The sequence below is a fragment of the Nocardia sp. CA-151230 genome (assembly GCF_050942175.1).
Lineage (GTDB): Bacteria > Actinomycetota > Actinomycetes > Mycobacteriales > Mycobacteriaceae > Nocardia.
Map to the genome: position 1 here is coordinate 2394009 of NZ_CP192061.1, position 226377 is coordinate 2620385.

General features: G+C 68.6%; 218 protein-coding genes, 2 tRNA genes, 6 pseudogenes and 1 riboswitch (2 of these 227 running past the window's edge). Of the genes and pseudogenes, 131 read left to right on the plus strand and 95 right to left on the minus strand.

Annotated elements, in window-relative coordinates:
- Window positions 1–373, minus strand: partial view of an ankyrin repeat domain-containing protein gene (locus ACQP1O_RS10775; RefSeq protein ID WP_433565670.1) — the 5' portion only. Its footprint begins 20 nt before the window's first position; the window shows 373 of its 393 coding nt (coding positions 1–373); it begins with the start codon at window positions 371–373; its stop codon lies off the left edge, out of view.
- Between the two features lie 64 nt (window positions 374–437).
- Complete coding sequence (yaaA, locus tag ACQP1O_RS10780; RefSeq protein WP_379404757.1) at window positions 438–1184, minus strand: peroxide stress protein YaaA; 747 nt, start codon at window positions 1182–1184, stop codon at window positions 438–440.
- A 58-nt stretch (window positions 1185–1242) separates the two neighbouring features.
- Between yaaA and ACQP1O_RS10785 the strand changes: the two genes are divergently transcribed.
- The gene (locus ACQP1O_RS10785; protein ID WP_433565671.1) at window positions 1243–2991 is read left to right on the plus strand and encodes a proline--tRNA ligase; all 1749 of its coding nucleotides are present in this window, start codon (window positions 1243–1245) and stop codon (window positions 2989–2991) included.
- A 251-nt stretch (window positions 2992–3242) separates the two neighbouring features.
- Here ACQP1O_RS10785 and ACQP1O_RS10790 read toward each other — a convergent pair whose 3' ends face one another.
- Window positions 3243–3473 (minus strand): hypothetical protein, encoded by a 231-nt coding sequence (locus ACQP1O_RS10790; protein WP_433565672.1) that lies wholly within the window; start codon window positions 3471–3473, stop codon window positions 3243–3245.
- 387 nt (window positions 3474–3860) lie between these two features.
- On the opposite strand from ACQP1O_RS10790, the gene ACQP1O_RS10795 reads away from it, so the two are divergent.
- Window positions 3861–4739 carry a DUF5753 domain-containing protein gene (locus tag ACQP1O_RS10795; protein WP_433565673.1) on the plus strand — a complete coding sequence of 293 codons (879 nt, stop codon included), beginning with the start codon at window positions 3861–3863 and terminating at the stop codon, window positions 4737–4739.
- Complete coding sequence (locus tag ACQP1O_RS10800) at window positions 4736–4927, plus strand: DUF397 domain-containing protein (RefSeq protein ID WP_433565674.1); 192 nt, start codon at window positions 4736–4738, stop codon at window positions 4925–4927. Before ACQP1O_RS10795 ends, ACQP1O_RS10800 begins: the two co-directional genes overlap by 4 nt.
- 144 nt (window positions 4928–5071) lie before the next feature.
- On the opposite strand, the gene ACQP1O_RS10805 is transcribed toward ACQP1O_RS10800, so the two are convergent.
- Window positions 5072–5467 (minus strand): PPOX class F420-dependent oxidoreductase, encoded by a 396-nt coding sequence (locus tag ACQP1O_RS10805; RefSeq protein ID WP_433565675.1) that lies wholly within the window; start codon window positions 5465–5467, stop codon window positions 5072–5074.
- Window positions 5468–5827: 360 nt separating this feature from the next.
- On the opposite strand from ACQP1O_RS10805, the gene ACQP1O_RS10810 reads away from it, so the two are divergent.
- Entirely contained in the window at window positions 5828–6220 is a 393-nt protein-coding gene (locus ACQP1O_RS10810; RefSeq protein ID WP_433565676.1) for a hypothetical protein, read from the plus strand.
- 20 nt (window positions 6221–6240) lie between these two features.
- Here the strand turns inward: ACQP1O_RS10810 and ACQP1O_RS10815 are convergent, their stop codons facing one another.
- Window positions 6241–6699, minus strand: coding sequence for a nuclear transport factor 2 family protein (locus tag ACQP1O_RS10815; RefSeq protein ID WP_433565677.1), 459 nt, complete (start codon window positions 6697–6699; stop codon window positions 6241–6243).
- Window positions 6696–7028 carry a putative quinol monooxygenase gene (locus tag ACQP1O_RS10820; RefSeq protein ID WP_433565678.1) on the minus strand — a complete coding sequence of 111 codons (333 nt, stop codon included), beginning with the start codon at window positions 7026–7028 and terminating at the stop codon, window positions 6696–6698. The genes ACQP1O_RS10815 and ACQP1O_RS10820 overlap by 4 nt, the downstream gene beginning before the upstream one ends.
- Before the next feature lie 90 nt (window positions 7029–7118).
- Between ACQP1O_RS10820 and ACQP1O_RS10825 the strand changes: the two genes are divergently transcribed.
- From ACQP1O_RS10825 to ACQP1O_RS10840, 4 genes are all read left to right on the plus strand, one after another.
- Entirely contained in the window at window positions 7119–7250 is a 132-nt protein-coding gene (locus tag ACQP1O_RS10825; RefSeq protein ID WP_433565679.1) for a LysR family transcriptional regulator, read from the plus strand.
- 16 nt (window positions 7251–7266) lie between these two features.
- Window positions 7267–7698: a LysR substrate-binding domain-containing protein gene (locus ACQP1O_RS10830; protein ID WP_433565680.1), complete on the plus strand. Its 432-nt coding sequence runs from the start codon at window positions 7267–7269 to the stop codon at window positions 7696–7698.
- 301 nt (window positions 7699–7999) lie between these two features.
- Complete coding sequence (locus ACQP1O_RS10835; protein ID WP_433565681.1) at window positions 8000–8419, plus strand: hypothetical protein; 420 nt, start codon at window positions 8000–8002, stop codon at window positions 8417–8419.
- A gap of 55 nt (window positions 8420–8474) precedes the next feature.
- The gene (locus ACQP1O_RS10840; RefSeq protein ID WP_433565682.1) at window positions 8475–8669 is read left to right on the plus strand and encodes a hypothetical protein; all 195 of its coding nucleotides are present in this window, start codon (window positions 8475–8477) and stop codon (window positions 8667–8669) included.
- Window positions 8670–8698: 29 nt separating this feature from the next.
- On the opposite strand, the gene ACQP1O_RS10845 is transcribed toward ACQP1O_RS10840, so the two are convergent.
- Window positions 8699–9826, minus strand: a complete 1128-nt coding sequence (locus ACQP1O_RS10845; RefSeq protein WP_433565683.1) for an NADH:flavin oxidoreductase — start codon at window positions 9824–9826, stop codon at window positions 8699–8701.
- Window positions 9827–9941: 115 nt separating this feature from the next.
- Here ACQP1O_RS10845 and ACQP1O_RS10850 point away from each other — a divergent pair, with 115 nt between their 5' ends.
- Window positions 9942–10373, plus strand: coding sequence for a MarR family winged helix-turn-helix transcriptional regulator (locus tag ACQP1O_RS10850; protein ID WP_433565684.1), 432 nt, complete (start codon window positions 9942–9944; stop codon window positions 10371–10373).
- 42 nt (window positions 10374–10415) lie between these two features.
- On the opposite strand, the gene ACQP1O_RS10855 is transcribed toward ACQP1O_RS10850, so the two are convergent.
- Complete coding sequence (locus ACQP1O_RS10855) at window positions 10416–11063, minus strand: TetR/AcrR family transcriptional regulator C-terminal domain-containing protein (RefSeq protein ID WP_433565685.1); 648 nt, start codon at window positions 11061–11063, stop codon at window positions 10416–10418.
- Between the two features lie 94 nt (window positions 11064–11157).
- Between ACQP1O_RS10855 and ACQP1O_RS10860 the strand changes: the two genes are divergently transcribed.
- The gene (locus ACQP1O_RS10860; protein WP_433565686.1) at window positions 11158–12636 is read left to right on the plus strand and encodes an FAD-dependent monooxygenase; all 1479 of its coding nucleotides are present in this window, start codon (window positions 11158–11160) and stop codon (window positions 12634–12636) included.
- A gap of 256 nt (window positions 12637–12892) precedes the next feature.
- Here the strand turns inward: ACQP1O_RS10860 and ACQP1O_RS10865 are convergent, their stop codons facing one another.
- A complete protein-coding gene (locus ACQP1O_RS10865) occupies window positions 12893–13324 on the minus strand; it encodes a CBS domain-containing protein (RefSeq protein ID WP_433565687.1) in 432 nt (143 codons plus the stop codon).
- A gap of 794 nt (window positions 13325–14118) precedes the next feature.
- Here ACQP1O_RS10865 and ACQP1O_RS10870 point away from each other — a divergent pair.
- The 7 genes from ACQP1O_RS10870 (at window position 14119) to ACQP1O_RS10900 (ending at window position 19444) form a co-directional block, all read left to right on the plus strand.
- Window positions 14119–14958, plus strand: a complete 840-nt coding sequence (locus ACQP1O_RS10870; protein ID WP_433567647.1) for an alpha/beta fold hydrolase — start codon at window positions 14119–14121, stop codon at window positions 14956–14958.
- A gap of 284 nt (window positions 14959–15242) precedes the next feature.
- Window positions 15243–15572 carry a helix-turn-helix domain-containing protein gene (locus tag ACQP1O_RS10875; protein WP_433565688.1) on the plus strand — a complete coding sequence of 110 codons (330 nt, stop codon included), beginning with the start codon at window positions 15243–15245 and terminating at the stop codon, window positions 15570–15572.
- Entirely contained in the window at window positions 15569–16243 is a 675-nt protein-coding gene (locus tag ACQP1O_RS10880; RefSeq protein ID WP_433565689.1) for an ATP-dependent Clp protease proteolytic subunit, read from the plus strand. The genes ACQP1O_RS10875 and ACQP1O_RS10880 overlap by 4 nt, the downstream gene beginning before the upstream one ends.
- Window positions 16244–16616: 373 nt before the next feature.
- A complete protein-coding gene (locus tag ACQP1O_RS10885) occupies window positions 16617–16898 on the plus strand; it encodes a DUF4342 domain-containing protein (RefSeq protein ID WP_433565690.1) in 282 nt (93 codons plus the stop codon).
- A 38-nt stretch (window positions 16899–16936) separates the two neighbouring features.
- Complete coding sequence (locus ACQP1O_RS10890; RefSeq protein WP_433565691.1) at window positions 16937–17398, plus strand: CoA-binding protein; 462 nt, start codon at window positions 16937–16939, stop codon at window positions 17396–17398.
- A gap of 183 nt (window positions 17399–17581) precedes the next feature.
- Window positions 17582–17956: a hypothetical protein gene (locus ACQP1O_RS10895; protein WP_433565692.1), complete on the plus strand. Its 375-nt coding sequence runs from the start codon at window positions 17582–17584 to the stop codon at window positions 17954–17956.
- A gap of 24 nt (window positions 17957–17980) precedes the next feature.
- Entirely contained in the window at window positions 17981–19444 is a 1464-nt protein-coding gene (locus ACQP1O_RS10900; protein WP_433565693.1) for a wax ester/triacylglycerol synthase family O-acyltransferase, read from the plus strand.
- On the opposite strand, the gene ACQP1O_RS10905 is transcribed toward ACQP1O_RS10900, so the two are convergent.
- Both ACQP1O_RS10905 and ACQP1O_RS10910 read right to left on the minus strand, forming a co-directional pair.
- Window positions 19419–19691, minus strand: coding sequence for a hypothetical protein (locus tag ACQP1O_RS10905; protein ID WP_433565694.1), 273 nt, complete (start codon window positions 19689–19691; stop codon window positions 19419–19421). The genes ACQP1O_RS10900 and ACQP1O_RS10905 overlap by 26 nt on opposite strands.
- Window positions 19688–20506, minus strand: coding sequence for an SDR family oxidoreductase (locus tag ACQP1O_RS10910; protein ID WP_433565695.1), 819 nt, complete (start codon window positions 20504–20506; stop codon window positions 19688–19690). Before ACQP1O_RS10910 ends, ACQP1O_RS10905 begins: the two co-directional genes overlap by 4 nt.
- Here ACQP1O_RS10910 and ACQP1O_RS10915 point away from each other — a divergent pair.
- The 4 genes from ACQP1O_RS10915 (at window position 20424) to ACQP1O_RS10930 (ending at window position 22755) form a co-directional block, all read left to right on the plus strand.
- On the plus strand, window positions 20424–21326 hold the full coding sequence (locus ACQP1O_RS10915) for a LysR family transcriptional regulator (protein WP_433565696.1): 903 nt from the start codon (window positions 20424–20426) through the stop codon (window positions 21324–21326). The two genes, ACQP1O_RS10910 and ACQP1O_RS10915, sit on opposite strands and share 83 nt — an antisense overlap.
- A gap of 124 nt (window positions 21327–21450) precedes the next feature.
- The gene (locus tag ACQP1O_RS10920) at window positions 21451–21786 is read left to right on the plus strand and encodes a hypothetical protein (protein WP_433565697.1); all 336 of its coding nucleotides are present in this window, start codon (window positions 21451–21453) and stop codon (window positions 21784–21786) included.
- Window positions 21783–22232, plus strand: coding sequence for a MerR family transcriptional regulator (locus ACQP1O_RS10925; RefSeq protein WP_433565698.1), 450 nt, complete (start codon window positions 21783–21785; stop codon window positions 22230–22232). Before ACQP1O_RS10920 ends, ACQP1O_RS10925 begins: the two co-directional genes overlap by 4 nt.
- Window positions 22233–22548: 316 nt before the next feature.
- Window positions 22549–22755 (plus strand): hypothetical protein, encoded by a 207-nt coding sequence (locus ACQP1O_RS10930; protein ID WP_433565699.1) that lies wholly within the window; start codon window positions 22549–22551, stop codon window positions 22753–22755.
- Window positions 22756–22771: 16 nt separating this feature from the next.
- Here the strand turns inward: ACQP1O_RS10930 and ACQP1O_RS10935 are convergent.
- From ACQP1O_RS10935 to ACQP1O_RS10945, 3 genes and pseudogenes are all read right to left on the minus strand, one after another.
- Window positions 22772–23005: pseudogene (locus ACQP1O_RS10935) on the minus strand (hypothetical protein); the annotation flags it as partial.
- Window positions 22953–23519: pseudogene (locus ACQP1O_RS10940) on the minus strand (class I SAM-dependent DNA methyltransferase); the annotation flags it as partial. The pseudogenes ACQP1O_RS10940 and ACQP1O_RS10935, both read right to left, overlap by 53 nt.
- 469 nt (window positions 23520–23988) lie before the next feature.
- Entirely contained in the window at window positions 23989–25491 is a 1503-nt protein-coding gene (locus ACQP1O_RS10945; RefSeq protein ID WP_433565700.1) for an MFS transporter, read from the minus strand.
- 90 nt (window positions 25492–25581) lie between these two features.
- Here ACQP1O_RS10945 and ACQP1O_RS10950 point away from each other — a divergent pair, with 90 nt between their 5' ends.
- Complete coding sequence (locus ACQP1O_RS10950) at window positions 25582–26238, plus strand: TetR/AcrR family transcriptional regulator (protein ID WP_433565701.1); 657 nt, start codon at window positions 25582–25584, stop codon at window positions 26236–26238.
- A 128-nt stretch (window positions 26239–26366) separates the two neighbouring features.
- Here ACQP1O_RS10950 and ACQP1O_RS10955 read toward each other — a convergent pair whose 3' ends face one another.
- The 3 genes from ACQP1O_RS10955 to ACQP1O_RS10965 all read right to left on the minus strand — a co-directional run bounded on the left by ACQP1O_RS10955 (window position 26367) and on the right by ACQP1O_RS10965 (window position 28917).
- Entirely contained in the window at window positions 26367–27797 is a 1431-nt protein-coding gene (locus ACQP1O_RS10955; RefSeq protein ID WP_433565702.1) for a three-helix bundle dimerization domain-containing protein, read from the minus strand.
- 206 nt (window positions 27798–28003) lie between these two features.
- On the minus strand, window positions 28004–28438 hold the full coding sequence (locus tag ACQP1O_RS10960) for a ferritin-like domain-containing protein (RefSeq protein WP_433565703.1): 435 nt from the start codon (window positions 28436–28438) through the stop codon (window positions 28004–28006).
- The gene (locus ACQP1O_RS10965) at window positions 28435–28917 is read right to left on the minus strand and encodes a hypothetical protein (RefSeq protein ID WP_433565704.1); all 483 of its coding nucleotides are present in this window, start codon (window positions 28915–28917) and stop codon (window positions 28435–28437) included. Before ACQP1O_RS10965 ends, ACQP1O_RS10960 begins: the two co-directional genes overlap by 4 nt.
- Window positions 28918–29331: 414 nt before the next feature.
- Here ACQP1O_RS10965 and rimP point away from each other — a divergent pair, with 414 nt between their 5' ends.
- From rimP to ACQP1O_RS11005, 8 genes are all read left to right on the plus strand, one after another.
- Complete coding sequence (rimP, locus tag ACQP1O_RS10970) at window positions 29332–29952, plus strand: ribosome maturation factor RimP (RefSeq protein ID WP_433565705.1); 621 nt, start codon at window positions 29332–29334, stop codon at window positions 29950–29952.
- Window positions 29949–30998, plus strand: a complete 1050-nt coding sequence (gene nusA / locus ACQP1O_RS10975) for a transcription termination factor NusA (protein WP_379398336.1) — start codon at window positions 29949–29951, stop codon at window positions 30996–30998. Before rimP ends, nusA begins: the two co-directional genes overlap by 4 nt.
- A gap of 152 nt (window positions 30999–31150) precedes the next feature.
- Window positions 31151–31456, plus strand: coding sequence for a YlxR family protein (locus ACQP1O_RS10980; protein WP_354839708.1), 306 nt, complete (start codon window positions 31151–31153; stop codon window positions 31454–31456).
- 108 nt (window positions 31457–31564) lie between these two features.
- Window positions 31565–34693, plus strand: a complete 3129-nt coding sequence (gene infB, locus ACQP1O_RS10985) for a translation initiation factor IF-2 (protein ID WP_433565706.1) — start codon at window positions 31565–31567, stop codon at window positions 34691–34693.
- Between the two features lie 109 nt (window positions 34694–34802).
- On the plus strand, window positions 34803–35093 hold the full coding sequence (locus ACQP1O_RS10990; protein ID WP_040859602.1) for a DUF503 domain-containing protein: 291 nt from the start codon (window positions 34803–34805) through the stop codon (window positions 35091–35093).
- Window positions 35094–35113: 20 nt separating this feature from the next.
- A complete protein-coding gene (rbfA, locus tag ACQP1O_RS10995; RefSeq protein ID WP_433565707.1) occupies window positions 35114–35566 on the plus strand; it encodes a 30S ribosome-binding factor RbfA in 453 nt (150 codons plus the stop codon).
- A 7-nt stretch (window positions 35567–35573) separates the two neighbouring features.
- Window positions 35574–36560: a DHH family phosphoesterase gene (locus ACQP1O_RS11000; protein ID WP_433565708.1), complete on the plus strand. Its 987-nt coding sequence runs from the start codon at window positions 35574–35576 to the stop codon at window positions 36558–36560.
- Window positions 36561–36697: 137 nt separating this feature from the next.
- A complete protein-coding gene (locus tag ACQP1O_RS11005; protein WP_433565709.1) occupies window positions 36698–36865 on the plus strand; it encodes a hypothetical protein in 168 nt (55 codons plus the stop codon).
- 9 nt (window positions 36866–36874) lie between these two features.
- Here ACQP1O_RS11005 and ACQP1O_RS11010 read toward each other — a convergent pair whose 3' ends face one another.
- Window positions 36875–38443, minus strand: coding sequence for a DUF4139 domain-containing protein (locus tag ACQP1O_RS11010; RefSeq protein ID WP_433565710.1), 1569 nt, complete (start codon window positions 38441–38443; stop codon window positions 36875–36877).
- A 400-nt stretch (window positions 38444–38843) separates the two neighbouring features.
- Between ACQP1O_RS11010 and ACQP1O_RS11015 the strand changes: the two genes are divergently transcribed.
- Window positions 38844–40247, plus strand: coding sequence for an MATE family efflux transporter (locus tag ACQP1O_RS11015; protein WP_433567648.1), 1404 nt, complete (start codon window positions 38844–38846; stop codon window positions 40245–40247).
- Between the two features lie 67 nt (window positions 40248–40314).
- Here ACQP1O_RS11015 and ACQP1O_RS11020 read toward each other — a convergent pair whose 3' ends face one another.
- From ACQP1O_RS11020 to grpE, 3 genes are all read right to left on the minus strand, one after another.
- Window positions 40315–41460: a Rieske 2Fe-2S domain-containing protein gene (locus tag ACQP1O_RS11020; protein WP_433565711.1), complete on the minus strand. Its 1146-nt coding sequence runs from the start codon at window positions 41458–41460 to the stop codon at window positions 40315–40317.
- A gap of 19 nt (window positions 41461–41479) precedes the next feature.
- Complete coding sequence (locus ACQP1O_RS11025) at window positions 41480–42268, minus strand: SDR family NAD(P)-dependent oxidoreductase (RefSeq protein WP_433565712.1); 789 nt, start codon at window positions 42266–42268, stop codon at window positions 41480–41482.
- 63 nt (window positions 42269–42331) lie between these two features.
- On the minus strand, window positions 42332–42847 hold the full coding sequence (gene grpE / locus ACQP1O_RS11030) for a nucleotide exchange factor GrpE (RefSeq protein WP_433565713.1): 516 nt from the start codon (window positions 42845–42847) through the stop codon (window positions 42332–42334).
- 49 nt (window positions 42848–42896) lie between these two features.
- Here grpE and ACQP1O_RS11035 point away from each other — a divergent pair, with 49 nt between their 5' ends.
- The 3 genes from ACQP1O_RS11035 to ACQP1O_RS11045 all read left to right on the plus strand — a co-directional run bounded on the left by ACQP1O_RS11035 (window position 42897) and on the right by ACQP1O_RS11045 (window position 48198).
- On the plus strand, window positions 42897–44579 hold the full coding sequence (locus ACQP1O_RS11035; RefSeq protein ID WP_433565714.1) for an Hsp70 family protein: 1683 nt from the start codon (window positions 42897–42899) through the stop codon (window positions 44577–44579).
- Between the two features lie 27 nt (window positions 44580–44606).
- The gene (locus ACQP1O_RS11040; protein ID WP_433565715.1) at window positions 44607–47156 is read left to right on the plus strand and encodes a hypothetical protein; all 2550 of its coding nucleotides are present in this window, start codon (window positions 44607–44609) and stop codon (window positions 47154–47156) included.
- 100 nt (window positions 47157–47256) lie between these two features.
- Window positions 47257–48198 carry a metallophosphoesterase family protein gene (locus ACQP1O_RS11045; protein WP_433567649.1) on the plus strand — a complete coding sequence of 314 codons (942 nt, stop codon included), beginning with the start codon at window positions 47257–47259 and terminating at the stop codon, window positions 48196–48198.
- 105 nt (window positions 48199–48303) lie between these two features.
- Here the strand turns inward: ACQP1O_RS11045 and ACQP1O_RS11050 are convergent, their stop codons facing one another.
- From ACQP1O_RS11050 to ACQP1O_RS11060, 3 genes are read right to left on the minus strand one after another with little or no spacing between them, the layout of a single operon-like run.
- Complete coding sequence (locus ACQP1O_RS11050; protein ID WP_433565716.1) at window positions 48304–50550, minus strand: xanthine dehydrogenase family protein molybdopterin-binding subunit; 2247 nt, start codon at window positions 50548–50550, stop codon at window positions 48304–48306.
- Window positions 50547–51554 (minus strand): FAD binding domain-containing protein, encoded by a 1008-nt coding sequence (locus ACQP1O_RS11055; RefSeq protein WP_433565717.1) that lies wholly within the window; start codon window positions 51552–51554, stop codon window positions 50547–50549. Before ACQP1O_RS11055 ends, ACQP1O_RS11050 begins: the two co-directional genes overlap by 4 nt.
- On the minus strand, window positions 51551–52096 hold the full coding sequence (locus ACQP1O_RS11060) for a (2Fe-2S)-binding protein (RefSeq protein ID WP_433565718.1): 546 nt from the start codon (window positions 52094–52096) through the stop codon (window positions 51551–51553). The genes ACQP1O_RS11055 and ACQP1O_RS11060 overlap by 4 nt, the downstream gene beginning before the upstream one ends.
- Before the next feature lie 237 nt (window positions 52097–52333).
- Here ACQP1O_RS11060 and npt point away from each other — a divergent pair, with 237 nt between their 5' ends.
- From npt to ACQP1O_RS11105, 9 genes are all read left to right on the plus strand, one after another.
- On the plus strand, window positions 52334–53008 hold the full coding sequence (gene npt / locus ACQP1O_RS11065; protein ID WP_433567650.1) for a 4'-phosphopantetheinyl transferase Npt: 675 nt from the start codon (window positions 52334–52336) through the stop codon (window positions 53006–53008).
- Window positions 53008–53961: a tRNA pseudouridine(55) synthase TruB gene (truB, locus tag ACQP1O_RS11070; protein WP_433565719.1), complete on the plus strand. Its 954-nt coding sequence runs from the start codon at window positions 53008–53010 to the stop codon at window positions 53959–53961. Before npt ends, truB begins: the two co-directional genes overlap by 1 nt.
- Before the next feature lie 149 nt (window positions 53962–54110).
- Entirely contained in the window at window positions 54111–54506 is a 396-nt protein-coding gene (locus ACQP1O_RS11075) for an ester cyclase (RefSeq protein ID WP_433565720.1), read from the plus strand.
- 75 nt (window positions 54507–54581) lie between these two features.
- Window positions 54582–55475 (plus strand): LysR substrate-binding domain-containing protein, encoded by an 894-nt coding sequence (locus tag ACQP1O_RS11080; RefSeq protein WP_433565721.1) that lies wholly within the window; start codon window positions 54582–54584, stop codon window positions 55473–55475.
- Between the two features lie 91 nt (window positions 55476–55566).
- Window positions 55567–55731 (plus strand): hypothetical protein, encoded by a 165-nt coding sequence (locus ACQP1O_RS11085; RefSeq protein WP_433565722.1) that lies wholly within the window; start codon window positions 55567–55569, stop codon window positions 55729–55731.
- A 95-nt stretch (window positions 55732–55826) separates the two neighbouring features.
- A complete protein-coding gene (locus ACQP1O_RS11090) occupies window positions 55827–56561 on the plus strand; it encodes an SDR family oxidoreductase (protein WP_433565723.1) in 735 nt (244 codons plus the stop codon).
- Between the two features lie 249 nt (window positions 56562–56810).
- The gene (locus ACQP1O_RS11095) at window positions 56811–57758 is read left to right on the plus strand and encodes a trypsin-like serine peptidase (protein ID WP_433565724.1); all 948 of its coding nucleotides are present in this window, start codon (window positions 56811–56813) and stop codon (window positions 57756–57758) included.
- A gap of 19 nt (window positions 57759–57777) precedes the next feature.
- Entirely contained in the window at window positions 57778–58824 is a 1047-nt protein-coding gene (locus tag ACQP1O_RS11100) for a M4 family metallopeptidase (RefSeq protein WP_433565725.1), read from the plus strand.
- A gap of 25 nt (window positions 58825–58849) precedes the next feature.
- Complete coding sequence (locus tag ACQP1O_RS11105) at window positions 58850–59149, plus strand: protealysin inhibitor emfourin (RefSeq protein ID WP_433565726.1); 300 nt, start codon at window positions 58850–58852, stop codon at window positions 59147–59149.
- Between the two features lie 80 nt (window positions 59150–59229).
- Here ACQP1O_RS11105 and ACQP1O_RS11110 read toward each other — a convergent pair whose 3' ends face one another.
- From ACQP1O_RS11110 to ACQP1O_RS11125, 4 genes are all read right to left on the minus strand, one after another.
- Window positions 59230–59982, minus strand: a complete 753-nt coding sequence (locus ACQP1O_RS11110) for a metal-dependent transcriptional regulator (RefSeq protein ID WP_433565727.1) — start codon at window positions 59980–59982, stop codon at window positions 59230–59232.
- 83 nt (window positions 59983–60065) lie between these two features.
- Window positions 60066–61172, minus strand: a complete 1107-nt coding sequence (locus ACQP1O_RS11115; RefSeq protein WP_433565728.1) for a sulfite oxidase — start codon at window positions 61170–61172, stop codon at window positions 60066–60068.
- Between the two features lie 120 nt (window positions 61173–61292).
- A complete protein-coding gene (locus ACQP1O_RS11120) occupies window positions 61293–62030 on the minus strand; it encodes a hypothetical protein (protein WP_433565729.1) in 738 nt (245 codons plus the stop codon).
- Between the two features lie 59 nt (window positions 62031–62089).
- Window positions 62090–63634: an HD domain-containing phosphohydrolase gene (locus tag ACQP1O_RS11125; RefSeq protein WP_433565730.1), complete on the minus strand. Its 1545-nt coding sequence runs from the start codon at window positions 63632–63634 to the stop codon at window positions 62090–62092.
- Window positions 63635–63844: 210 nt separating this feature from the next.
- On the opposite strand from ACQP1O_RS11125, the gene ACQP1O_RS11130 reads away from it, so the two are divergent.
- The 7 genes from ACQP1O_RS11130 (at window position 63845) to ACQP1O_RS11160 (ending at window position 72721) form a co-directional block, all read left to right on the plus strand.
- Window positions 63845–64438, plus strand: coding sequence for a hypothetical protein (locus tag ACQP1O_RS11130; protein ID WP_433565731.1), 594 nt, complete (start codon window positions 63845–63847; stop codon window positions 64436–64438).
- An 84-nt stretch (window positions 64439–64522) separates the two neighbouring features.
- Window positions 64523–65485, plus strand: a complete 963-nt coding sequence (locus ACQP1O_RS11135) for a bifunctional riboflavin kinase/FAD synthetase (RefSeq protein WP_433565732.1) — start codon at window positions 64523–64525, stop codon at window positions 65483–65485.
- A 131-nt stretch (window positions 65486–65616) separates the two neighbouring features.
- Window positions 65617–65886 (plus strand): 30S ribosomal protein S15, encoded by a 270-nt coding sequence (gene rpsO, locus ACQP1O_RS11140; RefSeq protein ID WP_433565733.1) that lies wholly within the window; start codon window positions 65617–65619, stop codon window positions 65884–65886.
- A 419-nt stretch (window positions 65887–66305) separates the two neighbouring features.
- Window positions 66306–68567 (plus strand): polyribonucleotide nucleotidyltransferase, encoded by a 2262-nt coding sequence (locus ACQP1O_RS11145; protein ID WP_354839254.1) that lies wholly within the window; start codon window positions 66306–66308, stop codon window positions 68565–68567.
- An 85-nt stretch (window positions 68568–68652) separates the two neighbouring features.
- Window positions 68653–69993: a M16 family metallopeptidase gene (locus ACQP1O_RS11150; RefSeq protein ID WP_433567651.1), complete on the plus strand. Its 1341-nt coding sequence runs from the start codon at window positions 68653–68655 to the stop codon at window positions 69991–69993.
- Between the two features lie 84 nt (window positions 69994–70077).
- Window positions 70078–71949: a protein kinase domain-containing protein gene (locus ACQP1O_RS11155; protein WP_433565734.1), complete on the plus strand. Its 1872-nt coding sequence runs from the start codon at window positions 70078–70080 to the stop codon at window positions 71947–71949.
- A gap of 88 nt (window positions 71950–72037) precedes the next feature.
- Entirely contained in the window at window positions 72038–72721 is a 684-nt protein-coding gene (locus ACQP1O_RS11160; protein ID WP_433565735.1) for a pyridoxamine 5'-phosphate oxidase family protein, read from the plus strand.
- A gap of 176 nt (window positions 72722–72897) precedes the next feature.
- Here ACQP1O_RS11160 and ACQP1O_RS11165 read toward each other — a convergent pair.
- Window positions 72898–73209: pseudogene (locus ACQP1O_RS11165) on the minus strand (ArsR/SmtB family transcription factor); the annotation flags it as partial.
- A 93-nt stretch (window positions 73210–73302) separates the two neighbouring features.
- Here ACQP1O_RS11165 and ACQP1O_RS11170 point away from each other — a divergent pair.
- The 3 genes from ACQP1O_RS11170 (at window position 73303) to ACQP1O_RS11180 (ending at window position 77033) form a co-directional block, all read left to right on the plus strand.
- Window positions 73303–74547, plus strand: coding sequence for an MFS transporter (locus ACQP1O_RS11170; RefSeq protein ID WP_433565736.1), 1245 nt, complete (start codon window positions 73303–73305; stop codon window positions 74545–74547).
- Between the two features lie 208 nt (window positions 74548–74755).
- On the plus strand, window positions 74756–76192 hold the full coding sequence (locus ACQP1O_RS11175) for a pentapeptide repeat-containing protein (protein WP_433565737.1): 1437 nt from the start codon (window positions 74756–74758) through the stop codon (window positions 76190–76192).
- Between the two features lie 88 nt (window positions 76193–76280).
- Window positions 76281–77033, plus strand: coding sequence for a hypothetical protein (locus tag ACQP1O_RS11180; RefSeq protein WP_433565738.1), 753 nt, complete (start codon window positions 76281–76283; stop codon window positions 77031–77033).
- Window positions 77034–77039: 6 nt separating this feature from the next.
- Here ACQP1O_RS11180 and ACQP1O_RS11185 read toward each other — a convergent pair whose 3' ends face one another.
- The gene (locus ACQP1O_RS11185; protein WP_433565739.1) at window positions 77040–77696 is read right to left on the minus strand and encodes a class I SAM-dependent methyltransferase; all 657 of its coding nucleotides are present in this window, start codon (window positions 77694–77696) and stop codon (window positions 77040–77042) included.
- A 74-nt stretch (window positions 77697–77770) separates the two neighbouring features.
- Between ACQP1O_RS11185 and ACQP1O_RS11190 the strand changes: the two genes are divergently transcribed.
- Window positions 77771–78886, plus strand: coding sequence for an alcohol dehydrogenase catalytic domain-containing protein (locus ACQP1O_RS11190; RefSeq protein WP_433565740.1), 1116 nt, complete (start codon window positions 77771–77773; stop codon window positions 78884–78886).
- 69 nt (window positions 78887–78955) lie between these two features.
- Here ACQP1O_RS11190 and ACQP1O_RS11195 read toward each other — a convergent pair whose 3' ends face one another.
- Complete coding sequence (locus ACQP1O_RS11195; protein ID WP_433565741.1) at window positions 78956–82201, minus strand: protein kinase domain-containing protein; 3246 nt, start codon at window positions 82199–82201, stop codon at window positions 78956–78958.
- Window positions 82202–82379: 178 nt separating this feature from the next.
- On the opposite strand from ACQP1O_RS11195, the gene ACQP1O_RS11200 reads away from it, so the two are divergent.
- The 4 genes from ACQP1O_RS11200 to ACQP1O_RS11215 all read left to right on the plus strand — a co-directional run bounded on the left by ACQP1O_RS11200 (window position 82380) and on the right by ACQP1O_RS11215 (window position 86790).
- Window positions 82380–84515, plus strand: a complete 2136-nt coding sequence (locus ACQP1O_RS11200) for an ArnT family glycosyltransferase (protein WP_433565742.1) — start codon at window positions 82380–82382, stop codon at window positions 84513–84515.
- A gap of 313 nt (window positions 84516–84828) precedes the next feature.
- Window positions 84829–85584 carry a 4-hydroxy-tetrahydrodipicolinate reductase gene (gene dapB, locus ACQP1O_RS11205; protein ID WP_433565743.1) on the plus strand — a complete coding sequence of 252 codons (756 nt, stop codon included), beginning with the start codon at window positions 84829–84831 and terminating at the stop codon, window positions 85582–85584.
- Window positions 85581–86087 (plus strand): hypothetical protein, encoded by a 507-nt coding sequence (locus ACQP1O_RS11210; RefSeq protein ID WP_433565744.1) that lies wholly within the window; start codon window positions 85581–85583, stop codon window positions 86085–86087. Before dapB ends, ACQP1O_RS11210 begins: the two co-directional genes overlap by 4 nt.
- 55 nt (window positions 86088–86142) lie before the next feature.
- Entirely contained in the window at window positions 86143–86790 is a 648-nt protein-coding gene (locus ACQP1O_RS11215; RefSeq protein ID WP_433565745.1) for a hypothetical protein, read from the plus strand.
- A 235-nt stretch (window positions 86791–87025) separates the two neighbouring features.
- Here ACQP1O_RS11215 and puuE read toward each other — a convergent pair whose 3' ends face one another.
- The 6 genes from puuE to ACQP1O_RS11245 all read right to left on the minus strand — a co-directional run bounded on the left by puuE (window position 87026) and on the right by ACQP1O_RS11245 (window position 92365).
- Window positions 87026–87943 carry an allantoinase PuuE gene (puuE, locus tag ACQP1O_RS11220; RefSeq protein ID WP_433565746.1) on the minus strand — a complete coding sequence of 306 codons (918 nt, stop codon included), beginning with the start codon at window positions 87941–87943 and terminating at the stop codon, window positions 87026–87028.
- 91 nt (window positions 87944–88034) lie between these two features.
- Window positions 88035–89066: an allantoicase gene (gene alc / locus ACQP1O_RS11225; RefSeq protein WP_433565747.1), complete on the minus strand. Its 1032-nt coding sequence runs from the start codon at window positions 89064–89066 to the stop codon at window positions 88035–88037.
- Window positions 89063–90277 carry a DUF6986 family protein gene (locus tag ACQP1O_RS11230; protein WP_433565748.1) on the minus strand — a complete coding sequence of 405 codons (1215 nt, stop codon included), beginning with the start codon at window positions 90275–90277 and terminating at the stop codon, window positions 89063–89065. The genes alc and ACQP1O_RS11230 overlap by 4 nt, the downstream gene beginning before the upstream one ends.
- Window positions 90274–91020, minus strand: a complete 747-nt coding sequence (locus tag ACQP1O_RS11235) for an aspartate/glutamate racemase family protein (RefSeq protein ID WP_433565749.1) — start codon at window positions 91018–91020, stop codon at window positions 90274–90276. Before ACQP1O_RS11235 ends, ACQP1O_RS11230 begins: the two co-directional genes overlap by 4 nt.
- Window positions 91021–91095: 75 nt before the next feature.
- Window positions 91096–91830, minus strand: a complete 735-nt coding sequence (locus ACQP1O_RS11240) for a GntR family transcriptional regulator (protein ID WP_433565750.1) — start codon at window positions 91828–91830, stop codon at window positions 91096–91098.
- Between the two features lie 88 nt (window positions 91831–91918).
- A complete protein-coding gene (locus ACQP1O_RS11245) occupies window positions 91919–92365 on the minus strand; it encodes a MarR family winged helix-turn-helix transcriptional regulator (RefSeq protein ID WP_433565751.1) in 447 nt (148 codons plus the stop codon).
- Window positions 92366–92451: 86 nt separating this feature from the next.
- Here ACQP1O_RS11245 and ACQP1O_RS11250 point away from each other — a divergent pair, with 86 nt between their 5' ends.
- From ACQP1O_RS11250 to ACQP1O_RS11260, 3 genes are read left to right on the plus strand one after another with little or no spacing between them, the layout of a single operon-like run.
- Complete coding sequence (locus ACQP1O_RS11250) at window positions 92452–93936, plus strand: DHA2 family efflux MFS transporter permease subunit (RefSeq protein WP_433565752.1); 1485 nt, start codon at window positions 92452–92454, stop codon at window positions 93934–93936.
- A gap of 4 nt (window positions 93937–93940) precedes the next feature.
- Window positions 93941–94537: a DUF6817 domain-containing protein gene (locus tag ACQP1O_RS11255; protein ID WP_433565753.1), complete on the plus strand. Its 597-nt coding sequence runs from the start codon at window positions 93941–93943 to the stop codon at window positions 94535–94537.
- Window positions 94538–94577: 40 nt separating this feature from the next.
- On the plus strand, window positions 94578–95735 hold the full coding sequence (locus tag ACQP1O_RS11260) for a lipase family protein (protein WP_433565754.1): 1158 nt from the start codon (window positions 94578–94580) through the stop codon (window positions 95733–95735).
- Window positions 95736–95755: 20 nt separating this feature from the next.
- On the opposite strand, the gene ACQP1O_RS11265 is transcribed toward ACQP1O_RS11260, so the two are convergent.
- The 3 genes from ACQP1O_RS11265 to ACQP1O_RS11275 are packed head-to-tail and all read right to left on the minus strand — an operon-like array spanning window position 95756 to window position 97788.
- A complete protein-coding gene (locus ACQP1O_RS11265) occupies window positions 95756–96760 on the minus strand; it encodes a PHP domain-containing protein (protein WP_433565755.1) in 1005 nt (334 codons plus the stop codon).
- Window positions 96761–96801: 41 nt separating this feature from the next.
- Window positions 96802–97089, minus strand: coding sequence for a hypothetical protein (locus ACQP1O_RS11270; RefSeq protein WP_433565756.1), 288 nt, complete (start codon window positions 97087–97089; stop codon window positions 96802–96804).
- Between the two features lie 42 nt (window positions 97090–97131).
- Complete coding sequence (locus ACQP1O_RS11275) at window positions 97132–97788, minus strand: TetR/AcrR family transcriptional regulator (protein ID WP_433565757.1); 657 nt, start codon at window positions 97786–97788, stop codon at window positions 97132–97134.
- Window positions 97789–97858: 70 nt separating this feature from the next.
- Here ACQP1O_RS11275 and ACQP1O_RS11280 point away from each other — a divergent pair, with 70 nt between their 5' ends.
- Entirely contained in the window at window positions 97859–98329 is a 471-nt protein-coding gene (locus ACQP1O_RS11280) for a VOC family protein (RefSeq protein ID WP_433565758.1), read from the plus strand.
- A gap of 33 nt (window positions 98330–98362) precedes the next feature.
- On the opposite strand, the gene ACQP1O_RS11285 is transcribed toward ACQP1O_RS11280, so the two are convergent.
- The 3 genes from ACQP1O_RS11285 to ACQP1O_RS11295 are packed head-to-tail and all read right to left on the minus strand — an operon-like array spanning window position 98363 to window position 101786.
- Window positions 98363–99457 carry a saccharopine dehydrogenase family protein gene (locus ACQP1O_RS11285; RefSeq protein WP_433565759.1) on the minus strand — a complete coding sequence of 365 codons (1095 nt, stop codon included), beginning with the start codon at window positions 99455–99457 and terminating at the stop codon, window positions 98363–98365.
- Complete coding sequence (locus tag ACQP1O_RS11290) at window positions 99454–100395, minus strand: alpha/beta hydrolase (RefSeq protein ID WP_433565760.1); 942 nt, start codon at window positions 100393–100395, stop codon at window positions 99454–99456. The genes ACQP1O_RS11285 and ACQP1O_RS11290 overlap by 4 nt, the downstream gene beginning before the upstream one ends.
- Window positions 100395–101786, minus strand: coding sequence for a flavin-containing monooxygenase (locus ACQP1O_RS11295; protein ID WP_433565761.1), 1392 nt, complete (start codon window positions 101784–101786; stop codon window positions 100395–100397). The genes ACQP1O_RS11290 and ACQP1O_RS11295 overlap by 1 nt, the downstream gene beginning before the upstream one ends.
- A gap of 99 nt (window positions 101787–101885) precedes the next feature.
- On the opposite strand from ACQP1O_RS11295, the gene ACQP1O_RS11300 reads away from it, so the two are divergent.
- The gene (locus ACQP1O_RS11300; RefSeq protein WP_433565762.1) at window positions 101886–102533 is read left to right on the plus strand and encodes a TetR/AcrR family transcriptional regulator; all 648 of its coding nucleotides are present in this window, start codon (window positions 101886–101888) and stop codon (window positions 102531–102533) included.
- Window positions 102534–102604: 71 nt separating this feature from the next.
- Window positions 102605–103084 carry a DUF1992 domain-containing protein gene (locus ACQP1O_RS11305; protein ID WP_433565763.1) on the plus strand — a complete coding sequence of 160 codons (480 nt, stop codon included), beginning with the start codon at window positions 102605–102607 and terminating at the stop codon, window positions 103082–103084.
- A gap of 144 nt (window positions 103085–103228) precedes the next feature.
- Here ACQP1O_RS11305 and ACQP1O_RS11310 read toward each other — a convergent pair whose 3' ends face one another.
- Entirely contained in the window at window positions 103229–103708 is a 480-nt protein-coding gene (locus tag ACQP1O_RS11310; RefSeq protein WP_433565764.1) for a MarR family transcriptional regulator, read from the minus strand.
- Between the two features lie 177 nt (window positions 103709–103885).
- Between ACQP1O_RS11310 and ACQP1O_RS11315 the strand changes: the two genes are divergently transcribed.
- Both ACQP1O_RS11315 and ACQP1O_RS11320 read left to right on the plus strand, forming a co-directional pair.
- Window positions 103886–104728 carry an NAD(P)H-binding protein gene (locus ACQP1O_RS11315; RefSeq protein ID WP_433565765.1) on the plus strand — a complete coding sequence of 281 codons (843 nt, stop codon included), beginning with the start codon at window positions 103886–103888 and terminating at the stop codon, window positions 104726–104728.
- A gap of 12 nt (window positions 104729–104740) precedes the next feature.
- On the plus strand, window positions 104741–105373 hold the full coding sequence (locus tag ACQP1O_RS11320; RefSeq protein ID WP_433565766.1) for a hemerythrin domain-containing protein: 633 nt from the start codon (window positions 104741–104743) through the stop codon (window positions 105371–105373).
- A gap of 7 nt (window positions 105374–105380) precedes the next feature.
- Here the strand turns inward: ACQP1O_RS11320 and ACQP1O_RS11325 are convergent, their stop codons facing one another.
- Complete coding sequence (locus ACQP1O_RS11325) at window positions 105381–106568, minus strand: cytochrome P450 (protein WP_433565767.1); 1188 nt, start codon at window positions 106566–106568, stop codon at window positions 105381–105383.
- A 512-nt stretch (window positions 106569–107080) separates the two neighbouring features.
- Here ACQP1O_RS11325 and ACQP1O_RS11330 point away from each other — a divergent pair.
- From ACQP1O_RS11330 to ACQP1O_RS11350, 5 genes are all read left to right on the plus strand, one after another.
- Window positions 107081–107773 (plus strand): TetR/AcrR family transcriptional regulator, encoded by a 693-nt coding sequence (locus ACQP1O_RS11330; protein WP_433565768.1) that lies wholly within the window; start codon window positions 107081–107083, stop codon window positions 107771–107773.
- A 33-nt stretch (window positions 107774–107806) separates the two neighbouring features.
- Window positions 107807–108259 (plus strand): flavodoxin family protein, encoded by a 453-nt coding sequence (locus ACQP1O_RS11335; protein ID WP_433565769.1) that lies wholly within the window; start codon window positions 107807–107809, stop codon window positions 108257–108259.
- Window positions 108260–108335: 76 nt separating this feature from the next.
- Window positions 108336–109034 (plus strand): response regulator transcription factor, encoded by a 699-nt coding sequence (locus tag ACQP1O_RS11340; RefSeq protein ID WP_354839345.1) that lies wholly within the window; start codon window positions 108336–108338, stop codon window positions 109032–109034.
- On the plus strand, window positions 109031–110320 hold the full coding sequence (locus tag ACQP1O_RS11345; RefSeq protein ID WP_433565770.1) for a sensor histidine kinase: 1290 nt from the start codon (window positions 109031–109033) through the stop codon (window positions 110318–110320). Before ACQP1O_RS11340 ends, ACQP1O_RS11345 begins: the two co-directional genes overlap by 4 nt.
- The gene (locus tag ACQP1O_RS11350) at window positions 110307–111353 is read left to right on the plus strand and encodes a hypothetical protein (RefSeq protein ID WP_433565771.1); all 1047 of its coding nucleotides are present in this window, start codon (window positions 110307–110309) and stop codon (window positions 111351–111353) included. Before ACQP1O_RS11345 ends, ACQP1O_RS11350 begins: the two co-directional genes overlap by 14 nt.
- A 54-nt stretch (window positions 111354–111407) precedes the next feature.
- Here ACQP1O_RS11350 and ACQP1O_RS11355 read toward each other — a convergent pair whose 3' ends face one another.
- Window positions 111408–111857, minus strand: a complete 450-nt coding sequence (locus tag ACQP1O_RS11355; RefSeq protein WP_433565772.1) for a hypothetical protein — start codon at window positions 111855–111857, stop codon at window positions 111408–111410.
- Between the two features lie 146 nt (window positions 111858–112003).
- On the opposite strand from ACQP1O_RS11355, the gene dapA reads away from it, so the two are divergent.
- Both dapA and ACQP1O_RS11365 read left to right on the plus strand, forming a co-directional pair.
- Window positions 112004–112912 carry a 4-hydroxy-tetrahydrodipicolinate synthase gene (gene dapA / locus ACQP1O_RS11360; RefSeq protein WP_433565773.1) on the plus strand — a complete coding sequence of 303 codons (909 nt, stop codon included), beginning with the start codon at window positions 112004–112006 and terminating at the stop codon, window positions 112910–112912.
- On the plus strand, window positions 112909–114894 hold the full coding sequence (locus tag ACQP1O_RS11365) for a ribonuclease J (protein WP_433565774.1): 1986 nt from the start codon (window positions 112909–112911) through the stop codon (window positions 114892–114894). The genes dapA and ACQP1O_RS11365 overlap by 4 nt, the downstream gene beginning before the upstream one ends.
- A gap of 188 nt (window positions 114895–115082) precedes the next feature.
- On the opposite strand, the gene ACQP1O_RS11370 is transcribed toward ACQP1O_RS11365, so the two are convergent.
- A complete protein-coding gene (locus tag ACQP1O_RS11370; protein ID WP_433565775.1) occupies window positions 115083–115643 on the minus strand; it encodes a hypothetical protein in 561 nt (186 codons plus the stop codon).
- Window positions 115644–115681: 38 nt separating this feature from the next.
- Entirely contained in the window at window positions 115682–116071 is a 390-nt protein-coding gene (locus tag ACQP1O_RS11375; RefSeq protein WP_379398493.1) for a DUF4189 domain-containing protein, read from the minus strand.
- A gap of 247 nt (window positions 116072–116318) precedes the next feature.
- On the opposite strand from ACQP1O_RS11375, the gene ACQP1O_RS11380 reads away from it, so the two are divergent.
- The 3 genes from ACQP1O_RS11380 (at window position 116319) to ACQP1O_RS11390 (ending at window position 122733) form a co-directional block, all read left to right on the plus strand.
- A complete protein-coding gene (locus tag ACQP1O_RS11380) occupies window positions 116319–116936 on the plus strand; it encodes a TIGR03085 family metal-binding protein (protein WP_433565776.1) in 618 nt (205 codons plus the stop codon).
- Between the two features lie 126 nt (window positions 116937–117062).
- Window positions 117063–119915: a BTAD domain-containing putative transcriptional regulator gene (locus tag ACQP1O_RS11385; RefSeq protein ID WP_433565777.1), complete on the plus strand. Its 2853-nt coding sequence runs from the start codon at window positions 117063–117065 to the stop codon at window positions 119913–119915.
- A gap of 217 nt (window positions 119916–120132) precedes the next feature.
- Entirely contained in the window at window positions 120133–122733 is a 2601-nt protein-coding gene (locus tag ACQP1O_RS11390; RefSeq protein WP_433565778.1) for a DNA translocase FtsK, read from the plus strand.
- A gap of 4 nt (window positions 122734–122737) precedes the next feature.
- Here the strand turns inward: ACQP1O_RS11390 and ACQP1O_RS11395 are convergent, their stop codons facing one another.
- Window positions 122738–122869, minus strand: a complete 132-nt coding sequence (locus ACQP1O_RS11395) for a hypothetical protein (protein ID WP_433565779.1) — start codon at window positions 122867–122869, stop codon at window positions 122738–122740.
- Window positions 122870–123096: 227 nt separating this feature from the next.
- Between ACQP1O_RS11395 and ACQP1O_RS11400 the strand changes: the two genes are divergently transcribed.
- Window positions 123097–124593, plus strand: coding sequence for an alpha/beta fold hydrolase (locus tag ACQP1O_RS11400; protein ID WP_433565780.1), 1497 nt, complete (start codon window positions 123097–123099; stop codon window positions 124591–124593).
- Window positions 124594–124669: 76 nt separating this feature from the next.
- Window positions 124670–125899 carry an acyl-CoA dehydrogenase family protein gene (locus ACQP1O_RS11405; RefSeq protein WP_433565781.1) on the plus strand — a complete coding sequence of 410 codons (1230 nt, stop codon included), beginning with the start codon at window positions 124670–124672 and terminating at the stop codon, window positions 125897–125899.
- Between the two features lie 8 nt (window positions 125900–125907).
- Here ACQP1O_RS11405 and hutH read toward each other — a convergent pair whose 3' ends face one another.
- The 5 genes from hutH to hutU all read right to left on the minus strand — a co-directional run bounded on the left by hutH (window position 125908) and on the right by hutU (window position 132896).
- Complete coding sequence (gene hutH / locus ACQP1O_RS11410; protein ID WP_433565782.1) at window positions 125908–127491, minus strand: histidine ammonia-lyase; 1584 nt, start codon at window positions 127489–127491, stop codon at window positions 125908–125910.
- Window positions 127492–127530: 39 nt separating this feature from the next.
- Entirely contained in the window at window positions 127531–128958 is a 1428-nt protein-coding gene (locus tag ACQP1O_RS11415; RefSeq protein WP_433565783.1) for an amino acid permease, read from the minus strand.
- 117 nt (window positions 128959–129075) lie between these two features.
- Entirely contained in the window at window positions 129076–130035 is a 960-nt protein-coding gene (hutG, locus tag ACQP1O_RS11420) for a formimidoylglutamase (RefSeq protein WP_433565784.1), read from the minus strand.
- Window positions 130032–131219: an imidazolonepropionase gene (gene hutI, locus ACQP1O_RS11425; protein ID WP_433565785.1), complete on the minus strand. Its 1188-nt coding sequence runs from the start codon at window positions 131217–131219 to the stop codon at window positions 130032–130034. The genes hutG and hutI overlap by 4 nt, the downstream gene beginning before the upstream one ends.
- Window positions 131220–131225: 6 nt before the next feature.
- Window positions 131226–132896: a urocanate hydratase gene (hutU, locus tag ACQP1O_RS11430; RefSeq protein ID WP_433565786.1), complete on the minus strand. Its 1671-nt coding sequence runs from the start codon at window positions 132894–132896 to the stop codon at window positions 131226–131228.
- Window positions 132897–133093: 197 nt separating this feature from the next.
- On the opposite strand from hutU, the gene hutC reads away from it, so the two are divergent.
- A complete protein-coding gene (gene hutC / locus ACQP1O_RS11435) occupies window positions 133094–133849 on the plus strand; it encodes a histidine utilization repressor (protein ID WP_433567652.1) in 756 nt (251 codons plus the stop codon).
- Between the two features lie 4 nt (window positions 133850–133853).
- Here hutC and ACQP1O_RS11440 read toward each other — a convergent pair.
- Together ACQP1O_RS11440 and ACQP1O_RS11445 are read right to left on the minus strand one after the other, a co-directional pair.
- Window positions 133854–137198 (minus strand): annotated as a pseudogene (locus ACQP1O_RS11440) (NAD-glutamate dehydrogenase); the annotation flags it as partial.
- Window positions 137199–137280: 82 nt separating this feature from the next.
- Window positions 137281–138078 (minus strand): IclR family transcriptional regulator, encoded by a 798-nt coding sequence (locus ACQP1O_RS11445; protein ID WP_433565787.1) that lies wholly within the window; start codon window positions 138076–138078, stop codon window positions 137281–137283.
- A gap of 141 nt (window positions 138079–138219) precedes the next feature.
- Here ACQP1O_RS11445 and ACQP1O_RS11450 point away from each other — a divergent pair, with 141 nt between their 5' ends.
- On the plus strand, window positions 138220–138642 hold the full coding sequence (locus tag ACQP1O_RS11450; protein ID WP_433565788.1) for a hypothetical protein: 423 nt from the start codon (window positions 138220–138222) through the stop codon (window positions 138640–138642).
- Between the two features lie 63 nt (window positions 138643–138705).
- Here the strand turns inward: ACQP1O_RS11450 and ACQP1O_RS11455 are convergent, their stop codons facing one another.
- Window positions 138706–139596 carry a DUF5995 family protein gene (locus ACQP1O_RS11455; RefSeq protein WP_433565789.1) on the minus strand — a complete coding sequence of 297 codons (891 nt, stop codon included), beginning with the start codon at window positions 139594–139596 and terminating at the stop codon, window positions 138706–138708.
- A gap of 117 nt (window positions 139597–139713) precedes the next feature.
- Between ACQP1O_RS11455 and ACQP1O_RS11460 the strand changes: the two genes are divergently transcribed.
- Window positions 139714–140199: an FKBP-type peptidyl-prolyl cis-trans isomerase gene (locus ACQP1O_RS11460; RefSeq protein ID WP_433565790.1), complete on the plus strand. Its 486-nt coding sequence runs from the start codon at window positions 139714–139716 to the stop codon at window positions 140197–140199.
- 50 nt (window positions 140200–140249) lie between these two features.
- On the opposite strand, the gene ACQP1O_RS11465 is transcribed toward ACQP1O_RS11460, so the two are convergent.
- From ACQP1O_RS11465 to ACQP1O_RS11485, 5 genes are all read right to left on the minus strand, one after another.
- Window positions 140250–140516, minus strand: coding sequence for a hypothetical protein (locus ACQP1O_RS11465; protein ID WP_433565791.1), 267 nt, complete (start codon window positions 140514–140516; stop codon window positions 140250–140252).
- A gap of 198 nt (window positions 140517–140714) precedes the next feature.
- On the minus strand, window positions 140715–141836 hold the full coding sequence (locus ACQP1O_RS11470) for a fatty acid desaturase family protein (RefSeq protein WP_433565792.1): 1122 nt from the start codon (window positions 141834–141836) through the stop codon (window positions 140715–140717).
- Between the two features lie 174 nt (window positions 141837–142010).
- Complete coding sequence (locus tag ACQP1O_RS11475; protein WP_433565793.1) at window positions 142011–142169, minus strand: hypothetical protein; 159 nt, start codon at window positions 142167–142169, stop codon at window positions 142011–142013.
- Window positions 142170–142238: 69 nt separating this feature from the next.
- Window positions 142239–142838, minus strand: coding sequence for a DUF4291 domain-containing protein (locus tag ACQP1O_RS11480; RefSeq protein ID WP_433565794.1), 600 nt, complete (start codon window positions 142836–142838; stop codon window positions 142239–142241).
- Between the two features lie 124 nt (window positions 142839–142962).
- Window positions 142963–143262 carry a hypothetical protein gene (locus ACQP1O_RS11485; protein WP_379438453.1) on the minus strand — a complete coding sequence of 100 codons (300 nt, stop codon included), beginning with the start codon at window positions 143260–143262 and terminating at the stop codon, window positions 142963–142965.
- A gap of 638 nt (window positions 143263–143900) precedes the next feature.
- Here ACQP1O_RS11485 and ACQP1O_RS11490 point away from each other — a divergent pair.
- Window positions 143901–145499 carry a GMC family oxidoreductase gene (locus tag ACQP1O_RS11490; RefSeq protein WP_433565795.1) on the plus strand — a complete coding sequence of 533 codons (1599 nt, stop codon included), beginning with the start codon at window positions 143901–143903 and terminating at the stop codon, window positions 145497–145499.
- 149 nt (window positions 145500–145648) lie between these two features.
- Here ACQP1O_RS11490 and ACQP1O_RS11495 read toward each other — a convergent pair whose 3' ends face one another.
- Window positions 145649–146350 carry an SDR family NAD(P)-dependent oxidoreductase gene (locus ACQP1O_RS11495; protein WP_433565796.1) on the minus strand — a complete coding sequence of 234 codons (702 nt, stop codon included), beginning with the start codon at window positions 146348–146350 and terminating at the stop codon, window positions 145649–145651.
- 137 nt (window positions 146351–146487) lie between these two features.
- On the opposite strand from ACQP1O_RS11495, the gene ACQP1O_RS11500 reads away from it, so the two are divergent.
- The 5 genes from ACQP1O_RS11500 to ACQP1O_RS11520 all read left to right on the plus strand — a co-directional run bounded on the left by ACQP1O_RS11500 (window position 146488) and on the right by ACQP1O_RS11520 (window position 151848).
- Complete coding sequence (locus ACQP1O_RS11500; protein WP_433565797.1) at window positions 146488–147327, plus strand: helix-turn-helix transcriptional regulator; 840 nt, start codon at window positions 146488–146490, stop codon at window positions 147325–147327.
- Window positions 147328–147578: 251 nt separating this feature from the next.
- Window positions 147579–148430, plus strand: coding sequence for an alpha/beta fold hydrolase (locus ACQP1O_RS11505; RefSeq protein WP_433565798.1), 852 nt, complete (start codon window positions 147579–147581; stop codon window positions 148428–148430).
- 34 nt (window positions 148431–148464) lie between these two features.
- Window positions 148465–148911 (plus strand): VOC family protein, encoded by a 447-nt coding sequence (locus ACQP1O_RS11510; RefSeq protein ID WP_433565799.1) that lies wholly within the window; start codon window positions 148465–148467, stop codon window positions 148909–148911.
- Between the two features lie 22 nt (window positions 148912–148933).
- Window positions 148934–150409, plus strand: coding sequence for a dihydrolipoyl dehydrogenase family protein (locus ACQP1O_RS11515; RefSeq protein ID WP_433565800.1), 1476 nt, complete (start codon window positions 148934–148936; stop codon window positions 150407–150409).
- Window positions 150406–151848: an aldehyde dehydrogenase gene (locus ACQP1O_RS11520; protein ID WP_433565801.1), complete on the plus strand. Its 1443-nt coding sequence runs from the start codon at window positions 150406–150408 to the stop codon at window positions 151846–151848. Before ACQP1O_RS11515 ends, ACQP1O_RS11520 begins: the two co-directional genes overlap by 4 nt.
- A 26-nt stretch (window positions 151849–151874) precedes the next feature.
- On the opposite strand, the gene ACQP1O_RS11525 is transcribed toward ACQP1O_RS11520, so the two are convergent.
- Window positions 151875–154586, minus strand: a complete 2712-nt coding sequence (locus ACQP1O_RS11525; RefSeq protein WP_433565802.1) for an ATP-binding protein — start codon at window positions 154584–154586, stop codon at window positions 151875–151877.
- Between the two features lie 129 nt (window positions 154587–154715).
- Here ACQP1O_RS11525 and ACQP1O_RS11530 point away from each other — a divergent pair, with 129 nt between their 5' ends.
- The 7 genes from ACQP1O_RS11530 to ACQP1O_RS11560 all read left to right on the plus strand — a co-directional run bounded on the left by ACQP1O_RS11530 (window position 154716) and on the right by ACQP1O_RS11560 (window position 160812).
- Complete coding sequence (locus tag ACQP1O_RS11530) at window positions 154716–155144, plus strand: hypothetical protein (protein WP_433565803.1); 429 nt, start codon at window positions 154716–154718, stop codon at window positions 155142–155144.
- A gap of 205 nt (window positions 155145–155349) precedes the next feature.
- Window positions 155350–155490 (plus strand): hypothetical protein, encoded by a 141-nt coding sequence (locus ACQP1O_RS11535; RefSeq protein ID WP_433565804.1) that lies wholly within the window; start codon window positions 155350–155352, stop codon window positions 155488–155490.
- A 47-nt stretch (window positions 155491–155537) separates the two neighbouring features.
- Window positions 155538–156125, plus strand: a complete 588-nt coding sequence (locus ACQP1O_RS11540; RefSeq protein WP_433565805.1) for a DUF308 domain-containing protein — start codon at window positions 155538–155540, stop codon at window positions 156123–156125.
- 39 nt (window positions 156126–156164) lie between these two features.
- A complete protein-coding gene (locus tag ACQP1O_RS11545) occupies window positions 156165–156329 on the plus strand; it encodes a hypothetical protein (protein ID WP_433565806.1) in 165 nt (54 codons plus the stop codon).
- A 64-nt stretch (window positions 156330–156393) separates the two neighbouring features.
- A riboswitch (M-box (ykoK) riboswitch) is annotated at window positions 156394–156563 on the plus strand.
- Between the two features lie 353 nt (window positions 156564–156916).
- Window positions 156917–157705, plus strand: a complete 789-nt coding sequence (locus tag ACQP1O_RS11550; RefSeq protein WP_433565807.1) for a hypothetical protein — start codon at window positions 156917–156919, stop codon at window positions 157703–157705.
- A 36-nt stretch (window positions 157706–157741) separates the two neighbouring features.
- Window positions 157742–159499 (plus strand): ABC transporter permease, encoded by a 1758-nt coding sequence (locus ACQP1O_RS11555; RefSeq protein ID WP_433565808.1) that lies wholly within the window; start codon window positions 157742–157744, stop codon window positions 159497–159499.
- A gap of 26 nt (window positions 159500–159525) precedes the next feature.
- On the plus strand, window positions 159526–160812 hold the full coding sequence (locus tag ACQP1O_RS11560; protein ID WP_433565809.1) for an ABC transporter ATP-binding protein: 1287 nt from the start codon (window positions 159526–159528) through the stop codon (window positions 160810–160812).
- 108 nt (window positions 160813–160920) lie between these two features.
- On the opposite strand, the gene ACQP1O_RS11565 is transcribed toward ACQP1O_RS11560, so the two are convergent.
- Window positions 160921–162237: a DUF2786 domain-containing protein gene (locus ACQP1O_RS11565; RefSeq protein WP_433565810.1), complete on the minus strand. Its 1317-nt coding sequence runs from the start codon at window positions 162235–162237 to the stop codon at window positions 160921–160923.
- Between the two features lie 36 nt (window positions 162238–162273).
- Window positions 162274–162558, minus strand: coding sequence for a hypothetical protein (locus ACQP1O_RS11570; protein WP_433565811.1), 285 nt, complete (start codon window positions 162556–162558; stop codon window positions 162274–162276).
- On the opposite strand from ACQP1O_RS11570, the gene ACQP1O_RS11575 reads away from it, so the two are divergent.
- Window positions 162557–162919: a hypothetical protein gene (locus tag ACQP1O_RS11575; RefSeq protein ID WP_433565812.1), complete on the plus strand. Its 363-nt coding sequence runs from the start codon at window positions 162557–162559 to the stop codon at window positions 162917–162919. The two genes, ACQP1O_RS11570 and ACQP1O_RS11575, sit on opposite strands and share 2 nt — an antisense overlap.
- A gap of 262 nt (window positions 162920–163181) precedes the next feature.
- Here ACQP1O_RS11575 and ACQP1O_RS11580 read toward each other — a convergent pair whose 3' ends face one another.
- The gene (locus ACQP1O_RS11580) at window positions 163182–163811 is read right to left on the minus strand and encodes a hypothetical protein (RefSeq protein WP_433567653.1); all 630 of its coding nucleotides are present in this window, start codon (window positions 163809–163811) and stop codon (window positions 163182–163184) included.
- 42 nt (window positions 163812–163853) lie between these two features.
- Between ACQP1O_RS11580 and ACQP1O_RS11585 the strand changes: the two genes are divergently transcribed.
- Window positions 163854–164036 carry a hypothetical protein gene (locus ACQP1O_RS11585; RefSeq protein ID WP_433565813.1) on the plus strand — a complete coding sequence of 61 codons (183 nt, stop codon included), beginning with the start codon at window positions 163854–163856 and terminating at the stop codon, window positions 164034–164036.
- Between the two features lie 229 nt (window positions 164037–164265).
- Here the strand turns inward: ACQP1O_RS11585 and ACQP1O_RS11590 are convergent, their stop codons facing one another.
- On the minus strand, window positions 164266–164949 hold the full coding sequence (locus ACQP1O_RS11590) for a GntR family transcriptional regulator (RefSeq protein WP_433565814.1): 684 nt from the start codon (window positions 164947–164949) through the stop codon (window positions 164266–164268).
- Window positions 164950–165038: 89 nt separating this feature from the next.
- On the opposite strand from ACQP1O_RS11590, the gene ACQP1O_RS11595 reads away from it, so the two are divergent.
- From ACQP1O_RS11595 to ACQP1O_RS11605, 3 genes are all read left to right on the plus strand, one after another.
- Complete coding sequence (locus ACQP1O_RS11595) at window positions 165039–165584, plus strand: YbhB/YbcL family Raf kinase inhibitor-like protein (RefSeq protein WP_433565815.1); 546 nt, start codon at window positions 165039–165041, stop codon at window positions 165582–165584.
- 52 nt (window positions 165585–165636) lie between these two features.
- Window positions 165637–166479 (plus strand): SDR family NAD(P)-dependent oxidoreductase, encoded by an 843-nt coding sequence (locus tag ACQP1O_RS11600; protein WP_433565816.1) that lies wholly within the window; start codon window positions 165637–165639, stop codon window positions 166477–166479.
- A gap of 285 nt (window positions 166480–166764) precedes the next feature.
- Complete coding sequence (locus tag ACQP1O_RS11605; protein WP_433565817.1) at window positions 166765–167685, plus strand: SGNH/GDSL hydrolase family protein; 921 nt, start codon at window positions 166765–166767, stop codon at window positions 167683–167685.
- Between the two features lie 113 nt (window positions 167686–167798).
- On the opposite strand, the gene ACQP1O_RS11610 is transcribed toward ACQP1O_RS11605, so the two are convergent.
- The 5 genes from ACQP1O_RS11610 to ACQP1O_RS11630 all read right to left on the minus strand — a co-directional run bounded on the left by ACQP1O_RS11610 (window position 167799) and on the right by ACQP1O_RS11630 (window position 174056).
- The gene (locus tag ACQP1O_RS11610; RefSeq protein WP_433565818.1) at window positions 167799–168605 is read right to left on the minus strand and encodes an LLM class flavin-dependent oxidoreductase; all 807 of its coding nucleotides are present in this window, start codon (window positions 168603–168605) and stop codon (window positions 167799–167801) included.
- Between the two features lie 189 nt (window positions 168606–168794).
- A tRNA-Arg gene (locus ACQP1O_RS11615) sits at window positions 168795–168870 on the minus strand.
- A 68-nt stretch (window positions 168871–168938) separates the two neighbouring features.
- Window positions 168939–169011, minus strand: a tRNA-Leu gene (locus ACQP1O_RS11620).
- A gap of 279 nt (window positions 169012–169290) precedes the next feature.
- A complete protein-coding gene (locus ACQP1O_RS11625) occupies window positions 169291–169704 on the minus strand; it encodes a pyridoxamine 5'-phosphate oxidase family protein (protein WP_433565819.1) in 414 nt (137 codons plus the stop codon).
- A gap of 131 nt (window positions 169705–169835) precedes the next feature.
- Complete coding sequence (locus ACQP1O_RS11630; RefSeq protein WP_433565820.1) at window positions 169836–174056, minus strand: molybdopterin-dependent oxidoreductase; 4221 nt, start codon at window positions 174054–174056, stop codon at window positions 169836–169838.
- A 265-nt stretch (window positions 174057–174321) separates the two neighbouring features.
- Here ACQP1O_RS11630 and ACQP1O_RS11635 point away from each other — a divergent pair, with 265 nt between their 5' ends.
- Both ACQP1O_RS11635 and ACQP1O_RS11640 read left to right on the plus strand, forming a co-directional pair.
- Complete coding sequence (locus ACQP1O_RS11635; RefSeq protein WP_433565821.1) at window positions 174322–175539, plus strand: molybdopterin-binding protein; 1218 nt, start codon at window positions 174322–174324, stop codon at window positions 175537–175539.
- Between the two features lie 537 nt (window positions 175540–176076).
- Window positions 176077–176529, plus strand: a complete 453-nt coding sequence (locus ACQP1O_RS11640) for a hypothetical protein (protein ID WP_433565822.1) — start codon at window positions 176077–176079, stop codon at window positions 176527–176529.
- 70 nt (window positions 176530–176599) lie between these two features.
- Here ACQP1O_RS11640 and ACQP1O_RS11645 read toward each other — a convergent pair whose 3' ends face one another.
- From ACQP1O_RS11645 to ACQP1O_RS11670, 6 genes and pseudogenes are all read right to left on the minus strand, one after another.
- Window positions 176600–177517: an SMP-30/gluconolactonase/LRE family protein gene (locus ACQP1O_RS11645; protein WP_433565823.1), complete on the minus strand. Its 918-nt coding sequence runs from the start codon at window positions 177515–177517 to the stop codon at window positions 176600–176602.
- 45 nt (window positions 177518–177562) lie between these two features.
- Entirely contained in the window at window positions 177563–178381 is an 819-nt protein-coding gene (locus tag ACQP1O_RS11650; protein ID WP_433565824.1) for a helix-turn-helix transcriptional regulator, read from the minus strand.
- A gap of 56 nt (window positions 178382–178437) precedes the next feature.
- Window positions 178438–179283, minus strand: a complete 846-nt coding sequence (locus ACQP1O_RS11655; protein WP_433565825.1) for a 3-hydroxybutyryl-CoA dehydrogenase — start codon at window positions 179281–179283, stop codon at window positions 178438–178440.
- 242 nt (window positions 179284–179525) lie between these two features.
- Window positions 179526–179807 carry a hypothetical protein gene (locus tag ACQP1O_RS11660; protein ID WP_433565826.1) on the minus strand — a complete coding sequence of 94 codons (282 nt, stop codon included), beginning with the start codon at window positions 179805–179807 and terminating at the stop codon, window positions 179526–179528.
- Window positions 179808–179999: 192 nt separating this feature from the next.
- Complete coding sequence (locus ACQP1O_RS11665; protein ID WP_433565827.1) at window positions 180000–180581, minus strand: acyl transferase; 582 nt, start codon at window positions 180579–180581, stop codon at window positions 180000–180002.
- A gap of 205 nt (window positions 180582–180786) precedes the next feature.
- A pseudogene (locus ACQP1O_RS11670) lies at window positions 180787–181550 on the minus strand (sigma factor-like helix-turn-helix DNA-binding protein); the annotation flags it as partial.
- A 32-nt stretch (window positions 181551–181582) separates the two neighbouring features.
- Here ACQP1O_RS11670 and ACQP1O_RS11675 point away from each other — a divergent pair.
- Window positions 181583–182164 carry an NUDIX domain-containing protein gene (locus ACQP1O_RS11675; protein ID WP_433565828.1) on the plus strand — a complete coding sequence of 194 codons (582 nt, stop codon included), beginning with the start codon at window positions 181583–181585 and terminating at the stop codon, window positions 182162–182164.
- 198 nt (window positions 182165–182362) lie between these two features.
- Window positions 182363–183958, plus strand: coding sequence for an ABC-F family ATP-binding cassette domain-containing protein (locus ACQP1O_RS11680; RefSeq protein ID WP_433565829.1), 1596 nt, complete (start codon window positions 182363–182365; stop codon window positions 183956–183958).
- A gap of 75 nt (window positions 183959–184033) precedes the next feature.
- On the opposite strand, the gene ACQP1O_RS11685 is transcribed toward ACQP1O_RS11680, so the two are convergent.
- The 3 genes from ACQP1O_RS11685 to ACQP1O_RS11695 form a co-directional block, all read right to left on the minus strand.
- Window positions 184034–185518, minus strand: coding sequence for a dihydrolipoyl dehydrogenase family protein (locus ACQP1O_RS11685; protein ID WP_433565830.1), 1485 nt, complete (start codon window positions 185516–185518; stop codon window positions 184034–184036).
- 342 nt (window positions 185519–185860) lie between these two features.
- Window positions 185861–186289 (minus strand): TIGR03668 family PPOX class F420-dependent oxidoreductase, encoded by a 429-nt coding sequence (locus ACQP1O_RS11690; RefSeq protein WP_433565831.1) that lies wholly within the window; start codon window positions 186287–186289, stop codon window positions 185861–185863.
- A 50-nt stretch (window positions 186290–186339) separates the two neighbouring features.
- On the minus strand, window positions 186340–186933 hold the full coding sequence (locus ACQP1O_RS11695; RefSeq protein WP_433565832.1) for a TetR/AcrR family transcriptional regulator: 594 nt from the start codon (window positions 186931–186933) through the stop codon (window positions 186340–186342).
- Between the two features lie 90 nt (window positions 186934–187023).
- Between ACQP1O_RS11695 and ACQP1O_RS11700 the strand changes: the two genes are divergently transcribed.
- Window positions 187024–188139: a Gfo/Idh/MocA family protein gene (locus ACQP1O_RS11700; RefSeq protein ID WP_433565833.1), complete on the plus strand. Its 1116-nt coding sequence runs from the start codon at window positions 187024–187026 to the stop codon at window positions 188137–188139.
- Here ACQP1O_RS11700 and ACQP1O_RS11705 read toward each other — a convergent pair whose 3' ends face one another.
- Window positions 188140–188424 (minus strand): YciI family protein, encoded by a 285-nt coding sequence (locus tag ACQP1O_RS11705; protein WP_433565834.1) that lies wholly within the window; start codon window positions 188422–188424, stop codon window positions 188140–188142. It lies immediately after the preceding gene.
- A gap of 43 nt (window positions 188425–188467) precedes the next feature.
- On the minus strand, window positions 188468–189010 hold the full coding sequence (locus tag ACQP1O_RS11710; RefSeq protein ID WP_433565835.1) for an amino-acid N-acetyltransferase: 543 nt from the start codon (window positions 189008–189010) through the stop codon (window positions 188468–188470).
- Between the two features lie 120 nt (window positions 189011–189130).
- Here ACQP1O_RS11710 and pgsA point away from each other — a divergent pair, with 120 nt between their 5' ends.
- From pgsA to ACQP1O_RS11785, 15 genes are all read left to right on the plus strand, one after another.
- On the plus strand, window positions 189131–189805 hold the full coding sequence (gene pgsA / locus ACQP1O_RS11715) for a CDP-diacylglycerol--glycerol-3-phosphate 3-phosphatidyltransferase (RefSeq protein WP_433565836.1): 675 nt from the start codon (window positions 189131–189133) through the stop codon (window positions 189803–189805).
- A gap of 25 nt (window positions 189806–189830) precedes the next feature.
- Window positions 189831–190352: a CinA family protein gene (locus tag ACQP1O_RS11720; protein WP_433567654.1), complete on the plus strand. Its 522-nt coding sequence runs from the start codon at window positions 189831–189833 to the stop codon at window positions 190350–190352.
- A gap of 81 nt (window positions 190353–190433) precedes the next feature.
- The gene (locus ACQP1O_RS11725) at window positions 190434–190877 is read left to right on the plus strand and encodes a helix-turn-helix domain-containing protein (protein WP_433565837.1); all 444 of its coding nucleotides are present in this window, start codon (window positions 190434–190436) and stop codon (window positions 190875–190877) included.
- Window positions 190878–191064: 187 nt separating this feature from the next.
- Window positions 191065–191892: a phage shock protein PspA gene (gene pspA / locus ACQP1O_RS11730; RefSeq protein WP_433565838.1), complete on the plus strand. Its 828-nt coding sequence runs from the start codon at window positions 191065–191067 to the stop codon at window positions 191890–191892.
- 387 nt (window positions 191893–192279) lie between these two features.
- Window positions 192280–193188 (plus strand): phage shock envelope stress response protein PspM, encoded by a 909-nt coding sequence (gene pspM, locus ACQP1O_RS11735; RefSeq protein ID WP_433565839.1) that lies wholly within the window; start codon window positions 192280–192282, stop codon window positions 193186–193188.
- 231 nt (window positions 193189–193419) lie between these two features.
- The gene (locus tag ACQP1O_RS11740; RefSeq protein WP_040859444.1) at window positions 193420–193596 is read left to right on the plus strand and encodes a hypothetical protein; all 177 of its coding nucleotides are present in this window, start codon (window positions 193420–193422) and stop codon (window positions 193594–193596) included.
- A 71-nt stretch (window positions 193597–193667) separates the two neighbouring features.
- Window positions 193668–194612: a quinone oxidoreductase family protein gene (locus ACQP1O_RS11745; RefSeq protein ID WP_433565840.1), complete on the plus strand. Its 945-nt coding sequence runs from the start codon at window positions 193668–193670 to the stop codon at window positions 194610–194612.
- A 124-nt stretch (window positions 194613–194736) separates the two neighbouring features.
- A complete protein-coding gene (locus ACQP1O_RS11750) occupies window positions 194737–195891 on the plus strand; it encodes a sugar ABC transporter substrate-binding protein (RefSeq protein ID WP_433565841.1) in 1155 nt (384 codons plus the stop codon).
- A 12-nt stretch (window positions 195892–195903) separates the two neighbouring features.
- Window positions 195904–196677, plus strand: a complete 774-nt coding sequence (locus tag ACQP1O_RS11755) for an ATP-binding cassette domain-containing protein (RefSeq protein WP_040859440.1) — start codon at window positions 195904–195906, stop codon at window positions 196675–196677.
- Between the two features lie 13 nt (window positions 196678–196690).
- A complete protein-coding gene (locus ACQP1O_RS11760) occupies window positions 196691–198118 on the plus strand; it encodes a sugar ABC transporter permease (protein ID WP_433565842.1) in 1428 nt (475 codons plus the stop codon).
- 48 nt (window positions 198119–198166) lie between these two features.
- Entirely contained in the window at window positions 198167–199318 is a 1152-nt protein-coding gene (locus ACQP1O_RS11765; protein WP_433565843.1) for an ROK family protein, read from the plus strand.
- Between the two features lie 77 nt (window positions 199319–199395).
- Complete coding sequence (locus ACQP1O_RS11770) at window positions 199396–200109, plus strand: PIG-L deacetylase family protein (RefSeq protein WP_433565844.1); 714 nt, start codon at window positions 199396–199398, stop codon at window positions 200107–200109.
- 116 nt (window positions 200110–200225) lie between these two features.
- Complete coding sequence (locus tag ACQP1O_RS11775; RefSeq protein WP_433565845.1) at window positions 200226–201389, plus strand: glycosyltransferase; 1164 nt, start codon at window positions 200226–200228, stop codon at window positions 201387–201389.
- A gap of 219 nt (window positions 201390–201608) precedes the next feature.
- Entirely contained in the window at window positions 201609–201800 is a 192-nt protein-coding gene (locus ACQP1O_RS11780; protein WP_040859434.1) for a DUF3046 domain-containing protein, read from the plus strand.
- 187 nt (window positions 201801–201987) lie between these two features.
- Entirely contained in the window at window positions 201988–202530 is a 543-nt protein-coding gene (locus ACQP1O_RS11785) for a phosphotransferase (RefSeq protein ID WP_433565846.1), read from the plus strand.
- Between the two features lie 16 nt (window positions 202531–202546).
- Here ACQP1O_RS11785 and ACQP1O_RS11790 read toward each other — a convergent pair whose 3' ends face one another.
- Window positions 202547–203068, minus strand: a complete 522-nt coding sequence (locus ACQP1O_RS11790; protein ID WP_433565847.1) for a CGNR zinc finger domain-containing protein — start codon at window positions 203066–203068, stop codon at window positions 202547–202549.
- 154 nt (window positions 203069–203222) lie between these two features.
- Here ACQP1O_RS11790 and ACQP1O_RS11795 point away from each other — a divergent pair, with 154 nt between their 5' ends.
- The 3 genes from ACQP1O_RS11795 (at window position 203223) to ACQP1O_RS11805 (ending at window position 205222) form a co-directional block, all read left to right on the plus strand.
- A complete protein-coding gene (locus ACQP1O_RS11795; RefSeq protein ID WP_433565848.1) occupies window positions 203223–203675 on the plus strand; it encodes a VOC family protein in 453 nt (150 codons plus the stop codon).
- A gap of 77 nt (window positions 203676–203752) precedes the next feature.
- Window positions 203753–204685: a pyridoxamine 5'-phosphate oxidase family protein gene (locus ACQP1O_RS11800; protein ID WP_433565849.1), complete on the plus strand. Its 933-nt coding sequence runs from the start codon at window positions 203753–203755 to the stop codon at window positions 204683–204685.
- Between the two features lie 84 nt (window positions 204686–204769).
- A complete protein-coding gene (locus ACQP1O_RS11805) occupies window positions 204770–205222 on the plus strand; it encodes a nuclear transport factor 2 family protein (RefSeq protein ID WP_433565850.1) in 453 nt (150 codons plus the stop codon).
- 79 nt (window positions 205223–205301) lie between these two features.
- On the opposite strand, the gene ACQP1O_RS11810 is transcribed toward ACQP1O_RS11805, so the two are convergent.
- Window positions 205302–206714, minus strand: a complete 1413-nt coding sequence (locus ACQP1O_RS11810) for a DHA2 family efflux MFS transporter permease subunit (RefSeq protein WP_433565851.1) — start codon at window positions 206712–206714, stop codon at window positions 205302–205304.
- Between the two features lie 94 nt (window positions 206715–206808).
- Between ACQP1O_RS11810 and ACQP1O_RS11815 the strand changes: the two genes are divergently transcribed.
- From ACQP1O_RS11815 to recX, 3 genes and pseudogenes are all read left to right on the plus strand, one after another.
- On the plus strand, window positions 206809–207831 hold the full coding sequence (locus tag ACQP1O_RS11815) for an Lrp/AsnC family transcriptional regulator (RefSeq protein ID WP_433565852.1): 1023 nt from the start codon (window positions 206809–206811) through the stop codon (window positions 207829–207831).
- Between the two features lie 161 nt (window positions 207832–207992).
- Window positions 207993–209027 carry a recombinase RecA gene (gene recA / locus ACQP1O_RS11820; RefSeq protein ID WP_354839607.1) on the plus strand — a complete coding sequence of 345 codons (1035 nt, stop codon included), beginning with the start codon at window positions 207993–207995 and terminating at the stop codon, window positions 209025–209027.
- A gap of 1131 nt (window positions 209028–210158) precedes the next feature.
- Window positions 210159–210767 (plus strand): annotated as a pseudogene (gene recX, locus ACQP1O_RS11825) (recombination regulator RecX); the annotation flags it as partial.
- A gap of 694 nt (window positions 210768–211461) precedes the next feature.
- Here recX and ACQP1O_RS11830 read toward each other — a convergent pair.
- From ACQP1O_RS11830 to ACQP1O_RS11860, 7 genes are all read right to left on the minus strand, one after another.
- On the minus strand, window positions 211462–212118 hold the full coding sequence (locus ACQP1O_RS11830; RefSeq protein ID WP_433565853.1) for a DoxX family protein: 657 nt from the start codon (window positions 212116–212118) through the stop codon (window positions 211462–211464).
- A gap of 56 nt (window positions 212119–212174) precedes the next feature.
- Entirely contained in the window at window positions 212175–212771 is a 597-nt protein-coding gene (locus ACQP1O_RS11835; protein ID WP_433565854.1) for an HAD domain-containing protein, read from the minus strand.
- A gap of 235 nt (window positions 212772–213006) precedes the next feature.
- Window positions 213007–213282: a hypothetical protein gene (locus ACQP1O_RS11840; RefSeq protein WP_433565855.1), complete on the minus strand. Its 276-nt coding sequence runs from the start codon at window positions 213280–213282 to the stop codon at window positions 213007–213009.
- A 109-nt stretch (window positions 213283–213391) separates the two neighbouring features.
- Entirely contained in the window at window positions 213392–214318 is a 927-nt protein-coding gene (locus ACQP1O_RS11845) for an amino acid ABC transporter permease (RefSeq protein WP_433565856.1), read from the minus strand.
- Window positions 214315–214995 carry an amino acid ABC transporter permease gene (locus ACQP1O_RS11850; RefSeq protein WP_433565857.1) on the minus strand — a complete coding sequence of 227 codons (681 nt, stop codon included), beginning with the start codon at window positions 214993–214995 and terminating at the stop codon, window positions 214315–214317. Before ACQP1O_RS11850 ends, ACQP1O_RS11845 begins: the two co-directional genes overlap by 4 nt.
- Window positions 214996–215076: 81 nt before the next feature.
- A complete protein-coding gene (locus ACQP1O_RS11855) occupies window positions 215077–215910 on the minus strand; it encodes a glutamate ABC transporter substrate-binding protein (RefSeq protein ID WP_354839620.1) in 834 nt (277 codons plus the stop codon).
- 52 nt (window positions 215911–215962) lie between these two features.
- Window positions 215963–216691, minus strand: coding sequence for an amino acid ABC transporter ATP-binding protein (locus ACQP1O_RS11860; protein ID WP_433567655.1), 729 nt, complete (start codon window positions 216689–216691; stop codon window positions 215963–215965).
- A 170-nt stretch (window positions 216692–216861) separates the two neighbouring features.
- Here ACQP1O_RS11860 and miaB point away from each other — a divergent pair, with 170 nt between their 5' ends.
- Window positions 216862–218508: a tRNA (N6-isopentenyl adenosine(37)-C2)-methylthiotransferase MiaB gene (gene miaB, locus ACQP1O_RS11865; protein WP_433565858.1), complete on the plus strand. Its 1647-nt coding sequence runs from the start codon at window positions 216862–216864 to the stop codon at window positions 218506–218508.
- A gap of 316 nt (window positions 218509–218824) precedes the next feature.
- Window positions 218825–219406: an Rv2732c family membrane protein gene (locus ACQP1O_RS11870; RefSeq protein WP_433567656.1), complete on the plus strand. Its 582-nt coding sequence runs from the start codon at window positions 218825–218827 to the stop codon at window positions 219404–219406.
- A gap of 69 nt (window positions 219407–219475) precedes the next feature.
- On the opposite strand, the gene ACQP1O_RS11875 is transcribed toward ACQP1O_RS11870, so the two are convergent.
- Complete coding sequence (locus ACQP1O_RS11875; RefSeq protein WP_433565859.1) at window positions 219476–220882, minus strand: MFS transporter; 1407 nt, start codon at window positions 220880–220882, stop codon at window positions 219476–219478.
- 95 nt (window positions 220883–220977) lie between these two features.
- Here ACQP1O_RS11875 and ACQP1O_RS11880 point away from each other — a divergent pair, with 95 nt between their 5' ends.
- Window positions 220978–221991, plus strand: a complete 1014-nt coding sequence (locus ACQP1O_RS11880) for a GlxA family transcriptional regulator (protein ID WP_433565860.1) — start codon at window positions 220978–220980, stop codon at window positions 221989–221991.
- Window positions 221992–222230: 239 nt separating this feature from the next.
- On the opposite strand, the gene ACQP1O_RS11885 is transcribed toward ACQP1O_RS11880, so the two are convergent.
- Window positions 222231–223679, minus strand: a complete 1449-nt coding sequence (locus ACQP1O_RS11885) for a DUF349 domain-containing protein (RefSeq protein WP_433565861.1) — start codon at window positions 223677–223679, stop codon at window positions 222231–222233.
- A gap of 174 nt (window positions 223680–223853) precedes the next feature.
- On the opposite strand from ACQP1O_RS11885, the gene ACQP1O_RS11890 reads away from it, so the two are divergent.
- The 3 genes in view from ACQP1O_RS11890 to ACQP1O_RS11900 are tightly spaced (each overlapping or abutting the next) and all read left to right on the plus strand, a layout consistent with a single transcriptional unit that may run on beyond the window.
- On the plus strand, window positions 223854–224642 hold the full coding sequence (locus tag ACQP1O_RS11890; RefSeq protein ID WP_433565862.1) for a hypothetical protein: 789 nt from the start codon (window positions 223854–223856) through the stop codon (window positions 224640–224642).
- Entirely contained in the window at window positions 224639–225571 is a 933-nt protein-coding gene (miaA, locus tag ACQP1O_RS11895; protein WP_433565863.1) for a tRNA (adenosine(37)-N6)-dimethylallyltransferase MiaA, read from the plus strand. The genes ACQP1O_RS11890 and miaA overlap by 4 nt, the downstream gene beginning before the upstream one ends.
- Window positions 225568–226377, plus strand: the 5' portion of a protein-coding gene (locus tag ACQP1O_RS11900) for a TrmH family RNA methyltransferase (RefSeq protein ID WP_433565864.1). The gene runs 6 nt beyond the window's last position; 810 of the gene's 816 nt are visible here — the first part of the coding sequence; it begins with the start codon at window positions 225568–225570; its stop codon lies beyond the right edge, outside the window. The genes miaA and ACQP1O_RS11900 overlap by 4 nt, the downstream gene beginning before the upstream one ends.

The window sequence follows — 226377 nt, forward strand, 5'->3', positions numbered from 1 at the left end:
GATACTTGGTCTGCCCGAACATCTCGGCCGCGTCGCGCGCGGACGGGCTGCCCGCGTTCGGATCGGCCCCGGCGGCGAGCAGGGCCTGGACGATCTCGTCCGAGCCCTTGAACACCGCGCCGGACAAGGGGGTCTGGCCCTTGTCGTTGCCGAAGTTCGGGTCCGCCTTGCGTTCCAGCAGGGCGTTCACCGCCTCCGGGTGCGAGTAGTAGGCGGCCAGCATGAGCAGCGTGTCGCCATTGTCGTTGGTCAGGTTCACCGGCACCCCGGCGTCGAGGTAGGCGCCCAGGGTGGCGGCATCGCCGCTGCGGGCCAGATCGAAGATCTTGCTCGCCAGCTCGAGCACTTCCGGATCCAGGTCTTTGGGTTCCACCAGGCCACTCTAGCCAGCGGGACCGCCGCGGCCGAGCGAAGTCCCGGATAGGAAAGCGGGGTACTCAGGAGGTGATGATGAGCAGCTCGGTCGGCGAGGCGATCTCGGTGCGCAGCCCGGACTTCTCGGCCACCCGGGCCAGCCCGTCGATATCCGACGGCTCCGACCTCGACAGCACCAGCGCCCGCGCCAGCAGGCCCTTGTGGTGTTTGTTGAAGTGGCTCACCACGGTTCGCTTCCCGTCCGGACGCTCGGTCAGCACCGTCGCGGTGACCGCGCCCGGGACCCGGCCCAGATTCTGATAGGTGCCCGACCGCAGATCCACCACCAGATGCCCGGCCGCCTCCGCGCGCAGCGCCGCCGGCAGCACCGCCTTCCACAGCGACTGCAGCGTCGGCAGACCCGGCAGCTTCGACCCGCCCGAAAGCCGGTAGGCCGGAATCGGATCGCCCGCGCGGATCACTCCGAACAGCGCCGAGCCGATGCCCAGGCGCGCCTCGGCCTTGGCGCGCTGGGCCTTGGTGAACCGGGCCGCGTCGAGCGCGTCGTAGAGCACGCCGGTGTAGCGGTCCAGGGCCGGGCGGGTGGCGGAGGTGCGCAGGGCGGCATTGCGTGCGATCTCCGCGTCAGCCCCCTTGCCCAGTGCTAACGCGGCACGCGAGGCGTCGGGATCGGCGGCCAGCGCGATCACCTCGGTGACGAGTTTGTCGCGCACGGCCGTGAGCTGCGGCATCGCGAGGGAATCCAGGTCCAGGGGACCGCCCGAACCACCGTCGGACTTGGTTTCTGAGGGAGGCAGCAGCACCAGCACGAGCCAACACGGTAATGCCTTGTGAACTGTCCGCGAGCAGGGGCTACTGTGTTGAGCCGTGATCACCCGTCTCTCCCAGCTGTTCCTGCGCACCCTGCGCGACGACCCCGCCGACGCCGAGGTACCCAGCCACAAGCTGCTGGTGCGTGCCGGTTACGTGCGTCGCATCGCGCCAGGCGTCTACTCGTGGCTGCCGCTCGGCCTGCGCACGCTGCGCAAGGTCGAGGATGTCGTCCGGTCGGAGATGAACGCGATCGGGGCCCAGGAGATCTCGCTGCCGGCGCTGCTGCCGCGCGAACCGTACGAAACCACCAACCGCTGGACCGAGTACGGCGACGGCCTGTTCCGCCTCAAGGACCGCAAGGGTCAGGACTACCTGCTCGGCCCCACCCACGAGGAGCTGTTCGCCCTCACCGTGAAGGGCGAGTACAGCTCCTACAAGGATCTGCCGGTCACGCTGTACCAGATCCAGACCAAGTACCGCGACGAAGGCCGTCCGCGCGCGGGCATCCTGCGCGGGCGCGAGTTCATCATGAAGGACTCGTACTCCTTCGACCTCGACGAGGACGGGCTGAAGAACAGCTACAACGCTCACCGCGAGGCCTACCAGAAGATCTTCGACCGCCTGGGCGTCAAATACGTCATCGTGGCCGCCACCTCCGGCGCCATGGGCGGCTCGGCGTCGGAGGAGTTCCTGGCCGACAGCCCCGTCGGCGAGGACACCTACGTCATCTGCCGCGAATCCGGTTACGCCGCAAATGTGGAGGCCGTGGTCACCGCCGCGCCCGCGGCGATCCCGCTGGAGGGCCAGGCCGACGCCGTCGTCCACGAAACCCCCGGCACGCCGACCATCGCGACGCTGGTCGACTGGGCCAACGCCGCCGACGTGCTGGGTCGCGAGGTGACCGCCGCCGACACCCTCAAGAACGTCATGGTCAAGCTGCGCTACCCCGACGGCAAGACCGAGATCCTCGGCGTCGGCATCCCCGGCGACCGTGAGGTCGACGACAAGCGCCTCGGGGCGTCCGTCGAGCCGGCCGAGGTGGAAATGCTCGACGAGACCGACTTCAAGGCCAACCCGTTCCTGGTGAAGGGCTACATCGGCCCGAAGGCCCTGCAGGCCAACGGCATCCGCTACCTCGTCGACCCGCGCGTGGTCTCCGGCACCGGCTGGATCACCGGCGCCGACGAGCAGGGCAAGCACTACGTCGGCCTGGTCGCCGGACGCGACTTCACCCCCGACGGCACCATCGAGGCCGCCGAGGTCCGCGACGGCGATCCCTCGCCCGACGGCCGCGGCGTCCTGGAGGCCGCTCGCGGCATCGAGATCGGCCACATCTTCCAGCTGGGCCAGAAGTACACCGACGCGTTCGAGGTCGACGTGCTGGGCGAGAACGGCAAGCCGGTCCGTCTCACCATGGGTTCCTACGGCGTCGGCGTGTCCCGCATGGTCGCCGTGCTCGCCGAGCAGATGCACGACGACAAGGGCCTGCGCTGGCCCCGCGAGGTCGCACCCTTCGACGTCCATGTCGTCATCGCGAACAAGGACGAGGGCGCCCGCGCCGGCGCCGAACAGGTTGCCGCCGAACTCGATTCCCTCGGCTTCGAGGTCCTCCTCGACGACCGCACCGCCTCGCCGGGCGTGAAGTTCAAGGACGCCGAACTCCTCGGCATGCCCTACATCGTGGTCGTCGGCCGCGGCTGGGCCGAGGGCAAGATCGAACTCCGCGACCGCTTCGCCGGCACCGCCGAGGAACTCCCGGCCGAGACCGCCGTGACCTCGGTCGCGGCCAAGATCCGCGGCTGACACCGCAGTCGCGAAACTGTAAGTGGCGCATCACCGTCCGGTGATGCGCCACTTTTTTCACCGAGCCCGGCCGGTGTCCGCTCGCCAGATGTTCCAGCCGAGACCAGGCCCGCGAACCATCGCCTGGACGGCGCGCTCATAAGACTTCTTCGCCGCACAGTCGTCCACGCACGCCCGATGCCGATCGAGTCCGCTCTTCGCCTCGGCGAGCGTGGCGGGCCGCCGATAGGGTGCCCGATGCCGATTACGGATCACACGTGCCACAACCGGGCTCCATTCGACTCGCCGGAAACCGAATGACCGTCGCGGACTCGATCTTCTCCGCGTCGGTCTTGATGATCTGCCGCGCCGCCATTCTTCCGCTCGCACATCGCGGTCAGGCAATCCTGATGCAACACAAGCGATTCCATCGCCTCCGCTGACGTCATCGCCGGTTCCCGCTCCCCGACATCGCAATTTTCCAGCCGTTCGTAGATGTCCACGACCCATTCACCTCCCGGTGCTCGCCAATTTGCTTGCGTCCGCGTCGGTGACGGCCACGGCCTCTATTTCCGTACCGACCGGAATTTCTTATATCCTCGCCCAGGCGGGCGATGAAGACACCTGCCTCAACGATCGTCAAGAGCATCAAAGCCCAAGCATCCCAAGCCATTTCGACTCCTGTTGCTTTCGGATTCATTCCACTACGGCGGGTCCGACCCGGTCGCCGTCAGGTGCCATGCACTAAGCATGCGCCGAAAAGTGCTGCGGTAATACGTGCATGGCATACAGTCGCGTGAAATAAGATTGAGGTGCGGAACGCACATGTGCGTAGAGAACGTTTCCCAGATAGCGAGGCTAACGAAATGGCCGGTTTGACGGTCTCTCGCATGGATTTCGGAAACTTCATGAAATCTGTGCGATCAAAAGCACCTCGTACGGCCCTGTCGACCGCGGCGGCCCACCTCGAGGTCACACGATTTGTCCTGATGCGAATGGAGGATGGCTCGCCGACCAAGCTCACCAGGCCGCAGATCAAGGACCTGCTCGAGTACTACCACGCTTCCCCGGAGGACCAGGCCAAGGCGCTCAGGCTTCTGGAAGAGGTTCGAGCACAGGACAATGCGGCCAAGGCGCAGGGGAACTCGAAAGGGTTCTGGCAGCCGTACAGCGACCAAGTCGCGCCGAACTTCGAGAAGCTCCTCCGGCTCGAAGGAGTGGCAGATCGGATCATTACCTACCAACCGGTAATCGTGCCCGGCTTGCTGCAGACCGCTGACTACCGGCGGGAAATCGTCCGCGTCACCCTGCCGCGCCTGTCCGCAGTGGACGTAGAACGACGGGTCGAGCTCACTCAAAAGCGGCAAACACGGTTGGACGATGCCGGTTTTCGGTTGGAGGCGTTCATATCCGAAGCGGTTTTGTGGAACAGGCCCGGACTGCCGGAGGTCATGTCAGCGCAACTGCGGTGGCTCGCCGAAGTTGGCGATCGGGACAATGTCGAGATCCGGGCGCTACCGTTCGCTCTCGGCCCACACCCAGGGCTTGTCATACAGCAGTTCATCCTGCTCCATCTGCCCAAAGGCACGAGTGGGATGACTTTGCCGCCAGTGGTATACGCAGAAGGCGCCATCGGCAGCGTTCTCCACGAGCACGACGAAGAGGTCGACGAATATCGTGAAGCAATCGCCGGTCTTCGGGCTGTAGCGTTGACAGCGCAGGACACCAGGGACTTGCTGGTGCGAATCGCAAAGGAGCACACGGCATGAAGAAGCCGGTAATGAGCGAGTGGTACAAGTCGAGCTTCTCCGATGCTGGCAAAGAGTGTGTCGAGGTTCGGCACGACCCAGCTGTCACGCTGGTGCGCGACACGAAGGACAACGGCCGGGGTCCGATCTTGGCGTTCCCCGCCGACGTGTGGGCTAATTTCATCGACAGCGGCATCTGGCAGCGCTGACGACGTAGCAGAGCAACGAAAGCCCCGGTGGACAACGTGATCCAGCCGGGGGCTTCTCTTCGGTCCTGCCGGGTGAAGCCGGCCTCTCGACCAGCGGCTCCGATCGGATTTTTAAACCTGTTGTGGCCCAACGGCCCTGACGCATCAGGCTCCGAACGCGGTCATCCGCTGCGGAACGACGCGCACGATCCATCGTTCTACTTCCGCGGGCTCGGGCGGCGGCAGCTCTCCTGCGTACTTCCGGGACAACCGCACGGGAAGTTGTTTGTCCGGATCCGCCACCAGCTCGGCAGTCCCCGCGATGTCGATCGTCCGGTAGGGATCTCGGGAGTCCAGCACGGTCACGCTGACCCGCGGATCACGTGCAAGGTTGCGCCCTTTCCGACGCTGCGCGGTCGTCGATAAGACCAGAGCGTCATCATCTCGATCCACCCAGACCACCGATGTATGCGGTGACCCATCCTCGTCGACGGTGGTAACCACGGCAAAGTTCTTGCCATCCAACATGTTCCGCATGTGCTCATGAAGTTCGGTCACCATGCGGAAGCTACCCACCCGGGGTATCCGGGTGAATGGCTCAAAAGCTCATCCCTATATCCCAATTACTCATCGGGCCGGTCCGCCGATCGACAGAGATGGCTATTTTCCGCTGTTGATCACCTGAGTAAAATCCGGTTGAGGGCGATCGGACATGGGGGTATCTCATGGACGGCGTCGCCGGACAAGTGCAGACCGGGCTTACTCGGATTTGCCCGCCGAAGCGGCTTTCACAGTGACACCATCGACCGCGCCGCAACCCCGGATGGTCACGACGACGTAGTCGTTTATCGAACAAGACGTGCGAGGTGACGAAATCGATCAGGCGTAGCAGTCGGTTCACCGAGTCCGGGAAAGGCAACGATGATGACCAACGAGACCTACCGAAGTGCCACACGTCAGCTGTTCACCACGTTCGTGCTGGCTGGGGTGGTGATGGCGGTACCCGCGACGGCGGCGGTTCCGGCCCTGGCCGCGCCGAGTGCAGCACCCGGCGTGGTGCAGGTCGATCGGCCCTGGGGGTGGGCTGGTAATGCCGCCGAGCCGGTTCCGCCTCCGCCTGTCCCGCCCCATGGTTGCGACAACGAAAGCTGCGGGGAGAGCGGTGGGGGCGACAACACCTGCACCGACCCCAGCGAGACCGGGGACGGCTGCAGCGACCACGGCGAGACCGGCGGGACCGGAGGTGGGCCAGGCGTGGCCGAAGCCCGCGGAATCCACGACACCACGGCCACGTCCCAAGTGATCGAGCGGTAGCGTCGGCGTCCAGCAGCCGCTCAACTGTGAACCCGAGCAGACTGGCTTGCAACCGCGAGCCGTTCGGGTAGTGGTGCGAGCGTGTAGTTCTGCCAGACGTAGTCGTCCATTTGATGCTGGTCACCGGAGAGGTTCACCACCCGGTCGACCCTGCCGTCGATGTTGAAGTGCCATACCAGCGCCCAGATGGTGTCCACCTTGCCTGTGCCGGCGGTGGAGTAGCCGCGGTGGATGTCCACGACGTATTCGTCGTTGGCCTCGAGGAAGAAGGTCTCCGCCTTCATACCCGCCTTGGCCAGCTGATCGAAGAACGCGACGACCTCGTCGATGCCGTGTTTGGTGCCGGACAGTGCGTGACGGCCCGGAATGGTCCAGGCGATGTCCTCGGTGAGTACGGCGCGCATGCCGTCCACGTCGTAGCGGGCGTAAGCGTCGAAGAAGGCGGCGATGGCGGCGACTTTCGAATCGCGGTCGTTCACAGTGCACCTTCCTGGTTGCGGGAAAACGGGATTCGGGTCAGGTCGGTCGTGGATTCGAGGAGCGCGTGCGAGTCCTCGGCCAGCCACTCCGGGAGCAGGACGGTGAATGCCACGACGTCCGCAAGCGCCATATGGATGTCGACCGCAGCCTGGTCGGCGTAGCGCTCCCGGATGAGATAACGGCCAGGCTGGGCCGGATCACGCCAGAAGCCGTATTCGAGCACGCCGGGTTCGGTGGTCGCGGCCTTGGCGAGGGCGGTGATCGTGGACTCGAAAGCGACGGTGTGCGCGGGGGCGATGTCCAGCACCGCGGTCAGCTGGATTGTCATATGTGCAGGTTAGGGCCGCGCGCACGGTCGAGGGAAAGATCGATTCGGGATAGACTCGGAACGGATCGTTATCGATCGGCAGGGGGACGCATGGCTCCGGACACGGTGAGCCTGCGGTACTTTCCGGTACTCGCGCAGGAATTGAATTTCACGCGAGCGGCCGAGCGGATCGGTATCGCGCAGCCGGCGCTCAGCGGCCGCCGCTGGGATCACTCGCGGTGAACAGCCAAGGCATGGCGTGCGCCGGTTTCCCTTGCGGCGTGAGCGGATCGGGGTCCAACTGGCCACAGACCATCCGCTCGCCGCCGAGGCGGAGATCGAGATCGACGCGGCCGCAACATATCCCGTCCGAATGCACGATCGCGACGCCAACCCGGCCGTCCATGACCAACTGACGGCGCTGCTACGCGCCGCCGGCCGAGAACCTCGATTCCACACGCCGGCACTCTCTTTCGACATCGTCCAACGAGACCTGCGTGACCGAGCCACGGTGTCTCTCGCCGGTGCGGCGGCCCTGTCGACCCCGGTGGCCGGCCTCACCCGGCGACCTCTGCGCGGCACACCCGCCCTGACGATCTATCTGGTGCTGCCACGCGAGCAGTCACCGCTACACCGCCGCATCCGGTCCGCCGCCAAAGACCTCGCCCACGAACTCGGATGGCTCCGATAGGGCTGCGCGAACGCTGCCCCCAGTTTTGGGGGCCGCCACTGCTGCTAACGGTATCCGAGGATCATCCGACGAATGGATGTGAGTCCGAAAAGGCGCAAGGTTCAACAGTTCTCGGCGCGAGCCGGTGTCCTGGCGGCAGTTGCGATCGCGACGCCGGCCGGGGCCGGCGGACCCACCGCCATTACGTCATCAATGCCACGAACGGCGTGATCGCCGGCAAGGGCACTGCGGCTACCACCCGCGGCTGACGGCACCCCGCCCGGCCGAACCGATTTCGACCCTGACAGGAGATCGATACGCTATGACGCGAATTCTGAACTCGCCCAAGGCAAAACGTATCGTCGCGGGTGCTGCCGCACTCGGCGTCGCCGCGAGCGTGACCGCACTGACCGCGCCGTCGGCCTCGGCGACCGTCACCAGCATCGCGATCGCACCCGCCTTCACCCTCGGCACCCACACGTACGGAACGACCTGTTCGTACACCGTCACCGTCGCGGTGGATGACAACAGCCAGACCGTCTACTTCTTCGAGGAGGGCCAGGGCCCCAGCGGATTCGCCGAGGCGAAGCCTTCCAACGGCGTAGCGAAGGCGACCTGGACCCCGTCGTCGACGAAGATCACCTACATCTACGCCGTCCAGCCGAACGCGACAGCTCAAATCCGGCAGCCGGTCGATGTCGGCACCGGCATCAACCTCGGATCCGCCTGCGTAGCAGCCTGATCCGCCACCACCCCGACCTCGTCTCGTCCCCACCCCATGCTTTGAGGAGTTTCACATGCTCGCACGCCGCGGAATCTCCGCCGCCCTCCTGATCGGCGCCGCAACCCTGTCCGCCGCCGGCACCGCCACAGCCAACCCCCTCCCGCTCGAATCGCCCACGCCGACATCGACCGAACCCGTCGCCGGCGGCCTGTGCAACGCCGATCCCCTTCTCGCCCTGTGGTGCTTGATCGCCAGCCCCTCTGCCTAACCGTCGTGACGCGTCGCGACCGGTGACGGCTAGCTCAGTGTCCTCAGTGCCGCCGCGTCGTACGGCTTCAGCTCGTCGATCCGCCCCGCCAGGACCTTGGACGCCCACTCCGGGTCCTGGAGCAAGGCTCGGCCGACGGCGACCAGATCGAATTCGTCACGCTCCAGCCGATCGAGGAGGTTGTCGAGGCTGCCGAGTTCGGCGCCCTCGCCGGTGAACGCACGCAGGAAGTCGCCGTCGAGGCCGACCGAGCCGACGGTGATGGTGGGCTTGCCGGTGAGCTTCTTGGTCCAGCCGGCCAGGTTCAGGTCCGAGCCCTCGAATTCCGGGAGCCAATAGCGGCGGGTGGAGGCATGGAAGGCATCGACGCCGGCCGCGGCGAGCGGGGCCAGGATCGCTTCCAGCTCCTGCGGGGTCTCGACGAGCCGCGCGTCGTAGGCCTCCTGCTTCCACTGGGAGTAGCGGAAGATCACCGGGAACCCGGGTGAGACGACCGCCCGGATCGCCGCCACGATCTCGGCCGCGAACTTCGTCCGGGCCACGGAATCGCCACCATAGGCATCGGTTCGGCGGTTCGTCCGTTCCCACAGGAACTGGTCGAGGAGATAGCCGTGGGCGCCGTGCACCTCGACGCCGTCGAAGCCGATGCGCTCGGCGGCCGCGGCGGCATCCGCGAAGGCACCGATGACGTCATCCAGGTCACGCTGGGTCATCGCCTTGCCGGTGCCCTCGGTGCCGTCGACGCGAATACCGGACGGGCCGACGGCAGGCGCATCGGCGTAGGGTTCGTCGCCATGGTTGCGGACCATGCCGATGTGCCACAGCTGCGGCACGATCGTGCCGCCTGCGGCGTGCACGTCCTCAGCCACCTTCGCCCATCCCGCCAACTGCTCCTCACCGTGGAATCGCGGCACCCGATCACTCTGCCCGGCCGAATCGTGGCCGACGTAGGTCCCCTCGGTGACGATGAGCCCTACGCCGGCGGCAGCGCGGCGGGCGTAGTAGGCGCGCACGTCCTCACCGGGAACGCCGCCGGGGGAGAACATGCGCGTCATCGGCGCCATCACGATGCGGTTCGGAACGGTCAGTCCGTTCAGCGTGACGGGCCTTGACAGAACCTGAGCCGTGCGGGCGGTATCGGACGCGGTGACGGTCACTGGACACTCCTCATAGTTACTTGCCAACCTAGATGGTTGAGAACTTCAAGCAATGTGGCAAACGCTAGTGGTGAATATTTGAGGTAGTCAAGTTTCTGTGGATAGGCTGGTTCATATGGCAGAAGCTCCCCACGTCGACACCGCTCAGCTCATGGAGCTGCTCTCGTTCTCGCTCGGCGCCTACTACGGGGACTTCACACTCGCGGCGGCGAGTGAGAACCTCACGGCGAGTCAGGGCAAGGCACTGACCGTGCTGCGCCGAGGCCCCAGTGCGATGCGCGGCCTGGCCGAGACCATGGCCTGCGACGCCTCCAACGTGACCGGGATTATCGACCGGCTGGAGAAGCGCGGCCTCGTACGCCGCGAGGCCAGCGCATCCGACCGGCGCGTCACTAACCTGGTCATCACGGCCGAGGGTGAGCGGGTCACCGACGCCATCCGGGCGAAGATGCACACCACTCGAGATGGCCTGAACAGACTCGGCGCCGAGGACCGGGACCACCTGTACGCCCTGCTGGAACGAGTCTTCGTTTCCCGGCCGGAGTGACCCACGACGGTCACCGGCCGATATCCCTCGAGGCTGATCGAATCAGCCGACTCGTGCGGTGGCGAGGATTCCGGCGAGAATGACGCGCACCCCGTGGTCGAACTCCGCGTCCGGATCCGCGGTGAAGGTATCGGCCACCATGCGAGCGGTGCGCGGATAGCGGTCGGAGTCGATCTCCAGGCCGATATGTTCGAGCTCGTAGGGATTACCGTCGACGTACTCCGCGCCGGTGCGCGACTGTTCCTCGATGACGAAACCGACGGTGTAGTGCAGCAGGATCGGGAAGACCCGGCCGGCTTCGGGTAGCGCGAAGCCGGCATCTTCCAAGGTGCGCAGCGTCAATTCGACCGTGCGCCACATGGATTCGTCGCTCACATAGGTGCCCGCGAGGACCTTCGCCCCGTCGCGGTAGCGCAGCATCGACCGCCGCAGCCGCCCGGCCACCGCGGCCACCCAGTCCTGCCAGCTCTCGCCCTGCCGTGGCGCTTCGACATCGGTGACGGCGGAGGCGAATACGGAACGCGCCATGACATCGAGCAATTCGCGCTTGTTCTTGACATGCCAGTACAGCGCGGGCGCTTGCACATCCAGCGCCGCGGCCACCTTGCGCATGGTCAGGCCGTCGAGACCCAGCTCGTCGAGCAATCCGAGTGCAGCCTCGGCGATCACGTCGGCGTCGAGCTTCTTCATTGACCACCTCTTTCGTCCGATTCCCTTGACAGCTTAACAACGTTCTGTTCTCCTTAACATCGTTAAACGATTTAACGTTGTTAAGGAGAGCCTCATGGAAACCACCGAGGTAGTCATCGCCGGATCCGGGCCGACCGGGCTCATGCTGGCCGCCGAACTGAGGCTCGCGGGTGTCGATGTCGTTCTGGTCGACGGACTTCCGGCGCGTACCGGCGAATCACGGGCCGGTGGTATCCACGCCCGCAGCATGGAGATCCTCGATCAGCGCGGACTGCTCGATCGGCTGCTGCCGCAGGGCCGCATCATGCAGGCCGGGCACTTCGGGGGACTGTCGCTGAGCTTCAGCGACTTCCACACCCGCCGCCCCTACATGCTCGCCATCCTCCAGTCCATTATCGAACGCGAACTCGACACGCACGCTACGGAATTGGGTGCGGCCACACAGTGGGGTTCGCCGATCACCGGATTCCGCCAGGACGGCGCGGGCGTCGAGGTCGAGACCGGCGGAGCCAACCCCCGCCGGATTCACGCGGCCTACCTCGTCGGTTGCGACGGTGGCCGCAGCGCGGTACGCAAGCTGGCGGGCATCGCCTTCACCGGGACGGATGCGACCGTGACCGGAATGATCGCGGATGTCGAGCTGGCGGACCCGCCGGCGCAGCCCTTCTTCGCCCACCGCAGCGCCTCGGGCGATTTCTCGGCGGTGCAGTTGCAGCCCGGCTGGTATCGGTTGGTCGTCCAGCGGCACGACATGGTCCTGGAACGCGGCGACGAGTTGACCTTCGAAGCCTTCCGCGAGCACTTCATGGAGCTCGCGGGCACAGATTTCGGCATGCACAGCCCGCGCTGGGTGACGCACTACGGCGATGCCGCCCGCCAGGCCGAGCAGTACCGCGCCGGGCGGGTATTCCTCGCCGGGGACGCCGCCCACATCCACTACCCGGCCGGAGGTCAGGGCCAGAACCTCGGCATCCAGGACGCGGTCAACCTCGGGTGGAAGCTGGCAGCGGTGTTGCGCGGCAACGCATCCGACGAACTGCTCGACACCTACGAGACCGAGCGCCACCCCATCGCGGCCCGCGTCCTGCACAACACCCGCGCCCAGACCGCCCTCATGCGCCCGGGTGCGCACACCGACGCACTGCGCGACATCTTGAGCGATCTGATCGACATGGACGTGGTCCGCACGCGCCTCGGCCTCATGATCACCGGATTGGACATCCGCTACGACACCAAGGGCGACCACCCGCTGGCCGGACGCCGCGTACCCGACGCCGACCTCACCACCGCGGACGGCGACACCAGGCTCCACCGGTTGCTACAGCAGGCTCGCCCGGTCCTGTTGGTGCTCAACGGGAATGCCGTCCCCGACGTGGAGCGGTGGCAGAACCGACTCGAGATAGTCACTGCCGAAACCCACGCCGAGCAGTGGGCCGTCCCCGCAGTCGGAACCGTCCCGGCCCCGGCCGCCGTCCTCATTCGCCCCGACGGCTATGTCGCGTGGGCGACCGATGAGTCGAGCACGGCCCACCTGACCGAGGCCCTGACGACCTGGGTCGGCGAACCGGCCTGAATGCCACTGAGGCAATGCCGAGCCGACCGGGCGGAAGATCAACGGGCAGAGCGTCGTACGACCACCGGCAGTGCGCGCTCATGCCGAAAGCGGTATGGCGCGGCCATTCCGCGGCGCACGAAATGTTTGTGGCCTCAACGGGTCTGCGTGGTGCGCTGACCCGTTGAGGCCACGCCGAATTGAGCGTTTCTGACCGGCCCTCCGGTGATGGGTCAGTCAGACGCAAAGATCTCTTCTACCGAATTGTTGGCATTCTTCAGCGCTGCGCCGGGGACGGTGAGTAAATGTGTCCGGCAAATTCGGCGAGTTGATTGTCAGGCAGATGCCTGGCCAGATCCGCCTCGCTGATCATGCCGACCATCCTCTTGTTCTCGATCACGGGGAGCCGCCGGATCCGATGGCTCACCATCTCGTGCAGTACGTCCGCCACGTCAGCATCGGCATCGATCCACCGTGGCGTGCCCTCACACAGGTCAGCGCAGCGAGTCTTCGCTGGATCACGATTGTCGGCAGTACATTTCACGACGATGTCGCGATCTGTAATGATGCCGATCATCCGCTCGTCCTTGTCGCCGATCGGCAAAGCTCCGACGCCGAGTTGGCGCATCAGCTGCGCAGCGCGCTGGACAGTATCCGTGCTGGTCAGCCAATGTGCGCCCGGGTGCATGATGTCGCGGGCAGTAGTCATGTGGCACCTCCAGATAGGGGAGCTAGGGACCTCTCCCACGGTAATGATCCTGTGGTCGGAGGCGCAGCAGAACCGATCATTCCCGTGTCCACTCACGCCGATTGCAGGACATTTATCCGTAGTAATTCGTTGCTATTCATCAACATTTATCCGACGGTGACAGTGCGACACTTCAGGGTCGCGCCATGAAAGGGGCCGGAGGAAAGGGCTTCGTTACCGCCGAAGACGGAACATCGCATGAGAACGAGGTCGGTGTACCCCAGCGCGATCGACCAAACGGTCGGCCATCGGTCATGATCGCGACCCGACAGCGCGGCGCGGTCAACATCCGGAACTACCGCTTCCCGCGCTGACCGAATCGGTCGGCGCGGGGCGGCGAAAGATCAACTGGCCGTGCCCACCCGTAGCCGGCCGCTCGCCCATCATGCCGAGTTCGGAACAACCGGTGTAATCGCGCACTATTGGCTGTATATCGCCCGAATTTCGCGAATTCGTCAGTGGTGGTGCGTGTTCAGACCGGATCGACGTCGGTATCCGTACCGGCCGGTGCATAGCCGCCACTGACCTGCCGCAGCGCGCGCCGATCAAGGCAGCCACGCGACCAGGATTGAAGACAGACGGCCAGTGGTGAACTCGGGCAGATTCAGTGCACGCTCATGCCGGGTTCGAGGCGATTGCGGGAGTGTGGGCATGATCTCGGCTGCGCCGATGACTTTCGGGTGAATCTGTCGTCGATACCTCTGGGTATACCGACAGACAGGAGTCCAGGCATGACGAGACGGTTTCGATGGGGCATGACCTCGGTGCGGGCGAACGGTGTGGATCTCGGCATCGAGAGCTTCGGCCGCGAGGACGATCCGCTGGTGCTGCTGGTCGGCGGCACAACGATGTTGTCCTGGCCCGACGCGCTGTGCGAGCGGCTGGCGTCGGGCGGGCGGCGCGTGGTCCGCTACGACCTGCGCGACTCCGGCGCGTCGACGACCCTCGACCCGGAGAATCCGGCCTACGACCTGCGGGATCTCGTCGCGGACGCGGCCGCGCTGGTCGAGGTGCTCGGTGCCGGGACCGCCCATCTCGGTGGAGTCGGCGTCGGTGGGATGGTCGCTCAGGTCGCCGCGCTGGACCACCCGGACGTGTTCTCCGCACTGACCCTCGTCGGCACTCGGCCGGTGGCGCCGGGCCCGGTCGACGAGGACCTGCCGGACCACGACCTCGCGGTCATGGGCGCGCTGTTCTCCCGCCCGCTGCCGGACTGGACCGACCGGGACGCTGTCGCGGCGTTCGCCGCCTCGGGGGCCGAGCCGATGGGCAACGATCCGAAGGAGGCCTGGGCGACGGCGGCCCGAATCTGGGACCGGACGCCGTCGGCCGATCCCGCGGTGCACCAGGCGAACCAGCTCGGGATGGTGTTCTCCCGGATCGACTGCGCCCCGCGCTGGAGGGGCCGGCTCGATGAGCTCGACGTGCCCACGCTCGTGGTACACGGTCGCGCCAACCCGTTCTTCCCGGTGGGCAACGGCGAGGTCCTCGCCGCCGAAATCCCTGGGGCGCGACTGCTCGTCCTCGACGACACGGGTACCGCCCTGGGCCACGCCGCGGCCGACCAGGTCGCTGCCGCCATGCTCGCCCTGTAACCGCCCGGCTGACAGGCATCCTGAGCGGGTGGAACGCGGCAGACCGATCCGATCGATAACCGAAACGTCCGCTCTTGCCCCATCCCGCGCTGACCGAACCGGCCGGCGCGGGTGAGCGAAGGTCAACTGGCCGTGCCGATCCGGGGTTGGCCAACACCCGCACACATGCCGATGAGCGTCTTTGGAAGACGCGGTCACAGGTGATCGGCGGCTTTCAGATCCTCCCGGTGAGTGTCGCTTCTTCAGACCTGCCGTTATACCTGAAATGAGATATCGTTTTAAGTATGAGCGAAGAGGAGGTGACCCAGTCGCCGGGCGAGGAATCTCTCCCGGTGCTGCCCGGATTCCGGGAGATGGCGTTACGGAAGATGTCGGAGGATCGCGCGCGGCTGATTGCCGAACTGGCGGAGCGCCGGCGGGCAGCGGGGTTGTCGCAGACCGAAGTTGCAGCCCGTATGGGCACGTCGCAGTCAGCGGTGGCGCGGTTGGAGACCGAGAACGTCGATGTGCGGACCTCGACGCTGCAGCGATACGCCGCTGCGGTCGGCAGCCGCATCACCATGCAAGTGACGTATACGACGACCGAGTCGAATCGGATCGGAGAACAGCCTTGAGAATCGAGACGAGCACATCCACTTCCCAGTGGCAGCCATGGCCGCGGGAGTTTCCGAACTACTATCCGGCGAAACCTGAAGCACCGCAGTCTGTTCCGGCCCCACCGCCGCCGACGCAGATATGGATCGATCACCACCCGAGCGGGCCGCCGGAAGCGTCGCTCATGCAGCGGACGGTTATCGTGCACGGGAAGATGCACGCTGCGGCTGCTACCGAGCTGTGCGCACGTTTGCTGACGCTGGACGCCGAAAGCGCCCGACCGATCCGGCTCGAAATGTACGGGCTGGAAGCGGATCTGCCCGATGCCGGCACTGTCACCGATGTGCTGGACATCCTTCGAGCACCGGTGAGCGCCTACGTGAGCGGCACGCTCGGTGGTGCAGCGCTGGGAATTCTCGCAGCGTGCGACCACCGCTACGGCTACAAAAGTGCCCAATTCGTGTTGCGGGAGCCGTCGGTGCGTCTGGATGGCGAGCTCAGTCGTGTCGAACCGCGACTCGAACACGCGCGAGCCATGTATGACACATTGCTTGCTCGACTTGCGGAACTCACCGGTCGCGCCACAGCCCAGATCCGTCACGACCTCCAACAGCAACGGATACTCACCACCTCGGCTGCGGCCGAGTACGGGTTGATCGAGGGCCCCGCAACCCGCGAATCACCGCGCTGAACGAACAAGCCGGTCAGCTTCCCGACCCGCGAACGGGCATTCACCAAGATCAGCCGGTGCTCGTTCGCCGTCGGTGGCACAACAGACCGATCGAGCGTCCGCTCATAGCCGCATCCCGCGCTGACCGAACCGGCCGGCGCGAGGCGCCAGAGGTTGATGCTCGGCGCAGTACCGATCAACGGGTCTCGAATCGGACCCCGGCAGTCAGGCGGTTCGGCCCGGTGAGGGGTGGACCTTCGGCCCTGCCACGAGGTGGTCCCGAAGACGACGATGTGAAGAAGGGGGGTCCGGCCATGAGCCGGACATCGAGGCTGAGCCGCGGGAACGGAGAGGACGCGGTCTGCCGGACAGCGCAGTGGAGGCGGTGAACGAAATGACGCAGCAACCGACGACATCGACAGAGCAGATCGACGTCAAGGGCGGCCACCTCGTGGAGAGGGTCAAGGAATTGGTCCACGAGGGCAACGTTCGTCGGATCATCATCAAGGACTCCGACGGCAAGACTGTGATGGAGGTACCCGTGACGGTTGGTGTGGTCGGCTTCCTCCTCGCGCCCTCGGTGGCCGCGATCGGAGCGCTCGCCGCGCTCGCCGCGGACTACTCGATCGAAGTCGAACGAGAGACTCCCGAGACCGGCATCACTGCGCCGGCGTAGGTAATGCGGGCGGTGACTGGAGGTGGATGATGCCGACGATGAAGGAAGCGGCTTCTGCGTTCCTTGCGAACAAGCGAATCGCGGTGACGGGTGTATCGCGGAAACCCAAGGAGCACGGATCCAACGTCGTGTACAAGCGTCTGCGCGACCGCGGGTATGAGGTGTTCGCCGTCAATCCCAATGCCGACGAGGTCGAGGGTGCGCGCAGCTATCACGACTTGAAGAGCATCCCCGGAGGGGTCGACGCCGTCGTCATCGCTACCGCGCCCGGCAAGGCCGACAGCGCGATGCGCGAGTGCGCCGAACTCGGGATCAAACACGTATGGATGCACCGGTCCTACGGCGCGGGCAGCGTCAGCGACACGGCCACGGCCTATGGGCGTGGACACGGCATCACTGTGATCGACGGAGGATGCCCGCTGATGTTCGAACCGACAGCCGACCTCGGCCACAAGGTCATGCGTGTGATCTACCGGAGTCACATCCCGAAAACCGTGTGACCACTGCGTGTGACCACCAGGCGCCCTCTCGACGGCGGGGTCTTGGAGAATCTCCTCGAGCTCGAAGAGCGGATGGGCGAGACGTCGGCCGTCTCTTCGTTCCTGTAGGGATTCGAACGAACGGCAACGGTCCCACACCCTCGGTCGGAACGATCGCACCCGATGTCGATGACGGGAGGAGTTATGGGACATCTGGAACTGCATGCACATCTGAAGATCCGTCCAGGTCAACTGGAAGGGTTCAAGGCTCAAGCGGCCGAGATCATGCGGCTGACCAGTGAGAAGGACACGCAGACCCTTCGCTACGACTGGTTCATCAGCGAGGACGGAACGGAGTGCGAGGTCCACGAGGCGTACCCGAGCGGACAAGGGCTGATCGAGCACAACACTCACGTCATGCACGCGCGGGCGATCCTCTTCGAGAAGTACGCATACGACCACCGCATGACCGCCTTCGGCGAGGTCTCCCAGGAGCTCAGGGAACTCGCACACAAGCACGCCGGAGGAATCGCTGTTTACTCGTTCCTCCAAGGCCTCGGAACCGCGGCGGCTGTCTAGGCCACGAGGAATGGACGTGAGGTCATGGCCGAGACTCGTCTGCTGGAACGGGTGACCGCATCGGACCTGTTCCTGCTGCTCTGGGACGACTACGGCTGGTCCACCGACATCGGCGGGCTTGCCATCCTCGACGGCACGAGCCTGCTCGACGAGGACGGCGGCGTCCGACTCGACGCGGTCCGGCGACACCTCGAGCCGAGAATGCACCTGGTGCCTCGCTTCAGGCAGCTGCTGTGCCGGCCTCGGCTCGGGCTGGGCTGGCCGCTGTGGATCGACGCGCCCTCCTTCGACCTCGCTGAGCACATCCACGTCCTGGCGCTTGCCGCGCCCGGCGACCAGGACCAGTTGCTGCAGACATGCCGGCAACTGGCCCGGCGACCGTTCGATCCCGCCCGGCCGCTGTGGGAGCTGTGGCTGCTGCCCGGCCTGCCGGACCAACGGGTCGGCGCGTTCTTGAGGCTGCATCACGTCCTCGCCGATGGCCCGGCCGCGATGGCCGCCTTCGGGGCGCTGCTCGACCGGACCGCCGACGCGCCCGTCGAGGGTGCACCGCCGTGGACGCCGACACCCACCCCGTCCACCGGTGAACTGCTCCGCGACAACCTGCGACGCCGCCGACACGAAGTAGGGCTCGGGTGGTCGGGCCTTGTCCATCCGAGCAGAACACTGCGCCTTGCGCGCCGTGCGTTACCGGCCTGGCGGGAGGTGCTCACCGAAAAGCCTGCCCCACGAACCAGCCTCAACCACCCCGTAGGCTCCGAGCGCCGACTGGCCATTGTCCGTGGCCGCCTCGACGCCATCAAACTCGTCGCCCATGTCCATCACGCCACGGTCAACGACGTGGTGCTGACCGCGGTTGCCGGTGGCCTGCGCCGGCTGCTGGCAAGCCGCGGCGAGGATGTCCAGGGGCTCGTCCAGCGCGCGATGGTGACCATCTCCCACCACGAAGCGCGGCCCGGGGAAGCGCAAGGCAACACGCCCGGATGGATGATGGTGCCGCTGCCGGTCGGTGAGCCGGACTCGTTGTGCCGGCTCACCTTGATCGCCGCAGAGACAAGCGCACGGAAGGACAAGCCTCGCCCCGAGGCGGGCAGCGGGATCTTCAGATTCGTTGCCGGCCAGCGCATCTGGTACCGGCTGTTTCCGCGGCAGCGGTCGGTGAACCTGGTCGTGAGCAACGTCCCGGGTCCGCCGATGCAGCTGTATCTCGCCGGCGCGCCGCTGCTGGAGGTGTTCCCCGTGCTGCCGCCCATGGGCAACCTGACACTTGTCGTCGCCGCCCTGTCGTATGCCGGCCAGCTCAACTTCACTGCCGCCGCTGACCAGGACAGCTGCCCGGACGTGGAGGTGTTCGCCCGCGGGGTGCGCGATGCACTCGATGACCTCACGCAACCGATCCTGGGGTCTGAGACGGGCGGTCGGGCCGGTGCCACGGAGTCGGTACCGACGCCTGACGCACCGGTTACACCGCGTCGGTCACCGCGGTGACCGATCCCGGCGCCACCGGCCGGAACCTGGTGCGGTGCAGAACGTTCCCGGTATTCCAGAACGTGTACAGCAGCTGCGCCACATGGACTTCCTGTGCGGCCTGATCGGCGCCGAGCCCGTCATCGATGTGCACCGCCCGCGGTACGACCAGGTCGCCGGAACGGTCGACGGGGCCGACCGGGCGCGGTGCCTGCGTCGAGCAGGCAGCGAGAATCAGTGTGGCACAAACGAAAAGAGCGATCTTCACGCCAGTCTCCCGCCGCCGTCGACATGCAGGGTGGCGCCGGTGAGGAACGGGTTGGTCAGTGCCAGCAGTGCCGCGGAGGAGATGTCGGCCGCCGTCCCGACCCGGCGTGCCGGATTGCGATCGGCGACGGTCTGGAAGAACGCCTCCTTGCCGGGACCATCCCATACACCCGAGTCGACGATGCCGGGTGAGATCGCGTTGACGCGCACCGGGGCCAGCTCGACCGCCAGGGCCTCGGCCAGAGCGGCGGCAGCGGCGTTGGTGGTGGCCATCACCGCCCGACCCGGTGTCGGCCGCCAGGCCGCGACGCCGGAGAACAGCAGGATCGCACCACCTGTGCGGAATCGAGGAGCGAAGTGTTTGCCGAGCAGGATCGGTCCGATCACCTTGGCGTCGAAGGCCCGGTGCACGGCGTCGTGCTCCAGTTCGGTGACCGCGCCGTTGGCGTGGTCGGCGGCCAGCGACACCAGGTAGTCCAACTCGCCGACGCGCTCGGCCAAGGCGTGCACAGTTCCCTCATCGGCCAGGTCGACCTCGGGCCTTCCTACTGAAATCACTTGCGCGCCCAGGGCTGTGGCGTCGTCTGCGATACGGCGGCCGATGCCCGATCCGGCGCCGATGATGACCATCGTTTTGTCCTGCAGTGTTGTCATGCCCGATTCAGCATCCCGTCGGAAACGAATAATCCCTTCGCGAACTGAATGTTTTCGATCAATGCCATAAGATCTTCGAATGCCAACCCTGCGGGCCCTGGAATGCCTGATCGCCGTCCTGGACGCCGGGTCGATCACCGACGCCGCCGCGGTGCTGCACATGTCTCAACCGGCACTGTCGCATCAACTCGCGGCGCTCGAACGCGAGATCGGCGCACCGGTCCTCGAACGACTGCCGCGCGGGGTGCGTGCCACCGCCATCGGCCGCGCCGTCGAGGCCGACGCCCGTGCGGCGTTGACGGCGGCTGCGCGTGTCGTCGATGGCGGCAGAGCCGCGGCCAGAGGCGAAGGCGGCCAGTTGCGGCTGGCATGCGCGGAAAGCCTGACCGCGAGTCTGCTGGCTCCGGTGCTTCGTACCTGGTTCCGCCGCAACCCCTCGGTACGAATGGTGCTCACCGAAGCCACGAGCGCCGACGACCTCGTCCACCACATCGAATCCGGAACGGCCGACCTGGCCCTCGGTCCCCGACCGACTCGCTGGACCGGCGCGTCCGAACTCATCGGCACCGAGGAGATCGTGGCCGTCCTCCCCGCCGATCACCCCTTGTCCCAACGTGATCGGCTGAGCTTCGAGGACCTACACGATCAACCACTGGTGCACTACCACCCCGATAACGGCCTTGCCGGCTGGCTCGACGCCCAAGCCGCCGTTCACGGCGTCACGCTCAGCCCCGTCATGCGCACCCGGCAGGCAACCACCGCAGCGCAACTCGCTGCGGCCGGACTCGGGATCGCACTGGTCCCCGCCACCGCCCTCGGCCCCGGCCGAGCGGCCACCCTGAAACACCTGCACCCCATCGTGTCCCGCGAACTCATCTGCCTCATCGGCACCCCCGCCGACCCCCTTCTCCGCCGCTTCGTCTCCGACATCGTCGAACGCGGAGTACCCATGAACCCTTCAGCCAGAACAAAACTCACCTGACCCCAGACACCATTCCGCACATCCCCCGCGAACGTGCCGGGCATCAGGACATGCCGCGCGAGCGTTCGGATCGCTGCATTTCAGGCTTGCATTCGGTACTCAGGTACAGGCTTACCGTGGGTTCATGACGATCAACACTGGTTCCACGGACTGGGTGCCTGACTCGTGCACCCTGCCGACTGCCGCTCGGCCGATGCGGGTGACGGAGTTCGATCAGTTCTTCGCCGACGCGGTGCAGCACACTGAACGACCCGACCGCACACGCCTGGATTTGTTTATCGACGCCGACGCGGAACCCCTCGGGCGGGACCTGGCGGACCGGGAAACGGGATGCTGCTCGTTCTTCACCTTTACCTTCGAACCGGCCGATGCCGGCGTGGTGATGCACATCGATGTTCCCGCCGCCCACGTGGGGGTTCTCGATGCCCTCGAAACCCGGGCCGGAGCCGTGTCGCGATGAGCGCGGGTTTGCGTACCGGCGAGGTCGCCGCGGCGGCGGGGGTGAACATCCAGACCCTGCGCTACTACGAACGCCGCGGATTGCTCGCCGAACCGAACCGGTCCCTGGGCGGGCATCGGCTCTATCCCGAGCAGGCGGTGACGACCTTGCGGATCATCAAGGCCGCCCAACGTCTCGGATTCACCCTCGACGAAGTCGCCGGCCTTCTGGAAGCCACCCAGGCCCACGGCCGCCCCGATGCCGGTTTGCATGCGCGGGCGGTCACCAAACTCGCCGAGGTCGACACCAAACTCGCGGAGCTGACCGCCGTGCGTGACACCCTGCGAGCAGCCCTGGCCGCCGGCTGCGACGACTTGCTCGCGTGCAGTGAAAGCCCCTGCTGCCCACTGCCATTCGCTGGAGACATTACCTCCACGCCCGCGGTGGGAGGCGACTGTGGCTGCTGAACCGAACACGACTCGACGGTGGTGGGCGCCGATCGGGCTCGGGGCGGTGCTGTGCGTGGCCTGCTGCCTGGCCCCGCTCCTGGCCGCGGCGGGCCTGGCGGCCGGTGGCGGGACCCTCCTGAGCCTGTCATGGCTGGAGCCGCTGGGATACGGCCTGATCGTCGTGGGAGTCCTCGGGCTGATCTGGTCCCGGACCCGTGGTCGGGGTAAGCGCTGCGGCGGGGGCAGCGCGTGTGGGTCGAGCACCAGCGATGTCGGCGCTGGATGCGGATGCGCATCCTCCGCTGCCCGATGATCAGGATCTTCCAGCTCCATCGTGCTGTTCGCCCTGGCGGCAGTCGCCGAAATCGGTGGGGCATGGCCGATCTGGCAGGGCGGACGCGAAAACCGGGGCTTCGCACTGGATCGGGGCCGGCATCATCGCCCCGGGCCTGTACGGGTTCATCGCCACCCTGCAACCGATGCCAACTTCGGCGCCCTCGCCGCCTACGGTGGCGTAGTTCGCCGCCGGGAGTCGAGATGACTCGGTATCGGCGCGGACCTGTGAGTGTCCATGCCTCGTACTGCGGATCTGCTGGAACGCAGATGCTCGCTCGGCGGCCCCGTGTGCAGCGAACCGTCATGCGCTGAGGCCGATCCGCGTACCTGGCGGCGCGCGAGAATGATCCCCCCGAGCTTGCTCTCGGCTGAGGTGAGAGTTCTGGATGCCTCGACGACGAAACCGGCATCCTCGAGCCATGTATGCATTTGGCTGTGCTGGCGACGATGGACATGGAGGTTCATTTGGTGCCCGCCATAGCCGTTGGTTACCAACTGCGACTCGTCTCCGACATGGAAGCCGAGTAGCAGCGGGCCGTCGGGCCGAAGCACTCGCTGGAAGTGTGCGAAGACCGAACTGATCTCATCGTCGGGGATGTGGATCAGCGAGTACCACGCGACCAGGCCGGCCATCGAGACGTCCGCGAGAGCGAGGCTCGTCATGGAGCCAAGATCGAACCGTAGGCCGGGGTGATCGCGCCGAGCCACCCCGATCATTCCGGGCGACAGGTCGATTCCGAACACGTCCGTGCCCAGTTGACGCAGGTGAGCCGTGATTCTCCCCGTCCCGCATCCCACATCCGCAACTGGCCCCCCACCCTGGGCCCGCACCAGATCGGCGAACAATGCCAGGGCAGCGCGCTCTTCGGGTGTTTCATCCAGAAGGTGACGCGTCAGGTCTGCATAACTAGCAGCGACGGTGTCGTACGACGCCCGGGTGTCTTCCAGCCAGTCAGTGTTCGGCCCCATTCCCACGACCGCAGGTTACCCTCCAGCCCGAACGGGACGACGCTTTGTTAAGCGAAGCCGAGATCGACTGCACCACAGTCGATCCTGTCTGCAGATGCCGCCGGATGTGCAATCGGTACTGCAGGATCCGCGGCCGCACACGACATCCACTTGTCAGCGTAAGTCGTTATGTATCAAGCGGTTTGGTCAGCTGCTCCCAGGTCATGTATTCCGGCAGATCGGGTCGCTCGACGGGCGGGGTCGGCATATCGGTCATGTTACCGGGCCGTCCGCCTCACTCCGCCCATTGCTCGCAGCGCATCAGCATCCCCCTGACGCTTCGTTCGACTCGTCCCAGAGGAGTTCGGACAGGGTTCGTCGCCGGATGGAACCGGGCCAGGTTGGCGGTTCTCCGGAGGGCCGCGCAACTCCTTTCGGGTGCTGCGCGGCCGAGCATCCACTACGCCGAATCGGACCTCGGGCCAGATCGTCAGAGGCTGGTCGACGCCGTGGCGAACTCGCCGGCGCTCGCCAGGGCGATGTCCTCGTCGACCTCGTGCCGGGTCAAGCGCCGGCCGCTGGGGCCGAGGCCGAATCCGGCCAGTAGTGCTGCCACCGCGAAGAAGGCCGCGCCGGTGACGAAGGCGATGCGGTAGGCGCCTTCGGCGGGAAGGGCCACGACCGCACCGTTGGGCAGGGCGTGGCGCAGGGTGTCGCTGGTGAGGATCGTGACGACCAGTGCGCTGCCGATGGCGCCGCCCACGGTGCGCATGATCGAGTTGATCGAGTTGGCGATTCCGGTCTCGTGCGGTGCGACATTGGCGACCAGCAGGGCGGGCATGGCGGCGTAGGCGATCGCGATCGCGGCATTCGCGACGACCAGTGCGACAACGACTTCCGCGCTCGTCGTATGGAGCAACGCGAGGGCGGTGAGAGCGCACAGGCCGATGACGCTGGCGAGCAGCAGAACATAGCGCGGGCCGATCCGCCCGACCAGGCGCCCGGCGAGCGGACCCATCACCACCGACACCACGGCGCCCGGCAGCATGAAGGCCACACTCGTGCGCAGCACCGAGGCGTCGAAACCGAACCCCGCCAGCGCCCGCGGCGTCGCCACGAAATAGGTCGCCCCCAGGAACACGCTGAACATCGCGAAACCGACGCAGAAACTCGCCAGGTTGGTCACCGCGACCGGCCGATGCGCCAGCAGCGAGGTCGCGACCAGCGGGTCACGCAGCTTGGACTGCAACAGTAGGAACCCGGCCAGCACGATCGCCGCGGCCACGAACAACCCGATCACTCGCGCACTGCCCCAACCCCATTCGTGTCCTTGCGAGATCGGCAGCAACAGGCAGACCAGACCGGTGCCGAGGACCGCGGCACCCACGTAATCGACACGGCCACCCTGCCCCGCGCGGCGCGGCAGCGTCACGAACGCCAGCACCAGCACCACCGCCGTCAGCACGACGCACAGCCAGAAGATGCGGCGGTAGTCCGCACCGCCCTGCGTCAGCAGACCCGTCGCCACCAGCGCGACACCGCTACCCACGCCCAGGGTCGATGCGGTGACGGCCAGCGCCCCGGTCAGTCGCTCGGCGGGAAGTTCGTGACGCAGCACGCTGATCGCCAGCGGGAACAGGCCGAAACTGGCTCCCTGCAAGGCCCGTCCGACGATGAGCAGATCGATGCTGTGCGCCGACGCGGCGAGCAGGCTGCCGGCCAGCGTGACCACGAGCGTCGCCAGCACGACCGGTTTGTGCCCGTAGACATCACCCAGTCGCCCGAGCAGCGGCGTCAGCGCCGAGGCGGCCAGCATCGTCGCCGTCGTCACCCATCCGACGGTCGTCGCCGAGACGCCGAGCTGCAGACCGATCTGCGGCAGCGCGGGCACGGGCAGTGTCTGAGCCATGGCCAGCAGAAACACGGTGCTGGCCATGGTCAGCACGATCGCGGTCGGCGATGAGGCACGCCGGAGCTCGAGCGTTGAGGTCATTGCTGGCACGCTACGCTGGAATCGACATAGTGTCGATTATGATAGACGCCACGTCGATTACCGGCATGTAAACCGCTCTAGGGTGGGGTCATGGCGCAGAAGGGCGGACACGGAGTGAACCAGACCCAGGACACGACCGAAGGTCTCCGCCGCCGCGGCACCATGTCCAAAGGTGACCAGCGCGAGGCCCAGATCCTCGCCGCGACCCGTCACCTGCTGGCGAAGAAGCCGATGGCCAACCTGACCGTCGACGACATCACCAACGCGACCGGCATCTCACGCACCAGCTTCTACTTCTATTTCCCCTCCAAGCAGGCGGTCTTCGCCCGCCTCATGGAGGACGTGAGCGACCGCTACGCGCAAACCCACGTCTGGCTGCCGTCCACCGGCCCGCAGCGAGATCTCCTGCGCACCCAGCTCCGCGGAGCAGCCGAGATCTGGCACGACAACAGCGCGATCCTCGTCTGCTCGCTCGAGGGCTACGACAGCAGCTACCCCCCGCTGACCGAATTCATCGCCGGCATCCAGGCACGATTCACCACCGGGCTCGCGGCCAAGATCGACCGCGACCGCGCGGCCGGGCTCGCTCCCGAGGGGATCGACTCGGCAACGCTCGCGGGCCTGGTCGCGCTCATGCGCGACGGGCGGCTCTCCCAGTTGTCCGCGGCACCCCAGGATGAAATGCCCAGCAGCATCGACGACCTCGCCGAGGCGATTCTGCGCGTGATCTACGGCCGACTCGATTGACATCGCCACGCTGTGCCCGGGACGCGGCCGGGATCTGCGGCTGATTCGCGAATCTGTCAGGCTATGAACGCGATCCGGGCCGGACACCCGATGGTGTCCGGCCCGGATCGGCTGTGTCGTGCCGTCGCTCAGTTGTAGGACTTGGCGACGCCGTCGAGCAGGTGTTCGAGGGTGTCGTAATCGGGTGGGCTGACCTGGTTGACGAGGTTCACGTCGACCGGGACCTGGTGGGCGGCGGTGGCATTCGTGAACAGGGTCACGTCGGTGGGGCGGAAGCCGTGTTCGGCGGCCAGGCGCTGCAGGTCGGGGTCGGTGGTGAGGAGCTTGCCGATCCGGTCGCCCTTGTCGTCGAGGGGGACCACGGTGTGCTGGGACATGACCGTCGGCTTCGGGTACATCAGGACCATGCCGGGCTTGAGCTGGTTGTGCACGGCCGCGTCGACGTACTGTGCCTCGTAGATCCAGGCCATGGGGACCGTGCCCATGCCGTTGGACAGGTAGTCCTTGAAGGGGCCGTCGCTGCTGGACTCGGTGAATCCCTGCCGGGTGAACAGGCGTGAAACGCGGGACACCGCAAAGTCTTCCGCCTTGGCACCACGCACGATGGTGTTGTCATTGGCGACGTAGGCGGTCACCGCCAGGTACATGGCCGCCGAGTTGGAGGTACGCGGATCGGTCGTGGAGACCAGCACGTTCTTCGGCACCGAATAGGTCGAATTGCCCTCCAGCTGGTTCCACTGGACGCCCTTCTCCGCCAGCGACAGGTACTTGTCGACGTCGAAAGTCGTTGTCGCGCCGGGCTGCACGATCCCGGCCGGGGTCAGCAGGTCGGCGATCGGCTTGAAGGTGGCGATGGCCATGGGGGAGGAGAACGGCACGTACTTGCCGGTCACTCCGCTCTTGCGCTGAACCAGCTCCGCGGCGGCCGAACTGGAGGGGAAGGCGAAGTCGTACTTGCCCAGATCCACCGAGGTGGCGATCTGCCGGGACCCCGCGGGCTCCACGTCCACCTTGAACCCGTGCTTGGCCAATGCGTCGGCCACCTTGGGATCGTCGAAGAACGCCGACTTCTCCGAGCCGGCCACACCGTGCACGGTGGTCAGGGCCGGCGCGGCGGTGGTTCCCGACGACGAATCCGGTTGCCGCACAGCCATGATCACCGCGAACGCCAGCACCACCACGACACCGGCCGCGACCACGCTCAGCGCGCGCTTGTTCTCGACCAGCCGAGCCGGTACGAATCGCCCTGCGACAGCGGCGAATACGTCCGTGGTCTCCGCCGGATGCCCATCCGGCGAACCCTCCTCGCCGACCGCCGCCTTGGTCAGATCCACCTCCGTGGCAGCATTCATGGACCGCTTCGGATCCAATTCCCGCCGCGCAATCCGCTCGACGAGAATCGGTACGAACTCGCGCACCGAATGCCCCTCGAACCGCTTGCGCACCGCGCCTACCACGGCCTCGACCTGCTCTGCCGGATGCGCCTCGCCATAGTCCTCGACCAGGCGATTCGTCACCTCCCGCAGTGCCTTCTCTTCCCGCGCAGCATCGACCGCCACAGCATCTCCTCGACCTCACACCGAATTCCGTTGCACGGCAGGAAATTGCGACAAGCCGCGCCGACCGGACCCTATCGGCGGAGGGTGCCGATCCGTGATCGAAAACGGAAACGGCAAGTGCGGGTCCGGCGAATTCCCGGTGACCTCGGCGGCGGAATACGGTGCGACCCGCTACCCACGCGGCGCAGCGATGGACCGCCGCGGCCTCAGGCTCGGCCGGGGAAGGCGACGGTGGCCGGGCTGGTGCCCAGGATCGAATTCCAAGTGGCAAGGCGCACAGCGCATTCGGTGAGCGCCTCGATACCGGTGCGACGGAGATCGGGGTTCCCGGCGCGTTCGACCACCGAGCGCCAGGCCGCCGCCGCGTCCGATTCGACGGTGATCGCCAGCTTGGCGGCCGGGATCGGGTCGTTCACCGGGATGGGGGAGGTGTAGGCGGCGGCGGGCTCGGGAACCGTTGCGCCGGAAGCCTTCAGGGTGTCGATGGTGGCGTCGCGGCGGGCACGGTGGGACGCCGTGTACTCGGCGACGAGTTTGTCGCGGTCGTGGTTGGCGTAGGCCGCGATCACGCCGTAGGCGTAGACAGCGGCGTATTCGGCGCTCAACGCATCGATGAGTGCCTGCTGGTCGGTTGTGGTCATGCCAGGAGAACCCCCGCGTGGGTAGCGCACGACGCGCTGATCGAAGAGAGGAGACCGGCGCGATAGCCGGAGAGCTGGGCCGACAGGTCGGCTGCCGAGCGCTGGGACTGCTGGAGCTGGGTACGCAGGACGGCGACGCCCGGGGGCGGCACGGGCGCGGTCGGGGTGACCGGCGGGGTGCGGCGGCTGGGGGTGCTGCCGTCGCCGTAAACGCCTATGGCGCGGTCGATTTCGGTGCGCAGTGCATCGGCGTGCGCGGTGCGCTGGGTGGCGATGGTCTGCAGCGCACCGGCCTTGTCGGGAGAGGTCGCGATGGCGGCGGTCGCGGCGGCCGCGTCGGTACGGGCCGAGGTCTCCTGCGCGATCAGCGGATCCGGAGCGGCAGGGGTGTCGTTCCTGGTGCAGGCGGCCAGCGCGCCCACCGCCGCCACCGCCAGCGCGCCGCCACCGGCCAGCCGCAGCGCGCTGCGGCGGTTCACGGCGGGGAGGGGAGGTTCGGGGGTAGGGGAGGACCCGGTTCGGTCCGGCGGGACCGTGAGACCGACGACACCGGCCGGAAGGCCGCTCTGACTGCTGGGCACGGCATACATGGTGCCAGCCGTCGCGGACAGCTTGCTGCGTGAGGGCCGTCGGATAGGCTGTGATCTGGAACGACGGGGAACCGTCATGGGCGCGTCGTGCTGGACACGCCGTCAGCACTACAGCGCCGACCATGCCGAACTCGAGCTAGTTGGCTGGTCCTCTACACTCTTTCCGCGCGTTACGCTAGACCTTCGGCACGGCATTTCGCCGAATCCTCCCTCCCGAGGGTGGAGACGGGTCTGCCGACCGTGCCCGACCAGTATCGATACCGACAACTCAACCCGTGACAACTGAACCAGGAGCCGCCCCACATGCCGATGCCGACCGAGGAAAGGGTGAGCCAGCTAGTTGCTGAGCTCGTCGAACGCCGAGGATTCGACCTCGAAGGCGTCGCGATTTCGGCTGCCGGTACAGCGCAGGCCAAGCTCAAGGTCACCGTCGACAGCGACGAATCCCCCGACCTGGACGCGGTCGCGGAACTCAGCTCGGAGATCTCGCAGGCCCTCGACGACGCCGATGACTTCGGCGAGACCGCCTACCTGCTCGAGATCACCACCCCCGGCATCGACCGGCCCCTCACCTCCCCGCGCCACTGGCGGCGCGCCCAGGGCCGCAAGGTGAAGATCGTGCTGCGCCCCGGCGCCGAATCACCGGAGGAGAAGGGCAAAGCCACGTTCGAGGCCCGCGCCGGCGTCGTCACCGACACTGACGTCGCCCTGGTCCTCGGCGGCAAGCGGAAGCCACACCGGGTGACGGTGCCGCTCGCCGATATCCAATCCGCCGTCGTGCAGGTGGAATTCAGTCCACCCGGCGTGGCCGAACTGGAACTCGCGGGGGGAGTAGCGCCGGGCCGTCCCCAGCCCGGTGCGCAGGAGGGATCCGAAAACGAAGCAGCAGAGTCCGATTCACTGACCGAAGGGATCGTGGAATGAACATCGAAATCGAAGCCCTGCGCGCGATTGTCGCCGACAAGGGGATCTCGATGGAGACGGTGATCTCCGCGATCGAGTCCGCCTTGCTCACCGCCTACCGGCACACCGAGGGCCACCAGCCCACCGCCCGCATCGACATCAACCAGAAGACCGGTGTCGTGCGCGTGATGGCCCGCGAGCTCGACACCGACGGGAATGTCATCTCCGAATGGGACGACACCCCCGAAGGTTTCGGCCGCATCGCCGCCACCACCGCCCGTCAGGTCGTGCTTCAGCGGCTGCGCGACGCCGAGAACGAGAAGTCCTTCGGCGAGTTCTCCACCCACGAGGGCGACATCGTCGGCGGTGTGGTGCAGCGCGATGCCCGCATGAACGCCCGCGGCACCGTCGTGGTCCGCATCGGCTCGGAAGCCCATGGCGCGGAGGGCGTCATTCCGCCCGCCGAGCAGGTGCCGGGCGAGACCTACGAGCACGGCGACCGCATCAAGTGCTACGTGGTCGGCGTCTCCCGCGGCCCGCGCGGCCCGCAGATCACCCTCTCGCGCACCCACCCCAACCTGGTGCGCCGACTGTTCGCGCTGGAGGTCCCCGAGATCGCCGACGGCTCGGTGGAGATCGTTGCCGTGGCCCGCGAGGCCGGGCACCGCTCCAAGATCGCCGTGCGTTCGACGGTCCCCGGCGTCAACGCCAAGGGCGCCTGCATCGGCCCGATGGGCCAGCGTGTGCGCAACGTGATGAGCGAGCTGGCCGGCGAGAAGATCGACATCATCGACTACGCCGAGGACCCGGCCACCTTCGTCGGGAATGCGCTGTCCCCGTCGAAAGTTGTATCCGTCACCATCGTGGACCCCGAGGCCCGCGCTGCGCGGGTGGTGGTTCCGGACTTCCAGCTCTCCCTCGCCATCGGCAAGGAGGGTCAGAACGCCCGCCTGGCGGCCCGGCTCACCGGCTGGCGCATCGACATTCGTTCCGATGCGGCGCCCGAGGTCCAGGGGGGTGTGCGTCCCGCGGCGGCGGCCGGCGGTGGCGAGGCCCACCGGGGTTGATCTTGCCGGATCCATCCGGCCCGGTCGGTCCCGAGATTTGTGAAACAGACCCCTGGGATGACAGGTTGGTAACTTCCAAGGGGTACGGATGCGGAGATCGGGACGTGACAGCGGTAGAGTGGACGCAGGCTCAGCGCGAGTCTTCGGCTTCTCTGCGCGCCGAGCGGGTGTCAGCAAGATCGGCACCCGTCCGGACCTGCATCGGATGTCGCAGACGCGAGCTGGCCGCCGATCTGATGCGGGTCGTGGCGCAAGGGTCTGCCTCCGGGCAGGACGTTGTGGTCATTCCGGATCCGCGGCACAGACTTCCCGGAAGGGGTGCCTGGTTGCACCCCTCTTCGGCTTGTCTGAGCCAAGCAGTTCGGCGCCGAGCATTCGGCAGAGCACTACGAGTGTCCGGACATCTGGATATCTCAGCCCTGGAGCATTACGTAGAGAACAGGCACGAGCACTCATGAGCAAACCGTGAAGTCCCAGAAATGATCGGCCTTCGAAATTAGTCGAGGTCGTGCGCGCGTCCCGTCGTGAAACGGGCTGCTGCGCTCGACCTCTGAGTGAGGAGAGCAGTGGCAGGCAAGGCCCGCGTGCACGAGTTGGCTAAAGAACTCGGTGTCACGAGCAAAGAACTACTCGCGCGGCTCAAGGAGCAGGGCGAGTTCGTGAAGTCGGCGAGCTCGACGGTGGAAGCACCCGTCGCGCGCCGGCTGCGGGAGTCGCTCGCACCCAAGAGCGCCCCGTCCAATGGGACCGCCAAATCGGCGACCCCCAAGCCCAGTGGTGACGGCACCCCGCGTCCGGCTGCCAAGCCGGCCACCCCCGGTGCCGGTCCCCGTCCGGGCCCCCGCCCGACGCCGCAGGCTCCGGCCCCCGCGCCGCAGGCTCCGGCCCCGGCTCCGCAGGTGGCCCCGGCTGCCCGCGCCGAGTCGGTCGAGGCTCCGGCTGCCCGTCCGGCGGCCCCGGGAAGGCCCGGAGAGGCGGCGGCCGTCAAGCCCGCTGCTCGCGAAAGCGTTGCTCCCGCAGCGGCTTCCGCGTCGGCTACCCCGTCCGCTCCGGCCCCGCAGGCCCCGCGTCCGAACGCGCCGCGTCCGGGTGCCCCGGCCCCGCGTCCGGCTCAGCAGGGCAGCTCCCCGGCTGCTCAGCAGGGCGCCCCGCGTCCGGCCGGACCCAAGCCGGGTCCGAAGCCGCCGCGGGTCGGTAACAACCCGTTCTCCTCGGCTCCGGAGCGTCCGGCGCCGCGTCCGGCTCCCCGTCCGGGCCAGCAGCCGCAGGGCGGCCCGCGTCCGGGTCAGCATCAGGGCGGCCCCCGTCCGGGTCCGGCCCAGGGTGGTCCGCGTCCGGGTCAGCATCAGGGCGGTCCCCGTCCGGGTCCGGGCCAGGGTGGTCCGCGTCCGGGTCCCGGTCAGGGCGGTCCGCGCCCCGGCCCGGGTCAGGGTGGTCCGCGTCCGGCCGCGGCCGGTCAGGGCGGCCCCCGTCCCGGTGGTCCGCGTCCCAGCCCCGGCTCGATGCCGCCTCGGCCCAACCCGGGTGCCATGCCCGCGCGCGCTCAGCGCCCGGCCGGTCCGGGTGGCGCAGGCCGTCCGGCGCGTCCGGGTGGTCCGGGCGCCGGTGGTGGTCGTCCCGGTGGCGGCGGTGGCGGTGGCTACCGCGGCGGCGGCGCTCCCGGTGGCGGTCAGGGTGCCGGCGCCGGTGCCGGTACCGGTGGTGCTCCCGGTGGTTTCCGTGGTCGTCCCGGTGGTGGTGGCGGCGGTGGCCGTCCCGGTTCCGGTGGTGGTCGCGGCGGTGCCGCGGGTGCCTTCGGACGTCCGGGTGGCGCTCCCCGCAAGGGTCGTAAGTCGAAGCGGGCGAAGCGCGCCGAGTACGAGAACCAGCAGGCGCCCATCGCCGGTGGCGTGCGGCTGCCGCGCGGCAACGGCGAGATCGTTCGCCTCGCCCGTGGCGCGTCGCTGTCCGACTTCGCCGAGAAGATCGGCGCCAACCCGGCCTCGCTGGTGCAGGCGTTGTTCAACCTCGGTGAGATGGTCACCGCAACCCAGTCGGTGAACGAGGAGACCCTCGAGCTGCTGGGTTCGGAGATGAACTACGTCGTGCACGTGGTCTCTCCGGAGGACGAGGACCGCGAGCTGCTCGCCAACTTCGACCTCACCTACGGCGAGGACGACGGCGACGAGGAGGACCTGCAGGTCCGTCCGCCGGTCGTGACCGTCATGGGTCACGTCGACCACGGTAAGACCCGACTGCTGGACACCATCCGTAAGGCCAACGTCCGTGAGGGCGAGGCCGGCGGCATCACCCAGCACATCGGCGCCTACCAGGTGCTGGCCGAGGTCAACGGCGACGACCGTCTCATCACCTTCATCGACACCCCCGGTCACGAGGCGTTCACCGCCATGCGTGCCCGTGGTGCGAAGGCCACCGACATCGCGATCCTCGTGGTCGCGGCCGACGACGGCGTCATGCCGCAGACGGTGGAGGCCATCAACCACGCGCAGGCCGCGGACGTGCCGATCGTGGTGGCGGTCAACAAGATCGACAAGGAAGGCGCGAACCCGCAGAAGATTCGCCAGCAGCTGACCGAATACGGTCTGGTCGCCGAGGAATACGGTGGCGAGACCATGTTCGTGGACATCTCGGCGAAGCAGGGCACCAACATCGAGTCGCTGCTCGAGGCGGTTGTCCTGACCGCGGACGCGGCCCTCGATCTGCGGGCGAACCCGAACATGGACGCGCAGGGTGTGGCCATCGAAGCCCACCTCGACCGCGGTCGTGGTCCGGTGGCCACCGTGCTCATCCAGCGCGGCACGCTGCGCGTCGGCGACTCGATCGTGGCGGGTGACGCCTACGGTCGCGTCCGCCGCATGGTCGACGAGCACGGCGACGACGTCGAGGCGGCCATGCCGTCGCGGCCCGTCCAGGTCATCGGTTTCACCTCGGTGCCGGGCGCGGGTGACAACCTGCTCGTGGTCGAGGAAGACCGCATCGCGCGTCAGATCGCCGACCGCCGCAACGCTCGCAAGCGCAACGCCCTGGCCGCGCGCAGCCGCAAGCGGATCTCCCTGGAAGATCTGGATGCCGCTCTGAAGGAGACCTCGGAGCTGAACCTGATCCTCAAGGGCGACAACTCCGGTACCGTCGAGGCCCTCGAAGAGGCGCTGCTCGGTATCGATGTGGGCGACGAGGTGCGGCTGCGCGTCATCGACCGCGGTGTCGGTGGCGTCACCGAGACCAACGTCAACCTGGCGTCGGCGTCGAACGCGATCATCATCGGGTTCAACGTCCGGGCCGAGGGCAAGGCGACCGAGCTCGCGAACCGCGAAGGCGTGGACATTCGCTACTACTCGGTCATCTACCAGGCGATCGACGAGATCGAGAAGGCCCTCAAGGGTCTGCTCAAGCCGATCTACGAGGAGCACGAGCTGGGTCGGGCGGAGATCCGCCAGATCTTCCGGTCCTCCAAGTTCGGCAATATCGCGGGTTGCTGGGTGCTCTCGGGCTCGGTCAAGCGCAACGCCAAGGCGCGCCTGATCCGCGACAACGTGGTGGTCGCCGAGACCACCATCCAGTCGCTGCGTCGCGAGAAGGACGACGTCACCGAGGTTCGCGAAGGCTACGAGTGCGGTATGACCGTGGGCTTCAACGACATCAAGGATGGCGACATCATCGAGGCCTACGAGCTGCGGGAGAAGCCGCGCGACTAGGAAGCAGTACACGATCCCGCCGGGCCTCCGGGTCCGGCGGGGTTGTGCCCCTTACCTTTCCGGGTAACCGTGCGCGCATTCCCCGGGGCGCGTTCATATGACTGAAAAGATGTTCTTCGGAGCGCTCGAGTTCGATATCTTGCTCGGTGATGTGCATTCACTGAAAGAGAAGCGCTCTGTCATCCGCCCCATCCTCGCCGACCTGAAGCGGTTCGAGGTGAGTGTCACCGAGGGCGGAGATCATGACCGGTATCGCCGGGCATTGCTCGGTGTGGCAATGGTCAGCTACGGCATGAATCATCTGACCGAGGTGCTGGACAAGTGTGAACGGCACGTCGCCAATCGTCCGGAGTTACAGTTGCTGGCGGTACGCCGTCGCGTCTTCGGACCCGAAGACTGAAGAAGTGAGGAGGGCTCGGCATGGCTGATCAGGCTCGAGCACGCCGACTCGCGAAGCGCATCTCGTCCATCGTCGCCACGGCGATCGAATACGAGATCAAGGATCCGCGACTGCGGTTCGTCACCATTACCGACGCCAAGGTGACCGGTGATCTGCGCGAGGCGACCATCTACTACACCGTCATGGGCGAAACCATCGACGCCGAACCCGATTACGCGGAAGCCGCCTCCGGCCTGGCGAAGGCCGCGGGCATTCTGCGGTCCAAGGTCGGTGCGGGCACCGGGGTGAAGTTCACCCCGACGCTGGCGTTCAAACTCGACACCGTGCCCGACGCGGCCCGCGAGATGGAGGAGCTGCTGGCCAAGGCCCGCGCCTCCGACGCGCGCGTGGCGCAGGTGGCGGTCGGCGCGAACTACGCCGGTGAGGCGGACCCGTACAAGTCGGACGAGGACGAGGAAGACGACGAAGCCTGACCACGCCGTGACCCCCGTCGATGTCACCCCGGCCGTCGAGGTTCTCGAGGCCGCGAAATCGGTGACGATTCTCTGCCACATCCAGCCCGATGCCGATACCGTCGGCAGCGGGCTGGCCTTGGCGCAGGTACTGCGCCGGCGCGGGGTCCCGGTCGTCGTCTGCTTCGCCGAACCGGCCGAACTGCCGGTCTCCATGCGGTCGCTGCCCGGCACGGAGTTGCTGGTCCGCGCCGACCAGGTGCCCCGCGAGGTCGATGTGCTGGTGTCCGTGGACTGCGGCAGTGCCGGACGGCTCGGCTCGCTGCGTGACCGATTGGACAGTGCCGCAACGACTTTGGTCATCGACCACCATCGGTCCAACACTCGCTTCGGTCAGGTCAATGTCGTGGACGAGGCCGCCGAATCCACTGCGGGCGTCATCGCCCACATCCTGGAGGCTTGGGGCGAGCCCATCGATCGCGATATCGCGCACTGCCTCTACGCCGGATTGGTCACCGACACCGGCTCTTTCAAATGGGTGCGCCCCGGCTCCCACACCCTGGCCGAACGCCTCCTGGCGACCGGCATCGACGGCGCGGCCATCACCCGCACCCTGATGGACACCCATCCTTTCGCCTGGCTCCCCATGCTGTCCCGAGTCCTGGCCTCCGCCCAGCTGATTCCGGATGCCGCCGCCGGCGCGGGCCTGGTCTACGCGGTCGTCCGCCGCGAGGACGCCGAAGCCGTCCGCTCGGAAGAGGTCGAGAGCATCATCGACCTCATCCGCACCACCGCCGAAGCCCAGGTCGCCGCCGTCTTCAAGGAATCCCGCACCGACCCGGACCACTGGACGGTCTCCCTGCGCTCACACGACGCCGCCGACGGCTCACCCGGCCTGGACGTCGCCCGCGTCGCCACCGCCCTCGGCGGCGGCGGACACCGCTATGCCGCAGGCTATTCCACCACCGGCCACGCCCCGGACCTGCTGGCGAACCTCCTGCGCGAACTCGGCTGACCCGAGTCCCGGTGTCCCTCAGTTCAATTCATCGCCGCGTTCCGTGTTCGACCGAATCACGGATCCGCCGCCGGACAATCCCGCCCGCATGCGCGCCCACCCGGGCCGGGAATGGCTCGTCCGGCACCGCGATCCTCATGTTCGGCAACCGCCGCTTCCGCGTCGAGACCCACCAGGCGGCCGAATTCCCCACGATGATGCCGCACGCCATCGGCGCCGAGGGCAAACCGTGCGAGATCCTCGGGATCTTCGACCGCGCCGCCCACCGCGGGCACCGGCCGGACGACAATGGCGCCGCCGGGTGATGGGCCGGGTCAGTCCGGCAGGCCGAAAATGGTGACGCCCTTGGGGGCTTCGAATCGGTAGCCGAGGGTGATGACCGTCCGGTCCTGCGGCCCGAGGTCGCGTTTCCAGGTGAGGATGCCGAGGTCGTCGCGCTCGGTCGGGGGCGGTTTCAGGACCGTGTCGCGGACGGTGACAGTGGTGTCGCGGGCGACCGGCAGGCGGTCGAGGACAGTCACGGTGGTGGGGCGGGCGCCGTGGTTGGTGACGGTGATCGTGTACTCCATTTCGACGCGGCGGGCCGAGCCGAGGGTCGCCTTGGAGGCATTGCGGCGCACCAGTTCTCGTTCGACGCGGATGCGATCGTCCACGCCGAGGGCGAGTTCGCGTTCCTCGCCGGGGGCCCAGAGGTCGAGATCGGTGGCGCCGACGTATTCGGTGTCGTTGAACAGGGACGCGCGGCCCTTGGGGAAGGTGTGCTCGGAGGTGTTGCGCGCGGTGGCGCGCAGGATCGCCTCGGGCGAGCGGATCGGCGCGGTCACGTGATCCAGATCGGCCTCGAGGTCGAGGGCGATGATCAGCGTGCGGTGTTCGGTGCCGTCGGCGGCGATGGCGACCGGGCGCTGCGGGGAGTAGGTCGCGGCGGTGGCCCCGTGCTCGACGGTCGTGACCGCTTCTCGGACCGGGGGCGGCGGCGGTGGCGGGAGCGCACCGGCGGGCGCGGGCGCGGCCGGGGCGAGCATGGGGTTCGCGCCGTCGTGGTCCCCGGGCCGGGAAGCGCGCCGCCTGGCCAAGAGTTTCGGCTCGGGTGGCGTGGTGCTGAGGTACCACGGGTCCAGTTCGGGCACGTCGAGGGCGACCGCCGGGCGGGCGGTCGACAATTCGAGGCGGCATTCGGGCCAGTCCTCGCCGGTCTGCTGGCGCACCAGTCCGAACCAGCGCAGGCTCAGGCCCCTGTCGTCGAGGCGCAGATCGTAGGTACTGGTCCAGCGCGCGCCGGGCACCACGTAGGACAGTTCCAGTTCGGCGGTGGCCGGCTGGGCGGCGTCGACGGTGATGACCGCGGCCCGGACGTCGGGGCGGTTCTTGCGGCCCAGGTCCGCCAGCCGCCGCTCGATCGCCCGCTTGTCCAGAATGTGCTCCTGCCGCAGGCGTTCTCGGTCGCGGCGTCCGGCATGCACGGCCCCGTATTGCGCCTCGAGACTGTCGCCGAAGGCGATGACCCGCTCGTCGGTCGTCTTGGCCAGGTGCCCGGCGGACTTGTGGACCAGGCGCTGCAGGAATTCGATGCGGGCGTCGGCGGCCCGGTCGGCGTCGGCGAGTTCGGCCAGCGCGGCATCCAGTTCGTTTCTGCGGGAGGTGAGCTCGGCGATCTGTTCGTCGTCCGGCTCGGGCTGCCGTTCGGTGATGATGTCCACCCCGAGGACCGTCACGTCGCCCCGGCCCGCGACGCGGATCGAGTCGCGCAGCAGTTCCAGCGGCAGCGGTGACACACGGATGCGATGTTCGCCCGCGTCCAGTGTCGCCTTGCCGGACCGGGTGACTCGGGCCCGATCCGGATAGACCGTCACCGCCGCGATTGTTGTCTCGAGATCCACCATGCCGCCCAGCCTGCCCGAGGAGCCGTCGCGAGTCGACGGGAATACGCGCGGCGATACGACCGTGCCGGGGAGGGCGCCGCGAATAGTGGTCTGCCGGAGTCGAATTCGCAGGTGCGAGTTGTCCGGGGCGGCCGAGGAATTGGTGGCGAACCTGGTCCGCTGACTCGGCCGGAGCCGACCGGCGACAACGCCGCTGGTGAGTCGGATGCGGACACGGACATATATTTGCTCGGCTATGGATTCCGATCGGTGGCCGGCGGCACGGTCTCGCCGCTTGCGGGATCTGGAAAAGCGGTGGTGACAGGCGGATCGGCGGGTTCGAAGGCGGGGAGGCGGGGCGGTACGGCCGGGTAGGGGTGCCGGGGTGGTGTGGGATGGTGGGCGGATGAGCAGTGCTGGCATGGTGGATGGCGGCGGGGAGGACCCTGCATTCGTGGCCGCGGCGGCGGAGGACGTCGCGGCGGTGCGGGGCGCTGAGGCTGCGGCGGCCGGGCCGCGGCGGATTCTCGGGATCGCGGTGCCGACGCTGGGGGTGCTGGTCGCTGAGCCGATCTATCTGCTGTTCGATATGGCTGTGGTGGGGCGGCTGGGGGCCTTGGCGTTGGCCGGGCTGGCCGTCGGGGGATTGATTCTGGCGCAGGTCAGTTCGCAGTTGACGTTCCTGAGTTATGGGACGACGGCTCGGGCTGCGCGGCGGCATGGGGCTGGGGACGAGCGGGCGGCTGTTGTCGAGGGGGTGCAGGCCAACTGGATCGCGGTGGGGGTGGGGATGGCGATCGTGCTGGTGGTGCAGATCTTTGCGGGGCCGATCACGCGGGCCGTCGCGGGTGGGGATGACATCGCGCGGGCGGCGGAGTCCTGGGTGCGGATCGCGTTGTTCGGGGTGCCGTTGATCCTGTTGTCGATGGCGGGGAACGGGTGGATGCGCGGGGTGCAGCAGACTCGGCGGCCGCTGATGTATGTGGTTGCGGGGCTGGTGGTTTCGGGGGTGCTGTGCCCGACGCTGGTGCACGGGCTGCTGGGGGCGCCGCGAATGGAGCTGGAGGGGTCGGCGGTCGCGAATCTGGCGGGGCAGTCGATTTCCGGTGCGCTGTTCGTGAGTGCGCTGTGGCGGGCGAAGGCGCCGCTCGCACCGCATCTCGAGATCATGAAGGCGCAGCTGGTGCTGGGGCGGGATCTGATCGTGCGGAGCCTGGCCTTCCAGGCGTCGTTCGTGTCGGCCGCGGCGGTGGCTTCGCGGTTCGGGGCGGCATCGGTGGCGGCGCATCAGCTGGTGCTGCAGATCTGGAATTTCCTTGCGCTGACCCTGGATTCACTGGCGATCGCGGCGCAGACCCTGGTGGGCGCGGCGCTCGGGGCCGGAAACGCGCGCGGCGCACAGGGTCTGGCGCGGCGGATCACCGGCTGGTCCACGGTCTTCTCGGTGCTGCTGGCGGCGGTGTTCGCGGCCGGATACTCGGTGATCCCCCGGTTGTTCACCGTCGATCCGCCGGTGCTGGATCGCACCCACGTGGTGTGGTGGTTCTTCGTCGCGATGATCCCGGTGGCAGGTGTGGTGTTCGCGCTCGACGGCGTGCTGCTCGGCGCCGGCGATGCCGCGTTCCTGCGCAATGCCACACTGGGGTCGGCGCTGCTGGGGTTCCTGCCGATGATCTGGCTGTCGCTGGCCTGCGACTGGGGGATCGGCGGAATCTGGACCGGGCTGGTCGCTTTCATGCTGCTGCGCCTGGTCGCCGTCGGCCGGCGGGCGTTGTCCGGGCGTTGGGCGCGGGTCGGGATCGAGGTTCCGCGCCGCACCGCCTAGGAGAGATGCCTTCGGTGGCAGTTGGAACGGCGGCCGAGGCGGCGAACGCGCCCCGGCCGCCGTCGAGCTAGTCGGCCGCGCCGTTCGCCTGGGCGGCGGCCTGCCTTTCGAGGTTCTCGGCGACCTCGGCCTGCCAATTCTCGTTGGCGTGCGTGGTGTCGACCTCGTATTCGAACCGGTCGGTCATCTCCGGCTTCACGTCGGCGACATCGACATAGAACTGCTCGTACCACCGCCGATGCTGGTAGACCGGCCCGTCCTCCTGCGTCAGCAGCGGATTGTCGATGCGGGTCTTGTGTTTCCAGATCTCCACGTCCTGCAGGAATCCGACGCCGAAGCTCTTGCCGAACGCCTTGGCCAGCTTCTCCGACTTCTCCGGCGGCAGGCCCTCGATGCGCTGCACGCTCACACCCCACTGCAGGACGAAGGAATTGTGCGTCACCGGGTAGTGGCAGTTGATGAGCACCACCTCGACGGTGTTGTCGCCGAAGTCGTTGTGCAGGGTATTGATCATGTAGGACGGCCCGTAATACGAAGCCTCCGAACGCAACAGCGACATCTCCTGCGAGTAGTTCGACTTCGCGTGCACGTCCGGCCGCCCCTTGGAGTGCAGGAACTGTGTCGCGACGTGCCCTTCGAACACATTCTTGAAGTACACCGGGTACGCGTAGTGGATGTAGAAGAAGTGCGCCATATCGACGTTGTTGTCGATGATTTCGCGGCAGTGCGCGCCCTCGATGAGCAGGGTGTTCCAGTCCCAGTCGCTCCACTGGTCGGTGTCGATGCCCTCGATGTGCGGGATCGCGACCTCGGGCGGCGGGGGATTGCCCTCGGGATCGTTCCACACGAAGAACTGCCCGTTCTCCTCGCAGGTGATCCAGGATCTGGTGCGCGCCAAGGGCGGAACGCGGCGGGCATAGGGGATGGCGGCGCACTTGCCGTCGCCGCGCCAGCGCCAATCGTGGAAGGGGCAGGCGATATTGTCGTCCTTGACGCTGCCGTAGGCGAGGTCCGCGCCCATGTGCCGGCAGTACCCGTCGAGGGCGTGCAGTTCGCCCCTGCTGTCGGACCAGATCACCAGTTTGGTGCCGAAGGCGTTGACCGAGTGGGGTTTTCCGTCCCGGAAGCTCTCGGCCAGCCCGAGACAGTGCCAGCCCCGGGCGAATCGGGTCATCGGCTCGCCGACATCGATGCTGCGATACTGCTGTTTCATGGGCGTCCTCCGCGCTCTCTCATGTGCGTCCTCCGCGATTGATGATCGGCGCCATCACGTCGGGCAGGAGCCTGTTGAGCCCGATGATGAGGCGGTTGTAGGCGGGAAAACTGATGTACTGCTTGTTCTTCGAGACGCCGTCGAGAATCGCGTCGGCGGCGGCCAGCGGCTTCACCTTGGCGAAGGGCAGCTTGTCGATGGAGGCGCGGTAGTCGTAGCCGGGCAGGTTCACGGCACTGTCGAAGATGCCGGTGTCGACCACGCCCGGCAGCACCACGCTGACCTTGATGCCGTGTTCGGCGGCCTCGGCGCGCAGCGCGGTGCTCAGGCCGACCACGGCGTGCTTGGTGGCGGTGTACGCGACCGACCGCGCCACCGGCAGCACGCCCGCGCTGCTGGCGGTGTTGACGATGTGCCCGGCGCCCTGGTCGAGCATGCGCGCGTAGGCGAGGTGGGTGCCGTGCACGACGCCCCAGAAGTTGACGTCGACGATCTGGTTCCAGGCGATGTCGGTCATCTTGGCGAAATCGCCGCCGACCACGATGCCGGCATTGTTGAACATGAAGTCGAGCCGCCCGTGCTCGGCGACGGCGCGCTCGACCACGTCGGCGAGGGCCTCGCGGTCGGTGACGTCGGCGACCATGGTGGTGAGGTCGCCGGCGCTGCTCGCCGCCAGGGAGTCCAGGCCCGCCACCGCGCGGTCGACGGCATAGACGCACGCGCCACGTTGCAGTAACCGGGTCACGAGCGCCTTCCCCATACCGGAGGCGGCACCCGTGACGATCGCGGTGGCGGCGGAATAGGTCATGAGCCCGAGGTTAAGCACTCGTGCTTACTGGAACAAGTGTCAGTTTCGGGCGGCGGGGCCCGGTCAGGCCCTGCGATACCGGCGCACAACGACTTTCGCGGGCCGGATGGACCGATCTCCTATCGTCAGCCCCGGCTGTATGACCGACTCCACGGTCCGGTCGGCGGCCGGATCATCGGTGTCCCTGAGCTCGGCGGCCTCCATGGTGTCCGGATCGAAGTCCGTGCCCCGGAACGGCGTGACCAGCTTGCCGCCCCGCTCGGCCAGCATGCGTTCGACCCGGCGGCTCATGGTCTCGAAGCCCTGGCGGTCCGGTTCCGATTCGGTGGTGGAGGCGAAGGTCTGGGCCAGGCCGTGCAGGGCGAACAGGTCGCGGATCAGGGGAGCGTCGGCTTCGCCGCGCTCGTCGCGGATCTTCAGTTTCGCCTCGTCGGCCAGTCGCTCGATGGTGGCGGCCTGCCGGGCGATGACGCGAGCCAGGTCGTCGATGCGTTCGGTGATGCGGTCGAGTGTCGTGGCCGCTAGGTCTATCGGGGCGGGCAGGGCCGGGAGGGTGGCCGCCGGGGCTGGATCGGTCATGCTCGAACGATAGACCCGGCAGTCGGTCCCGGCTGCTACCATCGCCGTCGTGGGGGTCTATGGAATCGATCTGGGCACAACGAATTCGGCAATTGCGACAATTGACGCGGACGGCCGGCCCGAGGTGCTGATCGGGCTCAATGGGGAACCGACTGTCCCATCAGTTGTCTTGTTCGCCTCCGCCACCGACCATGTGGTGGGGGAGGGCGCGCGCCGGCAGGCCCGCCTGGATCCCGATCACGTGTGCACGCTGGTGAAACGCCGCATGGGAGATGCGGAGTGGAGGTTCGGCGCGCACGGGCAGCTGTGGTCGGCGCCCGCGGTCTCCTCTCTCATTCTGAAAAGCCTTGCCGCCGATGCCGAATTCGCGGGCGGCGAACCGGTGCGGCGGGTGGTGATCACGGTGCCCGCCTACTTCGGCGACGAGGAGCGCCGGGCCACCATCCAGGCCGGCACCTACGCCGGATTCGAGGTGGCGGGCGTGCTGTCCGAGCCCATCGCGGCGGCGCTGTCCTACGGATTCGGGCGGCTGGACGGCGGCATCGAGATCGGCGCGTCGCCGGCGCGCGAGACCGTGCTGGTCTACGACCTCGGCGGCGGTACCTTCGACGCCACCGTCATCGAACTGGCCGATCGGCGTATCTCGGTGCTGGCCGTGGAGGGCGATCATCAGCTCGGCGGCGCGGACTGGGACGAGCGGCTGGCGCTGCACCTGTCCCAGCGGTTCTGCGCCGCCAATCCGGATGCCGAAGACCCCCTGGACGATTCGGTCGGCTCGCAGCTGCTGGTGCTGGCGGCCGAGCAGGCCAAACGCGAGCTCACCACCGCCGACAGCACCGAGGTGGTGATCGCGCACGACGGTGAACGGGCGGTGATCCCGCTGACCCGTGACGAGCTCGAGGCCATGACCGCCTCGCTCATGCGGCGCACGGTGGATCTCACCAAGGCGGTGCTGGCCGCGGCCGGGCAGCGCGGGGTCCGGCAGGTGGATCGGCTGCTGCTGGTGGGCGGCTCGTCGCGGATGCCGATGGTGGCCGAGCAGCTGCGCAAGGAATTCGGGCTGACCGGTGAGCTGCGCGATCCGGATCTGTCGGTGGCGCGCGGGGCCGCGCTCTACGGCGAGAAGCTGGAGATGGAGCGGCTGGTGGCCGCGGATCTGGTGACCCGCGGGCGACTACGCGACGGCGCCGGGCTGAGCGAGGCGGATCCCAGTGATCTGGAGGCCTCGCTGGCGCGGGTGGCCGATTCGTTCGGGCAGCCGGTGAGCCTGGTGCGGCGCATGATCGAGATCCAGGTGGACACGGTGGTGTCGCGTGGCTTCGGGGTGCTGGCGCTGGATCCGTTCAACGGGCTGGCGGCCAGCTGGCTGGTGCATCGCAATCAGACCCTGCCCATTCGTGTGCGGCGGTCCTATGGGACGGTGCGCGCGGACCAGGATCAGATCGAGCTGACCATTGTGGAGCAGCAGGGGCAGGCGGCGTCCACGCGGCCCGAGGACACGAAGGTGTTGGTGGAGGGCAGGATTCGCGACATTCCACCCGGGTATCCGGAGGGTAGTGAAGTCCGGGTGACCTTCGAGATGGGATTCGACGGCGTGCTGCACGTGACCGCCTACCATGTGGATGCCGATCTGCCGCTGACGCTTTCGGTGCAGACCGGGGCCACCCTGTCGCAGGCGGATGTGGAGCGCGAACTGGATCAGTTGCAGCGCACCCGCCGCCGCAACTCCTGACCGGTATACGCTGTCCGACGACAAGCCATGCATGCCTTCGATTCCAATGACTACCGCAAGCGCGTCCTCGCCGCCGTCGAACGCCGGGGCGGGCTCGGTGAGTCGGATGCCTTCGAGCTGTACGACATTCCGCTCGCGGAGGCCGCGCGGCTGAGCGACGCCGAGGTGGCGGCGCGGGTCGGGGCGGTGTGGGCGTTCTGGCAGAAGCTGCGCGACCATCCCAAGTACCGGGTGCTGGCCGGGCTGCTGGTGGACGCGCACGCCGAGCTCTCGGAACCCTTGCTGCACACCGGTTCCCGGCTCGTCGAGGCGGATCGGGTGACGCAGCTGCGGGCCCGGCGGGAGGCCGAGCGCTACGAGATGCTCGACGCCGCCATCGAGCGGCTGGTGGCACGGCACGGCGGCATTCCCGCCGCCAAGATCCCCGGCCTCGAGGACATCGGCCGCATGGGCGGGCTGACCGTGGCCGAGATCGCCGCCCGGGTGCGCCGCCACCGCATCATCGACGAGGCGCGCGCACCGGAATCGCCATCCGCCGCGCCCGCCCTGAGTTCCGAACGCCGCCGGCAGATCCGCGCGCTCCTCGCCGAATACGAGCGCCTGCTTCCCGGCGATCCGGTCCCCACCCTGCTGGCTCTGCTCGGCATGGAATTCGCCGCCGCTCACCACACCAACGAGATCCGCCTGCGCGCCGGCGCCCTGCGCGCCCGCACCCGCGAACTGCCGCCCGGCCGGATCCGCGTGGTCCTCGACGAACTCCTCATCCATATCGGCGACATCCTCGAGCCCGGCGGCGCCACGGTCGACGCCTACCTTCTCGCCATCACCGAGACGATCACCGACCAGCTCCGTCCCCAGGTCCGCGCCGCCGTGCTCGTCGAAGACCTCCTGGTGGCAGCAGATTTCGACTACCTTCTCGGCGTGGCCATCGCTGCCGGCCTCGACCGCGCCGCCGCCGAACGCATCCTCATCACCCTCACCGACGAACTCGGCACCACCGTCGAAGGCCGCGAACACCTGGCCGCCCCGTCCCGCCCCGGTGGGCCCGCACGGACCAGCCCCGGCACCACGACTTCGACCCGCTCGGCGGGGAATGGTGCTCCGTCAGGGACCGGCGCGGCCGCCGGAAGCGAATTCGGCCGCGATCGCGCGAGCAACCCCCGGGGTCGGGGTCCGGCCGCTTCGGACGCCGGCGACTCGTCGGGCGGCACATCGGGAAGCCGTGGTGCGCAGGGTGATTCGCGGACCGGCGGGGCCGCGCGGATCGACCGTGCAGCTGGTCCCGTCGGCTCGGCGGATGGCTTCGGCCCGGACCGCGATGCGGCGACCGCTGCCGGAAGCGCGGGCGGCTCATCGGGAGCCGATGGCGGGCAATGGAATTCGGGCGGCGGCGCACCTGCTCGAGGTCGTGGAGAGGCGCCGGAGGCGGCGCAGTGGCAGCGGACGCCCTACACGGGCGAGGCGGCCGGGGCGGGTGCGGGGCGGCCGTGGGAGGCGGCGTTGCGGGCGGCGCGGGCCTCGTTGCGGGCGGGACGACCCAGGGAGGCGGCGGGATTCGTCACCGATGCGCGGCGCGGGGTCGGGGACGACGGTCTGGGAGCGCGGTCGGTGCGGGCGGTGGGGGAAGAGGTCGAGCGGGTGCTGGCGGAGGCGGCCGTGCACTGGCGGGCGGCCGTGTCCTGCTGCGCGGGGCGGCGGTTCGTGGAGGCGCTGGGCGAGCATCTGGATTTTCTGGATCGGCGGGCGGCGGATGTGCCCAATCCCGATCCGCGGGGAGCGGGCCGGGAGCTGCTGATCGGGCGGGCGCGGGCCGCGGTGATGGAGGCGAGGCGGCTGTTCGAGGCGCTGCCGTCGGATCCGGGACTGCGCATGCAGGCCGTGCGGGCCGTGCTCGAGGTGTGCGCCGACCATGCCGAGGCGCTGGCGGTGCTGGCCGAATTGCAGGTGGGCGCGCCGGGAACGGTGACGACGAGCCGCAAGCCGGACGGGACGGTGGTGATCACCTGGCTCCCGTCGCGGACCACGCAGGTGGAGTACCGGGTCACGCGGCTGCTGGCCGATGGATCGTGGCGGGTGGTGGGTCGCACCCGCGGCACCGCGCTGGAGGACGGCGGGGCGCTGACCGGGCCGGTGCCGGTGTACGGGGTGGTTGCGTCGGTCTCCGGCCGGGCCTCCGAAATGGCCCGGTCCGATGGGGATTCGGACCGTGATGCGGCCCAGGGTGGCGAGCCGGATGCCGCAGATGGCGGGCCCGATGCCGACGGGCCGAGTGGTATGCCCACCGTGCGCAGCCTGACCGAACAGCGCGGGCTGCTGGTCTTCGAATGGCCGATCGGCATCACCGAGGTGATGGTGGTGGCCCGCCCCGACGCCCCGCCGGTGGATCCCGAGGATCCCCGGGCGCGACGGTGGAAGGTCACCAATATGCGCTACGAGATCGACGGCGGGGTGCGGATCCCGTCCGAGATCCCGCGGCCGTGTCACGTGGCCGTGGCTTCCTGCCGGCGCGATGCCACCGGAATTCTCACCGTCGCCGCTGGATTCGGCCCGAACGCCCGGATTCGCTGGGTGCGCTGAGAGCCGCTGTGGCCCCGCATGGGAATCTGGTGGGCGCCGGGTCTGTTGCTGCGAGGACCGGTCGTGAACAGAGAGGCGGAGCTGGGTGATTCCGAAGTTGATGGCGGTGAGCGACATCCATGTCGGTCATCAGGGCAACAAACCGGTGGTCGAGGCGATCCGCGCGGATTCCCCCGAGGACTGGCTCATCCTGGCCGGTGACGTCGGCGAGAAGACCGATGACATCCGCTGGGCACTGGAGACCCTGCGCGGCCGCTTCGCCAAGGTCATCTGGGTGCCCGGCAATCACGAATTGTGGACCACCGCAAAGGATCCCGTGCAGATGCACGGCGCGGCCCGCTACGACTACCTGGTCTCGCTGTGCCGCGATGTGGACGTCGTCACACCGGAGGACCCGTTCCCGGTGTGGGAGGGCGCGGGCGCGGAGGAGTTCGGCGGCTCGGTCACCCTGGCCCCGCTGTTCATGCTCTACGACTATTCCTGGCTGCCGGAGGGCGCGAAGACCAAGGCCGAGGGCCTGGCCATCGCCAAGGACCGCAATGTGGTGGCCACCGACGAGTTCCTGCTCTCGGCCGAGCCGTACCTGACGCGCGACGCCTGGTGCCACGCCCGCGTCCAGTACACCCAGCGCCGCCTCGACGCCCTGCCCGCCGACACCCCGCTGGTGCTGATCAACCACTTCCCGCTGCTGCGCAAGCCGGTCGACATGATGTGGTACCCGGAGTTCTCCCTGTGGTGCGGCACCGACCTCACCTCCGACTGGCACACCAGCTACAACGTGGTCTGCGCCGTCTACGGACACCTCCACATCCCCCGCACCACCTGGTACGACGGCGTCCGCTTCGAAGAGGTCTCCCTCGGCTACCCCCGGGAATGGCAGCGCCGCGGCCTCCCCGACAAACTCCTGCGCCAGATCCTCCCCGTCCCCGACTACGGCGACACCCTCAACGAGTGGGGCGGCCACTTCAAGATCACCCCCGAAATGCAGGCCGCCGCCCTGAAGATGAAAGAGGCCGCCGAGCGCCGCCGCGGCCTGGTCTGACACCCGCGCCGCGGCGGCGGGGCCGTGGTGACGCTTCGGCGATCGGGGCGTGGGTCGGCCGCTTGCCGCGGCGGCCGACCCGATTCACCTGTGAGACACCGGTTTTCAGAGCAGGTGTTCGATGCGCACCGGGAACTCGCGGATGTGTTTGCCGGTGGCGTGCGCGATCGCGTTCACGATGGCGGCGGCCGCACCGATCATGCCGAGCTCGCCGAGCCCCTTCACCCCCAGCGGGTTGACGATCGCGTCGTTGACCTCCACGAAGGAGATGTCGACCTCCGGCGCGTCGGCATTGACGGGCAGCAGATATTCCAGCAGTGACGGATTGGACCACGCGCCGGTGCGCGCATCCGGCAGCGTCGCCTCCAGCAGCGCCTGCGACAGCCCCCAGTTCATGCCGCCCAGCACCTGGCTGCGCGCCAGCTTGGCATTGAGCACCCGCCCGGGCGCGAAGGTCCCCACCATGCGCCGCACCCGGACCAGCCCGAGCTCCGGATCCACCGCCACTTCGGCGAACTGCGCGCCGAAACTGATGCGCCCGAACGGCAGATCGCCGGTGGGCGGGTGCCAGGTGCCGATGGTCTCCAGGTCGGTGAGATGGTGGCGGGTCAGCAGCGCCGAATACGTCTCGCCGACAGCGGGATTGAAGCGCACCCGCAGCCGCCCGCCGCGCGCCTCGATCTCCGGGGCGATCCGCCCGTGCAGCGGCGACTCCGGATCGCCGACCGCGAGCGCGATCAACTGCCCGCGCAGATCGGTGCACGCGGTGTGCACGGCCGCGCTGATCATGCCCGCACCCATCGATCCGACGGCCGCCGCGATGTTCGGGTAGTCGGTGTCGCCGATATCGACTCGGATGCGGTCGAATTCGACGCCCAGGGTGTCCCCGGCGACCTGCGCCATGGCGGTGGCCACGCCGGTGCCGAAGTCCTGGGTACCCGCCTGCACGATCAGCGCCCCGTCGGCGAGCAGCCGCACATGGGCGCGCTGCGGCTGTCCCGGCTCGTACACCGGGTATCCGGCGGTGGCCATGCCCCAGCCCAGCAGCCAGTGGCCGTCGGCGCGCGGGGCGCCGCGCCCGGTCCCGATGGACCAGCCGAAGCGTTCGGCGGCGGTGCGCACGCATTCGGCGTACCCGTCGGAACTCCACGGATGCCCGCTCGCCGGGTCGATGGTGGCGTGATTGTGCAGCCGTAATGCCAGGGGGTCCATGCCGATGTCGGCGGCCAGCTCGTCGACGGCGCACTCCATGGCGAGCATGCCGGAGGCCTCGCCGGGCCCGCGCATGAACGTCGGCGACATGAGGTTGCCGCGAACGAGGCGATACTGCCCGTCCCAGTGCGGAATCGCGTACGCCTGCCCGGCCACGCCCAGCGACACCTCGGCCCAGTCGTCGAACGGTGAGGTGACGGACAGCTTGTGATGCCGCAGCCCGGTGAAGGTCCCCTTGCCGTCGCAGGTCAGCGTCACCCGCTGCTCCTGTTCCTCCCGCAATCCGGTGCCGTAGAACATCTGCTCGCGGGTGAGCACCACCTTGACCGGGCGTCCCAGTTCCCGGGCGAGCATGGGCGCGAGCGTGACATGCGGCCAGATCAGGGCCTTGCCGCCGAAGCCGCCGCCCACGTAGTGCGCGACCACTCGCACATTGGCGGGCGAGATGCCCAGGTACGCGGCCACCGTGGCCTGGGTGGCGCTCACGCCCTGGGTGGCGTCGTACACGGTGACGGTGTCGCCGTCCCAGCTCGCCGCGGTGGCCGAGCACTCGATGGGATTGTGGTGGTTGGCGGCGAAATGGTAAGTGGCGTCGACGGTGTGGACCGCGGTGTCGGCGGCCACCTCGAAGTCCCCGCGCGACTGTACGGCCGGGACGAGACCGCAGAACACCGTCTTCGGCTGATACTGCGCGTCGCGTCCGTCCTCGAGCCGGATGACCGGCTGCTGCGCGTCGTAGCCGGCCGTCACGAGCTCGGCGGCGTGCTGGGCGCACTCGAAGGTATCCGCGACCACCACGGCGATCGGCTGGCCGTAGTAGTGAATCGTGGTGTCCTGCAAGGGGAAGAAGGTCTGCCCGGGCGCGGGCCCGCCGAAGCCGGACGGCCACTGCGACGGGATGGCCGCCACCTTCGGCAGGTTCTCGTGCGTGTACACCGCGACCGCCCCCGCCGCGAGCGCGGGCCCGCTGTCGATGGAAAGCACTGTGCCGCTGCCGATCCGCGCGCCCACGATCACCGCGTGCGCCAGGCCGGGCAGCGGCACCTCGGCGGTGTACTGCGCCGCCCCGGTGACCTTGGCGCGCCCGTCGACCCGGTCGAATCCTTGCCCGATCAGTGGCCGGGCCGCGGTGGCGGTCATCGAGTTGCTCCCGAATGTGGTTGCGGTGACACCGTTTCCAGCGCCCGCACCAGCGTCCGCCGCGCCAGTTCCGCCTTGAACGCGTTCATCGGGTGCGAGGTGTCCGCGCCCTGCAGTTCGGTTGCCGCGGCCCTGTCGAAGTTCTCGCGGGTCGCGGACACCCCGATCAGCAACTGCTCGGCGATCCGGGCCCGCCACGGCTTGGTCGCGATACCGCCCAGCCCGATCCGCACATCCAGCACCGTGCCGTCGGCGACGCTCAGCGCGACCGCCGCCGAGGCGAGCGCGAACTCGTAGGACTCCCGGTCGCGCACCTTCAGATAGTGCGAGTTGCGGGCGAACGGCAGTGCGGGCACATCGATGTGGGTGATCAGTTCGTCGGGGGCGATCGGATGCTCGAGCTGCGGGGTGCGGCCGGGCAGCAGGAAGAAGTCGTCGAAGGCGATCGTGCGTTCCCCGCGCGGACCCCACACGGTGACCGTCGCCTCCAGGGCCGTCAACGGGACCGCCACATCCGAGGGATGGGTGGCGAAGCACCGCTGTCCGGTCCCGAGCACCGCGTGCCCCCGGTGCAACCCGTCGATCGCATCGCAGCCCGACCCGGGATCGCGCTTGTCGCAGGCGCTGGCGGGATCCCGGAAATACGAGCACCGCACCTTCTGCATGAGGTTGCCGCCCATCGTCGCCATGTTCCGCAACTGCGCCGACGCCCCCTGTCGCAGCGCCTGTGACAGGAACGGATAGCGTTCGGCCACACCCGATTCCGCCGCCACCTCGGTCATGGTGGCGAGCGCGCCGATGCGGAGCCCGCCGTCGGCGGTGTGCTGGATTCCGCCCAGCGGCAGCCAGGTGATGTCCACGACATTGTCCGGTTCCAGCGCGCCGGTGCGCAGCAGGTCCACCAGTGTGGTGCCGCCCGCCAGGAAAACCGTTGCGGGCCTGGATGTCACGGTGCTCACCGCCTGTTCGACGGTGGTCGGCCGGGCGTAGGAGATGGGTTTCACGGCAGCTCACCGTCCTCGCGCCGCAGGGCGTCCCGGCCCTGGCAGACGGCCTCCCGGATGTTCTGATAGGCCGCGCACCGGCAGATATTGCCGCTCATCCACTCCGCGATCTCGGCCTCGGATTCGGCGTGGCCCTCCTCGATGCATTTGATGGCCGACATGATCTGGCCGGGAGTGCAGTAGCCGCACTGGAATCCGTCGGCCGCCAGGAACGCCCGCTGCACCGGATGCAGCCGATCCCCGTCGGCCACGCCCTCGATGGTGGTGATCTCGCGGCCCTCGGCGGCCAGCGCCAGGGTCAGGCAGGCCAGCACCCGCCGATTGTCGATCCACACCGTGCAGGCCCCGCAGGCGCCCTGGTCGCAGCCCTTCTTGGTGCCGGTCAGGTGCAGATGCTCGCGCAGCGCGTCCAGCAGGCTGGTGCGGGGTTCGAGCACCGGGTAGTGGTCGTGGCCGTTGACGCGCAGGGTGGTCATGGTGCGGGTGGGCCCGATGAATCCGGCCGGCGCGGGGCCGATCCGTTTCGATGGCTCGACGGTCATATCGCGCCTCCTGCCTCGCGGACTCGCCGGGAGAGCCGCGATGGTTGCGGACTGCGGATTGGATATGAGCTGGCAAAAGCCTAGCAACGGACCCGTGGCGGTGTCCGGCGAAGAGTGCTCCCGGATGACCGGCGGAGCGGCCCGCGCCTGCCCGGTAGGCTCGATTCGGCAGTGCCGGAAGCGAGCAGGAGGCGGGTCATCGAGGAGCGGGCAGTCGCGGCGACGGAGTCGGCGCGCATACTCGGCAGGATTCTGCCCAACGGGGTCGCTGCGGCCGAACTGACGGCGTACCCGGAGGACCTGAAACCGCACCCCGGCGAGGAGCACCTGATTGCCCGTGCGGTCGAGAAGCGGCGCCGGGACTTCATCGGCGCGCGCTACTGCGCCCGGCAGGCGCTGGCCCAGCTGGGGGAGCCCGCCGTCGCCATCGGCAAGGGCGGCACCGGTGAACCGGTGTTCCCGCGCGGCATCGTCGGCAGTCTCACCCACTGCGACGGCTACCGGGCCGCCGCGCTCGGCCACAAACTGCGCTTCCGGTCCATCGGCATCGATGCCGAACCGCACGGTCAGCTGCCGGACGGTGTCCTGGACTCGGTGAGCCTGGCGCCCGAGCGGCAGTGGTTGCGGACCGTGCTGCCGGGCACCGATCTGCATCTGGACCGGCTGCTGTTCTGTGCCAAGGAGGCCACCTACAAGGCGTGGTTCCCGCTCACCGGCCGGTGGCTGGGTTTCGAGGACGCGCACATCACCTTCACCGTGGACGAGGAGTCCGCGGGTAGCGGCGCGGGTACCTTCCACACCGAGCTGCTCGTCCCCGGCTCGGTCACCGACGGCGGCAGCCCGCTGACCTCGTTCGACGGCCGCTGGCTGATCAGCGACGGCCTCATCCTGACCGCGATCGTGGAGGCCTGATGGGTGCGGTGCAGGCCAGACGCGAGAAGCTGCCGCCGCTGGTCGACGCCTTCGGCGGCCTGCTGATCGTCGACAAGGACGGCGGCTGGACCAGCCACGACGTGGTCGCCAAGAGCCGAAGGCTGTTGCGCACCAAGAAGGTCGGGCACGCCGGCACCCTCGACCCGATGGCCACCGGCGTGCTGGTGCTGGGTGTGGAACGGGCCACCAAACTGCTGGGGCAGCTGATCCTGACCACCAAGGCGTACACCGCCACCATCCGGCTCGGGCAGTCCACCGTGACCGACGACGCGGAGGGCGAGGTCACCGCGACCACCGCGGCCGGGCATCTCACCGACGCCGAGATCGCCTCGCACATCGCCACATTGACCGGCGACATCCAGCAGGTGCCCGCCACCGTCAGCGCCATCAAGGTCAATGGCGAGCGCGCCTACGCCCGCGCCCGCGCCGGTGAGGACGTGGAGCTGGCCGCGCGCCCCGTCACCGTCAGCCGCTTCGACGTCCTCGCCCGCCGCGATATCGACACCGGCACAACCCGATTCGTCGATCTCGACGTCGAGGTGGAGTGCTCCTCCGGCACCTACATCCGTGCGCTGGCCCGCGACCTCGGCGAAAAGCTCGGTGTCGGCGGCCATCTCACCGCGCTGCGCCGCACCCGCGTCGGCCCCTTCACCCTCGAGCACGCCCGCACCCTGGACCAGCTGGCCGCGGCCGCCGAGGCGGGCGAACCGCTGCTGAGCCTGGACATCGACACCGCCGTGCGCACCGCCTTCCCGGTCCGCGACATCACCGCCGCCCAGGCCGAAGACCTGCGCAACGGCCGCTGGCTGGACCCGATAGGCCTGCCCGGCGTCTACGCCGCTGTCGATCCCGACGGCCACGCGATCGCGCTGCTCCAGGAATCGGGCAAACGCGCCTCCTCGGTCATGGTGGTCCGCCCCGCGAATCTCTGAGGCGGCCCGTTCTTCTGGCGTGGCATCGACCGATCTCTGCCGGCGTGGTGCTGCCCGATCGCCGAGACCGCGCTGCCCAATCCCGCACGCCGCGTGGGCGACCGGGCGCACCATGGAGAGGGCCGCCCGGCCGCGCAGAGGAGGCGAAGATGCCCACCGACCTCTCCCTCGAATCCATGAAGCAGTTCGTCGCCGACCATTTCGAGGAGTTCGTGAACCGGCGCAATGCCGCTGTCATCCACCGCAATATGACCCCCGACTTCCTCGACCACGACGGCCCCAGCGGCCGCCCCACCGACCTGACCGGCGACGAGAAGATGATGCTCGGCATGTACGAGGCCATGCCCGACCTGCACGTCACGGTGGTGGAGATGCTCGCCGAGGGCGACCGGGTGATGTGCCGCAACATCTGGCGCTGGACCGACCGCGCCACCGGCCGGCCGCTCAGCTTCCAGGGCTTCGTGCTGTGGCGCTTCCAGGGTCGCCGCATCGCCGAACGCTGGGCCACCGTCACCTCCCCCTCCCCGAGCCCGGGCTGGGCGTAGATCCCTCGAATTCCGAGGCGATTCCGGTGCCCGGCGGGTTGTCCGCGCACCCGGGCGGCCGCCTACTCTTCAAGGGTGGAATTGCGGCAGTTGCGGTATTTCGTGGCGGTGGCGGAGGAGTTGCATTTCCGGCGCGCGGCGGAGCGGTTGTTCATCTCCACTCCGACGTTGAGCCAGCAGATCCGCGCCATCGAACGTGAGGTCGGCGGGCCGTTGCTGATCCGCGGCAGTCATGGCGTGGAGCTGACGGCCGCGGGTGAGGTGCTGTTGAAGACGGCCCGGAATGTGCTGGAGGCGGCCGAGACCGCGCTGCGCGAGACCCGGGCGGTCGCCCAGCCCGGCAATGCGGTGTTCCGCCTCGGCATCGTGAACGGCGCGCCCGCCTGGCTGCCGGGGCGGCTCGAGGCGCTGCTCAAGGCCCGCCAGCCGGGGGTGCGCATCGCGCTGTCCACCGGTACCAGCGGCGACCAGGCGCGGTTGCTGGATCGGGAGGAGGTCGACCTGGCCGTGCTGCGCATGCCGGTCCGGCTGGCCGACCATCTCACCTGCACCCCCATCGCCGACGAGGAGCTCGGCATCGTCATGTCCCGCGAACACCCGCTCGCGGCAGCGGTTTCGGTGGAGCCGGCCCACCTCGGCGACCACGAGCTCATCATGTTCGCCCGCGACGCCGCCCCCGAGGTCCACGACTCGGTGCTGTCGCAACTGCGTGAGCGGGGTGCGACCGTCGTCCTCAGCGACAGCGCCATGAGCCACGCCCAGATGCTGCAGTTGCTTCCGCTCCGGCCCGGGGCCATCGGCGTCGGCTCCGCCCGCACCGCGACGGTCCCCGGCCTGGTCTGGCGGCCGCTGCAACCCCGCCCCCTGGTCATCACCTACGCCGCCGCCTGGCGGACCGCCACCCGAAACCCCTTGCTGCACACCATGGCCGACGCCCTCGCCGGCGGCCTCCGCCTCGGTTCCGGCTGACCGGTTCCCGCCCGGGCCTTCGACTTTGAGAGTGATGCAAATCACATTCCTAACTGTGTTAGGTGGAACTGCACGCGACACCGTCGATCCCGTGCGCGGGATGGGTCCCTCGGGCATCCACGGCACCCACCTGCCCCCGGCCCGGGGCCTGAACGAGCGGCTGTTCGACCTGACGGCCACCGCGCCGGAGGTGCCCGCGTTCGTCGGCCCGGACCAGCGCGCGGTGGAGGCCATGCTCGCGGCGTTCCAGCCCTGACGCATGCGGCCGGCCTGCGGTGTTAGCCCCGGCCTCACAGCTGTTCGATCGCGCGTCGTGGACGAGGGGTGCGTGCCGCCGGTTTGCTGAATGGCATGACAGACAAGGGATTCGGAACACAGGTCGGACGTGCGGTCGTGGTGGGCGGCGGCTCCGGTATGGGCCAGGCGATCGCCGACGCCTTGCTGGCGGCGGGCAACGAGGTGATCATCGTCGGCCGGTCGGAGCAGCGGCTGGCCGACGCGGTGCGGGAGCTCGGGGATGGGAAGGTGAGTGCCGTCGTCGCGGATGTCGCTGACGAGGAACAGGTTTCGCGGTTGTTCGAGACCGTCGGGACCGTCGATCACGTGATCACCACCGCCGCCGATCCGACCGGGGCGTACGGACCCGTCGCCACCTTCGATTTCGAGCACGGGCGCGGTTTTCTCGAGACGAAGCTGATCGGGTCGATGCTGCTGGCCAAGCACGCGCGCCTGACCGAGAACGGCTCGCTCACCTTCATTTCCGGAATCGCCGCCTACCGCCCGGCGGTGGGCGGGGCGATGGTGGCGGCGGTGAACGCCGCCCTCGCGGGGTTGGCGCGGGCGCTCGCGATCGAACTGAGCCCGATCCGAGTGAACGTGGTCTCGCCCGGCTGGGTGCTGACCGACATCTGGGAGTCCATGCCCTGGGAGGACAAGCAGGAGCGGTTGGCGGCCATGGCGGAGAAGCTGCCCGCCAGGCGGTTGGGGCGACCGGACGACATTGCGGCCGCCGTGCTCTCGATCATCGGCAACGGTTTCGTCACCGGCACCGTCCTGCACGTGGACGGTGGGCACCGCCTCGTCTGACGCCGGCGGCGGTGGTTCTCCGGATGCTCCCTGCAGGCCGACCCGCGGATTCGAGTAGCCGAGTACTCATGCCCCTCGGTTCGGACCGGCTCACCCTGTAGAGGGGCGAAACGGGCCCATCCATTACCGGCCTCGGGGGGTGAGGAGGCTGTGGCTACTCGCGGCCTCCGAATTCATTCTCCGGCTGGGTCATTCGATGATCCCGCAGCTTCGACCCTGCTGGAAACACCCGAAGAGGAGACCACCGCAATGAGCGCATCACGCGAGAACGAGAACTACGTGGTCGGATCCGGCCCGGCCGAAATGGCCGGCGTCGAGGCCGGCGAAGAATACTGGACGCCCGAACGCCGAGCCGCCGCCATCCCGGTTCCGCTGCCGCGGGAGCGTGAGGCCGCACAGCCCCGGCAGGCGATCGCACCGCGGCCGTCCGGAAAGGCCGGGCATACTCCGGCGGGTCACAACGGAACCGGACGCGCACACCGAGAGTCGGGCCGTGGTGGCACCAGCGACGCCGACCCGGTACTGAACCCGCTGGCCTACCCGTACACCACCTGCGGCAAGCTGTTCTTCACCCAGAACAACAACAACTTCGCCGGATCGGCGTCGTTCATCGCGCCGAACGTCCTGCTCACCGCCGGCCACTGTGTCTTCGGCAACGGCAACTGGTCCACCAATCTGGCGTTCTTCCCGTCCTATCCCAGTCGCGCCACCTCGGACCCGGCGTACCGCTTCAACTACACCTTTGCCGCGGCCTGGACGGCGTGGACCCAACGCGGGGACCGTGCCTTCGACTACGGAATGATCTGGTTCGACAGCGCCCCGGGAAATCAGGTGGGCTGGCTGGGTCTGTTGTGGAACGCCGCCACCGCGGGGCGGGTCTGGGATGCGGTCGGCTACCCCGCGACACCCAGCCCGCCCTTCGACGGCAACAAGATGGACGAGGCCCTGGGCACGGTGCAATCCAGTTCGACCGCCGGCACCATCGGGCTGAGCAACGACAATATGGAGCACGGCAGCAGCGGCGGACCGTGGATCACCGATTTCAACGGCTCGGCGCGCCAATATGCGAACGGGCTGCAGAGTTTTCACATCAACGACGGCGACACGGTGGAATTCGGGCCGTACTTCACCCAGGACGTCAAGGGCTTGCTCGACTGGATCTCCGATCCGGCGAACCGCAGCCTCGTTCGCGCCTGAGAACCAAGGGGGAGACATCATGAGAAGGCATTCGCTCGCCTGCATTCTGCCGCCCGACCTGCTGGTCTCGCTGGCCAGGGAAGCGACGCACGAGCAGCGGTTGGCGGTCTTGACGGCCTTGGACATGGACAGTTCGTTCCGGCAGGCTCGTGCCGAGGTCGCCGCCCGGCTCGTCGCGCCCGTCCGGCTCGCGCTGGCCGCCACCGGCGGCACCCCGCACCGCTGGATCTACGACCAGCGGCACTCGCAGGACCCGGGTCCGGGGACGCTGGTCCGGCGCGAGGGCGACCCGCCGTCCGGGGACGCCTCCGCCGACGCGGCGTATGTCGGCTTCGGCGCCACATACTCGCTGTATTGGGATGTGTTTCAACGAGATTCGATCGACGGCCAGGGTATGCCGATCGCCGGGCTGGTGCATTACGGCTCCGCCTTCGACAACGCGTTCTGGGATGGTCAGGGGCACATGTTCTTCGGCGACGGTGACGGCCAGATCCTGACCGACACCACCCAGGGAATCGACGTGATCGGCCATGAGCTGACCCACGGCGTCACCCAACACGAAGCGAACCTGATCTATTCGGGCGAGTCGGGTGCGTTGAACGAGTCGATCTCCGACGTGTTCGGGTCGCTGGTCAAGCAGTACCACCTGGGCCAGACCGCCGCGCAGGCGGACTGGCTCATCGGCGCCGACATCGTGGGGCCATTGCTGAAACCGGCGCTGCGGTCGATGAAAGCACCGGGCACCGCCAACAAGCATGACAATCAGCCGGCGGACATGGCCCACTTCGTGCAGACCACCTCGGACAACGGGGGTGTCCACATCAACTCCGGAATCCCCAACCGCGCGTTCGCCGTCACCGCCATCACGATCGGCGGATCGGCATGGCAGGCGCCGGGCACGATCTGGTACGAAACCCTCAACGACCCGAGGCTCAAGCCCAACAGCACCTTCACCGGCTTCGCGACCCTCACGCTGAAGAACGCGCGCACCCGCTTCGGTGCCACGAGTAGCGAAGCCGACGCGGTGCGGGCCGGCTGGGACGCGGTGAAGGTTCCGGTGCAGTGATCACATCGGGACTACGCTCGTTCGTATGTCGCCGATACGCATCGCATATCGACGGTCGGGTGGGCTGGCCGGTCTGGACTTGACCGCCGAGGTCGACGCCGCCGACCTGCCGCCCGGCGATGCCACGATCGCGGCGGGGCTGCTCACCAGCGACCCCGCCGGATCGGCCGGGACCGGTGTTCCCGATGGGTTCAGCTACGAGCTCACCGTCAGCGACGGAACCCGGACTCGGACGCATCGGTGGAGTCAGCCGTACGTGCCTGCCGAGGTCTCCTCGCTGCTCGCGGCCCTCACCTCCCGGGCGACTCCGGCCGCGCCCGCCTGACCACGGTGTTCGATCGCACCGGCCGCCGCCACGTTCGGGCAGCGGAAAATCCCGGGTGACGGGGTTGCCGGGCCGCCCGTTCAGTGCGCTTCGCTGAGCCAGATCGCTTCGGCCGCAATGCTTCCGAGGTCGATCGTGCGTTCCTCGACCTGCACCGCGATGGTGCCCGCGAAATCGCGCCGCTCCACCACGGCGATGGGTGTGTCCAGCGCGATGCCGAGCGAATCGAAATAGCGCAGCATGGCCGGATCGGAATCGGAGATCCGTGCCACCCGGCCGGATTCGCCGGCGTCGAAATCACTGAGCTGACGGGCCGGGGGAGTGGGCACCGCGCCGTCCACCGAGGGAATCGGGTCCCCGTGCGGATCCCGGTCGGGGTGGCCGAGTTTGGCGTCGATGCGATCCATGAGCGTCTCCGAGACGGCGTGCTCGAGCACCTCGGCCTCGTCGTGCACCTCGTCCCAGCCGTAGCCGAGTTCATTGACCAGGAAGGTCTCGATCAGCCGGTGCCGGCGCACCATGGCGATCGCGGCGCGGCGGCCGTCCTCGGTGAGCGTGATGGCCCCGTAGCGGGCGTGTTCGACCAGCCCCTGGTCGGCGAGCTTGCGGACGGCCTCGGACACCGTGGACGCGGAGACGCCGATCTTCTCGGCGAGCAGCTTGGTCGACACCTTCTCCTGCGACCACTCCTGCGCCGTCCAGATCACTTTCAGGTAGTCCTGGGCGACCGAGGACAGCACCGGGGCGACGGTCGTGGTCTTGCTGTGGGGTTCGGAAGGTGCGGACGGATCGGCCAGCTCGCGGCGGGTGGCGATGTCTCGTTTTCCGGGCACGTACCCGAGCTTAGGCACACCTCGCGCGGTTTCACACATCGGCGCGCTCGCTGGTAGGGAGCACGGTACGGCACGAGGGTCCGCTATCGCGTGACGTGGATCGGCACACTGTGGACCGCGTTTGCCCCGTACCCCAACCGATTCCATACGGGCTCGTCGGGCTGGGTGTGGCCGGCCGCATCCGTCGCCCTCACCCGCACGGTCGTCGGTCCGGGGGCATCGACAGAGGTGACGAGATCCCAGTCGCGCCAGCTGTCCGGCAATTGCTTCCCCCGCAATCGAGCCCGCTGCCAGCTCCCTTCGCCGATCGAGACCTCGACGCTGGTGATCGGGGCAGGCCCGGACCAGGCGACACCCTGGATGGTGAGCGACCCGGGGCGCACGACGGCGTTCGACGCGGGAACCGTGATCACGGACCGTACGTGCTGCAGGCGCACCGGCTCGGTGACGACCTGCCCTCCGCGCTCCCACTCGTAGCAGTACTTTTCGGTCTGGAAGTACCCGGCGAACCGATGGTCGAGGACCTCGATGTCGGTGAGCCACTTCACCGATGCCACCCCGTACCAGCCCGGAACGACCAGCCGTAGCGGACGGCCGTGGAGGGCCGACAGCGGTTCACCGTTCATGGCGTAGGCGAGCAACGCCCCGCTGTGCTGGGCATCGGTCAGGTCGAGGCTGCGCTCGAAGCGGATCGTTCCCGAATGCCGGTCGACAGGCCCGCTGTCCGCACCGCGGAATACGACCTCGCATGCTCCGGGCGCGGCACCCGCCTGCGTGAGCACCTCGATCAGGGGCACTCCGGTCCATTCCGCGGTGCCGACCGCGCCGGGTCCCCACTGTTCTCCCGGCGTCGGCGGGTCCAGGGCCGATCGGCCGTTGCCGGCGCACTCGAGGGTGACAATCCGTGTCCGCGACGGCATTCGGAGCAGGTCCGGCATAGTCCATGCCGACGGATGTGTGACACGGCCGGTGACCCGAAGCCGCCAGTCGGCCGGGTCGAGATCCGGAATCCGGAAATGATTCCGCTTGTAGAACCGCGCGTTCGGAGTGATACCGCCCCCCAGGTCGGAAACCGGCGTCTCGGCATTGAGCGGGTCGCGGCACATCACGACCAGGCCCGCCGCTACGGCTTGTCGATGGGCCGACCGAGGGCTGATCCAGGGTGTGACCGGGTCGGTGGTCCAGGTCATCGAGGCGCACTCCTGACCTTCGGTTTCAACTCCCGCAGGCTCCAACCTACCGGCGCCGGAACGATCCGGATGTCGAAATCGCGGCCTTCGAACGTCGATGACCGACGGCGTTGCCCGCGATCACGCCGCGGCGGCAGGGGCCAGGTGTCTGGCCGGGTCGAACGGTTCGAACGCGGCTCTCGCGACGACGAATACGCCGCGTTGCGGCAGCCAGAAGTCGCCGAGCTTCTGCTGCTGTGGCAGCGGAGCGGGCGCGCCGAGATCGGCCCCGCGCAACCGCGCCCGGCCGGCGGAGACGAGCCACATCCGCAGCGGTCCGGCCGCGAAGTGCTGCCCGTTCGGGACGGTTCCGCTCATGCGGATACGCCCGACCTGCAGCATCGGGCCTGCGCCCTTGGCCATGATCCGATGGAAACGGTCGCTGCGCCATACCGCGGCCGGGGTGTGACGTCCCACGGCACTCAGCAGGCGGGTACGGCCGGTGGCTTCCAGGTCGATCCGCCACGCGAGAATGCCGGGAATCCGGACCTCCAAGGAGTACGGGCCGACCCACTCGATATCGATCGGGGTGCGGACCGTGGTGGCCGAGCCGCCGTCGGAGAAGTACCGGGCACAGCTGAGTTCCGGCGCCACGTCGGAGTAGAAGGTCCATTCGCCTGCCGGGTTCCGGTGCCACACAGCGCGATAGCCCGGACCGATCGACGTGGCGGCGAAATGCCGGAGTGCCAGGTAGTCCCCGGTTTCGAACGGCATACCCATCACGCCGTAACCGGCGAGCCGTTCGTCTGTACCGGGCCAGAGGGCCGGTTGGTCGATCGTCGCCTGCGCCGCGGTTCTGGGGTTCTTGATGGTCGCCATGGAACGATCGTCGTCGGGACGGCCCGGGTGATCATGAGGCATTCGCCCCCTTTTCCGGTTCACAGTGACGCGGGGACGACCATGCCGTGCTGCGTCGCGAACAGGCTCGCCCCGACCCGATTCGTGACGCCGATCTTGCTGTAGATGTGTTCGACGTGATTACGGATCGTCTTCTCCGAAACGCCGAGGGCCTTCGCGATCTCCCGATTCGATCGACCCCGGGCCACGTTGATCAGTACCTCGGTTTCCCTGGGGGTCAGACCGGACGGGCGTGCGGGTCGCCTGGACCGCCGGTGTCCCGCGGCTTCCAGCACTGTCTCGACCGCGGTCGGTTCGAGTTTCCCGGCAGCGGCGTCGCGGCGCAGCCGGCGAGCAGCCTGATCGGGGTCGAGGGCCACCCGATACGGTCGCGGTTCCCGCGAGCTGTGGTACTTCACCGCCGCTGCGAGCAGCCGGTCGTTCACGGAGAGAGCGCCGCCGGTGAGACCGTTCGGGTACCCCGAGCCGTCCAGGTGTTCATGATGCCGTTCCGCGACGGTTCGGACCGCCTCGAGACCGCCCACGCGGCTCAGGATCCGGCCGGTCAGGTAGGGGTGCATCTGCGCCCGTTCCCATTCGGAGGCGGTGAGCGGGGCCGGTTTCTCCCAGATGTGGTTGGACACGCCGATGCGGCCGAGGTCGTGGACATACCCTGCCCGGCGCATCAGGTCCGCATCCGCCGGGCCCAGTCCGGCGCAGCCCGCCGCGGCATGCGCCAGGTCGGCCACCCCACGCGAATGACCAAGGGTGAAAGGACATTTCAGGTCGACGAAGTCGCCGAGTGCCTGCAGCAGCGTATCGAGTTCGGCACCGGTGACAATTCGATCCGGATCGGGCAGTGAAGCCGCGGCAGCCGACCACGCGTCGTCCGGCAGGCCGAGCATGTCACCTGCCGAGCCGACGAGGACGGACACCAGTTGCGGGTCGAGCTGTCCGCCGCTTCGGCTGCGGGCAACCGTGATCGCCGCTTCGACGCCGTTGGCGCGATGGGGCACCTCGACGACATCGGCGAGCTGGACGACCCGCATCACGATCGGGATGTCGGTGCCCGCAACTCCGTTCGGCAGTCCACGTCCGTCCCAGCGTTCGAAGGCGAAGCGCAGCGCGGAGGCGACCTCCTGGCCCAGGCCGAACTGCTCGGCCAGCAGCGATGCGGAAGCGCAGTGCGAGCGCACGAGTTTGCCGAGGTTGCCCCTGGCGTCCTTGATCAACGTCGCGCCGATCTGCGCCCGCTTGCCCAACGGCAACCCGCGTCCGACATTGCGGAGCAGGAAGCGGAGATACGGTAGTCCCGACCAATCCACCGCGAAGCTGTCGTGGCGAACAGTGATGTCGTCGCCGAACCAGTGCGCGTACTCGTGCGAATCGGCATGGCATCCGATCCACATCAGCAGAGACGTATGGAAGACGGCCGACCGCTCCTCCTCGGTCAGGCGCAGCAGATCGGCAAGCCGGGTCCCGATGACCGCGGACCGCAGCATGTGCTCCATCGGCTGGCCCAAGCCCAGATCGATCGCAATCGACAGTGCCGCCAGGACCTCTCTTCTGGAAACGAACGGTGCCACGATCGTCTCCTGTCGTCGCGCCTACTCACGCTACGCCGACGCCGTTCCGGATACGACGCTCCGCCCCCACCGGTGCCACTCCCGAAAATGGGACAAATTCCTCATGTTCGACCGTTGCGGCGCGACTCTACTTGGTGCTGAAGGGCTTACCACTTGGTGCTGAGGGCCTGATCGGAGCGGCCTCCACCGGGGAGACGGAGAGGAGTCTCGATGACCTGCATCCATACCGGGCGCGATGCCGCCGATCTGACCCGGTTCGCCGGGGACGTGGACGCCCTGGTCCACGACAACCGTGACGAGCACCGGCTCACGGCTCTGGTGGCCGACCGGCTTCGGGCGCTGTTGGCCTCGGAGGTCACTCTGCCGTCCGAATTCACGCAGCCGCATGCGGACCACTACGTGGTGTACCCGCTCCATGTCGCGACCGATGGATCGTTCAGCATCGTGTCGGCGGTGTGGGACGTCGGTCAGACCACGCCCGTCCACGGACACGAGACCTGGGGAGTGGTCGGGATCTACTCCGGTGTCGAACACGAGACCCGCTACGTCAAACCGGCGGCCCCGGACATCCCGCTCGTGGCGACCGTGGAACACGACTGGCATCGCGGTCAGGTGACGATCTGCTGCACCACCGACGACGACGTCCATCGAGTCAACTGCGGGAGCCAGACCCCTTGCGTCGGCATCCATGTCTACGGAGCCGACGTCGGGAGGCTTCCGCGCCGATGGTACGAACCCGATACCGGCCGCCAGCACTGGTTCATCTCCGGGTGGGCCACGCCGGCCGGCGGACCGGAGTGGTGAACGCAGGGTGACGGACATGCTTCCGGCCGTGAAGATCCGCACCGCCGAATATTGTCTGTGACGCGCTTTGCGTAGGCTTCCCGTGTGCAGAGATGGCGAAGTCTCGAGGAGATGCCCGCGGACTGGGGCCGGTGTGTCCTCACCATCGGGGTATTCGACGGCGTGCATCGCGGTCACGCCCAGCTCATCAGCCGTGCGGTGAAATCCGCTGCGGTGCGGGGCGTTCCGTCGGTGCTGATGACGTTCGACCCGCACCCGGTCGACGTGGTGCGGCCCGGTGCGCATCCGGCGCAGCTGTCCACCCTGGACCGGCGCGCGGAACTGGTCGAGGAACTCGGCATCGACGTGTTCGTGGTGATGCCCTTCACCCGTGACTTCATGAAGCTCACCCCCGAGGAGTACGTCGAGGAACTGCTCGTGGACCGGCTGCACGTGGCCGAGGTCGTGGTGGGCGACAACTTCACCTTCGGCAAGCAGGCCGCCGGCACCGTCGACACCATGCGCGAGCTCGGCAGCCGCTACGGCTTCGACGTCGACGGCGTGCAGCTGCTCGGCGAGCACGCCGTCACCTTCTCCTCCACCTACATTCGCGGCTGCCTGGCCGAGGGCAATGTGGGCGCGGCCGCCGAGGCGCTGGGCCGTCCGCATCGCGTCGAGGGCGTGGTCGTGCACGGCGACGGCCGTGGCAAGGGCCTGGGTTTCCCGACCGCCAATGTGGCCCCGACCATGCACGCGGCCATCCCCGCCGACGGGGTGTACGCGGGCTGGTTCACCGTCCTCGAACCCGGCGACCCGCTGGTGGGCGAGCGCCACATGGCCGCCATCTCGGTCGGCACCAACCCGACCTTCGACGGCCGTAACCGCACCGTCGAGCCCCATGTCCTCGATTTCGACGAAGACCTCTACGGCAAGCACGTCGCCGTGGACTTCGTCGAGCAGCTGCGTGGCATGCGGAAGTTCGGGTCCATCGAGGAGCTGGTCGAGGCCATCGGCAAGGACGTCGACCAGGCCCGCAAGGTCCTCGGCGACGGCACCGACGAGGAGTAGGGCTCCCGGGGCCGATTTCCGCCACAACCGGAGACTCCGGTAAGGTGTCACGTCGGGTTTGCTGCGGTCCGCGGCGGCGCCCAACCGGATTCGTCCGGTCCCTCGAGCGCGGACTGAAACAAGGAGTATCTGTGGCTCTCACCACTGAGCAGAAGGCGGCGATCCTCGCCGAGTACGGCGTGCACGAGAAGGACACCGGTTCCCCGGAGGCGCAGATCGCGCTGCTGTCCAAGCGGATCGCCGACATCACCGAGCACCTCAAGAAGCACAAGCACGACCACCACACCCGCCACGGCCTGATGGCGCTGATCGGTCGTCGCAAGCGGCTCTCGAAGTACCTGCAGGACAAGGACATCGAGCGTTACCGTTCGCTGATCGAGCGTCTCGGCCTGCGTCGCTGACCCAAGCCGCGGACCCTCGGCGCGGCGAGGTGACACACCTCGTCGGCAGAGGTAGTTGACGAACCGGCCAACGAGGAGGCATAGAATCTCCTCGTTGGCCTTTCGTATATGTGGCCGTGGATCCCCACGAGGGGGAGGATCGGCCGGGTATACGCCAACACGAGCCGTATGCACCCGTCGCGTGGCGTCGGTCTTCGGTAGTGGCTTTTCGGGGCGCGAAGTGAGATGAACCATGCGCGCCCGGAGGGCTTCGATCGATGACCGCCTCCGCGTCGCCGTATCCAAGGGGATAGGGCCGGGTGTGCGCGCTGTGGCCAGGAGGGCTGCCGCGCGCCCATGCCGGGTACGGCTCATGAGCCGGGTCGCACGTGATCGATACGTGCTGGACCCGGCGAAGACGAGAGGTTGAGATAACAAAGATGTCCGACACCCAGACCAGTTCCGCCGCCGAGGTCGAGCCCGGCGTTTTCGAGTCCGTCGCCCTGATCGACAACGGCAGCTACGGCACTCGCACCATTCGTTTCGAGACCGGCCGCCTGGCCAAGCAGGCCGCCGGTTCCGTCGTCGCCTACCTCGACGACGAGACCATGCTGCTGTCGGCCACCACGGCCTCCAAGCAGCCCAAGGACCAGTTCGACTTCTTCCCGCTGACGGTGGACGTCGAGGAGCGCATGTACGCCGCCGGCCGTATCCCCGGCTCGTTCTTCCGTCGTGAGGGGCGCCCTTCGACCGACGCCATCCTGACCTGCCGCCTGATCGACCGGCCGCTGCGCCCGTCCTTCGTCGACGGCCTGCGCAACGAGATCCAGGTCGTCGTCACCGTCATGTCGCTGGATCCGAAGGATCTGTACGACGTGGTCGCGATCAACGCCGCCTCGGCGTCCACCCAGATCGCGGGCCTGCCGTTCTCCGGCCCGGTCGGCGGCGTGCGCGTCGCGCTGATCGAGGGCCAGTGGGTCGCCTTCCCGACCGTGGAGCAGCTCGAGGGCGCCGTGTTCGACATGGTCGTCGCGGGCCGCGTGGTCGACGGTGACGTCGCCATCATGATGGTCGAGGCCGAGGCCACCGACAATGTGCTCGCCCTGATCGCCGACGGCGCCTCCGCGCCGACGGAAACCGTTGTGGCCGAGGGCCTCGAGGCCGCCAAGCCGTTCATCGCCCGCCTGTGCAAGGCCCAGTCGGACCTGGCCGCCCTGGCGGCCAAGCCGACCGAAGAGTTCCCGATCTTCCTGCCGTACCAGCCCGACGCCTACGAGGCCGTCGAGGGCACCGCCAAGCGTGAGCTGAACGAGGCGCTGTCCATCGCGGGCAAGCAGGAGCGCGAGGAGAAGATCGACGAGATCAAGCTCTCCGTGCTCTCCGAGCTGGCCGAGTCCTTCGAGGGTCGCGAGAAGGAACTGGGCGCCGCCTTCCGCTCGGTCACCAAGAAGCTTGTGCGCCAGCGCATCCTGACCGACAGCTTCCGCATCGACGGCCGTGGCCTGGCCGACATCCGCGCGCTGTCCGCCGAGGTCGCCGTGGTGCCGCGCGCCCACGGTTCGGCGCTGTTCGAGCGTGGCGAGACCCAGATCCTGGGTGTCACCACCCTGGACATGGTGAAGATGGCGCAGCAGGTCGACTCGCTCGGCCCGGAGACCTCCAAGCGCTACATGCACCACTACAACTTCCCGCCGTTCTCCACCGGTGAGACCGGTCGCGTGGGCTCGCCCAAGCGTCGCGAGATCGGCCACGGCGCGCTCGCCGAGCGTGCGCTGGTGCCGGTGCTGCCGTCGCAGGAGGAGTTCCCGTACGCCATCCGTCAGGTCTCGGAGGCGTTGGGCTCCAACGGTTCCACCTCGATGGGTTCGGTCTGCGCCTCGACCCTGTCGCTGCTGAACGCCGGTGTGCCGCTGAAGGCCCCGGTCGCCGGTATCGCCATGGGCCTGGTGTCGGACACCGTGAAGAACGACAAGGGTGAGGACGAGGTCCGCTACGTGGCCCTCACCGACATCCTGGGCGCCGAGGATGCCTTCGGCGACATGGACTTCAAGGTCGCCGGTACCCGCGAGTTCGTCACCGCCCTGCAGCTCGACACCAAGCTCGACGGCATCCCGTCGAAGGTGCTGGCCGGTGCGCTGAACCAGGCCAAGGACGCGCGCCACACCATCCTGGACGTGATGGCCGAGGCCATCGCCACCCCGGACGAGATGAGCCCCTACGCTCCGCGCGTCACCGCCATCAAGATCCCGGTGGACAAGATCGGCGAGGTGATCGGACCCAAGGGCAAGGTCATCAACCAGATCACCGAGGACACCGGCGCCAACATCTCCATCGAGGACGACGGCACCGTGTTCGTCGGCGCGACCGACGGCCCGTCGGCGCAGGCCGCGATCGACGCGATCAACGCCATCGCCAACCCGCAGCTGCCGAAGGTCGGCGAGCGCTTCCTGGGCACCGTCGTCAAGACCACTGCCTTCGGCGCGTTCGTCTCGCTGCTGCCGGGCCGCGACGGTCTGGTCCACATCTCGAAGCTGGGCAACGGCAAGCGCGTCGCCAAGGTCGAGGACGTGGTCAACGTGGGTGACAAGATCCGCGTGGAGATCGCCGACATCGACAACCGCGGCAAGATCTCGCTGGTGCCGATCGACGAGGATTCGGACAACTCCGAAGCCTCTGCTGCGGCCGACGCGAACGCAGAGTAATTATTTCTCTGTGACGAAGAAGCAGTCCACGGTGCGCGTGGGTTCCGCGCGCGCCGCGACAGACACGGCCCCCTTGCTCCGCAATCTGGAGCAGGGGGGCTCTTCACTGGTGGTTGCCCAGAATCAAGCGCCCGCAACGGATATCGGCGTGCGCCGCACCGTGCTGCCCGGCGGTCTACGGGTGGTCACCGAGCATGTGCCGGGCGTGCGCTCGGCGTCGATCGGCGTGTGGGTCGGGGTCGGCTCACGCGACGAGGGCCCGACGGTGGCCGGCGCCGCGCACTTCCTCGAGCATCTGCTGTTCAAGGCCACGCCCTCGCGCTCGGCGCTGGATATCGCGGAGGCCATGGACGCGGTCGGCGGTGAGCTGAACGCCTTCACCGCCAAGGAGCAGACCTGCTATTACGCGCACGTGCTGGACGAGGATCTGCCGCTGGCGGTGGACCTGGTCACCGACGTGGTGATGAACGGGCTGTGCCGCGCCGAGGACGTATCGGTGGAACGGCAGGTCGTGCTGGAGGAGATCTCCATGCGCGACGACGATCCCGAGGACATCGTCGGTGACACCTTCCTCACCGCGCTGTTCGGTGATCATCCGATCGGCCGCCCGGTGATCGGCAGTGTCGACACCATCGAGGCCATGCAGGCCCAGCAGCTGCGCTCGTTCCACCAGCGCCGCTACCGGCCCGACCGCATGGTGGTGGCGGTGGCCGGCAATATCGAGCACGAGCACACCGTCGAACTGGTGTACCGCGCCTTCGGGAATCGGCTCGAATCCGGGCTGGAACCCGCTCCCCGGCGGGAGGGCCGGTTCCGGCCGCGTGGCAATCCGGAGCTGTTGCGCATCCAGCGCGACAGCGAGCAGGCGCATCTGGTGTTCGGTACCCGCGCCTTCGGCCGGCACGAGGGCGAGAAGCGCTGGCCGCTGTCGGTGCTCAACACGGTGCTCGGCGGCGGGCTGAGTTCGCGGCTGTTCCAGCGCATTCGGGAGGAGCGCGGCCTGGCGTACTCGGTGTACTCCAGCGTCGACACCTTCGCCGACACCGGCGCGTTCTCGGTCTACCTCGGCTGCCAGCCCGAAAACCTGGGCCGCGTAGCGGGTTTGGCGCGCGGGGTGCTCGAGGAGGTGGCCGCCGACGGCATCACCGACGCCGAGTGCGCCCGTGCCAAGGGTTCGCTGCGGGGCGGTCTGGTGCTGGGGCTGGAGGATTCCGGCTCGCGCATGAACCGGATCGGCCGCTCGGAACTCAGCTACGGCAACCACCGCAGCGTGTCCGAAACCCTCGCTCGCATAGACGAAGTCACCACCGACGAGGTCTCCAGGATCGCGGCCGCCCTGCTCGCTCGCCCCTTCGGCGTCGCGGTGGCCGGACCCTACCGCCGCACCCGCGACCTGCCCGCCGCCGTGCGTCATCTCGTGGACTGAGATCGCTACTCGGCAGTAGTCCCGCCTGGCCGGTGAGGTATGCCCGTTTGTGGCTATGATCACCTCGCCGGAATGGGAGGGGTTGTGCTTTCTCCAGGTGAGAACTTCGCCGGGTACGTGATCGAGCGAGAGCTGGGGCGCGGCGGGATGGGCGCGGTGTACCTGGCCCGGCATCCACGCCTGCCCCGGTGGATCGCGCTGAAGGTGCTGAACTCGGAGTACCACGGCGACAACGAGACTCACACCCGCTTCGAACGCGAGGCCGACCTCGCCGCGCGGCTCAATCACCCGGGCGTGGTCACGGTCTACGACCGGGGCATGGAGCACGGGCGACTCTGGATCGCCATGCAGTACGTCGACGGTATCGAGGCCGAGGCGGTGACCGACATGTCGCCCGAGCAGGCCGTGCAGATCGTCGCCGCCACCGCGGACGCCCTCGACTACGCGCACCGGGTGGGCGTGCTGCATCGAGATGTGAAGCCCGCCAACATCCTGCTGGCCCGCGAGACCCGGGAACAGCAGGCGGGCGTGCTGCTCACCGACTTCGGCATCGCACGGCTGCAGGGGGAGACCGGGCGCCTCACCGGGTCCGGCTCGGTGATGGCGACGCTGGCCTACGCGGCGCCGGAGCAGCTCCAGAGTCTGCAGGTGGACCACCGCTCGGACCAATATTCGCTGGCCTGCACCCTGTTTCGGCTGTTGACCGGGGCGCCACTGTTCCTCGCCGCCGATCTCGGCGCGATCGTCAAATCGCATCTGTACGACAGCCCGCCGCCGATCGCGACCCGGCGGCCGGGCCTGCCCGCGACACTGGATCCGGTGCTGGCCCGGGCATTGGCGAAGAATCCGGATGAGCGCTACCCATCGTGTACGGAGTTCGCGGCGGCGGCGCAGCGGGCGCTGGCGGCCGGAGGTGCGTCGGGGGCGCAGCAGGACCACGGCCCGGAAATGCCTGCGCGCCGCGGAAATTCACCCGCCGCGCGCCGGGGCAAGCAGGGCGCTGGTCCGCACCCCGCATCGGTGGCCACGCCGGCCCAGCGACGTGCGGTGCAGTCGGATACCGGGGCGCGGCGGGTGTCGCAATCGGATACGGGAGCGCGGCGGGTGCCACGGTCGGATACCGGGGCGCAGCGCCGGGTGTCGCAATCGGATACGGGAGCGCGGCGGGTGCCGCAGTTGGATACCGGGGCGCGGCGGGTGCCGCGGTCGGATACCGGGGCGCAGCGCCGGGCGGTGCAGTCCTCGGTGGCCGTGCGCTCGGGACGCTTGACCGATATCCAGGATGCGTTCGGGCCGCCCACCGGGCGATATCTGAATTCGCCTGCGGTGAAGACGAATTCGTCGCGACAGCCGCGCCGACGGCTGATCGGTGTGCGGATGGTGGTGCTGCTCGGCACCTGCCTGGCGGCCGCGCTGGGGCTGACGGTCTTCCTGTTCACGCCGTCGGGCAACTCGGAGAAGCCGAACCAGCCCGCCGCCGAGATCGGCGAGATCAGTAAGCAATTCCCGGGGCTGGTTCCGCAGAAGCCCGGACTCGGAGGGGGTTTCGCCGCCGCGAGTTGCCGGGTGGTGGATCACGACACCAAGGATTTCCAGCCGCCGTGGGCCTTCGAGGGCTGGTCGGCGGCGTGGGACTGCCAGTACTCGGCCGACCGCGATGTCCGCGAGTACGTCGTGTTCGCCTACGGCTCGGGCGCCGCGGCCCGTTCGGTGGCGAACCGAATTCGCCCGGCGGGCAGTACCATCGAGGAACTGTCCTTCAAGGAGTACTGCGGCGCAAAGCAATACACCAATCTGCGCTTCGATTCCGATCCGGACGTGCCCTCCACCGCCTTCGCCACCACCTTCTTCGACGATCCCGCGCGGGAGAAGTTCCTGCTGTACACCCGGGGCAATCCGGCCACGCCGAGTGGTGTGGTCGACTGGTGGAAGTCCCTGCCGCTCACCCGGTCCTGATCGGGGCGACGAGCGCCACACCCCGCGGGCCTCGGACCAGCCCGAACGTACTGATAGGTTCGATCGCGGGACAGCGGAAGGACGCGCCATGTCGAATCGGTACGCGCGGATCGCCTTCTCGGCGGCGGCACGGGAACGTCAGAAACTCGCGGGGAGCTATCGGGACTACGGCGCCCAGCTCGAGAGCGGGAGCGACGAGCCGCAACCGCTCGAACCCCGCGAGATGGGGTTCATCCGCGCGGCAGACTCCTTCTTCCTCGGCACCGCTACCCCCGAGGGCTGGCCCTACATCCAGCATCGCGGCGGGCCCAAGGGTTTCGTCCAGGTCCTCGACGATCGCACCCTCGCGTTCGCCGATCTGTCGGGCAATGGCCAGTACGTCACCGTGGGCAACCTCACCGGGAACGATCGTGTCGCGCTCTTCTTCATCGACTACCCGGTGCGCGAGCGGCTGAAGGTCTACGGCCGCGCCCGCATGGTCGAGCGCACCGAGGACCCGGAGCTGGTCGACCGGGTGGCCGGGGCCTACAACGGCGCGATCCAGAAGATCGCCGAGCGTGCGATCGTCATCACCGTCGAGGCCTGCAACTGGAACTGCGTCAAATACATCCGCCCCCGCTTCACCAAGGAGCGTCTCGACGAGGCGATCGCCCTGGAGCGCCGTGACGCCATGGCCGAACGACAGCGCCTGACCGCCGAGCTCGACGACCTGCGCCGCGAAAACGACGCGCTGCGCGCACAATTGGCTGCCGCCCGGATCGCGGCGGGCTGAACCGCCACGGGTGGAGGGCATGCCGGTCAGCGGCGACTCCGGCTCGGCTCGTCGTCGCCCGATGTGGCGTCCTGATCCGCCCGGAATGCGGAGTGGTCGATCAGGGGAGCGTCGCCTGACGTGGCGGCGAACTGCTCTCGGGCGGCGACTCCGGCTCGCGTATCGACCGCAGCGTCACCGCATTCCCGATTCGCGGCGGCCAGCACTGCCGCGAGCAGGCCGGGGAGGGCGGTGTCCAGGTCTGCGGAGCGCAGGCGGAGGTGGGTATTGCCGTCGATGGTGACGCGATCGGTGACGCCGGCCTCGCGCAGGATCTTGAAGTGGTGGGCGGCCGTCGATTTGCTGATGCCGTCGTAGGTCAGGCTGCAGCGCAGCGGGGTGCCGGCATTGGCCAGGCGCCGCACGACCTCGAGGCGGATCGGGTCCTGAAGTGCGCCGAGCACCGCAGGTAGCGGGGCCACCGCGGGCGACGCTTCGGTGTCGGACATGAGCTACCTCACTCGGATACCTAGTTTGATAATCGTCGAACCCGGCGTAGGGTTTGGTTCGATCACAATCAAACTTACCTGATGGAGGGTTCGATGGCATCGGCAACGGTGGTTGCGACTCGAGCCGAACAGGGCAGCCAGACCTGGGCGTACGCGCTCGTCCTCGCGGCCAGCGGTGTGGCGCTGGGCGTTTCGGGCGCGCCCGCCCCGCTGTACGGGATCTATCAGCAGAGCTGGCATTTCTCCCCGCTCACCACGACCTTCGTCTTCGCCGCCTACGCGGTGGCGGCGCTGGGTGCGGTGCTGGTGTCGGGGCGGATCTCGGATGTGGTGGGCCGCAAGCCGGTCCTGCTGGGTGCGTTCGCGCTCATGATCGTGGGCCTGGTGGTGTTCCTGCTCGCCGACAATGTGGCCATGCTGCTGCTGGCCCGGGCGCTGCACGGGGCCGCGGTCGGCGCGACCGTGGTGGCGGGCGCGGCGGCACTGCTGGATCTGCGGCCGCAGCAGGGTGCGCGGTCCGGGCAGCTGTCCGGGGTGGCGTTCAATGTCGGTATGGCCGTGGCGATTCTGGGCTCGGCCGTGCTGGCCCAGTACGCGCCGCACCCGCTGCGCACGCCGTATGTCGTGATCACGCTGGTGTGCGCGCTCATCGCGGCGGGCGTGCTGGCGCTGCGGGAGCCGCACGGGGCGCGGCAGAAGCAGCGCATCACCATTGCCAAACCGGCTGTGCCGCAGGAGATCCGCGGTGACTTCTGGTTCTCGGCGCTGGGCGTGATGGCGGCCTGGTCGGTGCTGGGCGTGCTGCTGTCGCTGTATCCGTCGCTGGCCTCCGCCGAGACGGGCATCCACAATCTGGTCTTCGGCGGGGCGGTGGTGGCTTCGACAGCGACCGCGGGTGCGATCGCGCAGGCCATCGCGGGCGGGATTCCGGCACGCCGCGCGGCCATCGCCGGCGATATCGGCATGGCGATCGCGCTGGTGGTCACGATTCCGGCGCTGAACACCCACAACTGGGTGCTGGTGCTGCTGGCCGGGTTCGCCCTCGGCGGCACCTTCGGGCTCGGCTTCGGCGGATCGCTGCGGCACCTGTCCAATGTTGTCCCGCAGCACAAGCGGGGCGAGACCATGTCGGCCTACTACCTGCTCGCCTACTCGGCCATGGCGGTGCCGACCGTGGTGGCGGGGTGGGCGGCCACCACCTGGGGGCTGAGCACGGTGTTCCCGTGGTTCGTGGTGGTGGTGGCGCTGGCGTGCCTGGGTGCCGCCGGTATCGGGCTGCGCCGCAATGCGGAGGCCGCGGAGGTCGACGAGCCCGCGGAGGCTGCGACGGCCGCCTGATTTCCCGAATGGTCTTACCTGCGTCCGCCCGGCGACCCTGTGTCGCAGGGCGGACGCGTCATTCGGCACCAGGAGATACGGCGCTGCTGCAGCACAGGCACACCACGTTGTGAAACGGTTTGGTGTGTCCCGATTTTCGGATGCGCGAAGCCGGGACGGAATTGCCGCATCCGATGCGTGACGGGGCCGGGGTCGCTATTCTTCGGCTATGCGGCGGTGGAGGTTCGGTGGGGTGGTGAGCCGGACGGTACACCGGTCGGGTCTGATGGTGTCGGCACTGGTGGCCGTGCTCGGCGGGCTCGCGGTCGCGGGCGTCACCTGGTGGATGCTGTGGCACTTCCTGGGCGCGCGGGCCGAGACGCCGAATCAGCTGGATCTGAGCAAGATTTCGCTCGCCGTGACGGCGGGTGTCTTCGGGGCGGTCGCCCTGGTGGTGGCCTACCGGCGGCAGCGCGATGCCGAGCGTGGGCGCTTCGCCGATGTCTTCGGAGCCGCGGCCCGCCAGCTCGGAGATCCCGATGTGGCGGTGCGCATCGCCGGGGTCTACGCCATGGCCGGGGTGGCCGACGAGTTCTCCGCCCGCTGGCGGCGGCAGCAGTGCGTGGATGTGCTGTGCGGATACCTGCGGCTGCCGTATCAACCGGAGGAGGGCGCCAGCCACCTGGTCTCCAGATCGCAGCGCATCGAGGATCACGGCACGGCCGTGGAGCGGGTGTACACCTATCGGCAGAACGATCGGCAGGTCCGCGACACCATCGTGCGGGTGATCGCCGAGCATCTGCGGCCCGCTGCCCAAACATCATGGTGCGGCTGTGATTTCGACTTCTCGGACGCCGTGTTCGAGGATGCCGACTTCCGGCACGCCGTCTTCGCCGGCCGCAATACCCGCTTCACCAACGCCATGTTCCTCAGCGGCCGCACCGTATCCTTCGAACAGACGCGGTTCCTGGGGGAGCGGGTCACCTTCCGCGGGGCCATCTTCCGCAGCATGGCCGTCTTCGACCGGGCGGTCTTCGCGCACACCGAGGTCGACCGGACCGATCGCGAGAATGCCGGAGCCACCTTCACCGAGGCGACTTTCGGCGGCGGCGTGAGTTTCGAGGGCGCGCAATTCCGCGGCGCGCGAACGGCATTCGACCGCGCCACCTTCGCGGGCGAGCAGGCCGTCTTCGCCGAGGCCGGCTTCGGCGCCGCCCTGACAACCTTCGACCGCGCCCTTTTCGACGGCGACCGGGTCAGCTTCGCCGGTGCCGAATTCACCGGCGCGCGGATTACTTTCGCCGATTCCCGCTTCTACTCCGATTCCGGTTCCTTCGACGGCACCCGGCTGGGTGCGCGGGTGCGATGGCGCACCGGCCGCACCCAGGAGGTGTCCTTCGCCCGGGCCGAGTACCACGGGAAGGTCTCCTTCGCCGATGCCGTGTTCTCGGGACGGTCGGTGATCTTCGCGGGTGGCGACTTCTTCGGCGACATCTCCTTCCGTCGCGTCTCCTTCGACGCCCGCGCCATCACCTTCGAACAGCCCCGGGCGTGGGTCGGCGTCCACTTCGACTGGGACGCCGGACCCGCCACCAAACCGGCCAATATCACCCCGACGGCCTGGCCGCCCGCGCTCGCCGAGTCCACCCCCGAACTCGCCTCCTGAGCCCGTCGCGGGCTGTTCGCCGGTTTTGCCCGAAGCTCACCGGTGGGATAGCTTGCAGACGAGTTGAGTTGAGACAGGGGATTGTGTGGTGGGGAGCCACGGCGTCGGTTGGGCTGCCGGTGTGGCGGTGCTGCTGCTCTGCCTCGCGGCGATGGTCGCGAGCCGGGCGCGGCGGGCACCACATCGAGCGATCGGCCGCGGGACGCGCGCGGTGACAGCGGGCTCGGCCCTGGTCGGCTGGGTGCTGGTCTTCGGCGCGATGACCGCCGTGATCTCGCCGCTGCCCCGGGACACCGTCGCGGGCAAGGCGATTGCCGCGCCACCGGAACTCGTGCAGGCCGGGCTGCCGACCACCTCCGCCAAGCCCGACGCCCCCGATCCCATGGCCGCGCTGAAGGCGGGGGACTGCGTCGAGGTGCCCATCCAGCAGGCCAAGGACGCCACCGGCGCTCCGAGTTGGAAGGCCGGCTCGCCGGAGCCGTCGGACTGCAACTCGGTGGACGCGAACTACCGGGTGCTGCAGATGGGTCCGGACCCGTGCTCGGGCCCGCTGTACACGCTGGAATCCGCGCCCAAGGACAAGAGCGGCAAGGCTCGCTACCACCTGTGCCTGACCTTCGACTGGCGGACCGGGGTCTGCTACGACACCGCCGATATGGATGTCCCGTCCAAGGTCGCCTGCGGGACTCCGGGTGACCACATCGTCCAGGCGACCGCGGTGCTCGAGGGCACCACCTCGGGTGCGGGCTGTCCGCGCGACGGCCGTGGCGCGGTCTGGGTGGTCTGGAACAAACTCGAGCTCACCGTGTGCTTCCGCGGTGGCGACGACCCGGGGAAGTGACCGCGATCACCGTCCGTGACGTCCGACGGTGATGACGTCGGGGATCAGCCACGACGGCAGCGGCCGGGTGATCTTGCGCTGATCGACGACCTCGAATCCGGCGTCCTGCAGCAGTTTCCGGGTTTCGCGCGGCGAGGGCGCGTGAGCCGGGAAGCGCGGGCTGCGGGTGAGCCGCTGAATGGGCCGGGAGGTCGGGCCGGAGGGATGCATGGTCGCGATGGCGACGAGCCCGCCGGGGGCCAGCACCCGATGGAATTCGCGCAGCGCGACCGGATGATCGAAGAAGTGGAAGGCGCTGGTGCTCACGACCGCATCCAGTTCGCCCGCGGCGAAGGGCAGATGCTCGGCGGCGGCCTGCCGCCACTGCACGGCGGCGGAGCGGGCGCGGGCCTGGGCCAGCATGCCCGGCGAGGCGTCCACGCCGTAGACGACCTCGGGGCGCAGCTCGCGCTGGATGCGGGCGGTGAGAATGCCGGTGCCGCAGCCGATGTCGGCGATGCGGCGCGATCCGGCGGTGCGGAGTTCGGCGAGGACCTGATCCTGCGGCGGGCGGTAGACGACCTGCTGCAGGGCGGCGGTGTCGTAGGCGCGGGCGATGTTGCCGAAGAACTGCGTCACCACATGGTTGAAGGCTCGATTGCCGGTGGTCAGCGATGTGCTCATGATGCTCCTGTCCGGCCTCCATGGAAGCAGATTTCGCACTGTCTGGGAAGGTGCGATGGAGTAGCGTCGGGCGCATGAGGATTCGTGGTGCCGTCCTGGAACGTATCGGGGCCCAGACGCCCTTCGCCGACTCGAAGCCGATCACCATCAGCGAGCTGGAGCTGGGTGAACCCGGCCCCGGCGAACTGCTCGTCAAGATCGAGGCGGCCGGGCTGTGCCACTCGGATCTGTCCGTGGTCGACGGCAACCGGGTGCGGCCGGTGCCGATGCTGCTGGGCCACGAGGCATCCGGCCGCATCGAGGCGGTCGGCCCCGGCGAGAGCGACCTGCGCGTCGGCCAGCGGGTCGTCATGACCTTCCTGCCCCGCTGCGGCGAGTGCGCCGGATGTGCCACCGACGGCCGCACCCCCTGCGAACCCGGCAGCCTCGCCAACAACGCGGGCGAATTGCTCGCCGGCGGAAGGCGATTGCTGCGCGAAGGCGCGGAAGTCCATCACCACCTTGGTGTTTCGGCCTTCGCCACGCACGCCGTCGTGGACCGCCGCTCGGTGGTCCCGGTCGACGACGACGTCCCACCCGAGGTGGCCGCCGTCCTCGGCTGCGCCGTCCTCACCGGCGGTGGCGCCCTGCTGAATTCGGCCAAGCCCGGTCCCTCGGACCGCATCATGGTCGTCGGCCTCGGCGGCGTCGGCATGGCCGCGGTGCTCGTGGCCGCGGCGCTGCGGGCCGGCACCGACCGCGAGGTCATCGCTGTCGACACCGTCCCCGACAAACTGAAGACCGCCATGGAACTCGGCGCCACCGCCGCCTACACCCCTCAGGAAATCGCCGCCGACAACATCCGGGCCGAGGCGGTCATCGAGGCCGCAGGCAACATCCGAGCCTTCGAAACCGCCGTAGCCGCAACAGCTCCCGGCGGCGTCACCGTCACCGTAGGACTCCCCGCCCCCGACGCCCGCGCCTCCATCTCCCCCCTCGCCCTGGTAGCCCAGGGCCGCGCCATCATCGGCAGCTACCTCGGCTCCGCCGTCCCCGCCCGCGACATCCCCGAATTCGTCCGCATGTGGCGCGAAGGCCGCCTCCCCGTCGAACGCCTGGTCTCCTCCCACATCCGCCTCGAGGACATCAACCGAGCCATGGACGAACTGGCCGCCGGCCACGCCCTTCGCCAGGTGATCCTCTTCGACTGACCCGCCCGACCACGGCACCGCGCCGTCACCGCGAACCGATGCCGGCGTGGCGAGTCGATGAGAAAGAGTTCAGGGTTCGGGCTGTTCGGCGGCCCAGGCCGCGATCTGTGTGCGCGAGGTGAACCCCAGCTTGGTCAGGATGTGTTCCACGTGTCCATTGACGGTGCGCGGTGAAATCGTCAGCCGGGCCGCGATCGCCCTGTTGGTCAGGCCGTGCGCAACGAGATCGGCCACCTGGCGCTCACGCTTGGTCAGTTTTCCTCCGGAAAGCAGGGGCGGCGCGGTCGCTTCGGCTTGCTCGCCGAGCGCGAAGCTCGCTGCGGCATCGAAACTCATTGCGGCGCCTTCCTGATGGGCCGCCTCGAATGCGCGCGCGCCGAGCATCTCGCGACTGCGGCGGGTGAATTCCTCGTGGTAGACGAGCGCATTGGGCAACATCGAGATGGAGCTGCCACCGATGTGGCTCAGCGTTTCGGCGGCGCCCAGCAGGGTAGCGGCGCGGCTGACATCGCGTTGCTCGGACGCGATCCAGGCCAGTGCCTCCATACAGCTGGTGGCGACGACCGGATCGGACACCAGCCGGGCCGCTCGAATTCCCTCCTGCAACAGAGATACGGCGCGATCGGGCTCACCCGTTCGCCACACGGCGAATCCCATTGCCCACAGCACCCACGACCGAAGCACCGTTTCGCCGGCGGATTCGGTGATCGCGAGCGCCTTCTCGAGGCCCGCGAGAGCCCGCGCGGTGTCGCCCTGTTGCGCGTAGGCCCAGCCGAGCGAAATCCGGGCGTCCAGCTGCGATTCGAGGTCACCGGATGCCTCGTAGGTGTCGATGGCATCGGCCAGCAGGGTGGTACCCGCACCAGCCGGATGATCAGCACCGCCGGTGGTGAAATAATTCCCCTCGGCGTGGGCGAGCAGGGCCGCGACCAGTGGGTCTGTCGTCTGCTCGGCCAGGGCCTCGAGCTGCGCCACGTGCTCGGCGGCGGCCGGTAGGTCACCCTGCAGGACGGCCATCGTGGCGGCCCCGCAGCGAGCCCTGGCCCGAACCAGCGGCTCGGCATCGGTGGATTGGGCCAGCGCGCGCTCATACCAGCGACGTCCCTCGCTGAGCCGCCCACGCAATGTCCAGAACATATACAGGGCGGTGACGATCCGCAGCGCGGTGTCGCCCGACTCGGACAGGCTGGATTCCAGCGCATTTCGCAGATTCGGCAGCTCCCGCTCCAGCCGGGCAATCCACTGCAGCTGGTGCGGACCGATCCATTCCGCCTCTACCTGGAGTACCAGCCGCTCGCACCAATCCCGATGCCGCCGAACGTATTCCGGGTACATCCCGCTGTCCTCGGCTTGCTCCCGGCCGTATTCCTGAACGGTCTCGAGCATCCGGAAGCGGACCGTGCCCTCGGTTTCCTCGCGGATCAGGATCGATTTGTCCACCAGCGCGGACAATGTGTCGAGCAATTGCGTCTCGGTCAGATCGGTGCCGCACACCTGCTCGGCCGCATCGAGCTCGAAAGTGCCTGCGAACACCGACAGCTGGTCCCACAATCGCTGCTCGGCCGGTGTGCACAGGTCATAGCTCCAGCCGATGCACCACCGCAGGGTCTGCTGCCGCATCGGGGCACCACGGCTCCCGCGAGTCAACAGGGCATAGCGGTCGTCGAGCCGGGTCAGGATCTGCTCGGGCGACATCGTACGCAGCCGGGCCGCGGCCAGCTCGATCGCCAACGGTAGCCCGTCGAGTCGAGTGCAGATCCCGGCCACGCTGAGCATGGAGTCATCGGTCACCTCGAAGCCCGGCACGGCCGCGGCGGCTCGCTCGGCGAACAATGTGACCGCGTCGTGGCGGGTCACCCCGCGCAGCCCCGGTTTGCTCGCCATATCGGGAATCCCCAGCGGGGGCACGACGAACACCGATTCCCCGCCGACGCCGAGTGCCTCTCGACTGGTCGCCAGAATCCGCACCTGCGGGCAGGTCCGTAGCAGCGATTCGGTCAGCGTCGCGACCGCTTCGATCACCTGCTCGCAGTTGTCCAGCACCAGCAGCAGATCGCGCTCGGACAAGAACTCCAAGAGCACCTCGAGCGTTGGCCGGGCACCCTGGTTTCGCAGACCGAGGGCAGTGGCCACGACGTCGACCAACAATGTTTCATCGTGCAGATCACTCAACTCGACCAGCTGCACGCCGTCGGCGAAATTTCGCTGCACCTTGTCGGCGACGTGCAGCGCGAGCCGTGACTTGCCGACCCCGCCCATACCGGTCAGCGTCACCAGACGTGACGCCGCCAGCAGGTTCTTGATTTCGGTCAGCTGGATCCGCCGGTCGACGAAGCTGGACAGCTCGATCGGCAGGTTTCCAGTACGATTCCCCGCCGCGGGCGCCGACGTGACAACCGATGCGTGCTCGGCTCCTGGTTCGGTCGGCAGCGTCATCGCGTCGACCCGGAAACCGTGATCGCGTTCTGTCCGGCGCAGTTGCTCACCCAACTCCGCGGCGGTGGGGCGGCCGCGTGGTTCGCGTGACATCGCCGTCTCGATCAGCGCGCAGACATCGTCGGGAATTCCTTGCTCGCGCAAATCCGGCACCGGTTGCTGGGTGATCCGCAGAAATTGCGCGACGACCTCCTCGCCGCTGCGGCGTTCGAAAGGCGCGTGCCCGGTCAGCGCACAGAACAATGTGGCTCCCAGCCCGTACACATCCGAGGCCCGGCTCGGGGGGTCACCACCGAGGACCTCCGGTGCGGTGAACGCCGGTGATCCGGTGATCGTGCCGGTCGCGGTTTCGAATCCACCGGTGATATGGGCGATCCCGAAGTCGGTCAACGCGGGCTCACCGTAGTCGGTGAGCAGGATGTTTCCCGGCTTGATATCGCGGTGCAGCACCTCGGCTCGATGCGCGGTTTCCAGCGCCCCGGCGATCTTCACCCCCAGGTGCAGCGCCTCTGCCAGTGACAACGGACCGTCGCGGCGCAGACGCGCATCCAGGGACCCGCGAGCGTAATAGGGCATGACCAGGTACGGGTGACCACCTGCGGTCTCACCGACCTCGAGCAGGTCGACGATATTCGGGTGCCCGGTCAGCCGCCCCATCGCGCGTTGCTCGCGAAAGAAACGCTCCCGATTCTCATCCAGCTCGCCGGTCAGTACCTTCACCGCGACCGTGCGACCCGCAGCCGGCTGGGTGCAGCGGAACACCTGCCCGAAACCGCCCCGCCCGATCTCCTCGGCCTCCTCGAAACCTGCAGCACGCAACTCCGTGACGACATCGACACCGACATCACGCTGCGTCATGAACAGATCTCTCTCGACCATCGGCCACTCGTGATCTCCCCACCGGGCACCAGCCACAATATCCCGACCGGTCCCTTCGCCGCACGCCGTTCGCGCTCTGGCCGGGGCGGCCGATGGCCGCGGCCGGGGCCGGCTGCGGCCGAGGCTCACGGGAAGCTCCCGGCGGGCTCACAGGGTTCATTGGACTCGAGGGCGCTGAATGGTCAGCGTGACCACATCACTCCAGGACAACCCGCCAGTGGTTCCGCCGCCGCCGGCGGCTCCTCGTGAGGCCGGACGGTTCGACGGCAGGACCGTCGAACGTGCCGGTCTGGCCGCGCTACTTATCGCGACGGCGGTGATGTATCTGTGGAACATCACCATCAATGGGATGGGCAATCAGTTCTACGCCGGGGCCGCGTGGGCCGGGTCGAAGAACTGGGAAGCACTGCTGTTCGGATCGCTGGATCCGGCGAATTTCATCACTGTCGACAAGCCGCCGGTGTCGCAGTGGGTGATGGGGCTGTCCGGGCAGATCTTCGGATTCTCGAGTGCCGGCATGCTGATTCCGCAGGCGTTGATGGCGGTGGCCGCGGTGGGGCTGCTGTACGGCGCGGCGCGGCGGCTGACGGGTAGCCATTACACCGGCCTGCTCGCCGGAGCCGCGCTGGCGTTGACGCCGGTCGCGGCGTTGATGTTCCGGTTCAACAACCCGGACGCGGTCATGGTGCTGCTCATGATGGCCGGTGCCTACGCCACTGTCCGCGCTCTCGAACGCGCCTCGACCACGTGGATTCTGCTCGCCGGTGTGGCGCTGGGGTTCGCGTTCCTGGCGAAGATGCTCGAGGGCCTGATGGTGCTGCCCGCGCTGGGGCTGGTCTATCTCATCGCCGCGCCGAATCCGATCCGCGCCCGCATCGTGCAGCTGGTCGGGGCGCTCGTCGCGCTGATGGTGTCGAGCGGGTGGTACGTGCTGGTCACACTGCTGTGGCCGGCGTCGAGCCACCCGTATCTGGCCGGGTCGACCGACAACAACTTCATGAATCTGGTGCTGGGCTACAACGGCTTCGCACGCGTGCTCGGCCGCAACCACCGTGGTGCTCCGGGCGGCGGCGCGCCACACGACCCGACTGCCGGGGCACCCGATCCGGCCGCCGCGGCGGACACGGCCGCGCAGCCCGGTCCGGGCGGACACGGCGGCGGCGGTGGATTCGGCGGCTTCGGCGGGCAGGTCCGCGGCGTGGGACGGCTGTTCACCGGCGAATTCGGCTTCGAGATCGGCTGGCTGTTGCCTGCCGCGCTGCTGGCCATGGTGCTGGTGCTGGTCTCGCGGGGCCGGGCGCCGCGCACCGACCTGGTGCGGGCGGCCGCGATCCTGTTCGGGCTGTGGATCCTCATCGACGGCGGCGTGCTCAGCTATATGAGCGGCACCGTGCACCCGTACTACTGCCTGTCGATCGCACCGGCGGTGGCCGGCATGTTCGCGATCGGCATCCGCGAGATGTGGACCAGGCGGGACACCATCCTCGGCGGCTTCGGCCTGGCCGCGCTGGTGGCGACCACCGGGGTGTGGAGTTTCGTACTGCTGCACCGCAACAGCGGCTGGTATCCAGAACTGCGCTGGGCGATCCTGGCGCTGACCGTCGTGGCGACCGTGCTGCTCGTGCTGCCGTGGGTCCGGGACAACCGCCGCCTTGCCGCAGCGGCACTCGCGCTCGGCCTGATCGCGAGCCTGTCCGGCGCGACCGCCTACTCGATCGCCACCATCGCCGCCCCGCACAGTGGTGGTGGTCCGACCGTCGGCCCGGCGAGTGCCGCGGGCGGCCGGGGCGGCGGCTTCGGTGAGTCCCAGCCCAACCAGCAGCTGGCGGCCCTGCTGAAGACGTCCGACTCGACGTGGGCGGCCGCGATCAACGGCTCCTCCGCCGCGGCGGGCCTGGAGTTGCAGACCGGCAAGGCGGTCATGGCGATCGGCGGCTTCTCCGGCAGCGATCCGACCCCGACCCTGGCGGAGTTCCAAGCCGATGTGAAGGCCGGCAAGATCGGCTACTACATCGTGCAGAACAACAACGACCGTGGCGGCAACGGAAACGGCAACGGCGACAACGGGAACGGCAACCGTGAGCCCGGCGCCCCCGCCGCCGGAGGCGAGCGCAACCGGCAGCAGGGCGGCGGCCAGAACCCCGCCGATCAGCCGAACCGCCAAGGCGCCCAGGCCGAGCAGGGCGGCCCGGGCAACCAGGGTGGCTTCGGTCGCAACCAGCACACCGACATCACGGACTGGGTGACCGCGACCTTCACACCCCAGCAGATCGGCAACACCACGGTCTACAAGCTGACCGGCTACACCGGCTAGCCCACCGCCCCGAAATGCCGGGCGCACAATGGATTCCATTGCGCACCCGGCCTTTCCCATGAATCCGACGCCGCTCGCCATCGGGGTGCGGTCAGTCACCGAACTTGCCCCGGCATGGTCTCGATGAAGTTCCCTGTCACCCATGAGCCGCCATGCCGTCGCCGACCGTGCCGTCGCCGCCGCCTCGCGCGCCCCCGCGCCGGAGCGTGTCGCGTTCCGGCCGACCCGTGACGACCGCCAGCCCTGCGTTCCGGCGTGTCGCCGACCCGATAGGCTCGACCCGTTGCTGATTGGGCGGAGTGAAGGAGACCAGGTGACCACGAACCGGATCCGGGTGGGTGTGCTCGGGGCGCGCGGCAAGGTCGGGCAGGCCATCTGTGCGGGGGTCGAGGCGGCCGCGGATCTGGAGCTGGTGGCGCAGGTCGACAAGGACGACTCGCTGGAGGCGTTCACGGCCGCCGGAACCGAGGTCGTGGTCGACTTCACGCACCCGGATGTGGTGATGCCCAATCTGAAGTGGCTGGTGGAGAACGGGATTCACGCCGTGGTCGGCACCACCGGCTTCGATGCCGAGCGGCTGGAGCAGGTGAAGGGCTGGCTGGCGGCCAAGCCGGAGGTCGGGGTGCTGATCGCGCCGAACTTCGCCATCGGCGCCGTGCTGAGCATGCGGTTCGCCGAGCAGGCCGCGCGCTTCTTCGACTCGGTCGAGGTCATCGAGCTGCACCACCCGAACAAGGCGGACGCGCCGTCGGGCACCGCCTACCGAACCGCCGCGCTCATCGCCGCGGCCCGGGAGAAGGCGGGTGTGGGCCGCAGCCCCGATGCCACCAGCCAGGAGCTGGAGGGTGCGCGCGGCGCGGACGTGGACGGCGTGCGGGTGCACTCGGTGCGGCTGGCCGGACTGGTCGCGCATCAGGAGGTGCTGTTCGGCACGCAGGGTGAGACGCTCACCATCCGCCACGACTCGCTCGACCGCACCTCCTTCGTGCCCGGTGTGCTGCTGGGTGTACGCAAGACGCCGCTGCGCCCCGGCCTCACCGTGGGCATCGACCCGCTGCTCGACCTGTGAGCACGCCCGCCGAGAATCCTGCCGACGGCAATGGCCGCGAGGTCTTCAAGCGGGTCGGTTTCATCGCGGCCCTGGTGGTGGTGCTCGGGTTCTACTTCGTGCTGCTGGGCCGGATCGGGATCGACCTGATCGCCACCGGTAAGCCGGCCGCGGTGGGCCTGGGCATCGGCGTGTTCATCCTGCCGGTGCTGGGCGTGTGGATCGTGGCGACCAGTGTCCGCGCCGCCTTCGCCCACCAGCGCCTGGCCCGCCGCATGCACGAGGAGGGCGGCGAGCTGGATGTCTCCGATCTGCCGCGCCGCCCGTCCGGACGTATCGAGAAGGACGCTGCCGACGCGCTTTTCGAGCAGGTGAAGCAGGAGTTCGAGGCGGACCCGCAGAACTGGCGCACCAACTACCGCGCTGCCCGCGCCTACGACTACGCCGGCGACCGTACCCGCGCACGCGAAATGATGAAGCGCGCAGTGGAATTGGAGCGCGGGGACCGCCCCGGCGCGCGGTAGCCGCGATTTCGCAGGAAACCTGCCAGTAGGTTGCGGCCGGGGTAAAGTCCGCCCGGTGAGGTTCAAGGTGGGTTATGCGCTGGCGATAGCCTGCGCGACGATGGGGTCGCCTGCGGTGGGGTCGGCGATGGCACGCGCGGACGACGCGCCGTCCTGCATCGAGTCGGAGAACGGCTACAAACTCGAGTGGCAGGTCAGCTGGTCGATCTATCGGGCCGAGCAGCAGAATCCGGACGACGGCCGATCGGTGACGGAGGTGGATCTGCCCGTCACCATCGACGCACCGCTGGACAAGGTGTGGGACATCTACTCCGATGTCCGCAACGGTATCGGTCGCCACTCGTTCCTCAAGGACATCATCGTCCACAGCACCTGCGACGACGGCGACACGCACACCACGGATTTCACCGCGCTCGAGGACATTCCGACGGGCCCGGTCATCTTCCCCGGCCACACTCAGGCCGAGCAGATCCTGCACCCGGACGAGCACTACTACACCAGCGACAGCTGGGACGTCCCCAACGTGACCACCCACCAGGTGATCACCTTCGCCGACAACGGTGACGGCACGACCACCGTCAACGAGCATCTGACCTTCATCGCCGACGCGGCCCTGCTCGATTTCACCGTCAGCAACGGGGTGGCCGCGCACCAGGCGACCCAGGAGGGCATCAAGCGCGACATCGAAAGCGGAAAGCTCTGAGGCGGTTTCGATGTCGCAGACACAAACACGGCCCGGAACCTGATGGTTCCGGGCCGTATTCGTGGTTCCGCCGGCGCGTCCGGCCCTATCGCACACCGCGGAGGATGAACCGGGCACCCGTGACGGGCGGGTACCCGGTCGAGAGTGGCGTGCGAACCCGGCCGCACCGGCGTTCCCGTGCCGGGGTGATCGCGCAATCACCCCGGGTCACAGTGGTTTTCGGAGCTCGCGGCCGTCAGGACACGGGATGCACCGTGCGCCAGTGCTCGGCGATGTCGATGCGCCGCGCCAGCCACACCTTCTCGTGTGACTGCACGTAGTCCAGGAAGCGCTCCAGCGCCTTGGCCCGCGCCGGCTTGCCGATGATGCGGCAGTGCAGGCCGACCGACAGCATCTTCGGCGCACCCGCCGCGCCCTCGGCGTAGAGCACGTCGAAGGCGTCCTTCAGGTAGGTGAAGAACTCCTCGCCGTTGGCGAATCCGGCGGGGGAGGAGAAGCGCATGTCATTGGATTCGAGCGTGTACGGCAGGACGAGGTGATCCTGGCCGGCGACCTTCACCCAGTAGGGCAGATCATCGGCGTAGGAATCGGAGTCGTACACGAAGCCGCCGTGCTCCACCACCAGCTCGCGGGTCTGCGGCGAATCGCGGCCGGTGTACCAGCCCTTGGGCGCCTCACCGAAGAGCTTGGTGATGATGCGCACCGCCTCTTCCATGTGCGCGCGCTCGGTCTCGGCATCCACCATCTGGTAGGAGATCCAGCGCAGACCGTGCGAGCAGATGTCGTAGCCGTTGCGCTTGAACGCCGCGACGGCCTCCGGATTGCGCTCCAGCGCCCGCGCCACCCCGAAGACGGTCAGCGGAATATCGCGGGATTCGAACAGCCGCAGCACCCGCCAGAGTCCGGCGCGGGAGCCGTACTCGTAGATGGTCTCCATCGACATGTGCCGGTTCGGGAACGCCGCTGCCGGAACGATATCCGACAGGAACGTCTCCGAGGCCTCGTCGCCGTCGAGGACATTGTTCTCGCCGCCCTCCTCGTAGTTGAGGACGAAGTTGACCGCGATGTTCGCCTCACCCGGCCACCGCGGGTGCGGCGGGTTGGGGCCGTAGCCCACCATGTCCCGCGGGTAGTTCAGATCGAAATCGCTCATGGCTGCATATCCTTTCGGCGCGCTCGGGAGCCCTCCGTGGTTACGCGAGCAAGCGCGGGGAGGCGGGGCGGCGCCTCCGGGCCCTGACCGATCACGCCGGTTCATTTTCCAGCTCGGCGCGCAGTCGCGCCCGGGCTTCGCCGGTCAGGGTGCCGAAGAGCCGCAGCCGGGCCAGGCCGCCGTCGGGGAAGGCATCCAGACGCACCTGCACGACCGCCGCGTCCGCGTCGATCAGGAAGCGGTGGCGGGTGTCGGGCTGCAGGCGGGTGCGGCCCAGCAGTTCGACCTCGGTGCCGTCGGCGCGAATGCCGGTGAGGGCGCCCGCGCCCGGGCTGTTGAACAGGAAGTACGAGGTGTCGATCTCGACGGCGGTGATCACGCCCTCGGCGGCCAGCTGCACCAGCACCCAATCGTTGGTGTTCTTGTCGCGGCGGCGCGCGGTCTCCCAGCCGTCGCCCATGCTGCGGGCGCGGCCCGGCATGAGCACGTTCTGCGGGTGCGAGTAGAAGCGGTTGGAGCAGTCGGCGACCAGGCCGCCGTTCTCCACCGCGGCCAGGTCGAACGGGCCGGACTCCAGCCAGGCCAGGTCGGGCTTGGCGACGCCGTGCACGCGCAGGCGGGCGATGCCGCCGTCGGGGAACATGCGCAGCCGCACGTGGGTCCAGCGCTTGGGGGAGTCCACCGCGAACGGGTTCTGCGAATCGCCGGACACCTTGGCGCGCTCGACGACGGTGGTCCAGCCCTCGGCGGCGACCAGCTCGTCGACCGACGGATTGCCTTCCACCGCAATGGCTTCCACCGACACCTCGGGCGGGTAGTTGCCCTTGAACCAGGCGGTGTCCACCACGACGCCCTTGATCACGCCGGGCACGCCCAGGCGGACGATCGTGGTGTCGCAGTCGTCGCCGGCCGGGTGGTCGCCCTCGGCGCTGCGGCGGCGGCGGGTCTCCCAGCCGTCGTACACCTGGCCCTTGTGACCGAAGGTGGCGGGGGAGTAGGTGGCCTGCTCGGGCCGGATCAGGTTCTCCTTCTCGGCGAAGGCCTCGTCGTTCGCCCACAGCACGGCGCCACCCAGGGTGCGCACGGCCAGATCGGGAAGCAGTGTGAAATCAACGTCGCTCATAGCGCCGGAATCTTCCTCTCTCGCAATTGATGCAATACCTCGACAGTGGCTCTGGGGGCGATCGCGGTGACCTCGGCGGGTTCGAATGCGCCGCACTCCAATCCGCGCAGCACCACGGTCGCCAGCGCCTGCGCGGTGGCCGGTTCGTCCATCACCGCGCCGCCCTGGCGATCCAGGTAGCGGCCGATGCGCGGGGCGGCGATGCCCAGGCCCTCGCGGAAGAACGCGAAGGTGGCCAGCCAGCGGGTGACCAGGTGGCCCGCGCCCATGTCCCAGCCCTGGTAGTAGCCGCGCTCGAGCGAGCGTGTGACCAGGCGGAAGTGCCGCGACACCGCCGCGCGCACCTCCGCGTCGGTGCCGATCGGCAGCACCTGGGTGGAGCCGTCGCACACCCACACCCCGGTGGTGGCGGCCGCGGCCTGCATGACCGCCTTGGCGTGGTCGGCGACCGGGTGCTCCAGCGACTGGAACTTCGGAGCGATACCGCAGGCGGCGCTGTAATCGTAAGTGCCGTAGTGCAATCCGGTGCAGCGTCCGGCCGAGCGCTGGATCAGCTGGGCGACCGGGGCGGTGCCGTCGGCGGCGATGATGGCCTGCGGGCTCTCGATCTGCAGCTCGAACCGCAGCGATCCGGCGGCCAGCCCGTGGGCCGATTCGAGGGCCTCGCACAGCTGCACGGTGAGATCGGCCTGCTCGACATGGCGGATCTTCGGCACGGTGAACACGAAACCCTCGGGCACGCCGCCCGCGCCCTCGAGGACCTTCTCCAGGGTGCGCACGGCGCGCGCCCACTCCACGGTGGTGAGGCCCTTCATGCGGATGCCGCGCGAGAACACTTCGGCCGGAAGGGCTTTCAGCACCGCGCCGGCGTGCAGGGCGTCGCGGTCCTCGACCTCGTCGCCGCGGGTGCCGTAGCCGTCCTCGAAGTCCAGGCGCAGGTCCTGGATGGGGCGCTCGCTCAGGGTCCGGAAGACCCGCTCGACGACATCCTCGCCGGCCAGCTCGACCAGCAGGTCCCGCTGTTCCGCCGCGAGTTCCAGTGCGGCCGCGCCCCATCGGGCGGGCAGGTCGATCGAGGCGTCCGCGCCGGAGGCGTACGCGGTGTGCACCGGCTGCCCCGGGCGGTCGCCCGGGTAGAGCCGCAGCAGCTCCGAATCCACAGCCCGCAAACGGGATTCGATCCCGTTCCATGTCTCCGGTGGCAGCGTCACGCCTGAGCCTCCTGTTCTTCGATGCCGAAATCGGCGAGCAATCCCACATACGTCTTCGGCAGTGGGGCCGCGAATTCCCCGCGGCCGGACTTACGCAACTTCATGGTGACCAGCGACTGCACGGTCAGCGTGGCGGCGGCGACGCCGTCCACCACGGGCACCCCGACCTCCTCGGTCAGGTACTCGCACAGATCCGCCATCCCCGCGCAGCCGAGCACGACGGCGTCCGAGTTGTCGGCCAGCACGGCCTCCCGGCAGGCGTCGGCGATGATCTTGCGCGCCTCGGGATCCTCGAGTTCGAGCACCGGGATCTCGCAGGCGTGCACGTTCGCGCAGAACCGTTCCATCCCATAGCGTTCCGTCAGCTCCCAGGCCCGGCCGGCGGTGCGGCCGAGAGTGGTGACGACACTGAATTTCCGGCCCAGATGGCTGGCCGCCTGCATGGCCGCCTCGGCGATGCCGATCACCGGGCCGCGCGCCAGCTCGCGCGCGGCGTCCAGGCCGGGATCGCCGAAACACGCGATGACGTAGCCGTCCACGCCCTCGGCCTCGCCGCGCGCGATCTCGGCCAGCAGGCCGGGCACGGCCAGCGCCTCGTCGTAGTGGCTCTCGATGGAGGCCGGGCCCATGTCGGGGTTGACGGCGTCGACCACCGTGCCGGGCGCGGCGACCAGGCGCGCGCTGTCCCCGATGAGCGCCGTCATCGCGGCGGTGGTGTTGGGATTGATGACCCGAATCCGCATGGATCCACGCTATCGAACAGAAATGGCTCCGGCGTTGCTTGAACCGTATATGTTCGAAAGCCCCAGGCTCAGGGGTTATATATCTTCTTCACCTGGGGGTTCGGCGAACAAACCGGTGTCGGTTGGCAGATGCGAGAGTACGCCGTTCAAGCGTGTGTGATGCCCCTCGGTGGCCGTCAGCAATGCTTCAGCATCCCTCGCCAGGAAGGCCTGCAGCTGCTTGCTGTGGTCGGCGTGCAGCACCACGCGATCCATGGTCGACACATGCACCATGGGCTGCACGGGTTCGGTGATGTTCCAGGCGTATTCGAGCATGTGCACCACGCGCGGCATGCCCGACGGGCGCACCAGGGCCAGGTGGAAGTTGCGGGTCTCGCGGTGATAGGCGACCGCGTTCTCGGTGAGCACCGCCTGCTCGAGGCGGGCGTGGATCTCGCGGGCCAGCTGATGATCGGCCTCGGTGGCATTGTGCACGGCCGCGGCCAGCGCGGCGGACTCCAGGCGCTCGCGCACGATGTACAGCTCGCGCAGCTCGTCGGCGGTCAGCATGGTGACCTGGTAGCCGAAGTTGGGCCGGTGCTCGACCAGGCCCTCGCCGATCAGGGTCTGCAGCGACTCGCGCACCGGGATGGCGCTCACGGTGAATTCGCGTGCGATCTCGCCCAGGGGCAAACCGGTACCGGGCGGCAGGTTTCCCTCCAGGATCAGCCGGCGCAATTCGCCGAGAATCTCCTGCTGGGAATAGCCGCGGCGGGCATCCAGCGGCGGGTTGAGCTGAGGCAAACGGGGTAGGCGGGGGCGAGAAGGCACGGACCCAACCCTAGCCCTACGCGTAACCGGGTTCACAGCCCTCGCCGGTTGTGAGCCACTTCGCTGCGGTTGCCCGGCCGCGTGTGGGTCAGCTCTCGTCGGTGTCGTAGCCCAGGGCCTTGAGCGAAAGCCGGTGCAGGGTATCCCTTTCCGCCGGGGTCAGGCGGGCGAGCAGCACATCGGTGGCGGCGGCGATCTTCGCGTCGGTCTCCGCGCGGACCCGATTGCCGGCGGCGGTGATAGCCAGACGGTATTTCCGGCGGTCGTGTGGATCGCGGCTGCGGGTGACCAGACCGGCCTTCTCGAGGCTGTCGATCAGCCGCACCACTTCGCTGCGGTCGATCTCGAGGACGTTGGCCATCTCCTGCTGGGAGATCTCACTGCTCTCGGCGAGGTAGGTGAGCACCCAGTGCTCGCGCAGGGGTGTCCCGAGGTGGGAGTGCATCGCCTTGTGCAGCTTGCCCAGTGCGTAGGTCGGGTGGCGCAGCAGGCTCGGGGGATGGGCCTCGGCCGGGACGGGAGGTTCTTCGGGCACCCGCTGATTATATCTATTGTTGAGTTGCTCAATCATTGATACTGTCTGCAATTGAGTTGCTCATCAACTATTGAAGGAGAGGTCCGATGACGCAAATGCGTTCGGACACCAGGACATCCGGTGCCGGGGGAACTCCCGCCCGGGCTCCCGTACCCACCGATTCCGGCAAGATCCCCGCGCATGTCTGGCGCACCGCCGGTGTGGTGGTGTTCGGCGCGGTCATGGGCATGCTGGACACTTCGCTGGTCAATATCGGGCTGCACACCATCGGCGCGGATCTGGGCGCGTCGCTGGCCACGATCCAGTGGGTGGCCAGCGGATACCTGCTGGCCCTCGGTGTTTCGCTCACCATGTGCGGCTGGCTGGCGCGGCGGGTCGGCGTGACCCGGCTGTGGATGGCAGCGCTGGTCGCTTTCACCCTGACCTCGGTGGCGTGCGCCTTCGCGCCGACCGCGGGGTGGCTGATCGGAATGCGCGTCCTGCAAGGACTTGCGGCGGGGCTCATGATCCCGGCCGGGCAGACCATCCTGGGTCAGGCGGCCGGGCCGCAGCGTATGGGCCGGGTCATGGGTGTGGTCGGCATCGCGGTGGTGGGCGCGCCCGCCATCGGGCCCACCATCGGCGGGCTCATGCTGGCGCACTGGAGCTGGGAGTGGTTGTTCCTCATCAACATTCCGTTCGGACTGGCCGGATTGGCGCTGGGGTTGCGGTATCTGCCACGGACCAGCGGGGTGGCGACACAGCCGCTCGACGTGATCGGACTGGTGCTCGCGGGTGGCGGCGTATCCGCGGTGGTGTACGGGTTGTCCGAGGTCGGGACCACGGGATCGGTGACCTCGCGGTCGGTGTGGCTGCCCGTCGTGCTCGGGCTCGCGGGCCTGGCCGGATTCATCGCCCGTGCGCTGCGCGGTGAACGGCCGCTGCTGGACATCCGGATGTTCGGCAACCACGCCTTCCGGGCCGCCACCGGCGCCAGCTTCTTCGCGGGCGGCGCCATGTTCGGCGTCATGGTGTTGCTGCCCTTGTACTTCCAGGTGCTGCACGGCACCGGGCTCATCCGCACCGGCGTCGATCTGCTCAGCTACGGCCTGGGCGGCATCATCATGCTGCCGCTGGGCGGGCGGCTGACCGACCGGTTCAGCGGCGGCCGGGTCGCGGTGCTCGGCAACCTCGCCATCGCCTGCGCCGTACTGCCGCTCGCGTTCCTGCCGGTCGGCGCGAACGGAATCCTCATCCAATTCCTGCTCTTCGCGGCGGGTATGGCCACCGGCGTCGGCGCCATGCCGCTGGTTTCGGCGGCGTATGCGGCCGTCCGGCACGAGCAGCTGCCCGACGCCACGGCCTTCGTGAACATCCTGCAGCGGGTGGGCGGCGCCGTCGCCGTGGCGCTGGTCGCCGTAATCCTCTCCCGGGCAACATCATCCGGCTGGGCGCCGGTGTCCGGCTACCACCTCGCCTTCGGGGTCCTCGCCGCCCTCTCGGTGGCGGCCTCCGCGGGGTCGCTCGTCCTGTACCGGCTGCAGCGGCGGGCGAAAGCGGCTGCCGCCGAACCGGTTCGCGCGCGACAATGAACGGGTGAACGAGCCGGAATCCCTCGCATCCCGCAGGAACCGCGTCGAGCGGTTCCTGCGGGATCGCGGCACGGAGACCATCGACCATCCCGGCGGGACACTGCTCGCCCACCTGGGCCGGGTCTCCGACACGCTCGCGGCGTGGGGACATGACGGCGACCTCCAGCTCGCCGGCCTGGCCCACGCGGTGTACGGCACCGACGGATTCGGCGTCTCGCTCGTCGAATTATCCGATCGCGCAACGGTTGTCGAGTTGGTCGGCGCTCGGGCCGAGGGGTGGATCTATCAGTACGCCGCCTGTGATCGCGGAACGGTCTATCCCCGTCTCGACGCGGATCCCGTGCGGTTCCGGGACCGCTTCACCGGCGGCGAATTCGAACCCTCCGAGCCCGATTTCCGGGCCTTTCTGGAGCTGACGGTCGCCAACGAGCTGGACGTGCTGGCGCAAAATGCCGAACTGGCAGCGAAATACAGCGCGGGGCTCTACGAGCTCTTCGCGCGTGTCCGCCCCCACCTCTCGCCGGCCGCCTGGTCCGCCTGCGAAGGTCGGCTGGCACCTTTCCCCGGCCCAGGGCGGTCGCACCAGCTAGATTCGAGTTAATCGAGGCGGCTGTCATCGAACCCCGATCCGAAGGAGTGGCATGCGAGCAGCGATTGTCTTCTCGGCACTGGCTGCCCTGTTTCTCACCGCGTGCGGCGCCGCCTCCGACACGACCGCGTCAAAGGCGGACTCTCCCGGGACGCTGGTCTCACAGCGATCGCTGGGCAATCTCGATCCCGCCTTGACGGCCGCGATGTCCTCGGCCACCTATATCCGCTATCGATCCACCTCCCCGGCAGGGAAATCGATCGAGGTATCGGGCGCGGTCTTCCTCCCCACCGGTGACGCCCCCGCGGGCGGCTGGCCCGTCATCGCCTTCGCCCACGGCACCTCCGGAGTCGTCAGCGCCTGCGCCCCCACCAATTCGCCCACCCTCTTCGGCTCCGCCGCGACGGTGGCCGGACTCCTGGCCGGGCACCGAGCCGTGGTGATGACCAACTATCAGGGTCTCGACGGCCCCGGCAACGCCCCGTACCTGGACTCCCGGTCCTCCGGCTACGACGTCCTCGACTCGATCCGCGCCGCCCGCTCCGCGGGTCTCCACCTGTCCTCCGACACCGTGCTCCTCGGCGTCTCCCAGGGCGGCCGCGCCGCCGAATCAGCCGCCGAAACCGCGAAAGCCTATGCGCCCGGCCTGAATCTGCACGGTGTCGTCCTGCTGTCACCCGCCCTGGAACTCCAGCTCGTCGACACCGTCCGCACCGGAACCCTCAACGCTCCCGACCAATATCTGATCATTCCGTATCTCGTTGCCGCAGTACGTGACACCACCCCCGACTACCGCTACGACCAGGTTCTGCACGGCGACCTGCTCACCGCCGCACCCCATCTCGAATCCGCCTGCGCCGGCACCCTCACCCCTGCCGACCTCGCCCTCGGCCACGCCGCGACCCCCGCCGAGGTCGCCTTCACCGACGACGCCGCAGCCCGCCCGTTCACCGACTTCCAATCCCGCACGAACCTCCCGCACTCCGCCACGCCACTCCCCACCTACATAGCCCGCGGCGACGCCGACAAACTGGTCGACACCGCCTGGTCCACCGCCGCGATCTCCAAGATGTGCACCCTGGGCACCCCGGTCCACGACCTCACTGTCCCCGGCGGCCACGACGCCCCCGCCGGCGTCATACCCCAGTGGTCGTCCTGGATCGAAGACCTGTTCGCGAACAAGCCTTTCCAATCCACCTGCCCCCATTGATCCACCGCGCTCGTCCCACACTAGGAACCGGCCCAGCTCAGCAGTTCGTCGAGTGGCCAGGTGTTGATGATGCGGTCGGCGGGGACGCCATTGTCGAGGGCGCGCTGGGCGCCGTAGCCGAGGAAGTCGAGCTGACCGGGGGCGTGGGCGTCGGTGTCGATGGAGAAGTGGCAGCCCAGGCCGAGGGCCAGGTTCAGCAGGCGGGTGGGCGGGTCTCGGCGTTCGGGGCGGGAGTTGATCTCGACGGCCACGCCGTGGTCACGGCAGGCGGAAAAGACCTGTCCGGCATCGAATTTCGATTCCGCGCGGGTGCCGCGGTTGCCTTCGACGAGGCGGCCGGTGCAGTGGCCGAGGACCGTGGCCCGGCCGCCGGATACGGCGCGCACCATGCGGCGGGTCATGGCGGCGGCGTCCATCTTCAGCTTGGAATGGACGCTGGCGACCACGATGTCGAGGCGGTCGAGCAGTTCGGGTTCCTGGTCGAGCGTGCCGTCGTCGAGGATGTCGACCTCGATGCCGGTGAGAATGCGCATGGGCGCGAACCGGTCGCGGAGTTCGTCGATGACATCCAATTGCTGCCGTAACCGATCCGGTGAGAGCCCGCTGGCGACGGTCAGGCGGGGTGAGTGGTCGGTGAGTGCGCAGTATTCGTGCCCCAGCGCCCGCGCGGTGGCCATCATCTCCGTGATGGACGCCGATCCGTCCGACCAGTTCGAATGCACGTGCAGGTCGCCCTTCAGCGCGGCCCGCAACTCGCCGCCTCCGAGATCCTTTGCGGCGGTCCGCAATTGGATCAGCGTGTCCGGCTCCCGCCCGGCCCACGCCTGCGCGATCACCGCCGCCGTCTTCGGCCCGATCCCCGGCAGCGACTGCCAGTCACCGGCCCGGCCCAGCCGTTCCCGCTCGGTATCGTCGAGCCCCTCCACGATGTCGGCGGCATTGCGATAGGCCATCACCCGCCGGGAATCCTCCCGGGCCCGGTCCTTGAAGAACGCGATCATCCGCAACGCGACGACAGGATCCATGCCCTTCAGTGTGCCCGCGGAACCCGGCGAAGCGGTCGCGGTTACGGGCGTGTGGCGCGGCGCAGCAGGACCGCTGAACCCGCCGCGACCACCAGACCGCCGGCGATGAGGAATCTGTCCGTCGAATCGCGCAGGGACCGTTGCTCGTTGAAGGTCCTGACCACCGGCCGGCCCTTGGCGGTGTCGTGGCATTCCTGCCCGGGTTCGAGGGTGTGGCCGGAGCATTCCAGGGGCAGGAACAGCCGGACGATTCCGGCGATCAGCAGCGCCAGGCCGACGGCGATTCCGATGGTGTGGGCGATTCTGAGTGAGCGCCGGGTGGGCCGCATGGCATTCCTCGAGCATGGACACTGCGTTCCGCAGCGCGTGGATCAGGCTTCCGGAAGCGTAGAGGGCGTGGTCGCCAGGCGCAGCCAGGTGCCGGAGAGCCATCGCTCGTAACCGTCCGGATCCATGCCGAGCGTGCGGGCCATCAGGTTGTAGGTGTCGGCCTGGCCGAGTGGACCGACGGTGGCGATGATCCAGTCCAGATCGGCGTCGGGATGCAACAGGCCGTCGGCGTGCATTCGACGCCAGATGTCGGCGATGTGCTGCTGCGTGGCGGCGCGCCCGGCCTGGGCGGCCTCGGCGATCAGCGGTTCGCTGGCCTCGGCGGCCACCGCGGCGGCGATGACCGGGGCGGCACGCTCCATCAACTCGCGGGCTCCGCGCGCGTAGGCGGTGACCCGTTCGTCCAGTGTGGGCGCGGTGGCGGCCCGGATGTGCCAGTCGCGGTGTGCCACATCGATGTCCTGCATATCGCCGACGATCGCCACGTCGATTGTCCGTTTGAGCAGCTCCGCCTTTGACCCGAAGCGCAGGTAGACGGTTCGCGAGCCCACCTCGGCGGCCTCGGCGACCGCGGCCAGGGAGGTCGCCGCGTACCCGTCGGCTATGAACAGCCGCCGCGCCGCGTCGAGGATCTTCCGTTCCGTCTCGGCCTTGCGCGCGTCCCACAGCGGGGATGTCTTCTTGACACCGGAGCTCATTCGCTGCATCCTTACTGCATCACTACAGCGATGCTGCATCATTACACTGGTACTGCAAAGGATAGCAGCGATGATCCCCACACTCGCCGGGGTGCATCACCTCAAACTCCCCGTGTCGGATCTGGCACGGTCCATCGACTGGTACCGCACCCGCCTCGCCTACAAAGTCGGCGTCGAATTCCGTGAGCAGGGCGACCTGAGGGGTGTCGCCCTGCATCACCCGGCAGGCGGCCCCATGCTGGGCCTCCGCCTCGATCCCGAAAAGGCAGCCGCCGCAGCCGGATTCGACTACTTCTCGATCGGTGTCCCCGACCGCACCGCCATGGAGGCGCTGGCCATGCACCTGACCGCCCTGGGCGAATCCCACGCCGGCGTCCATTTCGCCACCATCGGCTGGATCCTCCCCGAACTACACGACCCGGACGGCCACGAAGTCCGCTTCTACACCGTCGAATCCCACACCGACCTGGGCGACGAAGCGCTGACGGTCGACAACGCCCGCGAAACCGCGGAAGCCCTGGAACGCAACGAGACTCACTAGCCGGATTCGCTGCCGGTGGACAGCCGACCGCGGTCACACCGGGACGAGCCCGAGGTCGGCGCAGCCGTGGAGGAGGGCGTCGAATCCGAACGCTTCGACGGGGCCGACCACCCCTGCGTCACGGAATCGGTTCGTGGCGAGTTGCTGTGCGGCCCAGGCGATCAGCTCACCGGTGAGGGCGTAGATGCTGGGGCCCTCGAGGTGGATCTCGGCCACGGTGCCGTTCTCGTCGGAGGCGACCGCGACGACATGGGTGCCGGTGCGGGCGCGTTCGGCGGCGTCGGGACCACCCGGCGGGCCGATCACCGGCCGCGTCAGGCCGTCGATCACGCTGCGGCCGCCGGGAATTCGCGTCGCGATCCCGGCGAACGCCGACAACAACACGGCCGCGCGGCTCAGGCCGGGAAACCAGCCGTTGTAGACGGTGACCGCGTCGAGTTCGGGGAAAGTCACCGGGAGACAGAGCACTTCGGTCCCCGACACCAGAAAGGCATTCCGGCGGCGACCGCGGACGGTGAACCCGTGCACCCGCGACGCGGTGCGCTCCTCGATCAGCCGCCGCCCCCGCCACCGCGCCGACGGCAGGGTCACGCCGTCCCGCATCGTGGTGCGGGTGCCCCGGCTGAGCCCGCGCCACAGCGGACCGGTGGCGAAGTAGCCGATGTCGACCGCACGCACCGCGGGCCCGCCCTGCATCGCGGCGAGGGTCCCAGCGAGAATGCCGGGCACATAGTCGTATCCGAACGCGGGCAGCATGACCGCGTCGGCGGCGTAGGCCCGGGTGTGCAGTCGTCGCCGCAGCTCGCGCACGAATCCCACCTCGCCGGTGGAGTCGATGTAGTGGGCGCCGACGGCCGCGGCCGCCTCCGCGACCGGGTAGCCGAACCGTTCGAACGGGCCGACGGTAGTGATGAGAACGTCGCCGCGACCGGCCAGATCGGCGATGCTCGCCGGATCGGTGACATCGGCGAAGGCGTAGTTCAGGCCGCCGGCGCGTTCGGCGCGTTCCCGGACGGCCGCGCGATTGCGTCCGGCCAGAACCGGTTCGATGCCCCGGCGCAGCAGCGACTCCAGGACGAGGTCGCCGGTGTAGCCGGTTGCCCCGAGCAGCACGGTGCGTCCGGTCATGCCTGCGTTTTCCCTTCGGCGCCGAGCGGGACACGGCGGCGCAGGAAGTCGAGCTGATCGGCGACGACGCGCTCGAAGGCCGCATCTCGATAGATGTCGAAATGTCCGTCGGCGTAGGTGCGGACCTCCCCGCGCGGCGCCCGGGCCGCATAGCGCAGCGTCGGCTTCGCCGGTGCGACGGAATCGGTTTCGCACACCGAGAACAGGATCGGCACCTCGATGCGGTCGGTCAACCGGCCCGGCCGATCGGTCAGGATATCGAAGACGACGCGGGCCGCGGCCTCGTTGCGGAAGTCCGCGCCGGGCGGAACCAGTGCGAGATAACCGGATTCGGCATCGGGCGCGGTCATCAGCGCGGTGCCGTCCACGGGCCCGGCGGTCGTGATCATATGCGGCGCACGGCCCAGCAGTGCCCCGGCGACGTCACGCACACCGGCGAGGGTGGCCTTGACCGAGTTGACCGGCGGAATGGCCAGGGTGGAGGCGATGCCGTCGGTGAAGGGGCACTGGGCGATGGCCGCGACCAGTCCGGCCGGGCGCTGGGCCGCGGTGTAGATGGCGTGCCCGCCGCCGAAAGAGGTGCCCCAGGCCACGATTCGGTCGCCGTCCACCTGCGGCAGGTGCCCGGCGAAGGAGATCGCGGCAGCCCAGTCGGCGCGTTGCCTGCGGGTCGACAGCAGATACCGCGGCATGCCCTCGCTGTCGCCGAAATGGCGGTAGTCGAAGACCAGGCAGGCATATCCGGCGGCGGTGAAACGCTCGGCGTAGGCGGACAGGCCCATGGCGCGGATCGCGCCGAGCCCGTACGCCATGACGATCACCGGCGGCCGGGACCCGGGCCGGTGCTCGGGCAGATAGAGGGTCGCCGCACAGTGCGACCCGCCCTCGGACGGGAATCGCACATCGTGTTCGCTTGCGCCCGTGGTGTTCTCGCTCATCACGCGATCGCCTCGGCGTCGCGGGTACGGCGGGCGGCGACACTCGCGGTCGGTCGATCGACGGGATGGATCCCGCCCGGCCGTTGCGCCCCGCGGCGGCGCTCCAGCCGCAGATCGCGCATGTAGTCGTCGAAGTCGACCTGGATGGTGTGGCGCTTGGACGCCACGTACCGGCGCTGGATACCACGCTGGTGCGCGGTGATCTCCCGGTCCATCTCGGCCGGTCCGGGCAGGTGGTAGCGGCCCTGCAGGTGGTCGGCGATGAGGTGGGCCTGGCGTTCGGCGATCGGCATGATCGCACCCAGCGGCTGCACCAGCCCGACGAAGTACAGGCCCGGCACCTCCGGGTGGAAGACGCGGCGGTACAGGCGCATTCGATTGTCACCCGACGGATCCAGGAACCCGGAGTCGAAAAACGGGAAACTGATCTTGTAGCCGGTGCAGAACACCACCAGATCCGCGGCCACCCGGCGGCCGTCGGCGAACACCACCTCGTCGCCCTCGAAGCGATCGATGGTCGGCATCGGCGTGATCGCCCCGTGCGCGAGCCGATCCAGGATCCGGCTGGACATGGTCGGATGCGCCTGGGCGAACTTGTGATCCGGCGCGGGCAGCCCGTAGCGGGTCATCGGCCCGGTCGCCGCGGACATCAGCTTGCGGGCCAATGGCCAGCGCAGGAACGACGGAAACCATTCGGCCGCTCCGATCCGGTCATACGGGCGGCCCCACACGTACTTCGGGATCACGTGCACCCCGCTGCGCGCCGAAAGATAGGTCTCGGCGGCGTGATACGAGGCGTCGACGGCGATGTCCATCGCGGAATTACCCATGCCCAGCACCACGACCCGCTTGCCGGTCAGCTGCGCTTCCTCGGTGTAGGCGTGCGAGTGCATGATCTCGCCGCGGAATTCGCCCGCGCCGGGGAACATCGGCTCGGGCAGGCGGGGATCCCAGTGGTGGCCGTTGGCGACGAGGACCGCGTCGTAGACCACGGTCTCGCCGGTCGACAGCGTGACGTCGAAGGTGCCGTCGGGCCGCGGCTGCACGTGGTCGACCCCGGTGCGGAACCGGATGCGGTCGCCGAACCCGAAATGCCGTACGTACGCATCGAAGTAATCGGCGATCTGATCGTGGCGGGCGAAGTCGGGCAGGTGCGCGGGCATGGGGAAGTCGCTGAACTCCATGCGCTGCCGCGAGGTGTTGATGTGCAGCGACCGGTACGCCGCCGACACCCCGTTGCTGTTACCCCACACCCAGTTGCCGCCGACCCGGTCGGACAGCTCGTAGCAGTGCACATCGATGCCGCGTTCGGCCAGCACCTTCACCGCGGTGATACCGGCGGAGCCCGCGCCGATGACGCAGACCCTGGGTTGGTTGGAATTGTTGGACATGACTCGGACTCCTTTATGACCAGTGGTCATATGACCACTGGTCACTGTAGGATGTAATCCGTCGCACAGTCAATAGCCCGCGGGCAGAGGAGATCGGTGATGCCGACAGGAACATGGGACCGGCTCCCCGCGCCGCGCCGGGCCGCCGTGGTGGCCGCCGCCGAGGCCGAATTCGCCGCCCGCGGGTTCAGCGGCGGCAGCCTCAACACCATCTGCCGCGAGGCCGGCGTCTCCAAGGGCAGCCTGTTCCAGTACTTCGCCGACAAGGCCGACATGTACGTCTACCTGGCGGAACTGTCCAGCGAACGGATCCGCTCGTCCATGGAGGCGACCGCGAGCAAGCTGGACTGGGAGAGTGACTTCCACGGCTCCCTCGACGTCCTCCTCGAAGCCTGGATCCGCTACTTCTACGATCACCCCCTCGAGCGCGCGATGACCGCCGCCGCCAATCTCGAACCCGACCCCGTGGCCCGCACCGCCGTCCGGGAATCCGTCAACCGCCACTACGTGGCCGTGCTGCAACCCCTCTTCGACACGGCGACCGCAGTGGGTGCCCTGCGCGCCGGTGCCGACACCCAGGCCCTGCTCTCCCTACTGCTCCTCATGCTGCCCCACCTGGCCCTCGCCCCCCACGTCCCCGGCCTGGATCCGCTGCTCGGTCTGGCCGCGGGCGACGCCGACCACGCCGTCGCCACCGCCCACCGCTTGGTCACCACCGTGTTCGACCCCTACCGCGCCGACAGCTGACCCGGCGCCGGAAGGGGTCTCACCATCGCGCGCTCATCCGGCTGTCTCGCGGCGATCGGTAGGATCGGGTCATGGCCGAGCGCAAGCCGCCCGGGCTCTCCTTCGAATCATGGATCGACAAACAGGTCCGCGAGGCAACGGAGCGGGGCGAATTCGACAACCTGAAGGGTGCGGGTCAACCCATCCCGCCCGGCGCCGCCGACGAAGACTGGTGGCTCCGCAACTATCTGAAGCGCGAGGGCCTGGGCGGCGACGCCCTCCTCCCCGAATCGATCATCCTGCGCCGGGAACGCGAACGCATCCAGGAAACCGTCCGGAACATGTTCTCCGAGAGGGATGTCCGCGCCACGGTGGCCTCCCTCAACGACCGCATAGTCCACTACCTCCGGATGCCAACCGGCCCCCACGTCCCGATCGGCCCCCTGAAGGTCGACGACGTCGTCGAAACCTGGCGCGCCGAACGCAAATCCGCCCGCCCGCCCCGCACCCCCGCCCCGTCCCCGGCCGCCCCCATCGAACGGTCATGGTGGCGAAGACTTTTCAGAGGCTGAGCCGCCCGTGGACGGACGGCTGGTCCTGGTGAGCGGCCTCCCGGGCGCAGGCGGGCCACCCTGGGCGCCGCCCTCGCCCGCTGCGGACGTGGCCGGGTGTCGTTGTCGCCGTTGGGATTCCGTTATGAGTGAAGGTGGCCGCGGCTACTGGAGTTCGCGGCCGGAGTCGTGGCCTGCGATGGCGCTGCGGCGGAGGAATCCCGCGATGAGCTGGAGTTGGTCGGTCGTGTAGTCGGCGCAGATCTCGTCCAGTGAGCTGTTCATGCCCGAGAGTAGGTGGTAGAGCTCGCCGAGGCGGTCGGGGAGGGTGCGGACCACGACCGAGCGCCGGTCGGCCGCGGCGCGTTCGCGGACGATCCAGCCTCCGCGCTCCAGCCGGTCGAGGATGCCGGTGAGGGTGGCGGGGTGCAGTCCCGCGGCGCGGGCCAGTGCGGTGGGGCTGATGGGGCCCTGGCTGTTGATCACGTCGAGGCAGTCGACGTCGACGTCGCGCAGTTCCAGGCGGACTCCGACCTGACGGTTGAGCATGGCCAGATTGCTCCGCAGCCCGCGCATCGCGCCCTTGATGTCGCCTGCTGCGCGCCGGCGCAGTCGGGCTTCCTCGCGATCCGCCGCAGCACTCACCACGCCTCCCATCGGCTCGTATGAGGTTCGTACTTTACGTCACCCGTAGTTAGCCCTGGATGAGCCTCGACCTGCGAATGTGCTGCGGAGTGGGTGATCTGTCTCACCTTGTAATACGAAACTCATAGCATCTAATATTTGAATTATACGAGATCCGTACAAAGATAGGGGTTCACGATGATCGTCATCACCGGTGCGACGGGAGTCGTCGGCCGCGAAACCATCCAGCTCCTACTGGAATCCGGGCAGCAGGTGACCGCCGTCAGCCGGAACCCGCAGCGGGCGGCGCTGCCCGCGGGCGTGAGCGTGGTCGGTGGGGATCCCTCTGACCCGCGCTCGCTGGGTCCGGTGTGGGACGGCGCGGAAGCAGTGCTGATCAGCCCGCGCGCGGTCGGAGCGGCGGTCGCCGACCTACTGGCCGCGGCCGCTGCGGCCGGCGTGCGCCGCGCCGTGGTCGTCTCGGCGCTGACGGTGCAATACCCGGCGGGAGAACCACGCTTCGCCGACGGATTCCGGGCCGCGGAACAGGCCGCGCAGAATTCCGGCCTGGACTGGACGGCCTTGCGCTGCGCGGACTTCGACGCCAACACGCTGGCCTGGGCCCCGCAGATTCGCGCCACCGGAACCGTCCGCGGCGCGTACGCCGAGGCCGCCACCTCGCCGATCCACCAGCGCGATATTGCCGCCGTCGCGGTTCGCGCGCTCACCGAATCAGGCCATGGCGGACGCGCTTACGTCCTCACCGGCCCGGAGTCACTCGACCAACGCGACAAGGTGCATATTCTGGGCAAGGCCCTGGGCGCCGACCTGTCGTTTGTTGAAGTCGCACCGGACCAGGTGCGGGCCGCGCTGCTGGCCCAGGGGCTACCCGAGGAAGTTCCGGCCCGGCTGCTCGGCTCTCTCGCCGACTATGCCCGCACCCCCGGCCCCACCACCGGCACCGTCGCGGAATTGCTGGGCCGGCCCGCGCTCACCTTCGCGCAGTGGGCCGACGAGAACACTTCCGCATTCCAGAACTGAAGGGATCCACCGATGTCCGTCGACTTCCCATTGAATTCCGAACCCATCGACTTCACTCCGATGTATGCCACTCACAATGCTTTTCGCCGCGATCTGGGGCGTTTGCGCGAAGCCGTCGACGCAGGTCGGATGGACGCTCCCGGCGTGCGGGCGGGCTGGGCGAACTTCAAACGCCAACTCGACGTGCATCATTCGGTCGAGGACGCGGTGCTGTGGCCCTCGCTGCTCCGCGCGATGGCCGACCGGCCCGTCGAACTCGCGCTCATCGCCGACATGCAGGCAGAGCACGCGCACTTGGATCCGCTGCTGGCCGTCGTGGACGAGGCCATCGCGCGCCGAGGCGCGAATCTCGGTGCGTGCGTGCGGGAACTGACCGAAGTCCTCGGCGATCACATGCAGCACGAGGAGGTTGCCGTCTTGCCGCTCATCCAGCAGGAACTGACGGCCGCGGACTGGGCAGCCTTCCGCTCCGCGATGGCCCGGCGTCAGGGCCCCTCCGGCGCCGCCGTCTACATCCCGTGGATCCTCGACGACGTCACCCCCGAGGAGAGCCGCGCGTTCCTGGGTGCCATGCCCGCCCCGGTCGGCATCCTGAATCGCGTGGCGTTCCAACCTCTTTACCGCCGCAGCCGCCTGTGGCGATAGCCGATTCTCACGGGGTCGGGACGGCCAGCGGCAGGGCAGGCGGGAAGATCACCGGAACCGCGGCGGGTGCGCGGTGGAACGCGCTCGGCCGCCATTCGAGTTGGTCTGCGGGGATTGCCAATTCGATCTCGGGTAGAACGTCGAGCAGTTGGTCCAGTGCCTCCTGCACGATGACCAGGGTGACGGATTGGGCCGGGCACGACCGTGATCCAGCGCCCCAGGCCAGATGCGAGCGGTTGCCGATGCGGTCGCCGGCCACCGCCGGATCGGAATTGCATCCGGTCGAACTGATGATTACCGGGTGGTCGGCCGGCACCCACTCATTCTCGACCAGCTGCGGCTGACGGGGAAAGCGGGTGCAGGAGTTGGCCAGCGGAGGATTGACGAACAGCACCTCGTCGATCGCGTCCCGCACGGTCAACGCACCGGCGAGCAGATCATCGTGGAACTGCTTGTCCGTCAACATCAACAGCACCGTGTTGACGATCAGATTCCAGGTGGGCTCGCTGCCGCGGGCATAGAGGACCGCGAGCTGCGCCACGATCTCGGCGTCGTCGAGCCCGGCCGGGTGCGAGATGAGCCGCGAGATCACGTCCGTGCCGAGTTCGCTCCGCTTGGCGGAGACCGCCTCCAGCAGGTCCCCGGTCAGGCGCTGGTTATAGCGGTCCGAAGTTTCCTCGTCGGGGGCGTCGCGCAGGACGGCCATTGCGTCGAACACCCGCTCGCCGACCTCCTGGGACAGGCCGAGCAGATTGTTGACCACCCGCACGGTCAGCGGCACCGCGAACTGGTCGAGCAGGTCGGCCTTTCCCGCACTACAGAATTCGTTGATCAACGGCACCGCGGCGGCCTCGACCTCGCGCCGCAGTGTGAACAGGTCGACGGCGCGCAGCGTCTCGAGGTAGGCGGGCCGATAGCGCGTGCGGTGTTCCTCCTCCGCGCCGGAACCGATCGTCCCCCACTCCATGATCGGCAGGACGGGACAGTTCTCCGGAAGACTCGACTCCCAGGCTCTCGGATCGGCGGGAAAGCGATCGGGATCACTCAAAATACGCAGTGCCGCACGGTATCCGATCACCAGCGTCGCCGAAACTCCCGCCGCCACTTCGACCGGGACGAGGTGGCCGTGCTCGCTCCGCATCCGGTCGTACGCGGTGCGGGGATCGGCGGTGAACTCGGGCGAATACAGCTTCATGCGGCCTCGAACATGTCAGTTGCCAAGGTGTAGCTCCCATGGACGGATGGTGCGACCAGTTCCACGACCCTCGGTGCAACGATCACACAGGATCGAGAACGGTCGGTTTTGCTGCTGGAATGCTGGTGGCGCGTATCCACTTGCCGGGCAATCGGATACATCGATGCCGTCTTCAGTTCGCCAGCAGCACTCCCGCTTCGAGTCAATGATCAGCGTTCACTTCCCGGACACATTCACCCGCGAGATGTGTTTCGCTGGAACGCGTTTCGGTGATGTGCAAATCCTACCGCAAACCTCGATGAAGTCGCAGCGAACACTGAGGTGGAGGGTTGCGTCCGTCATCGCCCCCGGTCACGGCCGCAGCCATGGTCAATTGCCGAGGCCAGGGAACATCGAGTCCGATACCTGTTCGGCCGCAACGGCTCAGGCGTTCAGACCGATGTTGCAGCACGTTCACCACTGTGTGAATTACGAACTCTCGCGGCATCGACCGACGGGCGGATCGGGGCGCCATGGGAGTTCGCGAGCGGATTCTGCAGGCCGCGCTGGAGTGCTTCGGCGAGGACGGCTACGAACACACGACGATCGCCCGGATCCGGGAGCGGAGCGGCGTATCCAACGGATTGTTGTTCCATCATTTCTCCAGCAAGGAATCCATCGCGGGCGCGCTGTACGCCGACACCATCTCGTCGATCCACGACGGCTACCGGCAGGTGCTCGCCGCCGGGCCGGGCACGCTGAGTGACGTTGTGGGCGGCTTCATCCGGTATCAGCTGCGGTGGATCGAGTCGGATCCCGTACGCGCACGATTCCTGTACTCGCAGGGCCGGCTGGAGTGGTCGTCCGATGACGGCCGCCGAGTGCGGTCGATGAACGGCGACATCGCCGAGGCGTATCGCGAATGGCTGGCTCCGCTCATCGCCCGCGGCGAGGTGCGTGATCTGCCGATGGCGGTGATGGTCGCCATCGTCACCGGCCCCGCGCACGCGCTGGCCACCCAGTGGCTGGCAGGCCAGCTGCCGGGCGCTGTCGTCGACTACGCCGACGATCTCATCGATGCCGCCGTCGCGGGCCTCAGCGGCAGCCCGGCACCGGAACGAGCCCCACGCCGCACCGAAGCACGAGTGCGCGTTCAACTACTCGATGCTCAGGGCGGCGTCCTCGCCGAAACCGAGGTCGGCACGACGCTCAACCCATCGACGTGATGAGCGGCGAGCGCACGTCAGTAGGCTCGGGATGTGCCGACTCTGTTGATCATTCATCACACGCCGTCGCCGTTCATGCAGGAGATGTTCGAGGCGGTGGTGGCGGGTGCGACGGATCCCGAGATCGAAGGGGTCGACGTCGTCCGGAGGGCGGCCCTGGGCGTGACGGCGAGTGATGTACTCGCGGCGGACGGGTACCTGCTGGGGACACCGGCGAATCTCGGATACATGAGCGGAGCGCTCAAGCACGCGTTCGACACCTTCTATTACCCGTGCCTGGATTCGACCAAGGGGCGGCCGTACGGGCTGTACATCCACGGCAATCAAGGAACCGAGGGCGCCGAGCGGAGTGTCGAGAGCGCGACGACCGGACTCGGCTGGGAGAAAGCCGCCGCGCCGGTGATCGTGTTGGGGAAGCCGGAGAAGGCGGAGATCGAGCGCTGCTGGGAATTGGGGGCCACCGTCGCGGCACAGTTGATGGAGTGAGCCCCCGATTTCTGGTGGCTGACACATTCGGTGGCTCGCCGGTCATACTCGAGGGGGCGTTCTCGGGGAACGTCACTTGGGAGTGTGGGAAGAGGTGACGGCCGCCGTGGAGGCGCAAGAGTCGGGGATACGCCGCATCGGGCTGGTCGAGGACCATGAGTCGGTGGCGATCGGGTTGTCGGCCATGCTGGCCCCGGAAGCCGATCTGGAGTTGGTGATCACGGCGGGGACCGTGGCGGAATTGCTGTCGGCGGGGCCGCGATTGGATCTGGTGGTGCTGGATCTGCGGCTCGCGGACGGGTCCTCGCCCGATGACAATGTGCGGGCGCTGCGGGCGCGGGGGATCGAGGTGCTGGTGTTCACCGGGGCGGACAATCCGTTCCTGGTCCGGTCGGCCGCCCGGGCGGGCGTGCTGGGTGTGGTGCGCAAGTCCGAGGACATGCCGACGGTGGTCGCGGCGGTGCGCCGGGCCGCGCACGGCGAACAGGTGGTGACCACCGACTGGGCCGCCGCCATCGACGGCGACCCCCAGCTGTCCGATGTCGGGTTGAGCCCGCGCCAGCAGCAGGTGCTGCAGCTGTACGCGTCCGGGGAAAAGGCCTCGCGGGTCGCCCGCATGACCGGCCTGTCCGAGCAGACCGTCAACGACTATCTGGGCCGCATCCGGCAGAAGTACGCCGACGCCGGCCGCCCGGCCCCCACCAAGACCGATCTGTACAAGCGGGCCGTCGAGGACGGGTGGCTGCCCGTTCCCGAGCGGAATCCGCGGACATGACGGCCTCGGGCACCCTGGAATCCACGGCCGCACCCCGGCCGATGCCGTCCCTGGCGGCATTGACCCAGCGCCTGCGCGGCCGCCTCAGCATGCGGGAGGACCCGGCCACCGCCGCCTACGACCGCATCATGCGGCGGCTGGGCATCTCCATCGGCATCGCCGGCATCATCGTCGGCGGCGTCGAACTGCCGGAGGTGGCCGAGCAGGGCCGCTACGCGCCGGACTGGTGGACGGTGACCGCGGTGGTGCTGGCCTTCGGCTGGTATCCGATCATCGCCGTGGTGTCGGCGGTGTCGGGTCCGCGGGCCATCCGCTTCGTCTGCGGCTGTGCGGCACTGAGTTTCCTGGGCGCCCTGGCCTCCATCCCGTTCGGGCTGGAAATTCACACCGTGGACGCGACCACGGTGTGGCCGTACCGGGTGACCGCGCTGGCGGTCACCGCGGCGGTGCTGGCCTGGTCCAGCCGGGTGACCGTGATCTATCTGCTGGCCGCCGCGACCTCGGCGGCGCTGGCCACCGTGTACACGCTCAGCACGGTCACTCCGCAGCATGTGACCGAGAACTTCCTGCGCTCAGCGGGTTTGGCAGCCCTGTTCGTCTGGTGCGGCACCGCCGCCACCGGCGCCGCGGCCCGGGTCGACCGCGAATCCGCCATCACCAGCCGCCGCGCCGCCGCCCAGGCCGCCGCCCAGTCCCGTGACCGGGAGCGTGCCCGCTTCGCCGCCCTCATCCACGACGCCGTGCTCTCCACCCTGCTCGAGGCGTCCCGGGCCGGCACCAGATCCGACGTGCTGCAACGCCAGGCCGAACGCACCCTGGAGCAGCTCGACGAATGCCGCGGCGCGCAGCGCGATCCCGACCTGCTCGACGCCCGCTCCGCGGTGCTGTTCCTGCGCGGCGCGGTGCAGGAGATCAATCCGAGCATCCGCTTCGCCACCCGTACCTGGCCCGGCTACGACGACCTGCGCATGCCCGTGCACTCGGCCAGCACCATTGCCGCCGCGCTCACCGAGGCGGTGCGAAACAGCCTGCGCCACGCCGCCGTTCCCGGCCGGGAGGTGCGCCGCACCGTCACCGCCACGGTCAGCGCGGGCAGCATTCGCATCGTGTTCAGCGATGACGGCGCGGGTTTCGACCTGGCCGCCGTCTCCGCCGATCGCCTCGGCATCTCCATGAGCATCCTGGGCCGCATGCGCCAGCTGGCCGGCGGCTCGGCGTTCGTGGAATCCCAGCTGGGCGAGGGCACCACCGTGACCCTGGTATGGGGTGGCGATGGCTCACGCTGACAGCTCCGGTATCGACCTGGAACCCCGGTTCGGGCTGCGGGATCTGCTCGGGCTGCGCGGCAGCACCGCCTGGCTGTTCCTGCTCATTCTCGAGGCCGTCATCGCGCTGTACATGATGCGCAATTTCGGCCAGTCACCGCCGTGGGCGGCCTTCGCCAGCTTGGTGCTCATGCTCAGCGCGGGCGCGCTGGTCACCGCGATTCCGGTGGACCCGCTGCCGATTCCGGTGGCGTTGTACGCGGCCGCCGCACCGCCGGTCGCCACCGCTCTGACGGTCATGACCCCCACCCACGATCTGCCGAACGAGTCGGTGTGGTCGGCCTTCGCCTCGTCCTATGTCCTCGCGGTCCTGGTGCTGCGCGGGCGGATTCGCACCGCGTGGGCCGGCGTCATCGCCGTCGCGACGGTGCTCGTGGTCCTCGGCCTGGGCTCGCATCTGCAGCCCGGCACCCTGGTCGGCTCGATGGTCCCAGTCGGTACCGTCACCGCGATCTCGGTCTTCACCGCGGTCATGCGCCCCATGCAGCGGTCACTGCGCATCCTGCGCGAGGACGCCATGATGCGGGCGGCGGCCGAGGCCACCATGGCCGCCGCGGACAGTGAGCGCACGCGTCAGCTCGCCCGCCTGGACCGGGTGGCCCGGCCGATCCTGGAACGCATCGCCGACGGCGCGGAGCTGACCGCCACCGAACGTGAGGAATGCCGGCTGCTGGAAGCCGAACTCCGTGACGGCCTGCGCGCACCGCAGCTGGTCACCGACGAGCTCAGCGGCGCGGCCCGGGGTGCGCGGGCACGCGGCGTGGAGGTCGTGCTCCTCGACGACGGTGGTTTCGCGGGCGTCCCCGAATGGGTGCGCAAGCGCGTGATCGATGCCGCCACAAAGGAACTCGACGCCATCAACGCCGGCCGGATCACCGTCCGGGTGCTGCCGCTGGGCCGTCACGTACTGGCCACGGTGCTGGCGACGGCCCCCGACGAGGACCGCCGCACCGAGATCGACACCGACGGCAAGGTCACGACCATCACCGATTGATCGGTTACGGAGCGTCGCAGCTTGATCGGTCACGGAGCGTCGCAGCTTGATCGGTCACGGAGCGTCGCAGCGGCCCGGGCCGCCTCGCTTCATCTGGTCGCGCAGCGCGGACTGAACAGTGGTCGACAGCCACGAGTTCAGCGACTGCCCACTCTGCGCGGCCGCCTCCTCGGCACGGGCCTTGATCTGTTCCACCAGCCGCAGCGTCACCCGGCTGATGTCACCGGTGACCTCGTCGAAGGTGGGGTGTTCCTCCTCGCCCGCGGTCTTGCGCACATCGATATGGGCGTCGGTCCCGTCGACCGACACGTGCACCGTGCGGTCGGGGATAGTCGTGCTCACCTCGGCGGCCAGTTCCGAGAGCGCGGCCAGCAGGACCAGCCGGGCGGAGTTCTCGGTGGCGGCGGCCAGGGCGGCGGCCGTAGCCTGGGTTTTCTCATCGCCGAGCGCGGCGGCGGCAATCAGGTTCTCGCGCAGCTGGGCGGTGTATTTGTTGAGATCCATGACACCAGTGTGACGTCTTCATTGACGTCATTCAAGGAAACTTCTGGCGCCAGAAGTGGGCGCTTGACGCGAATCACCATCGCGCTGGGCACGGTTCGGGTATAACGATGCAAAACCCGTTCCGGCGAGGCTGTAGCCTTCTGACTATGACGAACGGTGAATCGACGCGAACCGAGCTGCACGCGTCCGGCACAGTAGGTGTCGCGATGGTGACCCCCTTTACCGCCGAAGGCAAGCTCGACGTCGATGCCGGTGTCGCGCTGGCCGCCCGCCTGATCGACAGTGGCGTCGATCTGCTCGCCATCTCCGGCACCACCGGGGAATCGCCGACCACCACCGAGTCCGAGAAGTTCGATCTGCTGCGCGCCGTCGTGGATGCCGTGGGCGACCGTGCCACCGTCATCGCGGGCGCCGGCACCTACGACACCGCGCACAGCATCGAACTGGCCCGCAACGCGCAGCGCGCGGGCGCGCACGGCCTGCTGGTCGTCACCCCGTATTACTCGCGTCCCAGCCAGGACGGCCTGTTCGCCCACTTCACCGCCGTCGCGGACGCGACCGACCTGCCGGTCACCCTCTACGACATTCCGCCGCGCTCGGTGGTTCCCATTGCCACCGACACCATTCGCCGGCTCGCCGAACACCCGCGCATCGTCGCGGTCAAGGACGCCAAGGGCGACCTGGGCGCCGGCGCCGAGCTGATCGCGGAGACCGGGCTCTCCTTCTACTCCGGCGACGACGTGCTCAACCTGCCGTGGCTGTCGGTCGGCGCGACCGGATTCATCAGCGTCATAGGCCATCTCGTGCCGGACCGCCTGCGCGCCCTGATCGACGCCTACCGCGCCGGCGACGTGGTGCGGGCACAGGAGATCAATGTGAGCATGGCCCCGCTGAACCGGGCCATGGCCCGCCTCGGCGGCGTCGCCATGACCAAGGGTTCGCTGCGCCTGCTCGGCGTCGAGACCGGGGAACCACGGTTGCCACAACTCATGCCGACCCAGGATCAACTCGACGAACTCGCGGTGGACCTGCGCGCGGCCGGGGTGCTTGCATGACCGGCCCCGCTCGTCGCCCCCGCCGCACCGCCAGCCGCGCCGCCGGTGCGCCCACCCCGGCTCCGGAGACTCCCGTGCAGCCCGCGCCGGCTCCGGCCCAAGCGGAACCCGCCGCCCAGGCGAGTACCGCTGCCGCGCCGCAGGAATCGGTGAAAGCCGCCGCCCCGCGCACGGAATCGGCTGCGGCCGAACCGGTTCGGGAGCGTGGCAGCCGTGGCGGCCGCGGCGGTGACCGCAGCCGGCGCGGCGGCGGCCGGTCCCGGCAGGGCGGCCGCGATCGCGAGCCGGCCCCGGCCCCGCGCGACCCGCACGCGATGGGCACCCCACCCAAGGCGCCCAAGGGCGGCCTGCGGGTGTTCGCGCTCGGCGGCATCGGTGAAATCGGCCGCAACATGACCGTTTTCGAGTACGACGGCAAGCTGCTGATCGTCGACTGCGGCGTGCTGTTCCCGGAGGATCAGCAGCCCGGCGTCGACCTGATCCTGCCCGACTTCGGTCCGATCGAGAACCGCATGGACGATATCGCCGCGGTCATCCTCACCCACGGTCACGAGGACCACATCGGCGCGGTGCCGTTCCTGCTGCGCCTGCGGCGCGACATTCCGGTCATCGGCGCGAAGTTCACCCTTGCGCTGGTTGCGGCCAAGTGCCGTGAACATCGGTTGCAGCCCAACCTGATCGAGGTCACCGAGGGCGAGCGCACCCAGCACGGCGGGTTCGACTGCGAGTACTTCGCGGTCAACCACTCGATCCCGGACGCCATCGCGGTGGCCATCCGCACGCCCGCGGGCATCGCGCTGCACACCGGTGACATCAAGCTCGATCAGCTGCCGCTCGACGGCCGCCTCACCGACCTGGCCGGTTTCTCCCGTCTCGGCGACGAGGGCGTCGACCTGTTCCTGGTCGACTCCACCAATGCCGAGGTGCCGGGCTTCGTCACGCCCGAGCGCGAGATCGGCCCGGTGCTCGACAATGTGATCGGCAAGGCCAAGGGCCGGGTCATCGTGGCCTCCTTCGCCTCTCACGTGCACCGCATCCAGCAGGTGGTGGACGTGGCGCAGCGCTACGACCGCCGGGTGTGCTTCGTGGGCCGGTCCATGGTCCGCAATATGCAGATCGCGCAGGACCTCGGTTACCTGGACATCCCGGACGGCCTGGTGGTCGATCTGGATCAGGCCGCCAACCTGCCGGTGCACAAGCTGGTGCTGATCTCCACCGGTTCGCAAGGCGAGCCGCTGTCGGCGCTGTCGCGCATGGCGCGCGGCGACCACCGCCAGATCAATATCCGCCCGGACGATCTGGTGGTGCTGGCCTCCTCGCTGATCCCCGGCAACGAGAACGCGGTTTTCGCGGTCGTGAACGGCCTGGCCCGCCTGGGCGCCACGGTCGTCACTCAGCAGAACGCGAAGGTCCATGTCTCCGGCCACGCTTCGGCGGGCGAGCTGCTCTACCTCTACAACGCGGTCCGTCCCACCAACGCCATGCCCGTGCACGGCGAGTGGCGGCACCTGCGCGCCAACGGCGCGCTCGCGGTGGCCACCGGCGTGCCCGAGGAGCGGGTCATCCTGGCGGAGAACGGCGTGGTGGTGGACCTGGTGGACGGCATCGCCTCCATCTCCGGCCGCGTCCCGGTCGGCCAGGTCTACGTGGACGGCCTCTCGGTCGGCGACGTCGGCGAGTCCACCCTCTCCGACCGCCTGGTCCTGGGCGAGGGCGGCTTCATCTCCATCAATGTCGCGGTCGACTCGGCCACCGGAAAGGCTGTCAGCACACCGGAGGTCAGCGGCCGCGGCTTCTCCGACGACCCCGAGGCGCTCTCCGGCGCTCAGGAACTCGTCGAGAACGAACTACACCGCCTGGCGGTCGAGGGTGTCACCGACACCCACCGCATCGCCCAGTCCGTCCGCCGCGTGGTGGGCCGCTGGGTGGCCGAGACCTACCGCCGCCGCCCCATGATCGTCCCCACGGTCATCGGCGTCTGACCCGGCGCGCAACCGAAAACCCAACCGCCCGAGCAGCATCCCGCTGCTCGGGCGGTTTCCTTTGTCGCACAGCCGAATCCGCTGCGAACACAGCTCCGCCCCCGACGGAGCTGCTGTCGGGGGCGGCAAAACTGGGCGGGTCTCCCGCCGGGGGGGTCCTCCGCCGGGGCGGGGAACTACAAGAGTTGCTACTTGTCCTGGCAGGCGGCCGAATCGAGCTTCGCGGCCTTGACGATGCTGCAGGCGTAGTTGTGGTCGATCTTCCAGTCGCTGCCGTCGACGACGAAGGAGACCGTGGCGTTCTGGACCGGCTTGCCGTCGATGGTGACGTCGGCGTCGGCCTTGAGCTTGCCGTTCGCCGGGTCGCCGACGTTGGTGATCTTGATGGTGACGTTGTTGGCCTTGGCGGCGTCGACCAGCTTCTGGGCCAGCTGCGGGTCGAGGGCGGCGTCCTCGATCCAGTCGGTCTTGGTCTTGGAGTCGATCGACGGGTCGAACGCCTTGGTGACCTTGTCGTTCAGTTCCTGCACGCTCGGCTTGGGCAGATCCGCGACCGTGGTGGGGGCGGGGGCCGCGCCGGTGATCTTGCCGTCGCCCTCGGTGCTGCCGTCGAACTTGCCGGCCGGGGCGGCCGCGGAGGTGGTGGACGCGGCCTTGGCGCTGTCATCGGACTTGCTGCAGGCCACCAGGCCGAAGGCCGAGGTGGCCAGCATCAGCGCGGCGGTGGCGCGAAAGATGGTGTGCTTCAACGAAATTCTCCCCGTTGTTTTGGAATGGCGCCGTCGGATTACAGCTGGTAGCCGGTGGTGCAGTTCCAGTGAATGATGGTGGCGTCGCCGGAGTTCCGGCCCAGCGCCTGGCTCTTGGCCGCGCTGCGCGAGGAGGCGGCGCCGAAGGTGTAGTAGCCGTCGCGCGACGAGTAGGCGATCGCGCCACAGCCGTTCGCGAAGCGCGCCACGATGTGGCAGTCGGCCTGGGGGCACGAGCTCATGGCGGCGTTCTGTGCCGAGGGGCTGTCGGAATAGTCGTAGGAGTAGCCGATATGACCGGTGGACGGCGACAGCGCGATGGCGCCGTAGTAGTAGTCCTGGTAGGCATTGGCCGGAGCCGCGGTCGCGGCCAGCAGGGAGCCTGCGGCCGCGACCATCACGGCTGCGCCGCTGACAATCTTCTTCAAAGTGTTGCCCTTCTTGTGCTTTCGGATCCACGACCCTATGGACCGAGGGATCAAGCTACCGATACGGAAAGGTTGACGCCAACCCGGATCTGTGTTTTGTGCGGTGTCCTCGAGCGGGGCGTCGCGGCCGGCCGCACTGCCACAACCGGAAGCCGCGATCATGATCAACTCCCGTCCTTATGGAGGACCGGGTGGTTCGCTTAACGCCGCCGTGCGCATTCGGACATCCCCGACTAAGGTTCCCCTTATGACTTTGGCTCAACGGGAGCGCCAGGCCCTGGTTCAGGCGATGGCCGAGGCCGGCCCGGACGCGCCCACCCTGTGCGGTGACTGGACGGCCCGAGACCTGGCCGCGCACTTGGTCGTCCGGGAGCGCCGCCCCGACGCCGCCCCCGGCATTCTGCTGAAGCCCTTCGCCTCCTATCTGGACAGCGTGCAGCGCAAGGTCACCCAGCGCCCGTTCGCCGACCTGCTCGACGAGGTGCGCAGCGGCCCGCCGCTTCTCCTGCGCCCGGTCGACTCGCTGATGAACACCACCGAGATGTTCGTCCACCACGAGGACGTCCGCCGCGCCGCGCCCGGCTGGGAGCCGCGAACGCTGTCCGCCGCCGATGAGAACCAGCTCTGGAAGGTGCTGACGGGCTTGGCGCGCATGGCATATCGCAAATCGCCGGTTACTGTCGCGCTCTCCACGCCCGACGGCCGCCGGACCGTCGCCCGCCAGGTCGGTGACCGCACCGTGGTGCTGGCCGGGCAGCCGTCCGAGCTGCTGCTGCACGCCTTCGGCCGCAATGCCGTTCGGCTCGAGGCCACCGGGGCCCCGGACGACGTGGCACTGGTGCACGCCCTCGACCGCAGCGTCTGACCTGCCCGCCGTCGCGACCGCCCGCCCGGCGGGAGTGGCAGCACGCCCACCGGTCATGAAACGATCACGCGTCGAGCGGTAGCTTGCGTCCTCGGCAGCGGCCCGTGTGTGATGAGGTGGTAGGCAATGTCTTGGCAACTGGCGGTTCTCGGACCGGTCGAGTTGACGGCCGATGGCGTGCCGATTCCGCCCATGCCGCCCAAACAGCAGGCGGCGCTGGCCATGCTGGCGTGTGCGCGCGGGCGCACGGTCTCGGTCGAAGAACTGGTGGACGGCATCTGGGGTGCCGAACGGCCGAGTTCGGCGGTGGGGGCGCTCCGGAATTACGCGTGGGCGCTGCGCAAGCATCTGGCCGCGCAGCAGTCCGTGCTGCTGTCCTCGGAAGCCCGCGGGTATCGCCTGGACGGGCCGCTGCACCTGGATGTCGACCGTATCGACCGGTTGCGCGGCGAGGCGGCCGAGGCGCGCGCCGCCGGCTGCCTGGAGACCGCCGACGCCGCGCTGCGTGACGCGCTGGGTGCCTGGCGCGGTGATCCGCTGACCGGCGTGCCCGGGCCGTGGGCCGCGGCGGAACGCGCACGGCTGCGGCGGCTGCATCGTGTCCTCACCGAGGATCTCCTCGAGCTCACCGTGCAGCGCGGCGACTTCTCGCACGCCATGGCCGAATTGGCCGCGCTCATCACCGGTGATCCGCACAGCGAGCGGCTGCGCGGGCTCATGATGACCGCGCTCTACCGGGCGGGCCGACGCACCGAGGCGCTCGAGGAATACCAGCGCATTCGCAGGCTGCTGGTGGCCGAGCAGGGCATCGAGCCGGGTCCGGCGCTGGCGGAGCTGCACCGCCAGATCCTGGCCGACGAGCTGCCCACCGTGGCGGCGGAGAGCGCGCCGATCGCCGTCATCGCACCCCGTCCGGCCCAATTGCCACCCGACACAGCCGATTTCACCGGCCGTCACGATCTGGTGCGGGAGTTGTGCGCCGTGCTCGGCGCGACCCGCCCGATCGTGGCCATCTCCGGGATGGGCGGGGTCGGCAAGACGGCGCTGGCTCTGCATGTGGCACACCGGATCCGGGACCTGTACCCGGACGGCCAGCTGTACGTGGATCTGTTCGGCGCGGGCGCGACGCCGGCCGAACCGGAGCACGTGCTGGGCGCTTTCCTGCGCGCGCTGGGCGTGGCGCAGAAGGAGATTCCGGTCGGCGTCGCCGAGCGGGCCGCGCTGTTCCGGTCCGCCAGTAGCGGCCGCCGCCTGCTGATCGTGCTCGACAATGCCTGCGACGCAGCGCAAGTCGCGCCGCTGCTGCCGGGGGAGCCCGGCTGCGCGGTGCTGGTGACGGCGCGCCGCCCGCTCACCGCCCTGCCCGGCGTGCGGTCCGCGGCCCTGACGGTGCTCGAACCCGAGGAGGCCGTCACCCTGTTCACCCGCATCGTCGGCGCGGTGCGAGTGGCGGCCGAACCCGACGCGGTGCGCCGCATCGTGGAACTGTGCGGTCTGCTGCCCATGGCGGTGCGCATCGTGGCCGCGCGGGTGGCGGCCCGGCCGCAGTGGACGGTGGTCTCCGAGGCGGACCGGCTCGCGGCCGAACGCCATGACCTGGACCGCTTCCGGGCCGGGGACCTGGCGCTGACGGCCGCCTTCCACGCGGGCTACGAGCAGTTGCCGCCGGACACGGCGCGCGCCTTCCGGCTGCTCGCCGTCGCCGATCTGCCCGAGCTCTCGCTGGCCGCCACCGCCGCGGTCCTCGACACCGTCGAATCGGTGGCCGAGGACCTGTGCGAGGAGCTGGTGGACCGCGGAATGCTGGAATCGGTCGGCCGGGGCCGCTACCACTATCACGATCTGATGCGCCTGTTCGCGCTCGGCCGTCCCGACCGCGAGCGCGAACTCGATGTCACCGCCCGCCTGCTCGACTACTACCTGGCCACCATGAAAACGGTACTGCGCGTGCGGCATCCGGGTCTGCGGCTGCGTCTCGCGCCCACCGGGCACCCCGGCACCCGCCTGGGTGATCTGGACTCGACCCGCGACTTCCTCACCATCGAGCGCCGCAATCTGGCCGCGGTCTATCGGCTGGCGGTCGCGGGGACGCCCCGGCATCGGGTGCTGGCGGCGGACCTGGCGCTGACCGTCGCCGAGACGGGGCTGGCCTGTGACGCCACCGTCGACCTGGTCAAGGTCCTCGAAGAGCTGGTGCAGGCCATCACCTCCGACGGCGACATCGTGGCCGCCCGCCGGGCCCGGCTGGCGCTGGTCTTCGCGCTGGCCGCGGAACTCGAAGAGCCGCACGGTGCGGCTGTGCACGTGCGCGGGCTGCTCGCCGACGATGATCCGGATATCGATCCCTGGACCTCCGGCGCGATTCAGGGGTTCGCGGGTGTGCTCGCCCTGCACGGCGGCGACCCGGCCCGCGCCACAACGCATTTCGCGACCGCCCTCACCTACTACCGTCGCGCCGACAGCTCCGAGTGCGTCCGCGTCGCGTATTCGCTGCTCGCCCGGGCCTATTCGGCGGCCGGCCGCAACCGCGACTCACTGGCCGCCGCGGCCCGCGCGGTGGTCGGCGACAACGAGTCCGGGGTGCGCCGCAATGTGGTGTGGGGCCTGACCGAGGCCGCCTGGATTCTCAGCAGCGAGGGCGATACCGACCGCGGCGCCCGTCTCTTCGACGCCGCCCTGGTCACCGCCCGCCGCTTCGGCAACACCCGCTTCGAGTCAGTGATCCACGCCCGGGCCGCGCGCGCCGACCTGGCCGCCGGCCGCTATGCCCAGGCCGCCGAGCACGCCGAACGCGCCGAAGCCACCCGGATCTCGGCCGGCGGAGCCGCCCACACCCACAATCTCCTGGTCCGCTACACGGCTCTGCGCCGCCTGGGCCGCACCCTCGACGCCGCCGAGTGCTACCGCACCGCCAGCACCCAGATCCCGGACTTCGACACCGCCCTCACCAGCTGGACCACCCTCCCCGCGACCCGCTGATCCAGCTCCCGCTGCAGGCCGTGGCGGTTTTCGGACGGGCGAATGCGCCGGTACAGCCGGGGACCGACGTAGTGTGACGGGTGGTTTCGTACCGCTTCGAGGCGGGTGATCCCGCCGTCGGCGCGGGTTTTCGGTTGTGAGCGCCACAGTTTCTGATTCGGGTGGGCCGGGTGTTGCGGATGGTCCGGGTGGTGCTGTTGCGGCTAGCCTGGGACGCATGGCAGGTAAGGCCCGCACCGGAACGTCACGTTCGCGAGCGGGGGCTACGCGGGGGCAGACTCCTGCACAGGCCCGCGCTCGCAGCCCACGCACCCCCGCGAAGGGGCGCGGGGGAGCGGGACGGAAGGCGCCGGCGCGGCGGCCCGCTCCGCGGCGTGGGTCGAATACCGCACCGCTCGCGGTGGTTCGGCGGGGCGTCACCAGCGGCTGGACCATGATGGCGCGGGGGCTGGGCGCGACGACGCGGGCGGTCAGCCGGGCCGGAGAGATCGAGCACGGGCATCGGCGCGACGGGATCGCGCTGGGGCTGGTGGCTTTCGCCTTCGTGATCGCGGCGGCCGTGTGGATGTCGGCCGGCGGTCCGGTCGGGCACTGGGTGGATGCCGTGGTGCGCGGGGTGGCCGGATCCGCCTCGGCGGCACTGCCGTTCGTGGCGGTGGCCATCGCGGTGATTCTGATGCGGACCGAGCCGCAGCCGGAGATCCGGCCCCGGCTGGTGCTGGGCGGTCTGCTGGCCGGGCTGCCGGTGCTGGGTCTGTGGCATCTGGCGGCGGGTTCGCCGTCCGACGCGCACGGTCGCGCGCATGCCGCCGGATTCGTCGGATATGTGGTCGGCGGTCCGCTGGGTGAGGGGCTGAGCGCCTTCCTGGCGGTGCCATTGCTCATGCTGGCCATAGGTTTCGGGCTGTTGCTGCTCACCGGCACCCAGGTGCGGGATGTGCCCGCCCGGCTGCGGGAGATCTTCGGCACCGGCGCGGGCGGCGACGAATACGAGAGCTACTCCGAGGAACACGGCCTCTACGACCCCGACAGCTATGACGCCGACGGCTTCCCGATGCACCGTCCCGAGGTGCGCAAGCGCCGCGGCCGCACCCCGTCGGAGAACTATCCGACCGACGAGTTCGCAGGTTCCGAGGCGACCACCGAGATCATCGGCGAGCCGCCGCTGCAGGACGCCAAGGACATCGCCGCGCCGGAGGAGAAGCCGAAGCCCAAGCCGCGCAAGGCCATCGCGAAGGTCGTCGACCAGACTCCGCCGCCGCCGGAGCCGCAGCAGCTGGAGTTCGTCACCGACCGCGAGGTGGACGGCGACTACACGCTGCCGTCGCTGTCGCTGCTCACCGACGGCGATCCGCCGAAGAAGCGCAGTGCGGCCAACGAATCCATGATCGAGGCCATCACCGAGGTGCTGGTCCAGTTCAAGATCGATGCCGCGGTCACCGGTTTCGTGCGCGGCCCGACGGTCACCCGCTACGAGGTGGAGCTGGGTCCCGGCGTGAAGGTCGAGAAGATCACCGCCCTGGCCCGCAATATCGCCTATGCGGTGGCGACCGAGAATGTCCGTCTGCTGGCGCCGATTCCGGGCAAGTCGGCCGTCGGCATCGAGGTGCCGAACGCGGACCGCGAACTGGTGCGCCTGGCCGACGTGCTGAAGGCCTCGAGCACCCGCAACGACCACCATCCGCTGGTGATCGGTCTGGGCAAGAACATCGAGGGCGAGTTCGTGGTGGCCAACCTGGCCAAGATGCCGCACCTGCTGGTGGCCGGTTCGACCGGTTCGGGTAAGTCCAGCTTCGTGAACTCCATGCTGGTCTCGCTGCTGTGCCGGGCCACCCCCGATGAGGTCCGCATGATTCTCATCGACCCCAAGATGGTGGAACTGACGCCCTACGAGGGCATTCCGCACCTGATCACCCCCATCATCACCCAGCCCAAGAAGGCCGCGGCGGCGCTGGCCTGGCTGGTGGAGGAGATGGAGCAGCGGTATCAGGACATGCAGGCCAGCAAGGTCCGCCATATCGACGACTTCAACCGGAAGGTGAAGTCCGGCCAGATCACCGCGCCGCTGGGCAGCGAAAGGGTCTACCGCCCTTACCCGTACATCCTGGCCATCGTCGACGAGCTGGCCGACCTCATGATGACCGCGCCGCGTGACGTCGAGGACGCCATCGTCCGCATCACCCAGAAGGCCCGTGCCGCAGGCATTCACCTGGTGCTGGCGACCCAGCGCCCGTCGGTGGACGTGGTCACCGGTCTGATCAAGACGAATGTCCCGTCCCGCCTGGCGTTCGCGACCTCCTCGCTGACCGACTCTCGCGTCATCCTGGACCAGCCGGGCGCGGAGAAGCTCATCGGTATGGGTGACGGCCTGTTCCTGCCCATGGGCGCGAGCAAGCCGACCCGTCTGCAGGGTGCGTTCATCTCCGACGAGGAGATCGCCGCCGTCGTCGACTTCGCGAAAACCCAAGCCGAACCGGATTATCAGGAGGGCGTCACCGCCGCCAAGGCCGGCGAGAAGAAGGACGTCGACCCCGATATCGGCGACGACCTGGACCTGCTGCTGCAGGCCATCGAATTGGTCGTCACCTCCCAATTCGGCTCCACCTCCATGCTGCAACGCAAACTCCGCGTCGGCTTCGCCAAGGCCGGCCGCCTCATGGATCTGATGGAGACCAGAGGGGTCGTCGGCCCCTCCGAAGGCTCCAAGGCCCGAGACGTCCTCATCAAACCCGACGAACTCGACGGCCTCCTCTGGACCATCCGAGGCGGCGACGGCGCGCCGCCCGCCTCGGATGACGCTGAGCTCGAAGGCCTTTAGCCGCTCACCCCTCGAGCGTGAGGGCCTGGCGGATGGTGAGGCGGCCCTGCGTCTGCATGAGCGAGCGGCGGTGGATCCGATGGGCGATGGCCACCGTGCCGTGCGCGGCACAGGCCATGATCGCCAGCGCGATCACCGGTTCCCGCCAGGCGGCGGTGCCGCGGCCAGGCGGCCGGACATGGCTACCGCCGAGACCAGGGGGTGAAGGATGGGATGCGGAGCGCGGTGCCGGAGAGGAAGATTCCGGCGGTGCGGTGTAGGGTGGCGGCTGATTCGATCACGCCCAGGGGGAGGGGCACAGTGATGGGTGGAGTGCGTTCGGCACGCTGGTTGCGGACGGCCGCCGTGGCCGCTTGCGGAGTGATGGCCACGGGGATCGCGCCGGTGGCGGCCGCCGATCCGGGCGGCGAATTGCTGTGGGGGCCTTGCCCGGTCGAGGCCAAGGCGGGGGAGGCCGAGTGTGCGAGCCTGTCGGTGCCGATGGATTACGCGGTGCCGGATGGGCGGCGTATCGACATCACGATCAGCCGGATTCCGGCGAGCGATCCGGTGCACAAGCGCGGGGTGCTGTTCGCTGGCCAGGGCGGGCCGGGTGCGGACGCGCCAGGTTTCTGGGCGCCACGGAACGTAACAGTGCCCGAACTGCATCGCGAGTTCGACGAGATCGCGGTGCAGCCGCGCGGGTTGCGGTGGGCGGCGCCACTGCAGTGCAAGACGACCACGGCGGTGATCATCCCGGTGACCGATCGATCCGCGTGTGAGAGTGCCGATCCCGGTTATCCGCGCACCATTACGACCGAGACCCTGGCACGGGACCTGGACCAGGCGCGGCAGGCGCTCGGTGTCGATCGGATCGACTTCTATGGTGGTTCGTACGGCACGTTCCTGGGGGCCGCGTACGCGACTCTGTTCGGCCCGCATGTCGATCACATGGTGCTGGATGGGAATGTGAATCCGCAGTGGGATTGGCGGGAGCAGTTCGCGCAGGGCTGGCAGGCACGGGAGGCGGGGTTCACCGAACTATTCGATTGGATCGCCGCCAACGACGCCGTCTACGGGTTGGGTGAAACCCGCAATGCTGTTGCCGCCGAATGGGTTCGGCAGGTTGATGCGCAGGGCGGCGGTTGGCTGGCCCGGCTCGATCCGGCGCTCGGCGGTGCGGGCGGTGCGCTCACCGCGCCGGGGCAGACACCTGGAACCGACGAAGTATCGGGGCGGATCGCGAATCTGGTGCAGACCGTGCGGCATCCGAGTGGCACGACCAGTCCGACCTATGCGGCTGCCTCGGCCGCGGTGTACTCGCGCAACCTGTGGCCGTACATGGCCGAGGGGATGCGACGGTACCGTGCCGACCCGCAGCACACCGAATTCCTCACCTATCTGACCAAGCGGACCGCCTTGGATCCGACCGGTCAGTGGATGTACGACGCGATCACCTGCAATGAGGACTCCGGCGCCCCGGATCCGGCCGCTGTCCCGGCCGCGATCGGTGACTTCGTCTCCGGCGCCGGCATTTTCGCGTTCTTCTCCCGGTTGCAGGCCGCGGGCGCATTCTGCGGAGCCTGGCCATCCTCGTCCGATCGAGTTCGCATCGACGGCGCCGGCCTCTCGACCCGCCCGCTGATCCTGCAGAGCACCCGCGACACCGCCACCCCCGCCGCCGGCGGCCCCGCCATGGCCGCCGCCCTGAACGGCACCCTGGTCTGGGTCGACGGCACCGACCACGGTTCGTTCGGCCGGGGCAACCCGCCTGTCGACGACGCGGTCGTCCGCTATCTCGAATCCGGCGACGTCACCGTCGCGTCGGCTCCGGCCGCCACCATCGCCACCCCCAACCCGCCCACGAAAGTCCCGGGCTGAGCTCCGCCACGCGCCAAGTAGAACGTGTTCTATATTCGGGGTAACCCTTTCCGGCGAGCCCTCGGGAGTTCACTACATGTACCAGTGGTCCGACGAAGACCTGATGTTCCGCGACGCCCTGCGCGGATTCATCGACAAGGAGATCAAACCCAACGTCGAGCAGCTGGAAAGTGGTGCGCTGCCGCCCTTCGACACCATCCGCAAGCTGTACGCGACCTTCGGCCTGGACGAGCTCGCCAAGGAGGGCCTGGAGAAGGCCTTTGCCAGGGAAGAGGGCAGCGCCGGGAACAAGCCGGGCAAGGCCGGCGGCGGGTTCAGCGGATCGGGCAGCATGGGAGTGATCCTCAACAGCGAGCTGGCCGGCATCAGCCTCGGCCTGGTCGCCTCGATGGGTGTGAGCCTCGGCCTCACCGTCGGCACCATTCGCAGCCGCGGCACCCTGGCGCAGAAGAAGCGCTGGCTGCCGGAGCTGGTCACCTTCGAGAAGGTCGGCGCCTGGGCGATCACCGAACCCGATTCGGGCTCCGACGCTTTCGGCGGCATGAAGTCCTACGTCCGCCGTGACGGCGAGGACTACATCCTCAACGGCCAGAAGACCTTCATCACCAACGGCCCCTACGCCGATGTCACCGTCGTCTACGCCAAGCTGGACGAGGAGGACGGCACCGACCGCCGTGACCGCAAGGTGCTGACCTTCGTGCTGGACAAGGGCATGCCGGGCTTCACCCAGAGCAAGCCGTTCAAGAAGATGGGCATGAACTCCTCGCCTACCGGCGAACTGTTCTTCGACAATGTCCGCATCACCCCCGACCGGCTGCTCGGCGAAACCGAGAATCCGGCCAAGGGCGACGGAAAGGACAGTGCCAAGGAGTCTTTCGCCGCCGAGCGCATCGGCATCGCCTCGCTGGCGTTGGGCATCATCAACGAATGCCACCGGCTCAGTGTCGATTACGCCAAGTCACGCAAGTTGTGGGGCAAGGAGATCGCCCAGTTCCAGCTCATCCAGCTCAAGCTGGCCGAGATGGAGATCGCGCGAATCAATGTGCAGAACATGGTGTTCAACGCCATCGAGCGCACCGCGGCGGGCGAGAAGGTCTCCCTCGCCGAGGCCTCGGCCATGAAGCTGTACTCCTCGCGCGCGGCCACCGAGGTCGCCATGGAGGCCGTGCAGCTCTTCGGCGGCAACGGCTACATGGCCGAGTACAAGGTGGAGCAGCTCGCCCGCGACGCCAAGTCGCTCATGATCTACGCGGGCAGCAACGAAATTCAGGTCACCCACATCGCCAAGGGCCTGCTCGGCGGGTAACCCCGCGCTCAGGACAGCGGGCCCACCACGGATTCGGCGCCGGCCAGCAACTCGCCCGAGGCCGCCAGCTGCACGACCGCTTCGATCTCCGGCGCCAGGTAGCGGTCGGCGCCCGGTCCCTCGACCACCTCGCGAATCCGGTCGCGGACCGCGCCGGTCGCGGGGGACGGTTCCAGCGGAGCCCGCAGATCCAGGGCGCGGGCCGCGGTGAGGGCCTCGATGGCCAGCACCCGGGTCAGGCCGTCGATGGCGCGGCGCAGCTTGCGAGCCGCCGACCAGCCCATCGACACGTGGTCCTCCTGCATCGCCGAGGAGGGGATCGAGTCCACGCTGGCGGGCGCGGCCAGGCGCTTGAGCTCGGAGACGATCGCGGCCTGCGTGTACTGGGCGATCATGTGGCCGCTGTCGACGCCGGGATCGTCGGCCAGGAACGGCGGCAGGCCGTGGTTGCGGGCCCGGTCCAGGAAACGGTCGGTGCGGCGCTCGCTGATGCTGGCCACATCGGCGACCACGATGGCCAGGAAGTCCAGCACGTAGGCCACCGGCGCGCCGTGGAAGTTGCCGTTGGACTCCACCCGGCCGTCGAGGGTGACCACCGGATTGTCCACGGCGCTGGACAGTTCGTAGGACGCGATCCGTTCGGCATGCGCGAGGGTGTCGCGCGCGCCGCCCGCGACCTGCGGGGCGCAGCGCAGCGAGTAGGCGTCCTGCACCACCGTGCAGTCGGGGGTGGCGTGGCTGGCCACGATGCCCGAATCCTGCAGCAGCCGAACCATATTCGAGGCGGCGAGCGCCTGACCCGGCTGCGGGCGCAGGGCCTGCAGGTCGGCGGCGAACACCTTGTCGGTGCCCATCAGGCCCTCGACGCTCATCGACGCGGTCACATCGGCCAGACGGAGCAGCCCGCGCAGGTCGTGGCAGGCCAGCACGAGCATGCCGAGCATGCCGTCGGTGCCGTTGATCAGCGCCAGGCCCTCCTTCTCGGCGAAGACCACCGGCTCGAGGCCGGCCGCGGCCAGCGCCTGCGCGGCGGGCATGAGCGTGCCGTCCGCATCGCGGACCATGCCCTCACCCATCACCGCGAGGGCGACGTGCGCCAGCGGCGCCAGGTCGCCGGAACAGCCGAGGCTGCCGTACTCGTGCACGACCGGCGTGATCCCCGCCGACAGCAGCGCCGCGTACGCCTGGGCGACCTCCACACGCACGCCGGTCCGGCCGGTCGCCAGCGTGGACAGCCGCAGCAGCATCAGCGCGCGAATCACCTCACGCTCGACCTCGGCCCCGGAGCCGGCCGCGTGGGAGCGAACCAGGCTGCGCTGCAACTGAGTTCGCAGTTCCAGTGGAATGTGGCGGGTGGCGAGCGCCCCGAAACCGGTCGATACGCCGTAGACCGGCTTCGGGTCCGCCGCCAGCGCCTCGATCCGGGTCCGGCTCGCGGCGATCACGGTGAGCGCATCCTCCGACAGCCGCACGGTGGCATTGCCACGGGCGACCCGGACCACGTCCTCGGGGGTGAGGGCGCCGACGCCGACTTCGACGTCGCCTGCTGCCGAGGTGTGCTCTTCGGAAAGCCGGAGGGTGTTCGAGCTCATCGCGATGTTGTCCAATCTGCGGTTGATAGAGGTCTGCGGTCAGAGAAGGTCTGTGGCCAGTGCGGGGTTGATCCCCGGCGCCTGGTCCGCGGGGGCCACCGGGGCGGGTTCGGTTGCGGGCCGGCACCACAGCCGGTAGGCCGCGGCGAGCAGAGCCAGCCACACGGCTCCGACGACGAGCGCCACCCGGGTGTCGGCGTCGAAGGCGAGCAGGGCGATCACGAAGGTCAGGCCCGCGATGGCGAAGATCGGCAGGTAGGGCCACAGCGGCACCGGGAACTTCAGCTCGGCCGCCTCTTCCGCGCTCATCTGCCGGCGCGAGCGGAAGTGGGACACCAGGATCATCAGCCAGACGAAGACCGTGGCGAAGGTGGCGATGGAGGCGATGACCACGAAGACCCGGTCCGGGATCAGGTAGTTGAGCATCACGCCGACCAGCAGCGCCGACACCATGATCACGACCGTCATCCACGGCACACCGTTGCGCGAGACCCGCCGCATCGCGGCCGGGGCCTGCCCGCGCAGGGCCATTCCGTACATCATCCGGCCCGCGCCGAAGATATTGCTGTTGATGGCCGACAGCGCGGCCGTGATCACCACGACGTTCAGCACGGTCGCCGCGGACCCCAGGCCCAGGCTCTTGAAGATCTGCACGAACGGGCTGCCCTCGTCGCCGATCTGGTTCCACGGTGTGACGGCCATGATGACGGTCAGGGTCAGGACGTAGAACAGCATGATCCGTGCGGGGACGGTGTTGATCGCCCGCGGAATCGTCCGCTCGGGATCCTCCGCCTCACCCGCGGTGACGCCGATGATCTCCGAACCGCCGAACGCGAACATGACGATCGCGAAGCACCCGAGGAAGCCGCCCACGCCGTTGGCGAAGAATCCGCCGCCGGTGTGCAGGTTGGACAGGCCGGTGCTGGTGTCATGGATGCCGAATCCCCAGATCAGCACGGCGGTTCCGCCCGCGATCATGGCGATGATCGCGACCACCTTGATCAGGCTGAACCAGAACTCGAGCTCGCCGAACACCTTGACATTGAGCAGGTTGATCGCGCCGATGAAGAAGACGATCGACAGCACCCAGATCCACCGGGGGACATCCGGGAACCAGAACCCCATGTAGACCCCGAAGGCGGTGGTGTCGGCCAGCAGCACGATGACCATCTCGAAGATGTAGGTCCAGCCGGTCATGAATCCGGCCAGTGGACCGATGTGCTGGCTGGCGTACTCGCCGAACGAACCGGACACCGGGTTGCGGACCGCCATTTCGCCCAGCGCCCGCAGCACGATGAAGATCACTGCGCCGCCGATCAGGTAGGCCAGCAGCACCGAAGGGCCGGCCTGTTTGATCGCCTCGGCCGATCCGTAGAAGAGGCCGGTGCCGATGGCCGAACCGAGTGCGATGAATCGGATGTGGCGGGCGGTGAGACCCCGGGTCAGGGTCGAGGAGATGTCTTTCACGGATCGGACTCCCTGGTGTTGTTCATAACGCAGCCCGACAGGGATTGTGAGTGCGTTCACATATGTATAGGGCTGTCTATACAACTGTGTCAAGAGTGTCTAGTTACACAACGGCAACTAATCTAGTCGGCCGTCGCGCCGAGTCACGATCCGGTGGATCAGCCGAGCGGCGGTGCGCGCGGTCCGGTGGTCGATATCGAGCTCCGGATTCAGCTCCGCCACATCCAGCAGTGCCAGCTTGCCGCTGCTCGCGACCAGGTCACACACCCGCTCGATCACCTCGAGCGGCACACCGTACGCGGCCGGAGCGCTGACGCCCGGCGCGACCGGTGCGGGCAGCACATCCAGGTCAATGGTCAGATACACGACATCGACGGTGGCCAGGAACTCCTCGACGAAACCCCGCACGCCGGTCATATCCACCGCGGTGCAGTCCTCGTCGAGCCGATAGCGCACTCCCAGCGCCGCGGCCGTGTCGAACAGTGCCACGGTGTTGCTCGGCTGCGAGATGCCGAGCACCGCATAGTTGAGCACCCGCCCGGCTGCCGCCTCGTCCTCGGCCATCTGCCGGAACGGTGTCCCGGAACTGGGCGTCGGGTCGGCGCGTAGATCGAAATGGGCATCGAGGTTGAGCACGCCCAGTCGCGCCCCGTGCGCGACCGCGGCCGCGGAGGCGATGCCGAGATAGCTGGCGTAGGCGACCTCGTGCCCACCTGCGAGCACCGTCACGAAATGCCCGCCGTCGAGCAATTCGGTGACCACCGCGCCCAGACGCCGCTGCCCGGATTCGAGATCCCCGTCCTCGACCGTGACGTCACCGGCGTCCATGACGCGTGCCGGGCGGGGTAGCGCCATGGACGACAGTGCCTGCCTCAGGGCGGCCGGGCCGGCGGCAGCTCCGGTCCGCCCCTTGTTGCGACGGACCCCCTCATCGCTGCGGAAGCCGACCAGAACGCTTGCCCCGGGCGGGATTCCGGGGGTGAACGGGGATATCGCGCTGTGCCAGCGCAGATGTGCTGGGCCCGGGCCGTCGTCGCGACCGGACCAGGGGGCGGGCGGATGATCGACAGCGGTCACAGCCGGTGTCCGTCCTTCCAGATCTCGCGCACCAGCGCCACCCCCGGCCGGTATGCCAGGTACAGGTGCGAGGGTGCGTCCAGTGCGATCAGATCGGCGCGCGCGCCGACCCCGATGTGCCCGATATCGTTGCGCCGCAAGGCCGCCGCGCCGCCCGCGGTCGCCGCCCACACGGCTTCGTCCGGGCTCATGTGCATTTCGCGTACGGCCAGCGCGATGCAGAACGGGATGCTCGTGGTGTAGCAGGTGCCCGGATTGCAGTCGGCGGCGAGCGCGACGGTCACCCCGGCGTCGATCAGCGCCCGCGCGTCGGGATATTTGTTGCGCGTGGAGAAGTCGGCTCCCGGCAGCAGGGTGGCGACCGTGCTGCTCGCCGCCAGCGCCTCGATGTCCTCGCCGGTGGTGTAGGTGACGTGATCGACCGAGGCCGCGCCCAGCTCGGCCGCCAGCTGGACGCCGGCGCCGTAGCTGAGCTGGTTGCCGTGCACCCGCGGCGTGAGCCCCGCCGCGATGCCGGCCTCGAGCACGGCACGCGACTGGTCGGCGTCGAAGGCGCCCTCCTCGCAGAAGACGTCGATCCAGGCGGCGTGCGAGGCGCAGGCGGGAATCATCTCGTCGATGATCAGCCGCACGTAATCGTCGGTGCGCCCGGCGAATTCCGGCGGCGTGACATGCGCTGCCAGCAGGGTCGTCTCCGACGTGTGCCGGGCGGCGATCTCGAGGCTCCGCAACTCGTCGGCAACGGTCTGCCCGTAGCCCGACTTCGTCTCGATCGTGGTGGTTCCGGTCCGCAGGGCCTCGGTGACCAGACGGGCGACATTGGCGCTCAGCGCCGTGTCGGTGGCGGCCCGGGTCGCGGCGATGGTCGTCCGGATGCCGCCCGCGCTGTAGGGCGCGCCCGTCATACGGGCCGCGAATTCCTCCGACCGCTCACCGCCGAACACCAGATGCGCGTGGCTGTCGACGAATCCGGGCAGGGCGGCGCGACCTTCCAGGTCCACGCGGGTGCCGGCGCTGCCCTCGGGCAGGCGCGACCGCGGGCCGACCCACTGGATCAGGCCGTCGCCGAGTACCACCGCGGCATCCCGGATCACGCCGAGCGGGCCCGCGCCGATCTCGGGATCATTGGTCACCAGGGCGCCGATATTGTCGATGACCGTCCACTGCCCGGATTCGTTCCGCATGTGAGTTCAGTTCTCCTGCATCGGGATTCGGACGCCGCGCGTGGCGGCGACATCGGCCGCGTGCTGGTAGCCGGCATCGACGTGGCGGATCACGCCCATGGCGGGATCGTTGGACAGCACCCGCTCGAGCTTGCGGGCGGCCAGTTCGGTGCCATCGGCGATGCACACCTGCCCGGCGTGGATGGAACGGCCCATGCCCACTCCGCCGCCGTGGTGGATCGACACCCATGATGCCCCGGACGCGGTGTTGACCAGGGCATTGAGCAGCGGCCAGTCGGCGATGGCGTCGGAGCCGTCGGCCATGGCCTCGGTCTCGCGGTAGGGGGAGGCCACCGAACCGGAGTCCAGGTGGTCACGGCCGATGGCGACCGGCGCGGACAGTTCCCCGGAGGCGACCATCTCGTTGAACTTCAGTCCCGCCCGGTGGCGTTCGCCGTAGCCGAGCCAGCAGATGCGGGCGGGCAGGCCCTCGAAGTGGACCTTCTCCCCGGCCATGGTGATCCAGCGCGCGAGGTGCTCGTTCTCCGGGAACAACTCGAGGATGGCCTTGTCGGTGGCGGCGATGTCCTTCGGGTCGCCGGACAGGGCGGCCCAGCGGAACGGGCCCAGGCCCTCTTCGAACAGCGGCCGGATGTAGGCGGGCACGAATCCCGGGAATTCGAAGGCCCGCTCGTAACCGCCCTTGCGGGCCTCGTCGCGGATGGAGTTGCCGTAGTCGAACACCTCGGCGCCGGCGTCCTGGAAGCCGACCATGGCCTCGACGTGGGCGGCCATGGACTTGCGGGCCTCGGTGGTGAACCAGGCGGGATCCTCGGCGGCCCGGCGGTGCCAGTCGGCCACGTCGACGCCGATCGGCAGGTAGGACAGCGGGTCGTGGGCCGAGGTCTGGTCGGTCACGATGTCGATCGGCGCGCCCATGGCGAGCAGGCGCGGGAAGATCTCCGCGGCATTGCCGACCACGCCGATGGACAGCGGTTCCCGCGCGTCGCGCTTCTGGACGGCCAGTTCCAGTGCGGCTTCGAGGCTTTCGGCCTTGGTGTCGAGGTAGCCGTGCGCGATGCGGCGATCGATGCGGGTGACGTCGACGTCGACGCACAGCGCCACGCCGTCGTTCATGGTCACCGCGAGCGGCTGCGCGCCGCCCATGCCGCCAACGCCGGCGGTCAGGGTGATGGTGCCGGCGAGGGTACCGCCGAACCGCTTGCGCGCCACCGCGCCGAAGGTCTCGTAGGTGCCCTGGAGGATGCCCTGGCTGCCGATGTAGATCCACGAGCCCGCGGTCATCTGGCCGTACATCATGAGGCCCTCGGCCTCGAGCTTGCGGAACTGCTCCCAGTTGGCCCAGTCGCCGACGAGGTTGGAGTTGGCCAGCAGGACGCGCGGCGCCCATTCGCTGGTGCGCATCACGCCGACCGGCTTGCCGGACTGAACCAGCAGCGTCTCATCGTCTTTCAGGGTGGTCAGCGTGCGCACGATGGCGTCGTAGGCATCCCAGCTGCGGGCGGCGCGGCCGGTGCCGCCGTAGACGACCAGATCGTCGGGTCGCTCGGCGACCTCGGGGTCGAGGTTGTTCATCAGCATGCGCAGGGCGCCCTCCTGCTGCCAGCCGAGGCAGTTCAGTTCGGTGCCGCGCGGCGCACGGACCGGGCGGGGGCCGGACGTGGGTTTGGTGGTCATCGGGACTCCTGTGTATGGGCTGATCGTGACGCCCATAACACCCCGGATTCGACGCCTGGAACAGCGTCGGCGCGAGAGATTCTCGGATCCGAGACACCTCGCCGATGCGGGGCGGCGCCGGAGCGCCGATACACTTGGGCCCGAACGGGCGGGTGTCCACCGACGGGCAGGATGTGGAACAGGTGACGAATGTGGCGATGGACGAGGTGGATATCGCGTCGCTGTATCGGGCTCGCGGCCGTGGAGCAGCCCCGGCGTATCAGCGCGTCAAGGATCTGATCACCGAGCAGATCGTCTCGGGGCGCTGGCGGGAAGGCGAGCTGCTGCCGTCGGAGAATCAGCTGGTCGGTGCGCTGGGATTGTCTCGCATGACGATCAATCGCGCGCTGCGGGAGCTGAGCGCGGACGGTCTGGTGGTCCGGCTGACCGGTGTCGGCACGTTCGTGGCCGAGCGGAAGGTCAGTTCGGCGCTGGTCGAGGTGCGCAATATCGCCGACGAGATCGGGGACCGGGGCCACCGGCATCGGGCCGAGGTGGTGTCGCTGGAGCAGCGCCCGGCGGATTCGGTGATCGCGCAGGATCTCGGCGTCGCCGAGGGCAGCCCCGTATTCCATTCGAAGCTGGTGCATTTCGAGGACGGACTGCCGATCCAGCTGGAGGATCGCTTCGTGAATCCCGAGTTCGCGCCGCGCTATCTCGAGCAGGATTTCACGACCACGACGCCCAACACGTACCTGGTGTCGGTGGCTCCGCTCGGTCGTGGCGAGCATGTGGTGGAGGCGGTGCTGCCGACCCCCGACGAGTGCGCCCTGCTCGGGCTGACCGAGTCGGAGCCGTGTCTGCTGATCCGCCGTCGCACGTGGTCGGAGGATCGGCTGGTCAGTTCGGCGCGGCTGCTGCATCCCGGTTCCCGCTACCGGCTCGCGGGAACCTTCGACGCGCAGACGTCCTGAGGAATTACCCCGTGCGGACCAGGCCGCGGATCTGACGCACCGCCACGGACATGGCGGCGACGTCGGCCGCCGGACCCTCGAGGATTTCGGTGAGGGTGGCGCTGGTCCGGTGGATCCGGGTGGCGTTGCGGGTCGCCCACCGGGCGATGGTGTCGGCGGGCGGCTCGGCGGGGTCGGGCCGGTCCGCCAGCAGCGCCAGGCACAGCAGGCGCAGGGATCCGTACAGGTCGTCGCGCAGGGCCAGGCGGGCCATCGAACCCCAGCGGTCCTCGGTGGACAGTCGCGAAACCGATTGCAGCAGGCGCACTGTGCCCAGATGCTGGCTCAGCGCGTAGTACAGCCCGGCCACGTCGGCCACCTCGTGACCGCCCGCGTCGGCGACCTCGATGATGTCGAGCAGCCCGAACTGGTCGAGCAGCAGGTGCACCCGAGCTGCCAGCTCGTGCGGTACCCCGGCGTCGATCGAGTCCGCGATCCGGCCGTGCAGGTCCGCCAGTTCACGGTCGCGCAGCCATTCCGGGACCAGATGTGCGTGTGCCGCCAGCCGCGGGGCGAATCTGCCCGCCTCGGTGGCGATGTCGAGCGGCTGGGGGCGGTTGGCCAGCAGCCAGCGCACCGCCCGGTCGAGCACCCGCTGCGTGGTGCGGACGAGTCCATTGGTCACCGCCGCCGGCAGTCCACTGGTGGCGATGTCGTCCCAGAGGCGGTGCAGTCCGAAGACCCGGGTGGCGACGAGATAGGCGCGCACCACATCCGCCCCGCCGGCGGCGGAGTCTTCGGCCAGCCGGAAGACGACACTGATTCCGCCATGGTCGATCACATCGTTGGCGAGCTGTGTCGCCACGATCTCGCGGTGCAGCGGGTGCTCGGACACGCTGTCGCCGAAGCGTTCTCGCAGTGAGGCGGGAAAGTAGGCGAGCAGGTGATCGTGCAGCGCGGGGTCGTCGGGCAGGTCGCCGGCGAGCAGTTCGTCCTTGATCGCGAGTTTGGCGTGCGCCAGCAGGGTCGCCAGTTCCGGGGAGGTCAGACCGCGGCCGCTGTCGGCGCGCCGGGTGAGCTCGTTCTCGTCGGGCAGTGCCTCCAGGGCCCGGACCAGTCCGCGCCGGGCCTCCAGCTGCGCGATCATGCGGGCGTGCACGCCGATGCGGGCGGCCGCGTCGGCGCGGCTCACGCCCAGGACCCGGTTCTGGGAACGATTGTCCCGCAGGACGATCCGGCCCACCTCGCCGGTCATATCGGCCAGCAGCCGGTCGCGTTCGGCCCGGTCCACCCGGCCCGCCGACATCATGCCGTCCAGCAGAATCTTGATGTTCACTTCATGGTCGGAGCAGTCGACCCCGGCCGAATTGTCCAGGGCGTCGGTGTTGATTCTGCCTCCGCCGCAGGCGTATTCGATGCGGCCGCGCGCGGTGAATCCGAGGTTGCCGCCCTCGCCGACCACGGTGGCCCGCACGTCGGCGGCGTTCACCCGCACGCCGTCGTTGGCCTTGTCGCCGACGTCGGCGTGCGATTCGGCGGCGGCCTTGACGTAGGTACCTACGCCGCCGTTCCACAGCAGGTCGACGGGTGCGCGCAGGATCGCGCGGATCACCTCGTTCGGTGGCGCCGCCGTCACCGACTCCGGAAGCCCCAGCGCCGCACGGGCTTCGGGACCGAGCGGCACCGATTTCGCCGATCGCGGCCACACCCCGCCGCCGGCGCTGATGAGGGTGGGATCGTAGTCCGCCCATGACGAGCGGGGCAGTTCGAACAGGCGCCGGCGTTCGCCGTAGGAGAGCGCTGCCCGCGGCTGCGGGTCGAGGAAGATGTGCCGGTGGTCGAACGCGGCGACCAGCCTGATGTGCTCGCTGAGCAGCATGCCGTTGCCGAAGACATCGCCGCTCATGTCGCCGATCCCGGCCACCGTGAAATCGGCGGTGCTCGTGTCGCGGCCCATTTCGTGGAAGTGGCGTTCGACGCTCTCCCACGCGCCGCGGGCGGTGATGCCCATCGCCTTGTGGTCGTAGCCGACCGATCCGCCCGAGGCGAACGCGTCGCCGAGCCAGAAGCCGTAGCCCGCCGCGACATCGTTGGCGATATCGGAGAAGGTCGCGGTGCCCTTGTCCGCGGCCACGACCAGGTAGGTGTCGTCGCCGTCGTGGCGGACGACGTCGCGGGCCGGGAGCACGGCTCCCGTGGCCGCGTCGATATTGTCGGTGACGTCGAGCAGGCCGGCGATGAACTGCCGGTAGCAGGCGATGCCCTCGGTCAGGTGGGCGGTACGGTCGGCCGTGTCGTCGCCGGTGGGCCGCGGGGGTTGTTTGACGACGAATCCGCCCTTGGCGCCGACCGGCACGATGACGGCGTTCTTCACCGCCTGCGCCTTGACCAGTCCGAGGACTTCGGTGCGCAGGTCCTCCTTGCGGTCCGACCAGCGCAGGCCGCCGCGCGCCACGGCGCCGAACCGCAGATGCACGCCCTCGACCCGGGGCGAGTAGACGAAGATCTCGAATCGTGGCCTGGGATGAGGGAGTTCGTCGATACGCTGCGGGTCCAGCTTGATCGACAGTGCCGTCGCATTGCCGTCGCGCACGAAGTAGTTGGTGCGCAGTGTGTTTCGCACCAGCGTGGTGAGGGCGCGCAGAATGCGGTCCGCTTCGAGCCCGACGACCCGGCCGATGGCGTCGTTCAGCCGGTCGGTCACGTCGGCCTCGGCGGCCGCGGTGTTCCCGTCCGGCGCGAACCGCGCGTGGAACAGGTCCGTCAGCAGCCGCGCGGATTCGGGATGTGCGGCAAGGACTTCCGCGATCCGCTCCGGGCTGTACGGGAATCCGCTCTGCCGCAGGTACTTCGCGTACGCCCGCAGTACCGACACCGGACGCCAGGCCAATCCCGCGCCCAGCACCAGGCGGTTGAAGGTGTCGCTCTCGGCGTCGCCCCGCCAGGCGGCGGCGAAGGCTTCGGTGAAGCGGGTGTGCGTGCCGTCGTCGGAGGCCGGTTCGCTGTCGAAGGCCAGGCCGAAGTCGTATATCCAGCATTGGTTTCCGGCCGAATCGTCGACCGGGTAGGTGCGTTCGTCCAGGACTTCCACGCCGAGGGACTGGATGACCGGCAGGATGCGGCTGAGCGACACGGCCGCACCGGCGATGTAGAGCGTGAGTCGCAACCGTCCGCGCGCCCGTCCGGTGGGTGGGTGCAGGGCCACGTCGCACGAGTCGGGGTGCAGCGTTTCGATGCGGGCGATGTCGGCGGCGGCCCGGCCGGGGTCGAAGTCGTGTTTGTACCACTCGGGCAGGGACCGGGAGTACGCCTTCGCCAGGGTGTGATCTGCCATGCGTGCGTAGAGGTCGTCGTCCCAGTCCTGCGTCATTGTCGGAAATCTCCCCATTGCGGCGGTTGTATATACAACAACATACAACCACTGTGAGGGGTCTCACAAGCGGGGTGCAGAGTCACCGCGCTATCGGTGCCTGACCCGCGATTCGTGAGGTCAGACGCTCCGCGCCCCACCGCAGGGCCTGCCCCACCACCTCCGGCTCGGGATAGGACAGCGTGCGCCATGTGGTGCTGAGGGCCGCGACCGGACGGCTGTTGTGGTCGAACACCGCCGTGCCGACCGACCGCAGGCCCGCCGTCACCAGTTCCACCTCCTCGGCCCAGCCGCGGGCGCGGATCTGTTCCAGGTCTCGGCGCAGCTCGGTCAGGGTCCGGGGCCCGCGCCCCGTGCGGGTGATGAAGTCGGAACGCTTGGCGTACAACGCTTTTACCTGGGCATCCGGCAGCGAGGCGAGAATCGCCCGCCCGTTCGCGGTCAGATGCGACGGCAGCCGAACCCCGATGTCGGTGATCAGCGAGACCTCCGCGGCCGGACCGGAGCCGGGGCGTTCCTTGAGCAGATAGACGGTCTCGTTGCCGTGCAGAATGCCCAGATGCACGGCCTGCCCGAGTTGTCTGGCCAGCTGGTGCAGAATCGGCTGAGCCAGCCGTTCCAGCGGTTCGTGGCGCAGGTAGGCCGAACCGATCTCGAAGGACGTCACGCCCAGTCCGTAGGCCTGCTCGCCCGGCACGTACACCACGAATCCGCGGTCCACCAGCACCGACAGGATGTGGTAGACCGACGAGCGCGGCAGCCCCAGGTCGCGGGCGAGTGCCGCGGCCCGGACCGGGCCCGGACCCTGGGCCAATCGGACGAGGATGTCGAGCGCCCGACCGACCGCCGGCGACGTGGTCGAAACCGAAGACTGGGCCATGCTCCGGATTCTGCCAGCGATGCCGAATCGGCAGTGGCGTCGGCGAAGTGGGTCTCCGGCAATCCGCTCCGATCGCGACAGTGAAGCGTTATCGTTTCTCATTGCTCACGCTGTCGTGAGCGATACGTGAGGAGCACCATCATGAAGAATTCCCGCCGAGCCGGAATCGGCGCGACGGCGTTCGGCGCCGCGGCCGCCGTCGCCGCCCTGACCGCCCCCGATGCGAGCGCGCTGGTCACCGGAATCACCGTCAGCGGCAGCCAGGTCTGCGTCAACCAGGCCACCACCGTCACCGTCGCCGTCACCGCGACCTCGTTCCTGTTCGATGTGTCGCTGACCGACAACGACACCCAGGTCGGCAACTCCAAGGTGTCCAACAGTCAGGCCACCTTCAGCTGGACGCCCACCACCACCGGTTCCCACACCCTCAAGGCGACTCAGGAGGTGGTCAGCACCAAGACCACCACCGTGAACGTCGTCGACTGCACCCCGGCGGGCGGCGGCTCCGGCTCCTCGGCGTCCAACCCCCTCGCGGGACTCCTCAGCAGCCTCTCGGCCCACTGAGCCGATAGCGCGAACCGGGCGAAAGCCACTGCCGGGCAGCGGGTTTCGCCTGGCGATGCGATCTCAGATACCGTTGAGCCGGGCCAGGATGTCGAATGCGCATTCCGCGGTCCGGCGCTCCAGCTCGATCTCCGCGGCCGTCGCCGTCGTCAGTGCGGGATTCGCGAGGGCGAGTCCGTTGGCGAAGATCGTCACATTGGCCCCGAGGTCGGCGGCGACCAGCAGCGGCTTGGTGGCGACTCCCTGGCCGAGCACCTGATCGAGTCCTTCGCCGAAGAAGTAGAACCGCCACAGCGGGCCCATGTTCGCGCGGTAGATCCGATCGGTCCGCTCGGTGATGACATCGCCGGTCTGGGCGATGCTGGCCACGATCTTGAAGTAGTCGCCGGCGTCGGCCGGTGTCGATCCGGCCTCGGCGACCGCCCGCGGCAGATCGACGATCAGGTGTGCGTTGTAGCCGGCGAGCGCGACCCGGCCGGGCGAGGCCGCGCAGTCCGCGGCGAGCGCGAAGTAGTCGGCCCAGTGCGGTTCCGGTGTGCCGCCGCTGAACTCGGCATGCACATTGTCGAGGAACCGGCGCAGCAGATCGAAGCTGACCCGGTGCGCGTACTCCCGGTCGGCGAACGCCTGCGGATCGCGCTGCAGCGGCAGCACCGACTGCTGCTCGACGACGTCCAGACCGGTGGCGAAGGTGCCCCGGCGATCCGCGTGCTGCTCGAGGATCCGGGTGATCAGATGGTCGCGGGACACGGCGTCCTCGAGCCGTGCGAGTTCGTCGTCGCCGGCGAGCGTGCCGGTATCGGCGAGCCGGGTGATCTCGTCGTTCTCGGCGGGAGACAGGGTGGTCGCGCATTCCGGCGTGGAGGGTGGTGCGGCGAGTGCGGTCGCGGGTGCGACCACTGCGGTGGCGGAGACGGACAGTGCGGCAACGAAATGCCAAAATGCATCGGGCACGATGGGGTTCATAGCAGTGACGGCCCGCGAGCGCCCGGCGGACACGCCGAGCAGGCGCCGGAAAGTTGACGGGATACATTTGCGCGGTCCGGATTCCTCTGTGAAAGGGTTACCGCCATGTCGATCGCCGCTGACAAGGTTGTCTCCATCGAATACACGCTGAAGGCCGATGACGGCGAGGTGCTGGACACTTCCGTCGGTGAGGCGCCGCTGGTGTACCTGCACGGCGCGGACAACATCGTGCCGGGTCTGGAGCAGGCCCTCGAGGGCAAGAACACCGGCGACGAGCTGGTCGTCGTGGTGGAGCCCGAGGACGCCTACGGCGAGTACCAGGCCGAGCTGATCAGCGCCGTGCCCCGCGACATGTTCGAGGGCGTGGACGAGGTCGAGCCCGGAATGGAGTTCCACGCCGAGGCGCCGGACGGCGATTCGCAGATCGTCACCGTCCGCCAGGTCGATGGCGACGAGGTGACCATCGACGCCAACCACCCGCTGGCCGGTCAGCGCTTGCACTTCACCGTCAAGGTCATCGACATCCGCGACGCCAGCGAGGACGAACTCGCCCACGGCCACCCGCACGGCGAGGACGACCACGACCACTGACCCGCGGGTCCAGTTCGCCTACCGGTCACCGCGGTCGGTTGCGAGGCGCCTCAGCCGACCACACCCAGGTGCCCGGACGAAGGGCTTTGGCGCGGTGAACGGCGACCATTCGAGGTCGGCGCTGGGGCGCCGGTGCGGACGAAGCTCAGCCACGCGGCACGCGTCTGGCGTCCGATGGTGTCGAGCTCGCGTCGATCCGCTCCGGCGAGCATCGGCGCGTGGGTCCAGGCGGCGTCGCTGCCGAGAATGAACGGCAGTTCGACGCAGTGTGTGGCACCGAAGCCGGAATCCTTTGCGCGGTAGTCGAATCGGTACATCCAACGACCACTCGAATGTAAGTCACAGGGCCCCGAGGCTTCTCGCTGGTTCTTCGCCGAGTGGATAATGCTGCTCCCGGGGGATGAGGCGCTTGGCGCGGTCGGCCCGCCCCTCGCGCAGATGTGCGGAGATCCGGTGTACGAGGGGAGTGCAATCGCGTATCTCTACGGTCCCACCGGTACGGACCGACATCGCCGTCAGTGGGCAGAGGCACGCGCCGCATCGCGGCGGCCGGCGGGAGGCCGGTCCGGGCTGTCGGAGCGCGTGTGCCGGGCGACGGCGTCCAGGTGCTGGAGGGCCTGGCTGTAGGAGGTCAGCAGGGAGGTCTCGGCGTAGGGGATGGCGCGTTCGGCGCAGAACGCTCGGACCAGGGGTTGGGCGGTGCGGAGGGCCGGGCGGGGCATGGAGGGGAACAGGTGGTGCTCGATCTGGTAGTTGAGTCCGCCCAGCGCGAGGTCGGTCAGCGGTCCGCCGCGAACGTTGCGGGCGGTCAGGACCTGACGGCGGAGGAAGTCGGTGTTGTCGCCCGCGGGAAGAACCGTCATGCCTTTGTGATTGGGCGCGAAGGTGCAGCCCATGTAGAAGCCGAACAGGCCCTGCTGCACCGCGATGAAGATCAGCGCCCTACCCGGGGACAGCGCCAGGAAGACCGCGGCCGAGTAGGCGATCGCGTGCGCGGCGAGGAACGCGCCCTCCCGGACACGGTGTGGAATGGGCCAATTCACCACGGCGCGCACGCTCGAGTAGTGCAGACTGCCCGCCTCGAGGAGCAGCATCGGGAAGAAGAGCCAGGCCTGGTAGCGGAAGACGAAGCGCCGCCAGCCTTTTCCGCGGGCCGCCCGTTCGCCGGAGTGCGCCAGGATTCCCGCGACGTCGGGGTCGTCGTCCTCGGTATTGGGGTGCGCGTGATGACGGTTGTGATTGCTGGTCCACCAGCCGATGCTCACCCCGGTGGCGAGATTGCCGACGATGAGCCCATACCAGTGATTGGCCCGCCCTGTCCGGAAGATCTGCTTGTGCCCGGCATCATGTCCGAGGAACGCGAGCTGCGCGAAGACCGCGGCCAGGAAGACCGCGGTCCCCAGCTGCCACCACGAGTCGCCGAATACCCATAACGCCGCCCACCCCGCCGCGAAAGCCATTGCGGTGAAACCGGTTTTCCACCCGTAGTAGCGCGTCCGCCGTTGGAGCAGACCAGCCTGCCGGACGCGCCGCAACAGGGCCGCGTACTCGCTACCGCGCATCGGCGCGGATTCGGCCACAACCGGTGGCGGGATCTCCTGCACCGCCGACCGGGGTCGTACCGTCTCGATAACCAAAGGTTCTGCACATCCTGCTGTCGTGGTGTCACCCGCCTTCAGCGTGTCGCGCCGCGGCCACCATCAGGTGAACATACATGCGAAGCGGCAACACAACTGCATGACGATTGCGCGACCGTCCCCCGCCGTCCCTCCGAATGCGTTGCCGTTGAGACGGTTCGGCTCTTGCTGAGCTCATCGCTGATGGATTTCCGGCCGCCTACACTCGATCCACAGCAAGGCCCCGGGGTGAATCGACGTGCTCAGCAGAACGATCTCGCATCCCCACAGCAGCCACGACAGCAGGTGCTGCGGAGTGGCGTTCACCGCCGCCGGCAGATCTACCAGCGCCATGAACCGTGACTCGTCATCGACTGGAGCAGGCCAGACCGCTACGGGATGCGGTGGGGTCGCCATGTTCGCCTACCTGCGCTCGAGGGCCCCAAGGCTTCTGGCTAGTTCTTCGCCGAGTGGATAGTGCTGCTCCGGGGGCATGAGGCGCTTGGCGCGGTCGGCCCGCCCCTCGCGCATATATGCGGAGATCCGGTGCACCAGGGGAGTGCAATCGCGTATCTCTACGGTCCAGTCGCTGACGTAGCGTTCGACGATGTTCCGTGACAAGCCGACCTGAATGCTGCGGTGGTCGAGCTTCGCCCCGTGGATCGAGTACTCCGGATCCCATTGGACATGGACGAGCGCGTGTTCGAACATCGCCCGCCACTGTGCGGCATCAGCGTAGACGCGCCGCTCGGGACTGGTGAGGACTGCGTGAGTGAGGGCCTCTTCCCATCCCGTCCGGGTGATCCGGACGGCGAGAATGCGTTCCTGACCGGGCTTCCGGGCCCAGTTGCTGCGTTGCATGAGCCATCGGAAAGACGGCTTGATCCACGTCATGCGGTTGAGTGAGAAGGGCTCGACCAAGCGCTGCGCTGCGACAGCGGCGGAGGCGATGGCGTCGTTGAAGGCCTGGTAGACGACGATCGTGTCGCGGTCGAAGTCTGCGCGGATCTCGTACTGATTCATAACGAACGCAGAGTATGGCGGTGCCCGCCGTGGTTGCCACTGCTTTACCCGCAGGACTGGCGTTCGCGAACTCAGTCGCTATCGCGTGTAATCGATTCCGCCGCTCCGCGCGGGAGCATGATCATCAGTGTTCGTCGTAGTGCCCGTTGTGAGGTGCGTGCCGGTGCCCATCGTGGATGTAGTCGACGTGGTCGCCGTGGGGCACCGCGGTGTGGCCGCAGCCCTCGCCGTGGACATGATCGTGGCTTTCGTGCGCGGTGTGCGCGGCCGGTTCGCACTCGTCGTAGTGATCGCCGTGTGCGCGGTGCAGGTGACCGTCGTGCACGTAGTCGGTGTGGCCGTTGTGTGGAACAGCTACATGTCCGCAACCTTCGCCGTGATGGTGGTCGTGCTCGGTGTGTGCCGCATGCTCGGGTGTGGTCATGATCCTCGTTCCTTTCTCGTGCCTCTCTCTGTCCGCTTCACCTCGGCTGTCATTTCACATCATAATGTGCGCATCCTTTTGGGTATGCGCTGATAGATAGCTATTTCTCAAGTGGCCTGATGTGCTCGGCAGCTTACTGATCGCATGGATGACCGGTTCGGATTCGGCTTGGAAATGGGGTGGAATGGCTGTCACGTTGCTGGTGACGATTTTGGATCTCGAGATCTCGTGCAGGTTGCAAGATTGCCGGTCTGGTTTTCAGCAAACGTGCGATGGTGGCGGCCGCGTGCGTGGTGGCGCTGGCGGGGGTAGCGATGGCACGTCGTCGAAGTCGTCGGAATCGTCGAGCAGCAAGCTCGAGGTGGTGGGGCCCTGCTGGGCCTGCGCCACGAAACCGACCGGGGATTCGCCAGGTGTGACGAGGCATGTCGCGTTCGAGGCGCACGAATTCGTTCGCGCGAACCGGGCCACCTGCTCGACTCGGGTCCCTCGCGGTGCTGCGCGGACACCAACCGGCCAACTCCGCCTCACTGTGCTCTGAAACGGGTTCCTGGGCGGCCGCTTTCGAGTACTTTCGCAACATGTTCCAGTTTCGTCGGTGACTCGCGGCGAGACCTGTGCGGACAGAAGGGCTGGTCATGGCGGCGACGGACTACATCATCATCGGTTCCGGGAGCGCCGGGGCCATTATTGCTCGCAGGCTGGCCGATACCGGCGCCGCCGTCACGCTGATCGAGGCCGGCCGCCGTGACAACAGCCGGCTGGTGCGCAAGCCCGGCATGATCGGCCCGATGCACAGCGTGCCGCAGCTGAAGAAGCGGATCGACTGGGGCCACTACACCGTCGAGCAGAAGCATGCCCTGGGCCGTACCATCCCGCAGACGCACGGCAAGGTGGTCGGGGGTTCGAGCTCGGTCAACGGCATGGTGTTCGTGCGCGGCAACCGGCGGAACTTCGACGACTGGGCCGGCGAGGGCAACAACGGCTGGTCGTATGAGGACGTGCTGCCGAGCTTCAAGAAATTCGAGTCGTTCGAGGACGGCGCGAGCGAGTTCCGCGGTGGCGCAGGTCCGATCAAGGTGATCCGGGCGCGCGATCTGACGCCCGCGTCCGAGTCGTTCATGGAGGCGCTGGCCGAAACCACCGACCTGCCGCGCAACCCCGACTACAACGGCGCCGAGCAGGAAGGCGTCTCGATCTTCCAACAGAGCAACAGCAGCGGGTTGCGCTACAGCACCTCGGTCGGGTACCTCGACGATCGCCCGAAAAACCTTACGGTGCTACTGAATACGCACGTGACGCGCATCGTGATCGAGAGTGGCCGGGCCACCGGTGTGGAATACCGGACCGCGCGGGGCATCGAAGTGCTGCGGGCCGAGCGCGAGATCATCGTCAGCGCGGGCACATTCGGATCCCCACAGCTGCTCATGCTCTCGGGCATCGGACCGGCCGACCATCTCCGCGCCCTCGGCATCGACGTCGTCGCCGACCTCCCGGTGGGCGACAACCTGCACGACCACCTGTTCGTGCCGATGACCTTCGCCATGCCGACCGCCGTGCGCCGTTCGTCGGCGGGCTATTTCGCCCGTGCGTTTCTACGGGAGTCGTTGCGCAACAACAGCACCTGGCTGGCGCGCAGCGTGTTCGAAGTCGTCGCGTTCCTGCGTACCCCGCATGCGGCCGGGGCGCCCGATCTGCAACTGCACGTGCTGCCGTGGAGCTATCCCGGCCCCAATCAGGATGCCCCGATCCGCCACACCCCCGATCCGCGCCGGTCGCTGACCGTCCTGGTGACGATGATCTACCCGCAGAGCCGGGGCACGCTGCGACTGACGTCGGCCGACCCCACCGCGGCGCCCGCCATCGACCCCAACTATCTCGCCGAGCAGCGCGACGTGGACACACTGGTACACGGCATGGAGCTGACCCGAGAGGTCATGGCCGCGAAGTCGATCAATAGCGCGGTGGACACCGAGATCTCTCCGGGTCCGCAGTACCCCGGCCGCACGGAGCTGGCCGCCGAAGTCCCCAACCGCGCAACCACCGTCTATCACCCCGTCGGCACCTGCCGCATGGGTGTGGACGAGCGCGCGGTCGTGGACCCGACACTTCGGGTGCGCGGAGTGGACGGACTGCGCGTCGCCGACGCCTCGATCATGCCGAGCATCGTCGGCGGCAACACCAACGCGGCCACCATGATGATCGGCGAACACGCCGCCTCGATCATCCTGGCCTGAGCCCGTGCGGAATTCAGCGGATCTGCGTGGCTTGGGACCAGACCACCTGCCACCGGCCGTCGAGGAATTCGTTTCGCGGTCATCTTCGGACCCAATGATCCGACCACGTGCACGTTCCCCTACTGCTGGTGATGGCTGATCCTCGGTCTCTACCAGGGCAGCGTTCCGGAGGCGTCGAAATAGCCTCCGGTTGGCCCGTTTCGGGGCACCCGGGCCATCCGTACGATGATCTCGGCGCCCTCCTCGACGGTCTGCCTGCCCGCGTGGCCGTTGAGGTCGGTCGCGGTGTATCCGGGCTCCACCGCGTTGATCCGAATATCCGGGAACGCTTTCGCGTATTGCACGGTGATTCTGTTCAGCGCGGTTTTCGATGCGGGATAGGACAATCCGGGATAGGCGTAGGTATGGGTGCCCGGGGTGGTGCCGCGTGCCATCGAGGCCAGCGAGCTGCTGACATTGACGATGACCGGTGCGGTGGATTGCCGTAGCAGCGGCAGGAACGCGTGCACGACGCGCACGACGCCGAAAACATTGGTGTCGAACACCGTCCGCATCATGTCGGCGGTGACATCCGCGAGGTCGACGGTGCCATTGCCCTCGATATCGATGCCAGCGTTGTTGACCAGGACGTCGAGTCCGCCGTCCGCCTCGATGATCTTCGCCGCCGCGGTGACCGAGGCGTCGTCGGTGACATCCAGCTGGACGGAGCGTGCCCCGATTTCCGCCGCGGCGAGCCGCCCACGTTCGCCGTCGCGGCTGCCGACATACACCGTGTGCCCCGCCGCGACGAGCTGACGGGCGGTCTCGAAACCCAGCCCCTTGTTGGCGCCGGTAATGAGCGTTGTTGTCATGTCCTCAGATTCGCGCCGCCCGCCGGCATCAGCCAGTCGCCTGATCTTCCTGGGACTGTCGATACCAGGCGGGGACGGTCGATACCGGGCAATACGCCGACGGTGAGCGGATCGGCAGAACGGGCAGAATGAATCCCATGGCCACAGCGGAATTCGGAGTAGCGGTACGGCGCTGGCGTGATCAGGTATCGCCCGATGCCGTGGGGCTGTCGACGAATGGCGCGCGCCGAGCGCCCGGCCTGCGCCGTGAGGAACTGGCGCTGCTGGCCGGTATTTCCGCCGACTACGTCACCCGGCTCGAACAGGGCCGGGCATCCAACCCCTCGCCCCAGGTGGTCGAGGCGCTGGCGCGGGCCTTGCGCTTGTCGGCCGACGAGCGTGCGCACCTGTACCGGCTGGCCGGACTGGTACTGCCCGAGCCCGGAACCGTCCCGACCGCCATCCCGCCGGCCGTCCAGCGCATGCTGGATCGGCTGGTCGGCATCCCGGTCGCCGTCTTCGACGCGTCCTGGACACTGTTGCAAGCGAATCCGGCATGCGCGGCACTGCTGGGCGATTCCGCGACCTGGCAGGGCAACGAACGCAATCGGGTGTGGCGGCACTTCATCGGCCCCGGCTCCGTCGGCCGCTACGCACCGGACACCCTCGAATCCCTAGAAACCGCACTGGTATCCGACCTGCGCGCCGCCGAGGCCCGCTACCCCGCCGACCAGCGCCTACGCCACCTCATCGCCGATCTGCGTACCTACAGCCCCCGCTTCGCCTCACTCTGGGAGTCCGGCGCCGTCGCCGGCTACGACATCACGGTCAAGACCATCGACCACCCGACAGCAGGCGCCCTGACCCTGGACTGCGCCGTCCTCACGGTGGCGGGCTGCGACCTGCGAATCATGATCGACACTGCCGAGCCCGGCAGCGCAGACGCCGAACGCCTTTCCCTGCTCACCGCCCTCGGAACCCGAACCGCCATCGGCTGATCATCCGGGTCCGACGGGTCGGCCTACGTCACCCGAACTCGTCCTGACCGACAGTGATTACGTCATCCGACGCTCGCCGCGGCATTCCCGCGAAACCTATCGTCCTCGACGCGGACGCTCGCGCCGTCCCACCTCTCCACCGCCGGATGACGCCTACGTCATGGTCGGCGTCAGTCGACAGATGTGGCGGTGGGGCAGCGGAAACCAGAGTGGAAGCCGCACAACGTGCTTCACCTCGAAAGGACAATGACATGGTCGACATTCGACACCCCCGGATGCGGCGCGCGGGCCGGGCGATCGCGGCGGTCACGGCGGCGGTGGCGGCCGGTAGCCTCGCCGTCGCGTGCACCGCCGGCACCACCACTCATGCCGGACCGACCGAGGACGCGCCGAAGCCGACCATCGTGCTGGTGCACGGCGCGTTCGCGGACGGATCGAGCTGGAACGACGTCATCGACAAACTCCGCAAGGACCACTATCCGGTTGTCGCGGCAGCCGATCCGCTGCGCGGGCCCGCCGCCGACGCCATCACCCTGCGGGGGTTGATCAGCCACATCAACGGACCCGTCGTGCTGGTCGGGCACTCCTACGGCGGATCGGTCATCAGCGCAGCCGCGGCCGGCAGCGATCAGGTCAAGGCCCTGGTCTACGTGGCGGCGTTCCTGCCCGCACCCGGCGAGACCGCGCTCGAGCTGACCAACAAGTTCCCCGGGTCCACCCTGCCGGGCACGCTCGACCCGGTCCCGTTCACCAATCCCGATGGCAGCACCGGCACCGACCTGTACATCCAGCAGGCCAAGTTCCACGACCAGTTCGCCGCCGACGTCCCCGCCGAGCGCGCCGCCCTGGCCGCCGCTGCCCAGCGTCCGATCCTGCAGGCCGCGCTCGAGGAGAAGGCCACCGTCGCCGCCTGGACCGACAAGCCCAGCTGGGACGTGATCACCACCCAGGACCTCAACATCCCCGTTGCGGCACAACGGTTCATGGCCGAGCGGGCGCGCGCGCAGGTCACCGAGATCGCGGCCTCGCACTCGGTGGCCGTCTCGCACCCCGATCGGGTGGCCGAGGTGATCGAGCAGGCCGCCAAGAATTCCGCCCACTGACAATCGCGAAAGACTTTCGAGGAGAACACGAATCATGGACATGAAACTGGAAGTCGTCGTCCTGCCCGTCGCCGACGTCGACCGCGCCAAGGCCTTCTACGCCGAGCGCCTCGGCTTCCGTCTCGACGCTGATTTTCCCGTGGACGACGGTTATCGCGTCGTGCAGGTCACCCCGCCCGGCTCGGAGTGCTCGATCATCTTCGGCACCGGTGTCACCGCGGCCGAGCCCGGATCCCTGCGGGGTCTGCATCTGATCGTCACCGATATCGAGAAGGCCGTCGCGGAGTTGACCGTACGCGGGATCGCCGTGGACGGACCGTTCCGCGATGCCACCGGCGTATTCCACCACGCCGGAACCGAAAGCCGGGTCCCCGGAGCGGATCCGCAGCGCCGCAGCTACGGATCGTTCGCCGCGTTCACCGATCCGGACGGCAACGACTGGTTCCTGCAGGAAATCACGCAGCGCGCACCCGGCCGCTGACTCGGCCATCGAAGGGAACATCATGTCCGACAAGGAAGTTCGTACCTTCGACGTCGTGGTTGTCGGGGCCGGGCCGGTCGGCGAGAATGTCGCCGACCGCACCCGCGCCGCCGGGTTGAGCACCGTGATCGTCGAATCCGAACTGGTGGGCGGCGAGTGCTCGTACTGGGCATGCGAACCCAGCAAGGCGTTGCTGCGCCCTGCGCTGCTGTACCGCGAGGCCGCTCGCTTCCCCGGTGTCGGGGAAGCGGTCACCGGACCCCTCGACGCGGCCGCGGTGCTGAAGCATCGAGACCGGATGGTGGCCGACTGGGACGACCGGGACCAGCTCGACTGGCTCGCCTCGGTCGATGTCGAACTCGTCCGCGGCCACGGCCGGCTCGAGGGATCCCGGCGGGTGACGGTCGAGACGCCCGAGGGCGAGACCGTGCGGCTCGCGGCCCGGTACGCGGTGGCCGTGTGCACCGGCACGTCGGCCGCCCTGCCGCCACTGCCGGGCCTGGATGCCGTGCGGCCGTGGACGAGTCGCGAAGCCACCAGCGCCCGGGAGGTACCGGACCGGCTCGCCATTCTCGGAGCCGGAGTCGTCGCCACCGAAATGGCCGCCGCCTGGCAGGCATTGGGCGCGCGGGTCACCCTCGTCGCCCGCGAATCCCGGCTGCTGGGCCGCGTCGAAGCCTTCGCCGCTGACCTGGTCGCCGAGCGGCTCCGGGAAGCCGGAGTGGACCTGCGGTTCGGTACCACCATCACCGCCGCCGAGCGCGCGGGCGGACCCGACGACAGCATCCACCTCACCCTCGCCGACGGCGCCCGGCTGGTCGCCGACGAACTCCTGCTCGCGACCGGACGCGCACCTCGCACCCGTGACCTCGGCCTCGACACGATCGGCCTGACACCCGGCCAGTGGCTCACCACCGACGACACCTTCACCGTGACCGCGGTCGACGGGGAGTGGTTGTACGCGGTCGGTGACGTGAATCATCGTGCGCTGCTGACCCATCAGGGCAAGTACCAGGCCCGGATCGCCGGTACGGTCATCGCCGCCCGCGCACGCGGGCTGGCACTGGACACCGGACGCTGGGGCCGCCACGCGGGGACCGCCGACCTCGAAGCGGTGCCGCAGGTGGTGTTCACCGACCCGGAGATCGCGGCGGTGGGTCTCACCACCGAGGACGCCGCGCACGCCGGGCGCGACGTGGACGTCGTCGACTACGACATCGGCCGGGTCGCCGGTGCGATCCAACACGATCCCGGCTATCGGGGACGTGCCCGCGTCCTGATCGACCCGGATCGCCGGGTCATCGTCGGCGCGACCTTCGCCGGCCCGGGCGTCGCCGAACTGCTGCACTCGGCCACCATCGCCATCGCCGGCGAGGTCCCTCTCGACCGCCTCTGGCATGCGGTGCCGTCGTTCCCCACCATCAGCGAAGTCTGGCTCCGACTGCTGGAAACCTATCGCGACCAACAGAATTCGCTGATTTCAGGAGAATCCAGATGATCACCTATGACCGCCTCTACATCGGCGGTTCCTGGATCGAACCCAGCGAACCGGCACTGCTGGAGATCCTCTCGCCGCACGATCGATCGGTCATCGGCCGGGCGGCGCAGGCGCAACCCGCCGATGTGGACCGTGCGGTGGCGGCGGCGGACGCGGCCTTCGAGGGCCGCGTCTGGCGCGATACCCCGCCTGCCGAGCGAATCGCGGCGCTGCGACTGTTCGACAAGCTGCGCGAGGAGCAGGCCGACCGGATCGCCGAACTCATCACCGACGAAAACGGTTCCGCCGCATGGTTCACCAAGGCCGGCCAGGCCGGTCTGACCCGGCAGTCGAATGCCTACCTCGCGGCCGCCGAGAATCTCGACTGGGAGCACATGCTCACCCCGTCGGGCCCGGATGCCGGTGTGCGCAGCGTGGTCCGGCGCGAACCGGTCGGCGTGGTGGCCGCGGTGATCCCGTGGAATTCGCCCTTCTCCTCGGCGACGTCGAAGATCCTGCCCGCCCTGCTCGCCGGAAACTCGGTGGTGCTGAAGGTGTCTCCGGAGAACTCACTGAGCATGGGTCTGCTGGCCGAGCTGGTGGATCGAATCGGCCTGCCGGAAGGCGTGATCAGCGTGCTGCCCGCGGATCGGGAAACGAGCGAGTACCTGATCTCCCATCCGCGCGTGGACAAGATCGCGTTCACCGGCTCGACCGGGGCCGGTCGCCGGATCGCGTCCATCGCCGGCACCCAGCTCAAACGGGTGAGTCTCGAACTGGGCGGCAAATCGCCGGCGGTGATCCTGCCCGATGCGGATCTGACGGCGGTGATGAACGGCCTGAAATTCGGTTCGCTGCTGAACAATGGAGAGTCCTGCGTCGCCCAGACGCGGATCCTCGCCCCGCGCTCCCGCTACGAGGAGGTGGTAGCAGCGCTGACCGCGCTGGTCGAGTCCTTGCCGGTCGGCGATCCGCGCGACCCGGAAACCTTCATCGGGCCCATGGTGCGCGGCGATCAGCAGCAGCGGGTCCGCGACTACATCGAGCTCGGTATTGCCGAAGGCGCGCGCCTGGTATGCGGCGGTCCGCAGGTCCCACCCGGTCTGCGGGACGGCTTCTATGTCACCCCAACTGTTTTCGCCGACGTCACACCGGCCATGCGCATCGCCCGTGAGGAGATCTTCGGCCCGGTCCTGGTCGTGCTCGCCTACGACGACATAAACGACGCGGTGCGCATCGCCAACGACTCCGACTACGGACTCTCCGGTGGCGTCTGGTCGGCGGACGAGGCCGCGGCGCTGGCCGTCGCCCGCCGCATCCGGACCGGCACGGTCACCATCAACGGTGCGCCGATCGGATTCGACGGCCCCTTCGGCGGATTCAAGACCAGCGGGATCGGCCGCGAATACGGCGCCGTGGGTCTCGGCCAGTACACCGAGTATCAGACGATCACCGTCTGACGCCCCCGCGGAGACGACCGCGCGTGCTATGCCGGCTCGTCCGCGGTCGGCAGCAGCGCCGCGAGGTCACCGCGCGAACTGATCCCGAGCTTCGGGAAGATGCGATGCAGGTGGGTGCTGACGGTCCGGTGCGACAGGTACAGCCGCTGCCCGATCTCCCGATTGGTCAGCCCCTGCGCCGCCAGCTGTGCGATGCTCAGCTCGTGCGGGGTGAGCCGCTCGCGGGCATCCGGGTCGCGGTTCGGGCTCGATTCGCCCGCACTGCGCAGTTCCAGGCGGGCCCGCTCGCTCCATGCCGTGAAGCCGAGAGCATCGAAAGTCTCTCGGGCCGTGCGCAAATGGGTGCGGGATTCGACGACCCGGCGCTGCCGCCGCAGCCACTCCCCGTAGGCGAGATGCAGGCGGCCGCGCTCGGCGGGCCACCCGGTGAGATCCGCCTCCAGCGCGGCGGTGAACAGCTTGCCGGCCGAGTCACCGGCGAGCACCGCTCGGGCATACCGCATTCCGATGTGCAGGGCGGGCGACGACGTGGACTCCGCCACCGGTTCCAATTCGCGCAACAGTTCCGCCGCGGCGTCGGTCTGCCCGGCCCGGACCGCGGCCTCGGCGAGTTCGGTGAGGAAACACGCGCGCAGCGCCGGCGAATACGACGGATCGCGCGGATCGTGGATGCGGGCCAGATCGGTGAAGGCGTCGTCGAATCGGCCCTCACCGAGCGCGATCAGCCCCCGGGTGAGCTGCACGGTGGCCAGCACGGGCCGCGCACCGGCGGCCAGTCCGGTCCGTTCGGCATCGGCCGTGAGCTCGGCGGCCTGCGGATAGTCCCCACGCAGAGCGGCGATTTCGGCCTGTACCGCAATGACCACCGCATGCATGAAGGGCGCGCCGGTCTCCCGGGCGAAGGCCGCGGCCTCGGCCGCGATGGGCGCGGCGGCGGCGAGATCACCGAGCCGGGCCAGGCTCCAGGCCTCAATCGCGAGGGCCCGGGTCAGCAGCCCCAGCCGTCCGGCGGAACGGAATCCGGGCGCGGCGGCGCCGGCGAACTGCGCCGCGAGGTCGAAGGCCCCGACCTGGTATGCCGCGCTGCTGAGAAAGTGATCGACCTCCGGATCACGGCCCGTGGCCGCGGCCAGCGCCCGCAGGTGGTGCAGCACCTGCTCGCCGCGTTCGAACGGGGCCACGATCGAGTCGATCGCCAGCTTGCGCGGGTCACCGTCGGGAATGCCGAAGGTGTCGGCGACCGCGACGACCGCGCGCCGGGTCTCGGGCCCGGGTTCGGACCAGAAGCATCGCATGGCCGCACCCCACAGGATCCGCAGCGCGGGATCCGGATACCCGTCGGCGGCGACGGAGGCCGCGAGCGCGGCCAGTTCGCCGATGCGCGAGGGACTTTCGCGCATGCCGTCCTCGAATCCGCTGAGCAGCCATTTCGCGGTGGCCTCCTGCGCGGGGGTGAGGGGGAGGGTGCGCGCGGTGTCGACCAGTCGGTCGGCCGTGTCGCGGTGACCGGAGTCGACGGCCAGTTCGGCCGCGCGCAGCAGGCGATCCGCGCGCCGGCCGGGGGTGGCGCTGAGCGCGGCGGCCCGCTCCAGCGCCACGACCGCACCGCCGCGGTGCCGGGACCGTTCGGCGGCGTCCTCGAGCGCCGCGGCCACCTCCTCATCGGCTCCGGCCGTGCCCGCCGCCCGATGCCACACCTGGCGATCCGGAGACCCGGTCAGCAGGTCGGCGAGCGCCAGGTGCGCGCGGCGGCGCTCCTCGGCCGTCGCCGCCGCCACGATGGCCGAGCGGACCAGCGGATGGCGGAAAGTCACTGTGCCGGAACCGATGTCGATCAACCGGGCCGCCATCGCGGGGACGAGAATGTCGGTCCCCACCTCGGACTGCAGGAGAATCCCTGCGGCGGCGAGTGTTTCGGTGACCGAATCGCCGTCGTCGAGCGCCGCGACCAGCAATGCCGACCGGGTGCGCTCGGGCAGTGCCGCACTGCGCGCCGAGAACGCTCGTTCGAGGCGTTCGGTCAACGGGAGGGTCGGCGCCGGTTCGGCGAGATCCCCGACGGCCGTGGGCAGTTCGGTCAGGGCCAGCGGGTTGCCGTGCGCCTCGGCGAGCACCCGGCGGCGGACCTGGGCGGAAAGCTCCGGTGCGGTGCTGTCGAGGACGGCGTTCGCGTCCTCCTCGGACAGTGGGCCGAGCCGCATGGCGGTCAGCTCGGCCTCGCGCAGCGGTGAGTTCGTGCCGTCGCGCACGGTAGCGACCATGGCGACGGGTTCGGAGTCGATGCGGCGCGCGACGAAGGCGAGGACCTCGGCGCTGGCGGGATCGAGCCAGTGCACGTCCTCGGCGACGACCAGCAGCGGCCGTTCGGCCGCCAGATCGGCCAGCAGCGTCAGGGCGGCGAGCCCCACCAGGTGCGGGCTCGGCTCGCCGACGGCATCCGACATGCCCAAGGCGGTTGTCAGCGACTCGAACTGGCGCGCCGGCAGGGCATCGAACGCGCGGCGCAGCGGGTACAGCAGCCGCTGCAGCCCGGCGTAGTCGAGGCCGTGTTCGGCTTCCGCACCCGCGGTCCGCAGCACCCGCAGTCCCGCGGCGGCCGCGAGGGCGACCGTCTCCTCGACGAGCGACGACTTGCCGATTCCGGGTTCCCCCTCGATCAGGATGCCGCTCCGGTCGCCGGGACCGTCCACGAGTGCGGCCAGGACTTTCAGCTCGGTGTCTCGTCCGACCATCGGCATGGGTGGCGCTCTCCTCCTGGACCCGTGACGACGTACGGGACCGGCCGCGACCTTACCGAAACAGGATTACGTCACCTCAACGTCAACTGACAGATTCGGCCGACTGCCCGCGGCGGCGAAGGTATTTCCATGGCTACGGTACGTTTTCATCTCCTGTCCACACTGACTCCCGCCGAGGTCGTGCGGGTGCTCACCGACTTCGGACCCACCCGCACCGAGGCGTGGCCGAGCATCGACGCCGAGCATTTCGTCGTCCACGACCGCGGCGAGACCTGGGCCGAGGTCACCGAGGGCACGGCCGCCGCCTGGGAACGCGCCCGCTACCAGTGGGATCCGGATGGCGACACCGTCACCGTCACCACGCTGGATTCCAAGCTCTTCGGCGCGGGCGGCGGCTGGGTCTTCCGGGCCACGCCGGAATCGGGCGGCACCCGGATCGATGTCGAACTGACCCGGACTCCGCAGGCTTTCAAGGGCAAGCTGCTGGCGGCGCTGCTGCCGCTGGTCGGCCCGTCCTCGCTGCGCAAGTCGTTCGCCGGCCCGCTGCGGGCGGTGTGATGTCCGCGCCGCACTCGCGAGCGGTACGGCCTTGCGCTGCACCGGTCCGAACTGCACGAGGTGCTGAGGCCTTCGAAGCGATGCAGGCGATTTCGAATGATGAACAGACCCTCGCGGTCGCGCGCGGCATCCTGCCGTCCTGTTTCGCCGACTACTGGGGCGACGAACCGCGATGGGGCGCCCTCTTACCCAAGGAGTGATCGATATGTCCCCGTTTCGTGCGTTCCGCTGGGGCGAGCAGGTCAGTGCGGCAAGGGTTTTCGCTGGTCCGGCGATGCTCTGGAGCTGGGCCGAGCTCGCGGTACTGCACGGGCGGGGACCCACCGTACGGGATCTCATCGGCTAGCGAACCCGCTGTCTGTCTTGGTCCACCGATCGAATGAAAGAGTCTCCATGAACACCACTGCGGTACAGCCTGTTTCGATATCCGGGCGCTCGTCGCTGATCCGCCTGTCCCTGGTCCGCGGCCTCCTGGCCATCGCGTGGGCCCTCGCCTTCGCCGCTGCCCACGACCCCCTGAACGCCGTCGCGCTCACCCTGCTGATCGCCTACCCCCTCATCGACGCGGTGTCCTCCGCCATCGACTGGCTCGCGGTACCGGAGGGCTCCGAGCGCCGCGTGACCGCCCTCAACGGCGCCCTGAGCACTCTGGCCGCCATCGCCCTGGGCATTGCTGGAGCCGCCGGCGGCGTGGCCGCCGTCCTGGCCGTATTCGGCATCTGGGCAACGATATCCGGCGCGGCCCAACTCGCAGTCGGCCTCTACCGCCGCGGCCCCACCCTGGGCAAACAATGGCCCACTCTCATCTCCGGCGGCCTGTCCTTCCTGGTCGGCGCCGTCTACGTCGCCCAGGCCACCGGCCCCTCCCCATCCCTGGATGTCCTGTCCGTCTACGCCACCGGCGGCGGCATCTTCTTCATTGCCCAAGCCGCACTGCTGGTCTGGAAGTCGCGCTCCCAGCCAACGACCGGGCAGGTGTAGTACTGACGGCGAGAGCTGAAGCGCCACAGCGTCATATCGGTGACCGGCGTCCTCGTCACGGGGGCGCCGCTCGGCGTGACCGCTGTCGTCGCGGTCGTACTCGGCGGGCGGCAGTCGGCACGGCGCGGCCAGGTCTCACCACGCCGACCAGCGTCGGCGGCACATCTGAAATGTGCGATCGGCGGCCCCGGCGCGCCGCTGTGACATAGCGCTCGCCGGTATGCGAATAGCGGTTTTGACTTTGAACGAGTCTTTGACTAGGTTCCCTGTTGCACCTCGATAGGCGAGGCTCCTGTACGAACACAGGCCACTGATCTGACGACGTCGAGAGACGCCCAAGGTTAGGACAGATTTCTCCGGATCAAGGGGTAATCCAAAGTGGCTTTCCGATTCGGAACACGTCGTGCAGTGCCAAAACTCTGACGAGAGGGGTGTGCGCCCGCCCCGAGAGTTCCGGGCGACCTCCCCCGTGCGTTGACGAATCGCGTTCTACCAGTGAGGAGGTCGGGTAGCAAGATGGCACCCGATGATGACCCGGGATCTCCGGGCCGGCCCCTCCGCCTCGGTCCGGGCCGCTAGCCAGCACACCAACACCGCGTCGATATCTCGACGCGCGTAATTCTCCGATACCCCGATGCCGCCCGCGCGGCACCGGATTATTCGCATGCACATTTCACGAATGAATTCGGAGATTCGCATATATCCGACCCGTCGGCACCACCGTGCCCGGCGGTATTCGATGCTGCCCGTAAACCGATGCGGGCAGCGGTATCCCGAGGGGAAACATCCCGATGAGAATTCGCTTGCTCGCATTCGCCACCGCGGCGCTGACCACCGCCGGACTGGTCGCCCCTGCCGCCGTTTCGGCCGCGGCACCCGGACCGGATATCCGGCCCGCCGACGCTCTGACCGCGGTTCGGGCCGTGTCCGGCGACGCCCGGATCGTGGACCGATCGGTGGTGCTGCGCACCGACCTCGGCACGTTCCGGACCACCACCGACCAGCTGCAGATCCTCGACGCGCAGGGCGTGGTGGTGGGGGCGATCCCGCTGACCATCACGAAGCAGGACACGACGTACCCGATCGACGCCCGCATCGACGGCGACAGCGCCACCCTCACCCCGCGCCCGGATCGGGCCCGACCGGTCAGCACCGAGGAACGACGCATCGCCGCGGAGTTGCACGCCGCCGCGGAGGCGCAGGCCGAAGGTCCTGCGGCACAGCAGATTGCCGATCCCGACAGCTTCGAGGATCGGATGAATATCGTCTTCCAGAATGTCAACAACGAGCTCACCGTGGCCCTGGCGGTGGGCACGCTGCTGGGTGCCGTCATCGGTGCGCCGCTGGGCTGCGTCCTGCTGGGCGCGGGCCAGGGTCTCGCGGTCGGCGCATTGACGTTGGGCACGTTGGCGATTCCCGGCGCCGTCACCGGCTGTCTGGAGGGCGCGGTGGCCGGGGCCGGGATAGGCGTCGTGGTTTTCAACCTGCTCATCGGCGCACCGGCGGTGCTGGCCTCGGCCGTGCACGCCTACAACGTCATGACCGCACCGCCCGCGGTCGCCGCCGAATCGACCAACTGAGTTGCGACGACGCCACCCGGCGCGAGGTGAACAGCAATGACTCTCGAATTGGCAATTCCGGGCCGCCCCAAGACGACTCCCGAGGTGCCGCGGGTACGCGGCCGGCTCCGAGCGGTGGACTACCTGATCATCGGCGCGGGCGTGCTGCTGATCCTGCTGGTGCTGCAGCTGTTTCGGGACATGTCGGTGCCCTGGACACCGGATACCGGAACCGAGACCGCATCAACGGATCCCGCGAACCTGCCGTATTACGCGGCACGCACCACGCTGCGCATGTTCATCGGCCTGGCGGCATCCATCCTCTTCACACTGATCGTCGGCCAGTGGGCGGCGCGCTCGCGGCGGGCCGAGAAGGTGCTCATCCCCGCGCTCGACGTGCTGCAGTCGGTGCCGGTGCTGGCCCTGGTCTCGATCACGGTCACCGCGTTCGTGGGCCTGTTCCACGGCTCGTATCTGGGCGCGGAGGCGGCGTGCATCTTCGCCATCTTCACCGCGCAGGCCTGGAACATGACCTTCGCCTATTACCAGGCATTGCGCAATATGCCCCGGGAGCTGGATGATGCGGCCCGCATGATGCGGCTCACCCGCTGGCAGCGGTTGTGGCAGCTGGAGGTGCCGACGGCCATGGTGCCGATGATCTGGAACGGCATGATGAGCTTCGGAGGCGCGTGGTTCATGCTCGCGGCCTCGGAGGTGATCACGGTGTCCGGCCGGGACGAGGCGCTGCCCGGCATGGGTAGCTTCATCGCGGCGGCCACCTCCGAGGCCCAGGTCGGCAACCTCATAGTGGGTGCGCTGGTCATGGTGCTCACCATCGTCTTGGTGAACGTGGTGTTCTGGCGCCCACTCACGGCGTGGTCGGAGCGATTCCGGGTGGAGCACACCGAAAGTGCGCAGGCGCCACGGAGTCTGGTGCTCGACCTGCTACGGCACAGCACGGTGCCGGGCCGGCTGGCTCGGGTGCTACGGCCGGTCGGTGAGCGAGTCGATCGCCTCATGCGGGTCTTCGGGCGCAGCACCCGCTCCGCCTACGACGAGCGCGCGGGCAGCCGCCTCGGCGATGTGCTCTTCTACGGACTGCTCTTCGCCGTGCTCGCCTGGGGCACCTGGGCACTCGCCTCCTACTTCGAAAGAACCGTGGGCCTGGCCGAATTCGGGCCGACCTCGCTGATGGGGCTGGCCAGCCTCGGCCGTGTGACAGTGCTGCTGGTGGTCTCCACCGTCGTGTGGGTGCCGGTCGGCGTGTGGATCGGGATGAATCCGCGCATCTGCCGGTTCGCTCAGCCGGTGGTGCAGGTGCTGGCCAGTTTCCCGGCCCAATTCTTGTTCATCTTCGTCATCGCGGCGCTCACCTACACCGGCATCTCATTGAATATCGGCGGCATCGCGCTGATGGCGCTGGGTGCGCAGTGGTACGTGCTCTTCAATGTGATCGCGGCGGCCGGGCAGATCCCGACGGACCTGCGCGAGGCCATGGACGACCTCGGCGTGCACGGTTGGCAGCGCTGGAAGTCGTTGATACTGCCCGCGATCGCACCCGGATACGTGGTCGGCGCGATCACCGCGTTCGGCGGCGCGTGGAACGCCACGCTGGTCGGCGAGGTCGTGGAGGCCGGGAACACGCATATGGAGGCCTACGGCCTGGGCGCGTACATCACCAATGCCACCACCGACGACGTCTTCGCCAAGGTCCTGCTCGGCACCGTGGTGATGAGCGTGGTCACGGTGACCATCAACCGCCTGCTGTGGCGGCGCCTGCAGCGCACCGCCGAACGGCGATTCTCGCTGAGCTGAAACACTTTTCGAAAGGAGGACACACCGTGTCGACCCCCATCGTCACCGTCGATCGTGTCACCAAGAACTTCACCAACCCCTCCGGCGAGCAGCTGCCGGTTCTCTCGGATGTCTGCCTCGAGTTGCAGGAGGGTGAAATCGTTGCGCTGCTGGGCAAATCCGGCTCCGGCAAGTCCACGCTGCTGCGGATCATCGCGGGCCTGGTGCCCCCCTCTGCGGGGTCCGCGCGCATCCGGCAGACCGAGATCACCGAGCCGAATGCCGATACCGCCATGGTGTTCCAGACCTTCGCGTTGCTGCCGTGGCTGACCGTGCGCCAGAACGTCGAACTCGGCCTTCGCGCCCAAGGGATTTCGGCCTGGGAGCGCGGCGAGCGGGTAACCGACGCCATCGACATGATCGGCCTGGACGGCTTCGAGAACGCCTATCCCAAGGAGCTTTCCGGTGGTATGCGCCAGCGCGTGGGATTCGCCCGCGCCCTGGTGGTGCAGCCGGAGGTGCTGCTCATGGACGAGCCGTTCTCGGCGCTGGACGTCTTGACCGCCGAGAACCTGCGCGGCGAGCTCATGCGACTGTGGGCGGAGGCCGCCTTCCCGACCAAGACCATGCTGATGGTCACCCACAACATCGAGGAGGCGGTGCAGCTGGCCGACCGAATCCTGGTGCTGGACAACAATCCCGGGCGAATAAAGGGCGAGATCCAGGTGCGTCTCCCGCAGCCGCGCGACCCGCGCGGCGCGGGGTTCCAGGCGCTGGTGGACCAGGCCTATCGGATGCTCACCGACGCCACCTTCGATGGCGGCTGGCCGAGCATCACCCCCACCCCCGCCACCCGGCCGCTGCCCGATGCCGGGGTGGACGGAATCGGCGGCATGCTGGATTTTGTGGCCGCCCAGGGCGGGCGGGCCGACCTGCCGGATCTGGCGGGCGGGTTGCGCTTCGAGGTCGACGATCTGATGCCGCTGGTCGATGCCGCCACCATGCTGGGGCTGGCCACCACCGCCGACGGGGATATCGAGCTCACCCTCGACGGCACCCTGTTCGCCGAGGCCGATATCGACAGTGCCAAGGCCATTTTCGCGCGGCTGGCGCGAGCCAATGCGCCCCTGGTCGCGGCGATCGACCACGCGCTGACCAGTGCGCGCAACCAGCGGCTGCGCGACGGCTTCTTCCTCGACCTGCTGCGGCGGGGCTTCACCGAGGACGCCGCGCGGCGACAACTGCGGATCGCCATCGACTGGGGACGCTATGCCGAACTCTACGAGTACGACGCCGCCGAGCGGCTGCTCACGCGGTATCCGGACGAGGCCTGAGGCGTCAGCCGTTGCGGCGAGCCCGGGCAGGGTGCTCGCCCTCGCGCATGTCCCGCACCCGGGCCACCGGGATGGTGTGGCCCTGACCACCGGCCCGCGTGGTCGTCGTCATGACCGTCCCGGGTCGAGCCGGGCGCGGTCGGCGGCCACTCGGCCGGCGTCCCAGCCTGCGGCGCTGCGGATCGTGATCCCACGATTCCGGGCTTGTGGAAACAGGGTGTCGAATGCCGCGTCGACCGCGATCTGGTGCGAAGCCAGGACCGGCAGCAGCCGTTCCGGCTCAGCCGATTCCGCGATGGTGGCCGCGGTGGCCGCCTCCAAGCGCTCCCCGATACGGGTGGCATAGGCGACGAGGAACGACTTCCGGAACGTCCGGCTGCGCGCTTCGTCGCTTCGGGAAGCTTTGTCGCCGTTCGCGATCATTGCCCTGGTGGCCTGCACGAGCAGCGAGGTGGACAACAACTCCACCGCGTCGAGATCCGCGTCGTCGCCGACGATGGTCATGAAATCCCACGCCGCGGAAAAGACGGCGCGGCATCGATTGGCCTTGGCGACCACGTCGATCAGCAGGGCCTTCGCGTCGGTGTACGGGGTATCGAGCCACATTCGCCGTGCCCCCGGCAGATCCGGGACGGCGGTGTCGGCGTCGACGAGCACCCGATCGAGCGCGTACTTGGTCATCAGCTCCTGCGCCTTGGCAGACAGGGTCTCGGCCTCTTCGGGGAAGGACGTGGACTCGGCCTTGGCGAGCAGTCCGCGAACGCGGCCGAGCACCTTCTCGTCGACATGATGGGGGACAGCGGCCGTCGGACGTGCGGTACCGGGCAAGGGTCTGATGAGTTCCAGTTTCGGCAGCAGTATCAGCAGTGCGAGGGACTCGATCACGGTGGTGAGCGCTTCGGTGGTGGTCAGCATGTGCTTCGCCGCCCACTGGCCGAAATGCGGCGCCGAATCCGACCACCAGACGTCCGCCGCCAACTCACCGAGCTGAGCGACCCAGGTTTCGTCGACCGTCGCGGGCGCGAATGGCCGCACAGCGTCCGCCATGGTGTCGATCAGAAAGCTGACCGCGAAGTCGTCGACCCGCCGGCGCGCCGCCTGATGAATGTCCGCCGGCAACCAGCCATTCCGGAAGACCCGCGTCATGAGGTGCTGCCCCGACAGGTGCACACCCCGCTCCATCTCGTGAACGACCGGGTCGTCAGCGGCGAGCCGGCCGGCGAACACGACAACCGGATCACGCTGTACCGATCCACCCCGAGCCCCACGCTGGGCCGATTCCATGGCGGCCGCCAGGATCGCATTACCGATCTCCTCAGCGGTCGGCGGCCGCCCCTCGGCCTCGGCGTGTATGCCCGGAAAGTCGGCTCCGCCGTATCGCGCACGCTGCTTGGCTGCTCGATGCTTCCGATTCGGCTTACCCATGATCGACTCCACCGACCCTCGAATCGCCATGACCTGTCACAACCCCGACCGTATTTCACCGCTGCACCGCTCCCGCATTCGCCTCCGGCCGCTCCGATCGACCTCCCCCGATCGGTCGCCCTGCACAACCAGCGCCGTGAAGGCACGGTCGAGGCGGTCGCCGACCGCCTCGGCGCAGCCCGAACCCGATTCGCCGACCGACCGCATCGGTGCGCGGACATCGGGAACCATGCGGGCCAGGCACGGCCAAAACTTCAGAATGGAAACAAAATCGGGCTCGGCTCCGACGAACAACACAACGCCAATCGGAAGGGTCTTCATGAAAAGGTCGTTGAGTGTCGCCGCACGGGTTGCGATCGCGGGTATTTCGGGTTTGGGTTTCGCAGTCGTCGTCGGATCGGGTACCGCGCAGGCCGCGCCGCAGGACTGCACCGTGACGAAGGGGCTGTTCGACGCGTCGGCGGTCTGCCGGCCCGACGGCGGATCCAACTATGTACTCCACCTCGACTGCGTCGGCCTCTATGCCAGCGGGCCGTTCCCGCTGTACGCCGTCGGTCCCTACAAGGTGCTCAGCTATCCCTTCACCCCGTCGGGTGACCGTATTACGGCGGCCTGCACCGGGACCGGACCCGGCGTCTTCGCCGTCGCCACCAACGCCTACGTGGAAATCTACAACCCGTAGGCGACCGTCCTGGAGTGACAGCCGGCGCGTCAGGCGTCCCCGATATCGGTCGCCGCACCCCCTCGGCGGATCGGCACCACGGTATCGGGGACCTGCCCTCGGTGTTCGGGGGTTGAGCGCGAATCAGGTTCTGCGTCAGTGGATTCGCACGTCTTACTGTGCGCGCATCGTCGGGGGAGGTGTTGGAATGACGGTGGCAGCCGAGTTCTGAAGTGGTAAAACGATTTTCGGCCTGGGGATGCGACGGGACGATGCCGGTGCGTCAGTGCACGGGAACGTGCACCGTGATTTCCCCGCCGAGGTGATAGCCGTCGGCCAAACGCAGATTGTCGCCACTCCAAAACCTGCCCGGGTCATACCAGTTCGGACGCTTCTCCGGCAGCAGACCCATGGCCTGATAAGTCATGGCGACGATCTCGGCACAGTACGCGTTCTCCAGACCGGCGTCGGCTTCACGCGTTCCCGATCGCTTCGGCAGCGCTACCCGGCCCCGTAACCACCGCCCCGCGAGCGCGCTGGTGGAAGGAAAGGGCATGCCGTCCAGCCGCGCGACCGTCCGCAGCGCGGCATCCTCCATCTCATGGGTAACCGGCCGATCCAGCTGGCGAATCCACGCTTGCTGCCCGTAATCGTTGGCCCAGCGCATGATCGCGGCCCGCAGGTCGTGCAGCTGTGCACCGCGATGGTGGTTGCCCGACCAGACGTCCGGCAGTGCCCGGCCGAGCTCGGCATGCCAGATCAGGGCCGGGAGGTCATCGATGACCACCGCCATGCCGACATGGTTGACCGGGCTGTTGGTCAGCCCCCGGATCGCGCGGTCGGCACCGGTATGACCGCGGAACAGCCACAGATCGCCGGTCCGCGTGAGCTCGACCGCGTCATCCAAACCGATACTCGAGAGCGCTTCAGGTGGCACGGCGACTAGCCTAGGCGCATGCGTTGGTGGAAGGTGCTCGGCTTGGCAGGGGCCGCGGGTGTCGCGGCGACCGGAGTGGTCATCGTGCGGTCCGAACGCAAACGCCGCGCCTACACCCCGGACCAGATCCGAGACCGGCTACACGCCCGTCTCGGCGATCAGCCCGGGCCCATCGAGCCCATCGGCGACGGCAAACGCTGATTGGGCCGCGAAAGCGTTCACCCATCGGCCCACCGTGGGCTCGATGGCTGTCCGCCCAGAGCGCGCCGCGACGTGATCGGCCTGCGGGATCCGTTTTGCGACAACGAATCTCGGCATGCTCGTGTTCGCAGTGCGCCGTGCGCTGCCGAATGCCGGATGCTTGTCCGGCCTGGATATCGGTCGGGCGAACTCGGGACAGCGTTCTGGGACTGGAACATTCGCCGCAGTGTCAGCTTTCCTGTGCTGCCAGTGCGGCCGTCGTCAGGGTGAGGTGTCGGGTCAGTAGGTCGGCGGCGGTGTCGGGGTCACGGGCCAGCGCCGCCTCCTCCAATCGGCGATGCTCGTCGATGCCGTCGCGGTCGGGATTGCGGTGTGTCGACCAGCGGCGGGCCAGCTCGCTCGCGACCCACATCCGGTCGAAGGTCTCCAGCAACACCGGGTTGCCGCATCCTTCCAAGAGGGTGCGATGGAACACCCGATGGGCCTCGGCCCATGCCTCGCTGTAGTACTCGCCGTCCTCCGGGGTGAAAGGCGGTGTGCGCGCCAAGCGGTGGTGGGCGGCTCGGACATCGCCCTCCCAATCGACGTCACCACGTTCGATCGACATGCGTAGCAGGACCGGCTCGATGGCCCGGCGGGCCTCGCCGATCTGCTGCCAGCGGTGATCGGAAAAGGCCGGGACCGCGAAGCCGCGATTGGTCAGCCGTTCGGCCAGGCCCTCACCGACCAGCCGCACCAGCGCCTCACGCACCACAGCCAGGCTCACGCCGTTTTGCTTGGCCAGATCCTGCGGTTTGAGCGCGTCGCCGGGCGCGTACTCGCCGCGCATGATCGCGTGCCGCAGGTGTGCGTAGACCTGCTCGGACAGCATCTGCTTCTCCGGCGAGGTCGGGGTGTGGGCTGCCCGAGTCATGATCCGATGATAGACGATCTTCAAAATAATCGATTATTTCTGATATCGTCGATCTTGCTTGTCCGGCACGACCCGAAAGGCACGACACGATGAGCGCAAACAATCCCTTCGCCCGGCTCCCCGAGGCGGCCCTGTTCACGGTCACCAGCACCACGGTGAGCGACGGCGCCGCCTGGCAACCCGCACAGTGGTCCTCCGGCGCCCCCGGCGGCAAAGACGTTTCCCCGCAACTGAGTTGGAGTGGAGCCCCGGCGGGCACCAAGAGTTACGCCGTGACCGTGTACGACCCCGACGCCCCCACCGGCTCCGGCTTCTGGCACTGGGCTGTCGCCAATATCCCGGCCACGACCACGAGCCTTCCCGAGGGCGCCGGAGGCGACGCGGGCCTCGGGTTGCCGGCCGGTTCCTTCCAATTGCCGAACGACGCGCGCCTGCCTCGATACATCGGTGCGGCGCCGCCGGCCGGGCACGGTGAGCACCGCTATTTCGTCACCGTGCACGCTCTGGATGTCGACGACATCGGCATCGCCGCCGACTCCACCCCGGCTCTGCTCGGATTCACCATCGCCGGCCACATTCTGGGCCGAGCGACGCTCGTCGCCACGGCGGAGGCGACGCCATCGTCCGCTGCCTGACCGCCACATCGGTCGGCATGCGGACCAGGAAGTGAGACTGCAAGGAAAGGCTATGAGCGACAACAACATCGACCGCATGGCTGATCGCATTGTGCTGATCACGGGCGCGACGGACGGCCTCGGCCGTGAACTCGCGGTGCGTCTCGGCGCAGCGGGCGCCCGGCTGATTCTGCACGGCCGCAACCCCGATCGGGCCGCAGCGGTTGCGGCCGAGGTGACGGCTACGAGCGGACATGTTCCGCGGATCATCCTGGCCGACCTGTCACGACTTGCAGAGGTGGAACGGCTGGCCGACGAGATCATCGCCCGCACTTCACGATTGGATGTGCTGGTGAACAATGCGGGCACCGGCGGCGGGCCCGGCGGGAAACGCGAACTCAGCGCCGACGGCAACGAATTACTGTGGGCGGTCAACCATCTGGCCCCGTATCGGCTGACGCGGCGCCTGCTTCCGCTGCTGCGGGCCTCGGCGCCGGCGCGGGTGGTGAACGTGGCCTCCGCCGGGCAGCAGGAGATCAACCTCGACGATCCGACCCCCGAGCACGACTACGACGTGTACACCGCCTACTGCCGCGCCAAACTGGCGATGATCATGGCGACCATCGAGTACGCCGAGGAACTCGACGGAACCGGTGTCACCGTGAACGCCCTGCACCCGGCCACCCTCATGGCGACGACCATGGTGCTGGAATCCGGCATCACGCCGGTCAGCACCGTCGCCGAAGGCGCGGCCGCGACCCTCCGGCTGATCTGCGATCCGGACCTGTCACAGACGACAGGCCGGTATTTCAACGGTACCGGGCAGACCCGTCCGCACGTGCAGGCCTTCGACCCGAAGGCGCGCCGTCGCCTGCTCGAAATCAGCAACGCCGCAGTCGTTTCGGCACTGGGCTGAGGTGGCGGGCGGGTTGGCCGCGCGATGCGTGGACCTACCCGCCCACTACCCCCGAATCCGCATCGAACGTGCCGTCTGAGCGGCCTGCATGCCGGAGCTGTCCGGTTCCCTCGAGGTGACACGTTCGGCATCCGAAACCAATCCGGAGCGTGATGAACTTCGGATCTCCGCCGAATTCGCGATCGATCGGCGGCGCTTCCGTCGCGCAGTTAGAGTAGGCGTTCGAATTAGAAGCGATTGCGCTTCACTTGTTCCCGCAACGGATCGATAAGAGGTACACGGCTAGTGAAGAGTTCGGCTCGGTTGCGGTTGCTTGCGGCGTCCACGGTCTGCGGCACCGCAGCGGTGCTCGCCGCGATGGCGCCGCCGACCACGGCGGAGACCCCCAGCGGCAGAACCCTCGTGGTGATCGGCGATTCCTTCTCCGCCAACGGTGAAATCCTCGACCTGCTGAACGCAGGCGGGGATCCCGGCTGCAAGCACGTGCCTACCTCATGGCCGACGCAGCTGACGCAACACTTGGGCTTGTCGCAAGACGACGTCGAGGACACCTCGTGCCAGGGCGGCACGATCGACACCTCGGGCTGGACCCTGACGCACCAGGTGAAACGGGCCATGTCCGATAACGCGTTCGGACCGCGTACCCGCACCGTGACGATCCAGCTCGGTATGAACGACGCGTGGGGAACCGATAACCCGGTCGCTCTGTCTCGTGCCTTCACGTGTCTGACAGACCTGATCGATGGTTGCGGTCCGGAAGCCGCAGCGCAGGGCCGCGCCCCCGACCCCGACACCATCACCGGTCAGGCCTACGCCGACCGAGTCCGCCAAGCGGTGACCTATATCCGTTACTACGCTCCGAACGCGCGGATCGTTTTCGTGGGATACCCGGAGATCCACACTCCCGGCCGAGACTCCGCATGCGCGGGCATCCTCGGCATCGATGCGGTCCAGCCCCGAGCCGGCGCGGTCACCGGGTTTCTGGACCGGATCGACACGGCCCAGCGCGAGGCCGCCGACATTCTGAACGTGAACTTCCTCGACACCCGAGCGGTAACCGCCGGGCACGGCGCCTGCACTGCGGATCCCTGGGTGGACGGAGCGCTCGACCCGCGCACCGAACTGTTCGGGTTTCCCTGGCACCCCACCGCGCACGGCGACTCGATGGTCGCAGCCGCCATGCAACAGTGGATCGCCCGAGGCTGAAATAGCGGGCTCGTACACGCGGCTCGGAGCAGCCACCGGCGGCTGAGCCCGACCGTGTCGTCAGGGGTCGGGGGAACTCGGTGAACGGAGGCCGCGGATTGCTGTTCAGGCAATCAACGTCCGGCGAGCTCAGCGACGACCGGAGCGAACCTGTCGGCGAAGTCGGCGCCGAAGACGAAATAGGAGAAGCCGATCTCCTCCCGTCGCCGCTGGATTTCCTCGGCGGCGGCGGCCGGGTCGTCCGGAAGTACGGTCAGTGCGTCCGCCGCGCGAAGCGCGGCAGCGTCGGTGTCGGGGCGTGCCATGTGTGGCGCGACAGTATCGCCGATAACCGGTATGGCGAGCGCGAGCTCGGCGTCGCTGGTGGCGCGGAAATCCCGTGCCAGCCGCGCGACTTCGCTCCGAGGCTGATCCCCCAGCACGAAGGTGACCGTGTCCGCGACCTCGGCCGCCAACGCCCGGGCCTTCGGACCGAATACGGCCATCGCCACAGGCGTGTGACGATCGGGGCCGTCGAGATCTCGCAGCGTCTCGACGGTCTCACGTACCTGCGACAGCCGCTCGTACGGCGGCGGCACGGCGGGCATTCCCTTGTCGCGCAGCTCGTCCTCGATTCCCGGTCTGCCGGTACCGATGCCCATCTCGAAGCGACCCTCGGTCAGCAGCGACAGCGAGTGCGCTTCCCACGCCGTCAGCCAGGCCGGGCGTAGCGGAGAGGCGTACACCCAGGTGCCCACACGCAGATCGGTCAGGGCCGCGACTGTGGCCAGCATGGGACCGGGCGCCGGTTGCATCTGCGGGAAGTCGGGCACCAACAGCGTCGAGTAGCCGCTGTCGGCGATGCGGCGCACACGATCTCGCCATGTCGGCACATCGGATCTGAGCGGGGCAACGACCCCGAATCGAAACGGTCTCGTCATGTCTGGACTCCTGTCTGTCGGTCTCTCCAGAGGAGTCGACGACGGATCCACACGAAATTCATCGGTGCAGCCGATATCGTGTACCACCGATTCAACTCCGCCGGACAACCTCGCATGATCCGAAGGGATTCGACGGGGCCTGAAAGACTGTGAACGGTGGGGGGCGGCTTACCGCGCTTCATCGAAAGTTGGTGTGCCCGGAAGGATTCGAACCTTCGACCTCCTGCTTCGTAGGCAGGCGCTCTCTCCGCTGAGCTACGGGCACCAGGCCCCGCGCGGATGTCGCCGTTGACATCTACTCCGCGTTGAGGTGCGCGGGGCGTGAAAGTTGGGTTCCCTCGGTGAGATTCGAACTCACACTTGACGGCACCTGAGACCGTTGCCTCTACCTTTGGGCTACGAGGGAATGGGGGTGGGGCGAGGGGATATGGGAAAGGGCCGCTCTCCGTGGCGTTTTGCCCGGAAGCGGCCCCGGCGGGTCGGTGATGCCGAGGCCGCTAGGAGACGCTCCGTACGCCGAGTCGGACACGGAGCGGGCGGGCGAGGTCGAACGTGGTTGCGGGCTGAATCAGCTCGGTCATGGGGCCGCCTTTCCGGTGTCGTCGGGTGGAGGTATCGAAAACACGGTAGCAACGGGTTCCGAAGCGGTAAAACGATTTTCGGAGTGGGGGTGGGGGTCCGGCGGTCAGCTTCCGGCGCGGGGGAGTTGCCCGATGCGGCTGAGTTGGGCGGGTGGCGCGAGGTTGAAGCGCCGGCAGTCCGCGCATCGCCGTGATGTCGCGGTCGAGGTGGCCGTGTGATGGAGTACGGCCAGGGTCGGCGCGATCTCGAGGGTGTAGTCCCGCAGGGTGGCGTGGCCGTCGATGATGAGGGCGTGACCATCCGAGGTGGATGGTGGCCACAGCAGGGTGACCGCCGGGTTGGCGGTGATATTGCGACAGGTCACGGGTCCGGGTGCCGTGATGGTGAAGCTGCGGCCGGTGAGGGTGGGGTGCTGCGGCGTGGTGTGCGGTCCGAGGTCGCCGATGCTGACCAGGAAGGCGAACTCGTACCGGCCGATCAGATCGACCAGTTCCGCTGGGAGTTCCGGCACGTTCATTCACCAAGCGTAGGCGAATGTGCGGTGCCGGAGAGGCGATTCTTCCGCGGATGAGGTTCTACCGGCCCCGATGCACCGCAAGTGCGATTCTCGGATATCGGAGGTGACTGCTTCGGACCAGGTCGGCGAGTTCAGTAGACGTCGCGGACGTAGCGCTTGTCCGCGGCGAGCTTCTTGATGTAGGCATCGGCGTCGCCGGCATCCATGTCGCCGTGATGAGCGACGATCTCCCGCAGCGCGGTGTCGATGTCCTTGGCCATGCGCGCGGCGTCGCCACAGACATAGAAATGGGCTCCGGAATCCAGCCAGCTCCATACCTGGGCCCCGTGCTCGCGCATACGGTCCTGAACGTAGATCTTGGTGCGCTGATCACGAGAGAAGGCGACGTCGAGCCGGGTGAGGACGCTTCCCCGGAGGTTTTCGAGTTCCTCGCGGTAGTAGAAGTCGGTGGCCCGGTGCTGTTCGCCGAAGAACAGCCAGTTGGGCGCTTGGTCGCCCCGCGCTCGCCGGTGTTCGAGGAACCCGACGAAGGGTGCGACGCCGGTGCCGGGGCCGATCATGATCGCGGCGGTGGCCGGATCGTCGGGCGGCCGGAAGTGCGGTGAGCGCTGAATGTGCAGGGCCAGCGGTTGATCGGTGTCCGCGTCGGCGAGGTAGGTGGAGCAGAGGCCGCCGCGGGGGCGTCCGGTCGGGCCCGGATACCGGACGACCGAGACGGTGGTACGCACGATGCCGGGGTCGGCCAGCGGGCTCGAGGAGATCGAATACAGCCGCGGTTGAATGCGTTTGAGCATGTCGGCCCAGCCTTGCGGGTCGGCCAGCCGGGGATGCTCGGCGGCGATGTCGACCAGTTGGCGGCCCCACAGCCATTTCGCGAGTTCGCCCTTGTTGTCCTGGCGCAGCAGGGTTCTCAGATACGGGGTGGCGCTGCGCTCGGCCAGGTAGCGCAGCAGCTCCGGTATCACCTTGGTCAGGTCGAGATGGTCTTCGAGCGCGACCGACAGCGGAAGTGACCCGACCTTGGGGACTTCGACGATGGCGGCGGGGTCGAGTCCGGTGGTGGCGAGGAACTCCCACACCAGGCCCAGATCGTTGGCCGGTCGCACACCCAGTGCGTCCCCGACCTCGTACTGCAGCCCGGTGCCGGTGAGATCGAAACTGAACTGCCGCACCTCCTTCTGCGCGCCGGGCAGGCTGAGCAGCCGGTTGCCCACCAGTCGTCCGCGGGGCTTGCCCGTCTCGACTCGCGCGGCAGTCGGTGCCGGCACGCTGACAGCCTGCGCTGACGTCGCCGAGGCGCCGGTGGTGAGCGCGGCCGGTGCGGGTTCCGCTGTCGGAGTGACGGGTTCGATGGATGTCGCGGACGATTCGGCGAGTGCGGTCCGCAGCTCGTCGAGCCAGGCGGTGGCGGTGTCGTGGTAGTCGGGCTCGCAGTCCGCTCTCGAGATCAGTCGTGCGGCGCCCAGTTCGCCGAGGCGCTGATCGAGACGTTTGCCGTGCCCGCAGAAGGCGTCGTAGTTCGAGTCGCCGAAGGCCAGCACCGCGAATCGGGTGTCGGTGAGCGCTGATTCGGGCAGGGCGGTGAGGGTGTCCCAGAATCCTGTCCCATTGTCGGGGGCGTCGCCGTCGCCGAACGTGCTGCTCACGACGATCAGATCGGCGGCGCGCGGCAGGTCGGTGGCGGACACCGCGTCCATGGCGTGCACAAGGGGCGCCCGGCCCGGCGTGGTGAGCGCCGCGGCGAGGGTTTCGGTGGCGAACTCCTCGGCATTGCCGGTCTGTGATGCCCACAGGATCACCAGCGGGCGTGCCGGTGCCGAGGGCGCGACGGCGGTGAGCGTCGATGTCTGCGCGGATGGCATTGCGGCGGAGGCGATGTGGGCTCGCGGGTGTGGTGTGAACATCCCCGCCAACAGGCCGTCGACCCACGCCGCGGTGGTGGCCCGCAACGGATTCGCCGCGGGAACGGCGGGCAGTAGGCCGTCCTCGCCGGTGCGCTGCACACCGGCGAGAAATCCGGCCAGATAGGCCGATTCGGCTTCGGTGAGGGTGGGTGCCGAGAGGTCGGTGATGCCCAGGACGGCGGCGGCCGCTGCCGCACGACCGTCCGCCGCCGGCGCTATCGGACCCGGGGAGGCCGCAACGCTCGCCGTGGCCAGTGGTTCGGTGCTCGAGACGGGTTCCGGCGCGGGCCGGATCGGTGCGGCGACCTTCGCGAGAGTGACAGCACACACCTTGAATTCGGGCTGATGCGAGATCGGGTCGACGGCGTCGTTGGTGACGGCATTGACGGCGAGATACTCGCCGAACAGGTCGTTCCAGTGGAACGGTGCGAACGCGGTGCCCGGCCGGACCCGATCGGTGACCACCGCGGGCAGGACGGCGCGGCCGCGCCGGGACGCCACCTCGACCCAATCACCCTCGGCGACATCGAGTTTCGACGCGTCATCAGGATGGACCTCCAGGAACGGCCCGGGATTGAGCTTGTTGAGCTTGGCCACCCTGCCGGTCTTGGTCAGGGTGTGCCACTGATGCTGGACCCGTCCGGTATTGAGGATGAACGGGTAGTCGTCATCGGGCAGTTCGGCGGCGGGCAGATGCGGGCGCGGGAAGAACACCGCACGACCGGACGCGGTGGGGAACCGCAGTCGCGGTGTGGTGGCGTCGTCGCGGTAGCGGATCGGGTTGCGGGCGGGGCCTTCCGGTGCGATCGGCCACTGCAGCGGTCCTTCCCGGAGCCGATCGTAGGTGGCTCCGCGCAGGTCGTAACCGGTCTTCGGATTCCACGCGCCTTTGATCTCCTCGAAGATCTGCTCGGCGTCGGTGTAGGTGAAGGCATCGGAATAGCCCAAGGCGCAGGCGATTCGGGCGATCAGCTGCCAATCCGGGATGGCCTCACCGGCTGCCGGAATCGACTTGCGGACGAGCGTGAGATTGCGCTCGGAATTGATCATCACACCTTCGCCTTCGACCCACAGCGTGGCCGGCAGCGTGATGTCGGCGTAGGCATTGGTTTCGGTGTCGGCGAACACGTCCTGGGTGATCACCAGTTCCGCGGCCTCCAGTCCCGCCAGCACGGTCTTGCGGTTCGCCACGGTGGCGACGGGATTGGTGCAGATGATCCAGCAGGCTTTGATCTGCCCGGCCGCCATCTTCGCGAACATGTCGATGGTTCCGGTGCCGGCTTCGGTGCGCAGGGTCCCCGGCGGCACCTGCCACAGCCGTTCGATGAACTCCCGATCGGCATCGACCAGGACCGACCGCTGGCCGGGCAGTCCCGGTCCCATATAGCCCATTTCCCGGCCGCCCATGGCGTTCGGCTGGCCGGTCAGGGAGAACGGTCCGCTGCCGGTGCGGCAGATGGCCCCGGTCGCCAGGTGCAGGTTGATCAGGGCGTTGGTGTTCCACGTGCCGTGGGTGGACTGGTTGAGACCCATTGTCCAACAGCTCATCCACTCGCCCGCGGTGCCGATCAGCTCGGCCGCCCGGCGGATGTCTGCGGCCGCGAGCCCGGTGATCTCGGCGACGGCCTCGGGTGGATAGTCCTGCGCGAACTCGGGCATCGCCTCCCAGCCCTCGGTGAACTCGGCGATGAAATCCGGTGCGGTGTGGCCATTTTCGATCAGGAGATGCAGCAGGCCGTTCAGCAGCGCGAGATCGGTGCCCGGTTCGATCTGCAGAAACAGATCGGCCTTGTCGGCGGTGGCATTGCGGCGCGGGTCCACCACGATCAGCTTCGCCCCGGACTTGACCCGATCCATCATGCGCAGGAACAGGATCGGATGGCAGTCGGCCATGTTCGCGCCGATCACGAAGAAGACGTCGGCGTGGTCGAAGTCGTCGTAGGAGCCGGGCGGTCCGTCCGCGCCGAGAGAGAGCTTGTAGCCGCTGCCCGCGCTGGCCATGCACAGCCGCGAATTCGACTCGATCTGATTGGTGCCGATGAATCCCTTGGCCAGCTTGTTCGCCAGATACTGGGCTTCCAGCGTCATCTGGCCGGAGACATAGAAGGCGACCGCGTCGGGACCGTGTTCGTCGATGAGCGCGCGCAGGCGTCGAGCGGCATCGGTGATCGCGGCATCGAGGGCAGCCGGTTGTGGTGCCGCCCCGCGCTCGGCGCGGACCAGCGCGGTGGTCAAACGGCCGTCGGCCGCCATCATGTCGGCGTGGCTGCCGCCCTTGGTGCACAGCCGGCCACCATTGGCGGGATGCGCCTTGTCACCGGTCGCCTTGCGGATCCGGGGTCCGGCGGGACCGGTGTCGAGTTCGACGGTGATCCCGCATCCCACTCCGCAGTACGAGCACACCGTCCGCACTGGGCCCGCGTCCGCTCCGGAATCGGTTGCCGCCACTGCACATTCCTCCCCGCTCGCGTCTGCGTGTTCGTGGGTCCTCACCGCCACGCTAGGAACGGCCTGTTACCGGATGGTCACATGCGCGGTTACGTTCACCTCTCCGTGCGGTTGGGGCGCCCGTGCGTTCCTACGGCCCGCACAGCGAACCGCAAATGCGGGTGAGTTGCCAGAAATGCTTCGGCAACTACGGAGAAAGTCCGGTGAAATCTCCGTGTCCGAGGATTCGTGGATATCTGTCGAATCATTCCGAAGGACGTGATGCGTGAGCGCGGTACAGGCCCGATCCGCCAAGCCGGCAACCGGACCGGAGGTGACCGTGGCGGAGATCGACGCGGTGCTGCGCCCGGTCTTGCCGGCGATCCCCGCGCGCTACGCGGCTCTGTCCGAAGCGCTCGGCGCGACCTTGGCCGAGCCGTTGACCGCGAGGGCGGCGCTTCCGGCCGCGGACACCGCGGCCATGGACGGATTCGCGGTCAGCGGCCACGGGCCGCGCTGGCGGATGCTCATCGGATCATGTACCGCGGGAAGGCAATCGGGTATCTCGCTCGCTGACGGCGAGGCGGTGCGGATCGCGACCGGCGCTCTGACCCCGGCCGGGACCACGGCGGTCGTGCGCTCGGAACATGTGCACGTCGAACGGTCCGGCGGGCAGGCGGCGATCGTGCTCGCCCCCGGCGTTCCGCGCCGCAACGATATTCGCCGCCGGGGCGAATCCTGGTCCAGTGGCGAAGAATTGACGCCGGCCGGTGTCCGCGTGAACGCCGCCGTCATCTCCGTCGCGCAGAGCGCCGAGACACCTATCGCCATGGTCCGGGGCCCGCTGCGCGCCGACCTGCTCCTCACCGGAGACGAGATCCGCGCCACCGGAACCCTGCGGCCCGGTCAGGTCCGCGACGCGCTCGGCTCCGCGTTGCCGCACTATCTGAGCCACTGCGATATCGGTGTCCGAAACCTGACCCGGCTGCCGGACGACCGCGCACGGCTGCGGTCCTGGTTCGACCGTGACACCGACGCGGAACTGGCCATCACCGTCGGAGCCACCGGGCGCGGCGCCGCCGACCGGCTGCGCGACGTCCTCGACGAAATCGGCGCCCGCATCCTGATCGACGGTGTTCGCATGCGTCCGGGCGGTTCCCACCTGGTTGCGCGCCTGCCCGGCGGCCGCATCCTGCTCGCACTGCCGGGCAACCCCCTGGCCGCCGTCGCCGCGACACTGGTGACCGGCCGGGTCTTGGCGAACATCCTCACCGGCCGCCACGACTCGGCGGTGTCCTGGGGCCGCATCGCCGACGCGGCGACCCCGGACCGCGACCGCACCCGCATCGTGCCCGTCCGGCAGGTCGAAGGCGGAGTGTGGCGGGCCATCGGCGCCGTCGGCACCCCACACCTGGCCAACCTCCTGAACGCCCACGCCCTGGCACTCCTCCCTCCGGAAACCGGCCGCGGCACCCTGGTCGAATTGCTGCCGCTGCCACGATGACCCGTTCAGCACTCGATCCGCGGACCCGCTTCGGCGCCACGGCCGGGAATGCCGGCTCGCCCGCGGGGTTACAGAGGCGGGAGGGATCGGTTGCGGAGGTGAGCGGTGGCAGTGAGCGAAGCGGGTGTTATCGGGTCACCGCTGCCGAGCCGAGCGAACTGCTGATCTGGGAGATGCACACGACCTTCGCCTGATCGCCGTGCGATCGCCGGTCAGGGATCGGGCCTGACCAACGCCTCGGATCTCGACCTCGGGCCGCAGATTGCGTACCGGGAAATGCGCTCTTGATCGCCCGGAACCGAGCGGGCGAAACGGTCGCGGCGGGACTGAGGGAGAATGGGGTCGTGGGCGACGCAATGAAGAAGAAGTTCGGAGATCGGCTCGGCGTACGGGCGGTCGTGGCGGGAGCGGGTGCCGCGGCACCCGTCGGCGGCTAGGTCGATGTCGGATCGGGAAGTACCGGGACGTGGATCCCTGCCGGGACCCGGCGGGAGCAGGTTCGATGCGGTGGAACGGCTACGCAGGCAGCTGGAGGCATTGAAGGCCGCCGAGCGCGGCAACGCCGACGCCGAGGATGGCTCGTCGAAGATCACCAGGCTGCCGCGTCGCCCGCGGCGCAAGAACGAAGAAGCCGTCGAGCGTCCCCACCAGCCGTGGCGTCCGGAAGGCGGCTCGGTCTACGATCCGGCGCCGACCAGGCCCGTGCTGCGATCCGAGCTGCAGCGCGAGACCGGGTGGTGGCCGGTCGATCCCGGCCCGGGGCCATACCCCGCTCCGGTCAACGATTCGGGTGGTGCCGAGCAGGATGGGAGTGTCATCGATCTCGGCGCCGCGCGGCGCAAGCGAGCCGGTGACGATGCCCCGGCCACGGGTATTCGGCCCGTGGCTCGACCACGCAGAATCGGACCGGCTGCAAGTGAGGGATCCGCACGGGACAGCGGCAGCGACCCTGATCTTCCACCGCCGGACGGGCCCGCTCGGCGGCCCTGACTTTCCACGGCGCGGCTCACCCGCAGATGCCGCCTGCGTAGGCAGCTGCTGCGGGTGGCAATCATCCGGCTCAGTCGTCGAGGCGTACGCGAAGAACGTCACCGCGGCCGGTGGCAACCATGAGGTCGCGTTCGGAGCCGGGGACCATCGCCACCGCGGCCAGCGGGTCCCTGGTCAAGAGCGAGCAGCTGGTGTGGGTGCCGGGGTCGACGCGGAGCAGGGTGCCCGACGTCGTGGCGGTGTAGAGGAATCCGCCGGGGCCGACCGCCAGGTCGTCGGCGAGTGCGGTGTCCGCAGTGGTGCTCTGGCGGGACGGGTCGGCGATCGGGATCTGTACGAGCCGGCCCTGCGGGGTGAGGTAGACCGTCGTGTAGATCGAATCACCGTGGACGGCAATGCCGTTGACGCCGAATATCTTCGCCTGTGCCGACCACTCGGCGTCGACGGTGCCATCGCGCCGGACCCGGACCACTCCGGACCCGGTATCGGCGACGTACAGGTTGCCCTCGGTGTCGAAGGCCGCGCCATTGGCCATGCTCAGGCCGCCGACGAAGGTCTCGGGAACCGGTGCGGCGGCAGTCGGGTCGAAACGGACGACACCGCTGTCGTGACGGCCGGGCAGCAGGTTCGCCGAGTTGTCGCCGTAGACGACATACAGCAGCTGATCGGGTCCGAGCCGGATCGCACCGGGCGAGCTGACCGGGACGGTCGCGGTGACCCGGCCCGCACTGTCGTAGCGCTGCACTTCATTCCGGTACAGCCGCGCGACCCACAGGTTGCCCTGCGCGTCGAATCCGAGGTTCTCGGCCCAGTCGACGAACGGGATCACGGCGGTGGTAACGGTCGATACGGTGACAGCAGGGCATGAAACCGGTTGGGACCGAGCGGTTCCCGGTGCGGCGAGACCGGCGGCCGCCACCGCGAGCAGGGTCGCGCCCGCTGCGGCGATCCGATGCGGCCGAGTGTGCGTGTGGGGGAATGGCTTCACGGTCGGTGATGGTAGGCACCGGAACCGAGCGGTTGCCTGGGTGCGTTATGCCCAGGCTTGCGCAGCACCCAGACGAGCCAGGCGCGCGGCGGTCGGGCTGCCGGGCTCGGCCTGATAGACCATCAGCCGCCGGCCCGCGGCGCCGCGCACATCGAAGGACTCGTAGGTCAGGAACAGCCGGCCGACCTCGGGGTGGCAGAACTCCCGGGGCTCGGTCGTCGCGGTGCACAGTGTGTAGGAATGCCACAGTTCGGCGAATTCGGTACTGGCTGTGGTGAGTTCGGCGATCACGTGACGCAGGCGTGGGTCGTCCGGATACAACGCCCCCGCCTGCCGGAAGCCCGCGACCATGGCCTGACAGGTCCACGTCCAGTCGACGCAGAACCGGCGAGCGGCCGGTTCGAGGAACGTCATGCGGGCCAGATTGTCGACGCACGGGAATCCGGAGAAGAACGCGCGGGCGATGGCATTGGCGGCGAGGATGTCCATGGCCGGGTTCAGCACCAGGGCCGGTGCGGCCGGATAGCCGTCGACGATCCGGCGCAGCGTGGGGCTGACCGTCTCGTCCGGGCTCGGTTGTCGCGCGGGCGGGGCCACCCCCGCGATGCGGTAGAGGTGTTCGCGCACAGCCTCGTTCAGCCGCAGCGCACCGCTCAGCGCCTCCAGCATCTGCGCCGACGGGTGGCGCTCCCGCCCCTGTTCGAGGCGGGTGTAGTAGTCGCTGTTCATTCTGGCGAGCTCGGCGACCTCCTCGCGGCGCAGCCCCGCCACCCGGCGGCGGCCGTGCGAGATCAGCCCGATGTCCTCGGGACGCAGTGCCGCGCGGCGGGCGCGCAGAAAATCGCCGAGCTCGTTGCCGGTCATGCCGACCACGCTATGTGCTCGCCGCAGCCGGTTGCCCGGCGGCGGCCCCTACGGCGTCAGTAGGTGTAGAAGCCGCGGCCGGTCTTGCGGCCGAGGTAGCCCGCGTCGACCATGCGGCGCAGCAGCACCGGGGGCGCGTACTGCGGCTCGCCGAATTCGGCGTAGAGGGATTCGGCGACCGCGAGGGTGACGTCGAGGCCCACGGTGTCGGTGAGGCGGAGCGGGCCCATGGGGTGGGCGCAGCCGCTGACCATGCCCTCGTCGATGTCCTCGGCGCTGGCGAAGCCGGTCTCGAACATGCGGATCGCGCTGCAGAGGTACGGGATCAGCAGGGCGTTGACGATGAAGCCGGCCTGATCCTTGGACTCGATGGTGCGCTTGCCGAGGATGTCGCGGGCGTAGGCGGTGACCTTGTCGACGACCTCGCGGTCGGTCTTGAGGGTCACCACGACCTCGACCAGCGGCAGCACCGGGACCGGGTTGAAGAAGTGCACACCCACGACGCGGCCCGGGTTCGCGGTGACATTGGCCAGCCGGATGACCGGGATGGACGAGGTGTTGGTGGCCAGGATGGTCTCGGGGGAGACGATGGCGTCCAGCTTGGCGAAGAACTCGGTCTTCAGCGTCTCGATCTCGGGGGCCGCCTCGATGACCAGCTCGCGGTCGGCGAAGTCGTCGATCGAGGTGGTGAGGGTGATGCGGGCGCGGGCCTCGTCGGCCGCGGCCTGCTCGAGGCGGCCGGACTTGACCGCGCGGGCCAGGGACTTCTCGATGCGTGAGACGGCGGCGTCGGCCGCCGCGGTGTCGCGCTCGAGAACCAGGACCGACCCGCCTGCGCGGGCGGCTACCTCGGCGATGCCGGCACCCATGGTGCCGCCGCCGATCACGCCGATGCGTTGCACTTACTTCTCCTTGTACCTCGGGGAAATCGCCACCTATCTTGCTCGACCACCCGTGACCGCCCTCCGGCGGGCGGCAGCGGCAACAGCCACTGGACAGTGTGCGTGTCTCAGGCCACAGCTCCGGATCGGCGGCACTCCGGGCCGGTACTGTCCAGAGCCGTCAAACATGCTGAGCGATCATCATGGGCGATTACCCCCGAGCGAGCCCCGAGCCGACGCAGACCGGTCCGGGGCTCGATCGGTCACGTTGGCCGTCCGGCCCATCGTTTTCCAGCCGTCGGCGGCTCGTGCCGAGCCAGGTACCGCCGATGTTCGACAGTGATCCAGCCGACGCCGACGATCAGTCCGATCGCGGCCGCGGCGGCCCACAGATCGGTCCAGCTGCTACCGGGCGTCATGGCCAGCGCGATGACACCGACCAGCAGCAGGGCGAAGCCGGGCCACGACACACCGTCCAGCAGGGTCGGCACCGTGGCGCCCGCGGGTGGCTCACGGACCGTTTCGGGGTGGAGATTGCTTGGCATGGGAGCGCGCTCCTTCCGGTTCGGACACACCCTGTCCATCGGGTTCCCGATTGCGCGCTCCCGAAACAGGTTACGTCGGCCGTGCCCACCACGTGCGGCTCGAAATATGTTGTGTACGAACAGAAATACGCAAAATAACGTGCATCCGCCGATTTGGCGAACGTGCCCGTGTCGAGCGCCTTCCCGCCGGAGTCAGTCCCAGGCGCCGCTGTCGACGACCCAGATGCCGTGGCTGCCCTGTGTCACCGGCTGACTGAGCTGCAGCGTGAGTTTGCTGCCGTCCTGATCGGTGACCACAACGCCGGTCGGACCGTCCGCGGCGGCCTGAACAGTGGCCCATCCGAATCGCTGCTGCACGAAGGCCTTTGCGACCTGGACACGATCCAGCCGCCACGGCTGGTGCCCGCCGTCCACACCCTGCTGCAGGTCACGGGCTTGCTGAGCAGTGAGGCCCTCGCCGGGAAACGTCGTCCCGGCCTGCGGCGCGGTGCTCGACTCCGGCTGCTTCGACGGAGTCCGAGTCGGCACGACCGGGGATTCGGCCACCGATGACGTAGCCGGCGCGAGGGTTGTTTCGGATACCGAGCCCGGGACGGTTGCCGTCGCCGTGGCGGTAGCCGTCGCCGATGGCCGACTGGTGGGCGAGACCGTCGACGTCGTCGTGCAGCCCGCAACCGCCGCCGCACAGGTGAGGACGCCGAGAACGGCCACTCCCGCCCGACGCCCCACCAGCTCGAACGCGCTCGACCGAAGGATGACATGTGTGCTGCGCATAGGTCTCCCCTGACCTTGAACCCGAATCACCCCGACCGCGACCCACAACGGATCCGCTGCCCTGATGTCGTCCCGCCGAACCCGATCGTTAACCGCCAAAACCATTCTGGCGCAGACCTTCCGAACCCCGTCGGCGATCACCCCGAATCCAACGCGAAACATCGCCACCCGACCGGGCGGTATTTGTTGGTGCGGTGCGCGGGATTCAGCGGCTGACTGTGGTTTCCTGCGCGATGCGTGACAGCTTCTCCGGGTTGCGCACGAAGTAGAGTCCGTCGTCGATCCGGACCGCCACGACTCCGTCGATCTGTCCGTCGAGTCGGATGACCAGCGCGGGCCAGCCGTTGACCAGTGCGGGTTCGGCGGAGGCGTCGCCGCCCATCCAGCGTGATCCGCCGGATAGCAGGTGAGCCACGTGATCCACACCCACAACGGGATGCAACAGCGCCTGCTTGATTCCGCCGCCGTCGCCGAGGAAAACGATGTCGGGTGCCAGTAAGTCGGGCAGGCCCTGCAGGTCGCCGGTGTCGATGGCCCGTTGGAACGCCCCCAACGCCGCGCGGGCCTCGACCGCGGAAACGACCCCGCGCGGGCGGCGCGCCGCCACGTGTGACCGTGCGCGGTGGGCGATTTGGCGGACTGCGGCCGGGTCTTCTCGACCGCCGCGGCGATCTCGTCGTAGTCCGGGCCGAACACCTCACGCAGCACGAACACCGCGCGCTCGGTAGGCGTGAGAGTTTCCAGGACCAGCAGCATCGCCATCGACACGTGCTCGGCCAGTTCGACGTCCTCGGCCACATCGGGCGTGGTGAGCAGTGGTTCGGGCAGCCACGGGCCGACGTAGGACTCCTTGCGGCGGCCGAGCGTGCGCAGCCGTCGGATGGCCTGGCGGGTGGTGATCCGAACCAGGAAGGCCCGCTGGTCCCGCACGGTGTCCAGATCGACGCCCATCCACTGCAGCCAGGTCTCCACTGTCGTACGCCAGAGGTAGGTTCGCCGATATGCAGCCTGCTACCGCCATGGTCGCGGATGTCGTCGCGGCGATCACGCCCTTCGACGAACTCGAACGGCAGCACCGCGCAACCACATTGGAGTGGCTCGCGTCGACCGACGACATCTTCCGGCGTGTCAAACCCGCCACGCCGTCACCGCACCTTGTCTCCTATGTGGTGCTGGTCGATCCCCGCGAGCGCGGGATCTTCCTCGGCCGGCATCGGATGGCGGGCCTGCACCTGCCGATGGGCGGCCACGTCGAGGCCGGCGAGCATCCACGGGATACCGCCCGACGCGAGGCGGGAGAGGAACTCGGCATCGACCCGGTCTTCGATCTGGTCGGGGAGCATCCGCTGTTCCTCACCCGGACAACGACAGTGGGGCGGACGGCGGGCCATATCGATGTGTCGCTCTGGTACGTGATTCGCGGAGAACGCACCCGCGACTATCCGCTCGACCCGACCGAGTTCGACGGCGGTCGGTGGTGGGACCTCGAGCCGGACGGCCTGCCCGCCACTGATCCTCATCTGCCGCGATTCATTCGAAAGCTCGATGGCTGTCAGCGGGGTGCGGTGGTCACGTCGGCTTGATTGCCGTCGACCTGGGTTGTGCGGGCCCTGGTAGGGTGGCCGGATGCTCATCGAGGTCGACAGACTCTAGCCGCCTACTCGAAGGCGGCGTTGCGATCACACCTGCTACTCGGCGTTCCGAATCGGGAATGGGCCGTTGATTTCTGGTGTGTGTCGGCGGCGTCGGTAATCCCATGAGCAGGAAGAGTCTGTCGACACATGTCTTCATCCATGCACGCAGCGATCACGCTGCAGAATCTGTCATTCGAATGGCCCGACGGGACCGTCGCTCTCGCGGGGGTCGATGGCGTGTTGACCACCGGGCGCACCGGTTTGGTGGGGCGTAACGGCGCGGGGAAGTCCACGCTGCTGCGTCTGATCGCCGGCATCCTGACCCCGACCTCGGGGCGGGTGGAAACCAGCGGCGAGGTGGGGTATCTCCCGCAGCACCTCACGCTCGCCCAGAGCGACACCATCGCGCAATTGCTCGGCATCGCAGGCACACTCGCGGCCCTGCAGGCGATCGAGGCCGGCGACACCGACGAGCAACACTTCGAGACGATCGGCGACGACTGGGACATCGAAGCCCGCGCCGACGAAATGCTGCACGAGATCGGTTTCAGCGCAGCAGATCTCGATCGCAGGGTCGGCGAGATCTCCGGCGGTGAGGCCGTTCTCATCGCCGTCACCGGGCTGCGAATCAGGCGCACCCCGATCACGCTGCTCGACGAGCCCACCAACAACCTCGATCGCGAAACCCGCGCCAAGCTGGCGGAATTCGTGGATTCCTGGCCGGGCACGCTCGTGGTGGTGAGCCACGATCTGGAACTGCTGGAGCGCATGGACGCCACCGCGGAACTGCACGGCGCGACCCTGGAGGTGTACGGCGGTCCCTACAGCGCCTGGCAGGAGCACGTCGAGCGGGAACAGGCCGCGGCCCAGCAGGCGGCGCGAACCGCCGAGCAGGCGTTGAAGGTCGAGAAGCGCCAGCGCATCGAGGCCGAGACCAAACTGGCCCGGCGCGAGCGCACCGCGCGTGCGACGCAGCGGGACGGCGGCATTCCACGCATCCTCGCGGGCAACCGGGCCAGCCGGGCGCAGGGCTCGGCCGCGGCCATGCGCACCACGCTCGACGCCAAAGTCCGTGCCGCCCAGGATGTCCTGGACGCCGCGGCCGCGCGGGTCCGTCGCGACGAGCACATCCATCTCGACCTGCCCGACCCCGACGTGCCGCGCAGCCGCCGCATCGCGGAACTCGGCGACGGCGAGCGCACCATCGTCATCCAGGGGCCGGAACGGGTCGCCCTGATCGGGCCCAATGGCGCGGGCAAGTCGACGCTGATCGAGCACCTGCTCAGCGGCCGCCACCCCGAACGCGGCACCCTGCTCACCGACCGGGTGGGCTACCTGCCGCAACGCCTGGACAATCTCGACGAGCAAGCCGGCGCGCTCGACAATGTGCACGCGGTGGCCACCACCACCGCACCGGCCACGATCCGTAATCAGCTGGCCCGCTTGCTGCTTCGCGGCAGCAGTGTCGAACGCCCGGTCTCGACGCTGTCGGGCGGTGAACGCTTCCGGGTGTCGCTGGCACGCCTGCTCCTGGCCGATCCACCGGCACAGCTGCTGATCCTCGACGAGCCGACCAACAACCTCGATATCGCCAGCGTCGATCAACTGGTCGAGGCGCTGGCCGAGTATCGCGGCGCGATCCTGGTGGTCAGCCACGACTATCCGTTCCTGCACCGGATCGGCATCGATACCGTCGTCGAGCTCGACCGTGCGGGGAACATGCGGCAACGCGGCTCCCTGTAACCGCCTCCGGCGCCTGGCCTCACGATGGCCCGGCGCCGGAATCGGTGGTGCAGCTGCGGATTCCGCGACTCTTGTTCAGGACGCCGAGTCGCCGGTGGCCTGTACCTGCGAATCTTGTTGATCACGATAGGTTTCCAGCAGTCGCAGCCAGATCTCACTGATCGTGGGGTACGAGGGCACCGCATGCCAGAGCCGGTCGATGGGGACCTCGCCGGTGATGGCGATGGTCGCCGAATGCAGGAGCTCGGCCACCCCGGGCCCGGCGAACGTGGCCCCGACCAGCACCCGGCGCTCGGGATCGACGAGAACCCGCGCCCGGCCGCGATAGTCCGGATCGAATTGCACCGCACCGGCGACCCGGCCGAGGTCGTAGTCGACGATATCGACGGCCCGGCCCTGGCGCGCGGCCTCCGCAGCGGTGAGCCCGACCGCCGCGACCTCCGGATCGGTGAACACCACCTGCGGCACGGCGACCAGATCGGCTGTGCCCGAATGCCGTCCGAACGGACCCGTCTCGAGCGTGCGGCCGCAGGCCCGGTCGGCGATCACCGCGCCCGCGATGCGCGCCTGATACTTGCCCTGATGGGTGAGCAGCGCCCGATGATTGACATCGCCTGCGGCGTACAGCCATTCGCCGTCGACGGAGGTCACCGTGTAGGTGTCGTCGGTGGCCAGCCACGCGCCCGGGTCCAGTCCGACGGTGTCGAGCCCGATGTCCGCGGTGCGCGGCGCGCGGCCGGTCGCGAACAGCAGTTCATCCGCGACGATCCGCGCGCCGTCGTCGAGGGTGAGCCGGATGCTGTCATCGGGCCCACCCGCCCGCTCGGCCGTCGCGATGGTCCGTCCGAACCGCAGGTCGACACCCGCCGCCCGGAGCCGGTCGGCGACCAGGTCGGCCGCGAACGGTTCCATCCGGTCCAGCAGGTGTGTTCCCCGCGCGATCAGCGTGACCTGCGAGCCGAGTGCCCGCCAGGCTGTGGCCATTTCGGTCGCCACCACCCCGGCGCCCACAATGGCCAGCCGCCCCGGAACCTCGGACGCGCTGGTGGCCTCCCGGCTCGTCCACGGCCGCAGCGCATCCAGTCCCGGCAGCGGCGGCAGTGCCGCGCGGGTGCCCGTGCAGATCGCGACCGCGTGCCGGGCCTGCAATCGCACCGTGTCGCCGTCGGGGGTCAGCACCGTCACCTGCCGCACCCCGTCGAGCCGGCCGTGGCCGCGCAGGAGTGAGATGCCGGCCGTGCCGACCCATTCGACCTGGCTGTGGTCGTTCCAGTCGGAGGCCATGCGGTTGCGGTGTTCGAGCACCGCGCGGGTGTCGAGCGGCCCGGTGACCGTGGCGCCGACCCCGGGGAAGCGCACCGCCTCGCCGTACAGCAGCGCCGGGCGCAACAGCGCCTTACTGGGTTGGCAAGCCCAGTAGGAGCATTCGCCGCCGACCAGCTCCGACTCGACGATGATCGTGTCGAGCCCGGCCGCGGCGGTGCGGTCGGCGACATTCTCGCCGACCGGTCCGGCCCCGATGACAATGACGTCGCAAGTCTGGGTGTTCACACCGGACATGGTGTGCCTTCACGCCGCGCGCTCGGCAGCCGGGGGTCCGCCCGTCCTGGGAGAGGCGGTCGTGATGTCAGCTCGGCCGGCGCACCGGCAGACCGGCCACCTGCTAGACGGCATCGATGACCCTCATGTTCGTGCTGGCTTCGGCGGACGTGGTGAGGATCGGCTCGCCCCGCAGCACCGCCCCCCGCGAAGGCGTCGAGCCGATAGTCCTACGACGCGCGACGCCCGGATTGCCGCAGGCTGCGGCCATGCCGCGCGCCGACAACTCGGTGTGGTTCGCCTACATCACGGTGCCGGCCTGCTGCTATGTGCCGCTCCACATCCTGACGAGCGGCTGCGTCATCAGGCGTACGACCAGCCGCGCACCGAGTCGACCGCGATCCGAATGATCGGCCCCGCGGGCGGATCTGCTTGATACTGCGGATATTTGGCGACCAGCCAGCCGAGCGGCAGCTCACGGTCCACCGTGTCGTCGAGGATGTCGGCGGAGCCGTCGAGACGCGTCCACCACAGCTGGGTCCAGTCCTCGTCGTAGTGATCGGCGAGAAGGGAGACGCGAGGGTTGGCGGCGATATTGCGGAGGCGGCGGAGATCGGTGGTGGTCTTCGGTTTGCTGTCGATCGCGATCACCACCAGCAGCGGTGAATCGGCGGGGGAGACCGCGAACGTGACGGGAACCAGGTGCGGCGCGCCGGTGGCATCGGCGGTGGCCAGCCGGGCCACCCGGGCGGCGCGGAACCTGGCCAGGGCCGTGGCATCATCGGATCGCACGAGATCGACGGTAGACCGCCGGTCGTGTTGCGCCACCGCCGGACCGGTGGTCACCGGCGTACGGACAGCCCGTCCAGCACGACGCGCAGCGTGCGCTGCCATTGATCCGGGGCCGCCCGCAGGCCGACGGTGTGATCGGCGGTGCCGACCCCGGCCAACGCGAAAGCCACGTCCTCCCAGGCGATATCGGCCCGCATCGAGCCGTTCCGCTGTGCCCTGCCGACCAATTCGCGCAGCCGGTCGCGCAGATCGACGATGCAGCGGTCCACCTCGCCGCTGCCCGCGCCGCCCAGGGCGTCGTTGACCCCGCAGCTCTCCGCCCGCAAACCCACGTACGCGCCGGCGAATTCGGTGAATCCCTGCCATGGGTCCGGCTGGGCGAGGGCGCGGTCGGCGGCGGCGATGCCCTCGTCGAGGACCTCCTCCAGTACCGCGGTCAGCAGCACGTCGAGCGAGGGCACCCGGCGATAGAAGGTCCCCTTGCCCACCCCGGCCCGCTGCGCGATCTCCTGCGCAGTGACCGCTACCCCGACCTCCGCCACCGCCGCCCGCGCGGCCGTGACCAGCCGTTCGAGATTGCGGCGGGCATCGGCGCGGGGAGTCGGCGCGGCATCCCGGGCCAGCAGGCGATCGACGGCGGTCATGCCCGGACTCTAGCAAAAGTGGACTTTCCGAGTCCGTTTGACTAGCGTCCAAAACGGACGCATCGAGTCCGCTTGATGGAGGAGTAAGTGATGTCGGACCGCATCCGAGTGGGAATCATCGGCGCGAACCCGGACCGTGGCTGGGCCACCCGCGCCCACATCCCGGCCCTGCGCGCCCTGCCGGACTACGAGCTGACCGCGGTCGGCACCAGCCGCCGCGAGAGCGCCGAACGCGCCGCCCGCCGCTTCGGCGCGGACCACGCTTTCACCGACGCGCGCGAGCTCGCCGAGCATCCCGATGTCGACCTGGTCGTCATCACCGTGAAGGTCCCCGCGCACGCCGAACTGATCCGCGCCGCCCTGGCCGCGGGCAAGCACGTCTACTCCGAATGGCCGCTCACCCGGACCACCGCCGAAGCCGAGGCCATCGTGGCCGCGGCCGCCGCGACTCCCGGACTGCACGTCGTCGGACTGCAGGCCGGTCTCGCCCCCGCCGTCCAGCGAGCCGGTGCACTGATGGTCAACAGTCGCTATGTGGGCAGGGTGGTTTCGGTCACGGTCTACGCGGCCCGCGGCAAGGGCGCGGGCGGCCGCATCCCGCAGTGGGCGGCCTACACCCTGGACCAGGAAAACGGCGCGGGCATGCTGGAGGTCGCGGGCGGCCACACCCTCGCGACGGTCGAATCCCTGGTCGGCCCGCTCACCGAGGTCTCGGCCGAACTCGCCATCCGCCACCCGCTCAGCGTCATCGACGAAACCGGCGAGCGGATATCCGCCACCAGCCCCGACCACCTGCTGCTGACCGGCCGCACCGACACCGGCGTACCGGTATCGGCCCACATCCACGACGGCAAGGTCACCGACGGCCGCACCCGCATCGAAATCTCCGGCACCGACGGCGATCTGGTGATCGTCAGCGACGGTCCCTCGGGAGTGGGCGGCATCCAGATGAGCGACCTGCGCCTGCTGGGATCCGACGGCCCGGGCGGCGCGTGGCAGGACCTGACCCCCGAGGAGACCGGACCCTTCGCGACGCTGCCGATCGAATCCCGCAACGTGGCAAGGTTTTACGACCGTCTGGCGGGCGATCTCCGCCGCAATCTCCACCTGGTCCCGTCCTTCGAGACCGGCCTGCACATGCATCGCGTCCTGGAAGCCATCCGCCGCAGTGCCGACTCCGGCAGGCGCGAGACGGTCGAAGCCTGATCAGGACACGAACGCGCCCATGGTCGGCTGCCATTCGACGATGCGCTTGTCGGTCAGCAGACCCTCGCGGTTGAACGGGTCGTTCTCGAACAGCGTGGTCACCGCCTCCAGGTCGTCGGCCCGGACCAGGATCAGCGCGCCCGACCCGTCCGGGTACGGACCGCTGGTGAGCACGGTGCCCGCGTCGACCAGGCTGTTGAGCCAGGCCCGGTGGTCGGGCCGGTGGATGTCGCGGCCGGGGACGGTGGCCTCGGAGTAGACGTAGTGGACGGCGAAGACGGCCATGGGCTCTCGCTCCTGATCGAAGTCGGTACGGATACGGAGAAGGTCAGAGCGTCAACAGCATTCGGGTATTCCCGAGCGTATTCGGCTTGACGTAGGACAGATCCAGGAACTCGGCGACACCGGTGTCGTAGGACCGGCACATCTCGGCGTACACCTCCGCGGTCACCGGCGTGCCCTCGATCTCCGCGAACCCGTGCCGGGCGAAGAAATCCACCTCGAAGGTCAGCACGAACACCCGCTTCAGCTCCAGCTCGCGCGCGACCGCGATGAGCTGCTCCACGATCAGCCGCCCCGCGCCCGTGCCCTTGATGTCCGGATGCACCGCGACCGTGCGCACCTCGCCGAGGTCGGCCCACAGCACGTGCAGCGCGCCGCAGCCGAGGATCTGGCCGTCGCGCTCGACCACCCAGAATTCCTGGACCGCCTCGTACAGCGTCACCAGGTTCTTCTCGAGCAGGATCCGGCCGGCGTAGATGTCGATGAGGCTCTTGATCTCGGGCACGTCAGAGGTTCGCGCTCGGCGGACGATCGGCGCCACCGCCGCATGCCCGCCGATCGAACCACTGTCAGGTGCCCGTGTTGTCATGGGGTGCACAGTAGTCGGCCCGCGTACCGATAGGCTTGTCGGTGTGTCGCACATCCAGCCCTCCCACATACCGGCATGGTCCGGAAACCATGGCCGGTGTCTCGGCCGGTGGGGGCGCTGGTGACCGTGCAACGTGACGAGTTGGAGGGTCACTGGACCGATGCCGGTCCCGCGGCGCGTCCCGGCTTCGCCCCCGTGCCCCGTCCGGAGGCGGCGGAACCGCCGGCCGTGCCACTGCTGAACATCGCCAATGTGCTGACGGTGCTGCGCATCCTGATCGTGCCGCTGTTCCTGCTGGCGTTGTTCGCCCACGGCGGGCACGACACCGAGTGGCGCTGGATCGCGGCCGGGCTGTTCGGCGTCGCCGCCATCACCGACCGCATCGATGGGCAACTGGCTCGCAAATACGGCCTGGTCACCGACTTCGGCAAGCTGGCCGACCCGATCGCGGACAAGGCGCTCATCGGGGCCGCGCTCGTCGGATTGTCGATGCTCCACGATCTGCCCTGGTGGATCACGATCGTCATCGTGGCCCGCGAACTGGGCGTGACCCTGCTGCGACTGGCCGTGGTCCGGCGCGGGGTGATTCCCGCGGGCCGGGGCGGCAAGCTCAAGACGCTGGTCCAGTCCGTTGCCATCGCCGTGCTGTTGCTGCCGCTCTCCGGCGGATTCGCTTCGGCCGGAATGGGCTTGATGTACGTGGCCGTCGTGCTGACGGTCGTCACCGGTCTCGACTACGTCGTGCAAGCGGCCCGCCTCTGGTTCGGGTCGCCGGGCGGCAGCCGTGCGGCGTGACGTGCGGCCCGACGTCGAGACCGCGCTGTCCCGCGTAGCGACCGCTCCGCCCGTTCCGCCCGACCCGCTCGTCGCCTCGGCGCCCGCCGCCGAGCTGGTGGCCGCGCTCGCCGCCGCCGGCCAGACCGTGGCCACCGCGGAATCACTGACCGCGGGACTGCTCAGCGCCACCATCGCGGGAATTCCGGGCGCCAGCACGGTGTTGCGGGGTGGACTGATCGTCTACGCCACCGACCTCAAACAGTCGCTCGCCGGTGTGAGTGCCGACACCCTGGCCGCCGACGGACCGGTAGCCGCGACCACCGCCGAACAGCTCGCCGTCGGGGCCCGTCACCGCTGCGGAGCCGACTGGGGAATCGGGCTCACCGGAGTCGCCGGACCCGAACCACAGGACGGGCGAGCGGTCGGCACGGTATTCCTTGGTATAGCGGGTCCGGAGTCCACCGAGGTACTTCGGTTGAAGTTGTCGGGGGACCGGTGGACGATCAGGGTGGGCGCGGTTCGCGCCGCGGTCACCGAGCTCGTCCGCATCGTCAGGGACGAGTGACGAGGCCGGGAACGCGCGGCCGACGCCGGACGTTGTCCAGTCAAACGCTGGGTCCGGCGAGACGAGTGTGAGGAGAACGAGATGACGCTGCTGCGAGAAGCCATCGGGGAAAGCCTGCGGCGCGCTCGGGTTGCCCAGAGCCGGACGCTGCGTGAGGTCTCGACCTCCGCGCGCGTGAGTCTGGGGTACCTGTCCGAGGTCGAGCGCGGCCGCAAGGAGGCGTCCAGTGAACTGCTGGCCGCCATCTGCCAGGCGCTGGACGTGCCACTGGCGCAGGTGCTCTTCGACGTGAGTTCCACCATGGCCGACGCCGACAAGGCCACCGCGCTGGCCGGCGACAAGGCCACCGCGGGTGTGGGAGCCGGCAAAGTGCCCGCCAAAGCCGGGCTCGCCAAGGTGGCCGCGAAGGCCACCCCGCGGGGTGGCGACGGCGACGTGGCCCTGGCCGCGGATGGAACTTTCGGCCCCCGCATTGTGATTCCGGCCCCGAAGTCGGATCGTCTGGTGCTGGTGGCTGCCAAGTGATCACTGTGCTGTGGAGCCGAAAGGGATAAATTCTCTGTAGGCTTCGTGCCGGAGGCGTCGTGCTGTTGCCGAAATCTCCGGAACGGCCGTTGCACAGTGGAGATAGGGACAACAGGGGTGCGCGACGGTCGCGCACTACTTGTCGCGCTACGGGGCGCGGCACGTCATATGGAGGCGGGATCAATCGATGGCTAATCCGTTCGTGAAGGCCTGGAAGTACCTGATGGCCCTCTTCGATTCGAAGATCGAGGAGCATGCGGATCCGAAGGTTCAGATCCAGCAGGCCATCGAGGAAGCCCAGCGCCAGCATCAGGCCCTGTCGCAGCAGGCCGCGTCGGTGATCGGCAACCAGCGCCAGCTGGAGATGAAGCTCAACCGCCAGCTGGACGAGGTCGAGAAGCTCAATGCCAATGCGCGCCAGGCGGTTATGCTGGCCGACCAGGCCAGCGGTGCCGGTGACACCGAGAAGGCCATCCAATACACCAATGCCGCTGAGGCTTTCGCCGCCCAGCTGGTGACCGCCGAACAGTCCGTCGAGGACCTGAAGGTGCTGCACGACCAGTCGCTGCAGGCCGCCGCGCAGGCCAAGAAGGCCGTCGAGCAGAACGCCATGCTGCTGCAGCAGAAGGTCGCCGAGCGCACCAAGCTGCTTTCGCAGCTGGAGCAGGCCAAGATGCAGGAGCAGGTCTCGGCCTCGCTGCAGCAGATGGACTCCACCCTGTCGGCCCCCGGCGCCGTCCCGAGCCTGGACGCGGTGCGCGAGAAGATCGAACGCCGCTACGCCAACGCGCTCGGTGCCGCCGAGCTGGCGGGCAACTCGGTCCAGGGCCGCATGCTCGAGGTCCAGCAGGCCAGCGTGCAGATGGCGGGCCACAACCGCCTCGAGCAGATCCGCGCCTCCATGCGCGGCGACTCGCTGCCCGCCGGTGGCAACCAGCAGCAGATCCCGCAGGGCCAGCCCGCGCAGCCGGCCGCACAGCCCAACTTCAACAAGGGCCAGGCCGCCCAGCAGTAACTGCTGCGCGAAAGGTAGTGCACGATGGGGAGATCGCGGGCCGACAACAGCCCCGCGACCTCCCCTGCCCGTTTTCTGCGCCGCACCCGCACCAGAAACGCCGACCCGATCCCGGGTTTCCCCTCCCCGTTCCCGCCGCCCGCAACCGCTCAGCCTCCTGCGCACTCCGAAACCGCCGGGCCTGAAACGGCTTCCGCACCGGCAGCGAGTATTTCGTCAGCGCCGGAGCACCACCCGCCCCATCCGGTCGCGTTCACTGATCACTCGGCATCCGCTACGCCGGTGCCGCAGCCATCCACGCCGCCGCTGATCGAGCGCGGATCGCCACTGGGTGCTGGTCACGCGCCGCGTGAATCGATGGTGCAGCCACCGGTTCACGCGCAGCCCGTGTCCGGACGCGGCGCCCGCGCAGGCGACCCCGCCGTTGCTGCGGGTGGCGGCCGGCGGAAGCGGGCGCGGCGGGAGCGGGCCACCGAGGCGGTACGAGAAGTGCTGGCGCCCACCGGGTTCGAGCCCGAGGAGTTGGCGCAGCGGCTGCCGGATACGTTGCGGGGTGTGGGGGAACAGGCGTTGGTGGCCGTGCGGAAGTGGGCGGATCCGCGGGAACGGGAGCTGCGGAAGCGGCGTCGGGCCCGGCGCCGGAGTTTCCGGCTGGGAACGGCGTCGGGGTTGACGACGGCCGGAACCGTTGGACTGGTCCTGATTTCGGCACCGGCCTGGGCGGTGGTCGTGGTCGGTGGTGGTGCGGTCGCACTCGTCACCGGGACCGCGGTGACGGCCCGGCGGTATCTGGAGATGCGCCGGGAGCCGTTGCCGCAGGCCGCTTTCGTGCCTCGGAAGCTGCCGCCGATCCGGTCCGCGGCGCGAGCGTCGATCGCCCGATTGGTCCGGGCCGAGCGGGCGCTGCACGGGCTGCACTCGCAGATCGCGCGGACGGGCCGGCTTCTCGAGGACGATCTCAACGACACCCTGGAAACAGCCGCGTCCGGGGCCGCCGCGTTGCACGCGCTGGCACAGGATGTGGTCGCGATGGAGCGGGCCGCCGGTGCGCTCGGTGCGAATTCGCCACTGGGCGAGCATGTTCAGGCCGTTTCCATCAGGCTCGACGGCGGAGTCGTCGAATACGAGGGCATGGTCGCGGCCGCGGCCCGGCTGCTGGCGGTCCCCGAGAGCGCGGCCATCGCCGATGACCTGGGCTGGGCCATGGTCGGCCTGCGCGACGCCGCCGACCGTCTCGACGGCTGGGCCCAGGCCCTCACCGATCTGGCCGACCAGCGTTTCCGCGCCAATCCCTGACCTGTCCGCTCCGCTGCGAACCGGACCTTCCCGGAGCGGGGCCCGGGCTGTCGCAGGTCGGCGGGCTGCCGGCTCGGCGAACCCGGCCCGGTGCCCCGGTCGGGCGACTCGGGGAGAACCCTGATCTGTCCCGGATTTCGTTGTTGACCTGGTGATTTTCTCAGGCGGGCGACGCAGTATGGATGGTGTCGGATCGCGCGGACGGCGGTTCGGAGACTAGGGAGGTCAGTAATGTTCTGGAAGATTCTCGGCGTCGTCGTCCTCGTGTGGATCGCCTTCGCGGTGCTCGGGTGGCTGATCAAGGCACTGTTCCCGATTCTGCTGGTGAGCGCCATCATCTTCGGTCTGTACGTGCTGTACAAGGCGGTGTCGGGCTCGAAGGACAAGTCGCCGCTGAGCAAGTTCTGATCGGGCGAAACTTTCGGACCGTCCACCCCGGGTAGCGGGGGCGGGCGGTCCTTTTTTCGTATGATCGCGGCATGGCTACTGCTGTCGTTGCCACCGCTTACGGTGGACCGGAAGTTTTGTCGCTGGTCGAGGTCGAGGTGCCCGAGCCGGGGCCGGGTGAGGTCAGCATCGCGGTGCGGGCCGCCGGGGTGAATCCCTTCGACTACAAGCTCTACAGCGGTGCGTTCGGCACCGATCCCAGCAAGCTGCCGATCCGGCTGGGCCTGGAGGTGGCCGGGGTGGTCACCGCCGTGGGTCCCGGCGCCGAGGGGCCGGCCGGGCCGATCTCGGTCGGCGACGAGGTGATCGCGACGGTGGGTGGCGGCTACGCCACCGCCGTCACCGTGCCGGCCGCCCGGGTCGTGCCCAAACCCGCCGATGTGGACTGGAAGCATGCGGCCGGCGTGCTCAGTGTCGGCGGGACCGCGGTGCATCTGCTCTCCGCGACCGGCGTCGGGCCGGGGGACGTCGTGCTGATCCACGGTGCCGCGGGCAGTGTCGGCGCGCTGGCCGCCCAATTGGCGGTGGCGCGGGGCGCGCGGGTGATCGGCACGGCCTCGCCGAGCCGGCATGAACGCTTGCGCGCCTACGGGGTCGAGCCGGTCGCGTACGGCCCCGGACTGGCTGATCGCGTCAGGGCGTTGGCCCCCAACGGAATCGATGCGGCCCTCGACACGGTGGCCACCGAGGAGGCCATCGACGTCTCTTTGGAACTGGTGGCCGACCGGAGCAGGATCGCGACCATCGTGGCGTTCGATCGGGCGGCCGCGGAGGGGTTCAAGGCTCTCGGTATGGGTCCCGGCGCCGATCCGGGCACCGAGATCCGCGGCAATGCCTGGCGTGAGTTGCTGCCGCTATTGTCCACGGGCAAGCTGGATCTGGCGATCGCCAAGACGTTCCCGTTGTCGGAGGTGGCCGCGGCGCACGAGTTCGTCAGCGAGGGGCACGCGGGTGGAAAGGTGATCCTGCTGCCCTGAACCGGGCCGCATCGATTTGGCGAAACGTCCCATACGAGTGACTCACACGGCATATGTTGTTGCCCACAACATATGCCGTGTGTGCGGTCGCAACCCAGTGACCGCCGCGTGAAAGGTCACCCTGATGAGGACGAAAAGCGCGCTCCCGCCGACGAAGTCCGGACGCCGACGGTGTTATGCCGCCGCCGCGCTCGCACTGTCCGGCCTGCTCACCCTCACCGCCTGCGGATCCAATTCCAGCAGCACGACCTCCTCGTCGAGCGCGCCGTCGGGCGGCGGCGCCAATGGGACGGTCGGGGTCATCCTCCCCGAGACCGCCACCTCGGCCCGCTGGGAATCCTTCGACAAGCCGCTACTGCAGAAAGCCTTGAACGAGGCCGGATTCGACGCCGACGTGCAGAACGCGCAGGGCGATGTCCAGAAGTTCTCCACCCTCGCCGACGGCATGATCGCCAAGGGCGTGAAGGTGCTGCTCATCGCCTCGATCAACAGCGAGGTCGGCAGCGCGGTCGCGGCCAAGGCCAAGCAGGCCGGGATCCCGACCATCGACTACGACCGCCTCAACCTCGGCGGATCCTCCGACTACTACGTGTCTTTCGACAATGTGAAGGTCGGCGCCCTGCAGGGCCAGGGACTGGCCACCGCGCTGAAGGACAAGCCGGGCGCGCAGGTCGTCGAGATCGAGGGCGCGCCGACCGACAACAACGCGACCCTGTTCCACCAGGGCCAGGAGCAGGTGCTGCAGCCCCTGTACGACTCGGGCGCACTGAAACTCGTGCGCAGCCAGGCCATCGACGACTGGAACAACCAGAAGGGCGGCACCACCTTCGAGCAGATCCTCACCGGCGCCAGCGGCAAGGTCGACGGCGTGGTCGCGGCCAATGACGGCCTGGCCGGTGCGGTGATCACGGTGCTGAAGAAGAACGGCCTCAACGGCAAGGTGCCGGTGACCGGTCAGGACGCCACCGTGGACGGCCTCAAGGCGGTGCTGCGCGGGGACCAGTACATGACCGTGTTCAAGCCCATCAAGGAGGAGGCCGAGAACGCCGCGAAACTCGCTGTGGCCCTCGCCAAGGGCGACAAGGCGGCCGCGGATGCGCTGGCGCAGGGCGTGAGTCAGGATCCCAAGGGCAAGCGGGACGTGAAATCGGTGCTGCTGCAACCGCAGTTGATCACCAGGGCCGAGGTCAAGCAGGTGGTGGACTCGGGCTTCGTGAAGGGCTCCGACGTCTGCTCGGGCGACGTGAAGTCCGCCTGCACCGAACTCGGCATCGCCTGAGGATCGAGAGACATGAGTGAGCCGCTGCTCCAGATCACCGGACTGAACAAGAGTTTCGGACCGGTGCACGTGCTGCACGACGTGGACCTCACCGTGCCGGCGGGAGAGGTCACCGCACTCGTCGGGGACAATGGCGCGGGCAAATCCACGCTGGTGAAATGTGTTGCCGGAATCCACGCCGCCGACTCCGGCGAGGTGCGATTCCGGGGCGAACCCGTACACCTGCGTGGCGCCAAGGACGCGGCGGCGCTCGGCATCGAGGTCGTCTACCAGGACCTGGCCCTGGCCGACAACCTCGACATCGTGGCCAATATGTTCCTCGGCCGGGAGCGCGGCAAGCCGTGGCTGCTGGACGAGGCGAGCATGGAGGAGGCGGCGCGGCGCACCCTGGCCTCGTTGGGGGTGCGCACCGTGAAATCGGTGCGCACCCCGGTCGCAGCCCTGTCCGGCGGGCAACGCCAGACCGTGGCCATCGCGAAAGCCGTGCTGTGGAACAGCAATCTGGTGCTGCTGGACGAACCCACCGCGGCACTCGGGGTGGCGCAGACCCGGCAGGTGCTGGATCTGGTGCGGCGGTTGGCCGAACAGGGGCTGGGGGTGGTGCTGATCAGCCACAACCTGGCCGACGTGTTCGAGGTCGCCGATCGGATCGCGGTGCTGTACCTGGGCCGGATGGCCGCGCAGGTGCGGACCGCCGATGTCACCACCGGCCAGGTGGTGGAGTTGATCACCGCCGGGCGTTCCGGCGATCTGGGCTTGGCGCGGCCGGAAGCCGCGGTGCTGTGAGGAAGCCACTGCTATGACCAATGTTTCGGAATCGGCGGCGGCCGAACCGGGTACCGCCATCACCGACTTCGGGATCGACACCACGACGCGGTCGACGCGAGAAGCCCTGCGTGACTACGGGACCCGGCTGCGTGCCGGGGATATCGGGTCGCTGCCCGCGATCCTGGGCCTGATCGCGCTGGTGGTCTTGTTCTCGCTGATGTCGGATGTGTTCTTCTCGCTCAACAATATTGCGAACCTGCTGGCGCAGGGGGCGGGGCAGACCATCATCGCCATCGGGATCGTGTTCGTGCTGCTGATCGGGGAGATCGATCTGTCGGCGGGCACGGCGTCCGGGGTGGCGGGGGCGGTGCTGGCCATGCACTACGTCGACAACGGGAACCTGTTGACCGGCATGGGATCCACGGTGTTCTTCGTGTTCAACGCCATGCTGGTGCTGGCCGCGATCCTGGCGGGGCTGCTGCGGATCTGGCCGGGGGTGGCGTTCTCGGTGCTGGGGATCGTGCTGACGGTCATCGGGTTTCAGGCGAATCCGTGGATCGAGATGCTGCTCGCGGTGTGTGTGGGCGCGGCCATCGGATGTATCACCGGGTTCCTGATCGCGAAGATCGGGATGCCGTCGTTCGTGGTGACGCTGGCGCTGTTCCTGGCGTGGCAGGGGGTGATCCTGCAGCTCATCGGCGAGGGCGGAGTGCTGGGGATCAGTTCCTCGCACGTGCTCAATGCGGTGGCGAACGGGAATCTGTCCACGGCCGGGAGCTGGGTCCTGTGCGTGGTGGCGGCCGGTGGCTATGCGGCGGTCGCGCTGGGCGGGCATCTGCGGCGCCGGCGTCGCGGGCTGGTCACGTCCCCGACGCCGCTGGTGGTCGCGAAAGTGGTGGCGCTCAGCGGGTTCGCGATCGTGGTGACGGCGCTGCTCACCGTGAATCGTTCACCCAGCAAGCTGATCGTGATCTCCGGTGTGCCGTATGTGGTCCCGATCGTGCTGGTGCTGCTGGTCGCGGGGACCTATGTGCTGTCCCGCACCACCTACGGCCGTCACATCTATGCCGTCGGCGGGAATCTGGAGGCGGCCCGGCGCGCGGGCATCAACGTAACCCAGTTGCGGGCAAGCGTTTTCGTCATCTGCTCGGCCTGCGCGGCGGTCGGCGCCATCGTCTACTCCTCGAAGGTCGGCTCGGTCGATCCGCAGGCGGGCGGGCTCAATACCCTGCTGTTCGCGGTCGGCGCGGCCGTGATCGGCGGCACCTCCCTGTTCGGCGGCCGGGGCCGGGTGGCCGACGCCGTGACCGGCGGCGCGGTGCTGGCCGTGGTCTCGAACGGCCTGGGGCTGCTGCGGCAGCCCGCGGCCGTGGTGTCCATCGTGACCGGGCTGGTGCTGCTGCTCGCCGCGACCGTCGACGCGCTCTCGAGACGCCGCGTGGCGATAACGGGCCGTTGAGCGTGGCGATTACAGATTGTTGAGCCGCGCAATGGTATTACCGAGTCCATGACCGTCGCCCGACCGGACGAGGTGCGCCGGTTCAACCGGTCGAGCCTCCTGCGGCTGCTACACATCGGAGGCCCCGCCACCCGGGCGGCGCTGGCGGTCGAACTCGGGCTCAATCGGTCCACCATCAAGATACTCGTCGACGGGCTCGCCGAGGACGGGGTGGTGGAGGAGAAGGTGCCGCGGCTGGCGCGCGGCGCCGGACGGCCCTCGCTGCTGGTGCTGCCGCAACCACAGGCGGCGGTGGTGCTGGCGGTCGATGTGCAGGTCGAGCACGTGGGAATCGCGCTGGTCGGCTTCGGTGGGCAGGTGATGGGGCGCAACAGCTGGAATCTCCGTGGGCGGCAACGGGAACCGGACGAGGTGATCACCCACGTCGCGGAATCGGCGGCCATGCTCGCGGAGGATCTGGGCCTGCGGCCGGTGGCGGCCGGCGTGTGCGTTCCCGGCGTGGTGCGGCGCGCGGACGGCCTGGTGCACAATGCCGCCAACCTGCGCTGGGGTGAGGTGGCGCTGGGACAGCGGCTGCATGCGGTGCTGGACGTACCCGTCACCGTCGGCAACGACGCCGAATTCGGTGCGCTCGCAGAGCATGTCAGAGGTGTCGGGCGCGCGGCCGCCGATGCGGTCTTCGTCTCGGCCGATGTCGGGGTCGGTGGTGGGCTCATCGCCCAGCGCGCGCTGCTGCGCGGATCCGCGGGGTATCTCGGCGAGATCGGCCACATGACGGTGCGGCCCGGCGGGCGTAAGTGCTACTGCGGCAACGAAGGCTGCTGGGAGACCGAGGTGGGTGAGGCCGCCCTGTGCCGTGCCCTCGGCATGCCCGAGCACGGCCCGCGCGGGGCGATCGTCGCCGAACTCCGTGAACTGCAGGGTGATTGGGAAACCCGGCTCGCCGATTACCTCGATTGGATGACACTGGGTCTGGTCAATGTCGTCAATATCCTCGGGCCCGAACTGGTGGTGCTCGGCGGCCTCTTCACCGCGCTCCCCGAACCGGCCATCGCGCGGGTGCGCGACCAGGTCCACCGCCGCAGCATGGTGAGCCGTGCCTTCGGCGGGGTTCGCATCGAAAAGTCCTGTCTGGGCCCGGATCTGAAGCTGCTCGGGGCGGCGGAAGCGGCCTTCGAAGGCGTACTCGCCATGCTGTGACGCCCCGGCGTGGCGGTGGGGTGCGAAGTTCGCGTCGGCCGTGTGTGGGCGGTGGCAGCTGGTGTTGAATGCAGGATATGGAGCAGCTTCCGGAGGACTGGCAGCGCGGGATCGTCATTGCCGCGCATCCCGATGACATCGAATACGGTGCGGCCGCCGCGGTCGCGCGCTGGACCAGGCAGGGCAAGGACATTCGCTACGTGCTGGTCAGCAGTGGCGAGGCGGGGATCGCGGGGTTGCCGCCGGCCGAGTGCGGGCCGCTGCGCGAGGACGAGGAGCGGGCCTCGGCCAAGATCGTCGGCGTCAGCGAGGTGGAATTCCTCGGGCACCCGGATGGACGGATCGAGGAATCCCTGGCCCTGCGCCGGGATCTGGCCGCCGCCATCCGCCGCCACCGCCCGGACATGGTGGTGCTGTTCAACTTCGGCGACACCTGGGCCCGCGGCTACGCCAACTCCGCCGACCACCGTGCCGTCGGCCGCGCCGCCCTGGACGCCGTGTCCGACGCCGGCAACGAATGGATCCACCCCGAGCTCGCCGACCTGCCCGCCTGGTCGCCACGCTGGGCCGCCGTCTACGGCGTCCCGGACGGCAGCCACGGGCTCGACGTCACCGACACCTTCGAGACCGCCGTCGAATCCCTCACCGCCCACCGCCGCTACCTCGAGGCCCTCGGCCCCGATACGGCCGAAACCCAGGCCCGCGCCGTCCTGGAAATGACCGCCGGCCCCAAGGAAGGCGTCCCCGGTGCCCACGCCCTGACCTTCGAGCTCTACCACTTCGCAGGCTGAGCGGCCGGTCCCCACGCCGATCCAACGCCGCGCGTGGCGGTGTGGGTCGCGTGACACGGACCACCACAGTGGGTGAAGGTGACGGGAGCGTCGGTGCGGTGTGGCACCCTGGGGCCGTGCGAGTAGCGGTGGTGGCCGGGCCTGATCCGGGGCATGCGTTTCCGGCGATGGCGTTGTGTCAGCGATTGCTTGCCGCGGGCGATGAGCCGGTGCTGTTCACCAGCCCGCGGTGGTTCGACGCGGCCCGGGAGGCCGGGATCGGGGTGCGGCGGCTCAAGGGCCTCGCACCCCGGGCCGAGGACGACGACAGTGACGCGGGCGCCAGGATTCATCAGAGGGCCGCGCACATTTCGACCGAGATCCTGCCCGACCTGAGCGCCATGCTGCCGGAACTGGTGGTGTCGGACGTCCTCACCGTCGGGGGCGGGATGGCGGCGGAGCGGCTGCGGCTGCCCTGGGTGGAGCTGTCGCCGCACCCGCTGTACCTGCCGTCGAAAGGCTTGCCGCCCATCGGGAGTGGGCTCGCCGCGGGAGAGGGCATGCGCGGGCGCGCCCGGGACTCGGTCCTGCGCGGGCTGACGTCGCGGGCCATCCGGCGCGGGGAACTGCAACGTGAGCAGGCGCGCGCCAGTATCGGCCTGCCACCGGAGGACCCGGGCCCGACCGCCCGCCTGGTCGCCACCCTGCCCGCCCTCGAGGTGCCGCGCCCCGACTGGCCGGACAATGCGCACCTCGTCGGCCCGCTGCTCTGGGAGCCCACCGACCACATCCTGGACCTGGCGCCCGGTGACACCCCCTTGGTCATGGTCGCCCCCTCGACCGCCCAGACCGGCACCGCGGGCCTGGCCGACATCGCCCTCGAGGCACTCGAGGGCGCGGGCGTCCGGGTCGCCGTCTCCATGCTCGACACCCCGCCCGCCGACCTCCCGTCCTGGGCCACAGCCGGTTTGGGCCGCCAGGACGAGATCCTGCGCCACGCCTCGGTCGTGATCGGCGGCGGCGGCCACGGCCTGCTCGCCAAATCCCTGCTGGCCGGCGTCCCCATCGTCACCGTCCCCGGCGGCGGCGACCAGTGGGAACTCGCCAATCGCGCCGCCCGCCAGGGCAGTTCGATCGTGGTCCGCCCCGTCACCCCCGAAGCGGTCCGGGACGCCGTCAAACGCATCCTCGACGACCCCGCCTACACCACCGCCGCCCACTCCGCCGCCACCGGCATCACCGTGGTCACCGACCCGGTCGAAATCTGCCACGCCGCCGTCGAATCCCCACCCGCCACCTGACAGCGCCTCCGCTGTCCGACCCGCCGAAGTTGCCTGGGACAGAATCGACTTGATGATCGGCATGCCGAGCTCCTCATCCACCCCACCGGTGCACAGCAGCATGCCCGCGCTCGATCCGGTGGCAGCGCGCCCGATGTCGCCCGGCTGCGTGGTCGGAGGCGGTGGCCGGGCACGGCTGGGTTTGGCCCGGGTGTGGGGCGGTGGCGTAGGCTCGCGGCCGTGCGGTTGACGGAGTTCCAGGAGCTGTTGCATACCGAGTTCGGGACGGCGCGGGGAGACGTGCTGCTGACCGATCACGTACTGCCGTCCATGGGGCGGACGGGGGCCCAGGCCATCGAGGCGGGGGTGGATCCCCGCGACGTGTGGCGGGCGCTGTGCGCGGAATTCGACGTCCCGAAGTCGCGATGGTGACCAGATCCGCGTGAGGCTGCGGCTGCCTCCGCGCGTGGCGGAGTTGCTCGGGCCGAACCCAGCGTGGTCGGACGATCACGAGGGACGCAGTGGCGGGGTCGTCCGGGCCAATGGAACGTATTGGGTCAAGCATGGTGCGGTCGCGGTGGCGGAGTTTCCGCGGTATCGATGGCTGGGGGAGCGGTCGATGACGGTGCCGGAGATCGCGGTCTTCGAGGACGACATGCTGGTGCTCGTCGATGCGGGAGTGCCGAGTGTGGCCTCGGTGCAGCCGGATTCGCCGGGCGCGTTGATGGGCGAGACATTGCGGCGGTTGCACGCACTGCCGGTGGCGGGCTGTCCGTTCGACGGCCGGCTCGACATCACGCTGGCGCAGGCGTATCGGCGGGTTGTCGAAGGTCTGGTCGACGTCGACGATTTCGATGAGGACAATCTCGGGCGGACGGCAGAGCAGGTGTACGCACAGCTGGTCGCCGAACGGCCCCAGGCCGAGGATCTCGTTGTGGCACACGGTGATTACACGCCGCCGAATGTGCTGGCGGGCGGGATCCTCATCGATGTGGGCCGGCTGGGCGTCGCGGACCGCTACCGCGATCTGGCGTTGGCCGCGCGGGATCTCGCCGACGATTTCGGAGTCGGCGAGGTGGAGGCCTTCTTCGCCGCCTACGGCCTGCCCGAACCCGATCCGGCGCGGCTGTCCTACTACCGCCTGCTCGACGAAATGTTCTGAGCCGCAGCGGGTTCGCCTACTCCGCCTGCGTCTTCTTCGCGTAGTGCCGGGTGGCCTTGGCACGGTTGCCGCAGGCCGCCATGGAATGCCAGCGGCGGGTGCTGTTCTTCGAGGTGTCCAGGAAGAACAGGATGCACTGCGGGTGCGCACACTGCTTGATGCGGTCCGGGGTGCTCGCCAGCAGGTGGAGGAGGTTGTCGGCGGCGAGCCAGCCGGGTAGCCAGGCCGGATCGGCGACCTCGGGGAGCGCGGCCGGGCCGTCCGGGGTGAGGGCACGGCGGATGCGGCCGTGCGCGAGGACGGTATTGAGGTCGTCGGCGGTCTCGCCACGGACCGCGCGCAGGATCGCCTCCCGGGTCGTCACGAGCGCGTGCAGCGTCGCCTCGTCGGCGGGCAGGTCGAGGTCGTTGTCGATCAGCCACTCCCGCAGCCCGGACACGTCGGTGAGCAGGTCCTGGGGTCCCGTCGCCGCGATCCAGCGGGTGTTGAGCAGGTCCAGGGCGAGCGGTTCACCGAGGTGGGGGCGTGGTTCTGGCACGCCTGAGGGTAACCGCCGTAGTGCGCTCATCGGCCCGACGACTCCTTTCTAACCGGCAAAACAAACTATAGGGGTTGACTGCAGGTGTGCACCGTCGCTAGCTTCTAACCTGTCAAACAAACTATGATGGTTACATCTTCCGAAGGGGTTTCCCATGACCGCACCTGTTCTCGCCACCGGGCACATCGGCCTCAATGTCACCGACCTCGACCGCTCGGTGGACTTCTATCGCCGCGCCCTCGGTTTCGAACAGCTCGGCGCCGGCGGCGAGGGCGCCCAGCGCTTCGCCTTCCTCGGCCGCGACGGCAAACTCCAGGTCACCCTCTGGCAGCAGAGTGACGGCGAGTTCTCCGCCGAAACCCCCGGCCTGCACCACCTCTCGTTCCAGGTCGACACCATCGATCAGGTCCGTGAAGTGGAATCCGCCCTGAAGGCCCTGAGCGTCGCCTTCGCCCACGACGGCGTGGTCGCCCACGGTGAGGGCGCCTCCTCCGGCGGCATCTTCTTCATCGACCCCGACGGCATCCGCCTCGAGATCTACGCCCCCACCGGCGCCGACCACGCTCCCGCACCCTCCGGCGCCGCCCCCACCTGCGGCTTCTTCTGATCCGGAATGCCGCCACCAGCACCAGAATTCATCCGAGAAGACCGGTCACCTCCGCAGGCGGCCCGATGGGAGCTCACATGAACGCCGTCTCGACACACGATGCGCACAACGGCGGCAAGGCATGGGTCAGCGGCTATCACCCCGGGGAATTGGCCGTGCAGCGGCGCATGGGGCAGGAGGATATTGCTCAGCGGGTCGGGCGGATGATTCGCGCTGATATTCCGGCCGCGGCGGCGGCATTCCTGGCGGAGCAGCCGATGATCGTGGTGGCTGCCGCGGATGACGGTGGGCGGATGTGGGCGGGGCAGTTGGTAGGGCCGCCCGGGTTCGTGCATGCGTCCGGGGAGCGGGCGATCGAGGTCGAGGCGCGGCCGAAGGCCGGTGATCCGCTCGCCGAATCGCTGCGCGGCACACGGCATGTCGGCATCATCGCGTTGCAGCCGCAATTGCGGCGGCGAATGCGCGTCAATGGTGTGATCGCACCCACCACGACCGGGCTGCACATCGATACCGAGCAGGTGTATTCGAACTGCCCGAAGTACATCTCCCGACGCGGCATCGAGGAGTGGGCGACGGGCGAGTCTCCGACTGTGCGCCGGACCACCGCGCTGGACGAACCTCAGCGGCAGCTCATCGCCCGCGCCGACGCGTTCTTCGTCGCATCCGCCGATGTCGACGGCAATGCCGACGCCTCCCATCGGGGCGGCAATCCCGGCTTCCTGCAGGTGCTTTCCCCGACCCGCCTGCGCTGGCCCGATTACCGTGGCAACTCGATGTTCATGACCCTCGGCAATATCGCCGCCGACCCGCGCTGCGGCCTCCTGATTCCCGATTGGCGCACCGGCACCACCCTGCAGCTCACCGGTACCGCCGAGATCACCTGGGAGCAAGCCGCTTTCACGGCCGGTGCCCAATGTGCCATCGACTTCACCCTCATCGAAGTCGTCGAAATCACGAACGCCACACCCTTGCGCTGGAGCGAACCCGAGCTGTCCCCGGCCAACCCGTAGCCAATACCGTGCGCGGCCCTCACGCCGTGCCGTGCACCGGCAAGGCGCCCAGCCCCGCCCGCACCGAATCGAAAGGTCTCCTTCATGCGTCCTCCGCTGCCTCCCTTCGACCTCGAATCTGCCAAGCTCAAAGTCCGCGCTGCGGAAAACGCCTGGAACACGCGCGATCCCGAGACGGTCGCCCAGGCGTACACCGAGGACTCCGTCTGGCGCAACCGCGACGAATTCCTCACCGGCCGCGCCGAAATCGTCGATTTCCTGAAGCGCAAGTGGGCCAAGGAGAACGGCTACGCCCTGCGCAAGGACCTGTGGTCCTTCACCGATAACCGCATCGCCGTCCGCTTCCAATACGAATGGCACGATGACGAGGGCCAGTGGCACCGCAGTTACGGCAACGAACTCTGGGAATTCGCCCGCGACGGCCGCATGTCCCGCCGCGAGGCCAGCATCAACGACGTCCCCATCGCCGAGTCCGATCGCCGCATCTTCGGTCCCCGCACCCCCGACGAGGACGCCCTGGGCTTCCCCCTCCGGTGACAACAAGATGAGGGAGCTCTCACTGCGGGGAATTCGGGCGAATTCCCGCAGTGAGAGCTCCCTCATCCTGGTTGCCGGGTCAGGCGACCGTCAGGGCCTCGGGCGGGGCGAGGGCGGGGGTCTCGGCGGCGGGGCGGGAGGCGCGGGCGTAAAGGGCGAAAACCGCTGCGGCTGCGATGATTCCGAAGGCACCTGCGGTGAGCGTCGCCGCGTTCAGGCCGTCCACGAAGCCGTGAGTCATCGGGTGCGCATCGCTCGCGTTGCGGAAGACGGTGCCCAGCACCGCGACTCCCAGCGCCAGGCCGAGCTGCCGCGCGGTGTTGATCGCACCGGCGGCGGTGCCGCTCTGGCGTGGCGGGACCGCGGCCATGCCTACCGCCATCAGCGGCGGAGCCATCACACCGACGCCGGCACCGATCACCAGGAAGCCGGGAATGGCGGCGGTCCAGGAGGATCCGGAGTCGATGAGGGTCAGCAGGGAGCTGCCCGCGCCGATCGCCAGCAGGCCGCCGCCGATCGTCCACTTCGGCGCCACCTCGTGCAGGAACCGGCCGAAGATGCCCGAGGTCAGGAAGGCGCACACCGACATCGGCAGCATCGACAGCCCGGCCCGCAGTGGGGTCAGGTGCAGGTACTGCTGCAGCCACAGCGACACCAGCGGGCTGGACGCGAAGGCGGCGAAGCTCATGCCGACCGCGGCGATCAGCGTCGCGGTGAAGCCCGCGCTGCGCAGCAGGGGTAGCGGCAACATCGGTGCCGCACTGCGGGATTCGAGCAGGATGAACCCGATCAGCGACAACGTGCCGACGATCAGCGCCACCGCCGCCCCGCGATCACCCCAGCCGTGCTCGCCGCCCCGGATGATGCCGTAGGTGACGGCTGTCGCCGCGACGGTGAAGCTCAGCATCCCGCCGACGTCGATGCGCCGGTCCGCGTGCCGCGGCGACGGCCCGAACGCCAAGGCGGACAACACGATCGCGACCGCGGCGATCGGCAGGTTGACGAAGAAGATCCACCGCCACGACAGCAGATCGGTCAGCACGCCGCCCAGCACCACGCCGATACCGGCCGCCGCGCCCGACACCGCGCCCCACGCGCTGAAGGCGATGCCGCGATCACGACCGGTATAGGTGGCGTGCAGCAGCGACAGCGTGGTGGCCAGCATGGCCGCGCCGCCGATGCCCTGCGCCGCGCGCGCCGCCACCAGCACGCCCGCCGACCCCGCGACACCGCAGGCCAGGCTGGCGGCCGCGAACAGGGCCAGGCCGATCAGATAGGTGGGTTTCGCGCCGAACCGGTCGGCGAGGGAGCCGAGCATGAGCAGCAGTGCGGCCAGCGCCAGCGCGTAGCCGTCGATGACCCATTGCAGCCCGGACAGACCGGTGCCCAGGTCGGCGGCGATGTCCGGCAGTGCCACATTCACGATGGTGACGTCGATGAGCAGCATCAGTGAGCCCAGGCACGCGGCGAAGAGGGGCAACCACTTCCGCATGAGAACCTCCAGAGAACGAACGATTTCGTCTCCAAGCATGGGATAGGCGCTTGTATCCACCTAGTGATCCGGTTCAATGCGGTAGATTCCTCCTATGTTCGAGGAAGAGCTGGATGATTCCTCCGTCCTGGATGTGCTCGACAAACAGATCGTGCACGGTCTGGTCACCGACGCGCGCATCCCGTTCGCGCGGCTGGGGGCGATCCTCGGCGTCTCCGAACAGACGGTGGCGCGGCGGTATCGATCACTGCGGTCGCGCGGCATGATTCATGTGGCGGGCCAGGTGAACACGGTGCCGCTGGGGCAGCCGCGCTGGGTCATGCGCATCACCTCGACGCCCGCCAAGACCGTCGCCCTGGCCGAATCCCTCGCGCGGGTACCGGAATTGAGCTGGGTGTCGCTGCTGACCAGTGGTTTCGAGATCATGTGCGCGGGCCGCACGCGGTCGATCGAGCGGCGGGACGAGTTGCTGCTGCGCGTGATTCCGCGCGCCAGTTCGGTGGTCGGGCTGACGGTGCACGAGGTGATGCGGCAGTTTCCGTTCCCCGAGGAGTGGCCCCGCTACGACCGGTTCTTCACCGCGGAGCAGCTGCGCGAGCTCGGCCCGCGACCGCCGATGTGGGAGCCTCCGGGTCCGGAAACCCAGGTCACGCTGTCGCGCGAGGACGAGGCGATGATGGCCATCCTGGCTCGCGACGGGCGCGCGCCCTACGCGCGGCTGGCGGCCGCCACCGGCTGGAGCCCGACGCGGGTGGCCCGGCGGATGAGCGAGCTCGTCGAGTCCGGCGTGCTCTACTTCGACCTCGATTTCGCTTTGCAGCTCATGGGTTACACGTGTCGCGCGGTGCTGTGGATGCGGGTGGATCCGGCGCGGCTGGAGGAGGTGGGCAAGGCCATCTCGGAGCATTCGGAGGTCGCCTACCTGGCGGCGATCACCGGGCCGACCAATCTGACCGCGTCGCTGGTCTGCCGGGACAATGCCCATCTGTACCGCTACGTGACCGAACGTCTCGGCGCGTTGCCGGGCATCCGGGATATCGAGGTGACGACGGCGTTGCGGGTGTTCAAGCAGTCGCAGACGCTGGTCGATGCGCAGAAGCTCGCGGTGCTGCCCTGATTGCCGAGTGCTTGCCATCAGGTGTTTCGCGTGTCGCCCAGCGCGTCGCTTGCATCGAACACCTGTTCGTCTAAGCTCGTCGTCGGAACTTGTCGGTGCCGCCCTCTAACGTGGGCGCCAACCACAGCATGAGACACACCCGTTGAGAAGGGGATCAGACGATGGCACCACAGGCTTTCGATCGTGACAAGGCGCTCGAGCTCGCGCTCGCGCAGGTGGAGAAGAGCTTCGGCAAGGGCGCGGTCATGCGTCTGGGCGAAGAGGCGCGTCAGCCCATTTCGGTGATTCCGACCGGCTCCATCGCGCTGGATGTGGCGCTGGGCCTGGGTGGCCTGCCGCGCGGCCGCATCGTCGAGATCTACGGTCCGGAATCCTCGGGTAAGACCACCGTCGCCCTGCACGCGGTCGCCAACGCGCAGGCCGCCGGCGGTGTCGCCGCCTTCATCGACGCCGAGCACGCGCTGGATCCCGACTACGCCCGCAAGCTGGGTGTCGACACCGACGCGCTGCTGGTCTCCCAGCCGGACACCGGTGAGCAGGCTCTCGAAATCGCCGACATGCTGGTGCGTTCCGGCGCCATCGACATCATCGTCATCGACTCCGTCGCCGCCCTGGTGCCGCGCGCCGAGATCGAAGGCGAGATGGGTGACAGCCACGTCGGTCTGCAGGCCCGCCTGATGAGCCAGGCGCTGCGCAAGATGACCAGCGCGCTCAACAACTCCGGCACCACCGCCATCTTCATCAACCAGCTGCGCGAGAAGATCGGCGTCATGTTCGGCTCCCCCGAGACCACCACCGGTGGTAAGGCGCTGAAGTTCTACGCCTCGGTCCGCCTGGACGTCCGCCGCATCGAGACCCTCAAGGACGGTTCGGACGCGGTCGGTAACCGCACCCGCGTGAAGGTCGTCAAGAACAAGGTGAGCCCGCCGTTCAAGCAGGCCGAGTTCGACATCCTCTACGGCATCGGCATCTCCAAGGAGGGCTCGATCATCGACATGGGTGTCGATCAGGGCTTCATCCGCAAGTCCGGCTCCTGGTACACCTACGAGGGCGACCAGCTCGGTCAGGGCAAGGAGAACGCCCGCAAGTTCCTCCTCGAGAACACCGATGTCCGCGACGAGATCGAGAAGAAGATCAAGGAGAAGCTCGGCATCGGCGCGGACGTCACCGCCGAAGAGGCCCCCGCCGACTTCTGATCCATGACCCCTCGGGAACCCGAAGGGCCCCGGCCTGATTCGCCGGGGCCCGCTCGCCTGGAAGCAGTGGAGCGCCTCCGCCGCCAACTGGAGTCCTCCGCCGCCCGCAACGCCGGCCGCCGCACCGCTCCCAGGCCCCGAACCCCCGAGTCCGGCCACGACCTCTTCGGCCCCGCCGACCCGTACACCTCCGGCATAGGCACCTGGAACCACGGCCCCTCCTCCTACCACCCTGTCCCCGAAGACAATTCGCCGGACGAACGCTCCACTTGGCGCACAACAGACGACGCGACCACCTCGGCCGACCCATCCCCGTCGGACCGATCAGAGCTGTCCGAGCCATCGCGGCCGCAACCTCCCGACGCAAGCCGCGATCAAGAGCCGCCGATCCATTCACCCGGCAACCCCGCCGCCGGCGCACCCCACCCCGAGCGCGACGCCGACGAAGTCGCAACCTCACCCGCCTCAACCCGCCCATCCGCAGAACCGATCTCGACTGATGTCGACGTTGACGCTGCCGGTGCACCGCAGCCCGGTGCCGCGACCTCACCCGATTCAACCCGCGCAGCCGCGGAACCGATCTCGGCTGTCGCCGAGGCTGGATCCGCCGGGGCGAGTGTCGGACGTATCGGCCGGGTGGCCCATCGTGGGGCTCGGCCCGAGGGCCTCGACACTGAGCCGGATTCGGGTCGACGCGAGGCAGATGGCAGTGCGGCCGCGGCTGTGGGCGGGGTTGCCGGTAGAGCGGCACAGAATTCGGCCGGGGGAGCTCCGGGGGACAGGCTGGCGGCGGCGCGGGCGGCACTGGCCGAGGCGAATGCGGTGGTGGCTGCGAAAGCGGCGGAGGGTGGGGCGGGCGCGGAGAAGCGTGGTCGTCGGAACTCTCGCGTGTCCGGTTCGGCTCCGGTCGAGCAGGCGTCTGCGGGCTTCGGCGACGAGTCGAGTAGATCCGATGAGCTCTCGGGGTGGGGGAGCGGGGAACTCGGTGCGGATCGTGCAGCAGATTCATCGGAACACAGTGGCGCGCAATCGGATCGGCCCGCTCGCCGGGCCAGGCGGCGCCGCTGGGACGAGTCGACGGACGAGGACGAGTCGAGGGGCAGCGGTGAGTCGAGAGGCCGGGGTGAGCCGATGGGCCGGGGCGAAGACGGTCGTGGGTCTTGGGCCGATGCCGGTTCGGATGTCCCGGGCGATCGGGAGGACTCTGGGCGGGGTAGGCGGCGGCGTGGGCGTTCCGAATCCGGCGGCGAGTCGGCGGGATCCGGTGGTGTCGGGGGAGGGACCGAGGCGCAGGCGAAGGATGTTTGTCTGCGGTTGCTGACCGATCGGGCTCGCAGTCGGGCCGAGTTGGCGGATCGGTTGGCGGATCGGGGGTTCAGTGCCGCGGTGGCGAAGCGGGTGCTGGATCGGCTGACCGAGGTCGGGTTGATCGATGATGCGGTGTTCGCGCAACAGTGGGTGCGGTCGCGGCACACCTACTCGGGTAAGGGCAAGAAGGTTCTCGCCGAGGAATTGCGGCGCAAGGGCATTGCGCCGGAGGACGCCGAACCGGCGCTCGAGTCGGTGACCGCCGAGGATGAGAATGCCCGCGCCGGGGAGCTGGTGCGCCGGAAACTGACCACGCTGTCCCCGGACCTGGACCGCGACAAGGCGATCAGTCGCCTGGTCGCCATGCTGGCGCGCCGCGGCTACACCCCGGGCACCGCCTACGAGGTGGTGACGGGCGAACTGGCCGCGCTCGCGACGCGACGCGCCCAGGAACAGCCACCCGATACCCGGACCTCGTCCGCGCCCGCCCCGTCGGCCCCTGCACGGCGTGCGACGCCCACCGCATCTCGCCGCGAATCCCCTTCGGATGACGCGGATTCCGCGGCCGAGCTGGTCCGAGCGAAGCTGCGCACCCTGTCCCCGGGTCTCGACCGCGAGACGGCCGCCCGCCGCCTGGTCGGCATGCTGGCCAGGCGCGGCTACAACTCCGGCACCGCCTACCAGGTGGTGGCGGCGGAGCTCGCCTCCCACAGCTTCGAGCGCGGACCTCTCGAATCCGTGGACGAGTCGCCGGAGCCCGGCGCAGACGATGACGAGCAGACGCGCGCCGCTGAACTGGTCCGTGCCAAGTTGCGCACCCTGCCCCAGGGGCTGGCCCGGGACAAGGCCGTCTCCCGCTTGGTCGGCCTCCTGGCCCGCCGCGGCTTCAGCCAATCCATCGCCTACTCGGTGGTGAAATCCGAACTGGCCGCCCACGGATTCGGCGCCTGAAGCAAGACGTCCCGGGCCTGTCGGCGGCTCCACGTACGGTACGCACGAGACTGTTCCGCGCATTCGAGCGTCACCAGGTGGACCCTGAGTCATCGGCCGCTTTCGCCCGCGCCCGCGACCTGGTGTCCGCGTACAGCGGCACCTGAGGCTCATCAAGCTACCGGGCAGACGGCACCTATGTCGACCACTTGATGACCAGGGTGATCACCGCGGCCGCCACGCCGAGGCAGAGTGCGGCGGCACCCCACAGCGCGCCGCGCCGCGCCCACGGCCGGTTGTGATCGAGCGAGATTCGGCCCGGTCCGGCGATAGCGATCGTCAACGCCGCAGCGGCGAACAGCAGGGCGCTCTCGTAGCCCATCAGCCCGTGATGCCAGGTCACATTCATCGCGTTGATCATGGTGCCGATGGCGATCGCGGCCGCGAGCGGCGTGAACAGCCCGAGGAACAGCAGCGCGCCGCCGGTGAATTCACACAGTCCTGCCAGTGTGCCGAACACCCGGCCAGGGTGATATCCGAGCTTTTCGAACCCTGCGGTGGTCTCGTGCCAGCCCGCGCCATTGAACCACCCGAACAGTTTCTGGCTGCCGTGCACGAACAACAACCCACCGAAGAACACCCGTAACACCAGCAGCCCCACATCGACCGCGATGGAATCGATATTCTTGCCCGGATCCCTGACGCTCTTATCGGTGACGTTGGTGGTCATGACTTCCCACTTCGTGTGATGAAGCTGGTTAATGAAACAACCTGTCTTCCCGTCCCACCGAGGGATACGCGCCGGACCCTGAACCGGTTCAATAACGCGCCGCGTGAGGTTACTCGCCCGCACGAGCGAGTCCCGAGCCGAATCGACACCGCCCCGCACTCACGCCCCCACATGTGTGGTCACTGTGACCTGAAACCACCATCGACCCACTCGGTGAATACAGCGAAGTCCTTGCGCCGCAGCCCTGTCCGAGGGTCCACGTGGTACAGGAGAGCCGAACTGCCGTGCTGCGCTGCCACCCACTCCCGGTCGTGGTCCCGAATCTCGTCGTCGACCCAGATAAAAGGCCGCCCCGCCGCCCACTCGACCACCGTCCGCGTCTTCCAGTGCAATCCGAACCACTCGTCGACCTGCTCATCCGCCTCTTCCGGCCATTCCACCACCGCCAGGTCCGGCAATCCCAGCAGCGGACCGACAACCCGGTTGGCCTCGTGAGTCCACGTCGTCGCCCACACCAACTCGCAGGGGAGCGCGGACAGCAGCGGTCCGAGTGCCGGATCGACTCGAGTCACCAGCGGGTTGGCCCCGTCCTGCGCGACCGGTGCGTCATTCCCGGGCGGTCCGCCGAACGTCAGCAGAGGTCCGTCGATGTCGAGAAAGAGGATTGGGTGATGCGGCACGACTAAAGACATGAGGGGTATCCGTGGGCGAAAACAACTGGCTTCGGGATGGGACTCCGGTCGAGGATGCCGTGGTGGGTGTTGATTGTTCTTCATCTTCGAATGACGCCGAGTCGGTGCTGGATCATCCTGTCCGGGCTCAGCAGCTTGACCTTGACTCCCAGAGGTCTTCACGCTCGAACCACGCTGTGACACCGGCTATGCCCGGGTGGCCGCGCCGCGGGTCGCCCTGCTCAATGGGCGCATCGCCCGCCTGACCGAGCTCCGGGACCGACTGATTACCCGAATGCCATGGCCGGCTGACTGATTCGGCGCGATGGACGGTCCGCGTTCAGTGCAGCACGCCGCCCGGGCGACGGGTGGAGAGGGCCCGGCGGGTGTGGCGGTGGTTGGTGTGGCGGAGGGCGCGGGGGGTGGCCATGTGGGGTGCGGATGGGCGGGGCGGTTTGCCGCGGCGGGCGGCGCGGAGGCGGCCTGCGGCCTCGTGGACGGCGAGCGCTCCGATGACGGCGGCGAAGGCGGTGACGCCGGCGAGGAGGGGGGTGACGATGGTGGTCAGGAACAGCCCGAAGACGAATTCTCTTCGAGCGCTGTCGTCTTCGTTCATGAAGACCAGTATGCGAGCTGGATGGAGCAATTGTCCCGGGGTCGGCTGAGCATTCCCGGAATGCCCGGTCCCGGTTCGGGAGTGACGGCTCCCGAACCGGGGTCCGAAATCAGCTCCCCGCCCGCGCGTCGCCGATCACGCCGGGAGCGGACTGGTCCGCCATGACGACATCCATGCCCGGGGGAGGGGTGACGGTCCCGGCAGCGAGCACGGCCCGGGAGCCGCGCTTACGGGTGCGCAGCCACTTCTCCACGCGGGTGGCGATTACCGTCAGCGCGTAGTTGATGACGATCATGATGATGGCCACCACGATCAGCGACGGGATCGGATTCTTCTCCGCCGCACCGAGCTGCGTGCCTCTGCGCACGATTTCCAGATAGGTGATCTGGTAGGCCAGCGCGGAGTCCTTGAGCGCCACCACCATCTGCGAGATGAGCGCCGGCAGCATGGCGGTGACGGCCTGCGGCAGCAGGATCGTCACCATCACCTGGGTTTTGCGCATGCCCAGGGCGACGGCGGCCTCGGTCTGTCCCCGGGGCAGCGCGCGGATGCCCGAGCGCACGATCTCGGCGATGACCGATCCGTTGTAGACGGTCAGCGCCGCCACCGCGGCCGCGAGCGCCAGCTGGTCGGAGGGGAAGACGTTCTGCTGGGCGAACAGGGTGAACAGGAACAGCATCAGGATCAGCACGGGAATGGCCCGCGAGATCTCCACCACCACACCGGCGAACCACCGCACCGCGCGATGGTCCGACAGTCGCAGGATGCCGAACACCATCCCGAGGATCAGCGCCAGCACGATCGACAGCGCCGCCGCCTCGAGTGTTCCGCGCAGACCCGGCAGGAGGTAGGTGCGCCAGGTATCGCCCTCGGTGAAGGGCTTCCACTTGTCGGCGGTGAACTGCCCCTTGTCGGCCAGCCCGTGATAGACGAACCAGACCGCCGCCACCGCGGCCGCGATGACGACGACCGAGTAGATGCGGTAGCGCAACCGCGCGCGGGGTCCCGGCGCGTCGTAGAGCACGGACGCGGTCATCGCGCCACCTCGAATCGCTTGGCCAGCCAACCGAAGAACAGACCGGTCGGCAATGTCAGGATCACGAACCCGAGCGCGAAGATGGCGCCGACACTCAGCGGCGCCGCCTCGTTCTCGTTCATCTCCGACATCAGCAGCGCGGCCTCACCGACGCCGATGGCCGAGGCGATGGTCGAGTTCTTGGTCAGGGCGATGAACACACTGCCCAGCGGTGCGATGACCGCCCGGAACGCCTGCGGCAGCACCACGAGCCGCAGATTCTGCCCGAAGGTGAGCCCCAGCGAACGCCCCGCCTCCGACTGCCCGAACGGCACCGTATTGATGCCCGCCCGCAGCGACTCGCACACGAAAGCCGCTGTGTAGACGCTCAATCCGACGATGGCGAAGCGAAAACTGTTCTCCGCGATGCTGCTCGGCCCCTCGGCCGCCAGCCGCCACCCGAGGGTCTGGTACAGGCCCAGCGAGCAGAACACGATGATCAGCGTGAGCGGCGTGTTGCGAATGATGTTGACGTACATCGCGCCGATCCAGCGTGCGATCGGAATCGGTGACACCCGCATGGCCGCCACGATGGTGCCGAGAATCAGCGCGAAGAACGCCGAATACAGCGTCAGTTTGATCGTCACCCAGAACGCGTCGAGCAGTTTGGTGTGATAGTTGGAGATCAAGTCGAACACGACTGCCCCATTCCTCCGATCGGAAGACGAAGCACGCCGGGTGATTTCGCGAGGCGTGAAATCACCCGGCGCGCCCGCGAATCAGTACCGGTCGACCTTGGGCGGTTCCGGGATCTGGAAGCCGGTGCTGCCGAATTCCTTCTCCAGCGCCGCCTTCCACGCGCCGGAGGTGATCATGGCGTCGATGGCGTCGTTGATCTTGCCGCGCGATTCGGTGTCGCCCTTCTTCACACCGATGCCGTAGTTCTCGACGGAGAAGGTCTTACCGACCACCTTCAGCGCGCCCGGCGACTGCGCCGCGTAACCGCGCAGGATGATGTCATCGGTGGTGACCGCGTCCACCGCGCCCGACTTCAGCGCCTCCACGCACAGCGAGTAGGTGTCGTACTCCTGCAGCTGAACTTCCTTGGCGTACTTGTCCTTCACGTTCTGCGCCGGGGTGGAGCCCTTGACCGAGCACAGCTTCTTGTTGCCGGTCAGCGATTCCGGCCCGGTGACGTCGGTGTTGTCCGACCGCACCAGCAGCGACTGCCCGGTCACGAAGTACGGGCCCGCGAAGTCGACCTTCTGCTTGCGGGCGTCGGTGATGGAGTAGGTGGCGACGATGAAGTCGACCTGCCCGTTCTGGATCAGCGTCTCGCGCTGCGCCGACGGCGATTCCTTGAAGGTGATGTTCTCCGGCTTCACGCCCATCTTGTCGGCCACGTACTTGGCGACGTCGACGTCGAAACCGCTGTAGCTGCCGTCCTTGTTGAGCAGTCCAAGGCCCGGCTGGTCGAATTTGATGCCGATGGTGAGCTTGCCGTCGGCCGCGTGCTGGCTGGCGGTCTTGTTGCTGCCGCCGCCGCATGCGGTGACGGCGAGCGCCAGGGCAGCCACTCCGGCGGCGATCCGGATTGCGTGGTTGATCCTCATCGAACGTCCTGTTCTCTCGTGGAGTGCGGGAGTGTTCCCTAGTGGAGTGGAGTCAGTGGGAGAGGATCTTGCCCAGGAAGTCCCTGGCGCGATCCGATTTCGGTGCGGTGAAGAAGGATTCGGGCTCGGTGTCCTCGACGATCTGGCCGTCGGCCATGAACAGCACCCGATTGCCCGCACGCCGCGCGAAGCCCATCTCGTGGGTGACGACGAGCATGGTCATGCCGTCCTTGGCCAGCCCGACCATGACCTCGAGCACCTCGGACACCATCTCCGGGTCGAGCGCGGAGGTCGGCTCGTCGAACAGCATCACCTTGGGGTTCATGGCCAGCGCCCGCGCGATGGCCACGCGCTGCTGCTGACCGCCCGACAGCTGCGCCGGATATTTGTCGGCCTGATTCGCGATGCCGACCCGGTCGAGCAGCTCCAGTGCCCGGGCGCGCGCCTTGGTCTTGTCGACGCGCCGCACCTTCACCGGCGCCAGCATCACGTTCTCGAGAATCGTCTTGTGCGCGAAGAGGTTGAACTGCTGGAACACCATCCCCACATCGGCGCGCAGCTTCGCGAGGGCCTTGCCCTCGTCGGGCAGTTTCACGCCGTCGACGGCGATCTCACCGGAGTCGATGGTTTCGAGCCGGTTGATGGTTCGGCACAGGGTCGACTTGCCGGAGCCGGAGGGCCCCACCACGATCACGACCTGCCCTTTGGGCACTTCGAGATTGATGTCACGCAACACGTGCAGCGAGCCGAAGTGCTTGTCCACATTCCGCATCGAGATCATCGGCGCGGGAGTGCTGATGGAATCGGCCACGTCGGTCATGACCAGTGACCCTAATCATGTCCTGCCCGAAATGCTCGTCTTTGCCAGGGCAGCTCGAACTCTGCCGGGACTCGACACCCCCGCGTAACCAGCGATTGATGCTGCTGAGACCACTACCGCCCGGTCGGACGATGATTCGCCGACAATTCCACGACCATCCGTCCGGGCGTACACCCGGCCGCCGCGAGACCCGGGGCACCGGGCACGGACGGGGTTTACGGCCTGCGCCGGGCACCTATTACCCTGGTTGGGTGAATTCCCCGGCCCGGACCTACGAGGTACGCACTTACGGCTGCCAGATGAACGTGCACGACTCCGAGCGGCTCTCGGGTCTGCTCGAGGATGCCGGTTACGTCAAGGCCGTGGCCGGCGATACCGCTGACCTGGTCGTCTTCAATACCTGCGCGGTGCGCGAGAACGCCGACAACAAGCTGTACGGCACCCTCGGACACCTCGCGCCCATCAAGGCCGACCGCCCGGGCATGCAGATCGCCGTCGGCGGCTGCCTGGCGCAGAAGGACCGCGACACCGTGGTCAAGAAGGCGCCCTGGGTGGATGTGGTGTTCGGCACCCACAACATCGGCTCGCTGCCGGTGCTGCTGGAGCGGGCCCGCCACAACGAGCAGGCCCAGGTCGAGATCATCGAATCGCTGGAGGCGTTCCCGTCGACGCTGCCCGCCAAGCGCGAGTCGGCGTACGCGGGCTGGGTGTCGATCTCGGTGGGCTGCAACAACACCTGCACGTTCTGCATCGTTCCGGCGCTGCGCGGCAAGGAGGTCGACCGGCGTCCGGGCGACGTGCTCGCCGAGGTGCAGGCGCTGGTCGAGCAGGGCGTGCTCGAGGTGACGCTGCTGGGCCAGAACGTCAACTCCTACGGCGTCTCCTTCGCCGATCCGGAGGAGCCCCGAGACCGCGGCGCCTTCGCGAAACTACTGCGCGCCACCGGAAATATCGAGGGTCTCGAGCGGGTGCGCTTCACCTCCCCGCATCCGGCCGAGTTCACCGACGACGTCATCGAGGCCATGGCCGAGACGCCGAATGTCTGCCCGCAGCTGCACATGCCGCTGCAGTCCGGTTCGGACCGCGTGCTCAAGGCCATGCGCCGCTCGTATCGCAGCGCCAAGTTCCTCGGCATCATCGAGAAGGTGCGCGCGGCCATGCCGCACGCCGCCATCACCACCGACATCATCGTCGGCTTCCCGGGCGAGACCGAGGAGGACTTCCAGGCCACCCTGGATGTGGTGCGGCAGGCGCGTTTCACCAGCGCCTTCACCTTCCAGTACTCCATCCGGCCCGGCACGCCCGCGGCGACCATGCCCGATCAGCTGCCGAAGGAGGTCGTGCAGGAACGCTACGACCGGCTCATCGAGCTGCAGGAGCAGATTTCGCTGGAGGGCAACCAGGCGCTGATCGGCTCGACCGTCGAGTTGCTGGTGGCCGAGGGCGCGGGCAAGAAGAACGACAAGACCGCGCGCATGTCCGGTCGCGCGCGCGACGGCCGGCTCGTGCACTTCCGCCCGCCCGTGGATCCGGCTCCCGGCAACGAGATTCGGCCCGGCGATGTGATCACCGTCGACGTGACCGGTGCGGCACCGCACTACCTGATCGCCGACGGCGAGGTGCTCACCCACCGCCGCACCCGTGCCGGAGACGCGCACGAGCGTGGCGTCACCCCCAAGACCGCGCCCATCGGGGTCGGCCTCGGCCTGCCGAGCATCGGTGCGCCGGTCGTGGTGGAGACCGCGGCCGCGGGCTGCGGCCCGGCCTGCGGCGAGTAGTCCGGCCCGCGGCGACCGAGCCGGTCGGCGCGACCTCGCGCGGCGTATGGTGGGGTCGCTGTCAACTACACAGCGTCATAGGGCAGGATCGCTGGGGTACGTGCGAGGGATCGACCCGTCACGGGTACTCCTCGCACACCGCCCGACCACATCCCCGGCGCGGGAGCGCTAGCCGTCAGCAAGGATCTCGAGTGGTATGACCGAGCAGCAGCCCACCGGCCCGGACGAGCCTCGTGACCGGCCGGAGCATCCGGAAGACGAAGCAGCACAATCGGAACCGGCGTCGGAACCGACGCCCGAGGCTAACGAGGAGAGTATGCAGGCCGCCGAGAACAGTCAGGACTTCGAGCAGTTCCGCGCGGACCTCGAGGCCGTCGAACGCAAGATCGCCGGCGAGATCGACCCGGGCGTGCGCGCCATGGTCGTGGCCGGTTCGGTGTTCGTGCTGCTCGCCTCGCTGGTGCTGCCGCACGCGGGCAAGACCCGCGGCTTCGATGTGCTGCTGTACGACACGGTCGCCCAGGCCGACCACATCGGCCTGCCCTCGCGGGTCTTCGTCTGGTTCGTGGTGGTGTTCGGCATCGGGTTCTCGATGCTGGCGCTCATCACCCGCCGCTGGCTGCTGGCCTGGATCGCGGTCGCGGGGTCGGCCATCGGCAGCGTGTTCGGCGTGCTGTCCATCTGGCACCGCCAGACCCCGGGGCTCGGCAACTACCACGGTGCGGGGCCGGGCATCGGCCTGATCGTGGCCACCATCGCCATCGTCGTGCTGACCTTCCACTGGGTCCGGGTGGTGTGGGCGCGCACCTCGGTGCAGCTGGCCGCCGAGGAACAGCGCCGCCTGGCCGAGGCCAAGGCCGAGGAACAGCAGCGCCGCCGCCTCTTCGGCGAGGACTGAGCAATCGATCCGGGCCCGGTGACAACCGAATGTGGTTGTCACCGGGCCTTTTTCGTACCGCAGGCGTGGTCAGGCGGCGGCGCGGTCGGGGCGGTAGGCGAGCCCGGCGACCATGGCGGCCAGGCCCGCCGCCACCATGTACAGCCAGCCTGCGCGGAACTCGGCCATGGTGTGGTGGGTGGCGTCGCCGAGGATGGCGGTCAGGATGGCGACGCCGAGAGCGGAACTGGTCTGACGGGCCATCATCAGGGTGCCGGAGCCGAGCGAGATCTGGTCGGCCGGCAGCAGGGTCGAGGCGCCGAACAGCGGCGGTTGCAGCAGCGCAGTGCTGGCCCCGGCGAGGATCGCGCCCGGAATCATCACCACCGCATAGGAATGCGAGAAGCCGCTGGCCAGCACCCACCAGGCGCAGCCCAGTGCGATGGCCGCCCCGCCCAGCGCCGCCGAGGCGCGCGCCCCGACCAGCGCGACGAAGCGGCCGGACAGCGGCGACAGCAGCAGGCAGCTGATCGGCATGGCCGCCACACCGAGGCTGGCGCGCAGGGTCGAATACCGCCATTCCTCGGTCATGAACAGCGTGGCCTCCAGGATCATGGCGGCGAAGGCCAGGTAGTAGCAGAAGACGCCGAGGGTGGCGGTGCGGAACAGGCGGTGCCGCAAGACGATCGGGCTCACCACCGGGTCGGGGTGGCGGCGGACGTGGCGGACGAACAGGGCCGTCAGGGCGAGGGCGGCGACCAGGCAGCCCAGGGTGCCCGGGGCGGTGTAGCCCCAGTCGGTGGCCTGCACGAACACCGTGGTGAGGGCGGCGGTGGCCCCGAGGATCAGCGCCGCGCCCAGCAGGTCCAGCCGCCGGTTGGCGCGCTGCTGGATATCGGGTAGCACGCGCAGCCCGAAGGCGAAGGCCACCACCGTGAACGGCACGTTCAGCAGGAAGATCCAGCGCCAGCCGGCCTGCAGCAGCAGTCCGCCGATGACCGGGCCGCTCGCGCCGCCCGCCGCGGCGATCGCGGTCCAGATGCCCATGACCGTGGCGTGCTCGCGCTTCGGGAACACCGGCAGCACCAGGCCGAGCCCGGTCGGGATGAGCAGGGCGGCGGCCGCGGCCTGCAGCACGCGGGCCACGATCAGGACGGCCAGGTTCGGAGCGAGGCCGCACGCGATGGACGCCAGCCCGAAAAGCGCTATGCCGAGCAGGAATCCGCGCTTGCGGCCGGTGTCGTCGGCGAACCGGCCGGCCGGAACCAGCAGGGCGGCCATGACGATGGTGTACGCGTTCAACGTCCACGACACCGCGCCGGTCGAGGCGTGGCCGAAGGACTGCTGCAGCGCCGGGAAGGCGACGATGACCGCGAACAGATCCAGGATGGCCAGGTACTGGGCGATCGCGGCAATCGCGAGCACCCGCCATCGGCGCGGGTCGGGAGCCGTATCAGGTTGGGGGAGTGCGGTTGTGGCGTCGGTCGTCGTGGTCATGTCTTCGACTATGCGAAGCGGCGGCACGATCGACGAGTGGCAGGAATGCCACACTACGCTAGATTTCTGACATGTTGCGGCGTTAGATTCGACCCATGGAATCGACCGGTCCCGGAACCCTGGCCGTCGCCGTCGCGCCCGGCATGCCGATCTTCGAGGTGGCCATCCCGTACCAGGTCTTCTACGAGCCGCCCCTCGGCGTCGACTCCGCCGCCTGGTACGACTTCCAGCTCTGCGGCCCGCGCGACACCCAGCACGCCACGCTGCGAGATCCCTTCGTGGCCTTGACCGATCGCGACTACGACGACCTGATCCGCGCCGACACCGTGATCGTCCCGTCCACCCCGAACGTCCGCGAGGACCCGCCCGCCGACCTGGTCGAGGCGGTCCGCGCCGCCTACGACCGCGGCGCGCGCATCGCCTCCCTGTGCACCGGCGCCTTCGTGCTGGCCGCCGCGGGCCTGCTCGACGGCCGCCGCATGACCACCCACTGGCGGCACATCGCCGCCCTGCGCGAGCGCCACCCCCACCTCGACATCGACCCCGGCGTCCTCTACATCGACGACGGCCGCATCCTCACCAGCGCCGGCACCATGGCCGGCATGGACCTGTGCATCCACCTGATCCGCAAGGACCTCGGCTCCCAGGCCGCCAATGCCGCCGCCCGCTACCTGGTCGTGTCCCCGCACCGCGCCGGCGGCCAGGCGCAGTACCTGCAGTCTCCGGTCCCCGCCCAGCCCGCCGACTCCGGCCTCGCCACCACCCTCGAATGGGCTCTCACCAATCTCGAACACCCGCTGACCGTCGCGGACCTCGCCGGCCACGCCAACCTCAGCGAACGCACCCTGGCCCGCCGTTTCCACGCCGAACTCGGCGGCACCCCGCTGCAGTGGCTCCTCACCCAACGCCTGATCCGAGCCCGCGAACTCCTCGAACTCACCGACCTCCCCGTCGACGTCGTCGCTGCCCGCTGCGGCCTCGGCACCGCCGCCAACCTCCGCACCCACTTCAACCGTGAAGTAGGACTCCCCCCGAGCGAATACCGCCGCTCCCACCGCCGCACCCGCCACGAGATCATCACCGAACCCGCCCCGGCCCAGCTCAACTGAGGGCGGCAATCGGTCCCGGCGAGAATGGCGATGCCACCGCACCAACCATGGTCGGCCACAACCAGATATGGCATCGGCTCGCCGGAGGGCGTTCAGGGTCGGGCGATCCGACCGGACATGCCGGTGGCCACCTGGTGCGCGATCAGCGCTTCCGACTCGGTCTCATACACCGAGCCTGATCAGGACAGCGCACCCGAGTGCTGATCGCCTGGGCCACAAGGGAACCCAGGCGATCGGGCTCAGCGCTGGCTGACCGCGCCCTCGGCGGCCTCGGCCCACTCGCGCCACTGCTTGGCCTGCTCCAGGGCCTTCTCGGCGTCGCGGGTCTTGCCCGCGGCCTGGGCCTTGGCAGCCTGCTCCTCGAACTGGACGACGCGCTCGCGGAATTGGGCGGCGCGGGCCATGGCCTCGGGGTCGGTGCGGCGCCACTGGGCGTCGACGGCCTCGCGGACCTTCTTCTCGATGGTGCGCAGCCGCGATTCCAGATCGTGCATGCGCTCGCGCGGGACCTTGCCGATGGCGTCCCACTTCTCCTGCAGCTCGCGCAGGGCGCTGCGGGCGGCGTCCAGGTCGGCATCGGGGTTGATGTGCTCGTAGGCGTGCAACAGCGCTTCCTTGGCGGACGCGTTCTCCTCGAACTCGTGGTCGCGTTCGCTGGCGGCGGCATTGCGGGCGGCGAAGAAGACGTCCTGCGCGGCCTTGAACCGACGCCACAGCTGCTCGTCGGCCTCGCGCGGGGCGCGGCCGGCGGCCTTCCACTCGGTCAGCAGGTCGCGGAAGACGGCCGCGGTGCCGGACCAGTCGGTCGAACCCGACAGCTCCTCGGCGCGGACGCAGAGCTCTTCCTTGCGGCTCTTGGCGGCGGCACGTTCCCGGTCGAGTTCGGCGAAGTGAGCCCCGCGGCGGCGGTTGAAGGCCTCGCGGGCCTTGGAGAAGCGCCGCCACAGCGCGTCGTCGACCTTGCGGTCCACGCCGCGGATGGTCTTCCACTCGTCCAGGATCTCCCGCAGCCGGTCACCGGCGACCTTCCACTGGGTGGAGTCGTTGGCGATCTGCTCGGCCTCGGCGGCCAGGGCTTCTTTGCGCTCGGTTTGCTCGTGCCGGGTGCGTTCCTTCTCTTCCTTGGCGTGCGCGGCCGCCTCGTCGGAGTGTTCCATGATGGCCTGCAGCCGGGCCGTCAATCCATCGATATCGCCGATGACCGCCGCCGTCGGCAACGTTTCGGCAATCGCAGTGGCGGCGGTCTTGGTCTTGCGGGCATCGGTGCCGGCGGCGAGCCGGGCCTCGAGCAACGCGACCTCGGTGGCCAGATCGTCGTAGCGGCGGCCGAAGTGGGCCAGACCCTCGGCGGCGTCACCGGCCTGCCAGGAGCCGATGACGCGTTCGCCCTCGGCGGTCTTGACCCAGGCCGTGCCGTCGTCGTCGACCCGTCCCCACTGGCTGGGGTCGCTCACGCTCGGTACGACGACCGGATGTGGATGGTGTGCCGCCGCGCCGGGCGCGGGCTTGACGGCATGGGGTTTGGGGGATTCGGTTTTGCGGCGCGGGCCCCCAGGACGGGGTGCGGCGGCGGCCGCTGGTGATGATGGCTTGGCGCTCCCGCTCGGGGTGGGCATCGGCGCGCCGGGCTTGGGCGTCGGGGTCGACTCCGGGTGGGTAGCGTTCTCGTTTCCGTTGTTGTCGGTCATTGCTCCTCGTCCCTGCCGCGCGTCACGGCTGCCTGGTTACGCCCTAGCTCATCGGTCTAGCTCATCCCATTCAACCAGGCTGAGATGGGAAATGCTGTCTTTGCGCCCGCTTCGGCGGCGCGGCGATCGGTGGGGGTGGGGCTGGTGAGGTGCGTTAGCGCTACGGTTGTCGGCGTGTTCTGTGTTGCGTCACTGGTCCCTTCGCCGCCCGTGCTGGTGCCCGAACTCGGGGGTGCGGCCGGTGCGTCGGCCGAAGGAACGGTCGCGGAGCTGCGAGCTGCGGTGTTGCGGGCCGCGGGGGAGTTGGCGGCCCGCGCGTCGCGGTGGATCGTGGTCGGCGTGGCGGAGCCGGAGGAGGGTTCCGGTGGCGGCGATTCCGGCCGCGTGATCGGCACCGATGCGGTGGGCACATTCCGGGGATACGGAGTGGATCTGCGTGTCGGTTTGTCTGGGGTGGTTGCCGAGCGTGTCGCGGACCCGATGCTGCCGCTGCCGGCGCTGATCGCGGGCTGGCTGCGCGAGCAGGTCGCGCCCGAGGTCACCGCCGAATGTCGTCTGATCTCGGCCGATGCCTCCGCCGGCGAGAGCCTGACCTTCGGCCGGCAGCTGCGGGCCGACCTCGACGCCGAGCCGGAATCGATCGCTGTGCTGGTCGTCGGCGACGGCGCGGCAACCCTGTCGCTCAAGGCTCCCCGCTATCTGGACGAGCGCTCCGCGGGTGTGCAGGAGGCCATCGACCGGGCGCTGAGCACGGGGGACCGGCAGGCCCTGGCCGCCCTGGACACGCGCCTGTGCGCCGAGATCGAGGTGCAGGGCCGTCCCGCCTACCAGGTGCTGGCCGGGCTGTTCGCCACCGATCCCGCCGACCCCGACGTCGAAACCCTCTACGCGGCAGCCCCGTTCGGCGTCGCGTACCACGTCAGCGTGTGGAGTCCGCGTGAGCGCGGCGGAGCCGTCACATGACCCGGCCCATCGCCGTGGTCGGCCCCACCGCCACCGGGAAATCCGATCTGGCCCTGGATCTGGCGCAGCGGCTCGACGGCGAGATCGTCAATATCGACGCCATGCAGCTCTACCGCGGCATGGACATCGGCACCGCCAAATTGCCGGTCTCCGAACGCCGCGGCATCCCGCACCACCAGCTCGACGTCCTCGACATCACCGAAACCGCCACCGTCGCCTCGTATCAGACGGCGGCCCGCGCCGACGTGGAGGCCATCATGGCGCGCGGGCGCACCCCGGTCATCGTCGGCGGCTCCATGATGTATGTCCAAGCGCTGCTGGACGATTGGGATTTCCCGGCCACCGACCCGGAGATCCGCGCCAAATGGGAAGCGGTGCTGGCCGATCGCGGCACGGTCGCCGTGCACGAGGCATTGAAGCGGGCCGATCCCGTGGCCGCGCAGACGATCCTGTCCACCGACGGCCGCCGCATGGTGCGCGCGCTGGAGGTGGTGGAGCTGACCGGTCAGCCGTTCGCCGCCTCGGCGCCCCAGATCGGTGAACCACGGTGGAGGACGGTCATCATCGGCGTCGATCGCGACACCGCCGAATTGGATGCCCGCATCGAGGTGCGCACCGCGACCATGTTCGAATCCGGTCTCGTCGAAGAGGTCGAGGGCCTCATCGCGCTGGGCCTGCGCCACGGCCGAACCGCCCGGCGCGCCATCGGTTACGCGCAAGTCCTCGATTTCCTGGACAACGAATACGAGCTGAACGAAGCTCAGGAGCGCACCTTCATCGGCACCCGGCGCTATGTCCGGCGACAACGTTCGTGGTTCCGTCGAGACCAGCGGGTGCGATGGGTGGACGGCGCGGATCCCGCCTTGGCGGACACCGCGCTGGCCCTCGTCAGCTCCTCACCGATGAGGGATGAACAGGAACCCCAGTGACGCGTCGCGCGAACACTCGCAGCGCGGCGGTTCAGGTGTGGCAGGCCTACCTGACCACCCGTGCCGCCCGGATCCGGGACGATCGATTCCTGGTGCAGGGCATGCGGCCCATCAGCCGCGCCCTCGAATGCGGTTGGCCGCTGGAGACTCTCGTGTACCGGCTGCCCGAGCCGTCGCCGTGGGCCCGGCAGGTGCTCGATTCCAGTGGCGTGCCCAGCGTCGGGCTGGTGCCGGAGGTGATGGCCGGGCTGGCCGAACCCGGTGAGCCGGTGCCGGAACTGGTGGCGGTGGCGGTGACCCAGCGGCCCGAGCTGGAGGATTTCGCCCCGGGCACGCCAGAGGATCCCGCCACGGTGGTGGTCATCGACCGGCCCGCGTCGGCGATCCGGCTGGGGGCGCTCATCCGTTCGGCGGCGGCGTTCGGGGTGGGCGGGGTGATCGTGACCGGTTCCGGCGTCGACCACTACGACCCGCAGAGCGTGCGCGCCTCCGACGGCGCGCTGTTCGCCGTCCCCGTGCTGCGCGCCTCGGGTCCGGCGCAGGTGGGCGCGTTCCGGGACCGGCAGCGGGCCCGCGGCGTCGCCACCCGTATCGTCGGCAGTGACGACCACGGCGGCCTCGCCCTCGACGACGCCGGGTTCGATGGCGGCACCGTCCTGGTCCTGGGTGACGAGAGCGAATCGCTCGCCCCCGCCTGGCGGCAGGTGTGCGACGAGCTGATCTGCATCCCGGCCGCCGGCACCCTCGGTGCGCCCTCGGCGGCCGCGGTGGCCCTCTACGAAATATCCCGGCAGCGCCGGGCGCTA

Bases quoted from the DNA above. Each gene is read 5' to 3' on its own strand.
- ACQP1O_RS10795 (WP_433565673.1), top strand. From the start codon at position 3,861: ATGGATTTCGGAAACTTCATGAAATCTGTGCGATCAAAAGCACCTCGT.
- ACQP1O_RS10800 (WP_433565674.1), top strand. From the start codon at position 4,736: ATGAAGAAGCCGGTAATGAGCGAGTGGTACAAGTCGAGCTTCTCCGAT.
- ACQP1O_RS10805 (WP_433565675.1), bottom strand. From the start codon at position 5,467: ATGGTGACCGAACTTCATGAGCACATGCGGAACATGTTGGATGGCAAG.
- ACQP1O_RS10810 (WP_433565676.1), top strand. From the start codon at position 5,828: ATGATGACCAACGAGACCTACCGAAGTGCCACACGTCAGCTGTTCACC.
- ACQP1O_RS10820 (WP_433565678.1), bottom strand. From the start codon at position 7,028: ATGACAATCCAGCTGACCGCGGTGCTGGACATCGCCCCCGCGCACACC.
- ACQP1O_RS10825 (WP_433565679.1), top strand. From the start codon at position 7,119: ATGGCTCCGGACACGGTGAGCCTGCGGTACTTTCCGGTACTCGCGCAG.
- ACQP1O_RS10835 (WP_433565681.1), top strand. From the start codon at position 8,000: ATGACGCGAATTCTGAACTCGCCCAAGGCAAAACGTATCGTCGCGGGT.
- ACQP1O_RS10840 (WP_433565682.1), top strand. From the start codon at position 8,475: ATGCTCGCACGCCGCGGAATCTCCGCCGCCCTCCTGATCGGCGCCGCA.
- ACQP1O_RS10850 (WP_433565684.1), top strand. From the start codon at position 9,942: ATGGCAGAAGCTCCCCACGTCGACACCGCTCAGCTCATGGAGCTGCTC.
- ACQP1O_RS10855 (WP_433565685.1), bottom strand. From the start codon at position 11,063: ATGAAGAAGCTCGACGCCGACGTGATCGCCGAGGCTGCACTCGGATTG.
- ACQP1O_RS10860 (WP_433565686.1), top strand. From the start codon at position 11,158: ATGGAAACCACCGAGGTAGTCATCGCCGGATCCGGGCCGACCGGGCTC.
- ACQP1O_RS10865 (WP_433565687.1), bottom strand. From the start codon at position 13,324: ATGACTACTGCCCGCGACATCATGCACCCGGGCGCACATTGGCTGACC.
- ACQP1O_RS10870 (WP_433567647.1), top strand. From the start codon at position 14,119: ATGACCTCGGTGCGGGCGAACGGTGTGGATCTCGGCATCGAGAGCTTC.
- ACQP1O_RS10875 (WP_433565688.1), top strand. From the start codon at position 15,243: ATGAGCGAAGAGGAGGTGACCCAGTCGCCGGGCGAGGAATCTCTCCCG.
- ACQP1O_RS10885 (WP_433565690.1), top strand. From the start codon at position 16,617: ATGACGCAGCAACCGACGACATCGACAGAGCAGATCGACGTCAAGGGC.
- ACQP1O_RS10890 (WP_433565691.1), top strand. From the start codon at position 16,937: ATGAAGGAAGCGGCTTCTGCGTTCCTTGCGAACAAGCGAATCGCGGTG.
- ACQP1O_RS10895 (WP_433565692.1), top strand. From the start codon at position 17,582: ATGGGACATCTGGAACTGCATGCACATCTGAAGATCCGTCCAGGTCAA.
- ACQP1O_RS10900 (WP_433565693.1), top strand. From the start codon at position 17,981: ATGGCCGAGACTCGTCTGCTGGAACGGGTGACCGCATCGGACCTGTTC.
- ACQP1O_RS10915 (WP_433565696.1), top strand. From the start codon at position 20,424: ATGCCAACCCTGCGGGCCCTGGAATGCCTGATCGCCGTCCTGGACGCC.
- ACQP1O_RS10910 (WP_433565695.1), bottom strand. From the start codon at position 20,506: ATGTGCAGCACCGCGGCGGCGTCGGTGATCGACCCGGCGTCCAGGACG.
- ACQP1O_RS10920 (WP_433565697.1), top strand. From the start codon at position 21,451: ATGACGATCAACACTGGTTCCACGGACTGGGTGCCTGACTCGTGCACC.
- ACQP1O_RS10925 (WP_433565698.1), top strand. From the start codon at position 21,783: ATGAGCGCGGGTTTGCGTACCGGCGAGGTCGCCGCGGCGGCGGGGGTG.
- ACQP1O_RS10945 (WP_433565700.1), bottom strand. From the start codon at position 25,491: ATGACCTCAACGCTCGAGCTCCGGCGTGCCTCATCGCCGACCGCGATC.
- ACQP1O_RS10950 (WP_433565701.1), top strand. From the start codon at position 25,582: ATGGCGCAGAAGGGCGGACACGGAGTGAACCAGACCCAGGACACGACC.
- ACQP1O_RS10960 (WP_433565703.1), bottom strand. From the start codon at position 28,438: ATGACCACAACCGACCAGCAGGCACTCATCGATGCGTTGAGCGCCGAA.
- rimP (WP_433565705.1), top strand. From the start codon at position 29,332: ATGCCGATGCCGACCGAGGAAAGGGTGAGCCAGCTAGTTGCTGAGCTC.
- nusA (WP_379398336.1), top strand. From the start codon at position 29,949: ATGAACATCGAAATCGAAGCCCTGCGCGCGATTGTCGCCGACAAGGGG.
- ACQP1O_RS10990 (WP_040859602.1), top strand. From the start codon at position 34,803: ATGTTCTTCGGAGCGCTCGAGTTCGATATCTTGCTCGGTGATGTGCAT.
- rbfA (WP_433565707.1), top strand. From the start codon at position 35,114: ATGGCTGATCAGGCTCGAGCACGCCGACTCGCGAAGCGCATCTCGTCC.
- ACQP1O_RS11005 (WP_433565709.1), top strand. From the start codon at position 36,698: ATGTTCGGCAACCGCCGCTTCCGCGTCGAGACCCACCAGGCGGCCGAA.
- ACQP1O_RS11010 (WP_433565710.1), bottom strand. From the start codon at position 38,443: ATGGTGGATCTCGAGACAACAATCGCGGCGGTGACGGTCTATCCGGAT.
- ACQP1O_RS11015 (WP_433567648.1), top strand. From the start codon at position 38,844: ATGGTGGATGGCGGCGGGGAGGACCCTGCATTCGTGGCCGCGGCGGCG.
- ACQP1O_RS11020 (WP_433565711.1), bottom strand. From the start codon at position 41,460: ATGAAACAGCAGTATCGCAGCATCGATGTCGGCGAGCCGATGACCCGA.
- ACQP1O_RS11025 (WP_433565712.1), bottom strand. From the start codon at position 42,268: ATGACCTATTCCGCCGCCACCGCGATCGTCACGGGTGCCGCCTCCGGT.
- grpE (WP_433565713.1), bottom strand. From the start codon at position 42,847: ATGACCGATCCAGCCCCGGCGGCCACCCTCCCGGCCCTGCCCGCCCCG.
- ACQP1O_RS11040 (WP_433565715.1), top strand. From the start codon at position 44,607: ATGCATGCCTTCGATTCCAATGACTACCGCAAGCGCGTCCTCGCCGCC.
- ACQP1O_RS11045 (WP_433567649.1), top strand. From the start codon at position 47,257: ATGGCGGTGAGCGACATCCATGTCGGTCATCAGGGCAACAAACCGGTG.
- ACQP1O_RS11050 (WP_433565716.1), bottom strand. From the start codon at position 50,550: ATGACCGCCACCGCGGCCCGGCCACTGATCGGGCAAGGATTCGACCGG.
- ACQP1O_RS11060 (WP_433565718.1), bottom strand. From the start codon at position 52,096: ATGACCGTCGAGCCATCGAAACGGATCGGCCCCGCGCCGGCCGGATTC.
- truB (WP_433565719.1), top strand. From the start codon at position 53,008: ATGGGTGCGGTGCAGGCCAGACGCGAGAAGCTGCCGCCGCTGGTCGAC.
- ACQP1O_RS11075 (WP_433565720.1), top strand. From the start codon at position 54,111: ATGCCCACCGACCTCTCCCTCGAATCCATGAAGCAGTTCGTCGCCGAC.
- ACQP1O_RS11090 (WP_433565723.1), top strand. From the start codon at position 55,827: ATGACAGACAAGGGATTCGGAACACAGGTCGGACGTGCGGTCGTGGTG.
- ACQP1O_RS11095 (WP_433565724.1), top strand. From the start codon at position 56,811: ATGAGCGCATCACGCGAGAACGAGAACTACGTGGTCGGATCCGGCCCG.
- ACQP1O_RS11100 (WP_433565725.1), top strand. From the start codon at position 57,778: ATGAGAAGGCATTCGCTCGCCTGCATTCTGCCGCCCGACCTGCTGGTC.
- ACQP1O_RS11105 (WP_433565726.1), top strand. From the start codon at position 58,850: ATGTCGCCGATACGCATCGCATATCGACGGTCGGGTGGGCTGGCCGGT.
- ACQP1O_RS11115 (WP_433565728.1), bottom strand. From the start codon at position 61,172: ATGACCTGGACCACCGACCCGGTCACACCCTGGATCAGCCCTCGGTCG.
- ACQP1O_RS11120 (WP_433565729.1), bottom strand. From the start codon at position 62,030: ATGGCGACCATCAAGAACCCCAGAACCGCGGCGCAGGCGACGATCGAC.
- ACQP1O_RS11130 (WP_433565731.1), top strand. From the start codon at position 63,845: ATGACCTGCATCCATACCGGGCGCGATGCCGCCGATCTGACCCGGTTC.
- ACQP1O_RS11145 (WP_354839254.1), top strand. From the start codon at position 66,306: ATGTCCGACACCCAGACCAGTTCCGCCGCCGAGGTCGAGCCCGGCGTT.
- ACQP1O_RS11160 (WP_433565735.1), top strand. From the start codon at position 72,038: ATGTCGAATCGGTACGCGCGGATCGCCTTCTCGGCGGCGGCACGGGAA.
- ACQP1O_RS11170 (WP_433565736.1), top strand. From the start codon at position 73,303: ATGGCATCGGCAACGGTGGTTGCGACTCGAGCCGAACAGGGCAGCCAG.
- ACQP1O_RS11175 (WP_433565737.1), top strand. From the start codon at position 74,756: ATGCGGCGGTGGAGGTTCGGTGGGGTGGTGAGCCGGACGGTACACCGG.
- ACQP1O_RS11185 (WP_433565739.1), bottom strand. From the start codon at position 77,696: ATGAGCACATCGCTGACCACCGGCAATCGAGCCTTCAACCATGTGGTG.
- ACQP1O_RS11190 (WP_433565740.1), top strand. From the start codon at position 77,771: ATGAGGATTCGTGGTGCCGTCCTGGAACGTATCGGGGCCCAGACGCCC.
- ACQP1O_RS11195 (WP_433565741.1), bottom strand. From the start codon at position 82,201: ATGGTCGAGAGAGATCTGTTCATGACGCAGCGTGATGTCGGTGTCGAT.
- ACQP1O_RS11200 (WP_433565742.1), top strand. From the start codon at position 82,380: ATGGTCAGCGTGACCACATCACTCCAGGACAACCCGCCAGTGGTTCCG.
- puuE (WP_433565746.1), bottom strand. From the start codon at position 87,943: ATGAGCGATTTCGATCTGAACTACCCGCGGGACATGGTGGGCTACGGC.
- alc (WP_433565747.1), bottom strand. From the start codon at position 89,066: ATGAGCGACGTTGATTTCACACTGCTTCCCGATCTGGCCGTGCGCACC.
- ACQP1O_RS11235 (WP_433565749.1), bottom strand. From the start codon at position 91,020: ATGCGGATTCGGGTCATCAATCCCAACACCACCGCCGCGATGACGGCG.
- ACQP1O_RS11250 (WP_433565752.1), top strand. From the start codon at position 92,452: ATGACGCAAATGCGTTCGGACACCAGGACATCCGGTGCCGGGGGAACT.
- ACQP1O_RS11260 (WP_433565754.1), top strand. From the start codon at position 94,578: ATGCGAGCAGCGATTGTCTTCTCGGCACTGGCTGCCCTGTTTCTCACC.
- ACQP1O_RS11265 (WP_433565755.1), bottom strand. From the start codon at position 96,760: ATGGATCCTGTCGTCGCGTTGCGGATGATCGCGTTCTTCAAGGACCGG.
- ACQP1O_RS11270 (WP_433565756.1), bottom strand. From the start codon at position 97,089: ATGCGGCCCACCCGGCGCTCACTCAGAATCGCCCACACCATCGGAATC.
- ACQP1O_RS11275 (WP_433565757.1), bottom strand. From the start codon at position 97,788: ATGAGCTCCGGTGTCAAGAAGACATCCCCGCTGTGGGACGCGCGCAAG.
- ACQP1O_RS11280 (WP_433565758.1), top strand. From the start codon at position 97,859: ATGATCCCCACACTCGCCGGGGTGCATCACCTCAAACTCCCCGTGTCG.
- ACQP1O_RS11285 (WP_433565759.1), bottom strand. From the start codon at position 99,457: ATGACCGGACGCACCGTGCTGCTCGGGGCAACCGGCTACACCGGCGAC.
- ACQP1O_RS11290 (WP_433565760.1), bottom strand. From the start codon at position 100,395: ATGAGCGAGAACACCACGGGCGCAAGCGAACACGATGTGCGATTCCCG.
- ACQP1O_RS11295 (WP_433565761.1), bottom strand. From the start codon at position 101,786: ATGTCCAACAATTCCAACCAACCCAGGGTCTGCGTCATCGGCGCGGGC.
- ACQP1O_RS11300 (WP_433565762.1), top strand. From the start codon at position 101,886: ATGCCGACAGGAACATGGGACCGGCTCCCCGCGCCGCGCCGGGCCGCC.
- ACQP1O_RS11305 (WP_433565763.1), top strand. From the start codon at position 102,605: ATGGCCGAGCGCAAGCCGCCCGGGCTCTCCTTCGAATCATGGATCGAC.
- ACQP1O_RS11315 (WP_433565765.1), top strand. From the start codon at position 103,886: ATGATCGTCATCACCGGTGCGACGGGAGTCGTCGGCCGCGAAACCATC.
- ACQP1O_RS11320 (WP_433565766.1), top strand. From the start codon at position 104,741: ATGTCCGTCGACTTCCCATTGAATTCCGAACCCATCGACTTCACTCCG.
- ACQP1O_RS11325 (WP_433565767.1), bottom strand. From the start codon at position 106,568: ATGAAGCTGTATTCGCCCGAGTTCACCGCCGATCCCCGCACCGCGTAC.
- ACQP1O_RS11330 (WP_433565768.1), top strand. From the start codon at position 107,081: ATGGGAGTTCGCGAGCGGATTCTGCAGGCCGCGCTGGAGTGCTTCGGC.
- ACQP1O_RS11345 (WP_433565770.1), top strand. From the start codon at position 109,031: ATGACGGCCTCGGGCACCCTGGAATCCACGGCCGCACCCCGGCCGATG.
- ACQP1O_RS11350 (WP_433565771.1), top strand. From the start codon at position 110,307: ATGGCTCACGCTGACAGCTCCGGTATCGACCTGGAACCCCGGTTCGGG.
- ACQP1O_RS11355 (WP_433565772.1), bottom strand. From the start codon at position 111,857: ATGGATCTCAACAAATACACCGCCCAGCTGCGCGAGAACCTGATTGCC.
- dapA (WP_433565773.1), top strand. From the start codon at position 112,004: ATGACGAACGGTGAATCGACGCGAACCGAGCTGCACGCGTCCGGCACA.
- ACQP1O_RS11365 (WP_433565774.1), top strand. From the start codon at position 112,909: ATGACCGGCCCCGCTCGTCGCCCCCGCCGCACCGCCAGCCGCGCCGCC.
- ACQP1O_RS11380 (WP_433565776.1), top strand. From the start codon at position 116,319: ATGACTTTGGCTCAACGGGAGCGCCAGGCCCTGGTTCAGGCGATGGCC.
- ACQP1O_RS11385 (WP_433565777.1), top strand. From the start codon at position 117,063: ATGTCTTGGCAACTGGCGGTTCTCGGACCGGTCGAGTTGACGGCCGAT.
- ACQP1O_RS11390 (WP_433565778.1), top strand. From the start codon at position 120,133: ATGGCAGGTAAGGCCCGCACCGGAACGTCACGTTCGCGAGCGGGGGCT.
- ACQP1O_RS11400 (WP_433565780.1), top strand. From the start codon at position 123,097: ATGGCCACGGGGATCGCGCCGGTGGCGGCCGCCGATCCGGGCGGCGAA.
- ACQP1O_RS11405 (WP_433565781.1), top strand. From the start codon at position 124,670: ATGTACCAGTGGTCCGACGAAGACCTGATGTTCCGCGACGCCCTGCGC.
- hutH (WP_433565782.1), bottom strand. From the start codon at position 127,491: ATGAGCTCGAACACCCTCCGGCTTTCCGAAGAGCACACCTCGGCAGCA.
- hutI (WP_433565785.1), bottom strand. From the start codon at position 131,219: ATGCGGAACGAATCCGGGCAGTGGACGGTCATCGACAATATCGGCGCC.
- hutU (WP_433565786.1), bottom strand. From the start codon at position 132,896: ATGACCACCAAACCCACGTCCGGCCCCCGCCCGGTCCGTGCGCCGCGC.
- hutC (WP_433567652.1), top strand. From the start codon at position 133,094: ATGGACGAGGTGGATATCGCGTCGCTGTATCGGGCTCGCGGCCGTGGA.
- ACQP1O_RS11445 (WP_433565787.1), bottom strand. From the start codon at position 138,078: ATGGCCCAGTCTTCGGTTTCGACCACGTCGCCGGCGGTCGGTCGGGCG.
- ACQP1O_RS11450 (WP_433565788.1), top strand. From the start codon at position 138,220: ATGAAGAATTCCCGCCGAGCCGGAATCGGCGCGACGGCGTTCGGCGCC.
- ACQP1O_RS11460 (WP_433565790.1), top strand. From the start codon at position 139,714: ATGTCGATCGCCGCTGACAAGGTTGTCTCCATCGAATACACGCTGAAG.
- ACQP1O_RS11465 (WP_433565791.1), bottom strand. From the start codon at position 140,516: ATGTACCGATTCGACTACCGCGCAAAGGATTCCGGCTTCGGTGCCACA.
- ACQP1O_RS11475 (WP_433565793.1), bottom strand. From the start codon at position 142,169: ATGGCGCTGGTAGATCTGCCGGCGGCGGTGAACGCCACTCCGCAGCAC.
- ACQP1O_RS11480 (WP_433565794.1), bottom strand. From the start codon at position 142,838: ATGAATCAGTACGAGATCCGCGCAGACTTCGACCGCGACACGATCGTC.
- ACQP1O_RS11485 (WP_379438453.1), bottom strand. From the start codon at position 143,262: ATGACCACACCCGAGCATGCGGCACACACCGAGCACGACCACCATCAC.
- ACQP1O_RS11490 (WP_433565795.1), top strand. From the start codon at position 143,901: ATGGCGGCGACGGACTACATCATCATCGGTTCCGGGAGCGCCGGGGCC.
- ACQP1O_RS11495 (WP_433565796.1), bottom strand. From the start codon at position 146,350: ATGACAACAACGCTCATTACCGGCGCCAACAAGGGGCTGGGTTTCGAG.
- ACQP1O_RS11500 (WP_433565797.1), top strand. From the start codon at position 146,488: ATGGCCACAGCGGAATTCGGAGTAGCGGTACGGCGCTGGCGTGATCAG.
- ACQP1O_RS11505 (WP_433565798.1), top strand. From the start codon at position 147,579: ATGGTCGACATTCGACACCCCCGGATGCGGCGCGCGGGCCGGGCGATC.
- ACQP1O_RS11510 (WP_433565799.1), top strand. From the start codon at position 148,465: ATGGACATGAAACTGGAAGTCGTCGTCCTGCCCGTCGCCGACGTCGAC.
- ACQP1O_RS11515 (WP_433565800.1), top strand. From the start codon at position 148,934: ATGTCCGACAAGGAAGTTCGTACCTTCGACGTCGTGGTTGTCGGGGCC.
- ACQP1O_RS11520 (WP_433565801.1), top strand. From the start codon at position 150,406: ATGATCACCTATGACCGCCTCTACATCGGCGGTTCCTGGATCGAACCC.
- ACQP1O_RS11525 (WP_433565802.1), bottom strand. From the start codon at position 154,586: ATGCCGATGGTCGGACGAGACACCGAGCTGAAAGTCCTGGCCGCACTC.
- ACQP1O_RS11530 (WP_433565803.1), top strand. From the start codon at position 154,716: ATGGCTACGGTACGTTTTCATCTCCTGTCCACACTGACTCCCGCCGAG.
- ACQP1O_RS11535 (WP_433565804.1), top strand. From the start codon at position 155,350: ATGTCCCCGTTTCGTGCGTTCCGCTGGGGCGAGCAGGTCAGTGCGGCA.
- ACQP1O_RS11540 (WP_433565805.1), top strand. From the start codon at position 155,538: ATGAACACCACTGCGGTACAGCCTGTTTCGATATCCGGGCGCTCGTCG.
- ACQP1O_RS11550 (WP_433565807.1), top strand. From the start codon at position 156,917: ATGAGAATTCGCTTGCTCGCATTCGCCACCGCGGCGCTGACCACCGCC.
- ACQP1O_RS11555 (WP_433565808.1), top strand. From the start codon at position 157,742: ATGACTCTCGAATTGGCAATTCCGGGCCGCCCCAAGACGACTCCCGAG.
- ACQP1O_RS11565 (WP_433565810.1), bottom strand. From the start codon at position 162,237: ATGGGTAAGCCGAATCGGAAGCATCGAGCAGCCAAGCAGCGTGCGCGA.
- ACQP1O_RS11575 (WP_433565812.1), top strand. From the start codon at position 162,557: ATGAAAAGGTCGTTGAGTGTCGCCGCACGGGTTGCGATCGCGGGTATT.
- ACQP1O_RS11570 (WP_433565811.1), bottom strand. From the start codon at position 162,558: ATGAAGACCCTTCCGATTGGCGTTGTGTTGTTCGTCGGAGCCGAGCCC.
- ACQP1O_RS11585 (WP_433565813.1), top strand. From the start codon at position 163,854: ATGCGTTGGTGGAAGGTGCTCGGCTTGGCAGGGGCCGCGGGTGTCGCG.
- ACQP1O_RS11590 (WP_433565814.1), bottom strand. From the start codon at position 164,949: ATGACTCGGGCAGCCCACACCCCGACCTCGCCGGAGAAGCAGATGCTG.
- ACQP1O_RS11595 (WP_433565815.1), top strand. From the start codon at position 165,039: ATGAGCGCAAACAATCCCTTCGCCCGGCTCCCCGAGGCGGCCCTGTTC.
- ACQP1O_RS11600 (WP_433565816.1), top strand. From the start codon at position 165,637: ATGAGCGACAACAACATCGACCGCATGGCTGATCGCATTGTGCTGATC.
- ACQP1O_RS11610 (WP_433565818.1), bottom strand. From the start codon at position 168,605: ATGACGAGACCGTTTCGATTCGGGGTCGTTGCCCCGCTCAGATCCGAT.
- ACQP1O_RS11625 (WP_433565819.1), bottom strand. From the start codon at position 169,704: ATGAACGTGCCGGAACTCCCAGCGGAACTGGTCGATCTGATCGGCCGG.
- ACQP1O_RS11650 (WP_433565824.1), bottom strand. From the start codon at position 178,381: ATGACCGGCAACGAGCTCGGCGATTTTCTGCGCGCCCGCCGCGCGGCA.
- ACQP1O_RS11660 (WP_433565826.1), bottom strand. From the start codon at position 179,807: ATGCCAAGCAATCTCCACCCCGAAACGGTCCGTGAGCCACCCGCGGGC.
- ACQP1O_RS11665 (WP_433565827.1), bottom strand. From the start codon at position 180,581: ATGCGCAGCACACATGTCATCCTTCGGTCGAGCGCGTTCGAGCTGGTG.
- ACQP1O_RS11675 (WP_433565828.1), top strand. From the start codon at position 181,583: ATGCAGCCTGCTACCGCCATGGTCGCGGATGTCGTCGCGGCGATCACG.
- ACQP1O_RS11680 (WP_433565829.1), top strand. From the start codon at position 182,363: ATGTCTTCATCCATGCACGCAGCGATCACGCTGCAGAATCTGTCATTC.
- ACQP1O_RS11685 (WP_433565830.1), bottom strand. From the start codon at position 185,518: ATGTCCGGTGTGAACACCCAGACTTGCGACGTCATTGTCATCGGGGCC.
- ACQP1O_RS11695 (WP_433565832.1), bottom strand. From the start codon at position 186,933: ATGACCGCCGTCGATCGCCTGCTGGCCCGGGATGCCGCGCCGACTCCC.
- ACQP1O_RS11700 (WP_433565833.1), top strand. From the start codon at position 187,024: ATGTCGGACCGCATCCGAGTGGGAATCATCGGCGCGAACCCGGACCGT.
- ACQP1O_RS11705 (WP_433565834.1), bottom strand. From the start codon at position 188,424: ATGGCCGTCTTCGCCGTCCACTACGTCTACTCCGAGGCCACCGTCCCC.
- ACQP1O_RS11710 (WP_433565835.1), bottom strand. From the start codon at position 189,010: ATGACAACACGGGCACCTGACAGTGGTTCGATCGGCGGGCATGCGGCG.
- ACQP1O_RS11725 (WP_433565837.1), top strand. From the start codon at position 190,434: ATGACGCTGCTGCGAGAAGCCATCGGGGAAAGCCTGCGGCGCGCTCGG.
- pspA (WP_433565838.1), top strand. From the start codon at position 191,065: ATGGCTAATCCGTTCGTGAAGGCCTGGAAGTACCTGATGGCCCTCTTC.
- ACQP1O_RS11740 (WP_040859444.1), top strand. From the start codon at position 193,420: ATGTTCTGGAAGATTCTCGGCGTCGTCGTCCTCGTGTGGATCGCCTTC.
- ACQP1O_RS11745 (WP_433565840.1), top strand. From the start codon at position 193,668: ATGGCTACTGCTGTCGTTGCCACCGCTTACGGTGGACCGGAAGTTTTG.
- ACQP1O_RS11750 (WP_433565841.1), top strand. From the start codon at position 194,737: ATGAGGACGAAAAGCGCGCTCCCGCCGACGAAGTCCGGACGCCGACGG.
- ACQP1O_RS11755 (WP_040859440.1), top strand. From the start codon at position 195,904: ATGAGTGAGCCGCTGCTCCAGATCACCGGACTGAACAAGAGTTTCGGA.
- ACQP1O_RS11760 (WP_433565842.1), top strand. From the start codon at position 196,691: ATGACCAATGTTTCGGAATCGGCGGCGGCCGAACCGGGTACCGCCATC.
- ACQP1O_RS11765 (WP_433565843.1), top strand. From the start codon at position 198,167: ATGACCGTCGCCCGACCGGACGAGGTGCGCCGGTTCAACCGGTCGAGC.
- ACQP1O_RS11770 (WP_433565844.1), top strand. From the start codon at position 199,396: ATGGAGCAGCTTCCGGAGGACTGGCAGCGCGGGATCGTCATTGCCGCG.
- ACQP1O_RS11785 (WP_433565846.1), top strand. From the start codon at position 201,988: ATGACGGTGCCGGAGATCGCGGTCTTCGAGGACGACATGCTGGTGCTC.
- ACQP1O_RS11795 (WP_433565848.1), top strand. From the start codon at position 203,223: ATGACCGCACCTGTTCTCGCCACCGGGCACATCGGCCTCAATGTCACC.
- ACQP1O_RS11800 (WP_433565849.1), top strand. From the start codon at position 203,753: ATGAACGCCGTCTCGACACACGATGCGCACAACGGCGGCAAGGCATGG.
- ACQP1O_RS11805 (WP_433565850.1), top strand. From the start codon at position 204,770: ATGCGTCCTCCGCTGCCTCCCTTCGACCTCGAATCTGCCAAGCTCAAA.
- ACQP1O_RS11810 (WP_433565851.1), bottom strand. From the start codon at position 206,714: ATGCGGAAGTGGTTGCCCCTCTTCGCCGCGTGCCTGGGCTCACTGATG.
- ACQP1O_RS11815 (WP_433565852.1), top strand. From the start codon at position 206,809: ATGTTCGAGGAAGAGCTGGATGATTCCTCCGTCCTGGATGTGCTCGAC.
- recA (WP_354839607.1), top strand. From the start codon at position 207,993: ATGGCACCACAGGCTTTCGATCGTGACAAGGCGCTCGAGCTCGCGCTC.
- ACQP1O_RS11835 (WP_433565854.1), bottom strand. From the start codon at position 212,771: ATGAAGAACAATCAACACCCACCACGGCATCCTCGACCGGAGTCCCAT.
- ACQP1O_RS11840 (WP_433565855.1), bottom strand. From the start codon at position 213,282: ATGAACGAAGACGACAGCGCTCGAAGAGAATTCGTCTTCGGGCTGTTC.
- ACQP1O_RS11845 (WP_433565856.1), bottom strand. From the start codon at position 214,318: ATGACCGCGTCCGTGCTCTACGACGCGCCGGGACCCCGCGCGCGGTTG.
- ACQP1O_RS11855 (WP_354839620.1), bottom strand. From the start codon at position 215,910: ATGAGGATCAACCACGCAATCCGGATCGCCGCCGGAGTGGCTGCCCTG.
- ACQP1O_RS11860 (WP_433567655.1), bottom strand. From the start codon at position 216,691: ATGATCTCGATGCGGAATGTGGACAAGCACTTCGGCTCGCTGCACGTG.
- miaB (WP_433565858.1), top strand. From the start codon at position 216,862: ATGATTCGCCGACAATTCCACGACCATCCGTCCGGGCGTACACCCGGC.
- ACQP1O_RS11870 (WP_433567656.1), top strand. From the start codon at position 218,825: ATGCAGGCCGCCGAGAACAGTCAGGACTTCGAGCAGTTCCGCGCGGAC.
- ACQP1O_RS11875 (WP_433565859.1), bottom strand. From the start codon at position 220,882: ATGACCACGACGACCGACGCCACAACCGCACTCCCCCAACCTGATACG.
- ACQP1O_RS11880 (WP_433565860.1), top strand. From the start codon at position 220,978: ATGGAATCGACCGGTCCCGGAACCCTGGCCGTCGCCGTCGCGCCCGGC.
- ACQP1O_RS11885 (WP_433565861.1), bottom strand. From the start codon at position 223,679: ATGACCGACAACAACGGAAACGAGAACGCTACCCACCCGGAGTCGACC.
- miaA (WP_433565863.1), top strand. From the start codon at position 224,639: ATGACCCGGCCCATCGCCGTGGTCGGCCCCACCGCCACCGGGAAATCC.